This window comes from Brevefilum fermentans, assembly GCF_900184705.1.
In the GTDB taxonomy this organism is placed as follows: Bacteria; Chloroflexota; Anaerolineae; order Anaerolineales; family Anaerolineaceae; genus Brevifilum; species Brevifilum fermentans.
In genome coordinates, this window is sequence record NZ_LT859958.1 from 1,037,597 (window position 1) to 1,268,282 (window position 230,686).

Here is a 230,686-nt window from a genome sequence, read left to right on the forward strand (position 1 = left end):
TCCAACGTGAGATCGCGCAATGAAAAGCTCATCGACATTACACTCACATACTGTGACAGGGGAATGTGTGGTCATAATAACTTGACCATTTGAAGGGATGCGTGTTCGTAATTTTCCTATGAGGGACCGCAGCCTATAAGGTTCTAAGCCTGCCTCAATTTCATCGATCAGCAGAACAGTCCCCTCATCAGTAACACCAATGTTTAACCCCATCGATACTAATCGTTGACTTCCTTTACCTCTAAGAAGAAAAGGAGTATCCTCATCAAATAATCCTACAGAGGAGTTTATTGAGGAACCATTAATAAACAAACGACTATTAATACGCCCTTTGAATCCTACCCCGTAGTCCTTCCCAATCGCAACCAGTTTATCAGAAATAGTATCAAGCTCTGAGAGGTCTGCATGATTAGACGCATCCCTAAGAGATGAGATCAAAGCCTCTTTTATCACACCCTTTGACTCTGCATACCGTTGCAACACTGAATATCTGTTCCAAGTAAAATCTTTTTCAGAGTTTTGGCCAATAACTCCTAATGAGAGCAATTGTCTATCCCTATTTGATATAGGCTTTGGTTCCTTCCGATTACAAACAACTTCCCAATGAGGCTCGAAGTCTGATTCAATCGACAGGCGTATTGTTATGCAATTTGTGTGGTCATCTATCGGTTCATCATTCTCATCCGAAAGAATTGGACCAGAACGTAAAAAGAGCCCAAACTTTTCTTGAGTTAGTAATGTTTTTGGAACTCCAATAAGAGATATTTCAATGATAATAGAGTCTGCCACGGCACACTCATAAAAATCGCTATCTGCTACTTGAAGAGACCAGCTTGGCCATAAAACCCACTCAATTGCTGACAACAAGGTGGTCTTGGTGCTATCACCAGAACCGACAATGCAAACTATATTTGAAGATTCAGAGAACGTTATGTCACAATTCTTAATTCCTCTAAAGTTATTGACTTTTAAGTTGGTAATTTTCATTGCATCCTCTCCTACCGATTCCCCTTAACACTAGGTTCTCTTTCAATTGCAAATCAATTATTTTCAATTCTACTTGTGTTGCTGGCTAACAGAATAAATTTAAGAGATTGATTTCTTTAGATAAACAAATCCATTCGAAATCGGACTATTGTTATCATTTTCCGTGACAATGGTTGTGAATATCTATTTATAAATAAATTATAAACCGAGGTAAATGACAAATCAATAACTTATTGATAAGTTAGCAAAAAAAGCTGACCTTTGTTTAAGTACCAGTACACCTCAATTTCGAGGTGCTAATTCAACAAACGAGGTCAGCATATGGAATTTTTCAACGGAGCAGTTAACATTCTCAAAATCTTAGTCATTGCCCTGGCCGCGGGTCTCTCCGTCTGGGGTGTTATCAACTTATTGGAAGGGTACGGCAACGATAACCCAGGTGCCAAAAGCCAGGGCATCAAACAGTTTTGGCCGGGGGTGATGTCGTCCTGATTGGCATCAAACTGATCTCTCTCCTGGCTGGTCTCTTCGGATAATCCCAATGCAAGGTCTTTTAGACAAGATCGAGCAGGCTATCCGTGAGTTCTTCATCGGGCTGATCGAAAGCAACCTGACGACCATGTTTGTGGATGTCAATGAAAAGACAGCACAATCGCCAAACAGATCGATCAAACTCCACAAGGCTGGAACGGCAATATCTTCAGCATGATCCGATCGCTCACCGAGACGGTGATCATCCCTATTGCAGGCATCATCATCACCTTCGTACTTTGTTACGAGCTGATCATCATGATCACCGAAAAGAACAACCTGCATGACGGGGTCAGCTTCAGTTTCTTCAAGTATTTCCTCAAGATGTGGGTGGCCGTCTTCCTGGTGACCCATACCTTCGATATACATATATTCATCTAAGCGTACACTAACCGAATGCGTCATCCCTATGCCTAAAAAAATCAGGATAGATAGTTAAGGATTTGCCAACTTGATTATTATTCTAGTTCTTACAGGTTGTTAATTATATTTACCCAAGAAGTTATTACTCATAACATTCTAGAAGCAGGAGATCACAAAACAGGGTTGGACTTTATGGGAATCTAATAAGTAGCAAACGCTTTGAAGATGAAAGTGGAATATCGGATAGTTTTTTGTCCAAGTAGTCATCTGTATGTGATGTAACATATAAACCTGTACTATCCTCCTTGGTAACAAAAACACTATGTGATCCAATCCAAGTACCATCCGAACCCAGTATTTGCAATTGAATCACATCTCCAGGAGCCAACATAATAGCAGCAGTCGAATAACTACTCGTCCAGCCTAAGTTTTGAGCATAACTATTGTTATAGGTAAAGTACCACTTGAAATGATCTACGACCGTCCAACCAGTTGACCACTCAAAATACCTGCCATCACCCAAACAAAATATTGTAGGGTCAGGATTTGGAATCATATACCACTCAGAATATGTATTTTCCGAACGGCAGCCATCACCGTCACCACTCATTCCAAAACCACCACGCTTTACTATTTGACTGACAAAATTTTGACAATCAGATGTGAATGCGGGGTAAGAAGAGTTGTAATTATCATAATAATCCCTCGCATACTGGATAGCAAGCGAACGAGAGTAACTGAAGGTTTGATTTTTGTCATCTGAAAAAGACTGTGGCTCAACATATGATTCTGCTGGGGGATCTGGAGGCCCTGGAACGTAATCATCATATAAGATTTGAATCACAGTTTCTATACAATACGCTTCTAAAGCCTCAAGATCGTACTGGTCTTTGACAAAGTCTGTTCCTACTTTTGAGAGCTCCATAACTCCGCCCCACAATATGCTATTCAGGAATTGAGCATACTCTTCAGATTCAGGTTCTAGAGATATTCTTTTTTCTAGAAGATATCTTTCGACAATAAGCTCCCCGTCTGAAATCAATTTGTCTTGGCCAGCTGCAGACTCACTTAGGAAAATAATCGAAAGACAGCAAATAAGTATAAGGACAATTGATTTTACAGGTTTCATTTTTTCTCCTTTTTGATTATCCATTTAATGTTTCCGAAGAAAAGATTGTTTCTTATTATATAAACGGTCTAAGGCGATGAAATGTTTCATTTTTTTCATTTTCGAAACGGTGTCAGTTATAAATTTAAAGTTTTTTCAATCTTCAGTCTTAGCAAAATCCAGCTGACCGTTGTTTAAGTAATAGCGCACTCAATTTCGAGGTGCTAATTCAACAAGCGAGGTCAGCATATGGAATTTTTCAACGAAGCAGTCAACATTCTCAAAATCTTAGTCATTGCCCTGGGAGCGGGTCTCTCCGTCTGGGGTGTTATCAACTTACTGGAAGGGTACGGCAACGATAACCCAGGCGCCAAAAGCCAGGGCATCAAACAGCTCATGGCCGGGGGTGGTGTCGTCCTGATCGGCATCAAACTGATCCCCCTCCTGGCTGGTCTCTTCGGATAACTCCCGATGCAAGGTCTTTTAGACAAGATCGAGCAGGCTATCCGTGAGTTCTTCATCGGTTTGATCGAAAGCAACCTGACGACCATGTTTGTGGATGTCAATGAAAAGACAGCCACGATCGCCGAACAAATTGGGCAGACACCCCAAGGCTGGAATGGCAATATCTTCAGCATGATCCGCTCGCTCTCTGAGACAGTAATCATCCCCATTGCAGGCATGGTAATCACCTTCGTGCTTTGCTACGAGCTGATCACCATGATCACTGAGAAGAACAATCTGCACGACGGGGACAGCTTCAGTTTCTTCAAGTACTTCCTCAAGATGTGGGTAGCAGTCTTTCTGGTAACACGCACCTTCGATATAACCATGGCGATTTTTGATGTTGCCCAACATGTGGTCAACGCAGCTTCAGCTTTGATCAGAGGCAGTGCCTATATCGATATCAACACTGTCCTGGCGAGCATGCTTGCCGGACTACAGGATAAAGGCATTGCCGAATTAGCTGCTTTGTCCATGGAGACATTGCTCGTGGGAAATGCCATGAAGCTGCTCTCCGTTCTGATAACGGTGATCCTCTATGGTCGCATGATCGAAATCTTTCTAACTTGTTCAGTTGCTCCAATCCCCTTTGCCACTCTGGCTAACCGGGAATGGGGTCAGATGGGTAACAACTACCTACGCAACCTGGCAGCCCTGGGTTTTCAGGGCTTTTTCATGATGGTCTGTGTGGCCATCTACACCGTGCTGGTACAAAGCATCATTCTTACCGAGAACATCCATGCCAGCATCTTTCAAATAGCTGCCTATACTCTGCTCCTCTGTTTCTCTTTGTTCAAGACCGGGAGCTTGTCCAAATCGATTTTCAACGCCCATTAGGAGAAAGGAGTCCCCTCTTGGCTTATGTCAGTGTGCCCAAAGACCTCAACCGGGTCAAAACCAAATTAGCGCTCAACCTCACCCGCCGACAACTAATCTGCTTCTCGGCAGCCGGACTGACCGGAGTTCCCCTATACCTGTTCACCCGCTCGACCCTGGGAAACGATCTGGCCGCCCTGCTGATGGTGATGGTGATGCTGCCACTGTTCGCCTTCGCCTTATATGAAAAGGACGGCATGCCTCTGGAGGCTTTCATCGGCAACTTTATCCGTGTGCGTTTCCTCTACCCCCGCATCCGACCCTATCAAACCGATAACTTCTACCGCCTCCTCCAATCCGAACTCAACCTGAGAAAGGAGCTGCTTGCCCGTGCAAAGAAAAAAGCAAAAATCAGAAGTTAATCCGATACCTGTCAAGCGGCAAACACATAATAAACCGCAGCAGCTAATCCCCAAAACAGCGCAAAAGACGCTGGCCTATAAGCTGATCTATCCGGATGGGATCTGTCAGGTGAACGAACGCTTCTATTCCAAAGCGATCCAGTATCAGGATATCAACTATCAGCTCGCCCTGGAAGAAGACAAACGCGCCATCTTTGATAAATACTGCGAACTGCTCAACTACTTCGACAGCTCAATCAAAGTACAACTCTGCTTCTACAATCATTCCGGCCGTATCGAAGACTATCAAACTTCGATCGATATTGATGAGCAAGCAGATGCTTTCAACGCTATCCGCCGTGAATACGCCGAGATGCTCAGCTCCCAACTGGCTAAAGGCAATAACGGGCTGGTCAAAAGCAAGTACCTGGTCTTCGGCATTGAAGCGGATTCCTACAAAACTGCCAAAGTGCGCCTGGAGCGTATCGAACTGGACCTCTTTGGTCAATTGCGCGGGCTGGGCGCGATTGCCCAAAGTCTGAACGGGGCAGAACGCCTGCGAGTGATGCACGACCTGCTGAATGAAAGTCAGGAGAAATTTCATTTCGACTGGAAACAGCTCAAAGCCAGCGGATTGGGAACCAAGGACTTCATCGCGCCCAACGGCTTTGACTTTCACGAAAGCAACAGCTTCCGCATGAGTGGAAAATACGCCCAGGTCTCCTATCTGCAAATCCTTGCACCGGAGCTCTCCGATGAGCTGCTCAAGAATTTCCTCATACTTGAAAACGATCTGGCAGTCACGCTACATATTCAAAGCATTCAACAGACTGAAGCGATCAAGCTGATCAAACGCAAGATCACTGACCTGGACAAGATGAAAATCGAAGAACAGAAGAAAGCCATCCGTTCGGGTTATGACATGGACATTCTTCCCAGCGACCTGGTCACCTACGGTGCTGAAGCCAAGACGCTCTTGGAATCCCTGCAAAGTCGCAATGAACGCCTCTTTCTGGTGACCTTCCTGCTGATGAATATGGCTAACTCTAAAAGTAAGTTGGAGAATGACTTTTATCAGGCGGCCGGGATCGCCCAGTCCGCCAATTGTAGTCTGCGTCCCTTGAATTTTCAACAAGAGCGGGGGTTGACCGCCATTCTGCCATTAGGCATCAACCCAGTGCCGATTGAAAGGGCACTGACTACCTCTGCCACCGCCATCTTTGTGCCTTTCACCACCCAGGAACTCTTTCAACCCGCTCCGGCCTTGTACTACGGTCTGAACGCTCTCTCGAACAATCTGCTGATGGCAGACCGCAGGAAGCTCAAGACCCCAAACGGTCTGATCATTGGCACACCGGGCTCTGGCAAGTCCTTTGCTGCCAAGCGGGAGATCACCAACGCTTTTCTGGTGACCGAGGATGAGATCGTCATCACCGATCCGGAAAGTGAATACGCTCCCTTAGTCAACGCCCTGCAAGGCGCGGTGGTGCGCATCTCAATCAATTCCAGTCAATACATCAATCCACTCGACCTCAACCTGGACTACAGCGAGGAAGAAGACCCGGTCGCGCTCAAGATGGACTTCATCTTTTCCTTCATGGAGCTGGCAGCTGGCAGGAAGAGTGGGCTCAAGCCGGAAGAAAAATCTGTGCTAGACCGCTGTGTTCAGCTGATCTATCAACCCTACCTGCAGGACCCCAAACCAGCGAATCTGCCCACCCTGGAAGATCTCTATGCGCGTCTCCTGGAGATTGATGAGCCTAGTGCTCGTTACCTGGCAACCGTACTGGAAATCTATGTAACCGGCTCTTACAAGGTCTTCAATCATCATACCAACGTGAATACCGATAACCGCCTGATCTGTTTCGATATCCGTGAACTTGGCAAACAGCTCAAAAAGCTGGGCATGTTGGTGATCCAGGACCAGGTCTGGAATCGGGTCACCAGGAACCGGGCAGCCAAGAAGACCACCTGGTTCTATCAGGATGAGTTTCATCTGATGCTCAAGGAAGAACAAACCGCTGCCTATTCGGTTGAAATCTGGAAACGCTTCCGCAAGTGGGGCGGTATTCCAACGGCTATCACCCAAAACGTCAAGGACCTGCTGGCTTCCCGCGAAATTGAGAACATCCTGGATAACTCTGACTTCATCTACATGCTCAATCAGGCCAGTGGTGATCAGGAGATCCTGGCCAAGCATCTCAACATATCTAAAGACCAACTCTCTTATGTCACTCACAGTGGTGAGGGACAAGGCTTGCTCTTTTATGGCAATACCATCATCCCCTTCAGTGACCACTTCCCCAAAGAAACGCAGCTCTATCAGATCATGACCACCAAACCGGATGAGGTCTAAAAGGAGCTTCGCATGAGCAGAAAATCAAGATTGAGAAGTAAAGAAAATTATCAATACCAACCAAAAGAGGAAGGAACGGTGCGGAACCAAATTCTTGCGGGTGATCAACCATCTGTGGAGGCGCCTCCCAAAGCTGTTCATGATGCAAGCGTCCCTAATCAAACAACTTTGGCAGAACAAGCGTCACAGATGGCAGTAAAAGATAAAGCCCCAACCAGACAGAGAGCCTATCGAAAACTCAGCCATACTTTTGTGGTTGAGCAGCCCAAGGTAGTCGTTTTGCGACAAGAGGAACAAATCCAGGATGCTAAGCACAAAGTTATCAAATTGCGTTTTGAAAGTCAATTGGATTCGCCTGTTTCCTCCTTGCAATTCGGGAAACCAGTCAAGGTGGCAAAGCTTAAGAAGCCAAAGAATCTGAGCATTGCTCCTGCCCTCTGGCTCAGAACCCGCCTGCAGGAAGAGACCAAAAATACTGAAGATCAGAACTCCGGGACTGACGCGCTTCAGGCAGGTGAAAGATCTGCTTATTTGCTGCAATCCCGAATGCGCCTGCTCCAGACCAAATCAAGCAAACTGTCTGTAACATCCATGCGGCAATTGCAAGCCCGCAGCCTACGTCAGCAAGCCGAAGCCTTCGCAACAGATAATCTCAAAGCCAGCCCTGTCAGAAATCCAGTGCTGCGTTATATCCAAAAGCAACGCATCAAGCGTGAGTACATTCGCAGCTACAGAGCCGCAATGAGTCTACATTCTGCATCCACTCGCCAAAGAACAGCTCGGGTAGCCAATAAGCTCTTCAGCAAGGTTGTGCAGGTCGTCAAGAGCCGGGCGGCTTTATACGCCTCGATTGCTTTAGTCCTCTTGCTCCTGGCTGGCTCACTGGCTTCCTTTGCCGTTTCTGCTACAACCGTGATGGGCGGCAATATCATCGGGGGGCTGGTGGAGAGTTTACGCGGTTCCGAGGGCATGGTCGAGGTCGCCCGTTCCCAACTGGGTCAGGTTGGGGGTGAACCCTATTGGTCCTGGTATGGCTTCCCCAGCCGGGTGGAATGGTGCGCGATTTTTGTCTCCTGGGTGGCCGATCAGAACGGTTTTATCGCCGATGGGCGCTTTCCCAAATTTGCCGGATGCAGCGTTGGAGAAAGCTGGTTTCGTTCAGCAGACGCCTGGCAGGAGCGGGGCTATCAGCCTTCTCCTGGGGAAATAATCTTCTTTGACTGGAACGGTGACGGAGTTCCCGATCACGTCGGCATCGTCGAAAGCAGTGACAGCAGCACAGTCTACACCATCGAAGGCAATTGGGCGGACAGCGTGCATACCGATGCCTATCCAATTAACAGTTCCCAAATCTACGGGTATGGCACCCCTAACTATTTTGACTAAGGAGAAAACCATGAACCTGAACCAACTCAGAAAAGAAAAAGAACAAATCCAAAAAAGAATCCAGAGTCTGCAGGAAAAATTGACAGACCTGGAAAGCAAAGAAACCGAAATGGAGAACAGTGAAATCCTCAAGACGGTACGCTCCCTGAAGCTGAAACCCTCTCAACTGGACGAGCTGCTTGTCCGTCTCAAGCGCAATCCCTTTACCGAAATCCACAACATTCCAACCTGGGAGCCTGAAGAAGATGAAGATCAATAAAATCCGCTTATTTGTCCTTGCCATTTGCACATTTATCTCGGCATTTACTCTTAGCAGGGCCCAGGCAGCCACAGCCTACCCGCTAAAAATATCAGCGGCACAACGCCTCACTCCCGCTCCTCCCACAGATGCCAAGGGCAGTCTGGTTGCAGAGATACCCCCAGGGTCTGCTTTAATGAGCGAATACACGATTGTGCGCCTGCCCATGGGTGGTGGAGCAACGCCCGTTTCCACAGAAGAACCCACAGTCGAAGCGACCCCCAGACCACGCACAGATACCGACCTGCAACCGCCACTCCTGATCACAGCAATTCCGCCCCAGAAAGAGTTCTACATTATCAAGACCCGCAATGATAAGGTCTTCTATCTGATCATTGACCACACCAAGGTTAGTGACAATGTTTATCTGGTAACCGAAGTGGATGAGGCTGACCTGCTCAATTTCGTGGAAAGTACCCAGATGCCTGCTTTGCTCCCGTTCCTGCCACAAGCTACACCGGTGTCACCCACAATTGCACCTGATAACTCGAGCACCCAAGCTCCCACTGCATCAGATAAGCCTTTTTGGGGAAACCTTCAGCCTGCCATGATCATCGTTGGGGTGGTCTTGCTCCTGCTGGCTGGCGCTGCCCTCTTCTACTGGAAGGTGGTCAAGCCCAAAGACAAACTGCCTGCAGAAGCCGATTTTTATACCGACGAATACCTCGAAGACAGTTCCAGCAAAGTCAATGCCTGGAAAGAAAGTGAAGGAGAAGAATGAATCTCAAAGAATTGATTTTTGATTTGATCGGGGTGGTAGTGACCAGTGAGAACATCGCTGAAATCCGCCTTGACCCACGTGCCTTCGTTGAAACCGAAGAACAAGCCCAGGACTTGGAAGAGCTGCTCTTCCTGCTGGAAAAAAGCGAAGAAAGTGAGGATGCTGTATGAACCCTGCTGAAGAAACACGCTATATCGCCGCTTATGCCCGCATCATTGGGGTGCAGGAGGCAGTTGTTACCGAATACGCCCAACGCAAGGGTATAGCCGCCTTGGTAGATAATGCTTATCAATTGCTGGAAACACCGGAACAGCTCGCCAAACACCAGGCGTTTCTCGATCTCTATCGTATGAGCAGTTCCCTGACCCGCGAAAAGCCGATCCTCAGCTCACCCAGTATCGCGGCAGGTTACATGCACTCTGTGATCGATCAGGTGCATGACAAGGAGTCTCTGGTGGTGGCTTTTCTGAACACCAAGAACCGGGTGATCGACTATGAACAGGTTTCAATTGGCACGATCAACTCTTCGGTAATCCATCCCCGGGAAGTCTTTCGCAATGCCATTCTCAACAAAGCCGTTTCAGTACTGCTCTGTCACAACCATCCCTCGGGAAACCTTACTCCAAGTCCGGAAGACCTGGCGGTGACTAAATCACTCAAAGAAGCCGGGGAAATGCTGGGTATCCCAGTGGTGGATCACATCATTATTACCGGACTCAATCGTCAGGATGTCTACTCCTTTCGCGCCCAGGGCGTTCTGGAAGCGCATGGCCATTACCAGACAGAGAGTACGCTGGCTGAAAAGAAGCCTGCCTATGATTCCAAAGACAAAGCCCTGGATGAGATCACTGCACGACTGGAGGAAGGCATCAAGGAAATCTTCAGCAGTGGCAAGTATGCCGACTACCTGAAGGTGATGTCCCGTTTTCATCGCTACAGTCTCAACAACACGCTCCTGATCGCTATGCAGAACCCGGAAGCTTCGCTGGTTGCCGGATACCACGCCTGGCAAAAGAAATTCGAAAGGCATGTTTGCAAAGGTGAACAGGCAATCCGTATCATCGCCCCGGCTCCGGAGAGGCGCCTGGTCCAAAAGGAAAAGCTCGATCCGGTCTCCCAGCAACCCATACTGGACAAGGATGGTCAGCCAATCATGGAGGAGACAGAGATCAACGTGCCCAGGTTCAAGGTGGTGCCAGTCTTTGATGTTTCACAGACCGAGGGCAAGGAACTGCCCAGTCTTTCCAAGGCTTTGGATAAACCGGTGCAAGCCTATGAACTGCTCTTCAATGCCCTGAAAAACGCTTCTCCCGTTCCAATTGCTTTTGAAAATATGAAGGCGACCAAGGACGGTTACTACCATCTCAAGGATAAGCGCATTGCCCTGCGCAAGGGGATGAGTGAATCCCAAACCCTCGCCTCTGCTGTACATGAGATCGCCCACGCCAAATTACATGATCGCGACCCTCAGGCCCGGGGTGCCCAAGCAGGTGAAAAAGGAAAAGATCCCCGCACCCAGGAAGTGGAGGCAGAAAGCATCGCTTATGCTGTCTGTCAGTATTATGGCATTGAGACCGGAGAAAACAGTTTTGGCTATGTCGCCGGTTGGAGCGGAGACAAGGAACTATCGGAGCTGAAAGCCTCACTCAAGACTATCCGCGATACCGCTTCAGACCTGATCGATTCAATTGACGCAAAGATGCTTGAATTGAAAAACGAACTTGATAAGGAACCAGCCCAAACCAAAGAAACTGCCCGGAAGACCGTCAAGGGCAAAGCCGTTGCACTGGCAGAAGAACTGCAGGCATATGGCTTTGAGACAGCTCCCATCACACAAACAGGTATTGAAGGACAAGGTTTGCGCCCCTGGTTGCGTGCTCTGGTACAGGAGGATGCTTCCCCCTATACCAGTTTTGCCAGTGTCTTGTTGAAAGACCTGAATGAAATCGACCAAAACCGAGCCACTTACATGCTTGAAAACGGGGAACGTTTATCCCTTCTGCGTGAAGGCGAAGGTATTCAATACCAGCTTCAGGATCCCGCTCAAAATCTGCTTGCAGAGGGTTTGCTGGCCGAACCCGAGTTGTTGCTGGATGCAGCCAAAGACCAAGTTCTTAGCCAAAGTGGAAGATCAGAAATCCAAACTGAGAGGATCTCTGAACGAGAGCTTGAAGCACTGAGCATTTTAGGAGCAAGTGAACCTCAGGTGACCTTTACCCGTAGTGAACTCGACGATATCCCTTCTGGCATGAGCCTGCCTCTTTCTCAAGCCAATCGTCTCATGGAAAGGTTGGATCAAAGGCAGGCGATCGACCGGCAAAGGTCCGATTACGCGGGTCCCCTCACCTATAGCACAGACTTCCGCATCGAATACATCAAGGAAGGTATTCCTGCCGCATACACAGGCAAACAGGAAATTGGTGCAGGGGAAGGCAGTCTCTCTCACCACATGCAGCTGACCGTACAGGAGGCTCTATCAGATCGCATCTGGCGCAATTACCTCAACGAAATGGGCGAAACGCAGTTGCAAGCCGATCCCAATGCCTTAGAGGATGTACGTAATAGACTCTTACCCTATTTCAATCAGCATCAAGCCCTGACCTTCCTCAAGGAACGAACGGAAGGCTATCAGGCCGGGCTGGCAAGCGTTGCTGAGGAAAAGAGGGAAGCCTTGACGGCTTACTATGCGGACGTATCTTCTTATGTCCAAGAGAGCAGGCTACAAATGAACCTGAGCGCTAATCCGCAAAGTCCTGACTTCCCTCAGTTGGATGCTTACATCAATGAGCATGCCAGCGAAAAGGACCTTGACCATGACGGGTCTCCAGAAAGAGTGGATATTGATGGTCAGGACAGTCGGGTTCAAGTGACCCACCACTTGGACAAGCGGGATGGGCTCACCGAAAAGCAATCGATCCGTGAACGCTTACGTGGGACGAAGGCATCTAAACAAGAAAACCCAGACAAAGAAGAAAATTTTCAGGAGCTTGAAATTAGCTAGTGCGTTGTATCAGAACTGAATTGAAAAGCCACCTAATTCTAAGGTGGCTTCTTTCTGGTTGGTTAGATTTGTTGAGAAGTTTTTTACTTGAGAAGACCCGATCCGTCTTACACCAGAGGTGGAATTTCGTATGAAGAAGCAAGACGCAGTTCTAAATTTTCCATCCGCGCTTCCGATGGTTCCAAATATTCTGGGCACTTCACAAATGGTTCGCCTAATTCTACATAATCCTTATCAACAGGAACATAGAACGATTCAATAAAACCTATAGAACCAGCCCTGAACAGAAGGTAATCCGTACGATATTCGTAATTGTCCCCAAGCTTTTCTGCACAGTTAGTCAATAACCAAATCAATTATTGATTTTGTGGATAGGTTTTCATTCACAAGTGAATTCGCTCAGGCTCGAAAACGTAAGTGATGCTTGACCAATGAGTTGTACAGAAATTATTCCTTATCCATGTGCTGATAGTTTTGATGATAAAAATTTAATCTACATAATAACAGTTCCAAAACTTTTATTATATGGTCGTCCCTTGGAATTTTGTACATTGGATAATCACTGAGCCAAAGCCACTGGTTGAAAATTTGGAAGCTAGTATCAACAGAACTGTAATTGAAAAACTCAGCAACAGATTCTAAATTCATCTTGGGGTTGATTTAGATTTGCCTCAATATTATCTAAATATAGCTTTGCTTAAAGATCAGCGATTAATTTAACGCCAATTTAATGTCCGATATTGTATGCTTTCTATATAGATGTAGTCAACTGTTTAATCGAAAAGGCAGCATTAATAAGTATACTAATTATTGGCGATCTACTAGACATTAGCTGAATTCCAGGATTTTAGTTTATTCTTCAGAAAGATTGAATGCTTGTCACAAAGCTGCAATAGAGAGAAGGAAGAAATCGTCAATCGTAGCGAAGAATAAATCTTGTCTTATTAACAGGAAAAGGAGAAAGAATATTGAGGCAGATATTGTTATTACTAGTATTGGTAGTTCCATCTTTCGTCACATCTACCACATTTATCAATTTAGCTATGGTACGTTGACAAATAAAGGATGTTTTTTTTCATCATAGCGTCTTTCAAACAAAACATCGAAGCAAATAGATTAATAACAATATTCTAAAGGAGAGTGTAATGAATATAAAAAAATATTTTCAAGTAACGATTCTAATTTCCTGTATCTTGCTTGCAACATTCTTAAGAACTAGTGTCACCAACGCAAATTCAATTACAGGAAACGAAGATGACCTCCAATCAATCCAAAGTGTCATTGACAAGTTATTCCAGACCCGTCTTAATGCTCAAGTAAAAATGACTTTAAGCGACTATTCAAGCATTGCTGATTTAGATAATCCAAAGAGCCAGGAGTGGCTGACTAAAGAAGAGAGGCATGACTCTACACTAATTCAAATTGGTAATGCTTATGGTTATGAATACGGAAATTACAAATATAGCCTCGAATTTAATAAAATAAATGTTAACGGACACCAAGCCGATGTTGAATTGTTTGAAAACAGTTTGATAGAATTCTTGGACACTCCAAACGATCCATTGGTGACTTCAAATTTACTTCACACGATAAGACTAACAAAGTCTAATTTGGGTTGGTTAATCTACGATGATCGATACGAGGATGTGATACATCTGACCATAGGAGAACAAAGTAATGCCACTATCCTCAATAATATTCAGAGAAACATTGAAGCATCTTCAATAAAGAATGAAGAGATGACACCAACAGGTGATCGGAATGAAATAAACTATACTTACAACAGTTCAAATGCTGTAAACTATGCAATGGGTTGGGCCATAAGTTACAATCCTGCATATGCTATTATGACAGGATTAGGAGGCGATTGCGCCAACTTCGTATCGCAAGCTATTTTTGCTGGGACCAATGGTTCAATGTCTCCGGTTCCAGTACCACCGAGTAAGATGCCTGAGTTTGACCAACAATGGTATCGATACTCTGCATATAACCTCTATTATGGTTCTGGAGCATGGGTAAGGGTTGGAGGGCAGAGCGGTCAGAGTGGATTGATGACATTTCTGACAAGCAATACAGGTTCTGGACCATATGGAAGTTACGCCGGTAGATGCTCAGCGTTTGATGGTGATCCTGTATTCTTCTATGATTCTTCGCGGGGTTGGTACCACACAGTAATAATAACCGGGCTTTCTGGTGACTGTACCAATCTGAACAATTACTATGTGAATGGCCACACGCCAGACCAAAGTAGGGTACGTCTTTCTTATTATAGCGCATCGACGATTCAATTCATTAATATCGTCAGTTACCGGTAGATAAAGTTATAGTCGCATGAACGGAAGATAATAAAGTAATTGGTAGGGTTAGTCTATCATGCCACTTTATGATGGACAAGCCCTACCACTATTATATCTTTCTAAAAAACTACTGCTATATTTCAATCAGAAAGGATCAATAGTTTACAGAATGAGAGGATCTAAATGGTTTGGAAGAATTTGTTTGTAGGATTGCTTATTTCTGCCCTCGTTTCATGTCAGCCCATAGTACCAAGCAACCCTATGGTATCAACCTCAACTGTTCAACCCCGAGTGACCAATCCAGACACAAGTTCAACGGATTACCGAATCTTCATTGACCATATGTCCGTAAAAGATCTGTTTGAGGGCGCAGTGATGATTGGTAAGTATGACGCCTTACAATATTATGGATCACCCAAGGAAGCTTATTCATTCCTTTGCTGCCGCATGGCTGAATCTTTGGAGGTGGAAGAATATTCTCGGCACGCAGATTGGATTTCACACTTTGAATTAGATATGTTAACCCCACTTTCGCTCGAGCCTTATTCTCCACTTAGGTTGAACGATGCGGATATAGAGAATGGTAATTTGGTGTTCTTGCGTCAGGCGAGAGCATACCAAACGCAAGATGCACTGCTCGCAATTGAAAATGGAAAGTCATATTTTAATTACCTGATTCTTTCTCATACGAAAGATGGATGGCGAATCGCTGAAATTAATTCTGCTTACCCGACTGAAAATCTTTTAGGAAATTGGTCATCGGACGCAACGGCAACAGCCCAGATGCCGAGTTCCAACGCGTATCTGGAGACTATTGCGAGCCATCCGGACACCTACTTAAGTCTTGCGAGGGTTTCTGGATTACTGACCCGTGTAGATTTACGGTTGCGAGGAATTATAAATAAAACAGTTTTGCCAGATGACGTTTTTGAAGAGAACCTGAACTATATTCTAGATAAATTAAATCAACCACAGAGGGTGATCGTAGAACAACTTTTACCACTTCCCTTCACGGATAACGAATCGTCGATGACAAGTATAGACCTCCAGCAACATCGTATTGTAGTTGAAGCTAGATTAAGGGTGAATGATGATCCAGTGGTGTTGTTTTTTACTTTGGAACGTTTGAAAGATGGGCTGCAGATTTCCAGAATAACTACAGATTATCCTTAAACTCCATGATATCAAATCAAATGACCATAAACGGTAATTGTGATCAAGAATTCGTTCCATAGCTTATGAAAGCCGATTGTCAAGATTTATTTTGAATAGGAGATTATGACATACATACAAACGTAATCCCTGACCAGACTGTATTAAGCAGGTGTTTTTGCCTTGTGCGACATTAACTTAGCAATGGATGAAGGCGCTTGTGGGCTCTTTGGTCCGAATGGAGTTGGGAAAACTATCCTGATTGGCATCTTGGCTGGTCTCATTCAACTGACAGCTGGTCGGGCTATATTATGTGGTTTTGACACCAAGCGTCCAGCACGCGAAGTCAGAAATAGCATTAGGCGCATTCCGTAGGATTTTCTTTGGCTATATCCGGAATTCTCTGCTTACGAATTCCTGGACTTTTGGGCACTGCTTTCCGGTATTGACCTCTCTACCCAGACGATCATGAAGCAGTTAGAGGAGGTCAACTTGGCGTACATGGATAATAAGCAGATTAAGTCTTTTTCCGGTGGAATGAAACAGCGCCTAGTGGTTGCTCAAGCCTTGGCACATGACCAAACAGTGCGGTTCGCAGATGAACTTCCCTCAGGATTGGATCCAGAAGAACGGGTACGTTTCAGGAATATGATTTCAAACCAGGGTAGTAAACGCTATGACTGCTAATCCTGAAATATCGGATTTCCCTCAGCTGTCCAGCTTCGTCAAAAAAACTGCCGAAATGGCCCTCGACCAAGATGGCACCAGAAAGAGTGGATATTGACTGCCAGGACGGTAGGGTTAGGGTGACGCATCACCTGGACAAGCGGGATGGGGTTACCGAGAAGCAATCCATACGGGAAAGACTGCGTGAAACAAAGGCATCTAAGCAAGAAAACCCCGCTGAAAAGGAAAACTTTCAGGAGGTGGAAATAAGTTAGCGCTTTATATCAGATATGAATTGAAAAGCCACTTTAAATACTCAGTGGCTTTTTTCTAGGAGGCAGAGTTTGAAAGAAAATTTCTTACTTCAAAAGACCCGTTCCCTCATACACGAGAGGCGGTATTTCGTTTGAAGAAGCAAGGCGCAGTTCTAAATTTTCTGTTCGGGTTTCCGATATTTCCATATCTTCTGGACCTTTCACAAAAGGTTCAATTAACTCTACGTAATCGTTTCCAATAGGCACATAGAACGATTCAATCAAACCTGTAGAACCTACTCTGAACAGAATATATGCCGTACGATATTCGTTATGGTCTCCAAGCTTTTCTGCGCAATTAGTAACTAACCAAATTATATTTTTTATCTTGTGGATAGGCTTCCATTCACAAGTGAATTCGCTTTGGCTTGAAAATTTAAGGGAAGCTTGACCAATGAGTTGTTCTGTTTCTTTCCAGTTTTCAGTATCATTGTAATGATCGAAGCTATTGGCCTTATAAGGTTCTTTCAACGAAATCCAACCGCCATATTTTTCAACAAGTGCCATAACTTTTCGCTCTTGAGCATCTCCCAGGAGAAAGGTCGCTAAAATAACAAGAGTGATGGGTATAACTATCCATGGAAAAACTCGTTTAGCTGACATTAGTTGTTATATCCTGTGATATTCAATGCAAAGAAATTCGATGGTGAAAAGTATGCAAGGTTGTAAGAACCGAATGGTGAATGGCTTGCCACTTGGATTTTTGTATAGTCATGACAGCTACCAGTGAGTGCTGTAACTAAAACTGCATGTCTCCATCCCCCTGATGTATACTGCATGACAACAACATCGCCACCACTAAGATAGCATAGGTATGACCCAGAGCTATAGCCAATCGGACCTCTTCCGGTGTTAGATGTGAGAAAGCTATAGAAACCACCAACATTAATCCAGGGAAACGAACCTGACTTCGTGTAAGAATCAAAATACCACTTATTGTAGTAATCATTGGGAGTGGACATTACTTGGTTAGTGCCAGCATAAACGGCTTGAGAAACAAAATTTGTACAATCTTGGGATTCCTGCCAGAAACTTGGATTTACCCCATTTTTCCAAGTATTTGCATAATTTACAGCAGCTGTTCTGTTGTATGTGAGATTAATAAAATTAGATGGGGGTGCCGTGTAATCCTGTGGGGGAAAAATCTCAACTTCCCTCTTTTGATTAACAATGTTTCCTTCAATGGTTGAGAATATCTCATCCTCTGATCGGCCTTCAATTTGAAAGGTAAAAGCATCCTGGTAATTATCATTTATTATCCTCCAGCCGGTACCATCATCGATAAGTAGCATTTTGTGGCTTATCTCAGACAATTCAACAGGTAATATTGTCGGATCCTTGAAAGTAACTAGCCCATTCTCATTCAAGAAAACGGTAGCTGAGCTTCCATCTATACTTATCTCAGAAAAGGAAAGGTCAATCTCATATTCTTCATATGGAAGATAAAAGCTTGAATTGATTTTTCCAATTGTTTTTGACCGTAATCCTTCTAATTGGATCCATGAGGGGTCTGATTGGTCATTAGAGATGAAACTATTTATATAGTTTTCATCTTTCAATCCTATCAGGTTTTGGTAGCGAGCTTCAAAATACTTTTTAACAGAAGCAATTATTTCACCTTCGTGGTTTTGGGATTCAGAGATTGGATCATCACCAACACCCGATAAAAAGACACTGCTATGCCGAAACTGGGAATCGACACTTCTTGTTGGACTAGCCCAAGCTGTTTGAAAAGAACTAAGGAGTAGACCAAAAATCAAGAGGAAACTTATTTTTTGAAAAATTCTGTTTTGTTTCATTTTCCATCTCCTTCCAAGATAAAAAATTGATGTTAAACAAATTGGTGAACTATTCGTTTGCTAAAGTAAAAGTATTATGTAATACCTCCTTTCAATACTTCGACCATGATTCTGTCATAAAGACCACGCTCCGTTGATGGGTTGTTCTCTATTAATATAGACGGAATTCCTTCATAAGTGTTTCATATGAATTAGATTTCAAGCGAGTGATTGCGAAAGCAAAAATATTTTTCCTTTAATAACCTTACATGTGCCGTATGCCTCTGCCTTACTTTCAACAACATCAAGCGCTCACCTTCGTCAAAGAAGGTACGGAAGGTTATCAGGCAGGTTTACCTACCGTTGCCGAAGAAAAGCGCGATGGGGCTCACGGCTTACTATGCGGATGTGGTTGATTTTGTGCTGGAGAGTAGGTTTCAAATGAACCTCAGTTCGAATCCTCAAGTGCCTGAGTTCCCCCAATTATCCAACTACAGCCATGAGAAAGTTACTGAAAAGGATTTCGATCATGATGGCTCACCGGAAAGCGTGGATATTGAGGACCATGATAGCCGGGTGCAGGTTACTCACCATCTGGACAAGCGAGATGGTGTTACCGAGAAGCAATCCATCCATGGTAGGCTTCGAGCTGGAAAAGCTGCTACCGATGAACGTCTGGAAAGTAGAGCTAACCTGAAAGAGGTCGAGATAAACTAAAGCTACATTTTTTGAAAATGCCAAGCCTTCCGGTTGTAATGCCGGAAGGCTTATTAATTAAAGATAATCTTCAGGAGGAAATACTGGTGTTGGTGTACGCTTGGGTGTCTGATCATCAGGATGTTGTATTTTCTGAGAGGGCGTGATCAGAGCAACAATAACGTTTTCTCCTCTTTGGTATTGGATTTCCATCTTCATTTCTTCTGTGTTTGACCGGATCACTTCCCGAACCTTATCTCTTTCTGAGGTTACTGAAACGCCATCTATGCTAATCAGGATGTCGCCGGACACAAGACCTGCTCTCTCCGAAGCGCTTCCGGGTTCAACATACAGGGTTTTTCCGTCGCCATCAATAACAATCCCGAGGACTGGCTGTGGGAACAAAGCATATGCTACTATTTTTGTTTCTTCGCTTTGATCAGGAAGCTCTTTTGTCGAGTTTTGCGAAATACACCCGGTTACCAAGCATATGAAAAGTAACGAAATTTCAATAAGTGAGTAAATTTTCTTTTTATTCATCACGTCTCCGTCTAATTATAAAAAGGGAAAGTTCCCAACAGTGTAAGTTATGTCATAAATAATTTAACCACCCGTTAGGTCTGAAAAAAAGATACTTTTCAGACCTAAGACGTTTATTAAATAAAGTATCTCAAAAGAATGCGATTATTCTTCATCATTTTATGGTCTAAATATACTGTCATCGGTCAATTCATCCATCTTGAAATGGCACTGGCTAAGACATGAAAAGAGAATCATCTGGCAGCGCACAGTCTTAGCGATATCCGTTTCCCCACCTTCGAGACCGTTAATCGTAAGGCTGGACAAAATCGTGGTTAAGGTCTCGGTCGGATCATATGCAGGACGGGGTTGGTAAATCATTAAAATCACGTATTCCCCGATTTTGGTGACTACGACGATGTTAGCTTCAGACCCCATTTTTCCAAAGTTGTGCTCAGGCACATATGCAATTGAAGCTGGATGACCGTTCACCATCGAGTTAACATGCGGCAAAGGAGAGAATAGTGTCGCATAAATGTACTCTTGGTTTGCTGCCCACACTCGCAGCTCTTTTATGAAAGGAATGAGTTTTGTCTCGAGTTCATGCCAAACATGCAAAGTGACCCCTTCTCCAAATATCATTGCACTGCTGCTTGCAACACCGTAGGTGCTCACTTTAAACATTTTTAACTGGTTTGGTCGATAGGTAGTGTAATCAACATCTGACCAATCCGCGGGCAATTGCATGGACAGACCAATTTCTTCAATGTGATAGTTGCGCCAGCCCATAACACGAGGAGCTAGTTCACATTCCAGAACAGGAGCCGCCATGGTTGCCAACCGCATCTCCCGGTCGGTTCGCATCGCCTCGTATGTGGTTTCCATGTCAGGAAATTCTCCTTCCCCTTGCGAGGGTAAAGGGGTCTGAGTAGGCTCCGGTGTCGGGGAGGGCGCCTCTGTTAGTGTAAGGGTTGGTGTGTTGATTGGGATTGGTTCGGTAGCTGCATATGGGGTTGTGCTGTGTGAAGGCACTTCCGTCAGTGTTTCAAAGTCGGTGAAAGTTTTGTTTGTGATATTAGTTTCATCCTGACCTGGAGGTACCCCACAAGCAGTAAGCCAGAAGAACAAAATTGCTATAGTAATCGCACAGTTTTTTTTCATCAGATAACCTCAATCAATAATTAGCAGTGGGGATGTAGGAATGATATCTCTTATTCTATATAAATAATTTTCAAAGAAACTGGCAGACCTACTATAAAAGCGACTAGGGCATCCCGCCTGACACCAATTCTGTTCGGAACCGCTTACAACTGTAGATGTATGGCTCGTAATATAAGCAACATGCCCCATATCCCCACGTTCATGCCATCCAATATTTTGTGATGTATAAGGAGGAGTATTAGAGGATTCCCATCCAGGAGTAATATAAACTTGGTAATACCATTCATCTGCATTGCCTCTAAAAGGCACACCACCATACATATAAAAAACGTGCCACGTACAATTTCCCAACGAGCTACTTGTATCACAACATTGGAAAGGGTTCCCAGGGCTATATAATCCACAACATCGTTCGGCAGATATGATGACTTCTTTTTCATCAATGAGCTTTTGGTTTAGAGTATAGTAATTTTCCAACGATACCGTAATAATGGTGCCGAAGATTTCGTCCAGCGAGGTGTTATTGTCCAATTTAATTGATTTTACGATGTGAACAAACATCCTAAGATCGTTGATGTCGTTGGTAAACTTGTGATTTAGCTGAACAAAATGATCTTTCATCTCGATTGAGAGTTGTAAGCTAGGATACGAACCCGTTGTATAACTTATTGCTGCAACAGTATATTTGTCAGAACTTGTTTTTGATTCTAGCAAGTTTACTTCTTTATAATCAAAGATTTCTGAAAGACCATTGAGCCAGTTTGTAATGGCTTTTCCATTTTTTAGCCAGATATCAATATCTAAAAACATCTGTTCGTCTACTAAAGAGATCCTTCTCAATATCTTCTCTGGCTCTGAATAGGGAGTCTCTTGTCGAAATCTCTCATAAAGAGTAAATTCGTCTGAGTAAGAAAAAGAAAAATCAGAGTCATCGAGAAAGCTCAGTTCTTTGTGCACATTGTGATCATCAATAAAAAAGTAACTGGATGAGAATAAAGAAGAAGAGTCACAGGCAGATACTGTAGGACCTGGAGGTACGAGTAATACTAAGAGAAGTGTTCCCACACTTAGCAACAAATAAGTGGCTTTGATAATTTTGTTTGCATGCAAGATATGCTCCTTATTGTTTTTTCACTTATCGCTTTCAAACAGTGGTACAAGCCGGTAAACAAGCACCATGAATACTGAATAATAGAATGGCAGACAGTCCAATGTACAGGATGTTCAAAACAAGTTTAGAAGATTTCATAGTGACCAATATTTCTCTTGTTTGTTCTGGTTCACTAACACCTCGTCATATTTATTAAACGAAGTGAATCATAAAAGTGTTTCAGTGGCTGTTCTTTTGATAGTTCAATTCCTAGCATTACATGTTGATACGTTTCCTTACACACGTGGATAATGCCCTTATACCTTCCTCGACAATTCAACTAAAAAGTCGATAGAAAGTAAAAAGAAATGAATCTGATTCGTAAATACTGGCTATCGTCAGTTAAGCTTCAAGTTGTGAGATTAGTTGAGTTAGTTCATTAACTTCTGGGGATAAAGCCTGTAAGGCAGCTGACTGAAACTCAGTTTTCAAGCGGTACAAGATGATATAGAATTCGAGTCATTGTTTAATATTCAATTTGATCTGGAGATCGTAATTAATCTTAAAATCAGCTTAGTTGAAACCAACTAGTTTTACTCAAATCAAACTTTGCTGCCTTGTATTGAAAGTATTGTTGGTCTCTCTTTTCACTCTAGTTTCTACCTTAACCTTGTGTGCATACTCTCAAGTAACAACTTTTTCGTTTATACTTCAAGAGAATTTTTATTGCTTTCGATTTTGAGCCTTTTATTTGAGAGGTGAAACATTAATCGCATTTGAAACGTTTACTTTATTAATGAACTTTTTGAAAAGAAGATGGAAGGATTTGAAATGGAAAATGAAAAGAGCGAAAAGGGTAGAAACCTTGAATTTGTTTTCTTAGGAACGATCGTAGTTCTATTAGTTGTTCAAACTTTGTTTTCTATCTTTAATTTTGTAGGCATCCAACAATTAAAGCGTTCTTTCACAACGGGGATGTGAACGTAGGTACAAGCGAGTTCCCAGACTTGATAAATAAAAAATTAATTGATTGTGAACCTAGTGATGAAAATGGGAAAAGTGCATTTACTGAATCACTTATCGGATCCCCAACACTTTTAGTTTTTACTAACTCGACGAATGATGAAATGAGGTTCCTAATAAAATGATTACTACAGAAGGACTGAATAAAATTTATGGAAAAGACAAACAAGCTCTGGATGATGTTGACCTGCATGTGCCGCGTGGCGTATACGGTTTATTGGGACCAAATGGTGCCGGGAAATCAACATTAATTCGAATACTCACTGGGACGCTCAAACCGACATCGGGAACGGCAAGAGTGGCGGGTTATGACTGCGTCAATGAAATTGATGAGGTGCGCAAGCGAATCGCGGTTATTCCTCAGGAATTCAGCCTTTATCCAAATCTAACTCCAATAGAGTTTCTGGAATACATGCTCATTCTTTCCGGGAGAGACATTGACCGTCCTTTGATAATGAAACGACTTGAGCAAGTGAACCTGGCGAATCAAGCGAAGAAAAGAATTGGCTCATTCTCCGGAGGCATGAAACAAAGAGTGGCTATCGCCCAGGCGTTGATTCATGAGCCTCAGGTGATTTTTGCCGATGAACCTACCGCTGGATTAGATCCGGAGGAACGGGTGCGATTTCGAAACTTGTTTTCAGAGATCGGTCTTGAGAAGACAGTTCTGCTCTCCACCCATATCACCGAGGATATAACCGCCTCAACAAATATGCTCTCAGTGCTCAACCATGGGAAAATCATTTTCAGCGGATCCACCCGAGAGTTGATCAACACAGCGAGGGGCAAGGTTTGGTCATGTCAGATCAAAACCGGTAGCGAATGGGAAAGGTTTAGATCGCGGAATCTGATTTTTTCCTTCACTCTCGACCAAGAGAATGAAGAGGTGACAGCGCTCTATTCTCCGAAAACCAGTGAAATTGAGAAAGGGAGCGAAACGCTGGAACCCACATTGGAGTATGCATATATGCTTCTGGTTAATCAAGATGGGGTCGGAGAAAGCTGATGATGAACTATCTCAGGCAATTAAAATTTCAGCTTAAAATCTTTTTACTGGAAAAAATACATTGGCTTATTCTTGTCCTGGCGCTCGTACTCCAGTTTGCTGACATAAGCTTCAAGAATAGCAACACCTTTTCTCCAGTATATATTAATAACCTCTCTAGAAGTGTATTCCTGTTTACGTCAATTGTTTATGGAGTTTTAGCTACCCGCTTCTTCCTGATGGAAGTCTCAAAACAATCTCAAATACAATGGGCGCGTCCGAGTTTCAGAGCAAATTTAGTACTTGTTAAATTCTTTGCAATGTTTTTTGGAGTTCTGATTCTACTGCTTCCAACTTTAGTGATTATGCTAATCAGGGGAGTATCATTCAACAATTTGGCAGGATTGGTTCAAGGTGCATCTATATGGTTTTATCTTTTTACGTCAACATTTCTTTTCGCCACAGTATTGAGCATCTTATCCGGTCTGCTGTTACGTAAACCTGCCTTAGCAATGCCTTTCACCCTCATTAGTCTGATATGGTTAGCCATTCGCCAGACTGTCTGGCCTGATTTGGTCAAATACTACGTCTCAGAATCCTTCGGGCTGCTATATGGATACGGTCCTATTCGGGAAACTCTCCAACTTAATCGGGGGTATTTCCTGATGCTATCCATCAGCTTACTTCTGTTAGCGATACTTATCGGACATTTTATCCTCCCTGCAAACAAGGGCAAGTTGAAACTGAAAAATACTATTCTCTGGTTTTCTTTTTTCCTCTTTTTTATTGCAGGAACCATTTACTTAGGATCTCGACTGAATTATCAAGGAAGTTTTATCGTTGATCAACCTGATTTAGAGACTCTTTACAAATCCAACGATGTGTGTGACGCTTTGGATTCTTACGAGGTTGTCATAGTGATCAACGAGCATGGTTATGTTGAAAAGGGAACGGCTTCGGTTCAGCTCAAGAAGGGGCTTGATATCCGTGAGCATCTACTGCTGCTTCCAAGCCTGATGGACAAACCAGTCACTGTGGAAGAAACGTCACCAGGCACATACAGTATTGGGTATGAAGGTGATTTCATTCTGCCGAATTATTCTTACTCTAACCTCTTCCAGGATCCTGAAATTTCTTTGGTTGGTTTCCTGCCAGGTGGTTATATAGATCAATCCAGATTGTTACTTCTAGCTCATGGGCAATGGCATCCCTTTAGTAAATGCGATTTGACCAGGCTGGAGTTAAGGATACCTGAAACGATAAACATTAACTATTCCAGCGCCGATAAAAACAGCACTGCAAACGGAGTGGTTAATCTTTCCTGGGAAGAAAACTTACCCGAGGTATTGATCATTGGGGGAGCGGATTACGTAGAGGGCGATATAAACGGACAAGAAGCTCTATTGCCAGAGTGGCTTGATTCGGACACCCGAAGTCATTATGAGTTAATCCAAACCAAGTTCAGCGGACTTATGAAGCGTGTGGCAATGGAAACAAACGAAGAACAGAATACCATCATTCTCCCCATTGTTGGATCAAGTATTTTGGATAAGAATGGAACTTTTTTTCTACGGTCAACGCCATTCACGATGTTTTTGCCAGATGCCACACCATCGAAGTTGGAAATTGAAGCTGCTTTAGAGGTGATTCAAGCCTGGTGGAGACAAGGAACAGATGACCCAAGTCTTCAAAATTGTCTTTTTAAACGCTTCAGCTGTCTACAACCAACTCGTTCAGTGCCTGATGACAAAAGCGTTATGCCTTTTTTGTATTATTTCAGTCTCAAACTTGCCTCGGAACAAAGCCCGGAAACAGTTGATCTGGACTCAATCATTCAAGTGTATCAAACGATTGATTCCGATCCAGCTTCAATATATGCTGTGCCAAGGATGTTCGACAAAGATGAAGAGAATGAACTAATCGTTAAGCTATCCCAACTTGATCGTTGCATGGAGGATGGAGAGTTCTGGAATGTACTGGTAAAACTCAAAGAGGAAAAAAGCAGTGTGTGGATAGACTATGAGGATTTGGAATCTTCAATTCTGCAGCTTACTGGGTACAGTCTGGAAAGGTTAGAGCAACAATGCCCCCAAAATTAAAAGCTTTTGCTCGGCGTTTTTCCTTGGAGTTTCTGAAGTTGCATAGAGAGGTTTTGGGGATAATCATCGCGTTCTCTGTCGTGATTTTTGGTTATCTCGCCCTAATGGCACCAACTAGTGACGCCGTAGAGTTGCAACCATTCATGAGTTTTGTGATGGGCGTACTCATGCCGTTGCTACTGTCATTGGTAGGGAATTTTATTTTACTCAAAGAGGTTGAGAACGGCTCAATTGATTTCATCCGTACCAGGCAAAGCATGGAACGCTTATGGCTCTATCGAATTGTTGGCTTCCTCTTGCTTAGCGCTTTAGCCAACATATTAATCGTTTTGATTGCTAATTTGATTTATGGACCGATATTGCCTCCTATCATGATGTTCACACTTTTTGTTCCAACGCTGTTTTTTTCAGGATTGATGGGAGTTGCTACTGGTATCACAAAAAACGCTTATGTCGGGGCTGGGGTAGGTATAGCCTCTTGGTTATATATCTACCTACATTCTGAGACGATGACAACCAGACTGACCTTTAATGACATTGTCTATTATCCATTTCTGGAATGGATGATTTATAGGGACAGGCCGTATATGATAACTTCTCTAATCCCAAATCGCCTGGTTATTAGTGCTATCTCAATTCTCCTGTTGGTCTTGTGCTATTGGCTCTATAAGAAGAATCTGCGGTACGTGACCAGTGCAAGGTAGATGTATTGATTGGTTTACAGATTTACGAGATTCTCAGAGTACATATACTAATAATCCAATGGTTTTTTGACCTTGATCGTCTCTCTGCCATCTAGAAAAAAAGAGGCTCTGAGACTTCTCATTTTGCAGCAAAAGCGAAAGATCAAGGATATACAGTTTTAAAAACCGCTCTGTACCACTGTAGAGATAAACTGAGCAGACCGCGCGGCTTCTGGGAAAGGAAACTCGCTAGGATTAATCGAATCGATCAGTTTGTTATGGCTCCTATCCAACGCCTAGTTTACTTCAGAGGAAAGCTTTCCTTTGTTCCGTAAATGCATTGGAAGCATCATATCAATTTCTTCAGGATTAAAGAATTGTTCTTCTTCCTTCTTCAATGCATTTTGTGCTTCAAGGTAGCTCCTTTTGTCGGTTGTTGGTGATGACTTGTAAATTTCAAAAACACGAGCCTGAAGGTCATCTCTAATCTGAACAATCTTTTCACTCGATAATATTGGAAAATCGGTAAGAAGAGATATATAGTCTTCTCTAGCCAACCACAGGTTTATTGCGGTGCTATAATGCCGCTTAGCCTCTTCAACTAAGTTATTATCTTTGAAAAAAAGATTGACAGCAAGCAAGAGCGTCGAAAAAATTCCACCTATAACCGTAAAAGATCTTTCATTTGTTATGATTGCACCTATAAAACCGCTAGCGGAAATGGCTGAAAGAAAAATCTGGCAAAGCTTAATCCTTTTATTCTTTACCTCTAGATTAACCACCTTCTTATGATGAGTGGTGTAAGTGTATACTGCTCGTCCGTAACATTCTCTGATTTGGACGTATAAGTTATCCCGGTGTTGAGAAGAGTTTTCCATGGAGTCTAATTCCTTTACCTAATTTATCCAGGGTATACAAAAACCAATAAATTATCTTGCATTCATTTTTGACCTGCAATCAGGTCAACGACTTTAATCAGGCAGTCTATACTTTTACTGGTATTGAGTGCTTGATCGCTTCCAGGTGATTCCAAATGATACCAAGGGCTTATTTTTTCTAAATAAGCACGTAATGCTCGTTCATAGTCTCCCTCTGCTGCTGAAGAGGTTTGGCTGTCTAAGAGCCAATGCCACCCTTGTATCGCAGCATAGACAAAGCTATCAATCACGATGCCTGAGAGGTGATAACTACCAAAATAATCATTCCTAATGCTTCTGAAGTGTTTGCAGGTATCATTTAATAGTCCATTACTGCTCTTGTTTTTATCCTGCATTGCTTTTTGTTCTGCCTTAGGATTCGTCGAAAGCCAATTTCCTCCCATATTTGTATCTGGATATGTATATTGACCATTCCAAGCCCCATAATAGGAGATTTTTTTAAAAGCGGGAAGAATTTCAAATTTCATCCCATCGCTAAAAGCGATTTTAACAACCTGGCCATCAGCGCGAACATCACTCCGAGGATAACTTTCTAATATCGCACTTCGAACAGCTTGTAATAAACGTGACTGTCCATTACCCCAGACTGCATCAAAACGGTTATATTCAACCTCAGGCAATTCTATCAAGATATCGATATCACTATCATCAATAGCAGTACCTCGGCCATACGATCCAACGTAAAGGCTATGAAGTGTCTCACTCTCCATATCCCAGAATGCCTTATTGATTGACCGAGTTACAGTTTTATAACGAATAGCAATTCTACTTCTGATTTCATTCGAAACAACTTCGCCTCATCGTCTGACAGGTATCCCCATATTTCACCTCCGTGTTTGATAAAAACTTATGTAGAATAATTATTCAAGTGAAAATGAAGCCTCCCCGCAGCAAGCTGCAGGGAAATGCCCTCTTTTGATTATACCGTTTAATAATCTAGATTTGATATAGGTATCAGTTTTACTTCAACATATTGAATTTTTTCCGAGTTATTGTTTATCGACTTCAAGATTTTGGGAAGGCAAATATAAACAACTTAGGTTTGATCTAGTAGTTCGGATTTTTCTCAAAAACACCTTTACTTCCCCGTACCGAATATAAAGCTGACGCTTCTTATCATCTAGGTTTTGCAAGTCTTTTTGCACTGTTTGAACGTCTAACGAAAAAGGTCCTATCCCTTCTTCTTTTAGAGCTTTGATTGATGATCGAAGAATTGTTTGTTCTGATTGTGGTAAGTTAGCCATGTGTGTCTCGGAGTTTCTTGTGATCTCCTTAATTGTTCTAATGTGTTTTGCGATCTCGGATAACTCGGATATTTTGTCTTCCAACTTTTTTATCTCTTTTCGAGTTGCTTCAAATTCATCCTTTACTTCTCTAAGCTTGTTATCAAGCGATCCAACAGTATAAATTCCCTGTTCCTCCAAAAATAGCAGTGACTTTGACATTGCTTTCAGATTCTTAATCTCCAAAGATTGGGCATATCCTTTATTCCGCATGGCTTTCAGATTCGCATCAATATCGATCAGGGAAGGAAGGAATTCAGAAGTTATGGACTTATTCTCAAGTGTTTGTTTTTGCAAAAAGCTCTTCTTGATCTGCTCCAGTGTATAAGGCAAACCCAACGTTTCACCTTTAACAAAGCGTTGCTGTCCAATTTTTCGAAACAAGATTCCCTGATTCTGTTTGGTTTCAAAGCCGGAAACTGTGAGATGCAGAAGAAACTCTTCATAGGTCTGACTGTGATTATGGGCTTGACGAATCGCTCGACGAAGATCAGTTTTCCAACTTGTGCCTGTTTGGTGAGCCAAGTATTCCTTATATGTTTTTCTATTTTCCTCACCCGGTATTACAACGGAAAGACCGAAATCCTGGCACAGTCGATCACTTATTTTCCGAATCTGATAATAGCTTCTTCGGTTGGAGACAAACTTACGGTGATCCAGAAAATTTGCTGCACAGAAGATCAGGTGGTTATGAATGTGATCCTTATCAACGTGGGTGCTCAATACGTACTCATATTCATCCTTCAAGAATCCATTGGCTAATTCAATGCCAATCTTATGGGCGGTCTCTGGATCAATCTCATCAGGCTTGAAGGATTGGATTAAGTGAAAAGCAAGATTATTGCCCTTTGGCATGCAATGGGAAAGTGTGAAACTGAACTCCAAATCTGCCGTTTCAGGTGTACAGGCAAAGCTCGTTACCAGAAAACCCTCATCAGTTTTCCCACCAGCAACAACATAAGCTATGGCTTTTTTCAGCGAAGACTTGATAGGATGGATCTTTGTAATCGCCAAATTTCCTCCAGCATCTCCTGTATAGCTTTCAGGTCAGATTGGTAGATCTCACCTGTGGCGTTAAGGTGATGAGCGATTTGGTTGATGTTGATACCGATCATCCTTATTTGTCGGGTGTGTTCCTTTAAATCAGCATAATCAATATGGATCACATAACCATCGATGGCAACCTTTCGCAGATATGTGCTGCGTGAATTTATGCCAATACTTTTTCGCTTCTTTTCAATCCGTTGAAGTTCATCGTCGTTGACATAGAATATGATCAGGTTCCTTCTTGTTCTCATGCTTTTTCTAATAACCCTTTCACTAACGCTTCAACAAATCCAGAATTATTCACCAATATAACGGAGTACCTTTTGCGGATGTGTATATACACTTCCTTTGCTTGCTAAGACCATAATTCGTTCTTGTATGATTAACATCACTCAAGAATTTTTTGCCAGAGTTGCATATCGTGAAAAAGCAAATCATTATCAAACTTGTACTCTGAGAAACACATGCTCGAAAGACACGAAGAATGTTTCTTAAACAATGAAAAGAGCGATAATCAATAGCTACTTAATGCTGTAAGCAGGGCTGAGAAACCGTGTTTTTCATTCCAATGTACAATTGAAAACAGATTGGATAAGGAGTAATCTTGTCATCATCACGAGACCATGATTTCAGTCCGGAAAGCGACCGATTGTTTCTTGAAATGCTCTATGATAACTACAATGGGTTGATGTTCAACCAGGCAAGGAGATATTTCCAGAACCAAGCAGACATTGAAGACGTTGTTCAACAATCCTTAGTAAAACTTATTAAATATCTTCCAACAATAAGAAAACTCAACCGAAACATTTTGGCGGCTTATATCGTTAATGTAATTAGAAGCTGTTCCATGGATATTTATCGAAAAAGGAAGATCGAGAAGGAAACCAATTTTTCGGACTTTTTCGAGGATTTTGAGGAGACGGTGGTAGATGATTTTGACCTGGATTGCATGGTTGAAAAATTACTCTGTGTGGAACAGCTAACCAATGCGATATTGCAATTGCCCGAGCAGGACCAATTCGTATTGGAGGCAAAATACCTTCAGCGCTGGAGTGACTCAGAAATTGCTGAAGTACTCGGTATAAAAGCAAATACCGTTCGAACGCGTTTATTTCGAGCTAAGAAAAAAGCATTATTGATACTGTCTAGAGGAAAAAATGAAGACCAACAAGTCAGATGAAAAGAGGTCAGACAACCTTTTTGAGGAAGCTACCAAAGAGGCAGCATACATCAAAGGGAGACATTTCCTTCAAGAGGCAAAAGCAGATCCTTACATTCCCTCTGCTGAGTTCAACCATCAAATTCAGGCGATAATAGAAGCCGAGACGGGAACGTCGAAAACACACAATAGATCTAATAAGCTTTCTCTTAATTTTTCAAAGGCTACTGCGTGGATTCTTGTTGTATTGGTCATACTATTATTCGCGATTCCGAATGTGGCTATGGCTCGAGATTGGGTAACGAAACTTGTAATTGAATCAAACCCAAAATATGTGACTTATTATCTTCAGAACCAGAATACGGACAATGAAATAACTTGGAAAAATCAAGGTAGCTCTCCGCCAGGACTGTTGCCGGATGGTACCTATTATCCCTCATATGTGCCAGAAGGTATGAAACTGATGCAACTCGCGTTCAACGTTTCTGATGTGTCCTACTATTATCAAGATGTGTCGGATAACTTTGTGTCAATCGATGTCATGGGGTCCGGTTCAAGCATGAATCTTGATAATGAGAATTTAGAAGAACAGAGCAGTGAAACCGTTAACGGAATGCAAGCCACCTCTATGAGTAAGTTGGGTGTGGGAAGTGTGATCTGGAGTGATGGAGAACATATTTTTATGGTCAGCACGACCCTTTCCAAAGAGGAATGTCTCCGAATAGCTAATGGCTTGACAAATTGATTTGGGATCGATAATTTACATCAGGCAAGCATTAAATTAATTTGCTTTCGAACATCCCCATTGCTACATTCAAAATGAACCGGGCTACTCCTTTGCTCTTTTCTTAAAACTCAACCGTTTCCCAGATAAAAGTGAAACACTTCTCCCTCGAATAGCGTTTCTATTAATAGAAACAATTCAAAGGAGAATTAATAAAATGAAACGATCCATGAATTCAATTTTCTTGCTTTTTATCTCAGTAGTTATTTTTGCTTCTGCCTCAGTCGTTGGGCAGGTAGAAGCTGCAGAAAATGACTCTTCTGCTTTTGGGCAAAATTCTCCACAATACACAGGTACAAGGTATATTCAAGCAAGCCTTAATATTTTCGGTGGAACGGCATATTGTGGCTCAACATTAGAGGTCTATCCAGGCTTTAGTGGGTACCTCACAATGTACTTACAGAGTAACTCATCTGGTTCCTGGAGCAATTTAACCAGCTGGTCCGGAAGTACCTCAAGTTTAAATAAGGTTAGTTTAGTTGAGTCATACGCCAATCTCATTACCGGGACGACTTATCGTGTTCAAGCCGTCGGACGAGTCTACCAAAACGGAATCTTTGTTGAACAGGTTTCAGCAACCTCTCCGGAACGTACAAGATAGCTGTCCTGGGACAGGATGTTACTCGTTCATGTTTTGTAATATTTGGAAGATATTGCGATTTGCTAAAGAAGGCTAAGTATGGTGAAACAAAAGAAATCAAAAAAAGTTGAAAGGTCCCGATGAAAGTCCTATCCGAGGAACTGAAACGTGCTTTAACTTCAAGAGGCATGAGAATGGCGTTGCTCTTGGGTATTGGTCTTCTCATCGTTGGGTTAAATTATGCAAGATCATACCCACCAGAAAAATCTTTTGTCGATGTTTGGTATATTACATATAGTCAAAGTTTTTATTACCTCATGCTCCCTTTGATTGCCTGCATTCCTTTTGCAGATACGCTGGCAAGTGACCGTAAACAAGGATATCTGGAAAGAATTGTGGTCAGAGAGCGATACAAAAACGTTCTCAATGCCAAGTTTTTGGCAAACGCGATAGCAGGTGCTTTAGCCTCAGCTTTACCATTATTGTTACTCTATTTGATTCTTACACTTACCAATCATAACCCTCTCAACCACCCAGCGCTCAACTCGATTGAGGGTCGTCCATATGAGATAGCAGAGTTGGTGAACCTCTACAAAACACTGCCAGATCTTTTCATCTTAGTTGTAAGCGGTGCTGTCTTCTTTATTGGAGCAATTTTCGCATCATTAGGAATGGCATTTACACTGTTGATAAACCATCGTTTTGTCGCGCTTAGTGTTCCATTTCTTCTCTCAAATCTACTTCAATATTTCTCAAATAGATCAAGACTGCTTCCATGGTATCTGGCACCATCAGTGCTTGGTGCAACAATCAGTAGTTCAGAGTAAATGACGAAGAGACTGAAGATGAAAAAGCTCGAAGAAACGAACATATATTCTGTCTTAGTTGTAGTGTTGTTGCTTCTACAAATAGCATTAACTTCCGTTCAAATCATTAAGTTAAATCAATATGTTGCGCTAACTTTAGGGCCCACAAAGGCATCCCTTGAAAACCAAGATATCGAGTTTGTGGAGGCTATTCCAATAAGTGACGATCCCTATATCGGAAACAATAATGATCCTGTAGTTACAATTGTTGGGTTTCTTGATTTTTCTTGTCAGCATTGCAAATCTGCCTATCAAGCGATCATGCCCCTAGTTTATGAACATCGTGATTCAATCCAATTCGTGCTAAAAGATTTCCCAGTTAAAACACCTGATATTGAAACAAGTCTTCTCAAGATCACAAATTGTCTACCAAGCCAATATATTTATTGGGAATTTGTAGATTACATATTTTCTTCAGACGCTCCAATAACAGACCTTAATCTAATAAGTAGGGTAGAGAATCTGAACATCGATCATTCAATGTTCAACGAATGTGTTTCAAATGGAAACTACATAACCGAAGTCGAACAGGATATAAGTGAAGGAAAGAAAGTTGGAGTGATCGGTACACCAACCTTTTATGTAAATGGATACAGGATTAACAATTGGAATTCGGTTCCATCAATCATAAACATGCTTCTAGAGATTAACCAGTCGAATTGAAAAGAGGTGGAAAAATGAAGAAAACTCTAGTCATTGTGCTATTAGTCCTAATTGTTGTTGAACTAGGCCTTTTTGAATTAGTTATGCCCGTTCAAGGGAGCCAATGCTCTCAGCAAATTGATGCCTCATGCCAGTCACCTTGCGAATGTGGTGGTGGTTGGTATTGCTCAAGTGATAAAGGAAGTGTAATTTACTATTACAGGCTTCCTATCATTCACACTTGTGTTGGCTCTGAGCCTGTGGAATGCTCATATTGGTGCCTGTGTTGCCCATGCAACATATCTGATAAGTGTATTATGCCTGGGGATACATGCACTTAGTCAAAAAAAAGGTCTTTTTGATTATCATCCTCATAGCAAGCTACGAGGAATTGCTCTCGTGAAAGATAATTAATTCAACAAACGCTATCATTGTTGCAACTTTTTCGCGCAAATACCAAATAATTTGGTTTTGAATTGAATAAGAACTATTGTCAGCGATAATACCATCTATGGAGATGACGCCTGTATGTCTACATGTGAAAATAATTCTAGGCAGATGGTAAGCTTGAGAAACAACATTTATATCAGAAAGGTTGTATTCCTGAAATACATTTTTGCAGGTCTCAAGCGTACGCGAACCTTTTGAGTCAATAATTATCATTCCATCCGGGACTTCTAATGATCTTAACGTTGATAGGATAAGTTCTTGTTCATTGGGTTGATCCAATGAGGTGCTTACAATTATCAAATCTGTCTTGCCGCTGTGAAATAATCTAGAAGCTGTCTTAAGCCTATCCATAAATACACCGGAGATCTCTCCAGACTGATAAACACCAGCCCCGAAAACAACCGTTGCATGATGATACCTTGCGTTCTCCCAGTTTTTGATTTCATTTTTAGTTGAAATCCCAATAGTAATATTGACTAACACTATTAATAAGCATGTGACAGCCGTTAATGTAATGACTATATTCATTGCTTTTCGCAAAAAATGGTTAGCCTCTAATCGATAAATACGCTCAATAACCTGAAAAAAAAGAAATTGAGCACAAAATAATAAAGACGAAATAAACACAAATGAGAAACTTCCGAATCCAGAAAACCTTAGAACACCTGGGCCAATATAAGCATACTTATCAAAAACAAAAAAAAGCAAACTAACGATGAACAGAAGTAGGCCGAGAATAAGCATCACTGTCCAAAAAGCATCCTTTTCCCCTTTTGATTTTTTTCTTTGAAAGAACCTAAACATAAAAATAAAAAGGGATGATAAGAGAACGAATTTAACCGCTAATATCAATGTTGCAGTAGACAATATGGAGTCAGGGAATTGGAAGAACTTAGTTTGGGTAACGAGCAGAATGCAGGCAGCCGAAATAACTAAGCTGACATAGGCAAAAATATTAATCAGTTTCAGATTGAGTTCTTTAGTATCATTATTTATCATCTTAATTAACCAGATTTTTGTACCAACAAAATTATACCTGAGTAAGTTCAGAAACATATGAGATGATAGGTCTTTACAAAAAAGCACATCGGAATCATCCTGAAGGGTGAAAAATTCTCATGTATCCAATTTTGACCTCCCGGATGACACGGAAGTCTTCGTGCACCGCATCGGCCACACAGGTCGGGCAGGATGCACCGGAGTTGCCATTTCTTTGGCACAACCCTCCGAAAACGCACTATTCGTGAAATTGACCGCTTTACCCAGCAGGTCATGATCGAAGCGCAGATCGCAACCGCACAGGACATCCATGGCAATCAGTACTAGATCCTCAATGCGGACTTTAATAACCTCATGACTGATCCCTTCTTGTGGAAAAACCAGCAATTAGTTAGTCACCTTCCAGGAGGAAACTCGGTCATTCAATGCGCCAAAGCTACTAGAGTTTGCGATTGCGTAACTTCCAACTATGCTGATCACTGTGCATCGTCTTGTGCCTACCGGTAAGTAAAACTAAATAAACGCTAAGTATCATCAACCGGACTTGTGACCTCCGGCAGGCAAACAGCACTTGCCTGCCCAATTTAAAGGAGACTACATGAATTCTTTCAAGAGGATAACCGTTTTTCTACTGCTTTTGCTGCTATTGGGTGGATGCGCCAGGATATCCTACCCGTCAGACGAACCAACAAACCGAACCAGTTATTGAATATAGAAATCCAGTCGTGGACGAAACTGCATCTACACCTGCGGTTGCAGACTGGGAAACTTTGTATACAGAGGATAACCCAGTTACTGATCACCAGGAACTGATCCGAATCCTACAGGACCTAAAAGGACGTTTTCTAAATCAGTTTGACAAGCCTGGCTGGTATCAGCTCGTTTGGTTAAATGAAATATATTGGATACACATTTCTGATCCGGATTCGGGTAGATTTGATAGCGTATTACACTATTCTGAACACGAAAAGTATAACGGCTATTTAAGACCCTGGAATTTTTTATCACTTGACGGACACTATGGGAGGATGAACTCCCCTTCTCTGAATGATTTTTACTTCGTTCCTCTTGAGACACCACCGTCAGAAACAGTCTGGGAAAATTTGGATTATTATCTTTCATGTGACTTCTGTGTTGCTTCAGAACACCTGGATTTTCTTATCCAATGGATCCGCGATCCGGACAACCATATCTCCGAAAAAAGTTTAAAACAAACTTTTTTTCGGATGGATCGGGGAATATGAGAACCAGCCGGTATTTATATTTAAGATAAACGTAAAGTATCTAACAAATTTTGCCTATGTAGATACCGAAAAACTGATAGAAACCGAAGATCATTCTTATTATTTAAGTCTCTTTAATGGTGGAACAATCGATGGAAATACCGATCGGTTCTATCTTAGCGGAGGTGAAGAATTGGACGATTTACTTCCTTACAATTTACAACAGATTGCATACTTTGAAGAATTGCCAGAACGCATACAGACTCTCTATGACGAGTGTTACAAGAAACTGGTTGAGTTTGAAAAGCAAAACTGACACATAATTGAAAGAAAAGGCCTATCGATTCCAGTTGAGATCATAGCAAATCAAATGATGAAAGGAGAAAAACATGAAACCAAAATTTAAACTATTGGGACTGCTGACAATTATTGTTGTTCTGGTAGCATCAATTGTATCTGATGCCCAAGCAGTTAATCTCTATGGCACAAGAATTCGGGACCCAGGTCATAACGGTGCTGCTTGTACGGGCTGTGTGCCAGGTCCAAATAACCTAAATAAGTATTATTGCACTACTGATGGAAAACTCAGAACCTACAACAGCACCTGCACCTGGTGGAGTTCAACGGATATAGTGTGTCAAAGACCAAATGTCTGCCATTGCGTGAATTCGTTTAGTTCAGATCACTGCGCTTCAGCTTGTAGCTACAAGTAAGCAAGTATAAATAAACGCTGAACCCCTTCAATCGAACTTGAGACTTCGGGCAGACAGAATTACGCACACTGCTGCAAAGACTACGCGACATAGATAAAACTGTCATGGTTATCAGTCATAATAAAGAAGAAATCCAGGATTTGGCTGATCGCGCGCTCGAAATAGAGACCGAAAACTTGAAAGTTTCACTATTTGAATAGGTGACCTGATTATATAAAAACATCCTAAGAACCCGATCGTTCTACAAAACCAGCCTGTTTGTATAGGCTGGTTTTTTTATTCAATTTTAGAACAACATAGTTTGGCAAATAATCTCTGGGCATTGTTTAAGTAATGAAAGGAACTTCCCGTATCCAATCAAACAGAAAGGAGATCAAGTGGTACCTGAAAGCTGTCAGTTAGAAGTTTGCCTTGCCTTCGATACCTATTGTAAAAGAACACTTAGAAACGAAGCGATCAATGCTCATAAATCCATCAATAGGCGAAAGCAGATAATTCTCAATTTTTCAGACCTGCCAGTTGAGGAAGAGTACCTATTTGTCAATGATGGTACCTTAGAACCTGAAGCAGATCATCTCATATCAGGGAAGTTAATATCTAACCAACTTTTGACCGCTAGCATTAATAAGTTACCTGACCAACTGCGGAGGATCATCCACCTGTATTATTTTGATGAGTTCAATGATCGAACGATCAGCGAAATGATTCAAGTACCTAGGAGTACCGTTCAATATTGGCGAGTATCAGCCCTCTCCAAACTCAGACATGACATAGAGAAAAACGCAGATGACTGGGCAGACATTTGAACCACAAACCCAGCATATGCGAAAACTTGTACCGTTTCGTGTTATTGTCTGTGCAGTAGCGAAAGATCCTGAAGCAATGGATAAAGTGATCGCGCATTACAACCCTTACATAATCCATTTGTCAAACCGACCAACCAGAGATGAAGATGGCTATTTTGTGCGCCTGCCAAATGCTGAAATTGAGGCTCGGCTTATTTCTCGTTTAATCCACGCTGTTGTCCAATTCAAGATCAAGACGAGGTCGAGTTGAGTGTGATTAGTCCTGCCGATATTGACCGCTCGTCCGCTGAGGCAAATCGTCTGATCAGATATAGCCTGCAATTAGCTATGCTCAGCAAGCTTTTAGGAAACCAGCTGATCAGTCAAGCTGAATATACCGAAATCCGTCAGAAGTTGATGAACAAATATGGGATTCTCTCTGAAATCACGATTCCTTCCGTGTATCAAAATGATATATAATTGGCTATGTAAGATACACGTTGTGAGGTAAATCGAAATGAATTCAGTCGAAGTAATTAAGGGACAGGGTCTGGTTGCTCGCCGGGGCAATAGCCAAGAATTCGAAAGACAACGGGTAGCAGCCTATTGTCGAGTCAGCACGGACAACGAAGATCAGCTGAGCAGCTACAAGTCACAAGTTCAGCATTACACCGAGTATATCAAATCAAAAAACGAATGGGTGTTTGCAGGGATCTACGCAGATGAAGCTATAACCGGAACACAAACGAAAAAAAGAGAAGACTTTCAGCGTCTGATCAACGATTGCATGAATGGAGAGATTGACTTGGTTATTACCAAATCAATCTCCCGTTTCGCCAGAAACACCCTGGATACTTTACGATATGTTCGTATGCTCAAAGAGAAGAATGTTGCTGTGTTTTTTGAAGAGGAAAATATTAATACGCTAACCATGGATGGCGAGTTGTTATTGGTAATCCTGAGCTCTGTTGCACAACAGGAAGTAGAAAACATATCCGCAAATGTAAAAAAAGGGCTCAAGATGAAAATGCAACGGGGAGAGATCGTGGGTTTTCAAGGATGTCTTGGATACGATTATCATCCTGAAGACAAGTCACTAACGGTCAATGAAGAAGAAGCCAATATTGTACGTTATATTTTTCAGCGTTATATCGAAGGAACAGGTTGCACAATCTTGAGTAATGAATTGAAGAACCTGGGCTATAAAACGAAAAGGGGACTCACCTCCTGGCCTGCATCCACGGTCATCAACATTATCAAGAATGAAAAATACAAAGGGGACCTTCTGCTTGGGAAGACTTTCACCGTTGACCCGATCTCCAAACGTCGGCTGGTAAACTTCGGAGAGGAAGATAAATTCTATATCAAAGGTCATCACGACCCAATTGTTAGCGAAGAAGTGTTTGCGAAAGCGCAGGAGATCCTCGCAAAGAGAGGTTATCCCCGTAGACTCAATCCAGATGGCAAGCGAGAAAAATATAGCCGTAAGTATGCCTTTAGCAGTTTATTGCAATGCGGTTTCTGCGATACGACACTCAGCAGAAGAAGCTGGCACGCTGGTGCAAGACATAAAAAGTTAATCTGGCAATGCACATTAGCGACAAAAAAGGGTAAGAAGTATTGCCCGGAAAGCAAGGGCATAGAGGAAAGCATCGTTGAAGAGGCTTTCCTCGAAGCCTACAAGCTTCTTTGCGGAAACGATAAATCAATCATTGACGATTTCCTCGCATTAGCCGAAGAGACGCTTACGGAAGCAAATGTTGAAAAGATCATCAGTAGGACCGAAAGGGATTTAGTCGCTGCTGAAAATAAGAAGAGCAAGCTCATCGACTTGAGACTTGAAGGAACCATAGACGATGATGCATTTTCGAGCAAATTGTTCGATCTCGATAACAACATCGACACACTGAAGTCAACACTGAACGATTTGTCTGTAACTAAAAACCAACAGGATGACCTTCGTTCACGCATCTTGGGCTTCAAGGCAATATTAGAAAGCAATCAGGTCTTGGAAAAGTTTGACCGTTATGTTTTCGAAAGCATCGTCGAAAAAGTGGTCATTGGTGGATATGAAGAAGGCGGAACACCTGATCCAGGATTGATTACTTTTGTCTTCAAAACTGGTTATAAGCAGAAGCTACATAAGAATAATTATGGAATAGTACGGAGACAATTTGATCAAGACGGGAATGCAATTCTTCCGTCTTCTTCATCACAAACCGAGTCCTTTTCTGCGTCCTCTTATGCTAGCGCAAACACAAGCGGATTAAGGTGCTTAAAAAGAACGGTGTTTGGCGTGAAATTTCACTGCTTACGGTGACCGACAAGGTGCTCCAAAGGGCGTTTTTGAATGTGATTGAACCCGAATTTGAGCAACGCTTTTTAAACTGCAGCCATGGCTACCGAAGAAATCGTTCAACGGCAACCGCTATCCAGCAATTGTTGGCCAACAGGGACAAGGGCTTGGTTTGGCTGTTGGATGCTGATATCCTGGGCTGTTTCGACCATATCGATCATGAGATTCTGATGCAATTATTCACTCGCGTGGTCAAAGAGCATTTTGTGATCGACTTGTTGCAAAAGTGGTTAGTGGCAGGGCGCCGACATCGCCATCAAGCCATTGGCATCCCACAGGGAGCAGTGATTTCTCCGCTTTTGTGCAATATCTATTTGCATCAACTGGACGCTAAATTGAGTTGCGCTCGCTGGCATTACATCCGCTATGCCGATGATTTTGTGGTGATGACCACCAGCGAAAATCAAGCGCTGGAGGCGCGAAATTTGGTGTCCCAGTCTTTGGCTGCTTTGCGGCTGGTGCTTCATCCTGATAAAACCCACATCAGCAATTTTGAGCAGGGCTTTACCTTTCTGGGCGTTGAATTTTTTAAAAACACATATCGATACCTCTGGCAAGATAAAAAAATTCAGGTCGAAGGAAAGGATTTGAAAATGCTCTATCGTTATATGCCCACATTTTATTCGAAAGGTCAGTGATGGCTACACTCTATGTAACGGAACAAGGCGCCCGGCTTGAAAAAGAATATCACCGAATTTTGGTGACACTCGATGGCGAGGTCATCCAAGCCGTGTTATTAAGAGCGATTTCTGAGGTTGTTCTCGTGGGCAACTGTGGAGCGACCACACCTGCGCTTTTAGCCTTGCTTGATGCAGGCGTTGGGTTGACCTTTATTACGCAATCGGGAAAACTGCGCGGGCAATTGCGTTCGGCACAATCATCCAATTTAGAACTCCGATTAAAACAATACCGGCGCCAGCAGGAGGAGGATTTTTGTTTGCAAGTTGCCAAAAACATTACACTGGGAAAGATTCGGAATTACAGAACCATGGCTCGCCGGCTTTTACGTTCCATCCGCAGTGCCCAGATAAAAACGAAATATCGACCTCAGAAACAATCGCAAGAGACATCAAAAATTGCGACTTTGGAAAGCTCGATCTCCCGGTTTAATGATTTTCTGGCGCAGTTACAGGAAGCAGAAAAAATGGACGTTATTCGTGGGATTGAGGGGACAGCCAGCAAACTGTATTTTTCATACCTGAGAAGCGGGCTGCGCTGGAAAGGTGAACAAACATTTACAAAGCGTGAACGCCGCCCACCAAAAGACCCGATCAACGCCATGTTGAGCCTTGGCTACACCTTATTAGGATTGTGTTTTGAATCAGCCATTGCAGTAGCAGGGTTAGATCCGCAAGCGGGTTTCTTTCACACCAATCGCTATGGACGCCCTTCGCTGGCTTTAGATTTAATTGAAGAATTTCGACCGATCATTGTTGATTCAATGGTGTGGCGGATGGTCAATCATCACATGCTGACTTCAAGCCATTTTATGATAGCGGAAGGGGGGAAGACCATGCTCAACCGTCGGGGTTTAAAAACCTTTTTCCGTCAATTTCACCGTAGAATTAATACCAAGGTTTTCCATCCTCTGGCTGGAAGGGCACTATCTTATCAAAAATGTTTTGAAGTGCAAACGAACCTTTTGCGCAAAGTTATCGTTGGAGAAGAAGCTGAATATTTACCCATGCCGTGGAAATAAGGAAGCAACATGGACGAAAAGCATTTTCTCGTTGTGGTATATGATTTATCAAACGATCGTCGGCGAACCAAATTGCATAAACTCTTAAAAAATTTTGGCAGTCCCGTTCAGTACAGCGTTTTTGAATGCCTGCTGACCAATGAAGAAATTTGTGAAATGAAAAGGCGGGTTAAAAAGATCATTCGCCCAAAAGCAGATCATGTGCGGTATTATCGACTGTGTAAAGCGTGCAAAGGTAAAACGGAAGTGATTGGTCGGGTTGAGGTTTTGAATGAAAAGGATGTGATCGTTGTTTAATTTAAAACACGTTTTTTCAAAAATTCCGGGCGACAGGGGGGGTCGAGTAGGAATTCGAGATGCCCGGAAAAATATCGCCTTAGCCCCCATATATGGTGCTATAAAAATTTTAAACCCCCAATATATTGGGTCTCCTTCAAATAATTTCCGGGCGAAACGGGGTTTTTTAGCAAAACCAAATTGCCCGGAATGCATCAATTCCGCAAGATATGGGAAAAACTTCAAAAAATATGGTATAATACCGGTAGATGTTGCAGGTGAAATACAAAATGAGCCCTTCGGGGCATTGAAACCTTATAACGATTTTGGGTCATGGGTAGCTCCTTTCAAGGGTGAAATACAAAATGAGCCCTTCGGGGCATTGAAACATATCCAGTCCATTGCTTTTCTCCTTTTTGCGTATGGGTGAAATACAAAATGAGCCCTTCGGGGCATTGAAACGTTCACGCTCATAATTTGCTCCTTTCTGTGTTTAGAGAATTAAGGTGAAATACAAAATGAGCCCTTCGGGGCATTGAAACACTGCCAGCACCAGCAACCCCGTAGCGCAATGCTTTTTCGGTGAAATACAAAATGAGCCCTTCGGGGCATTGAAACCCGAATCCCAAATACTACTCATAACATTTTCCTTTCGGTGAAATACAAAATGAGCCCTTCGGGGCATTGAAACAATTCTATTCCGTCGTGGTCTCGCCACGCCCCAGCGGGCAGGGTGAAATACAAAATGAGCCCTTCGGGGCATTGAAACGTGAAGGTTCTATAAAACTCGTTCACGGCTTGTGTGTTCAGGTGGTGAAATACAAAATGAGCCCTTCGGGGCATTGAAACTTATCAATCTCGATCCAAATGGCATTGGATGCCGCTTTGGTGAAATACAAAATGAGCCCTTCGGGGCATTGAAACTGTTAACCATGTGTCTTTCCCGTCCATGACGGGTTCCAGCGCGGTGAAATACAAAATGAGCCCTTCGGGGCATTGAAACTTTCTTTTTATTGAATCTCTTGACAAGGGTTTTGTAGGGTGAAATACAAAATGAGCCCTTCGGGGCATTGAAACTACACAAAGGCGTCATGGTAAATCCGGTACTGGAACAACCAGGTGAAATACAAAATGAGCCCTTCGGGGCATTGAAACGAGATACTGGTCAGGTTGCGGATGAACCCGACCTCGTGGTGAAATACAAAATGAGCCCTTCGGGGCATTGAAACTGCTTCTGGTCTACTCTTTTTGGCTTGTCTAAACTTGTTTTGGTGAAATACAAAATGAGCCCTTCGGGGCATTGAAACCATCACGCTAAAGATATACCCCTGGGCGTGTTGACTGCGGTGAAATACAAAATGAGCCCTTCGGGGCATTGAAACTATACATAACATCACCTCCAGGTGGTGGCTCTACGGGTGGAGTAGGTGAAATACAAAATGAGCCCTTCGGGGCATTGAAACGCTCTGTCACGAAACTCCGATTCACGTTCCTTCTCGATATTGATGCATTTGGTGAAATACAAAATGAGCCCTTCGGGGCATTGAAACCGTGAGGCAATCGAATATAAACATGCACGCCCCGCGCCGTTGGTGAAATACAAAATGAGCCCTTCGGGGCATTGAAACCTGGCTCGTCCACCTTCAACCAGTGTAGCAAATCACCATACGGGTGAAATACAAAATGAGCCCTTCGGGGCATTGAAACGGTTTTCAGGTCAAAAAATAGAATATCTCTCATGATAGGTGAAATACAAAATGAGCCCTTCGGGGCATTGAAACTCTGCCCAGAGGTGAGTATTTCATATTGATATACTCCGGTGAAATACAAAATGAGCCCTTCGGGGCATTGAAACTGGGGAAGGATGAAGTCGAGGTAAACTCCATCCAAGGGTGAAATACAAAATGAGCCCTTCGGGGCATTGAAACTGACGGACGGATATGATTTTGTCTCGCACTCGCAGGGGTGAAATACACAATGAGCCCTTCGGGGCATTGAAACTCGGATATTGAAATACCCATGCACCTTTTTCGTACTTTGGTGAAATACACAATGAGCCCTTCGGGGCATTGAAACATCGCTGGCATTTACCTCTACCTCCGCCGTTTTGGACGGAGGTGAAATACACAATGAGCCCTTCGGGGCATTGAAACGAGTCATCGTCCAGATATTTGGGTTTTTTCTTTAACCCAAGGTGAAATACACAATGAGCCCTTCGGGGCATTGAAACTCAAAGCTTTTTTTATTCACACTTTTTATCATAGGTCCGAGCGGATGGGTTGAGATGGTTATGTTTTCCTGTCGGTTAGAAAAATTTTTTATATGGTGTGGCATAAAACCATTTTTTGTAAAATGAGTATTTGTGTTGTTGAAATAGATTGTTTAACTAAAACATTACAAGAAACCGATAAACACCAGAATCTGAGGTATAAAATGAAATTCCCATCAATGTGGATTATTCGTGCAGGCAAGAATGATATTGCAAAAGACATCTTCTTAACCAAAAATCGTATTGCTATTGGGTGGCCAAAAATGGGTGATTTGTCCCAATTGAAACCAAATCGGGATAGTTTTAAACAGTCATTATCAGAAGCTTACCCTGAAACGAAGGTCGGTGCGATTCCAAATACAGCGGGGCAACTGTATCGATTTGTTCACAAAATGATAATCGGAGATCTGATAGTTTTTCCGCCCATCACGGAGCAAATGGTGCATATTGGTTTAATTTTGGGAGATTATCTTTATTCACCTGATGTCTCTTTAGATTTTCCCAATCAAAGGAAAGTTTTCTGGCTGAAAACTGTGCCTAAAAACATGTTTTCTCAAGCCGCATTATCTGCAATTAAACCTCCAAGGACCTTGTTTAAGGTGATAAATCATTCAAACGAGTTCATTGTCGTTTTAGAAGAAGAGCCCATGTCCGCTCAAACAAAGCGTGATGGAACTTTAACAAGTATTGTTGATAACATCAAACAAATCACTAATAATTTTGTGAGAAAAACATTGGTTGAAGAATTAAAAGGGTGCTCTTTCATAGAATTTATTGCCCATGTTCTGGAAAAGCTAGGATACCATGTCCTCTTGCCCCAAACTGGGCAGGATCAAGAGATTGACATTGTCGCACAAAAAGTTGAACTTGGTTTTGAATCCCCGATTATAAAAGTGCGAACAAAAAGTGGTGACTCAAAAATTGATCTATCTGAGGTTTCGCAATTGTTTAGAAATATTGGGGAAAAAGAATCTGGCTTATTTGTTACGCTGGGTGATTATACCGAGGAAGCCCTTCAATTCGCAGCTTTAAAAACAAATTTGCGTTTGATGAAGGGTAGTGAATTGATTAATCTGATCATGTCATATTATGAAGAACTTGAATCTCGGTACAAGGAAATTTTGCCTTTGAGAAAAGTATATTTTCCGGATGCCTTAGCAGATCAGGAAGATCAATTATGGAAAAAGCCCACTGGCTAGTGTGCTAACTTAAGAAGCGGGGTACTAGAATTATTTTTAATTAATTACCTGTTGGCTTGGATATTCGCCACGCGTAGAGATTGGATGTTTTTCATCCAATGCTCTTGTTTTTGGCATTATAAACCCTGCAAAATTCATCAGTTATAATGGGGGCATGGTGTCACTAGGTTTTATTACCCACAAAAGTATGTTTTTTGTAGTTGATATTATTTTTGCTGATTTGAAGAATAAATTGCTAATGATCGCAAATACGTCTATATCGTCGATGCGATTGGCCGGCATTAATTCTTAATCTTCATATTAACCCATCGAAGGGAGATTCCTATGGTTCATCTATCTGTCAGGCTTGCTTGGAACGATATCGGTTGGAATGGTTGTATCTGTAAAGAACCACACCTAAATGCCTCATGTATTGGTAACGAGACGATCCGAGATGAAAGGGACGATAACCTTGAGCGAGAATTCGCCGAAACACATATCTCAAAATTGGACGGCTGGAAACCACCGTGCTCTCGCGATATCCTGACTTATTCATCAATAGGAACGCAATTTACCCATAGCGATCCTTTGCATCGCAAGTTTCTGAAACCTGTCCAAGAAGAGGTCTCTCCCTATACATCTTTGCCAGCGCCTTATCGTTGGTTGCGAGAGGAAACTTTTAGAGATATCTGTGAAGCTGAAAACCTATCGATCCGCCTGGGTGATAACTCGGAAAAAACAACTGGATGGGTGTATGAGCCCGATCGGCAATTGGCATTATTAAACCAATACTGGGGGAAGATCAAAGAAGGCGAAGGGCATTCATTAATCTTCTTTTATGTAAAAGAAAATCCTGTTGATGAAGAATCTCCACGTTTAATCACCGGGGTGGGGCGGTTGAAGAAAGTGGGTCCACAGTTATTCTTTGAAGGGACTGATTCCTCACAAGGGCATCGATACCCAATTTGGACACGAGCAATAACTCAAGATTACCCCAATCAGGGTTTTCGCATTCCTTATCAAGAGTACATTCAGTTGGAGGAAGATCCCAAGCGGATTGCTTGTTATGTGCCTAGGGAATCGATCCTGCAATTCTCATTTGTTAGTGAACACATTACAGACGATCAAGCCGTTGGTATTCTTGAGCGCCTTATTCAATCAGTCCATGTTATCGATCAAGATAAAAAAGTCCCGGGTCCCTGGAAGAGACATCTGGAATGGCTGGATCGTTGCCTGGAGGATGTCTGGGCTAGTCGGGGACCATATCCGGGCATTGGTCCAGTACTAAATTACCTTGGATTTCCACAAGGGATGGCGTTTCACCGTATTGAATTGAGGAATTTTGTTAAAGAGGGCAAAGATCCCTGGCATTATGTGAAGGCGATCTTGAATGACCAACAACAACCCCCATTGAAGTATATGGAGTCTTTCAAGCAGGCAAAATTACGTTGGAAATCCTTTGGAAGGAAACCTGTTCGGCAAGAGCTGCTGGATACATTGGTGAAGTTTGAATTAACCTGTGAGCAGATCAGGCGTATTATGAATGTTGATGAGAGAAAGAATGCGGGTATCGTCGCTACCGATGAAGAGCTGATTGCGAATCCATATTTCATCTGTGAATCGGATTTGGGAAGTTTAAAATCAAATCCAATTTCTCTTGATACGATCGATCGGGGGATGCTTCCCGAGGGTAATTTTTCATATATTCTTTCAAGGTCAGAGCAGATCGCCCAAGATGATAGTCGCAGGGTTAGGGCGGTTGCTACAACAGTCTTAAAAGAAGCAGCCGAGTCTGGCGATACGGTACTTTCCGTTTCAGAACTTTTTGAGAAAATCAGGGCAAGATTTCCTGAACGACGAGAATGTAAACCCGATCGTGAAATTTTTGAAGCGGAAGCGGAATTTCATCGCCAGGTATTGTGGCTGTCTTTTGATGAGGAACCCATTCTGGCTGCTTTACGAAACTTGCGAGATTTTGAATCTGAAATAACAGAATTGATCAAGCGCCGGGTAAAAAGGACCAACTCACCTTCTACGCCACCTATTAATTGGGACGCAGCCTTGTCAGAGGCATTTGGCGAGCCTCGAACGGAGCGTGAAAAAGCAGCACATGCAGAAAAAATCCTGGCGCTTGAGACGCTCTTCACACAACGGATCAGTGTACTAACCGGTAGCGCAGGGACTGGCAAAACATCTGCATTGCGAGTCTTTTTAGACTGTCTTGAAAAATCAGAAGGAAGATTGAGTGTACGCCTTTTGGCACCAACTGGAAAAGCACGTGTACGCCTATCATCGGCAACAAAACGGAATTCCTTTACTATTCATCAGTTTCTCCTCAGTTTGGATTGGTTCCTGCCGGATATTTTTGTCTTAAAACCACAAGGCGGTGGACAGGTTGCACCCACAACAGTGATTATTGATGAGTGTTCAATGGTGCCTACAGATTTGATGGGTGTCTTGTTTCGGGCGATCAAAATGGATATGGTACAGCGTCTTGTTCTGGTGGGCGACCCCAACCAACTCCCGCCGATTGGGCCTGGCAGGCCATTTGTGGATATCATTAATTGGTTGCGTGAGAATCACCCACAATGTGTTGCTATGCTAAAAACGTCCATGCGGATCGCAGATGACTCTGATGTTGGTTTAGGTAAAAGCTGTGGTCTTGCTTTTGCTGATGGTTACAGGGATGACCTGATCAATCCAGCAGATGATGAAATCCTTTCAGATGTCGCCCGTGGAATTAAAAAAGAGGATCTGGAAGTTCATTTCTGGGACGATCAGGACGAACTTAAGGAAACTATTCGCAAGTGCCTCGCCGATGTTGGGATTGGCGATGAGGGGGATTATGCCAGCTTTAATCAATCATTGGGGATAACCTCAAAACCAGGGCAACAACCGCATTGGAAAGATGCTGAACGTTGGCAACTTTTGAGCCCTCTTAAAGGTAAAGGCTTTGGAACTGAAGAACTGAATCGCATGATCCAATTTGGTTATCGCCGTGGATTAATTACAGCCGCCCAAACAAAACCGAACATTCCCCGGCCTTTTGGTAATCAACAAATCGTCTGGTCAGATAAAGTCATTCAAATTAAGAACCAGAAGCGATTTGGGTGGCCAAGAGAAACAGGATTGGACTATGTTGCCAACGGCGAAATTGGAATAGTTACCGGCACCGGGAAAAAGCAAGACGGATCTTATCTTCAAGTGGGCTTTTCAACGCAAAATGGGGTGACCTATCGTTATTCTGGTGTTGAGGTTGAAAATGTGCTGGAATTGGCCTACGCCTTGACGGTGCATAAATCCCAGGGCAGCGATTTTGAAATTGTCTTCCTGATCATTCCGAAAGAAGCTCAGACACTTTCTCGCGAACTTGTCTATACCGGGTTGACTCGCTTTAGAAAAAAGCTTGTGTTATTGATTGAGGGAGACACAGGAACACTTGAAAAACTTCGGTTGCCTGAATATTCCGATACCCATCTAAGAAACACAATGATGTTCTCTTTATCTTTACGCGCGGAGGACGATCGAGTTCTTTATCCCGAATCGTTAATTCATCGGACATCTGTTGGTGTACCGGTTCGCAGCAAGTCCGAGGTGATTGTTGCTGACACGCTCACCCGGCTTGGAATTACCTGGGAGTATGAGCGAAAGCTCGCAACTCCTGGAGATCCAAGGAACTTCCGCTTGCCAGACTTCACCATAGGATATGAAGGTGACATTCTATATTGGGAGCATTTGGGCATGCTAACTGTTCCATCTTACCGAGAAGGTTGGGAGAGAAAGCGATGTTGGTATGAGGAACAAATGGGTATTCCGGTTATCGGTGAGGATGTCGAGGCTCCTCAGGTGGAGCCAGGACAATTCCCGATTGTGATCACCTCACGCGACAATGACGATGGTGGCATTGATGTGCCAAAAATAGAAGGTTTGATCAGAAAGTACATCCTTTTGGAAAATTAGCGATTTATCAGCGCCAAATTTCGAGTTTTTATATTATCATTGAGGGTGAGATGTTTTGATCTCCATAAGCACAATTGCTATGCAAAACCTTTCCAGGGGATGAACATTTCTAAAAATTAATGACGTATGAAAATGGACAAATACAATGGAAGATCGATTTTTCACCCAACCTGTCCTCAATTCCCCTTATGAATACCCTACTCGGCATTGGGAATTGGATGCGACCGGACAACCCACTCAAAGGATTGTTGAACGCCGGCGCAGTGCTGAATTTATCACACCGATCCCTAAGCCTCGCAGGAAAAAAGGCTCGGTGGGCCAAATGCAAATTGTCTTTGATGAAGGCAAGGGTTTGTCGACAGAAGACCAAACATACGATCTGACGGGGACAATCAATTTAATCAGGCAATTGGTGGACCGTTGGCGTATGATTCCAGATCCGAAAAAATGGCTGGTCACACCAGAGACAGCCCGTCTTCTACAGCACTGGCGCAAATACCCATTTAACGGGATTCGTCCCTTTTTCTGTCAGATTGAAGCGGTCGAAACCCTGATTTGGTTGACTGAAGTTGCTCCTCAAGCCGGCCGGCGCGAACGAGAATTGCTAGAGCGCCTTAAAGATGTCAGCCATGATGCCAACCCTGAACTGGAACGGATTGCCTTAAAAATGGCAACAGGGGCAGGGAAGACGACGGTCATGGCGATGATCATTGCCTGGCAAACGATTAATGCGGTTAGGCGTCCAACCAGTTCTCGTTTCACAAAGGGTTTCTTGGTTGTCACGCCGGGTATCACCATTAGAGATCGCTTGCGGGTGCTTCAACCGAATGATCCCGACGCTTACTATCGCGATCGGGAACTGGTACCTAATGATCTGCTTCCAGAATTAAACAAAGCAGAAATTGTGATCACCAATTACCATGCTTTCAAGCTTAGGGAGAAGCTTGACCTGTCACGTGGAAGCCGTGCGCTACTTCAGGGACGGGGAGAAGCATTACAAACCTTAGAAACCGAAGGCCAAATGCTTCAACGTGTGATGCCGGAATTGATGGGTGTGAAGCAGGTGATGGTTTTGAATGATGAAGCCCACCACTGTTATCGAGAAAAACCGAATACTGATGAAGAAACAGAATTAAAAGGGGAAGAACGCGAAGAAGCTAGCAAGAATAATCAAGCTGCACGTTTGTGGATCTCAGGCCTTGAGATGGTAAAAAGAAAGCTGGGTATCAACCGAGTTGTTGACCTATCAGCCACACCATTTTTCCTGCGTGGGTCGGGGTACGCAGAAGGGACAATCTTTCCCTGGACTGTAAGTGATTTTTCTCTCATGGATGCCATTGAATGTGGAATCGTAAAACTGCCCCGAGTTCCGGTTGCGGATAATATCCCCGGTGCTGATATGCCAAAATTCCGCAACCTTTGGGAATATATCGGTAAAAGGATGCCACGTAAAGGAAGAGGGAAATCGGGTGAGCTAGATCCGCTGAGTTTGCCTGTTGAGCTGCAAACAGCTTTGGAAGCTCTTTATGGGCATTATAAGAAGACCTATGAATTATGGAAAGAAGCAGGCATCGTTTCACCGCCTTGTTTTATTGTGGTATGCCAGAATACCTCAATCTCTAAATTGATTTACGATTTTATTTCTGGATTTGAACGGGAGAATGAAGACGGCAGCCTATCATTTGAAAATGGGCGATTGGAGCTGTTTCGCAATTATGATGAATATGGCAATCCTTTGGCACGCCCCAATACGTTATTGATCGATAGTGAGCAGCTTGAATCGGGAGAGGCTTTGGATTCCGATTTTAGAAAGATGGCCGCTGAAGAGATCGAAAGGTTCAGGCGGGAAATCCGCCAACGAACGGGAGACCAACGAGCTGCTGACAATATCACCGATCAGGATTTGTTACGCGAAGTGATGAATACGGTAGGCAAGCCCGGACATTTAGGTGAGGCAATTCGCTGCGTTGTTTCCGTATCGATGCTCACTGAGGGCTGGGATGCCAATACGGTCACCCATATTTTGGGCGTACGAGCCTTTGGTACGCAATTACTCTGTGAACAGGTGGTGGGTCGAGCTTTGCGCCGGCAGTCTTATGATTTGAATCCCGACCATGCTGATCCCTTTAACCCTGAAGGATTGTTCGATGTCGAATATGCTGACATTCTTGGCATTCCCTTTGATTTCACTGCCAAACCAGTTGTATCAACACCTCAGAAACCACGTGAATCCGTGCATGTGCGGGCTGTGCGCCCTGATCGAGACCATTTAGAAATTCGCTTTCCCAGAGTAGAGGGTTACCGGGTGGAGCTCCCCAATGAACGTCTGGAGGCAAGTTTTAATGAAGATTCTGTTTTGGAATTAACCCCAGAAATCGTTGGTCCATCAATAACTGTCAACGCGGGGATTATCGGTGAGGATGCAAACTTGGACCTTGAGCATCTGGATGATTTGCGTCTATCCACCATATTATTTCATGTCACCAAACGCCTGCTTTATACCCATTATCGGGATAAAAACCATGATTTGGAAATGCATCTTTTTGGACAGCTCAAGCGGATTACGAAGCAATGGATGGAAAACTATTTGGTGTGCAAAGGGGGCACCTTCCCAGGACAGTTGATGTACCAGGAACTGGCGGATATGGCTTGCGATCGCATCCATGCGGGGATTACTCGACGTTTTGTTGGGGAGAAGCCAATTCGAGCGGTGTTGGATGCTTATAATCCACAAGGTTCTACAATGCATGTAAATTTTTACACCTCTAAAGCCTTACGTTGGCAGACGGATCCCCGCAAATGCCACGTTAATTGGGCTGTGTTGGATAGCCAGTGGGAGGGCGAATTTTGCCGGGTGGTTGAATCGCATCCCCTGGTACATTCTTATGTAAAGAATCAGGGGTTAGGGTTGGAAGTCCCATACCGCTACGGTTCGACGGTCCGAAGATATATCCCCGACTTCATTGTTCAGGTCGATGATGGGGAGGGAGATTTGCTCAACATGGTGGTTGAGATCAAAGGCTACAGAGGGGAGGACGCCAAGATCAAAAAAGAAACCATGGAAACCTACTGGATTGAAGGCGTGAATAATGCGGGTGTGTTTGGGCGTTGGGCGTTTGTAGAATTGAAGAATGTGTGGACAATGGAAGAAGAATTTACTGCAAAACTTGAGGGGGAGTTTGACAAACTGGTTGTTGCAGCGATAAACAATAAAAAGAATGAGGTTGCATAATGGCAAGCAAAAAATCCGTTGACAGTTTTTACCATGATGAAGCTTCTCGGAAGTACATCCCGACGGCGGAATTGGAGCCGCTGGTAAGGGACCAAGATAAATCGCCTTTGCTGGTGGCTTATGAACGCCGTAACCCGGATTTGGACCCGCAGTTGGTGTGGCGGGGAAAGGATTTACAGGATTGGTCCGATCTGGTTGTGCCGGCACCCCCTCTTTACATCCAGGAGAAAATTCATCCCAAAGTGCTGATCGATGACCTGCAGCGTACGGCACAGGAGCAAGGGGGCGTGCCCCAGCAACTGGATTTGTTTGCCGACTTTAATGGCTTACCGAGCGAGGCAGCAAAAACCGAATTTTACCAACACGAAGCCAACTGGAGCAACCGGATGATTTTAGGCGATAGCCTGCAGGTGATGGCTTCACTGGCAGAACGCGAAGGTTTACGTGGCAAAGTTCAGTGTATATATATCGATCCGCCTTATGGCATAAAATTCAATTCAAATTTTCAGTGGTCAACAACAAGCCGAGATGTAAAGGATGGGAATGTTCAACATATAACGCGTGAACCTGAACAAGTGAAGGCATTTCGAGATACTTGGAGAGACGGTATTCATTCGTACTTAACCTATCTCAAAGACAGACTCATAGTCGCTAGAGATTTGTTAAAAATTTCCGGTTCAATTTTTGTTCAAATTGGAAATGAAAATGTTCATCAAGTGCGCTGCTTATTAGATGAGGTGTTTGGAGGTAACAACTTTTTAAGTCTGATACCATTTATCAAAACTAGTAGTAAAGGCGCAAAATACTTGGACACAATTCATGATTATCTCCTTTGGTATGCAAGAGATAAAGACAATGTAATTTATAACCAGTTGTATAAATATCGTTCAAGGTCTTCGCTAGATTCTGGTTATGGATGGGTAGAAGAGAATCTACAGGAAAGAAGATTAACGAGTAAAGAAAAACGAGAAATTCAAAAAGTCAGTGGTAAACGGTTTGCAACAAGCGCATTAATTTCTCAATCTGGCGGCGAGAAATCAAGTTTTCCGGTTGAATGTAGAGGAAATGTGTATTATCCTTCTAGGAATTCATTCTGGAAAACGAATTTAGTTGGCTTTTCTCGATTGTCAAAAAGTAATCGACTGGTACCTGTGAAAAACACATTAAATTACAAGCGTTATTCTGATGATTTTCCTGTAGTGGCATTAACATCTTGGTGGGGAGATACAAAAGAAAGCACTTTTGCAACAAATAAAATATTTGTTGTTCAAACATATTCAAAGGTAATTGAGCGTTGCATATTAATGGCAAGTAATCCTGGAGACTTGGTTTTAGACCCAACTTGTGGCTCAGGAACAACGGCTTATGTATCTGAACAATGGGGACGTCGTTGGATTACTATTGATACTTCTAGAGTAGCACTTGCTTTGGCTAGAGCGAGGTTGATGGGTGCCAGGTATAGTTTTTATATTTTAAAAGATACTTATGACGGTCAACTTAAAGAGGCTGAAATTTCAAGATCACTCCCTTTTCATGAACCTGTGTTTGGGAGTATCCGTCAAGGATTTATCTATAATAGAGTTCCGCACATTATGCTAAAAAATATCGCGCATAACTCAGAAATTGATGTTATCTGGGAAGAATATCAAGATAAAATGGAACCAATACGGAAACAGGTGAACACCATTTTAAATGAAAACTGGGAAGAGTGGGAGGTGCCGCGAGAAGGAAAAAAGACGTGGCCACACGAAGCAAAAGAACTCCATCAACAGTGGTGGGATTTGCGTATGGCTCGCCAGAAAGAGATTGACGCTTCTATTGCGGCTAAATCTGAGTACGAATACTTATATGATCAACCCTATGAAGATAACACTAAAATCCGTGTAGCAGGACCATTCACCGTTGAATCCCTATCGCCGCACCGAATATTAGCCGTGGATGAAAACGACGAGTTGATCGACAGTATTGCTGAGGGTAAAGCCGGTTACGGTGAAGGTCAGAGCTTTACGCAAATGGTCCTCGAAAATCTCAAAACCGCTGGTGTCCAACAAGCTCACAAGGAAGATAAGATCAATTTTGCTTCCCTGGTGCCCTGGCCAGGGGACCTGATTTGTGCGGAAGGTAAATACTATCCGGGCAAAGAAGAAACCGGAGCCCAAAAACGGGCTGCTATCTTCCTGGGGCCTGAATTTGGCACCGTTGCCAGGCCCGACCTGGTGGCTGCCGCCAGAGAAGCAGCCGATGCGGGTTTTGACGTATTGATCGCTTGTGCCTTCAATTTCGATGCGCAATCCACTGAATTTGATAAACTTGGTAAAGTGCCTGTGCTAAAAGCCCGGATGAACGCCGATTTGCATATGGCGGATGACCTTAAAAATACAGGCAAAGGCAACCTATTTGTCATCTTTGGCGAACCGGATATTGATATTTTGCAGACAGAAGATGACAAAATTCAGATAAAGATCAATGGCGTGGATGTCTTTGATCCCAGCAGTGGCGAAGTTCGCAGCGATAATGCCGACGGGATCGCCTGCTGGTTCATTGACACCGATTACAACGAAGAGAGTTTCTTTGTTCGCCACGCGTATTTCCTGGGTGCGAATGACCCTTACAAGTCTCTAAAAACAACACTTCGGGCTGAAATCAACGAGGAGGCCTGGGAGTCATTGCATAGCGATACCTCACGGCCATTTAATAAGCCTAAATCGGGAAGGATTGCGGTCAAGGTGATCAATCACCTTGGTGATGAGGTTATGAAAGTCTTTAAGGTGTAGTTATGCGTTTTATCATTGCCGATACATTCAGCGATAGCCTTGCAAAATTGACAGCTCAGGAGCAAAAAGCGGTTAAGTCGACGGCGTTTGATTTACAGATCGATCCATCCAGGCCTGATTTGCAATACCATAAGTTAGATCGAGCACAGGACCCGAATTTTGCTTCCATCAAAGTCAGCAGAGATATTCGTATCATTGTACACCGCACAAAATCTAGTTTCATGATTTGTTATGTAGACCATCATGATGCCGCTTACCAGTGGGCTCAGCGTCGTAAGCTAGAAACTCATCCGACTACCGGCGCAGCTCAATTTGTCGAAATCCGTGAAACCGTCAAGGAAATTGTAATTCCTACCTATATAACAAAAGACCACCCCAAACCACCTGTCCTGGGGCATGTTAAAAAAGATGAGCTTCTTCTTTATGGTGTCCCATTAGAATGGTTAGATGACGTAATAACTGCAACCGAGGACAACATCTTTGAATTAGTTGACCATCTGCCTCAGGAAGCTGCCGAAGCCGTGCTCGAATTGGCCACGGGTGGAATCCCGATAATCACAACAGTTGCCACAACTGTAGAAGATCCCTTTGAGCACCCAGATGCACTTCGCAGGTTCCGTGTGATGGATAACATCGAAGACTTAGAGCAGGCTTTGGCTTATCCATGGGATAAATGGACGATTTTTCTCCATCCTGCTCAAAAAAGTGTTGTTGAAGGACATTATCGTGGTCCAGCGCGTGTTTCTGGGTCTGCGGGAACAGGTAAAACGGTTGTCGCCTTACACCGAGCGGTATATTTGGCAAAAAATAATCTCCATGCTCGTGTACTGCTTGCCACTTTCTCTGAGACCCTTGCGAACGCTCTCAAGGAAAAATTGCGCCGTTTGATACACCACCAACCACAACTGGCAGATCAAATTGAAGTCTATTCAATGAACGCGATAGGTGAACGACTTTACCGCAGATTATTTGGCGTCTTAAAGATCGCACCAAGAGAAGTCATCGCTGATCTGATTTCGCAAGCGAGTAAGAAGGTTGAAAATCACCGTTTTAGCGATGCCTTTATTATGACGGAATGGGAACAGGTCGTCGACGCTTGGCAACTCAATACTTGGGAGGAGTATCAAAACGTACTCAGGCTTGGTAGGAAAATTCGCTTGCCTGAAGACAGGCGTAAAGTGCTTTGGTCAATATTTGAAATCATTCGTAAGGCGTTAGAAGATGTTGGCCATCTCACCTACGCCAGCATGTTTGAGCGTTTAACCCTGCATTACAAGGCGGATAATCGCTCTCCTTTTGATTTTATTGTGGTGGATGAATCACAAGATATCAGCATCGCTCAATTAAAGCTGTTAGGCGCATTGGCAGAAAATCAGCCCGACAGTCTTTTCTTTGCTGGAGATTTAGGCCAGCGCATTTTCCAGCAACCCTTTTCATGGAAGGTGTTGGGTGTTGATATTCGTGGTCGATCTCAGACACTAAGGATCAATTATCGCACATCCCATCAAATTCGAATGTTTGCGGATAAATTGCTTGATCCAGAAATCTCTGATGTAGATGGCAATATTGAATCACGCGCTGGGACAATCTCTGTATTTAATGGACCGATTCCTGTTATAAAAACTTTCGCCTCTGAAGAGAAAGAGATTGATGCTGTTAAAGAGCAGGTGCAGCGCTGGATCGAAGATGGGCTGGCTTTACACGAAATCGGCATCTTTGTGCGTTCGGAAAAAGAACTACGAAGAGCAAAGTTACCTGTTGAATCTTTAGAGCACCCCTATAATGTGCTTGATGAAATGGTGTCTATTACAGAAGGATTTTTATCCATATCGACGATGCACCTAGCAAAAGGATTGGAATTTCGTGCGGTTATTGTGATGGCTTGCGATGATGAGGTCATACCGCTACAAGAGCGCATTGAAATGGTAGCTGATGAATCCGATCTGTTAGAAGTATATAACACAGAAAGGCATCTATTGTATGTGGCCTGCACACGAGCAAGGGATCATTTGCTATTAACTGGATTAGAACCGGTATCTGAGTTTTTGGATGATTTGCGAATGTAAAGTTGTAGATTTGTAGAAATACCGACGAGTTAGATGTAGTATGCTTTATTAGGGGATCTGACATAGGAGAGCTTTCTGATAGAATTCAAAATATCATTACATGGAAGAACAATGATAGATAAATGGCTGAACACAAAAGAATATTTTGTGACCTATGGTCTATTGATCAATGCTGCAAAACACTTTGGATTTTGCACTTACCAGGAAATTGCCCAGGCTAATGGCTGGCCGATGGTTGGAAGCTAGATGGGGAAGCTGATCGGTGAGGTGATCGGATTAATTTCAAAAAATGAATTAGAGCAAGGTCGTCCGATGCTAAGTGCCATTGCGGTTGGGGTTAGCGGTAAACCGAGCGAAGGCTTCTTTAACTGGGCACGCGAGCTTGGGGTGCTTGAAGAAGGCCAGGACAAAGAAACCCTTTGGCGGAACGAGTGCGAAAAGGTATATGAAGCTTGGAAGATCTCATATCGAAAAGAATAATCCACAGCCGGCATGTCAGATGAGGTTTGGTCTAAACGGTTATGTTATTAGAATTCTAATCTAACCATTTACAACAATACCAATCGGATTGCGCCAGAAAGTCTGCATAAAACAGGAGTAGCTAATATCAAATCTTCTCTACGCGTAGAGAGTTTTGTTTTTTTATTGTAATGTTGGTGTTGCTCGAACAATATCCCCGTGAAAGGATTCTTTCCAACCTTTTTCTCCCCTTGAAAATTATCCAAAGATTGTGGTTTTATCAATATGGTTGACAAAGTATATCCAGACCAGATTATTGTCAAGAAATGCAGAATGGTTGAGACCCACTTCATAACCCTGAGACATTGGTCATTTTGGCGCATGTATTCGCTCTCTACACGTAGAGTGAATGGAATGAAAAATGGTAAAAAATAGTTCAAAAAGGTTCAAAAAAGCCATCTCCATGCATGGAGTTGATACGGTGTGTGTCATTTAAGAAATCCCCTTGTTTTAAGTTCTCTACGCGTAGGGAAAAACGTTGTTATCTTTGATGTTTTCTCAGCCCTGTAATGATACACAAATGTAGTTTATTGAGAATGCGCAGCAATGGATGTCACTCCAAAGGTGTGGATATTGAAAAGGGTTTCGAAGCAATTTCTCCCTGAAAAAGTTCAGGCCGGTTATATCTTGAGTGACACTGGCCAGGAGTGAACTCGGGGGGTATCGAAAATCGAATAACTGCTGTACCAAGCGTCCAGCTGGCGCAACCCGTCCACCCGCCAAGATGAGGCGGGCTTTTTGTTTTAACCCCAGGAAAGGAGATTTATGGAAATAAAGGTCAAGATTCTCAGCAAATGTCAAGATTGTGACGGCCAGGCCTATCTGCCATCAGCTAAGGGCATCGATTCCAGAGGCGAGGAATATCAACGTTACCTGCCCTGCCCGGCCTGCAAGGGCACTGGCCAGACCGAGAAGTGGATTGCTCTGGAGGAATTGCAGACACTGCTCAAAGGTTTGGAATGTCCGCATGAGCATGTCTCGCAAATCGGCAGCTTTCACTTTTCAGCAGGCGAAGTGTGGGATGACATCCGGGATATCTGCGACGATTGCGGTCAAATCCTGGATTAGTCCAATTCCGCTATTCTATCCACTGAGCGCTCTTCCTTAATTGGAGGAGCGCTCTTTTTTGTTTTAAGAAAGGAGTTACTTATGAGTAATGCTGTTGAAAGCCCGGGTGACCGTTCCTTTGGTTATTCCGAAGGCACTGCCACCTGGGCCACCCGTTATATTGACCCGTCAGGATTTGAGTGTATGTTGTCCCTGCAAGCTGAGAGTGGTTTAGAAGCGCTTAGAAAGGCGGAGAGTGCGCTGGCTCACCTGAAGGATGCTCAATGTATCCCTTTGCGCAAAGACAGCCCTGAGAGCGCTAAAAAGAGCTTCAACAAACCATCTGGAGCAACAGTGCTGATTAAGCCTGAGGGGGATGAGAAAAACCCGACATGTCCACTGCATGGCGTTGAGATGCAGAAATGGTCGCGTAATGGGCGCACCTGGTATTCCCATCGCTGGGAAGGCGGCTGGTGCAATGGGAAGCAGTCATGAAACGGAGAAAGGACGTATTTCCCAGAAAGCTCACAGTCCAGGATGTCGGTGATTACTATAGAAAGGAGGTGACCCCCCAGATTCGTTTGCAAGGGTTATAGCTGCTCAAAGCTGGCCTGAAACCCGGAAACCAGGTGCATGTGAGCAATCCACAGCCGGGCGTGCTTATCGTGAAAAGTCTGGACTAACACCACACAATCCCATCCAAAAGGGCAGTCCACCAACGGGCTGCCCTTGTTTTATTTAAGCAAAGGAGGCTTAAAACAATGAGAAACCAAGATGTTATTGAAAAAATTGTCCCACCCATCCACCAGGTTGAAACCCCCAAGCTGCAAGGGTCCTATCCCCATGCGCGGGTCAAGGGCCGGGTCGTTACGACCAAAGTTGTTGGCGTCACCTTCGAAGGGCGACAGGAGGTGGTTGCCTGGGCCTGATCTCAACCAAGCGTTGGGGTTCAGAGAGGAATGGCAAATAGACTATCACTTATATGCTGTCAGGTCATTCGATTATTAAGGGAAAACAAGATTTTCTGGCTTAAATTTACAGGGACAAGGTTGCAAGATCTAAGTACATCCGGACATCATCCAGTTACTATTAAAAAATTCCATATTTACATAAAATCAAACATACATATCAATTAAAAATGTCAAGGATATCCCATCGATCTTGCCATTCACTTAATCGACTTTCATCAATTGAATGGTGTGTGGAATCTGGGGTGACAGGCCTTGTTCCCCCATGTTTTTTGAGATATTCTTGATGTGCTAAATAGATGTCATTTTTTATCCACCAATTTGGTACAACCCAAAACTTGGGATGTTCATCATAATTCCCCAAACTTACAAACACCCAGAAATTTGATTCATCAGATTTGGGCATCATCGGTTGACCATCCATAATACTCGACTGCCAGACTCTACTTCGCTTGGATTTTACCCGAAGGGTAATGGAGCGACTTTTATCGTGATTGTCGGCAATAATGACAATTTTTGACTTCTTTTTGACAGGTGTCGCAGACACTCCTCGCTTATTCAATTCAGCAACGGAGAAATATATACCAGCCTGTCTCACTTGTTGTAAACTTGCTTTTCGAAACGTTTTCTTTTCTGTCACAAGAGCCCCTTCATTTAGAATAGTGGCCACAAAAAAAACATAAGATGTTTTATTCCTTCCAGCACTAAATTATTTTAACACAATAAGGATAAATCGCAAAAAATCCCTGCTTTTGGTATAAAGTTACCAAAGGCATGACCATGATTTAATAAGTGCATTTTGTATATCATCGAAATCAACCCCCTTTTTTCACTTATATACAAAAGATTCCGACGGGTTTACCGCTATATATAGCGCCCCCGGGGCGACTCGAACGCCCAACCAACTGATTCGAAGTCAGGTACTCTATCCATTGAGCTACGGGGGCTAGCAAGTTTATTATACCGCAAAAAAATCCCCGGATGGTCAATTAGAGCCGTGAAATAGTGAATTTGGCCTGCGGGTTTGACCCTTCATTGATTAATAATCAAGTGCTATCTAAACAATGTGTTTTCACCTTTTAAGGATTTTCAGATGCTAAATATTATCATAAAAATCTATTTGGCGACCAGTACCGGATAAGCTAGTTCATAAGTCAGTTATAGAATATATGCTAATTAGGCAATCAAGATAATCTATTATTGCCTTGTCTGGTGGTAACTAATGCGTTTAGGTTTTTCTTGGTTTCTTGTCAATTATTTTTTGCATTTACGGGGATAATGTTACAATGTAATTGATTCTCCAAAGCTATCCTCCCAGATATAAAGGGTTCTGTACTTGTGAATGTGGAGGGAAATGAAAACATATAGGAATCTCCAAACTACAATTTTGATAACAACATCGGTTGTATTACTATCATTAATGGCTTTTGTTAATGTTGTAAACGGGGAAGAAGGAATTTATCAAACATACTTGCCATTGATACTAATATCCGAGCATTATCAGGAGCCAACACCACCGCCTAATTCTGCTCCTTTGCCGGGTGAAAATTTGCAGTGCAATACCTATGGTAATGCAATAATTTGTGCCACAATTTCAAATGTAACTCCAACAAAATACTCATGGTTGACTATTAGAGGACAATTAATAGTAAATGGTGTTCCTCAAAATAATCTTCGAATGTACACTACTTGGCACTTTAAAACCACAGAATCTTATTGTAATGATGGTATAACCAATGAAGATGGGATTGCATCGTGTCGTTATTATATTTCTGGTGCAACATCAGGATATAAGGTAAATATTAATGTAAACATTGGAGGTTATTCGGTTACAACATGGTTTACAACTCAATAATAAAACACTGCAAATAGTCTGTTGGAGACATAACGAAATTCTGCGAAGACGTGCTACTTTTGCGAAAATTAAGAAGCCCTGTTAAAATAACTTTTGCAGGGCTTTTGATCTTAATTTTCTTCGAAAGCGGTGATTTTTATTCCACACAAAACCTGATGGGTCAGACTAATTTGTAAGTTTTTAGGCGTTACCTAGCCCAAACAATCGAAGACCTGCATGTTTCTTGTCGGGATTTCAGCCCTGTTGATAACTCGGGATTGTAATTTTGTTTACTTAAATATCAATGGCAAAACCTAAGGGGAAATTTCTATGAAAACAATTGTTGACACATGGTTTCCCCGTTTTCTAGCCAGAAGCTATGGGTTTTGGGTTTGTCTGGTTTATGATCGCTGCCTGCAGTTTCCGTTTATCGTATTAATGCTTGTCTGAACGCTCGTTGTCAATCTCAAGTTTTTTCGACTTACGATATATTGATATCACTCTTGACAAATCTTAATCCTATGCTATGATATCTTTAAGTAAATATAAGTGAAATGCTGATATCTTAATAAGGAAAGGATGCGCACGATGTCACACGTTCTCTACTTAACCAGGGATGACCCAGTAATTTATTTAAAAGCCTATGGTGGGGTGCAGATCGAGGGGGTCGAGGCTACGGAAATCACCTGCAAAATTGATTCACCCCAACTGGCAACCCTGGTAGAAGAAGACGGGAATGTTTACGTGACGGTCAGCGCTTCCTGCTATTTGGAAGTACCGGTTAATTCATCGATCATCATTGAGCGCGCGATGGGGTCGGCTTTGATCAAACGTGTGAAAAACCCAATCACTATTGATAAGGTGCTTGGAAATTTGGTCTTGATCGAGGTTGGACAGGCGGATGTGGACAAGATCGGCGGCAACTTTTCAGCACAGCACGTTACGGGACACCTCCACATCGGCAAAATCGCCGGTAATCTAACCGTCGATGACGCCCATTCTCTCGCCTGTGAGAAAGTGGGCGGCAACTGCGTCCTGCGTCAGATCCACACGGATGCGCTGATAGACAAAGCCGGTGGGTCTTGCCTGGTTCAGAATATCGCAGGAGATGCGCACCTGGCAAAATTTGGCGGTTCGTTTAAGGCGCGCGGGGTTAATTTGGGCGATGGTGTGAAAGCCGGAGGCAGCCTCGAGCTTATTGACTGCCAGTTTGTGCGTGATTTGCGTGTGGCTGCCGGTGGAAATATTGCTGTTGCGCTTAATAAGGATCAGACAGACCTATCACTCAACATGACATCGGGCAATGAAAAAATTAAGATTGAGGCTTTTGGTGAGGAGTTATCAATTCGGGATTATGAATACCAGCAGATCTTTGGAGATGGCAGCCTTTCCGTCGAACTTTCTGCTGGAGGATCGGTATCAATTGCAGAGGCACCTGAGGAAGGCGAAGATTTTATCGGCGACCTTTCGGATCGTTTCTCTTTTAAGGAATCGGCATTCAGCGAGATGATCCAGCGGCGGATTGAATCAGCCACCCGTCGGGCAGACGCAAAAGTTAAAGCAGCCGAAATCCGGTTGGGAAAAATTCAAGATCGACTTGAAAAATTCCGTGGTTTTCCGATTGACATGGGCGTTGAAAATGAAGATGCGGAGAAACCAACGTCGGTGCCCAAGCGACCTGCTCCGCCTGTTACACGACCGGCAGGAAAAAAAGGCGCCACAGATGAAGAACGTTTGATGATCCTGAAAATGTTGCAAGAGGGCACAATCACAGTTGATGAAGCTGAAGCCCTCTTCAGAGCAATGGAAAAGTGAGTGAGGATGTGAAACATGGATCAGGCTGAAAGAAAAATTCTGGACATGATTGAGCAAGGCGTGTTGACGGCTGAAGAAGGATTACGGCTGATTGATGCGATGAACGTTGGAAAAAGCGAAGACGATGATGGGTATAACCTTTCGCCGGAAGAGGTGATGGTTTCTGCTGATGATATTGTGGAAACCTCCAAATCCCGTATCTCGACTAAGGAACTGGAGCGAATGAAACAGCTCAAGCGTTGGTGGGTTTTTCCTTTTGCAATTGGTCTGTTGATCACCACCCTGGGCGCCCTGTGGATGTTCGCAGGCTACAGCCGCTCTGGTTTTGGTTGGGGGTTTTGGCTTTCGTGGATACCGTTTATCATTGGGATTTTTATGTTGGCGTTCAGCTTTCAAGCGAGTCGCGGTGTGTGGTTGCACGTGCGCATCAAACAAAAGCGGGGTGAGTCACCGCCGCGCATTTCGATCAGCTTCCCGTTGCCACTTTCGCTGACGCAGCGGCTCATTAACGCCTTGAGCCACAAAATCCCGGGACTGGATGATCTGCCGCTGGGAGATGTATCTGAACTTCTTGAAAGGATATCACCGGAAGAACCATTTTATGTGCACGTCAAAGATAAGGACAACGGAGAAAGGGTAGAAGTTTTTATCGGATAGAATCGTTTTGATTCGTTAGTGATCCCTCGATCAAATTGTTTACCGCAGGTGATAATCACACGGGTTAGTTGTTGAAGAAGTTGTAGATCGCGCTGCTGATATTGGCAAATAAAATATTGACGGGGTCAAACACTGCCTGAACGGGATGGTGGGCAAAAATGGTTAATACATAATTGCCGCCTGGCGAATAAATCAGCGCAGCATTCCCGTAGGTGTGCACTAAACCGTCGGTTTCTATTGCCCAACCATGCTTATGGGCAATTCTGGTGCCCGAAGGGACGCCAGCCTGGATCAATACCCCAATTTTGTTGAAAAGCATGATGTCGATCATCTGCTGGCATTTTCTTTGCGATATCTCATCAGGGAAGGCGGCGATGAGCGATCCGCCCGCGCGCTCAGCACACAGGTAGATATCTTCCATTAACATTCCCATATCGGCTGCCGTGGTCTGGTTGTAACGATCAGGCTGGGTATCAACATCGGTGCGCTGGTTGGCTGGTGTTTTGAAGGTCTGTAATAAGGGCGCGCCAAGATAAAAATGGCCAGCCCAAAAGGTATTCTCTAAACCCAGGCGATGCATATCAGCAGTGACAATTAAGGGTGACAGGTTGGCGTCAATCACCATCATTGCGAGTTGGTCAGTGCTGGCATTATCAGATTGCTGGATCATCTCCTCCATCAAGGTAATCACTTCTTCCGGATAAGGTTCTTCCATGGTGCGAAACGCAGTGACCATCAGCGGGATTTTCACCAGGCTCCAGGATGAGAAAGCAATATTGGGCGCCAATTTTTCCTCATCTCCCCGATGCGCGAGCAGCAGGTTACGGGTTGAGCCTAAATCCTGCATGTAGACTTCGACAACCCCATCGAAACCAGAGACTTCGATGATCTGTCGGACCATGATTTCTAAATCCGGTAAGGATGGCCTGGGAATGGATGTTTTGTTCAGGGCGAGATTGACTCGACGGCTGGATGGCGATTTGAGAGCATCAAGGGTCTGAAGTGTTGCCCGGTCGATGTCGAGGCTGGTGCCGGAAACACCTTCGGCGAATTGATCAGTTCCAGCTATGGGCATCGGGGGAATGGCAGGCGCATCATAGCGCGCGCTGATCTCTGTGACCAGATAATCCCGTATCCGTTTTTCCTCATAAGAAGCGCTGAGAGGCACCTTGATAACTTTTATCTCCCTCTGCCAGAGGAAATTCCAAAAACCTGCCCAGAAGGGTTCGGTCACGCGCTGGTTGTCGGCAACAGCCAGCATGTGATCGACCTGCGGCTCGAACCCCAGGACCGCCGGGCGGATTTGGATCGGGTGACCGTCATAAACGATTTCGATAGGTGAGCGGTAAACCATGAAAAGCCGTTCGGCAGCCTGGGCATAATTCAACCCGCCGATCGGGACATCGCCGACCTGCATGCCCTGAGGGAAATTATTCCGTAAACGACTGTATTCAATCAGTTGAATCGTTGTCAGAATCAGGGTGAGGAAACTGATCAGGATGGCAGCCCAACGAAAAAGGGGAAAGCGGTGTTTTTGCTTCATTTAAATTATTGTACTTAATTCGGATCGTTTTTTACAGAGCGAATCCGTCGCTTCACAGCTCGCCTGATCGGTGAAGACAAGAAAATAAGATAATGAGTGGGCGATGACCAATTTACAGGTCAGGTGTCATCGTTTCTAACACTGCCAGGGGTTCAAGGTTATCGGGTTCTTCGATGAAGGAATCGGCATAGTGTGTAAAGGCGATTTTCCCGCCTCTTTCTATCAGGATGACTGTGGGGGTGCCCAGTGAAAAAAACTTTTGATCTTGAAAATACATTTTTGCAACCCGGGAGCCCTTGTCGCTCAGGATGGTGTAGGGGGTCGGGTGTTTGGCGAGGTACCGGTTGATCATAACGGGTCCATTGGGCACAACAACCAAAATTTTTGTGTTTAGGTCAGCAAACTTTTTGTGATCATGACGCAACTGCGCCATATGATTGGTACAGTGCGGTCAGACAAAGCCGATGTTGAAGACGAGCAAAACATGCTGGTCCTGGTACAGGTTTGAGAGCGTGATCGATCTTCCTTCGTGGTCGGGGAGAGAGAAATCGGGTGCCTGGTCTCCAAGGGTGAGTTTTTCCAAAATATACCTCTAATCATTCTGCAGCCGTGTTGATACTGGCTGATAATCGCATTTGTGATTGATAATGATACTTGATGATCGTGAAAATCGCCATCCACTGTTCGCACCCCGCAGAGCTTTAGCGTTCCCTGGCAGTATTTTGATCACCTGTTTTTGGGTAAAATAATACAGACGTTCGTGGTAGCGTTTCAGTTTGTTTTAAAAAGCACTGCAACCTGATTAAATTTGCCAAGCATTTGACTTGTCATTGAGCCAGAGATATACTTTCAACTTGAAATAAGCAAGAAAAATTGGAGGTCGCTTTGAAAACTGCATTGATCACAGGCATCACCGGGCAGGATGGCTCCTACCTGGCTGAGTTGCTTTTACATAAGGGTTATGAAGTTCATGGGTTAATTCGTCGTTCCAGTACTTTTAATACGCGCCGAATTGACCATATCTATCGCGATCCCCATGGCAACAACGGTAAGGTTAACCTGTTTTTACATTATGGCGATGTCACTGCCGGCGACACACTGCTGGATGTGCTTTATAATGTGAAGCCCGATGAAGTGTATCATTTAGCAGCGCAAAGCCATGTGCGGGTGAGTTTTGATATGCCCGAATACACCGGTGATGTGACGGGATTGGGTACCGTGCGCATCCTGGAAGCAATCCGCAAAGCCGGGATGAAATCCCGTTTCTATCAAGCCTCATCCAGCGAGCTTTTCGGTGATTCAAAGCCCCCACAGAGCGAAGACACTCCCTTCAGGCCGCGCAGCCCCTACGCGGCGGCAAAACTTTACGGTTACTGGATTGCCAACAACTACCGGGAAGGTTACGGCATGTACGCGGTCAATGGTATCCTGTTCAACCATGAATCCCCGCGCCGTGGCGAGACCTTTGTGACCCGAAAAATCACCCGCGCGTTGGCGAATATCATGGCTGGCAATCAGAAGCATCTTTACCTGGGCAACCTCGAATCCCGGCGAGATTGGGGTTATGCACCCGAGTATGTGGAGATGATGAACCTGATGCTGCAGCAGGAGCAGCCGGAGGATTTTGTGATCGGCACCGGCGAGGCGCATACGATTGCGGAGTTTCTGGATGAAGCCTTTGGTTATGTAAATTTGGACTGGCATGATTATGTGCGCATCGACCCGCGGTACTTTCGTCCAACCGAGGTCGATTACCTGGAAGCGGACACAAAAAAAGCCAAAAAGCTGCTCAACTGGGAGCCGCGGGTAAAATTCCATGAGCTGGTGCGGATCATGGTCGATGCCGACCTGGCACTGGTCGGTCTGGATGCGCCTGGCGATGGAAAGCGGATCATTGAAGAGAAGTTCTCTGGCTGGCATCGTTGGGAAGACCAGGTCGTATCGATGGAACGTTGATTGTGAAAAAGGTTGAAATTACCTGCGATCTTTGCTATAATTTGATTGTGTAAAAAACCAGCGGAGGAGTAACGCATCACCGCCTGCCAGAGAAGGAACGCCACAGGCTGGAAGCGTCCACAGGAATGGGATGGGTGAAGTCGCCGCAGGATAATGCTGAAGAAAATCCGCCCGGCAAACAAATTCGGTGCGGGTGAGTAGAACGGCACGGGAACGCCCGTTATCGTGTGGCCGGATGGTGGTCTGGCATGAGTGCGCTGGCTAAGGCTGGCGAATTGAGGTGGTACCGCGGAAGTAACCTTTCGTCCTCTGGGATGAAAGGTTTTTTTGTTAATCATTGTGATTTTATTGAGGAGCGTGTCTGATGGCTAAAGAACTGCCAAAAACCTATGATTTTAGCGAAACGGAAGGGCGTATTTACCAATGGTGGTGGGAGCGTGGTTATTTTAAACCCAGTAATGACCCCCACGAGACGGACTTTGATCCCGAGATTAAGCCCTTTGTGATTTCGATACCGCCGCCGAATGTAACCGGCAGCCTGCATCTGGGGCATGCCCTATTTGTTGCCATGGAAGATTTAATGATTCGCTATCATCGGATGAAGGGCGAACCTGCTTTGTGGGTACCCGGGACGGATCATGCAGGCATTGCCACCCAATTACAAGTTGAAATGATGCTGCGGGAGCAGGGCACCAGCCGTGAGGAGATTGGACGGGAGAAATTCCTTGAATACGCCTGGGCATGGAAGGAGAAATACGGCGGCATCATCACGCAGCAAATTCGGCGATTGGGCGCGTCTTGCGATTGGAGCCGAGAGCGCTTCACTCTTGATGAAGGATTAACGCAGGCTGTGCGTGAAGCTTTTGTTTTGCTGTACGAAAAAGGTTTGATCTATCGCGGTCCACGGATGATCAACTGGTCACCCGGACTGCAAACAGCAGTGTCTGATCTGGAGGTTGTATATTCCGAAGAACCCGGTAAGCTGTACTACTTTAAATACCGCATCTCTGGTAGTGATGATTTCATCCCGGTGGCAACCACTCGCCCCGAAACAATATTGGGGGACACCGCGGTGGCAGTCCATCCCGAAGATGAGCGCTTTAAGCATCTGGTGGGAAAAAAGGCGCTTGTTCCAATACTGGGACGAGAGGTCCCGGTGATCGCTGATGCCTATGTCGACCGGGAATTTGGTACCGGTGCGCTTAAAATCACGCCCGCGCACGACCCCAATGACTATGTCATTGGAGAACGGCACAATCTGGAGTTCATCAATGTGATGAATAAAGATGCCACGATCAATGAGAACGGTGGACCGTATGCCGGGTTAGACCGCATGGTATGTCGGCAGAAGCTGTGGGCGGACATGGAAGCGGAAGGCCTGGTGATCAAGGTAGAGCCTTACCAGATGAAGGTGCCGCGCTCCCAGCGCGGGGGCGAGCTTATCGAGCCGATGATCTCCACCCAGTGGTTTGTGAACGTGAGCGGCATGGCGCAATCTGCTCTGGAAGCCGTCAAAGATGGCCGCATAGAGATCATCCCCGAGCGGTTTAAAAAGGTTTACTACAACTGGTTGGAGAACATTGAAGATTGGTGCATCAGCCGGCAATTGTGGTGGGGGCATCGTATTCCTGTGTGGTATTGCGATGATTGTGGTGCGATAATGGTGGCTCGATCAGAGCCCACGCATTGCCAGGAGTGCAGCAGTGCCCATCTGCATCAGGACCCGGATGTCCTGGATACCTGGTTCTCTTCGGCTCTGTGGCCATTCTCAACGCTTGGTTGGCCCGAGAAGACTGCAGATCTGGCTTATTTTTATCCCACGTCTGTGATGGAGACGGGATATGATATTTTATTTTTCTGGGTGGCACGTATGATCATGGCTGGCTTAGAGTTCACCGGGCAGGCACCTTTCCACACCGTCTATTTACACGGGATGATCAAGGATGAATTCGGGCAAATTATGAGCAAAACCAAGAACAACGTGATCGATCCACTGAAGGTCATGGATGAACTTGGCACAGACGCGCTGCGTTTCACCTTGTTGGTGGGCACAACACCCGGGAATGATCCGAATATTTCGCTGAAAAAGGTGGAAGCCAACCGAAATTTTGCCAACAAGTTGTGGAATGCCGGTCGCTACGTGATCCGCAACCTGGAAAACCTTCCTGCTGCGCCGGTCGATGAACCGGATTGGACCCTGGCGGATCGCTGGATCTGGGCACGCATGAGGCAACTCAATGAAACGGTCAATCGCCTGTTTGAGAGTTATCAGTTTGGTGAAGCCGGACGCCAGGTTTACGAGTTTTTCTGGGGAGAGTTCGCCGATTGGTATTTGGAAATCTCCAAGGATCAGATCGTTGAAGGCGGGGACCGGGCTTTTTATACGGTACAGACGCTGGTCAGGATTTTTGATACTTGTCTGCGGTTTTTGCATCCGTTTACACCCTTTGTGACGGAAGCCTTGTGGGGTCACCTGCGAAGCGCGTGTGTAGACGTATCGGATGCATTGGCGCCAGCAGGCGGATGGGAGGATGCATTGATCGTAGCCCGCTGGCCTGAACAAGAAATGGCGGAAGACTGGGAGTTGGAAGCGATTGAGGATTTTGGCTTAATCCAGGAGATGGTGCGGGCAATTCGTAACATCCGCTCTGAATACAAGGTTGAACCGCAGCGAAAAATCTCCTGCACGATCGGCGCTGGTGGAAAAACCGCTATGCTCAGTGCGCAACGTCAGATATTCGTGTCCCTGGCAGGGATCGACCCGCAGGGGCTGGAGATTCTTGAGACGCTAGAACCGGCGGATGATCGGGTTAATCTGGTTGTAGCGCCGGTGGAGATCAGCCTGCCATTGGAGGGTTTGATTGATTTAGAAGCTGAGCGCGCCCGCCTGGAGAAAGAATTAGGAGAAACGCAAGCACAGATTCAGCGGTTGGAGAATTTGCTGGCGAGTCCATTTGCGCAGAAAGCGCCGGCGGAGGTAGTGGCGAAAGAGCGCGAGAAGTTGGCAACTTACCAGGAGACAGCCGATCGTTTACAACAGCAGTTGAGTGGTAGCTGGTAGTTGGTAGCTGGTGGCTGGTAGCTAATTAGAAGTATTCTTATTGCGGTATGTTTAAAGAGACCGCGGGGCTTTTTCGTATAGCCGAATATAATTTAATACAAACCCCGCGGGTCTTTGTTGGAAATTTGTGTTGAATTTATGTCTTAATAAAAATTGAATATCATTGTTTAGACCCGCGGGGTTTTAAACCATAGCTGGTGTAGATTCGATATAAACCCCGCGGGTCTATGTTTAATGGTTGTTTTTGATTTGAAGGGTTTGCAGGCCCAAATTATGACACGCGATGGTGTTCATTCTGCATGAGGCGTCTGAGAATGGCCAGGGATGTGGCATATGTGGAATCAACCCCAAAATAAGACAGGGCGCCTGCGCCAAGGTTGCCACCCTTGGTGAGGGGCGTATCTGAAGCGTAATGTAGGATGCCTAAATCAAAAGGCACGCCATAAAGATTAACGATCTCATTAACGGGGTGACGCGTCGGGCGATACAGCTCAGACACAGCAGAAAGATACGGACCAGCTTCCATTTCAATATCCGTATAGCCTTCGCGGTAAATCACTTCCATGACCTGAGAATTTTGCAGAAAAGTACCTAATACAGAGACCGATTTCTGGTTATCTAAAACCGTGCCATAAACGAGGTATGGTCTGACATCGCTGGCAGAGAAACAGTTGTGAAACAAGTAGGTGTTTTGTGAATGCTCATCGTAGATTACGTTGGGGATCATCACATCCCCACGCCGCCCGTTGAGAGTCGCTGCCTTGCCCATGATGTAGATTCCTAGCAGCGGATCGGCGTGTTCTGCAATTTTTACCAGCAGGTTGTATGCGGCAAATCCAAGTGGATAATCAATATTCAGAATGAGGGCGTCGCTTGGTTTCAGGAATGACCAATCAGCATCCTGCGCAGAAAATCCGGTTGGTGAAAGGCGGGGATCGATGGTCTCGGGATTGAGGGCAGCCAGGTCAATAATTTGCGCCTCTATGTCGAAGGCATGTTCGCTGGGTAAGCGGTAAACGCCATTTGATTCCTCAAATTCCGCCTGTGCGGCAACCAGGTCTTTTCCCTGTGGCGTGGCCTGGTATTTCTTCAGGACATAGTAAAGAAAATTTTCAGGCCGCGAGGGGATTTCTTGCTGGTTGATATCGCGCCATTCAGCCAGCAGATCTTCATCACCGGCGGTGTGCAGGTAGTGGGCCAGGCGCTCTTTCTGGGTGAGGGCAAAGCCAGTCAGCAAGTTGGGAATACTGTGGGTGTTGCTGGAAATGAAGTAGACCGGTCGGTGGTTGATCTGCGGAACGCTTGTTGCGATATTATCCCACCAGTAACGGGTGGCTCGGCGGTACTCATTGAGAGACCCGCTGAGAAGCTGCACCTCCAGATCTAATTTCTGTGACTTGATGCGGTTAAGCCTGGGTTGAAATCCTTCGCCCCAAATGATTTGCAAACGCCGCAGCTCAATGGGTGAGATCCTGAGGTGATGCGCCAAATTGTCAAAGCCTTCCATTTCACTAAGTGAAACACTGGTCAGAAGTTCACTTGGGGCATCGAGTAAGAAACGATGCAGCTTGTTCCATTCGATCTGGTATGCAGTCAACAAAGGGATGACATCATCAATATCTGAGCGGGAGGCAATATAACAAGCCAGCAAGTTTTTTCCGTCAAAAAAACAACGGCGGCGGCGGGCGCGTGCGGTCGTTTCAGTCCAACTTTCATTTACATGATAGCCGAATTGTTCAAATACAGTCCCGCTTTGCGCTAATAGGACAGCCTTGACATCCGGTATACAGTCTGGCAGGCGCAAATTCGCATAGATAAAAGCAGAAATATCGGGTTGTTCCTGACGCGCAAACGGATGCAGGGAAGAGTTCATCCCCGCATGAACTTCTTCAAGCGAGCGGATGCGCACTCGTTCTGTTGAGCGCAGCAATGAGTAGATTGTGCGAATGTAGAGGTCAATTTCATCAGAGGCTCGGGTTGGGACGGTTCTTTCCATGAAAACTCACTTATTCAGACGATTGTGTTTGGCATTGAAAAATTAATTCTTCAAAATTTCTAAGCCTTATTCTACCCTGATTGACGACGTTTTAAACCTGCTAACCGCCTGTGTTGATCAGCCTGCGATAATTTTCTGTAGAATGCGATGTGATTACGGTTTGTGTTATGAAAAGTGGCTTGATTAATCAAGCGGTAGGCATAAATTCGGTAAGGAGTTGCTCCTGGCTGAGCTGGCTATTGTTGTTTGGTTAACGAAACCCCATTCCTTCGGTACAATATAAGCAATATTTTTGATCTTGAATTTGAACGTGTGATGACGATAGAAACCATCTTCTTTGATTTTGGCGGTGTGATACTGAAACAGCCCAATGAGCGCAAATTGAAACTGTGGAAGAAAGCCCTGGGCGTTAAGGACCATCCTGAGATTGAGGAGATGTTGGAAAACCCGCATGATTCTCAACTGGTCAAAGACATCTGCTTGGGAAAATTGCCAGAGGATTATTTGTGGACCATGATGGCTGAGAAATGGCACCTGAGACCCACAGTGATCCGGTTCTTAAAACGAAGGTTGTCCTCGAATCGCCAGCTAAACCAACCGATTGTCGATTTTATGGCAGAACTGCATGGTCAATACCAAGTTTCGATTTTAAGTAATGCGGGTGATCAAACCCGGAAGTTGCTGGAGGATACTTACCAGCTAAAGCGTTATGTGGACGAAATCATCATTTCTGCTGAGGAGGGAGTGATCAAACCCGATCGGCGGATTTTTGAAATCGCGATGTCACGTTTGGGCACAACGCCAGAGCGTTCACTGCTTTTGGATGACCATTTGCCCAATGTAATGGCTGCACGGGAATTTGGCATGCATGCGGTGCAATTTATCAGTCCGCACCAGGCGATTGAGACGGTGCGCATCCACCTGGATGGAAGGCAATCCTGATGCTGTACCTGGTTGCGACGCCAATTGGCAACCTGGGTGATATTACACTGCGGGCATTGGACGTGCTGCGTTGTGTAGATCTGATTGCCAGCGAAGATACGCGCAAAACCTCAATTTTGTTGGGACATTATAATATTCACAAGCCCCAAAAGAGTTATCATGCCTTCAACGAGGAAAAGGTTGTGCCAAAGCTGGTTGACTTGCTGCTGGAGGGGCAATCAATTGCGGTCGTTTCCAGTGCCGGGACGCCGGGCATCTCTGATCCTGGCTATTCGCTGGTGCAGGCTGCGATTGCGCATGGGATCCCGGTCACAGCGATACCTGGCCCCAGCGCCCTGGTGCTTGCGCTGACCTTGTCGGGCTTACCCGGGCACAGTTTTACATATAAGGGCTTCCCGCCGCGCAAATCCGCTGCACGCCGACGGTTTATCAGCGTTGATGCAGAATCGCCTCATACTTTGATCTTCTATGAAAGCCCCCACAGGGTCCGGGCTTTTCTGGCAGATGCATTGGCTGTCCTGGGAGATCGCCAGGCAGCGCTGGCTAACGATTTGACCAAGAAGTTTGAATCCCTACAACGGGGGCGATTGAGCGAACTGCTGGAAACATTCAATCAGGAAGCCCCACGCGGCGAATACACGGTGTTGATTGAAGGTGCCCGGTAGGCGCTAACTCAGAACTTGAAAGGTGAAAAGTCGGTTCCATCGTCGAAAACGTCGATATCTTCTGCGTGCTTTAACTTGTTAACAACCCGATAGGTGAGAGGTGTTACGACGATTTCAATACCGAGTTTAAAGATATAATTGGTAATGGTCAGACTCCAGAACAAGCTCCATGGGAACACGCCCAGGGCGCTGGCAATTAAGATGAAGGCAAAGGTATCAAAAGCCTGCCCGATGACACTGCTACCGATCGTGCGCGCCCACAGGAATTTACCTTTGGTACGGACTTTCATCGAAGCCATGACCATGGCATTGGAAAAAGATCCAGCCAGGTACCCTGCCAGGCTGGCGACAACGATGGCGCCTGAGCTCATGCTTCCCAGAATCTTGTTAAAGTTTTCCTGGCCGACACTGGCCTGCCAGGTGGCTTCTCCGGGAAGTACCTGGACAAACCAGAACACCAGCGCACTGAAAGCCAGGGCGCCAAAGCCGAGCCAGATGATGCGCCGAGATCGTTTGTAACCGTAAACTTCGGTCAGAACATCACCAACGATATAGCTGATCGGGAACAGGATCGTCCCAGCATCAAAGCTGAGAGATAAGTTCCCCAGGCGGGCTCCCCAATCGATGATCTTGGCGGAGGAGGCGATATTGCTGAGCACCAATGTCAGGACAAAGATCATCGTGAGGATGTCCAGAAATTGAAAGGATTGTATTGCGGAGTGATTGTCTTGTTTTTTCACAGTTGGCTCCGATTGAACACACAGGCTAAGTATACCTTGCTATGCACCATTTCTTTTTAAGTCCGGATGACATCCACGATTTACAGGTCATCTTCCCTGACCGGGTTGCTCACCAAATCAAGCATGTCTTACGCCTGGCGAAAGGCGATCGTGTCGCTGTGCTGGATAATCGAGGGATAATCTATACCGTGGTTCTGCGGGATGAAACCGCAAAAGGTCAACGGGTTGGTGATATTGTTCGCACTCAAATGGCAACATCCGAACCTCGGGTGCAGATTTCGCTTTTCATTGGACTGTCCAGCCGTGAAAAGATGGAGTGGATCTTCCAGAAGGGCACTGAAATTGGTGTGTCTGCCTTTTGCCCTTTTGTTTCTACGCGGACTTTGATAAGCAATACCGGATTGACTGAGGGAAAAATGTCTCGCTGGAAGCGGATTATTCAGGAAGCAGCAGAGCAATCCGGGCGTGGAAAGCTACCGGTGCTGAATGCACCGGAGAAATTGGCAGATTGCTTTCTTAATGCAACCCAAACGAATGGTCTGTGCCTGCTGGCCTGGGAAGGCTTGCCTGAGGGTAGGGTTAACTTTAAGGAAGCACTGCGAGGTTTCACAGGGGACAAGCTGGCGTTGTTCGTGGGTCCAGAAGGTGGCTTTTCTGATGCTGAAGTGGCTTCAGCGCAGGGTGCTGGATGCCAGCTGGTAACCCTGGGCGCCCGGATTTTTCGAATGGAAACAGCGGCGATTGTTTTTCCTGCCCTGGCTCTTCATGAGCTTGGTTCTGAATAATTTTCGGTAATGTGATATGATTTGGTAACTTTATTCTGCATTCAGAGTTATACAGTGTAATCATCTTTAGAACAGGAATTTAACTTGAAACAGATCTGTATTATTGTTAATCCGACTGCAGGTAAGGGTGCAGCAAAAAAATTATTACCTGAAATTGAACAAGTTATCGATGGGCTCGGTCTGGACTATGAAATTAAATTTACAGATCACCCCGGGCATGGCATCCAATTGACAGAAGAAGCTTGTTTTGAAGAATACAAGACTCTGGTGGCGGTTGGGGGAGATGGGACGGTTAACGAAGTCATCAACGGGATGATGCGTGCAAAACAAAAGAACGCATTGCTGCCAAACCTGGCGGTTTTGCCTGTTGGACGCGGCAATGATTTCTCTTTTGGCATGGGTATTCCCCAGGATCTTGTCGCTGCTTGCCAGTTGTTAGCAAACGGAAATTCCAGGGAGATTGACATTGGTTTTGTGAAAGGTGGCGACTATCCTGACGGTCGTTATTTCGGAAATGGCGTCGGCATCGGATTTGATACAGTCGTTGGATTTGAAGCAGCGAAACTTCCGCCTTATATCGATGGTGTCCCGGCATACCTGTATGCAGCACTGAAGACCATCTTTTTGTACTTCAAAGCACCGCTTATTCGGTTGGATATTGATGGCGAAATCATCGAACAACCCTGTATTTTGGTGTCGATGATGAATGGGCGGCGGATGGGGGGTTCTTTCATGTTTGCGCCCGCGTCCGAATCTGATGATGGCATATTAAACCTGTGTATTGCCGGGCAGGTGACCCGCTGGCAAGTTATAGGTTTGTTCCCGCAGGTCATGTCGGGGACGCATGAGAAAAATCCAGCGATTAAGATGCTCACAGGAAAGGCGATTAAGATCAGCGCAATTGAAGGCACATTGCCTGTGCATGCGGACGGCGAAACGATTTGTGTCGCCGGTGATGCTCTTGAAGTTGATATTCTCCCACGAGCTTTGAGGTTGGTGTCTCCATGAAAACTCCACTGACCTGGTTGGTCAATACAATCATTCGGACCATCCTGTATTGCATACTTAAAATTGACATCTCAGAGATAAAAAAAGTGCCAAAACGTGGCCCGCTGATTCTTGCTGTTAATCATGTTAATTTTTTGGATGCACCTGTGTTGATCACCCACATGGGATCACGCTCATTTACAGGGTTTGCCAAACGCGAAACCTGGGATAATCCATTGATGGCATTTTTGTTTACCCTGTGGGGCGGAATTCCGATTGATCGAGGGGTTGCTGATTTTAATGCTTTCAAAGCGGCTAAAGATGCTTTGCTGGTCAAAAAACAACTTCTAGCCATCGCTCCGGAGGGTACACGTTCAGGCGACGGTCGTTTGCTTCAAGGAAAGCCTGGCATCGCCATTCTGGCGAGCAAGGCTGATGTTCCAATCCTCCCGCTAGTCTATTATGGTCACGAGGATATCTCACAGAATCTTCGCCGCTTAAAACGGACACCATTTCATGTGAGAGTTGGAAAACCCTTTCGGTGTAAGTTTTCTGGTCAGGAGAGGAACAAAGAAATTATGCAAGCTGTTACCGACGCCATCATGCTGGAAATTGCTGACCTGCTGCCGGAGAAATACCACGGAGAATATCGGGGGGTTACGATGGATCGTGGAAAGTATCTTGAATATATCGATTCAACTTCGGGGGAGGAGATTCCGCAGGCGCTTGGAGAGCAATTTTCCCACGCCTAGATTGCGACCGCTTTTGTCTTCCACCAGCAGATACTGACCTTGAGGGGGTAGATCTATTTTAGGGTTGCGAATATCCCGCTGGTCGATCCATTGGGAAAGTTGCGAATCATCAAGCTGGGCTTTTCCCCGGATAAACAAGTGACCGAAACGGCTGGCGAATTCAAGGGAGGGGTGGAAATTTCCTGCAATCCACTGACCGATTTGCATGCCAATCCACTCAAAGGGGAGCGTTTGGAATCTTTCGAGGTAGACTTGAGGAATGAGAAAGATACCTTCGTGGCGCTTAAAAAGCTCGAGGTGATACCGGGCGAGGATTTCGCCAAGGTCAAATCCATAAGCATCCCAAATCTGTTCACAAATTGCCGACTGAAGATTGAGCGGTGTCGCTTCAAACTGGGTGCGAGAAAAGTCGCGGGTGGGGGGCGCCTGAGGTGTTATGGGGATTACGCCTGTTTTTCGTAAACGTGCGCAAAAGAAACCCGACATGCCGGTCAGATGCGGCCAGAGTCGCAGAGTGTTTTGCAGTGCGGGATGGAAAATCTGGTCTGCATAGGTGCTCAGCCCGGGGGCATGGAAGGGCAGCTTGCTGGAGAGATCTTCAATAATCAGGGCGTCGGGGTACAACTTGAGAACCTGGTCAATCACAGCCTCGTTTTCCTCAGGAGCCAGCGAGCAGGTGGCGTAAACGAGCTGTCCACCAATTTTTAGAGCGCTCAACCCGCTGATGAGAAGCCGAATTTGCATTTCTTGCAGACGAAGCCGTTCTGAATCGGTGGTTTCTCTGAGGGGGTGGCTGGGTGTTGGGCGCAGATTCTCCATGCTGCAGGGGGCATCGAGCAAGATGCTATCAAAGGTCTCGGGGAACCATCTGCCAAAGGATTCACCGGGAAAATGGGTTACGACCTGGTTGATGGCGCCCCAATTCGCGATGACGGAGCGTAAAGCGGGGATGCGCCTTTGGCTGGCATCGTTGGCGATGATAAAACCCATGTCCTGTGTGCGGTCGACCAGGTGGGTTGTTTTTCCACCGGGAGAGGCGGCCATGTCGAGGATCAACGGTCGCTGTGCTTCAAAATCCAGCAGGCTGACCGGTACCATTGAGGATGCATCCTGAAGGTAATATCCGCCCAGGCGGTGTTCTATCGTCATGCCGGGTGAGGTGCTAGCGGATTCAATCAACCAGGCGTTGTCACAGAAGGCGACGGGTTTAATTTCCCAACCATAACGTTCTGCCAGGGCGTGGATCGATGTTGCCGGGTGCGCTTTGAGCGAATTGAGCCGAATACCGGTGGACAGGGGGGCATCCTGAATTGCCCGGATTTGCTGGAGTTCTTCTTCGCTGAGGATCTCTGAAAAACGCGCCAGACTTTGAACCAGTTTGTGCATGCCGGGATCAGCCATTGTGAGTTCCCTGGGTTTTATCAATCAGAAAGACAATCTCGTTTTCGATCCTTATTTCCTGAACGGGCAGACCTTCAGGCAGGTTGGAAAAGACCAAATCGCGATGTCTTTGTTGCAGGCTATGGGTGCCGGAGAGGTCAGTAGCGGGCAAGGAGACGGCCAGTTTTTTAACCTTCAGAGCACTCCAGAAGACACGGTTGCATCCGGGTTGACGCTTTTCGAAACGGTGCGCCTCTTTGAAGAAAAACGCGAGATCAGCGGCGCCTTCTGGCGGGTTGGCAAGGATGTCCCTGTTTTCAGCCAGGGGTGTTAATCCGATTTTTGATAGAAAAAGGTTAATAAAGTCCACCCTGGGTTGGATGATATCAAAGGCATGGTAGCGGACTGAAGGGGGTAACCCCATCCAGGGCAACGCCAGGGGATGCAAGCCGCAAGCCAGGTCGAAGATCACCTGCGGTTTCCCGACTGCCTGGAAAAGTTGCGTGTAAAACTCGTCCATGATTGGGATGCGTTCTGCTGTGGAAGCATGCTGAGAGAGCACTTTGAGGCAAAAATTCTTTAACTGCGGGGAATCGAGGGCAAAATCTTCGATTTTGTAAAGTTCTTTTGTCAGAGCAGGATAATCGGGTTGACCCAGGTAGGGTGCGACGATGTTGTGTAATTTCCGCCGGACGGCTTTGAGGATCGCTTTTTGTGACCCCTGCTGAAGCGCTTCTTGTCGGACCAGGTCTTCAATGGTGGCCTGATTCAACCCCAGATGACGGTATTTCCTGGTGTTGAGGATCTGACCGACAAGCTCCTGGATGAGCTGATTTTCAACCTTCATTTTGACACCAAAAAAGCCAGTTCGGTTTGGAAAAGAAACTCCTGAATTTCCCAGGGTTTTCCACCGACCAGCTTTAAAAAATGCTCTTTGTAGAATGCGGACATGCCTTTTTTTCGCCCAGCCAGGCTATGAACTGGAAAGCTGACCAGGATGTGATCCGCAGGTGTGTCCTCCAGCAAACGCTCACCGATAGATTTTTCCATTTGTTCCAAACAGGGGATCGATTTAAGTAAAAAGGCGACCTGGGCTCTTTCGGCGGGAACCTCAGCGATCAAATCGCAGGGCTCAGCCGCACCGTTGATGCAGAATTGATCAAAAAAAGCGTTGACCAGATCCAGCAAATCTAGGTAGATGTCGCAGGCAAAATACTGAACATGGTCTGCAACGGGTATCCAGGGGAGCGCCAGAGGATTCAACCCACACGCCAAATCAATGATGCCGGTGACCGGCGCGATCGGCGTCAGGCAGGTTTGGAAAAAGGTTTCAATAATGGGCAGGCGTTCAGCAGTAGAGGCATGGGATTGCAGCATCCGGCGGCAGAAATCCTGGGTTTCAGGCGAATTGAACTCTCTGGGGAGATCTTTCAACTGTTGGATAGCGGCGGCGTAAATTGATTTTTGTTTGAGATAGGCGCCGCCAACCTGGTGGAGTTTGTTGCGCACAAACTTGACGGCAGCTTTGCCTGCGAAACCAGCAGTGATTGCTTCCTGGCACAAACGCCGTACCAGGTTCGAGGTGATGTGCTTGTATTTGGCGCCCGAGAGCACCTGGTTGGCTAACTGCTCAAGCTGTGGGTTATCCATGGTCGTTCTGCAGCCTTTCCGTGAGCTGGGTCATGAAGCGCAGGTTGTGCAGAGTCGCCAGACGGTAATAAAGCCAGTCTCCGGTTTTGAAAAGGTGGTGCAGATAACCCAGGCTGTAATGCTGGCACACGGGGCAATCGCAATCATCTGATATTGGTCGATCGACCTTGATGTGTTTTTTGTCCTGGAGATAGACATATTCCAGCCAGTCTTCACCCTGCAGGGGCTGATCCGGTGGAAGGTTGTAACGCATCAATCGGCCGTGTCGTGCATCACGGGTGGGCAGGGCGCAATCAAAGAGGTCATAGCCGAGGCGAAAAGTCTTGACCAGGTTAAGCGGGTGCCCGATCCCCAGCGCGTGCATGTGATAACTTGAAGGCACCAGCTCTCGAGTCAGTCCGACAATGTCGGTGAGCAATTGTCCCTGGGAATTTAATGGCCAACCGCCATACCCAAAGGCGTCAAAGCCGATCTCCAGCAAGCCATCTGCGCACATCTTGCGCAGGTCGGCGTAACCACCGCCTTGAATCACGCTGAAGATCAGGGGGCGGTCGACATCGGAAATTTTGCGCTGATCGAGTTGGAGATTGTATTCCTGCTTGCAGCGCTTCGCCCAATCCAGGGTGCGCTTGACGCTGATTTCTTGCTGTGCGCGAGACGCGTCCACGTGGGTACAGTCATCGAGGCAGATGACCACATCACTGCCGTAGCTGATCTGTAATTGGATGCTCTTCTCTGGCGAGAGGAGCAGTTTTCTGCCCTTACCATCAGGACGGAAGAGGATGCCGCGGTCGGTGAGGGTGCCGAACTGTTCGGATTGATGGATCAGCGAGTACGCCTGGAATCCACCCGAATCGGTCACAATCACTTTGTGCCAATCGGCAAAGTTGTGCAAGCCAGAAAAGGATTGAATGGTACTCGAACCGGGTTTCTGCATCAGGTGAAAGGTGTTCATGACCAGACCTTGAATGCCAACGCTCTCCAGATCACGTGAATCCACTGCGCGCACATATCCCAGGGTTGCATCGGGGAGAAAAGCTGGCAAGGTGAGTGCTTTATCCCGAATTTGCATTTTTTGTGGTGTCTGCATTTTAGCGTTTCCTTTGCAGCTTGTTGAGGTTGAGGATCAGGATAAACTCACGCTTCTGGCCGGTGACTTTCGGCAGGATGTCTGCGATGTTTCCCCGGTAGATCGTCTCTTGCTTGAGGGTCAGGTCGCATGCCAGGAGGATATCCTGGCTTTTCCCGAATACAGATTGCACTTCGGTCAGAAGTTTGGTCAGGCGATAAGGCGTGTCCATCAGAATCACCGGGACGGATTCGGATTTATATCTGGCAAGGAAACCTTCGCGATGCTCGCTTTTTACGGGTGGGAACCCTGCAAATATGAAGCGATCGATGGGAAAATTGCTGAGTGAAAGAGCAGCCATCAAAGAGGAAGACCCCGGAATCGGTGAAATCGAGATGCCTGCCTGGTAGCACAGGTCCAGCAGGTGCCGACCCGGGTCGGCAAAAACGGGGGTGCCAGCATCTGAAATGATGGCCATAGATTCGCCCTGTGCCAGGCGCAGGACGATGAACTCCGATTCTTCAGCTTCATTGTGCTCATTTAAGGTGAGCAGTTCGTTTTCTACACCCAGTTGACGGAGCAGGCGGCTTCCCTGGCGAAGGTCTTCACAGATGATGGCATCGACCTGCTTGAGGATATCCAGGGCGCGCAAGGTAATGTCACGGGGATTGCCAATGGGCGTTGCAACGATGTACAAAGCTCCTGTTTTTTCTGTGTGTGTCATGGGTTTAATTGTAGCATTACTCCCTGTGTGTTGAGAAGTTTCTCTTTTGGCAACTGGTCAAGAGGTTGGTAATATGGCATAATCTAAGCAGGTTTGTTGCCAAAGAATTGGAGAATCATGAAAAAGACCAGCCGGCTCAGCCGGGTTTCGCTGCTTTTGTTTTTCTTTTTTGGGCTGGGTAAATTGGTGGCGATTGTGCGGACCGTCATCATTGGCAGGCAATTTGGCTTATCTGCAGAGCTGGATGTTTTCAATGCCGCCAATAATTTACCGGATCTCTTGTTTGCGCTTATTTCAGGTGGTGCGTTGGCGATTGCGTTTATCCCTGTTCTCTCGGAGACACTGGCAAAAGAGGGACGAGAATCGGCATGGAAATTGTTTTCACGGATTGCGAACCTGGCATTTCTCGTCACGGCAGTTTTGGCGCTGGTCATTTCGGTGTTTGCAAAACCGCTTGTTGGCTGGGAGTTAGGAGTCGCTCCCGGTTTTTCAACTGAACAACAAGTTCTGGCAGTTCAATTAATGCGCTTGAACCTGGTTGCCACCCTGATCTTTTCGATCAGCGGCCTGGTGATCGCCGGGTTGCATGCCAATCAACATTTTCTTCTGCCAGCAATAGCGCCGCTGGTCTATGACGGAGGACGGATTTTTGGCGCTATCGTATTAGCGCCGAGTGTTGGGTACAGGATTGCCGGAATCCAATTGCCTGCTTTCAACATGGGAATTCACGGCTTGGTCTATGGTGTGATCATTGGCGCAGCGCTTCACTTATTAATTCAGGTGCCAGGCTTGATAAAGCATAAATTTAAATGGTTTGCCAGTCTGAACCTGAAGGATCAATCGGTCCGAAATGTTTTAAGGTTGATGGGACCGCGTTTGGTGAATATGGTCTTCATTCAATTGTTTTTCCTGGCTCAGGACAATCTGGCCTCTCGATTACCAGAAGGTTCTTTGACAGCCTTGAGTTTTGGATGGTGGATTCAACAGGTGCCTCAAACGATGATCGGCACTGCGATTGCGACCGCGTTGCTGCCGACCCTGTCGGATCATATTGCAGCGGGTGACCAAGCGGCATTCAAAAACACGATCGAGCGGTCGTTAAAGGTGATGATTGCGGTGTCTTTGCCAATTGCGATGATCCTGTCTCTGGCCAGTTTGCCGCTGATCGAGGTGGCTTTTAAATATAGTTTTGGTGAATCACAAATGATTCTGAGGGCTACACAGGCTTTTCTGGTCGGCCTGCTGGGACACAATATTGTGGACCTGTGTGTGCGCTCGTTTTTTGCCCGTCAACGCCCACGCGAGCCGCTGGCAATTTCAGCCCTGGGATTCTTGATTAACCTTGGATTGGCGATCGCGCTGATGCGTTGGCTGTCCTTTGGGGGGATCGCGCTGGCTAACTCTCTTTCGTATAGTATTCAAGGTTTGTTGTTAATTGTCATGCTCAACCGTCAACTCCCAGAGAAATTTCGATTACGGGGTGCGTTAGTACGGGGAGGATTGAGCGCGTGCCTGGCTGGATTAAGCATCTGGTTGGTGATGACTGTGATTTCAATACCGGTTTCAGCACTGATGCTGGCATTAGCAGCGATTGTTATCGGTGCACTGGCAGGGGCAATCCCGATCTGGAAAGACATCCGTATGCTTGTCCACCTGTAAGTTAACTGAGGTATAATCCTGCCGATGGATCAAACAGAGAAGACAAATCAAACTGAGCAGCCAGCCAATGAGCGAAAAAGAGAAAAGAAGAAGTTTCTCGAACGTCGGTCAGCCTGGTATTTGATTGCTGCTGCGCTGATCCTGGTTTTTTTAGCCATTGGAATCCTTGCCGGGGGTGCACGCGCCATTAATGACCGGATAGCACTGGCTGAAAGCCAGGCTGAATCCAAGGTCAAATCGCAAATCGACGGCGCCCGCCTGGATATCGAAGAAGGGCGATATGAGGTTGCCTTAGATCGCCTGGACTGGATATTGGATGAGATGGCTGATTTTCTCACGGAAGAAGAGCTCGCTGAAATTGGCGAGCTTTACAGTCAAAGCCTGGTGCTGATCAACTCAAGGACAACTGCTACACCGCAACCCTCACCGATGCCAACCCAGGTGGTGTTCACACCCACGCCTGATTTGCGGGGTGTCCAGGAATTATTCGAAAATACGCTTCAATTGTATGCCAGCGGACAGTGGGATGAAGTCATCCGCTCTTTACAGGCGTTGAGAGAAAATGATTTGCATTTTCGCGCAATCGAGGTGGATGGTTTATTATATGGTGCTTTACGCAACCGGGGAATCCAGAAGATATTGGTGGAAAACAGTTTAGAACCGGGGATTTATGATCTGACACTGGCTGAACGTTTTGCGCCCTTAGATTCAAGCGCTGAAGGCTTGCGTACCTGGACCCGATTGTACATCACAGGTGCCAGTTACTGGGATGTGGATTGGTACGAGGTTGTCTTTTATTTTGAACAGGTTTACCCTCACCTGCCAAACCTGATGGATGGGACGTTTATGACCGCCACAGAGCGTTTTCGCATCGGCGTCATTGAATATGCAAAGCAACTTTTCGAAGCTGGAGAGTATTGTTTGGCTCAGGAATACCTGGAAAAAGCGCTGATGATCAGCGAAGACGCGGATGCCAGAACCCTATCTGAGGATGCAGCAGAAGCTTGCCTGTTAGGGGAACTCCCGCACGAAGAGGGGCGAAATGGGGAATCAACGCCCGCGCCGATTGAGGAGCCGACAGCAGTGTCGACAGAAAAAACAACACCTGAAACAACCGAAACACCGGATGGGTGAGTTTGAAAACATTAACAAAAAAGAAATGCCATCCCAGATCATCGGGATGGCTTTTTTGTCGGATCGATGGGGTCAGACGAGTTTACCGATCAGGTCGTAGGTGATTGCACTATGGATCTTCACTGCCACTATTTCACCAATCGGGGCAATTCCTTCAACTATAACTAAGCCGTCAATTTCGGGGGCATCCCGGTAGGATCGCCCAATTGAGATTCGGTTTTCATCGTCGATGCCTTCAATAATGACATCCAGCACCTTATCGATGAAGGATTGATTACGCGCTAAAGAGATCTCAGCTTGAATGTGCATGAGTTGTTCAACCCGATCGGCTTTGGTGTCTTCTGAGATCGGGTCGCCCAGGGGCTCGGCAGGAGCACCCGGTTCAAAGGAATAGGCAAACGTTCCCAGGTGATCAAAACGCTGGGTTTGGACGAAGTCCACCAACCTTTGGAAGGCGAGGTCATCCTCACCGGGAAAACCGACAATCATCGTTGTTCTCAGGGCAATACCCTCGATTTCGGCACGGATGTGGGCAATTGCCCGGGAGACAGCCTCGATATCGGATGGGCGACGCATCGCACGCAGGACAGCCGGGTCAGCGTGCTGGAGGGGAATATCCAGGTAGGGGAGGACTTGTGCTTCATTTTTCATCAACTGGATTAGATTGTCTGTCACATAACCTGGAAAGGCATATAACAAGCGGATCCAGGGAATGTGGGGAACTGCCTTGAGCAGAGCTTCTAACAGCCGGGTTAACCCGTCCTGCATCCCCAAATCGTGCCCATAATCTGTGGTATCCTGGGCGATGAGAATGATCTCCTTGATTCCAAGATCCTGTAAAGCTTTTGCGTCCTTAATAATTTCATCAATCGGGCGACTGATCAGATTGCCTTTAATCAATGGGATCAAGCAATAAGAACAGGATCTGCGGCAGCCATCAGCGATTTTTAGATAGGCGCTGCCACCCTGGATAGCCACACGGCGTGTTTCAACTGGATCTGAGGTTATTTGAGAGCAATGTAAATACGGTCTCTTCCGATCATGCCGATCGACTTGATCAATGAGGTCCAGGATGTCCATCCAGCGCCTGGTACCCAGGATCCCGTCCAAACCGGGCACAGAATCGAGTAATTCCTGACGGTGCAGTTCGGGCATGCACCCGGTAGCGATCAATTTCTGCCAGGGCTGTTTTTCACTGACCAGACTTCGGAGTATTGTGATGGCTTCCCGGCGGGCTGCAGTCAAAAATCCGCAGGTGTTGACAATCAGGTATTCTGATTTTTCTGGGATACTGGAAGCGACCAATCCACGCTGATTCAACAGCCGGGACATTGATTCTGAATCCACCAGGTTTTTTGGACAGCCCAGGGAAACCAGGTGATAAGTTCCTTTAGCCTGTTTAGTCATCGATCTCCAGCGGGTTGGGTGTCGTTTGAGGCGTTGGGGTGGTGGCGGGTGTGCTGGTGGGGGGAGGTAAAACCAGGCCTTTGGCATTGAAGATCAGATTGGCAACCTGACCCAGCAAACCTTGTGAGCCTATATCTCGATTGTTGAAAAGGATTTGTAATGCGCCGATATTGCCGGTGAGAATGTCAATCTGTACTTGCCCGGAGTACTCATAAGCATTTCCGGGGATTAAACGCCCTTGAAACACCTGTTTATCGTCAACGGTCACCTGCACCCATAACCGTTGGCGAGGGATCAGGATGATATTGATGGGATCTGAACTGGCAATTGGTGTAAATAAGGGTTCTATGTCTTCTGTTTCCGGAGTCTCGGAGTTCAAGTCCTGATCTTCGATGATGACCGTTGTCTCATCCTCAGTGATAAGCGCAGGTGTGGGCGTTTCGGTTGCCAGGAGAACATCAGAAACGCCTGGAATGTCACTTGCATTGCGTTCTGACATCTCATTGTCAAGGATGCGGTTGACACCCCAGATCACGAAAGTGGCAAATGCCAGGAATAGACCTGCGATGACGAGCAGATCGAGGGTGAAGAAATTCTTAAGTCGCAAAGCTGTCGGAGAAATTTCTCGGGTTGAACGCTTGCTTTTTTTCACCAATGCATCCTGCCTTTCAATGCGACGCAACTGGAGGGCTTCAGCATAATTGTTGAGCAGGATTTCTGAATCCAGGTTTAGAAAATCAATATAGTTTACCAGCAAGCCCTTTGCCTGAACCGGTGAAGGCAATTGATCAAATTGCCCTGATTCAATTGCCTCAAGGTGTTGCGGTGAAATGTGGAGGTTATCATGAACCTCATCGATTGATAAGCTGAGTAATTCACGCTGTCTCTTGATTTGATTTCCAATGGCTTTGAACATATTCTCGGAGACTTTTGCCTCAGGTTCCCCCTGGTTGGTTTCGAAATCGAGATCTGTTGGCGTGGGAAACGATGCTTGTTCCTGACCAGGGGCTGATTCTGGAGCAGGCGTGGGATCGGGTTCTGGCCGGTCATCGGAAGGTTCAATCACGGTTGCCTGGTCTTCTTCTGGCGACCTAGGTTCTCCTGTCAAAGTCATTACCTGTTTGTCACCAGCCAGGTGATACCCTCCAACGGTCAAATTTTCCAGTTGGAGGCCTAATTCATTGGCGTACAGGCGTAAAAAACCGCGCAATTGAACGGTTGAGGGCAAGGAATCAACATCATTCTCCTCCAACGCTCGAAGGTAAGCCAGGGAGATGTGGGTTTTTGAGGCAATCGTTTCTAAAGAGATCCCCCGGGATTCCCGGATTTGTTTTAATTGTGCTCCGATAGAAGATTGCATATAAGTATTATATTCTAAAAAGAAACCGGCCTGTTGTGTGATCCATTAACAGGCCGGTTGAACCATACTTGAGTAAAAAATTATGCTTCAGGATGTTCCGCTTCGTCTTCAACCTCATCTGGCAGGATTTCTTCGAGGTCAACAGGTGCCTCTTCGCCCTCAAGCGCTATTTCTGCTTCGTCGAGGGCTTCTTCTTCTGAGGCCGGCGTTTTTTGAACCGGCGGTTCGCCTTCACGATGAACGATCACAGTGATTTCAGGGACGAGGTCCATGGTCAAATGAATCGGAATGGTGTAAGCACCAATTTGGCGGATGGGTTCTGTCTCGACTTGGCGCCTTTCCAGTTCAATCTGGTAGTTGGCGAAAACGGCTTTAACAATCTCATCGCGACTTACAGAACCATAGAGCCGCCCGGTTTCACTGGCTTTCACGGGGAAAGCGAGGGTCTTACCACCAAGGACTTCAGAAATTGCACTTAATTCTTCATTGAGCGCCGCGCGCCGTTCGGTGGCTTTAATTCTGATGCGTTCTGCTTGCTGCAACGCGCCTTTTGATGCAGGAATAGCCAAACCCTGGGGGATCAGGTAGTTGCGCCCATAACCTGCGGCGACTTTTTTAATCTCACCTGCCCGCCCTAACTTATAGACGTCTTTGATCAATACAACTTTCATTTTTTACAAGCCCTTTCGTTTATTTAAATGATGTCTTGCTCGAAGGGTACAACGAACAAGCCAAGGAATTCTACTCGAATTATGGATTAACAGCAACAGGTTGATGAGCAAAAACAGGCAAAATTCGGCGCTTGATTTCGGGTATACTTGTGAAAAGCTACAATCACTGGCATGAGGTGCTTATGGCAATCGAACAAGAAAAACTACGATGGGAAAATGAAGTGTATCACCCGCTGATCAAACGCTTTCCCGAACGGAAGGAAAGCTTTGCAACGTCTTCCGGCATTGAAATACCGCCAATCCTGTTGCCGCCTGAAAAACAGGATTATATGGAAGATTTGGGCTTTCCTGGCGAGTATCCGTATACGCGCGGCGTCCAACCGACGATGTATCGTGGTCGATACTGGACCATGCGGCAATACGCGGGATATGCCACCGCCGAGGAATCGAATCAACGTTACCGCTATTTGTTGGACCAGGGGCAGACCGGCCTGTCTGTGGCTTTCGACCTGCCGACACAAATTGGCTATGATGCCGATGATGCGATGGCAATGGGCGAGGTAGGGAAAGTGGGCGTTTCGATTTCATCGATGCGGGACATGGAGACCCTGTTCAAGGACATCCCTTTGGATAAGGTTTCAACCAGTATGACGATTAATGCGCCTGCTTCCATTTTGCTGGCCTTTTATATTGCCGTGGCAAAAAAGCAGGGTGTCGCGTTAAATAAATTAAGGGGAACGATTCAAAACGACATCCTCAAGGAATATGTGGCGCGGGGGACGTATATCTTTCCACCCGAGCCTTCGATGCGTTTGATCACAGATGTGTTTCGGTTCTGCAAGGACCAGATCCCGTCCTGGAATACCATCAGCATTTCGGGTTATCACATTCGGGAAGCCGGTTCCACCGCTGCACAGGAGGTGGCGTTCACGCTCGCAAATGCTATCGCTTATATCCAGGCAGCGATCGATGCGGGATTAGAGGTCGATGAATTTGGCAACCAGCTCTCATTTTTCTTTAACGCGCATAATGATTTTTTTGAAGAAATTGCAAAATTCCGGGCTGCCCGGCGGCTGTATGCCCGAATCATGAGAGAACGATTTCACGCGCAGGATGATAAAACATGCCGAATGCGCTTCCACACCCAAACTGCAGGATCAACATTAACGGCTCATCAGCCTGAGAACAACGTGGTCAGGGTGACATTGCAAGCGCTGGCGGCTGTGTTGGGCGGGACGCAATCGCTACATACGAACAGCATGGACGAGGCGCTGTGGCTGCCGACAGAAAAATCAGTCCGGGTTGCGCTGCGAACCCAGCAGATCATCGCCAACGAATCGGGCGTTGCCGACAGTGTGGACCCAATGGCAGGATCTTATTTAATTGAAACATTGACAGACCAGATAGAGGCGATTGCCCGTGACTACATCGAAAAAATTGATGCCCTGGGCGGTGCGTTGCAGTCCATCAATTCTGGCTTCATGCAAAATGAAATCCTGGAAGCAGCCTACCAGGCTCAACGTGCGATTGAAACAGGCGAAAAGATCGTGGTGGGCGTGAATGAGTTTCAGGTCGATGAGGTGATCGAACTGGAGGCATTGTCCGTGGACCCGAAAGTTGAAGAAAATCAAAAGCGGCAACTGGCTGAGTTGCGGGCTTCTCGGGACAATGAAACCGTCAGCGTTCTGTTGGGAAAGCTGGAATCGGCTGCCCGCAGTGATGAACTACTGATGCCTGTATTTATTGAGTGCGCGGAAAACGAAGTCACCCTGGGCGAGATCTGCAATGTATTGCGCGCGGTGTGGGGGCAGTATCAACCGCCGACTTTTATCTGAATGAGAGGAAAGCCATGGCAAAAATAAAAAAGATCAATCATGTTGCCATCGTTGTAAGAGATATCGAAGAATCACTGAGGTTCTGGCGCGACCAGCTCGGCTTAAAGCTGGATCATGTTGAAGACGTGCCTTCACAGGCATCGATGGTGGCCTTTATCCCAGTGGGCGAGGGTGAGATCGAATTGGTCCAGCCGACGGATATGGACACCGGGTTGGGAAAATACCTTGAAAAGCGGGGCGAGGGCATGCATCACCTGTGCATCGAGGTTGATGATATCGATGGGATGCTTGATGATCTCAAGGCTAAGGGTGTGCAATTAATTGATGAAGTCGCCCGAGACTTGCCAGGTCGCCGAATGGCATTTATTCACCCCAGGGCTGCCAATGGCGTTCTGGTTGAACTTTATGAAATTGTTGAATAAACTATAAAATTCAAGAAGAGGAATACTTTATGTCACAAGCCCAAAAACGCTGGTCCAAACCGCCTGAGATGATCTTAGATGAGGAGAAAATTTATCACGCTGTGCTGCACACCGATAAAGGTGATCTGAAGATCAAATTATTCAGTGACCTCACGCCACATACCGTGAACAATTTTGTATTTCTCTCAAAAGCCGGGTTTTACAACGGGGTGATCTTTCACCGCGTGATTGATGACTTTATGGCTCAAACAGGCGACCCGACGGGCACAGGCAGGGGCGGCCCTGGTTACAGCTTTGCGGATGAGTTTCACCCAGACCTGAAACACGATCGGCCCGGAATTGTGTCCATGGCGAATGCCGGTCAGAACACCAACGGTTCCCAATTTTTCATCACCCATGTGCCGACACCCTGGCTGGATGGGAAACACAGCGTCTTTGGGGAGCTTGTGGAGGGCTTGGACGTGTTACTTTCTATCCCACAACGCGACCCGATACGACCGGAATATCCTGGTGTAAAAATTAATTCGATTGAAATCATTGAGTCAGAACGCGAATAATCGATCCGAATCAGGTATGCAGGATGATTGTGTCTATGATCAGCAGCGCTGCCCTGGTAAAGTAATCCAGCGGTAACGAAGGCATTGGTCCGGATGACCTGGCTGCCTGTTCAGGCAAAGCAGGCAGGTGAATAAAACCTGCGCTCATGCGCTTTTTCTGAGCAGCAACCCAGTGCATCAGGGTATAAAAAACCTGGTTGCACAAATACGCGCCCGCGCTAAGAGAAATTTCTGTGGGGATCTCCTCGTCAACCAGTGTGGATAAAAGCTGCTCAATGGGAAGGGTGCTGAAATAAGCAGCTGGACCGTTGGGATCTATGGGTCGATTGGTGACGGTCACTCCGGCGTTATCTGCGATTGAATAATCCATCAGGTTGATGGCCACCCGCTCCAGCGAAACTTTTGTTCTGTTGGCAGCCAAGCCAAAGGCCAACACGGCGTCTGGCTGGTTGCCTGCGAGCAGAGACAGCAATCTTTCGGGTCCCAGAAGATGGTGAACAGGCAAAATCCCTTTTACAAGCTGAACATCAAGGTATTGGTCAGGCAAGCTTTCAACCAGCAGTTGGCTGGGATTTATGGGGTGATCATGAAAGGGTTCAAACCCTGTAATCAGAAATTTCATATTTCGCCTCCGGGCATGATCGACTACCTGGCGTATGCGGCAGAGTCGTGATATCGCGAACTCTTGGTTGGGTCATCAACGGAAAATTTCCAGCTTGCTTTGTCCGGCGAGGTTACCCTGCTGACGACCCGGTTTTGCTTTGCGTTGATTATAGCATTTATTTTTCCAGACAAACTTTGCAGGGCTTTTCTAATGTGATTAACAGGGCGATTTTCTTATTTTCATGGCTTGCCTGTGATATAATTTTTTTGTAAATTAATCGTTTGTGATATTCCGACAGGAGAAAATGACATGCTGATCACCAATGGGAAACTGATACCATGGGGCTCTGAATATCAGGTCATACCCGAGGGCTTGGGGCTTCTGATCCGCGATGGAGTGATTCAGAAGATTGCACCTCAAAATGAACTGATAAAGGATTACCCCGATGAAGAAATTTTAGATGCCGGGGGTCAATACGTGATGCCGGGAAATATCTGCGCTCACACCCATTTTTACGGTGCTTTTTCACGCGGTTTGGGCATTCCTGGAGAACCTGCCAGCACCTTTACAGAGATTCTGGAAAAACTCTGGTGGAATCTCGATAAAGCTCTGGATGAGGATGGCGTCCGCTATTCGGCGCTGGTGTGCCTGGTGGATGCGATTAAACACGGCACCACAACGTTAATCGACCATCACGCCTCGCCCAATGCGATTGATGGCTCATTGGATATCATCGCTGAGACGATAAACCAGGCTGGTCTGCGGGCATCCCTGTGTTACGAGGTCACCGATCGAGATGGAGCTGAAAAATCGGAGCAAGGTTTGCAAGAAAACCTGCGCTTTATTAAGCGCATCCAGAATAGGGACCCGCAGGATGCGTTGCTACGGGCGCATTTTGGCTTACATGCCAGCCTGACCCTTTCGGATGAAACCCTGTCTCGTGCGGAAGAACTCTGCCCTGCGGGGATCGGATTTCACATCCATGCCGCTGAAGGAATGGCAGACCAGGTCTTTAGCCTTGAAACCTCGGGAAAGCGAGTTGTCCATCGCCTGGACCAATTTGGGATTTTGCGACCCGAATCAATATTGGCGCATGGCGTGCATCTGGACCAGGGTGAAATTGAGCGCCTAGCAGAAACACAAACCTGGCTTACGCACCAACCCCGTTCAAATATGAACAATGCTGTTGGTGTGGCTCCGATTGAAGATATGCTAGACGCGGGCATGCGAGTTGGTATGGGAAATGATGGTTTTTCTAATACGATGTGGTTGGAGTGGAAGGAGGCGTACCTGCTGCATAAACTGTATCATCGCGATCCACGGCGGATGGGCGGTTACACTGTGACCAGGATCGCTGTTGATAACAACGCTGCGCTTGTGACTGAGCTGTTTGATGGCTTGCAGGTTGGCCAGATATCTGAGGGTGCTGCGGCTGATTTAATTTTCGTTGATTACCATCCCTTTACACCATTGACAGGTGGAAACCTGCCCTGGCATATCCTGTTTGGTTTCCAGGAAAGCATGGTCACAGCCACCATCGTTGCCGGAAAGCCCCTGATGTACCAGCGACAGTTGTTGACTCTTGATGAGAGTGCGATCGCAGCCAGGGCGTTAGAAATTGCAACAGAGACCTGGAAACGGTTCGAAGAGATCGCTACCCAATAAGCCTTTACCGATTGAAAACAGAAGATAAGGAATACAGCATGGTTGATGAGACAAAAAAATTATATACACTCGGCATCGTTGGTGGGACGGGGAAAGAAGGCAAAGGTTTAGCCTACCGCTGGTTAAAAGCCGGGCATAAAGTCATTATTGGCTCACGCAACTTTGAAAAAGCTCAGAAGGCAGTTGAGGAGCTGATTGAATTCATGGGCTATTCCCCAGAGGGGCTGAGCGGTATGGATAACAGAGCCGCCGTCGAAGCCTGCGATATTGCGGTGATAACCGTACCCTATGTCGGGCACAAATCTACCCTGGAAGACTTAAAAGATGCCTTGCAGGGCAAAATTGTGATCGACGTTGTCGTCCCGCTTGTACCGCCGAAAGTTTCTAAGGTGCAAATGCCTGAATCGGGTTCAGCAGCGCAGGAAGCCCAGGCAATCTTAGGCGATACCTGCCAGGTTGTGGATGCTTTTCAAAATATTTCTCATGAAAGGCTGATGGGCGAGGGCGATACGGATTGTGATGTCCTGGTGTGCGGAAAAAGTAAGGCTGCGCGGGAGGTCGTGATCGGGTTGGTGGCTGATACCGGATTGAAGGGGTGGGACGCCGGACCGATTGAAAATGCGGTTGTTGTGGAAGGCTTGACCTCGGTGTTGATTGGTCTCAATCAGCAACACAAGGTGCATGCTGCCGGCATTCGCATCACCGGAATTTCTGATCAGACATAAGATGGGACTGAACCTGATCCCATTAGAAGGCTTTCCCCTGGTCAAACCCGGGGATGACCTGGCGAGCCTGGTTGCAGAAACCCTGGCGAAGAACGGCTTTTCGCTGCAAGACGGTGACATCGTGGTCCTTGCGCAGAAGATTGTTTCCAAGGCAGAAGACCGCCTGGTCAACCTGACAACGGTCGACCCCTCAGAGGCTGCGCGGGATTATGCGCACATTACTGGGAAAGACCCGCGTTTGGTCGAGTTGATTCTCTCGGAATGTCGCGAGGTCGTACGTGTCCGTCAGGGGTTGATGATTGTCGAGCATCGCCTGGGTTTCATCAGCGCCAATGCGGGCATCGACCATTCGAATGTTTCCGGTCCCTGGGGCGAGCCCCAAGATTGGGTTCTTTTATTACCTGAGGACCCGGATGCTTCAGCAGCGCAGATTCGAGCGCAATTGCAGGCTCGCTATGCCTGCCGCCTGGGCGTCTTGATTATTGATTCGCACGGGCGCGCCTGGCGCAATGGAACCATCGGGATGACGATTGGTTTATCCGGTCTGCCGGGCCTGGTCGATCTGCGCGGACAAGCGGACTTGTTTGATTTCCGCTTGCGGATTACGCAAGTGGCTGCCAGCGATGAATTAGCAGCAGGCGCCTCGTTGATGATGGGGCAGGCTCGGGAGGGCACTCCGGTAGTGCTGGCGAGAGGGTTCCCATACCCACTGCGTGAGGCTTCGCTGTCTGAGTTGATCCGGAACAAGGATCTCGACCTGTTTAGATGAGGCTGTGATGTATGCCATAATCAGCGAGTTAGATCAAGAATCTTCGATCGTCGTCAAAGACCTGTGGGGCAGGTTGCGGGAGGCTTGTGGATTGATGGCAATTTATGAGCTTCCGACGCCGCACTTCACCTGGTTTGATGCTAAAAACCTGGATGTTCCTGCTGTTGAGGACATTCTGGCTGAACTATCTGCCAGCACCTTTCTGTTAACCAGCTATGTATTTGGTTTCGGTATTTTTTCTGGCGAAAGACCAGTTTTTTATCTTCCTCTGGTCAAATCGCAAGCGATGATTGACCTTCACAATGAAATTTGGCGCCGATCGATTGAGCATAGTGAGCAACCCAATCCATACTATTCGCCTTCTTACTGGTTGCCGCATATCACCCTGGCGATTAATGATATTACCCGGGAAAGCCTGGCATGCGCTCTTGAGTCGGTTGCCTTTGACGCGGTGGAAATGGAGGTTTCTGGGAGTAACTTGATCGTTGTGTCACAGAGCGAGGCTGCGTCAACGATGGCTTACAAACGATTTTATTTTAAGAGTTTCGGGAGCACATTTTGAAAGTAGTCGCATTGACCGGTGGGGTGGGCGGCGCAAAGCTGGTCTATGGACTGGCAGCGCTGCTATCACCGGAAGAGTTGAGCGTGATCGTCAACACTGGCGATGATTTTGACTGCTGGGGGTTGAGGGTCTGCCCTGACCTTGACACGGTGTGTTACACCTTAGCTGGTCTGGCTAACCCGAAAACGGGCTGGGGACAGCAAGATGAAACCTGGGAAATTCTTAAAAAGGTTAGAAGTTTGGGTGGATCGACCTGGTTTAAAATTGGTGATAATGATTTGGCAACCCATCTGAGGAGAACAGAGTTGCTCTCGGAAGGGGAAACGCTTTCATCTGTGACCCAAAAATTGTGCTCAATCTGGGGTGTAAAGCATCAGATTCTCCCGATGAGCGACGATCCTATTCGGACCATTGTGCATACTGCAGAACACGGCGAGCTGGCATTTCAACGCTATTTTGTTCAGTTAGCCTGTCAACCGGTCGTGCGTGCATTTGAATTTTGTGGGGCTGAGGTTGCGTCTCCCGCACCTGGTGCTCTGGCTTTAATTGATAAGGCTGATGTGGTCATTCTCACGCCCTCCAACCCCTTTGTTAGTATTGACCCGATCCTTGCAATTCCCGGGTATCGTCAGGCGATCGAAAAGAAGCCCGTCGTCGGTATTTCGCCCCTGGTGGGCGGGAAGGCTGTAAAAGGCCCTGCTGCGAAAATGTTCCACGAACTGGGAATTGTGCCTTCAGCTTCAGCAGTTGCCGGGCACTATCAGGGCTTGCTGCGTGGGTTTGTTTTTGACACGCAGGACCAAACTGAATTGGAAAAAATTGAGCGTTGGCGTATAATTCCATTAATAACAAATACGATTATGAGAGATGCTCAGGACCGCATTCGCTTGGCTGAAGAAGTTATAAAATTTTGCGAGCTGGTCCTCACCAGGAGTTTATAAATCCATGAGTTTATGGGCAATCGTTCCAGTTAAACCTTTACGACGCGGAAAATCGCGACTTTCGGAGATACTCTCCGAAGATGAGCGTTACCGACTTAATTATTACCTGTTATATCATACGATTGACATCTTATTACAGGTTGAAGCAATCTCAGAAATCCTTGTGGTCAGCCGAGATTCCGATGTGCTGACAATTTCTCGAGAAAAGGGTGTGCGCACGGTGACAGAAAATGGTGCACCAGAATTGAATAATGCATTGCGCAGAGCTTCTTTGTTTTCTAAGCTATTTGCGAATGAAGGTGTCATCATTGTTCCGGCGGACTTACCCCTGATAACCTCTGAGGATGTTAGCGACTTTCTTGCCCAACGCAAAGAGCCCCCGACCATGGTGATCAACCCGGATCGCCACCGGATGGGCACAAATATGTTGTTCTTAAATCCGGCAGGTCTGATCAACTTTTCTTTCGGCACCGATTCTTTTGAACGCCATTGCGGATTGGCCCGGCAACAAGGTGCAGAGGTGGTTGTTTATGAAAATCCACGCATCGCTTTAGACTTGGATGTTCCGGAGGATTATGAAATCCTCCAATCGAGCAGTGTTTTACCAGTACTACAGTAAATGGTCAATAAACTAGTGGAAAAGGAAAAAAAATGACAATCGAAAGAGTAGCCCTGTATTTACAAGATGCCCATGACCTACGAGATGGATTGGATTTCGTAAAATATGCTGAAGAGCGAGGCTTTGAGGCGGTTTGGCAGGCTGAAAGCCGCCTGGTTCGAGATGCCATCGTACCGATGGCTGCCTATGCTGCAGTTACCGAAGAAATCAAGGTTGGGTCTGGCGTCATCAACAACTGGACCCGTAATATCGGTTTGCTCGCGGCGACATTCCTCACGCTGGATGACCTGGCGCCGAACCGGATTATTTGCGGTATTGGCGCCTGGTGGGATCCACTGGCAAAGAATGTGGGCATCTTACGTAAAAGCCCAATGACGGCAATGGAAGAGACCGTCACCGTCTTGCGACGCCTGTTGAACATGGAACGCGTGTCGTTTGACGGCGAATATGTGCATGTCAGCGGGATTGAACTGGATGTGGTGCATGGTCGTCGTGAGCCCCGGAATGTCCCGATTATGATCGGGGCAACCGGTCCGAAGATGATGGAATTGACTGGGAAAATTGCAGACGGTGCCGTTTTAAATTACTGCGTGCCGCCAGAATATAATGAACAGGCGATTGACGAGCTGAAGAAGGGCTTGAAAGCATCGGGACGGACTTTGGATGATCTGGATCGCCCACAACTGGTTGTGTGCTCTGTCGACGAGGATCGCGAGAAAGCCATTGACACCAGCCGTGAACTGCTGACGCAATACCTGGCACAACAACCGCATATTGCGAAGGCTTCCGGTGTTTCGATGGATATTGTGCACGAGATCCAGTCGATTCTTGGCTGGCCTGCCACGCATGAGCAAATCCAGCAAGCCAAGCATCTAGTACCGGATGAGTTGATCCATCGTATTACAGCCAGCGGCACCCCTGATGAAGCACGCGTCAAAGTGCAGGAATATATTAATAACGGTGCGACCTGCCCGATCCTCTACCCTGTTGGCGGCAATGTAAAGGTTTTGATTGACACCTTTGCAACGAAATGAAATTAACTGAAAAACAACCTGGTTCAAAATCTTGTTTTGTGTGCGGCAGGGAAAACCTGGCTGGACTCAAACTTGAGTTTTATATGATTGAACCCGGGAAGGTTTGTTCGTATTTTAACTTACATGAGCATTATGAGGGCTATCCCGGGGCGATCCACGGTGGCATCATCGCTGCCATCCTGGATGAATGTGGCGGTCGAGCTCAAATGATCGAGCCAAACCGGTTTATTGTTACCGCTCAATTATGTGTCCGTTATCGCCGACCGGTTCCATCGCGAACCGACCTGGTCGTCTACGGAGTAGCAGGTGAGCGCCGAGGACGGGTATCCTTTGCGAGCAGCGAAATCCAGAGTATGGATGGAAAGATTCTGGCTGATGCTGAATTGGTGCTGATGGACATTCCTGAATCGCAGTTTACGGATGTGGATCTGGAAGCAATGGGTTGGCGTGTTTATCTTGATGAGGAGGTTGGATGATTGGTGAATATTTTAGACCAAACACAGTAGAAGAGGCATTGTTATTATTAACCGAAAAGGGAAAGATTCGGAAACCTCTGGGCGGCGGAACCAGCTTGAGCCGGCAGGTGTCACAACATTTCGACGTAGTCGACTTGCAAAACGTTGGTTTGGATCGTATTGAGGAAAGAGGCCAAAACTTGGTGGCAGGGGCTACGCTTCGTTTTGATATGCTTTTAGCGCATCCCGGGGTTCACCCTGAGATCAAGCGAGCGATCCGTATTGATGCTTCAGAAAACAGCCGGAATATGGCTACTCTGGGCGGATGGTTGGTGAACAGCGATGGTCGTTCGTTGACGACAACCGCATTGCTGGCAATGGATGCAAATTTAACCTGGGAACCAGAGGCTGTTCAGATACGGCTTGGCGATTGGTTGCCCCTGCGCAGTCAGAATCAACCCGGCGTGTTGATAACAGAGGTGGCCTGGACCATGGGCGCAACGCTCGTTTTTGAGTATGTGGCGCGCTCTCCGAAGGACCGCCCCATCATGATTGTAGCTATGGCACAATGGGGTTCAGGCAGGACACGTGTGGCATTGGGGGGCTTTGGCGATGCGCCCATCATCGCTGTGGATGGCATAGGAGCGGATGGGGTGGATGTCGCCAGTCGGTCTGCCTGTTTAGATGCTGGAGATCAATGGGCATCTGCCGAGTACCGCAGTGAGGTCGCTGCAAAACTTGCCGTGCGTTGTGCCGCGCGTATGGATGCTATTAGAGGAAGTGGTGCCTAAGATGAAAATCATACTGAATATTAACAATCAAGACTACCCCCTTAATGTTCCTGTTGGCGAACGTTTACTGGAAACCCTGCGCAGGCTTGGCTTTTTCAGTGTCAAGTACGGCGGTTGTGAAAAAGGAGAATGCGGTGCGTGTGCCGTGCTTTTTGACGGTCGCCCGGTCAATAGCTGCACAATGTTTACAGCTCAGGCTGAAGGTCACAAAATCCAGACAGTGGAAAGCCTGGGTGAACACCCGGAACAGGGTTGGAAACGGACGCAGGGTTTGCATATTATTCAGCAAGCCTTTGTCGATACGGGCGCGATCCAGTGCGGTTACTGTACGCCAGCCATGGTATTGGTGAGCAAAGCCTTGTTAGATAAAAACCCATCGCCCTCTGAAGAGGAAATTCGTGACGCCCTTTCTGGCGTCCTGTGCCGTTGCACCGGTTATGTGAAGCCGGTTCAGGCTGTTATGCGAGCGGCGGCGATTATGAGGGGTGAAAAGGTTCCACCCATTGGTGAGCCGATGGATATTGGTGATTTATTGGATTTTGATCGGAGTGTTCCGGAAGACGGTGCACCGATGACCTCTGACGGCGGAACAATGACTGAAACGCGGGTCTTCCCGAAGATAAAGGTCGTTGATGCGCGTTCACCGTTGAAAACCGTGGGTCACGGTGAACCTAAGGTGGATGCGGTCAAACTTGTGCAGGGCAAACCAGCCTTTGCTGCAGATTTTGAAAGACGGGACATGCTGGTAGCCAAGGTGCTTCGAAGTCCCCATGCCCACGCTAACATCAAGCACATTGATACCTCGGAAGCAGAGGCGCTTCCTGGTGTAGCAGCTATTCTTACCTGGAAGGATGTTCCCCGGGTGGTCTATTCTACGGCTGGACAATCGCATCCCATTCCGGGACCGTTAGACATGTTTTCACTGGACAAAAAGGTCCGCTTTGTAGGCGATAAGGTGGCGTTTGTGGCTGCTGAAACGGCTGAGATCGCAGAAGCCGCGTTGAAATTGATCAAGGTGGAATATGAGGTCTTGCCTGCCATTATTGATCCCACGAAAGCGATGGATGAAGGCGCTGTGGTCATTCATGATGAAGAAGAATATGTCAATTTTGACGAATCTGATCCCTCGCGCAACCTGGCTGCTCAGATCCGCGTGGATATCGGCGATGTTGAACAGGGTTTTCTCGAGGCAGAGCGCATCTTTGAAGCCGAATATGTTGTACCCAAGGTTCAGCAGGCGCATATCGAACCGCATGTGGTGGTGACCTACTGGGATGAGGACGACCGCCTGGTGATTATCACCAGCACTCAGGTGCCCTTCCACGTTCGGCGCCAGATTGCTCCGGTTTTAGGTTTGCCGGTCAAGCGTATCCGGGTGATCAAACCCCGTATCGGTGGCGGTTTTGGCGGCAAGCAAGAAGTTCAGATCGAAGATGTTCCGGCACATCTGACGATTGCGACGGGACGACCTGTTATTTATGAAATGACCCGTGAGGAGGAATTTATTGGCTCCCGGGCACGTCATCCAATGCGCATTCGGTTGAAAACCGGAGTCAAGAAGGATGGCACAATTACTGCGAATGAAATGTACTGCCTGAGTGATACCGGGGCTTATGGGTGCCATGCCCTGACCGTGGCAGGAAATACCGGGCATAAGGCGATGGCGCTGTATGTCGGCGACGGACCCTACCGTCTTCAGCCCAATATCCGGTTTTATTCCGATGTTGTCTATACCAATACACCGCCTTCGGGTGCCTTCCGCGGTTACGGTGTCCCACAAGGATTCTGGCCTGTTGAACGGCACATGGAGACCATTTCAAAAGCTTTGGGCATCGATCCGATTGAATTCAGATTGAAGAATGCCCTCAGACCAGGCGAGTTGCACCCCTTCAGTACGGCTTGGAGCGAGGGACGCGAACCCAGACCTGAAAAAGTGTACACGATTGGCCTGGAAGAGTGCGTCAACCAGGGCAGGATGGCCATTGATTGGGACCATAAGTTTGGCAACGCGGCATGGCACACCATTCCTGGCAGTGAGCATTTGCGCAAGGGGATTGGAGTTGCTTTGGTGATGCAGGGAACTGCTATCCCTTACCTGGATATGGGCGGTGCCAGTATTAAAATGAATGATGACGGGTCATTTAACCTGCTGGTTGGCGCTACAGACCTGGGGACCGGTTCGGACACGGTGTTGGGCCAGATGGCAGCCGAAACCCTGGGCGTTCGTTTGGAAGATATCCTGGTGTATTCATCGGACACGGATTTCACACCATTTGATGTGGGTGCGTACGCGTCCAGCACAACGTACATCTCCGGTACGGCGGTGGTCAAAGCTGCAGAAAAGGTCGCTGAGCAGATTCGCGAACGGGCAGCCTTGATGTTTGCTGAAATGGGCGATGAGGTGGACCACAACGAGATACTGCTGGAAGATCGAAAGGCAATTGCACCTTCAGGAAATTCTATCAGTATGGAAGAGATTGCCCTGCACGCGCTGCACGCATCCGATCAGACCCAAATTATGGGAGTTGCTTCGCATGTGTCCCCGGTTGCGCCGCCGCCTTTTGCAGCGCAATTCGCTGAGGTGACTGTTGATATCGAAACCGGCATGGTTACAGTGGATAAACTGGTTATGGCTGTTGATGGTGGTGTGATCATCAACCCTGTCACAGCATCAGGTCAGGTTGAAGGCGGGATGGTACAGGCGCTGGGATACGCAGTGAGCGAAGAGATGGTCTATGATGATTTGGGACGGGCGAGGGAGCGCGACCTTGTAGACTATCACATTTTCCGCTCGGACGAAATGCCCGAACTGACGACCATTTTCGTGGAAACCTACGAACATTCACATCCTTATGGTGCAAAAGCTGTTGCGGAAATCCCGCTGGATGGAGTTGCACCGGCTGTTGGTAATGCAATATTAGATGCGTGCGGAGTCTCACTGCACGAGATCCCCGCCTTGCCCGAGAAAATCTGGAAAGCTTTAACAACCTCGGCATAAAGATGAGCTGACCTTCCGCCGATTGTTCGAATAGACACATCTGGCGGAAGGTTTGACCTCGAGGAATAATTTTTGTTCCCGGAGCTTTGAGTTTGATAGAGGATTTATGATGAACATTGTCGAGCGGTTGAATGAGGCTTTAGCTGAGGGAAAACCTGTGGTGCTGTGCACGATTGTGAACACAAAAGGTTCTGTACCGAGGCATGCAGGCACTAAAATGCTGGTTTACAGTGAAGGGCATTTTGAAGGAACGGTTGGCGGGGGTGAGGTGGAAAATCGGGTTCTTGCTGAAGCAATGGCAGCGTTCAAAGACGGAAAAACCCGCTTATTAACCTATGATATGATCGACCCGGAACGCGGTGATGCAGGCGTTTGTGGCGGGATTGTGACCGTCTTCGTGGAGCCATTTCTGACACTGCCAACAGTCGTTGTCGTTGGCGCCGGACATGTCGGGCGACCGATTGTGCACCTGGCAAAGTGGCTTGGATTTCGTGTAGTCTTAAGTGATGATCGCGAGGAGCTGTGCACCCCGGAGGAAACACCAGGGGCAGACCTTTACTTGCCATCACTTCTGAGCCAGATTCCAGAAAAATTACATTTGGATTCACGTACTTTCCTGGTGCTGGTTACCAGGGGCTCGGATGTTGATGTGGAGGGTTTGCCAGCCCTTTTAGAAACGGATGTGCCGTATATCGGTCTTATAGGTTCAAAACGGCGTTGGGCGCATACACAAGAGAGACTGATTGAGAAAGGGGTTTCGAAGGAAGCCTTGGCAAGGGTGAAATCTCCGATCGGGTTATTTATTCATGCAGAAACGCCCAATGAAATCGCCATCAGCATTATGGCTGAGATCATCGATCACTACAACCAGATGAAAAAACATTTTCAAAGCGCATAGATTGGAGTTTACACCGTATGTGGAAAAAATACATTTTAGCAGATTCAATTGAGACAGCGGTTGTAGCTTTGACCGAAGGGGAAGAAACCGCGCGGATTATCGCTGGCGGCACCGATCTGATACTTGAGCTGGAGCGTGGCACCCGTCAGGGCGTCAGCACTCTGATTGATATCACCCAAATACCTGGTCTGGATGAAATTTGGGAAGACAGTGACGGCTTGATCCACATCGGCCCATTGGTGACTCATAATCACGTGCTGGCTTCACTGCTGATCCGTGAGAAAGCCTATGCTCTCCTGCAAGCCTGTTGGGAGATAGGCTCACCACAAATCCGCAATCGAGGGACGGTCGTTGGCAATTTGGTAACGGCATCACCGGCGAACGACACCATCAGCCCTTTGATGGCTCTTAACGCAAAGCTCAGGCTGGCGTCAACGCGGGGCGAACGCATCGTCTCTCTGGAGGATTTTTACACAGGTGTACGCAAAACTGTGATGAAAAACGATGAAATCATTACGGAAGTCTTCTTCCCAGCGCCTGGTACTCACCAGGTGTCCTATTTTATTAAAACAGCCCTGCGCAAAGCCCAGGCAATCTCAGTCATTAATATCAGCCTTCTGTTGTCAATGCAGGGAGATGTGATCGAGAATGCCAGGATTACCCTGGGTGCAGCCGCTCCAACGATCATCCATGCCGAGGCAGCGGAAGTCTTTCTTGCCGGAAAACCGTTGAACGACACGGTGATTGAACAGGCGGCTGAATTGGTGGCTGAGGCAGCGTCACCGATTTCGGATTTGCGTGGCTCCGCTGATTATCGGGCGTACATGATGGGCGTAATCGCAAGACGCGCCTTGACCACTATTGCAAACGGTGTCGATAAGACACAAGTCCCGAGTGAACCGGTTTTGCTGATGGGGTCGGGTATGCATGTAAAAGCACCCAAATTGCCCTGGACGGGCGAGGAGATCCACACCTGGATCAACGGGAAGGAATACCGGTTTAAAACGGGATTTACAAAGACATTATTAAATTTGATCCGTGATGAAGCGGGTTTAACTGGCACGAAAGAAGGTTGCGCAGAAGGTGAGTGCGGCGCCTGTACGGTTTACCTGGATGGCAGGGCAGTGATGAGCTGTCTGGTACCGGCGCCCCGGGCGCATGGCGCCGAGATTGTAACGATCGAAGGTATGCGTGCTGGCGAAAAATTGCATCCGGTTCAGGAAGCTTTCATTGAACACGGCGCAGTCCAATGCGGCTTTTGCACTCCCGGGTTTGTGATGTCAGCGATCAAATTGCTCGAAGAGCGCGAAACCCCTTCACAGGCAGAGATCCAGCAGGCGATTACCGGGAACCTGTGCCGCTGTACAGGCTACTATAAGATTATTGAAGCGATTGAAAGCGCCAGCCAACGGATGCATGTTGGTGATCAGGCATAAAGCAGAACAGGAGTTAGCATGGCATATATTGGTAAATCTGTAACACGGATTGATGTCAGAGACAAAGTAACCGGAGAAGCGCTTTACCCTGCTGACTTTTTGTTGCCAGACCAGGCATATATGAAAATTCTTTTTGCAGGGCGACCTCACGCAGTAGTTAAAGCGATCGACACAACTGCGGCAGAAGCCATGCCCGGTGTTCTGGCTGTATTGACGGCAAAAGATGTGCCGGTGAACGAATACGGGTTGGGAACGAACGATCAACCTGTTTTGTGCGGACCGGGGTCATCCAAACCCTTCGCGGATCGGGTACGGTTTGTGGGCGACCAGGTGGCGCTGGTTCTGGCAGATACTGAGCAAATTGCGGCTGAAGCTTGCAAGAAGATTATCGTTGACTATGAAGACCTGCCGGTGGTTGATTCGCCAGAGGCTTCCATGGCGGATGACGCTGTCTTGCTGCATCCGAATCATGGGTCAAATGTCATTCTCGAATATCAAATTTTACATGGTGATGTGGAATCCGCATTTGGCGATTGTGATGTCATTGTAGAATGCGAATACCGCACGCCAATGCAGGAGCATGCATACCTGCAGCCTGAAGCCGGGGTCAGTTATATCGACGATGAAGGGCGGGTCACGGTTGTTGTAGCCGGTCAGTGGACGCATGAAGATCGAAAACAAATTGCCCATTCGCTGGACCTTCCCCTTGACCAGGTGCGTGTGATCTACCCGGCGATTGGCGGCGCATTTGGCGGTCGTGAAGATATGTCGGTGCAGATTGTGCTGGCGTTAGCTGCCAAATATTTACATGATCGGGGGATCAACCGACCGGTAAAAGTCGTCTGGAGCCGCGAAGAATCGATCATTGGTCATCACAAGCGCCACGCCTACAAACTGGTTGCTAAATGGGGAGCCACAAAAGATGGGAAGATCATCGCTGCCCAGGTGGATGTTACGGCTGATGGCGGTGCGTATGTGTACACATCGAACAAAGTGCTTGGCAACGCCACGTTGATGAGCATCGGCCCCTATGAGATCCCCAACGTGAAGGTGAATTCGAGGGCAGTCTATACCAACAACATTCCAGGGGGCGCTTTTCGCGGGTTTGGCGGACCGCAAGGAGCGTTTGAGGCGGAAATGCAGGTCAATCGCCTGGCAGAAGCTTTGGGTATGGACCCGGTTGAATTGAGAATGCGCAATTTGATTGAAGACGATTCGATTTTGTGCACCAATACCAAGCCCCCCAAGGGCGTGACGATTAAACCCGTGCTGGAGGCTTGTGCGACCAGGGCTGGCTGGGCTAACACGGACACAGGTTGGAACGCGCCGGCAAAAATGGGTTCCACGGATGCCCTGAAACGCGGTCGCGGCCTGGCGGTTGCTTTCAAGAACATTGGTTTTTCATTTGGTGCAAAGGAAAATTGCCATGCAAAAATTGAATTGCATGGCAAGACAGAGATTGAGCGGGTTGTGTTATATCACGCTGGTGCAGAGGTGGGTCAGGGTGCGCACACAGTTTTCAAGCAGTTTGCTGCTGAAGCCCTGGATGTTCCGCTGGAGAAAATCGATACAGTGTATTCAGACACAGCTATTACCGGTGATTCTGGCAGTGTTTCAGCATCACGAATGACCTTTATGGCGGGTAACGCAATTAAGGGAGCGGCAGATTTAGCTCTGGAGAAATGGGCAGCAGAAGAACGGCCTGCAATCGGCGATTATGTGTATTTTGCACCTCCCACTTCACGTTACGCACCTGTTACCGGGGAGTGTTATCCAAATATTTCTTATGGCTATGTATCAGAAGTGGTTGAACTGGAAGTTGATACAGAATCTGGCAATGTTCGGATATTGAAGATCTATTGTGCGGACGATGTCGGTAAGGCGATTAACCCACTGCAAGTCGTCGGTCAAATTGAAGGTGCGCTGGTCCAGGCGGTGGGATATGCCGTTCTGGAAAACTTCATCCACAAGGGTGGATACGTCCAAACCAATTTATTGTCGAATTATTTGATTCCCACGGTGTTGGATATTCCAGATGAAATAGAATCAATCATCCTGGAATACGCTGAACCTAATGGTCCTTATGGCGCACGGGGTATGGCGGAGATGCCCTATCTGCCATTAGCGCCGGCGGTGATGCATGCGATGTATGATGCAACCGGGGTGTGGTTTAACGAATTTCCCCTCACACCGGAACGGGTGCTGCGGGGATTGGGAAAAATTAAATGAAACCTTTTGTGCTCATCTGGGGCGGAGGCGACCTGGCAAGCGGGGTTGCGATTCGATTGCATCGGGTGGGCATTCTTGTATTCGTTGTAGAAACCGCCCAACCAACGGCAGTGCGGCGTTCGGTTGCCTTTGCACAGGCAGTTTACGATGGTGAAACAACGATCGAAGGCACGGTCGGACGATTGATCGCATATCCAGAGGAGATGATCTCCTGCTGGAAGGAGGGAGCGGTGCCGGTCATGGTTGACCCCGAACTGGAATTGATTTCAGTTTTCAAACCGTTGGTGCTCGTCGATGGGCGTATGCGAAAAACCCGCGAGGTTCTTTCCCTGGATATGGCGCAATTGGTGGTTGGGTTAGGACCAGGATTTACCGCGGGTGAGAACTGCCATGCAGCGATTGAAACGAATCGAGGACATTTTCTGGGTCGGGTTTACTGGCAGGGCAGTCCGCAAGCAAATACCGGCATTCCGGGGAAGATCGAGGGTTATACTCGGGAGCGGGTGTTATATGCCCCGACTGATGGTATTGTTCAGACCCTGGTTGATTTTGGTGATCATGTGCAGCCAGGTGACCCGGTGTTGATGATCGGAGATCAGACCATAAAGGCGCCTCTTGCGGGCGTCGTGCGTGGACTGATCCACCCAGGTATTTGGGTTAAGCATGGCACAAAGGTCGCCGATATTGATCCGCGACCTGAGGATTTTCGTTGCAGGGCAGTTTCAGAAAAAGCCCTGGCAATCGGCGGTGGGGTTTTGGAGGCAATTTTGACCAAACCTGAAATCCGTGCTGCCCTGTGGAATGAATAAGACCAATGGACCTGAGGCTGGCGCTCGGATTAACCGGTGCTGAGACGATTGCCTTTACAGGTGCTGGCGGGAAAACCAGCGCCATGGCAACCCTGGCCAGGGAACTGCTGCCGCCTGTGGTGATGACCACTACCACGCACCTGGGAAAGTGGCAGGGGGGGATCGCCCAGCAGCATATCATCATCACGTCGCCTGGGGCATTGAAGAAAAGTGATTTTTTGGGCTCGGAAACGATCCTGGTCACCGGTCCACCCGGTAAGGATGAACGTTGGGGAAGCCTTAATCCGGAATCGCTTGAGAAACTCTCCCGGATATGCCGTGAAAACGAGATACCTTTGCTGATTGAAGCGGATGGTGCTCGTCAACGCCCGCTTAAAGCGCCTGCAGGTTACGAACCGGCGATTCCACCCTGGGTTGACCGAGTGGTGGTCATGGCCGGACTGGGTGGCTTAAAAAGACGATTGAATGCGGATACGGTTCACAGGCCAGAGTTGTTTTCACAGATAACCGGCTTGAGGATGGGGGAAGAAATCAAAGTAGAGCATGTGGAACGAGTGTTGCGCTCAACTTCAGGGGGCTTGAAAGGGATACCAGATGGGGCGCGCCGAGTTCTGTTCTTGAACCAGGCAGAGGATTTGGTTTGTAAAGCCCAGGGAAACAGGCTGGCAAATGCACTGGAGGATGTATACCAGCGGGTGCTGATTGGTTTGCTGGCACAGCCAAACGCAGACGGACCGGTGTTCAGTGCGCACAGCCAAACGGCTGGAATTATCCTCGCTGCCGGCGGTAGTGAGCGATTGGGAGTGCCCAAACAGCTTTTAGACTGGTTTGGAAAACCGTTTATCGTCCAGGTGGCGCAAACTGCGCTAACGGCTGGACTATTCCCGGTGGTCGTGGTTACCGGCGCCCACCAGGCTGAAATAGAGACGGCTTTGGCAGACCTGCCGGTCAGGTGTGTGCACAACCCTGATTGGGCGTCGGGGCAAGCATCATCGCTGAAGGCTGGCTTGAAATCCCTGCCTGACCATTGTGATTGCGCCATGTTTTTGCTCAGCGATCAGCCCCAAATTACATCGCATTTGGTCCGTCAGTTAATTGAGCGACATCATGCCGTGCGTGCACCGATTACCGCTCCGATGATTCGCGAGCGTCGGGGAAACCCGGTGCTGTTTGCCAGCCAAACTTTTGGCGCGTTACGGGAGGTCAGCGGTGATCAGGGCGGGCGTGCCATATTTAATGCTTTTAAAGTGGACTATCTTCCCTGGATTGATGTGCGTGCTCTGCTGGATGTTGATCAGGAAAGCGACCTGAATAACCTGATCGAGCAGTATTTTGGTGAGGAAGCCAATTAATTAATCAAATGCGCATACCTTTTAAACTTTATTGGCTGTTTGGTGTTAATACTCATGAACGGGTAAAATGGAGCAGTTGGATGATCTGGAGAATTGTTTTTAGTTGAACAGGGCAAATGCTGTTGTTTGTTCTTCCTGATCTCGCCAGATGACCAAAATAGAAATTATGAAGATTAATGAGAGGATGTATATCGATGTCAATTGTGACCGAAAACGATGTTTTGAAGGCACTCAGCCAGGTGCAGGACCCGGAATTACGACGAGACCTGGTTTCTTTAAATATGATTAAAGACATCAAAATCACCGGAAGCAAGGTGACTTTAACCGTAGAACTGACCACGCCTGCCTGCCCATTGAAGCACCAAATCCAAAGAGACGTTGAAAACGCGGTTTTAGCGCTGGAAGGCGTTGAATCGGTCGAGGTCAACATGGGAGCACGGGTGCCTGAGGATAAAAAGATTACTGACTTGGCGATTAAAAATATTATCGCTGTTGCCTCGGGCAAGGGAGGGGTAGGCAAGTCTACCGTAGCAGTGAACATGGCTGTTGCCCTGGTGCAATGCGGCGCAAAGGTTGGTTTACTGGATGCTGATATTTACGGGCCGAATGTCCCCAAAATGATGGGTGTTCACACCCTTCCGCCCACACCGCAAGATAAGAAGATTCAACCGGCAGAGGCGTTTGGTGTTAAGGTGATGTCGATTGGCTTCATGGTTGGTGAGGGTCAACCGCTAATCTGGCGTGGACCGCTGCTGCACTCGGCAATCAAGCAATTCTTGCAGGATGTGGATTGGGGCGAGCTGGACTACCTGATCATTGATCTGCCGCCGGGAACGGGTGATGTTCAACTCTCGTTGGTGCAGACCGTGCCACTAAGCGGCGGTGTGATTGTCACCACGCCACAGCAGGTCTCCCTTGATGATGCTGCCCGGGCTGTGTCGATGTTTAATAAGATGGAGGTGCCGATTTTGGGCATCGTTGAAAATATGAGCTACTTGCAAATGGAGGATGGCTCTGTGCGGCGCTTGTTTGGCGAAGGCGGCGGAGAACAACTGGCTGGATGGGCAAAGGCACCTCTTTTGGCCAACATTCCCATCGAGGAAAGCGTACGTGAAGGCGGCGATACGGGCGTGCCAGTGGTCGTCCGAGACCCGAATTCACCCAGTGCGAAGGTGCTGATGGGCTTGGCGATGTCGGTGGCTGCGCGGATGAGCATGGTTGTGCTCGGCTAACGCAGTTTTTAGCCGGAACCTTGCTGTGCTATAATTTTAAATTATGAGTGAACCGTTTATTATTGGCGTTCAATTCGAACCGGTCGGGAAAAATTATTATTTTGATGCTTCCAGCTATCCGGATCTTCAGCCTGGAGACCCGATTGTGGTCCGAACCAGCCGGGGCCTCCAGCTGGCAAATATCACCCAAATCAATTTGGCAGTCGGTGACCTTGAACTTAATGGCTTTAAAGCCATTGAACGACCAGCCACTCCGCAGGACTTGTTGCAAAGGAAGACCCTGGCCATCCGAGAACAGGAAATCGTTGAAGAAATACGCGCTCATCTGGCTGGGCAGGGATTGAGCGCAGTCAAGGTTCTCTCTGCAGAATTTACACTGGATGGTGACCGTTTGTATGTGCTGATCAATGTCGAACCATCGGTGAGCGTGAACGCGAAAAAGCTGCAGCAGGACATCAAGCAAATGGTCAAAGGTGTTGAAGTTGACTTGCGCCAGATTGGGCCGCGCGACGCAGCAAAACTGATCGGGGGCTTAGGAGCTTGCGGTCTGGAATTGCGCTGCTGTTCGAAATTCTTAACAGAATTTGCGTCGATCTCAATTCGGATGTCCAAAGCACAGGATATCTCGCTAACGCCCTCTGAGATTACTGGAATGTGCGGTCGACTGCGCTGCTGTTTGATTTATGAATACGACCAGTACGTCGAAGCGATTAAGACTCTGCCAAAACGAAAGCGTAAGGTGATGACGCCTATGGGAGAGGGTAAAGTCGTGCAGATCTTACCCTTGCGGCAGTCGGTCATTGTGGATCTTCCCCAAATTGGGCCGCGTGAATTCTCGAAAGAGGCGCTCGATCGCGCCCAGCGGATTGCAGATGGTCAAGAGGTTGAACCGCTGCCTGAGGAATTTCCACTGGATGAACCGGCTTCCATTTGGCTTGAGGATCAGGCTGAGGCGAACGACGTGCCAGAAACTAAAAGATCAGACGCTAAATCAGGTTCTAAGCAACGACGAGGTCGAAAAGCCCGTCGAGCGAGAGGTCAGAAGAAGTAAGCCCCTTCCTGTTTATAAGGGATATGATCTTGTGGAAACGAATGAGAACTGGCTCACAACTAAAAATATCCTCGTCGTTTTAGCACATCCGGATGACCCGGAATTTTTTCTGGGTGGATCGATTGCCCGATGGATTAAAGCTGGGCACCACGTGCGCTACGTTTTGTTGACCAGAGGAGACAAGGGCTCCAATGACCCCCGGCTAACCGCCGAACAAATTGCCAAAATTCGCATCGATGAGCAAAGAGCAGCAGCGGAATTTTTAGGCGTTATCTCAGTTGACTTCCTGGGTTACGAGGATGGTTACCTGATTCCTGACCTTGAGATGCGGAAAGCGGTTGTGCGTTTCATCCGTAAGTACCGTCCGCAAATCCTTGTAAGCTGTGATCCCGAAAACCTCTTTCCCAGCCAGCAGTATGTTAACCATCCTGATCATCGCGCGGCAGGGCAGGTCGTGGTCGATGCGGTTTTTCCAGCGGCAGGCAACCAGTTTTTCTTCCCGGAGCTGCTGGAGGAAGGCTATGAACCCCATGAGGTTGAAGAGCTGTGGTTGAGCCTGACGGGTAAACCGGACGTTCGGCTGGATGTCACCGCACATTGGAATGACAAACTGCAGGCTTTGAAATTGCATGCCTCGCAGATTGGTGACCCGCGAGCCTTTGAAAAACGGATGCTCGAACGGGCACATAGCCATCAGGGCAAAGATTTTTATGTCGAAGAGGGGTTTCGGCGAATTATTTTCAGGAGGATTTCAGGATGACAATTTTGGACAAGGCTTTCGATCTGCGCGAGGAAACGATCGCCAGGCGGCGTGATTTTCATCAAAATCCGGAACTGGCTTTCAATGAAGTTCGCACAGCTCAAATTGTGGCACAAGAGCTGCGGGATTTAGGGTTGGAGGTGACCACCGGGGTCGCCAAAACCGGTGTGATCGGACTGTTGCACGGCGCTGCTGAGACACCTGTACTGGGTTTGCGCTTTGATATGGACGCGCTGCCAATCCAGGAGGAGACCGGAGCGCCTTATGCCTCTGTGGTGCCTGGAAAGATGCATGCTTGCGGGCACGACTGTCATACCGCTGTGGGATTAAGCGTGGCTAAGCTTCTGGCTGCTCAAAAGGATGAGCTACAAGGGACGATCAAGTTTATATTCCAACCGGCGGAGGAGATGGACGGAGGCGCGGCGCGCATGATTGCAGAAGGCGTTCTGGAAAACCCGAGCCTGGATTACATCATGGGCTTTCATGTATGGAATGAGCTACCAATCGGTTCTTATGGGCTCGTCCCAGGCCCGCTGATGGCAGCATCTGAAATTTTCAATGTGAAGATCAGCGGGAAGGGCGGTCATGGTGCCCAGCCTCATGCTACGCGAGACCCGATACTGGCTGCGGCTCACGTCATCACTGCGCTGCAATCGATTGTTTCCCGTAATGTGGACCCGCTGGATACGGCAGTGGTCTCCGTCTGCCAGGTTGAAGCGGGAACAGCCAATAATATCATCCCGCAAGAAGCGCTATTAACCGGAACATTGCGCGCCTTCAAACCTGAGGTGATGGCGATAGTGAAAGAACGCTTCAGAACGATTATCACCGAAATAGCGGGCACGATGGGTTGCCAGACCGAGATTGAATTAATCACGGTCACCGAACCGGTGATCAACGACGAAGCGCTAGTAGCACTGATGACCGAGATTACCCTGGAAATTCACCCGGATGCAACGATTGTGACGAACATGCAAACCATGGGAGGCGAAGATTTCTCGCTGATGATGAAAAAGGCGCCCGGCTGTTTTATGATGGTGGGATCAGCCAACCCCGAGCGCGGCTTGAATTACGGGCATCATCACCCAAAATTTGATGTGGATGAGTCGTGCTTGCCCTATGCTGTGGCGATCATGGCGCAGGGCGCAATGAGGGTTTTAGAGCGTCACCCAGGCTGAGATTGCCCTGGCCGACAGGCGCTGAACGGACATGTGAGGGGGATTTGCTGATTATTCAGAGAAGGATCTTGAGCCCCCTGCGATAAACCTGAGGCTATGGAAGTTGCTTGGGGAATATAAAATAATGATTGCCCCGAATTAATCAAATTGCAATATAATTAACCCGGTATGCAGGTTTCGTCAACTCCATAGATAATCTATGGTAGATTGGATGCCACTTTAGTATACTATGAGTCAGTGACTGCGTTGGTCACGCATGATTGGTCTAAAATGTAGAAACAGGAGGAACAATGAGTGATATTTTAAGTCAGGTAACCGGGCAGCAAGATTTTTTGAAAAAGATCCTGGCGAAGATCCCGGGCTTTAAAGGCTATATCGAGCGCGGCGACAGGCGGATGTCGGATAAGCTATTGCGCGAGAAGATCGCTGATGAGTTTGACACCCTCAACCAGCGTGTGTCGAGCCTGCAGCGTGAAATGGTTGACCAGGGCGAGCTTGCCGCGGTAGGCAGCCTGGAGAACGCGGCGATCAAACTGCGCCAGTTTACCGACAGGATACGAACTGCTTCTTACGGCTATGCCGGCATCTTTGATGCGATCAAGATCAAGGAAGAGCAGCTCGACCAGGTCTATCAATACGATTACGCCCTGCTGGAACTTTCTGAAAGCGTGGCGTCAGCTATTGATAATGTGGAAACCTCTATCGGCACGGAAGGACAGGATGCAGCGATCCGCCACCTGGTCACCGTCAGCCAGCAGTGTGTGGATGCCTTTAACAAACGGACCGAAGTGATGCAAGGCATCGCAGATTAGCCGACGTAGGCTAGATTGTTATTTGTCTAGATAAAGGATTGGAGTGAATAGATATGGCTAGAATTTTTGATGTTGTTGAATATCCAAAAGAGATGATGGATGAGATCGTGCATCGCTTCCCAGAGACCGGCGTTGCAGATCTGCGGATTGGATCACAGGTGATCGTCCGCGAATCACAAAGCGTGGTCTTCATGCGTGACGGACGTGCTTTGGATGTGTTTGGTCCCGGCCGCCACACAATCACCACCGCCAATATCCCCGGGCTGGTCGGTTTGATCGGTAAAGCCTTTGGTGATCGGACGCCGTTTACCGCCGAGGTGTTTTACATCTCAATGCGTGAGTTCGCCGATCAGAAGTGGGGCACCCCGCAACCGATTATCGTGCGCAACCCCGGAGTGGGATTGGGCGTGGCTTTGCTACAGGGTTTTGGCACCTACAGTTTCCAGGTTGCGGATCCGCAGCAATTTGTGACCCAGATCGTCGGTGCACAGGGCTTTTACCGCACCAGCGATATCGAGAACCGCCTGCGGATGATGCTGCTGGCAAAATTGACCGACCTGCTGGGTGAGACCACTGCCAAGAGCAATGTGCTAGAGCTGATCGGGTTGACCAATGAGCTATCAGCCGGTGTGCGCGCCAAGGCACAGGATGATTTCCGAGCGATTGGTTTGGATTTGAAATCCTTCTACATCGGCAACTTGAAACCCTCTGAAAAATCTGCAGAGGAACTGCGGGCGATGGGCATGCTCGACATGCAGACCTATACCCAGCTGCAGGCTGCGGATGCGATGCGTGACGCGGCGCAGAACCCTGCTGGCGGCGCAGGCTTGACCGCTGGCATCGGTGCCGGGATCGGAATCGGGAACGTGTTGACAGACGCCCTCAGCGGCGCCAGCCGACCGGCTGCTGCAACACCTGCTGCAGGCGGCGCAGGCGTGATGCCTGATGTCATGACTCCCGCTGAAGCAGCCGAGTTTCTGAAGGTCTCGGCTGAGGACGTGGTGGCAGCCATCGAAGCCGGTGACTTGCAGGCGCGCAAAATCGGCACGGCATACCGCATCAGCAAGGAAGCCCTGCAGGAATTCCTTAAGGGATAGTCGGAGAATAAATTTATAAATAAAGGGATACCCCGCCCGGGCGGGGTATCTGGATTTAAATGGAAAATGGGGGATAGGGAATGGCGAATGGGGAGTAGAGCTTAGAAGGTAGAGCTTAGAAGTTAGGAAATGGTTTAAACAGCGACAAAGCCCTTGAATAGCAGCTGGTGGAACCCGCTTTTCAACTGTCTGCTATGCACGATGAGCAACCCACCACTCGTTTATGGTATAATTTCCTCGGTAATTTATTAGACTTCCATAGAGCCCATGCGACTTCACGAGTACCAATCCAAAGAAATTTTCTCTGAACACAACATCCCCATACCCCAGGGGCGGCTGGCTGCCACTCCTGAAGAAGCCCGGCTGGTCGCCGATGAACTTCACGGCCCGGTTGTGCTGAAAGCCCAGGTACTGGTGGGCGGACGCGGCAGAGCCGGCGGCATCAGCCTGGTCAACTCGTCGGACGATGCGGAAGAAGAGGCTTCCAGAATCCTGGGTGCGCGCATCAAAGGCATCCCTGTGGGGCGACTGCTGGTGGAAGAAGCGATCAACATCCAGCAGGAGCTGTACTTGGGGATGACTGTCGACCGTGAACGCGGAGAAACTCTGGTGATTGCCAGCGCCGAGGGTGGAGTCAACATTGAACAGGTGGCGCAGGCATCTCCCGAGAAGATCGCCCGGTTGGGGGTCAACCCCCTGTTGGGATTGCGCGAGTTCCAGGCGCGCAACCTGGCAGCCGAGATCGAATTGCCGCGATCGCTCTGGCGAGCCTTTATGACCCTGGCGCTGAATCTGTATAAAGCCTACCAGGATCTGGACGCGACCCTGGCCGAGATCAATCCCCTGGTCATCACCAGTGAGGGGCGCCTGGTGGCGCTGGATGGCAAGATCATCATCGATGATAACGCGCTGTTTCGACATCCCGCCTTTTTTGATAAGCGGGATACTTCCGCCGAGGCGCCTGAAGTGGCTGAGGCGCGCAAATTCGGTCTGTCTTATATCAAGATGGACGGCGACATTGGCTGTATGGTCAACGGCGCCGGGTTGGCGATGGCGACCATGGACATTATCCAGTTTAAGGGCGGGAAAGCAGCGAACTTCCTGGATATCGGCGGCGGCGCCAGTGCAGAAAAGGTGACCGCAGCTATGCGCATTCTGCTGGCAGACCCCCAGGTGAAGGCGGTGCTGGTCAACATTTTCGGCGGCATCACTCGCTGTGACGAGGTCGCCCACGGCATTCGCATCGCACGGGAGGAGATCGAAACGCAGGTGCCGTTTGTGATCCGCCTGGCGGGGACCAACGCGGTCGAGGGAGCCCGCATCCTGGCGGATGCCAACCTGGAGACCGCGCACACCCTCAGCGAGGCGGCTGAGATCGCGATTGCACTGGCGGAGAGGGAGACGGCATGAGCATTTTGGTGAATGGCAACACACGCCTGGTGGTGCAGGGCATTACCGGGCACGAAGGCCACTTCCATGCCCAGGCGATGCTGGATTACGGCACGAATATCGTCGCCGGGGTGACCCCCGGCAAGGGCGGCGAATGGGTGCTGGGCGGCAAGGTGCCCGTGTTCGACTCGGTGCACACCGCGGTGGAGATGACCGGCGCCAACACCAGCGTGATTTTTGTGCCGGCGCGGGCGGCTGCGGATTCCATCCTGGAGGCGGCGGATGCTGGCATTGAGCTGATCGTGTGCATCACCGAGGGCGTGCCGGTGAAAGAGATGCTGACGGTCAAGCACATGCTGACGCGCCAGAACGCAATTCTGCTGGGTCCCAATACACCGGGAATCATCTCACCGCCCGATACGCGTGTGGGCATCATCCCCGGAGAGATCACTTTTGCGGGGAATGTGGGCGTGGTGTCGCGATCGGGCACGCTGACCTACGAGGTGATGCACGCACTGATGATGGCGGGGATCGGCACCAGCAGTTGTGTGGGCGTGGGGGGCGACCCGATCATCGGGGCGAATTTTGTGGACATCCTCTCGTATTTTGAGGGGGATTCGGCGACCGAAACCGTGGTGCTGATCGGCGAGATCGGCGGCCGCGACGAGGAGCGGGCTGCCGAGTATATCGCCGAAGCGATGACCAAGCCGGTGGTGGGTTTTATTGCCGGCCTGGCTGCGCCCGAGGAGACGCGCATGGGGCACGCCGGGGCGATCGTGGAGGGGGGCGTGGGCAGCGCCAGGGACAAGGTGGCTGCGCTGGAGGCGGCTGGCGTGCGCATCGCGCGCACCCCGGAGGAGATCCCCGGGTTGGTGCGGGGGAGGTAGCAGGTCCGGCTCGCTGCGTTCAGCCCCTTTCGCTTCGCTACAGGGGATCCGCTGTACTTCAGGGACGTTGAAGGGGACGGGGGGGTGAGGGTATTCGTTCCAAAAAAAAACGAACCGAAACGAATAAAGGAATGTCTTAGCTTTCATCAGACCTCTTCTTTTTTAATATTCTTTCATGGCGCGGGTAAGCTGCGTGAAAAAGACGCTGGCTAGCATATGGTCGGTTTGCAGCAGGCTCGCCAAACGCAGCATGGTTTTGCTGACCACAGCCAGGTGCTGGCTGCACACCGATGTATGCAGCATAGCGCTGAGGCGGTTTGTGACAGCTTCAGCTTGGCTGCCGGTATGGGACCCGGCTGGGATGCTTTGGCAGAGGCGTTTGGCGGTGCCGACAATTAAAAAGCTCCTTTCGGTGTGGATGCGATTAAAGATAGAACATAAGTTCTAATTTTAATGAAAGTATAGCATTAAAGGTGGGGGATTTCAATACGTAAAAAGCGGCAAATAACGACCTCTTTTTGCCGCAAGCGGCATGTTGGCTGACAGGTGATCCTACTTGCTTCACTCTACCCCTTTCGCTTCGCTACAGGGGTTCCGCTGCGCTTCAGGGACGTTGAAGGGGACGGGGGGGTGAGGGAAGGGAATTTGATTTTCGATTATAATCAAACTACAGCCTTAAGCGGGAGGTATCAACACAATTATGGTCAGCAATTTTATCACGAATGATGGTGGAAAAGACCTTCGGACCCGCCTTTTAGAACTGGTGGAAAACAGCGAAGAGATGAAATTCCTGGTGGGTTTTTTCTATTTTTCGGGGATGCGTGAGCTTTATGAAGGACTGCGCAAGCACCCGACTTCAATTTTAAAAATCCTGGTCGGTATGAATGTTGACCAGCTTAATTTCAGGTTAATTGAATATGGTGAATACAACCCTGCCCAATCCGATGCTGAGAAAACGGATCAATTCCTTGATAATGTGCGTCTTTCACTGCGCGATGATCAATTTGATTCTCAGGAATTTTACGAGCAAATTTCCTTTTTCATCGAAATGATCAGAGATGGTCGGCTGATTATTCGCAAAACCCGTCAGCCCAATCACGCTAAAATCTACTTCTTTATTGATCAAGAAAGCGTGTTTGCCAACAAGCTGTTTATCACAGGCTCCAGTAACCTGACCAAACCTGCTCTGACCACCCAGGCTGAATTCAACGTCCAAATTCGTGATTACGGCATTGATGAAACCGAAGCCTACTTTGACGCACTGTGGGATGACGCCATCAAAATTACGGAAGATGATGTGATCAGACAAAGAATGATCAGAGTGATCGAAAAGGGCACCATGGTGCGCCAGGTCACGCCTTTTGAAGCGTACGCGCTGACCTTAAAGACCTATTTGGATAGCTATCAACAAAAAGAGATTGGTGATTACCTGATCCACCTGCTGAAAAAGAATGGCTATGTGCCGTATCAATACCAGTTAGATGCGGTGCGCCAGGCGCTTTCGATCATTGAGAGCCAGGGCGGTGTGGTGGTGGCGGACGTTGTGGGATTGGGTAAAACGATTATCGCCTGTGCGATTGCCCGGCAGTTGGGAAAACGCGGGGTAGTGATCTGTCCGCCAGGTTTGATGGGTGATCACAACAAGACCAGTGGATGGCGCATGTACCTGGAGCAATTTGAGCTCCCACAATGGGAGGTGCGTTCGGTGGGTGATCTTGAGAAAACAGCCGAGTTTGTTCAACGCGTGAAAGACATCGAGGTGGTAATCATTGACGAGGTGCACCGTTTTCGCAACCAGGACACCCAAAGCTATGAGCTGCTGAAAAACATCTGCCGGGATAAGATCGTCATTCTTCTAACAGCAACGCCATTCAATAACCGCCCGGGCGATATCCTTGCGCTGCTGAAATTGTTCATCGTCCCTAAAAAGTCAACCCTTACCCTGGAGAGCAATTTACTGGAAAAATTCAGGGCATACAAAAGCACCTTTGACCGCCTGTCTTATATCAAAAAGAACTACAACTCGCCCATCGCTGATAACCGAGCAAAAGCAGAAGGGTATTATGAAGCGCTGTTTGGCGAAAGCGGGATTGATCTGACAAAGGTCACCGCACGTTCAAGGTACCTGGCAGCCGAGATTCGCCATGTAATCCAGCCCGTTACCATTCGCAGGAACCGGCTTGACCTGCAAAATAACCCCTTTTATGCGGGTGAGGTTAAAGACCTTTCCAAAATTGCTGACCCTGAAGAATGGTTTTTCGAACTAACCCCTGAGCAATCTGCGTTTTACGATCAGATCATCACCCGATACTTTGGGTTGCCCGAAGAAGGCGGGGAATTTAAAGGTGCGATTTACCAGCCCTTTATTTATGAAACTGCCAAGACAGAAGATTTTACCGAAAAAGAAAATTTTGAGATGCAACAACAGCGCAACCTGTTTGACTTTATGCGCCGTTTGATGGTTAAACGCTTCGAGAGTTCCTTTGGCGCTTTTGAACAATCGATAAGACGCTTCAAGCGCATCAATGAGAACGCGCTCACTTTCATAAAAACATCGAAAAAATACATTTTAGACCGTTCACTGATGGAGAAGATTTATGACGAGGATGAAGAAACCATCGAGGCTTATCTTGAGGAATATGAAGCTAATTTGCTAAAAGGCACCTACCCGAAGAACCACCGCGTATATGATTTGAATAAATTCAGCTTTGCGGATGCATTTATTGAAGACATTAAGTCCGATTTAGCGATGTTTGACCATATCCTCAGCCAGCTTGAGGCAATGGATCTGGTGGCGGAGGACCCTAAAGCAGGCTGCTTGATTGAAAATATAACCCGGGTTTTAAATACATCACCCAAACACGGTGAGCCCAAGCGTAAGGTTGTTATCTTTTCGGAATATGCCGATACCGTCAGCCACCTCAAAGAAGCCTTGGGTGTGCCCTTTGGCGAACGCTTGCTGGTGGTCAGCGGGAACCTCACAGGCGCGATGAATGAAAAAATTGCAGCAAATTTTGACGCCTCACACCTGCACCCCGTGGATGATTTTGATATCTTGTTATCGACCGACCGCATCTCTGAGGGGTACAACCTCAACCGGGCGGGCATGGTGATCAACTACGATATCCCCTGGAACCCGGTGCGAGTCATCCAACGCGTGGGGCGCATCAACCGCATCAGCAAGAAGGTGTTTGATGAATTGTTCATCGTCAACTTCTTCCCTACTGAAAAAGGGTCAACGCTGGTTAAATCGCGCGAGATTGCGACCAATAAGATGTTTCTGATACACGAGGTGCTGGGCGAGGACGCCAAGATTTTCGATGTGGATGAAAGCCCTTCAGCCGCAGCCCTGTTTGACCGTATTCGCCAGAACCCCGACGAAATGGAAGCCGAATCCTTCTACACCACCATGCTCAAGCGCTATATGGAAATTGAAAAGAATCACCCCGACCTGGTAGAGGCGCTGCACGATTTCCCGCCGCGGGTGAAGGTTGCCAAGGCGGGTAAAACAGATGAGCTGCTGGTGTTCTTTTTGAAAGGCAGGCTGTATATCCAGGCGATTAATGATGGGTTTGGAGAGGGTGCTGAGCCATATGCACTGACCTTCGAAGATGCCCTGCCAAAGATCGAATGCACCATAGATGAGGAAGGTTTGGACTTGAGTGCAGATTTCTGGGAGAAGTATCTGGCTGCCCGGCAGGTGAAAGAACCGCGAGAACAACCCCTCAGTCCGCAGAGCATTGAGAAAAAGGCGATCAACAATTTGAAGACCTTGCTGCAAAGGGATTATGAGCAGTTAAAACCCTATCGGGAGTTCGTGACCACGCTGCTGGAGGATATCCTGGATTATGGCACGCTACCGGACTTTACCCTGCGGCGGATTAGCAACCTGAACACAACCAACGCCAGACAGCTCAACGCACTTGAAAAAGACCTGAAGCAGCTGCTGGGTGAGCTGGGTGAAAATTACCTGAAAGCGGTTAAGGCAGACCGTGACCAACTTCGACCAAATATTATTATTGCGATTGAGAATCAAAAGCCATGACTTCAAAAATCTTAAATGACCTTATCCAAGATGTTAATCACGACACGTTAACACGTTTTTTTCAAGACCGCTCTTCGCTGTTTCGAGCAGACAAAGCATCGCTGAAAGAATATGAGACCGATCAGTTTAAGGAGGGCACAAAGCTGGGAGAGCTCCCCTTTGGGCTGATTGACCATATCATAGTGTGCTGTTTTAAAGTCACACGAGAGCTTTCGGAGCGCAGTGGAAAAAAAGCACAGTATGAGCTGGCAAAAAAAGTTATTCGTGATCTGAGTATGGACGCGGGCATTTTTGTGTTCATTGGAGAGAACGGGGCTTTTCGCTTTTCGCTGGTATATGCCAGTTACCTGGGCACAAAAGTTGATTATTCCAACTTTCGCCGCTTTACCTATTATGTCAGTCCTCAGTTGACCAATAAAACCTTCCGCCAGCGGATTGGCGAAGGTGACTTTTCATCGCTGGAGAGCATCAAAGAAGCCTTCTCAGTGGAAAAGGTGACCAAGGAGTTTTACCAGAAGATTTCCTACTGGTATTTTTGGGCTTGCCAGCAGTGTCAGTTCCCAAAAGATGCAGAAGCTGAAGAAAACGGGCGCCAGGTGGCGGTGATTCGCCTGATCACACGCATGATTTTCATCTGGTTCATGCGTGAGATGAAACTGGTGCCCAACAACTTGTTTGAAAAAAGCTTCTTCAAAGCGGCACTAAAAAATCACGACGATGCAAATTCAACCTATTACATGGCGATTTTGCAGAACCTGTTCTTTGCGACGCTGAATACCAAGCCTGAAGAGCGTAACTTTCGCAGTCCAGTTCGGGGAGCTAAGGGCATCAACCCTGACTTTGGCAATCAGTATAAGTATCGCTACCAGGATTTATTCCATGCGCCAGACCAGCTTACCAATTATTTTGGCGAGATTCCCTTCCTCAACGGCGGGTTGTTTGACTGCCTGGACGATAAACCGCAGGGCAGGTATGTGGATGGCTTTACAGAGACCAAAAAATTTCAACCGCGGGTACCAAATGTGTTATTCTTTTCACCGGAGAGAACTGTTGACATTAACGCCGAGCTGGGTACTACCAACCGAACCTATCGGGTGGAGGGGTTGATCAATATCCTCTCCACTTACAACTTCACCATCGATGAAAACACGCTGGATGACCAGGATGTGGCGCTGGACCCCGAACTGCTGGGCAAGGTGTTTGAGAACTTGCTGGCGAGCTTCAACCCGGAGACCTCCACGACAGCGCGTAAAGCCACGGGCAGCTACTATACGCCGCGTGAAATTGTTGATTATATGGTTGAGGAATCCCTTAAAGCTTATTTTGCAAATTATTTAGATGATGTTGACGCCATTGAAGACAAACTTGAGAGTTTATTTGATACCAACAACGATGAAAACCCCTTCACAGCCGAAGAGACCCGCCGAATGGTTGACCTGGTGGAAGATGTGCGCATTGTCGACCCGGCGGTGGGCTCTGGCGCCTTCCCGATGGGGGCGCTGAATAAGCTGGTGTTTATCCTTGCCAAACTGGATAAGGATAATGTTTTATGGAAAAAGGCACAGCTTGACGGAGCGGATGCCATCTCTGACCCGGCGGTGCGCGCCAATGTGAAGGAAAGCATTCAAAATTATTTTCGAGAAAAAGACGCCAATTACGGCAGGAAGCTGTATTTAATCCAAAAATGTATTTATGGCGTGGACATCCAGCAGATTGCAGTAGAGATTGCCAAACTGCGCTTTTTCATCGCCCTGCTGGTGGATGAGAAGGTTGACAAAAGCAAAGATAACTGGGGCATTGAACCGCTGCCCAATTTGGATTTTAAGATCATGCAGGGCAACAGCCTAATTTCAGAATACCTGGGTATCAAGTTCACGCTTGATGGAGATGGTGCTGATAAAAATGGAAACTTACACTTGTTCGCAGACGAAAACAAACAATATATTGAAGCATTCGATCAGAAGAAAACCGAATATCAAATTACTTCAGACCCCCGACATAAAAAGGCACTTCAAAAAGAAATTGAAGACCTATTAATAAAAATATTCGAGGATCTGGTGAAAAGACAGAAATCGAATTATTATCAGCGCTTGAAGGCGGTTGAGCGAAAATATGCCGATATTCCTGATCGTGCTTCCAGAGAAAATGCCATATCTGAAGAAAAACTACAGCTTGCAAAAAGCTTTGACTTTGATTTTTCTGCGGTCGAAGAACAGCTTCGACAGTTTACCAGCAGACAAAGAATTAAACCCTTCTTTCCTTGGGAAATGTACTTCTCAGAAGTGTTTTTAGAAAAGAATGGCTTTGATGTCATAATCGCCAACCCGCCCTATATTGGAGAGAAAGGACATAAAGAACTTTTTAGTGAGGTGAAGAAAGCTAACCTAAAAGAATATTACTTAGGGAAAATGGATTACTATTATTTTTTTATTCATCTTGCTTTCGACCTGGGAAACCCAGAATCCCAAATTGCCTTTATTACCACAAATTATTACCCAACAGCTACAGGTGCTGTGAAATTACGAGCAGATATCAATAAACGGGCATCAGTAAGAAAATTAATAAATTTGAACGAATTGACAATTTTTGAGTCTGCGCAGGGTCAACACAATATGATTTCACTCTTGTCGAAAGGCTATCAGCCCGATTTGATTGCACAAACCTGCATCACTAAAAGAAAAGGCATGATATCCCCTGAAATTTTTTCACGCATTGTCAACAAACTTGACGATCAAACAGGTTATTATCTTGTGCTACAAAAGTATCTGTATGATGATATAGATCACCAAATACGTTTGTCGGGGATTAAAAATTTGCAGTGCGATCCAATACAAACCGCATTGCAAAAAATGGCGAAATTCGGTTACCCTTTAGGTGAAATTTGTAATGTAAACCAGGGCATAGTGACTGGTGCAGACAAGGTGTCTAAATCACACATTAGAAAATTGAATATTGACGCAGAGGTCGGAGAAGGGATTTTTGTTCTAAATGGACAAGAAGTTGATGAACTAAACCCATTGAATTCGGACAAAAAGATTCTTAATCCCTGGTTTAAAAATTCAGATATAAACCGTTGGTTTACATCAATTACAACGCCTGAAAAGATACTTTATCTTCATAGAAAAAGTGAACCATCGGTGAGAATAATAAATCATCTTCGCAAGTATAAATCGATATTAGAAAACCGAAGAGAAGTAACAAATCATGTTATTGAGTGGTGGAAACTCCAGTGGCCTCGATCTGAGGATATATTTTTGGGACAAAAAATTGTAGTTCCTCAAAGAAGCCCAACCAATACTTTTGCTTACAATGATATACCCTGGTATGCAAGCGCAGATGTTTATTATATAACCGAAAAAAAGAAACAAGTCTCTCTTAAGTACCTCTTAGCACTTCTCAATTCTCACCTTTTATATGTTTGGCTGTATTTTCGTGGAAAGCGAAAGGGAGAAATGCTGGAGTTGTATCAAAAGCCACTATCTGAAGTACCTATCAAACTAATACCAAATTCACAGCAGAAACCCTTTGTTGACCTTGTTGATCAGTTATTATCATTGACCTATTCAAATAATTATTTCAATGACATGGATCAACAAAGGCAAGTTAGGACGTTGGAGTTAGAAATTGATCGATTAGTTTTTGAGCTCTATGAATTAACTGACGAAGAGATATCTGCTATAATGTCTTTTAACAATTAATTTGGAACTGTCTGAAACGTGTTAGATATAAGGAGAGCTGTGGCATGGAAAAAAATGAGGTCATACCAGCGTTTGAAATGCTATTGGATGAAATCGATGCTGTCGTTATGGCGTTGAATGAAGAAGGCGCACAACTGTTGACCGCGGGGAAGTACGCTGATGCGCGGGCATTGATTGCAAAGGTTGAGTCGATTAACGCCATTCGCGTAAAAGTACAATCATTGTCAGAGGAGTGGCGCAGGCTTTCATTCAAAACCGTCAAAAAACCGGGCAGAAAACCACGTCAAGCAAAGCTAAAGCCGACCGCCCGCCTGGGAAAAGGGATGCGAACGCCTGAAGAAGCCTTCAAATTGCCATTATTGAAAACGTTGATTGAGATGGGCGGCGCTGGCAGGGTGTCAGAAGTTTTGGACCGAATGGAAAATCATGTTAAGCCGATGCTTACAGAACCCGATTATGAACCATTGAGCTCAACCGATGAGTTTCGCTGGCGTAATACAGCGAAGTGGGCGCGACAGGAGCTGATTTATGACGGGTTGCTGGAAAAAGACTCTCCTTATGGGATTTGGACAATCAGTGATAAAGGGAGGGCATGGGTAGAAAAACAGTCACAAGAACCTATGCCATAGAATATTCACGAAAAGCAAACAAAAATTCAATTTCCTGGAGATAAGAATGAGAGTGCAGATCGGCCTGTAGCTTTAGAGCAAATCATTGAAGTTTGTCATGAAATATTTAACAACGGTAGAGATTACAATGAAGCAGTAAAACTGGTAGCCATGCGGAGAGGGCTCAAATCAGTTCATACGGTCTATGACAAATGCACCAGGCAGCTTGGATTAACGACGGCTGAATTCAAAGCGGTAACAGAAGATAAATATCAAATGATTAAGTTTCTAATCGATAGATTCCCGAATTATCAATCTTATATTGTTGAGCAGTTGGGACCGTAAAACTTTTATTTATACCCTTTTATTTTGTTGTGCTTCGTTTTTTGAAAATCAGGTGCATACCATATTTTGATAATTAAATAAAAACGAGAGATGGTGGAAATATGAATGACAGAGATGTAATGCCTGCCTTTGATATGCTTATGGAAGAATTGGATGCAATCGTGACCCATCTTAATCAGCAAGGCGCACAACTCATGCAAGCCAAGGAATACGCCCAGGCACGTGAGGTGATCGTTAAGGCAGAAGCGGTGCTGGCTTTTCAAGCAAAAGTGAAAGCGCTGCAGGAGGAATGGGTTCGCCTGTCAGTTTCATCGTCCAAAAAAACACCAAGAAAGAAACAGCCCGGTCAACGAGTTATGACAACGATGCTTAAACAGGGTTTAAGAACGCCCAATGAGGCGTTTATGCTGCCGATTCTACAGGCACTGGTTCAGTTAGGCGGCTCAGGTCGGGTTATTGAAGTGCTGGATCGGGTTGAAAGGATGATGAAAGAACAACTGAATAAATATGATTATGAATCGCTCCCTTCAAACCCAAAAGAACTACGATGGCGTAACAATGCCCAATGGGCAAGATTGAACCTGGTTCAAGCAGGCTATTTAGCGTCCGACTCGCCGCGTGGCATTTGGGAGATTTCGGAAGCGGGGCGGGCGTTGGTTTTAGAAGCTAAAGAATGACAGGGTGGTGTTGTTGAGATTGCTTGCCATGCGCTACGCTTGGGCACGCTACGCAGTCGTGCCTCGCAACGACAGAGATTGCTTACCCTTCGCTGCGCTTGGGCACGCTACGCAGTCGTGCCTCGCAATGACAGAGATTGCTTACCCTTCGCTGCGCCTGGGTACGCTAGGCAGTTGTGCCTCGCAATGACAGGGGGTGATGAGATTGCTTACCCTTCGCTGCGCTTGGGCACGCTACGCAGTCGTACCTCGCAATGACAGGACGAAGTGTGCCTCGCAATGACAGGACGAAGTGTGCCTTGCAATGACAGGACGATGCGTGCACGGCATGACCACGTCCCACGCCCAGAGCCATTAACGCAAAAATAGGGCAGGACCAAGCGACCTGCCCCCGGGTTTTTGCTACTGCATTCCTATTTCCTAATTCCTATGAACTATTCATTCCCCCCAGGTTCACACACGTTTTTCGATATAATCGAGAATGTCCTGAACGGTGCGGATATCTCGGGCGTCGTCATCTGAGATGGTGACGTCAAATTTCTCACAGAAACCGTCGACCAGGAAGAACTGATCCATCGAATCAGCTTTTAGATCTTCAATGAAGTTCGTTTCGGGGGTAATCGTATCAATATCGACTTTCATCACATCGGCGATAACTTCTTTGACCATTTGCAGGTAGTCGGACATGCCATGCCTCCTTTGTGGATTATAATAGTTAAAATTCTAACAAGCTCTGGGGTTCTGTCAAGGCTTAACCCCGGCTTACCATTAATTAACAGCAGACGATGAGAAAAGACACGCAAATCACAGCACGTAAAGAGGATCACCTGCGGGTCAACCTGGAGGAAGACGTGGCTTCTGGCGTGGCGAGCGGGCTGGAGGCTTACCGCCTGATCCACCAGGCGCTGCCCGAGCTGGCGCTGGACGAGGTCGAGTTGGGGCAAACGCTGTTTGGAATGCAGCAGCGCGTCCCGGTGCTGGTCTCGTCGATGACGGGGGGCACGGAGCGGGCGGCGCGCATCAACCGGCACCTGGCGCTGGCAGCCGAGCAGGTCGGGCTGGCGATGGGGGTGGGGTCGCAGCGGGCAGCGATTGAGAATCCCGAACTGGCGGAGAGCTTCAGGGTGAGAAAATTTGCACCGGGGATTTTGTTGTTTGCTAACCTGGGCGCGGTGCAACTCAATGCCGGGTACGGCGTCGATGAATGTCGGCGTGCAGTGGAGATGATCGATGCGAACGCGCTGGTTTTGCATCTCAACCCCCTGCAGGAGGCGCTGCAGCCCGAGGGGCAGACGGATTTCCGTAGCCTGGTTGAAAAGATTGCTGCTTTGAGGGTGAAGCTGGGCCTGCCGATCATCGTCAAGGAGGTCGGCTGGGGAATCAGCGTTGAGGCCGCGCGGCTGCTGTACGATGCTGGGGTTGACGCGCTGGACGTCGCTGGGGCGGGCGGCACCTCGTGGTCGCAGGTGGAGATGCATCGCCAGTCCGACCCGTATTGGGCTCAAACGGCAGTGGCTTTCCGCGATTGGGGCATTCCGACAGCCGAGTCCCTGCGCGCGGTGAAGCCGGTGTTTCACGACCGACCGGTGTTCGCCTCGGGCGGTCTGCGCACGGGGGTGGAGATTGCCAAATGCCTGGCGTTGGGCGCCTCACTGGGCGGGATGGCTGGCACTTTTTTGAGGGCAGCGGATGAGTCACTGGAGGCGACGGTGAGGACGATGCAAATGATTGTGGAGCAGGTGCGCATCGCCATGTTTGCCTGCGGTGCGCGCAACCTGGCAGAGCTGAACGCGGATAAACTGGCGATCAACCTGAAGGCAGGATAGACGATGGATTGGGAAGATCAACTGGCGCGGTATGTTGCCGAAATTGAAGCGGGATTGCAGGCGTTTATTGAATCGTTAGAATTTTCTGACAGCGCTGAGCTGCGGTCCATGCTGCGATACCACATGGGCTGGGAGGATGACCTGGGCGGCGGCAAGCGTCTGCGCCCGGCGCTCACGCTGCTGTGTGCGGGAGCCTGTGGAGGAGATTATCAATCTGCCATGCCGGCTGCTTTGGGGGTTGAGTTTTTACACAACTTCACGCTGATCCACGATGATATTGAAGACCGATCCACCACGCGCCATGGGCGCCCGACGGTGTGGACGCGCTGGGGGCTGGCCCAGGCGGTCAACGCCGGGGATGGGCTGTTCAGCATCGCCCAGTTGGCGCTGTTGGGCCTGGTCGATAGCTGCGGTGAAACCGTTGCTATCCGGGCTGCGCGGGAAATGAACCGCACCTGTCTGCACCTCACCCGTGGGCAGCATTTGGATATCGCTTTTGAGAGCGAGGATGAGGTTGCACTGGAGGCTTACCTGGCGATGATTGAGGGCAAAACCGCTGCGCTGATCGCTTATTGTACGTCAACGGGTGGATTGGCAGCTGGCGCTGATGACGCCACTGTTGCCCGACTGGGCGCATTTGGCAAGGCGTTGGGCCTGGCTTTTCAGATCCAGGATGATTTCCTGGGCATCTGGGGAGACCCTGCGGTGACGGGCAAGTCAGCGGCGAGTGATCTGCTGGCGCGCAAAAAGACGTTGCCGGTGCTTTACGGGCTGAAAAATTGTGCGGAATTCAGGCGACTGTGGGAAGATGATGATCCGGACCCCGAGCTGGTCATGGCGATGGCGAGGACGCTGGCAGATTGTGGGGCTGCAGCGTATGTCAGGGAGCAGGCCGGTGCATATATGCGCCAGGCGAGGGAGGCTCTGGCAGAGCTTTTTCCGCATCCAAATCAGGATGCCAGAACGCTGATTGCCTTGACTGAAGCCCTTCTCAACCGGGAGATGTGATTTAATCTGAGCCTTTTAGGGGGGATTGACAGGTGCGATTTGTACCCATCCCAAATCGAATTGCTTAAAGAACAGGCTCATTTCGTTCGCAATGAGCCAGAAATTTCCGCTGTTTGTGGCTGCGGAACATCAGCCATGTGCCCTGCATAAAGTGAGCCAGGGTGTAACCTGCTGCTGCTACATAGGCGCCTGTGAAAGCTTTGGTGATCACGCCGATAATTAATACCACAGCCAGTGTGAGCAAGAACGCTGCAGTTGCCTCAGCCACGGGACGGGTTTTTTCCTGATGGACGATGATGCCCTGGAAAAAGTGGATCAACACGCTCATTGGAGAAATCAAAATCGCAATACCCAGGGTGAGGCGGGCAGTGGCAGCTAGTTCAACGGGCAAATTGGCGACAGTTCTGAACCAAAAGGTGGAAAGCGGCGTGAAGACAAAGATCACGACCAGCCCGAAGATCACCAGGGCAGCCGTCCGGGCGAATTTGCGTAGCGCAGGAAAGGAGCAGGGTTCCTCCAGCAGTGCGACAACAGCCTCGTTATAAGCCACGCCGGGGTTGCGGATGATGGAAATCAGCCCGGACACAACGGACCACACAGCGAGGGAGGTCAGGGGGTCGGGCATGCGGGAGACCGTGGCAGAGACCAGAGGCAGCCACAGCAGCCACAAAGTGGAAGTCAACGCCAGAGGGCCGTAAAAGGCAATAAAACGCCTGAGGGTCAGCGGTGTTTTTACCGGGGGAGCTGCTTTGATCAGGTGATGGATCTTGCGACTGCGCAACCCGGCATAGGTGGCTTCTGCGGTAACGCCCAGAGCCTGAGTGATGCCTGCCAGGATTGTGCCGGGAATTGTGCCAATTGAAAAACCGATTGCAAGCGCAGTCACGTCGGTGACCAGGCGGACAGCGGTAATCTCCCCGACCAAGCGTGAATTGCCGAAGCGAATCATGGTTCCCTGCTGAAAACGGCGATAAGCGATCGCCATCGTCCACGGGGTCAGGAAGATCAGGCCAGCCCGAGCGGGTTCGACGACTTCTTCAGGGACCTGGAGGATGACGTTGACGATGAAGTCAAAAATGGGGGTAACAGCTACCAGCAGGTGCAGCGCCGACAGGGTGCCGCCCATGAACAGGGTAATCCTTTTCAGCCGCTGATAGGAGCGCCAATCGCGGCTGAGCGCGGTCGATGCAGCCAGGAGCATGATGATCGGCGCTTCGATGATCATCGCGATGGGGAACACGACGCCGCCATAGGCAGCCAGGTTGACTTTGGCGTTGGGTAGTCGGGCGACGATGGCGTTGATGGTCGGTAGTTCAAAGCTCATCAACAACCAGCTGGCGACAAGCGGTAGCCAGGTCACCAGGATTTTCTTGGGGGTGAGGTTGGCGGGCGGTGTTATGGGGTCAGTGCTCAAAGTGCGCATTCTCCAAGAGTTAGATGATCATCAAATTTGATTGAAGTATACTACGCTGACAGGCTGCGTGGAAATGGGTTTCAGGAATGAGTGGATTGTCCTGGACGTTAGTAGCGGGAAGATTGTCGCTTATGGGGAGGATGGAAGTAGCAAATGCGGTGCCCCGCGATCGGTTATCAATCTGATGCGCAACGAATAGGATCTCCCCGAAGTTCTAAGTTCTGGGCGCTACAGCTCCGGACGACGACCTTTCATCTAAAATCTAAAATTCTCATTTTATTTCGTCGAGAACCTGGATTATAATAAACGAAAGCATAAATGAAGGAGGCTCAATGCCAAAGCAGCCTTTTAAGCAGAGGTTGGGATGGCTGGAATGGATCCTGATTATCATTTTAGTCATTCTCATACTCATAACGTTATTCATGTTACTGCGACCTGCCATAACCAATTTCTGGCAGGACTTTATCCAATCATTGCAATAGGCGAACCATTTAAAATCAAAGAAAAATCGAAATCTGGCGATGAAAACCCGATTGGCAGCATTCGTTTTGAGAGGTTTCTGGCAGTCACTGGATTGGATCTATCCGCCCGTGTGTGCGAGTTGCGGCGAAATCGGATCCCGTTTATGCACGAGATGTCAGTCGAAGATCAAATTTATTGGGGGGAATCGCTGCAAAATCTGCGGGGAGCCAATGCCTGATGGGAGAACCACTTGTGCGGCATGCCGGAACAAACCGCCGACATATACCGCAGTTATAAACCTTGCGGTTTATGAAGGCGTTATTCGTGATTGTATCCACAGCTTGAAATACGCCAACAATCCAGGGTTGGGTGAGTTCTTTTCAGATTGGCTGGATGAGCTGGTCAACGATGCGGGCTGGTCAGTGGATGGGGTGATGCCGGTTCCCCTGGGCGCGCAGCGGCTTGCTGAACGGGGTTATAACCAGGCCGCCAGCATCGCGAAACCTTTGGCATTACGGTTGGGCGTCCGTTACCTTCCGTTCGGAATTGAGCGCGTCAGAGACACGCCCAGCCAGGTGGGGCTTTCAGGTGAGGCGCGGCGGCAAAATGTGATTGGCGCGTTTAAGGCTAACCCCGATCTTGTTGCAGGTAAGCGAATATTGATCGTTGATGATGTGATGACGACCGGGGCAACATTGGAAGCCTGTGCGTCGGCATTAAGAGAAGCTGGGTCAGCAGAGGTGTATGGCTTGACCTTAGGGCGGTTTGGAGCCCATATGACAACGGCAAACAAATCCAATCGCTCATCAAGTATAATTAATCAATCTAATTATTAATGGAGGTAAAAATGACTGTCAAAATCGAAATCTTCACCAAGAATTTAGAACTGACCGAACGGCTGAATAATTACGTTGAAACGAAAGTTGAAAAGCTTGAAAAATTCCTGGAAGAGGTTGATGAAAGTCGGGTTGACCTTTCACATGCCAAGACAGCCAGAAATGCTAATGATCGTTATGTCGCCCAAATCACGCTGCGAGGCAGGGGTTTTATCCTGCGCTCAGAGGAACGTTCAGATAGCATCTTTTCGGCGGTGGACGCGGCTTTGGACAAGATGCGCCGTCAAATCAGACGCTACAAAGGCAAACGCCCGCGCGGCAGGGGTGATGGACAGACGATTGCTGCTGCTATCGAGGTGCCTGAAGAAGACTATGAAATTGATGAATTACCCATCGTTGTCCGCCGGAAACGATTTATGCTGACCCCAATGGATGAACAAGAAGCAATTGAGCAAATGAAACTTTTGGGGCATGAAAATTTCTTTGTCTTTTTCAACGCTAATACAAACGAGTTCAATGTGCTGTACATGCGCCGTGATGGTAGTTACGGCATCATTATTCCTGAAATTGGCTGAGTCCGATTGTTTTCAAACAACGGCTTGCTCACAGTACTGTGAACAAGCCGTTTTTATTTTCATCATTGATGAGATACAATTTCACATAAGAAAAACAAGAAACGTTGGAGGTTCAAAATGAGTATTAATTGCAATGATCCACTGGTATTATCTGCAGATTTATTTTGTGATGAGCCGATGGATATTGATACCATCGAAGCGGCAGTTAAAAATATTCTGAGTGCGATTGGTGAGGATGTTGAGCGTGAAGGGCTTGAAAGAACGCCTCACCGGGTGGCAAATAGCTACAATGAATTGTTAGCTGGCTACCGGATGGATCCGCGCGAGTTAATTAATGATGCGATATTCGATGTTGCCTATGACCAGATGGTCATTGTGCGCGACATTGAATTTTACAGCATGTGTGAGCATCACATGTTGCCCTTTATGGGAAGGGCGCATGTGGCTTATATCCCTTCAGACAAGGTTATCGGGCTTTCGAAAATTCCCCGAATTGTTGATTTGTTCTCAAGAAGACTGCAGGTACAGGAGCGGATGACAACCCAGATTGCAGAGTACCTGGATGTGGTGCTCAAACCCAAGGGTGTCGCTGTTGTGGTGGAAGGGCTGCATATGTGCATGATGCTGCGAGGCGTCAAAAAACATGACGCACGGATGACCACCTCAGCCATGTTGGGAGCTTTTAGAAAGGATATATCAACTCGAATGGAATTTTTGGATAATATCTCCCGCGGAGCAGAAAAGCTGCATTTCTAACGGGATCGAGAAATTTCAACGCCGACAGAATCTGCTGCTGGGACCGCTTTGGGCTTTTCGACACGCAACCAGATCGAGGCAATGCGCTCATCGCAAAGAATTTCAGCAGCCAGGCCTTCGATCAACGCTTCGATTGTCAGGTGCGGTTTGTCTTGAACAAATTTGGTAATCTTTTTCGCTAACGTCGAATAGTTGATCGTTTGTCGGATGTCGTCGTCTCGAGCTGCTGACCTGATATCCGTTGAAACAACGGTGCTGATACAAATCTCCCGGGGAGTTTTCTGTTCATCAGAATGAATGCCGAGGAACCCGTTAACCTTGAGGTTTGAAATGAATATTTTGTCCATTGATCCTTACTTTCTCAGGACATAATTGTACCGAAAAATATGCTCTGAGGTGAGATGAAAATCATCGTTTTTTCAATCAATCCAATTTTCCCGGACGTGGTCACAGGCGGGGCATCGAAGCACCTGTATCATATCGCTCGTTCACTGGGCGAGGAAGGGCACGTGGTCAAAGTTTTGTGTGCCCAAAGCCGGACGGATTCCACCCGCTTTGAATGGGCAGAAAATGTTCAAGTTTTGCCGATCCTGCCATTCCACCTCCCGTTTCCACAACCGTATGCGATCAGCGGTGCGGATTTAGGGCTAATCGTTGAGCGGGTTTCGCAATATTTGCAGACAGCGGATCGGTTTTACATCCACGACGGTGAGTTTTTGCTCTCGGATGTGTATGCGCACATTCCCACAGTGACTTCGTTTCGCGACAATATCTATCCTGAATCCATCCTGGGGTCCTTTATTGGTAAGGCGGATGATGTGATTTGCATATCGCAATTTTCATCAGATGTCATTCGCGCGACATCAGGCCGTTTTTATCCAGGTTTGAACGAGCGGATTCATCTGGTGAATAACGGGATTGATTTTGATGTGTTCAAGCCGGTCCCCTTTGAGCAATTAGCTAAGCGATTCCATGTGGACCCACAAAGGGACATCATCCTGCTGCATCCTCACCGCCCCGAACCGGGCAAAGGGCTATCTGAAACGATCCAGGTGGTCGCTCGGCTGGTGCATCAGCATGGAATGCAGCAGGTTAAGGTGTTGATCCCAGAGTGGATTGAATCGATGGTTTCAGGCGGAGATGCGAGCTTTTACCAGCAGATGCTGCACCTGATGGAAAAGCTGGGGGTTCAAGACCACTGCGTGTTTATCCCGTGGATATCCCAACAGGAGATGCCAGCCTTCTACAGCCTAGGACGTGTGACCCTGTGCCTGGGTAATTTTGTGGAGACCTTCGGAAACGTGGCTTATGAGTCCCTGGCTTGTAACACACCCAGCATTGTTGCCCGGGTTGGCGTCCATCGTACCTTATTGCCGGATCATCTGATTGACAAAGTCGATTATGGCGATATTGATGGCGCTGTAGATTGTGTCCTATCAATTTTGGCAGGAGACGTTGAAAAGCAATCCGCATCACTGACCTATTTGAAAAAACACCTCGACTTTCAAAGCCAGGTAGATGCCTATCGAGACATCATTACTCGTTGCCAAAAACGCGAACCACTTCAATTTATTCCACCCCAGCCTGTACCGGGACAAAAGTACAGCCTGGCACCCTGGTGCTATCTGTCTGGAGAGCGGATTTACCATGATTTCCGGCGCGAATATATTTATGACCCGGATTTAATTGCCCTACTGCGCGAGTCGATAAGTTTCGGTAGGGAAGACGCCGTACACCAATCGATCTCTGATCAAAACTGGCAAACATGGCTGGATAAAACCCTGATTGTGCCGGTAGAATTAACAAAATGAAAACAATGAAAGGAAAAACGAGATGCTAAATTTAGCAGACCAGGTCGTGGTTGTCACCGGGGCGGCGGGCAATTTAGGGCAGGCTGTGGTGGAATTGTTCCTGGAAGCCGGTTGCCGGGTGGTTGCCCTGGATCATCGTCAGGGGCGATTGGATGCAATTTTTCCACAGGCAGACGACAAACTGCACTTTTTTGAAGGAGTGGACAGCGCCGACCGTGAAGCCATGCTTGCAGTTGCCAGGGAAATCATTTCCGCGGTAGGACCAGTGGATGTGCTGGTCAATACAGTGGGCGGTTTCACTATGGGCCAACGGGTTGATGAGATTACCTCAGATACCTGGGAGCACATGATGAACCTGAATGTGCACGCCTTTTTAAATGCTGCAGCGGCGTTTGTGCCAGGAATGGTATCCGCCGGCAGCGGGAAAATCGTGACCATTGGAGCGGGCGCTGCACTTAAAGGCGGCGCGAGGGTGGGCGCATATTCAGCGGCGAAAAGCGCCTTATTGCGGTTAACGGAGAGCCTGGCGGCAGAATTGAAAACGAGCCATATCCAGGTCAATTGTGTTTTGCCGGGGACAATTGACACTCCACAAAACCGCCAGGCGATGCCCGATGCGAATTTTGAGCGGTGGGTAAAACCTGAGCAGGTTGCCCATGCGATCTTGTTTTTATCGTCGTCTGCTGCAGACGCAATTACAGGTGCTGCAATTCCCGTACCGGGTGGCTAACGAATTTATAGATATTGACCGCCATCAACGCGCAAGAATGCCCCGGTGGTGAAATCGCTCTTTATTAAATGAAGGGCATTTTCCACAGCGATTTCCGGGCTTCCCGTGCGTTTGAGCGGGATATTTTGTTGTGCATAGGCTTGCAGGTCGATATGTTCTTTGCCAGCTAAGGGTAGCATGATGCCCAGACCAAGTGCATTGACGGTGATATCAGGCGCCAGTTCAGCGGCAAACATACGGGTCATTTCAACCAGGGCAATTTTAGTCAATCGGTAGGCAAAATGTGAAGGTTGCGGTTTGCGAATTTGGGCGTCCGCAATGTTCAGAACCCTTCCCTGCTGCGTTTTTGGGAGTTGATTGGCAAAGGCCTGAATAAGTAAGAAAGGGGTTTGTAGATTGATGCGAAATTGAGTTTCCCAGGTGTGTAAATCTGTCTCCAGTCCAGTATCTTTGAGATAAATCGCCGCGTTGTTGATGAGGATGTCCACGCATTGGAAATGCTCGAGGGCTTGCGGGAACAGAGCCTGGGTGGCAGAAAGATCGGAAAAATCCGCCTTCAATGCAACTGCCTTCACCCCGAAATCCTGGGCGAGTTGAACGGTCTCTTCTGCTGGAGCGGCTGATTGATTGTAATGGACTACCAGGTTCACGCCTTCCCGGGCTAAGGCCAGAGCAAAGGCGCGCCCCAGCCTGATTCCGCCGCCAGTTACCAACGCTGTTTTACCTTTCAATTCCATTTTCCACCTCATTAATTCGTATAGCTTTAGCCTGATCGGTTATTTTCTCCAGGATTTCCTGGATGGAAACACCGGTGGCGGGGTTCCGAAAATCGGGTGACATCTCCGCCAGCGGCACGGCAATGTAACGATATTTTAACATATCCGGGCTGGGAATGTGATGATGCGCTGCCTTAAAAACATTCTCCCCATATGTCAAAATGTCCAGATCGAGGACGACTCGAGCTTTTTCGCCAGTCACTCTGCCGAGTTGCTTTTCGATGGCTTTAAGGCGTTCATCCAGCGCAGGATAAGGCAAATCAGTTTCTATTTCAAGAACCTTATTATAGAAGGGGTTGACTTCCGGACGGCGATATACATCTTTCGTGAGGTAAGCGCCTGATTTTCGGCGGATGCGAAATTGGTCCGCAAGCATTTCTTCCGCTTGTGAAAAATTTGATTGAGGATCAATGTTTGAGCCCATGCTGATGATCACACCGATTTTTCTTTTACGCGGAAACGCTCGCACGTAAAGCAGTGCCGATGAACACAGCAGAGAGCCAAAGGCGATTAACTGGTAGAAATCAAATTGACCCAGTAGAAATTTCTCTGCGTTGAAAGCTCGAGTAAACAGGGCGATTACTGCAATGCCAGCGATTGTAATGCTGAACAGGACCCCGTTGTGCATGAATCCGGTTGTCTTCAGCCACTTTGTTTGAATCAGCAGGAATAACGTTAAAATTGTTCCGAGGATGAAACCGTATAACTGAACGGGATGCCTGGTGGCATTCCACAAAGAAACGCCCCATGGCACCTGTGTTGGCACTCCATACGCGTTTCCATTGGCATAGTTCGCCAGATGAATACCCATAAAAATTAACAGGAACAAGGGGGTCAGCGCGTCCAAAGTGGGCCAGAGCGGCAGGTGTTTTTTTTGTGCCAGGATGATGGGTGTCAATATACCGACCAAGATGCCAAAGCTGGTATCCAGCATCGAGGGTGTTAAGGATAACAGACTGAGAGGATTAATGGTCATTATCGATGGGTTTTTAAGCATGAACCCAAGCCGGGCGCCGATGATACCAGCGATCAACGCGATCAGGATACCATTTTCGATGGCTTCAGTGTGAGTGCCAAGGTTTGTCGAAAATTTTCCTGTCAGGAAAGAACCGATGAAAAAACTCAGCAAGAGAATGAAGGCTGCAGCCTGGATGGCGAGGGGACCAATGTTGATAATCGGAAACATGATTTTAGTCCTCACCCTGCGTGAACAGCGATTCTAGTTGGACACGCAAAAATCCTTCAGTGAGCCCTGAACCAATAATTACGTCTGATATCTTTCCATTAGAATCAACCAGAAACGAGGTTGGAAAAGCACGCATTTGATATGCATTGGCGACAGCTCCATCCAGGTCTAATAGCATCGTGAAGGTATACGCCTGGGATTGGAAGTAGGCTTTGGCTTCAGAAAGGTTGTCTTGATTTGTGGTGTTAACGGCTAAAATTGCAAAGCCCTGTGGGGCATAATCCCGGTAAACCGCTTCTAACCCCGGTAGGATGGACTTACACACCGAGCACCACGAAGCCCAAAATATGATTAATACCGGACTGCCCTGGTAATCCGCCAATGTATAGAGATCGCCTTGGGGTGTGGTCAGGCTGAAAGACGGTGCAAAGAATCCCCTGTGTGGCGCAGTTTGGAGCGCATCAGTGTGTACGATGGGGAAAAGGACCGGCGTGAAGATGATCCATGCCAGACTGAGGAGAGCAATTGTGATCGCTATAGAAATGAATTGTTTCTTGTTCACAGATTCCTTATGGCTAATCAGAGCTAATAAACAATTGAGGAGTGATTTAACTGATGAATCAGCACCTGTTTTATGAAGTTTACAGCATAAATATTACCCCAATTAGCTGCTAACCTGTAGGCTGATTCAATGTCAACCTGATCGAGAGATGAGGTATTGGAGGCGTAAACATGGTAAAATAAGCCAATAGAATTTAGAAAGGATAATTTACAATGAGTCATAGAGCAATTGTCGAAAAAGCAATTAATACGATTAAGTTTTTATCGGTTGACGGAATTCAAACTGCCAAATCAGGACATCCTGGTTTACCAATGGGGACAGCGGGTATTGGATATGCTGTCTTCATGCATTGTTTGAAGTTCAACCCCAAGAATCCCGGCTGGTTTAATCGTGATCGGTTTATACTCTCGGGCGGTCATGGCTCGATGCTGATGTACAGCTTATTGCACCTGACCGGGTACGACCTGCCCCTGGAGGCACTGAAGAATTTTAGGCAATGGGGCAGCATCACACCGGGTCATCCGGAATATGGAATGACGCCGGGTATTGAGGTGACGACTGGCCCGCTCGGACAGGGTTTTGCCAACGGCGTTGGTATGGCGATAGCCGAGGCGCACCTGGCGGCAAAATTTAACCGCCCTGGTTACAAGATGATTGACCATCATGTGTATGCCATCGTGACCGATGGAGATTTAATGGAAGGGGTTGCTTCTGAAAGCGCTTCGCTGGCGGGTCACCTTAAACTGGGTAAGTTGATCTATTTTTATGATGACAACCGCATCTCGATCGATGGCTCTACCGACTTGACTTTTACTGAAGATCGCGCGAAACGATTTGAAGCCTATGGCTGGCATGTATCGCATGTGAATGATTCTTTTGATATTGACGCACTGGTGCAAGCGGTGGAAGCAGCTAAAGCTGACCCCAGGCCTTCGCTGATCATTGTGCGCACTAAAATAGGGCAGGGTCTGCCTACCGTAGAGGGGACTGCAGGTGCTCACGGCAACCCACCCGGGTGGGATGAGATTGACCAGGCCAAACAAAACGTTGGATGGCCAGTCGAACCGCGGTTTTACATTCCCGATGATGTTCGGGAACACTTCCAATCCAAGATTATCGAAGGTCGAGAACTGGAAACAACCTGGGAAGAACAATTTGCGCAATACCACCTCGCCTATCCTGAGCTGGCAGTTGAGTTACGCCGGCGCATCGCGGGGATTTTGCCAGATGATTGGGAAGACGCACTCCCTAGCTTTGAGCCAAATGAAAAGGGCATGGCTACGCGTTCTGCTTCGGGCAAGGTGATTAATGCCCTGGCGGGTGTGCTGCCGGAATTAATGGGCGGATCGGCTGACCTGGCGCCTTCAAACATGACCTGGATTGAAGGCGAGAGGGATTTCCAGGCGGAGCATCCTGAGGGGCGGAATATCCATTTTGGTGTGCGGGAGCACGGTATGGGTGCGATTGTTAACGGAATGGCAGTGCACGGTGGGTTGCTGCCCTATGGTGGCACGTTCCTGGTCTTTTCCGATTATATGCGGGGTGCGATTCGCCTATCGGCTTTGTCGGCGTATCACTCGATCTGGGTATTAACGCACGATTCGATTGGTGTGGGCGAAGACGGTCCTACGCACCAACCAGTAGAGCATGTCACCAGTTTACGCTTGATCCCGGATTTGATCACAATCCGACCTTCAGATGCCAACGAAACAGCACAAGCCTGGCGTTTTGCGATCCAGCACAAGGGACCTGTTGCCCTGGTGCTGACACGACAAAATACTGCCACTATCGATCGTCAGCTTTACACTGATGCAGAAGAATTGAGTAAAGGAGCGTATGTTTTGGCGGATTTTGGAGGTAAAACCCCAGAACTGATCCTGATGGCATCCGGTTCTGAAGTTAATCTGATTCTTAAAGCCGCTGAGAACCTGGCGGCAGAAGGTTTGAGTGTGAGGGTGGTCTCTTTCCCGTCTTGGGAGCTGTTTGACAAACAGGATCAGGATTACAAAGACCGTATTTTTCCGCCGTTTGTGAAGAAACGCCTGGCGGTCGAGGCTGGTACGACCCTGGGTTGGGAGCGCTGGGTTGGTGATGATGGACTGGTGATTGGTATTGATCAATTTGGCGCTTCAGCACCTTTATCGGTTGTGATGGAAAAATACGGTTTGTCCGTCGGCAACATTACAAAGACAGCGTTGAAATTGTGCCAGTAAATATTTTTACAAAAGCCGAATACGGAAAGAAGACAGGAGAGCGTTCAAATGAAAATTGCTGTTGCCGCTGACCATGCGGGCTACCCGCTTAAAGACACGATCATTGAGGTTGTGCGAACCTGCGGTCATATCCCGATTGACTTGGGAACAAATTCGAAAGAAAGCGTCGACTATCCCGATTATGCTGAAAAAGCTGGAAACGCGCTTGTTGATGGCTCTGCAGACCGGGCGATTGTGATTTGCGGTTCTGGTGTGGGGGCGTGTATTGCCGGGAACAAGATCGTTGGTGTATATGCTTGTTTATGCCATGACACCTATTCTGCTGCCCAGGGTGTTGAACATGATCAAATGAACATGTTGTGCTTGGGCGCAAGGATTGTCGGCACGGAACTCGCCAAGCAAATTGTTGTAGCTTTTCTGGGTGCCAATCCATCAGATGATGCACGTCACCTGCGCAGGGTAGGAAAGATCAAGCTGATTGAAAAACGTGAATTGTGTGGAGAAGTGTAAATGAGCAAGGTTGTCCAATTATATTTACTGGGGCAATCGATCTGGTACGATAATCTCAAACGTTCATTAATCAGGGATGGCACAATTGCCAGCATGATCGAGCGGCGCGAGATTTTGGGGATAACTTCCAATCCGAGTATTTTTGAAAAAGCAATTATCAGCGATACGGATTACCAGTCAGATTTACAATTAATGGCCTGGGCTGGTCTGAACGCCGAAGAGATTTTTTACCGTCTGGCGATTCAAGATATTCGGGACGCGGCGGATCTCTTCAGACCGTATTATGAAGCCAGTAACGGGGCAGATGGATTTGTGAGCCTGGAAGTCAACCCTAAACTGGCGGATGACACCCAGGGCACAATCGACGAGGCTAGGTGGTTATGGCAGGAGGTGAACCGGCCCAACCTGATGGTAAAAATACCAGCAACCAGGGCAGGTTTACCAGCCATAACAGAGGCAATTGCGGCGGGAATCAACGTGAATGTGACGCTGATTTTTTCACGCACGCGTTATCGTGAGGTGATGGATGCCTATCTTGCCGGTCTTGAAAAACGTCTTCGACAGGGCGGGGATATTTCACAGATTAATTCTGTAGCCTCGTTTTTTGTTTCGCGATTTGATTCTAATGCAGATGCGCGTTTGGAGCGGATCATTCAATCTGGCGGTAAACCAGCAGAGCAGGCCAAAGCGTTGAAAGGCAAACTGGCAGTAGACAATACCCGCCTGGCCTATCAGGACTACCTCCGATCTTTTGATTCACCACGATTTGCAGCACTGGAAAAATCGGGCGCACGCAAACAACGCCCTCTTTGGGCTTCAACAAGCACGAAAAACCCGGATTACAACGACATTATGTATGTCGATGAACTGGTCGCTGAAAACTCGATTAATACCGTGCCCCCGGAGACTTTGCTGGCGTACTTAGATCATGGCATTCCGAAACTCAGGATCGAAGAGGATTTAAGCCGAGCGGAATCCGATTTCATTCAACTCGCCGAACTAGGGATTTCCATCGATGAGATCACACAGGAACTTGAGGATGACGGTGTGCGGAAATTTTCTGAATCCTTCGATAGTTTACTCCAGGCGATTGAATTGCAGCGAGAAGCGTTTGTGAAAGGACTCGGCAGTGTCGCCGACAGGGTTAGTGAGAAGGTCAATCAACTCAAGAGGGAAGATTATATCGCGCGGTTGTATCGAAATGACCCGACATTGTGGACAAAGACTTCAGAAGGGCAAACAACGGTTCAAACTCGACTGGGCTGGAGCGACCTGCCCGGTGCAAGCCAGGCTCTGATTCCAAAACTTGAAGAGTTTTCAAAAGATTGCCTTTCTGCTGGTTTCACCCGGGCGCTGGTAATCGGCATGGGTGGTTCATCGTTGGCACCTGAAACCATGGCATTGATTTTGGGCGACTTAAGCAAGGGTATGGATGTTAGGATCATCGATTCTACGCTTCCAGACCAGATCCATGAAATTGAAAAATGGGTCGATTATTCACAAACTTTGTTTATCCTTGCCAGCAAATCGGGGACGACCAGCGAGCCTTTGGCACTTTATGCCTATTTCCGAGAGAAGGCTGAGAAGGTGCTGGGGAAAACCTGGGCATCGCACTTCATCGCGATCACGGACCCGGGCAGCTACCTGGCAAAATTGGGTGAAAGCCTCGGGTTCAGAGCGGTTTTTACAGCCGACCCTAACGTCGGCGGGCGGTACTCAGCATTGACCCATTTTGGCCTGATACCCGCAGCCTTGTTGGGCATTGATTTGCACCGATTTCTCTCACGGGCATATACAATGGCTGAACGATGTTCACCAGCGACGCCCATAACACTCAACCCTGGCGCGTTGCTGGGGGTGATTTTGGGCGTTAGCGCAATGCAGGGGCAAGATAAATTAACCCTGTTAACCGATGAAGCCATTGCCCCGATTGGTGCCTGGCTGGAACAGTTGATTGCTGAAAGCAGCGGAAAAGAGGGGCGGGGGATTGTGCCAATCGTTGATGAGCCACACATTGATGTGATTGATTATGCGAAAGATCGCATATTTGTTTACCTGAGGATCTGTGGCGAGCAGGATGAATTTGTGAAAGCGTTGGAGGATGCAGGTCATGTGGTTGTGGTTATGCAATGGTCTGATCTTTACGACCTGGCTGCCCATTTTTATTGCTGGGAATTTGCCACCGCAGTCGCTTGCAGCCTGATGACGGTTAACGCCTTTGATCAACCTGATGTACAGGGTAGCAAAGACCGCACCAAACAAAAGCTGGCAGCCCTCAAGGAAAAAGGGGTGCTGGAAGAGCCTGATCCAGATTGGACCAGGGAGAGTGTGAAAATCTACGGGCAGCCCTTTGTAGATTTTGAAGCGTGTGATACCTTGCAGGAAGTGATCGAATCTTTCACTGCGCTGGCTGAGCCTGGCGATTATGTTGCGATCAACGCCTTCTTGCCGCTTAACAACCACAACTATGAGCGCTTAACTGCGTTGAGGGCGCGCATCCTGGCTCAGACCGGGCGTGCCACGACCCTCGGGTTTGGCCCCCGCTTCCTGCACTCAACAGGCCAACTGCACAAGGGTGGCCCCAATACCGGGTTGTTCTTGCAAATCACCCAGGACGATGCCATTGACTTCGAAATACCGGGAGAAAGTTATTCCTTCGGGGCACTGGCTCGCGCTCAGGCGTTGGGCGATTTCGAGGCGCTTCTTTCGGGAAACCGGCGAGCTGTTCGGATTCATTTGCCAGCGGGAGACCCCCTGACATTTGTGTAACGTCGCTCCAGTAATTCAATCAAGAACCTGAGGTAGACTTTGCCGGGAATGGTTTTTTGTGGTCAATCCCGACAATCATGTATAATTTTTAAGTATCAGGTTATGGTTTCCATTGGTCGTGTTTGAATGCTCTAAGAAAAAATTTATTGTGTGATGAAAATACTGGCGATTGACCCCGGTGAAAAAAGAATTGGCGTGGCGATCAGCGATCCAACCGGCACACTTGCGCGACCGCTGTGCGTGATTATACATCAATCGCGGGAATCGAGCGCCGAAAAAATTGCGGCAATAGCCATGGAAGAAGGCGTTGCAATGATTGTCGTCGGGCAGGCGCTGGGCACGAATGGAGAAATTGGCCCCCAGGCGCGGAAATCTCAGCGCTTAGCAGATTGTTTGCGGACGATGACGGACTGTGAAATTGTTATGTGGGATGAAAGTGGAACAACCCAGGCTGCCCGGCAAAGCCGGATTGACCTGGGTGTTCCCAAGAAAAAGCGCCGAGGTCATTTCGATGACCTGGCAGCCAGTATTTTGTTGCAGGACTATTTAATTGCGAATGAAGTCAGCATCAAAAGAAGTCAGGTGGATGATGAGCAGTCGTAAAAAGGGTCGCGGTTTAATTGGGGTTTTGTTTGCTTTCCTGTTAATCACAGGATTTGCTGTAATCGTTGGTTATTTTCTGATGATGCACTCTGTGCAAGCTGAGTTTGGGCAACCTTCTCCCAATTTGTCATTCACACAAAGGGTGATTTTCCCGGTTGAGTTGTTCATCAACCGGAATGCACTCACCAAACCGCACTCACTGCTCGGTGCTGAGCAAAAATTCGTTATCAGCGAAGGCGAATCCGTTTCTATGATTTGCTACCGCTTGGAAGGGGAAGGTTTGCTACCCGATGCTGAATTAATGCGCATGTACCTGATCTACAGCGGAATAGACCGGGCGTTAAAATCCGGGCAGTTTTCATTGAGCTCGCAAATGTCGCCGGTTCAAATTGCGGCTGCGCTTCTGGACGCGACGCCAAAAGATGCCATTATCACTATTTTGCCAGGCTGGCGGATTGAGGAAGTGGCTGCCAATGTGGCTGCAAGTGGCCTGTCAGTGAGCGGAGAACAGTTTTTAGCGGCTGCACAGGCACCGACACAGGAATATCTGGCACTTTTGCAGGTGACTGATGTGAGCACACTGGAAGGGTTTTTATATCCTGGGACTTATGTGTTGCCGCGTGTATCAAGCCTGGATGATTTGCTTGTGATGATATTGACCGAATTTTCGGGGAATGTTGATACAAGCTTGATGGATGGATTTGAACGCCAGGGCTTGACCCTGGTTGAAGCGGTTATTTTGGCATCAATTATTGAGAGAGAAGCTGTGGTAACCGAAGAAAAGCCGCTGATTGCGTCTGTGTTTTTCAATCGTCTTGAAGCTGGTATGCGACTTGAAACGGATCCAACTGTTCAATATGCCCTCGGGTTTGATGAAGCAACAAACTCCTGGTGGAAATCTCCGCTGTATCTCAACGATTTAAATATTGATTCGCCCTATAATACCTACCTACACAATGGGTTGCCGCCAGGCCCAATCAGCAACCCGGATTTAGATGCGCTCCGGAGTGTTGCCTTTCCCGCAACCACTCCCTATTATTACTTCAGAGCCGACTGTGATGGCTCTGGGCGGCATAATTTTGCCATCACCTTTGAAGAACATCTGAATAATAGTTGCGAATGATTGAATGGTGTGTAGGAGCAATCATGGCTACAATGGGGGTTGGTATCGAAGGTTCGGGTATAAAAGGCGCGCGAGTTGACATTGATAAGGGTGACTTATTGCAGGATTGCATCCGGATTCCCACGCCATCGCCCGGCGACCTGGAGCAGGTGCTGGAGATCATCGATGCCTGATGTTCCCCGGTTCAATTCTGCGTAAGCGAGCGATACCCCGGACCTTTTTGAAAATAATCATAATTGGCTTGAATATCCCTGGTAAGATCAACTTCCTCGCCCTCAACGAGCAGGCGGGTGTAATCAAGGTGAACTGGATTTCCCTCATAATCAAAACCATCGTAGGGTAGATCAAATCCAGGCGTTCCCTTTGGCATGGATTGCACCTCATCGCCGCGGGCGATAAACCTTGCTGGAACGTCATCTTCTGGGAAAATCGCATCAAAGGGACATTCGGAGACACAGGCGCCGCAGTCGATACATGTTGATGGGTCAATATAGAACAAGGGCCACTCATCCTGGGGCTTGCCGGGGATGATGCATTCTACGGGGCATACGGTGGCGCAGCTACCTTCGCGCACACACAGACTTGTGATAATATGGGGCATAGATTCTCCAAAGTTGTTAATTTCAGTGCATTTTAGTGGCGTGGGTCGACTATGTCAAGTGCGCCGATTGCATTACAATTATACCTGATGCAAACTTCAGACTTGCGATTTAAGCAATACCAGCCTGTGTTGGCAACAACTTCAGGGATTTTTTTCGTCTCGACGGCGTCGATTTTTATCCGCTTTGCTCAGCAAGAAGCTTCATCGATTGTAATTGCTGCAACAAGGATGGTGATTGCCAGTTTAGTGTTGATACCCGTCGCCTGGATCCGCCACTGCCCGGAGTGGCAAAGCCTTTCACGCGCAGAGCTGTTCAAAGGAAGCCTGGCGGGCTTATTCTTGGCGCTGCATTTTGCTGCATGGATCAGCTCTTTAGAACTCACATCGATTGCCAGCTCAGTGGTGCTGGTGACCACCACGCCGTTGTGGGTGGCTTTGCTTTCGCCCTTTATTTTGAAAGAGCCAATCCGAAGATCGGTGCTGCTTGGATTGCTGATCTCGATTGCTGGCGGCGTTGTCGTAGGGCTCGGGCATGCATGCCAGTTGATACATGGCGAATTTGTTTGCCAGGTCCAAACCTTCGACAGACAAAACCTGTTGGGTAATTTCTTGGCTTTGTTTGGCGCCTGGATGGCGGCCGGGTATATGATCATTGGCCGCCAATTAAGAAAAAAATTGAACACGATCTCTTATACTGCGCTGGTGTATGGTGTTTCCGCGCTCCTTTTGGTAATCCTGGCATTGATTGAGGCAGAGCCGGTCCTGTCTTATTCAGGCATAACATACGTATGGTTGATTGCGTTGGGAGTCTTCCCCCAATTGCTGGGACATTCGCTATTAAACTGGGCTTTGAAACACATCTCAGCCACCTATGTTGCCCTGACTTTACTGGGTGAGCCGATTGGAACGATTATCCTGGCGATGATCTTCCTTAAAGAAAGACCCACGCTCCTGGAAGCTGTGGGGTCTGTATTAATTATGGTTGGAATTGTGATCGGGTCAATCCGTCGTGTGAAACGGATCAATGGGGTAGAACCCGCCCCTTAGTATCTTCCAAAAATGCTTTGTAGATGGCGTCCTTTTCGGCTTGCGGCAATCGCCCGTAGAGGTAATTGGTTTCGTGTAGTCGTTGGGTTATGCTCTCAGAGATGGCATCAGGGTGCATCCGCCAGATCCAATTTCCGGAAGATGTGCCCGGGAAGTTCATCCTAGCCCAGGAGCCCAGGCTGAGAACATCCTGCATGGGCGCTAAAACCCAGTCAGCCACCGAACCCCACAGAGCCCTAATCATCGACCAGGCAATATCATGACCGGAGCGCGCCAGGTAACGCCGACAGAAGTCCTGTTCTCGTTCGGGTGCCGACTCATACCAACCCCGGGTTGTGTTATTGTCGTGGGTGCCGGTGTAGGCGACACAATTCAACGGATAATTATGAGGCAGGAAGTCGTCATCCGGATCGGATGCAAAGGCGAACTGAAGGATTTTCATTCCGGGCAGATTGTATTTATCGCGCATTTTTAGGACCGGCTCTGTGATCACGCCCAGATCTTCGGCGATGATGGGCAGTTCACCTAATTGCTCTTTGACCACATCAAGGAATCCTTCGCCCGGGCCTTTTACCCAGCGACCGATAACAGCATTTTCGTTACCGAAAGGTACCTCCCAGTAGGCTTCGAATCCCCTGAAGTGATCCAGTCGGACAATATCAACCTGCGATAACACCGCTTTCAAACGGGAAAGCCACCATTGATACCCATCAGCTTGATGGACATCCCATTTATATAGCGGGTTACCCCACAATTGTCCGGTTGCCGAAAAATAATCGGGAGGAACACCAGCCACCACCTCCGGATAGCCTTCTTCATCCAGGTAAAACAGGTCTTTATTCATCCAAACATCGGCGCTATCATAGGCGACAAAGATCGGGATGTCACCAATTATGCGGATGCCCTTTTCGTGAGCATAATCTCTCAATGCTGCCCATTGACGATGGAAAATAAATTGTTGATAGGATTGAAATTCGATGGCTTCCTGAGAATCCTTTGCGAACCTGGCTAATGCTTTTTGCTCTCGTTTTCTCAAAGGTTCGGGCCATTCACTCCAGGAACCACCACCCCGGGTTTGTTTGATCGCCATAAAAATCGTATAGGGAGCCAACCAATCTTTACAGGTATCTTTGAATTTCTCAAATTCGGCTTTAAGACCAGAGCTGGCTGTTTTCCTAAAGTGATCAAAGCTCCGTTGTAATAATTTAATCTTCCATTGGATCACAGGCCCATAATCAACCTCTTCAAGTGGAAAGTTGGGCCTATCCCTCAGGTCTGTTTTGGCTAGCAAGCCCTGGTCGAGCAATATGGTCGCGCTGATCAGGTATGGATTCCCTGCAAAAGCAGAAAAGCACTGGTAGGGTGAATCTGCGTAACCTGTAGGACCTAAGGGCAAAACCTGCCACAATTGGCATCCAGACCGACTTAGAAAATCAGTCCAGCGGTAGGCATCAGGGCCCAGATCACCAATGCCGTCTGGGCTGGGCAGGCTGGTAGGGTGGAGGATAACTCCCGAGGCGCGATTTAGTTCCATTGGCTACTCCTAAGCAGCTACATTTCGCTGGTTGGAAAGTTCAAGATAAATGTCGATATATTTATGGGCTGAATTTTCCCATGAAAAATCCATTTTCATTCCATTGCGCTGGATATTTCCCCATAATTCAGGTTTGTTAAAATAGCGGATCGCACGTTTAACGGCATCCGCAAAGGCTGAAGGATAGGGCTTTGTAAACAAGAAACCGGTACCACCATCGACCTGGCGAGAAACAGGCAGGATGGTGTCAGCCAAACCGCCGGTCTTTCGGGCAATGGGGACGCAACCGTAAAGCATGGCAATCATTTGTGAAAGACCGCAGGGCTCGTATCTCGATGGCATCAAGAATATGTCTGCGCCTGCATAGAGTTGATGAGCGAGTTTATTATCGTAATCAATCACTGCGCGCACACGTTCTGGGAACCGAGTTTCCAGCTCGCGTGCAAGATTTTCAACAAAGGGGGTTCCGGTCCCCAGGAAAATTGCCTGCCATGGAAGATCCTGGCAATATACTAAACCCTTTAATGCAATATCGATCCCCTTTTGAGGGTCCATTCGGCTGATGAGAGTCAGCAGCGGCACCTGATCGTCTTCAAGGAGGTTGAATGTGGATTGTAGAGCGCGTTTGTTTTCCAAACGCAGGGATAGTGATCGATCTGAAAAGTTTCGCTGGACATGGGGATCATTTTCGGGGTCCCACAGGGTTGTATCCAGTCCATTGATGATACCGGTCAATGCAGTTTTTCGAGTTTGCAGGAAATCCTCTAACCCACAGCCAAATTCCGGTGTGAGAATTTCCTTTGCATAATTTGGTGAGACTGCAACGATTTTATCTGCATACAATAAGCCCAGCGGCAGTGGAGCATGGCGCGCCCAATCGGGAAGCAACGTGTTTTGTGTGGGCGGCAATCCGTAGTCTGTCAGACTTTGCTGTATGCCATAGCCCATGAAGGGTAGGTTGTGTAAATTGTGGAGGGTTTTGGTTCTGGCAAGGGGAGCAGAATGTTTTGCACATTCCTTCAGGGCATAGATGGCAATGGCGGTGTGCCAATCATTCGCATGGAGGACATCTAGGCGCCAATTAAGAAATTCTGCCAATCCCAGGGCTGCCAGCGAAAAAAAGACGTATTTTTCACCATCCTCGCTCGTGATAAGTGAATAAACCTGAGCCTCTGCCGCAATTGGAGCACCATCCAGGAAGTAGATTGGATATTCGCCGTCAGCATAACGATAAACCTGGCAAGGAATGGTCTCCTCTTTTTTTGCAACAGGGAATTCACCGAGAAATTCAACCTGAAAACCTTTCTTTTTAATGGCTTGGTGATAGGGCAGGGCAACACGGATATCGATAGGGTGGGAATCGGGATGCTGTTCTGCAATATGGTGAATGGCAGCGGGCAAGGCGCCAGCGACATCGCCCAAACCGCCAATTTTCACAAAGGGTTCAGATTCTGCAGCAACGAAGAGAACATTAACCGTCACGGATGAGCCACCTTTTTTCTATCGCGATGAAAAATATGCTTGAACAATTTCAATGTAATCCTGAGTTTCTGCCATTTCAGAAGAAGCACCCAGGTATTCAATCAGTTCCTGGATCGTATTTGATTTTCGGATTGCATCCTCTCTGCCCCAGGTGCGGCTTTTAACCTCCAGGAAATGACCCAAATCGGGGTTAATTAGCGTGTCGATATTGATGTAGAAATCGGTGCCCTTGTATTGGATTTTGAAGCGGAGTCGATTCTTTTCAATGTCGATTTCACGAACGGGAGCGAAATATTCGCGGTAAAACCTTAGAGAATGGGTGGCAGGGGCATAATAGCGACTGCGGGACAGGACAACATCATGTTCAAAGGTATCTTCTGAGGAAACGCCTACGAGCGTCAGCCGGCTGCGGACCTGAGTGACCTTGCCCTCCCTGTTGATAAATTCATCCTCCCGGTAGCGTAAACGACCTTCGCTTTCGTCTTCGAAAAAGAAATATGTGTCATATTCGCGGTAATGCCGGGTGTATTCAACGTCGATAGCCTCTTTTTCAAGGGCTTTGATGATTGCATCGGGATTGTTGATGCGCACCTTTGATTGGACTTCAAAGCTCTCTTCTTCCATTGCGCCGCCAATCGCAATGAGCTTGGACAGTACTGAGCGTTCTCGTTTGATGAGGAAGGCATCTATTTCTTTTGCATAGGACCGGGCTTCCAGTATCAATTGACGCTCATCCAGGGTGAGCAGATCGCGATCGCGCATCAGCCAGCGACCATTGACCATCACATCACTGACATCGGTTGATTTTGCCGCGTAGATCACCTGGGCGTAAATCCCGTCGGGGTTGTGTTTGAAATTTGGAGAGTTGTGCAACTCATCAATTCCAATCAAGATCATGTCTGCCCGTTTTCCAACAACAAGGGAGCCTATCAAATGGTCTAAATGGATTGCTTTGGCTCCCATACTGGTGGCCATAGCCAGGGTCTGTCGGGCAGGCAGAGCAGTGGGGTCGCCCGAGACGCATTTTGCAATCATTGATGCCAGACGAATCTCTTCGATCATATCCAGGTCGTTATTGGAAGCCGGCCCATCGGTGCCAATGCCCACGTTCAAGCCCAGCTCGAGCATGCGGGTGACATTGGCGAATCCGGAAGCCAGCTTCAGGTTCGAGGAAGGGTTATGGGCAACACCAGCGCCCGCATTCTTGATGGTTCGCATCTCGCCCTCGTCAATATGCACGCAATGCGCTGCGATCACTTTGGCATCAAAAATCCCCCGCTTACGAACGTAGGGTACCACTGGCATTCCAAATTCTTTGCGGATGTTCTCAACTTCGTTTGAGGTTTCGGCAATATGTGTATGCAAAGGGACATCGTATTTTTGAGCTAATTGTGTGCAAGCGAAGAAGATTTCATCCGTACAGGTATAGGGTGCATGAGGAGCAACTGATGGCACAATCAGAGGGTGGTCTTTCCAGATCTTGATAAAGTCTTCTGCCGCTGCAAGCGATTCTTCATAAGAGGCTGCATCCGGTGTGGGGAATTTTAGAACGGTTTGTGAACAAATTGCTCGTAAGCCTGCTTCTGCTGTCGCTTCGGCAATGTCGTGTTCAAAATAATACATATCCACAAAAGTGGTTACCCCGGTGCGAATGGATTCTGCGCAAGCAAGCTTGGTCCCCAAGCGGACAAATTCTGGCGAAACAAATTCTCTTTCGACAGGCATCATGTAACCCATCAACCATACGTCCAACCGGAGGTCATCCGCCAGTCCGCGCAACAGGGTCATGGGAACATGGGTATGAGCATTGATTAAGCCGGGCATAAGGATCTTTCCCTGGCAGTCCAGCAAATTTTCTGCCTGATAGGCATTTTGAATTTCTTCCTGCCTTCCAACGGCAAGGATGCTGTCACCGGAGACAACAACCGCGCCAGGTTCGTATAGATTAAATTCATCATCCATTGTGAGGACAATGGCGTTGGTTAATATCCAATCTGCGTGTATCATTTTGTTTCCCTTTCAGAACCACCTTTGATGTCTTTTAGATAGCGCCTCAGAAATTCCAGCCCGACATGCTTTGCCCAAATCTGAGCATGTTGAATGGGTCCGCCGTAAAACCTCGTTACGCTGGCTGTTTCACCGGCGCCCTGCAGCGCCAGATGGAGTGTGAGGTGATCGTCAATATTGATAGCAATTCCAAACACAAGGCTATCGGTGAAAGCCATGTATTCAGAAGCAACGATTTTTGTTAATGTCGCCATATCGATTGGCGTTGTAAGCCGGGGGTCAATGAATATAATATTAGCCTGGTTTGTCGAAGGAAAAATCCTTAATTCTTCTTCAAACCCCGCGATGATGACTCGCAATTGTAAATTATTTTCTTGCAACAAAGCTGTAACGATGCTATCGAGGGTTTCATTATCACGACCATAAATATTGTCTCCCAGGCGTTGGTACAGGTCGTCAATAATTGGAATTATCAACTGGTCTGCTTCCTGCTCAGAGCTGGCTTTTGCCGTTATGCGTATGTCGACCTGACCAGGATGAGCGAGTAAGCCAACGGTTGGATTGGATTTTCCTTCCAGGTCCGCGATGATTTCGTCGATTACCGATTCGCCCATGGAGGCGACATGCAAAACAGCGGCTTTGATGATGTGCGCTTCCAGTTGAAAGCGCTGCTTCAAGAAGGGAATAACGTCGTGGTGAAGAAGGTGCTTCATCTCCTGGGGGACGCCAGGCAATGAAATAATAAATTTCGAATCTTGTTCAACGATGAAGCAGGGCGCGGTGCCAACCGGGTTGTGAATGGGGATGGCATTTTCAGGAATATAAGCCTGTCGACGGTTATTTTCTGTTGGTTTCCTACCAAAATTTTTATATCTTTCGACGATTTGTTCCCACAACTGATCGAGGAAAACCAGCTGGCGACCTACGGCGTCAGCGACAGCCTGGCGGGTCGGGTCATCGATGGTGGGTCCCAATCCGCCCGTGGTGATGATGATGTCAGCGCGCTGCAAACCTTCTTTGATCGTGTTAGCAATGCGGTTTGGGTTATCTCCGATGGTTGTGATGCGATAGATATCAATGCCATGATCGCGCATTGTTCGGGCGATGTAAGTGGAATTGGTATCTGTGATTTCCCCGAGAAGAAGCTCGGTACCGATAGTAATAATTTCTAATGTTGGCATAATTCCTCTATATTGATTTTATCCCAAAATTTGGACTTAATCTGCATCTGGAGAAGTTTCCTTGATGGGGTATATTTTAATTGAATAAGATTAACCCATATACGGAAAAAGATATATGACCTATCAAAAACGTATTGGCAAAATTGGTGAAGCGATTGCTGCAAAACACCTGGCAAGTAAGGGCTATCAAATCCTGGACCAGAACTTTACCTCCCGATTTGGTGAAATAGACCTGGTGGCGCTTGATAAGGATTGTGTCGCATTTGTTGAGGTGAAGACGCGCACCTCCGTTGGATTTGGACATCCAGAGGAAAGTATTACTGAGTCAAAGCTTGAAAAATTAGAAAACACGGCTTTGTTGTGGTTGGAAGCCCATCCAGAAGCACCGGATGATTGGCGAATTGACGTGATTGCAATTCTTCTTGACCACCAGGATAACCTTAGGGAATTAAAGCATTTTGTAAATACGATCTAATGTCAACGGAAGTAAAAAAGCCCTTAATAATTATTTTAGGCCCAACAGCCGTTGGAAAGACGACTGCGGCGATGGTTCTGGCACGACGCTTTGGCGGGGAGATTGTCTCGGCAGATTCAAGGCAACTGTATCGCGGGATGAATATTGGAACAGCAAAGCCAACTGCTGATGAAATGAATCTGGTTCCTCATCATTTAATTGACGTCGCCGATCCTGACCAGGTGTGGAGCCTGGGGATTTACCAACGTGAAGCCTATCGAGCGATCGGTCAGATTCATGGGCGGGGTAAGCTGCCTTTTCTGGTGGGCGGTACGGGTCAATACATCCGCTCAATCATGGAGGGCTGGCTAATACCGCCGCAGGAGCCTGATATTGCCCTGAGGAAGGCAATTACACATTGGGCCGAAATCATCGGCTCAGAGGCCTTGTACGACCGTCTGGAGCGAATTGACCCGGATGCCGCCAGGCAAATAGACCATCGCAATGTCCGCCGCACGATTCGTGCGTTGGAAGTGATCTTCAAAACAGGTGAACGCTTTTCAGATTTACGCCAGAAACAAACCTGTCGTTACCATTTATTTGTAATGGGGATCAACCGACCGAGAGAGGTTCTGTATGACCGCATTGACCAACGGGTTGACGAAATGTTGAATCAAGGCCTGGTTCAGGAGGTGCAGGGGTTGCTGGAGGCTCAGCTTTCACCTGACCTGCCGACGCTATCGGCGATTGGTTATGCTGAGATTATCCAGTATTTACAGGGTCAGCTCAGCCTGGAAGAAGCGGTTGCGTTGATTAAACGCAATACCCGGATTTTTGTCCGCCGACAGGCAAACTGGTTTAAACCCGATGATGAACGCATCAAATGGTTCACGGTCAATACAAGCGATGAAGATGCCCAACTGATTGATGCTATGGATACTTATGTCAAGGAAAATTTATAAAATGGATCAAACAAAACCCTGGTTAGCCCAATATGATGAAGGCGTCCCCGCTGAGGTGGAGATTCCCAACCGCTCGCTGGTTGACCTATTTGCTGACGCAGTTCGAGAATCAGGAGATGCAACCTGCACAATCTATGAAGGAGAAGAGCTGACTTATCAACAGGTCGATGATTTCTCTGAACGAATTGCAGCGTACCTGCTTGACCAGGGCTTAAAAACAGGAGACCGGGTAGGCATCCTGTTGCCGAACTCTCCGGCTTTTGTAATCAGTTTTTTCGGAATACTTAAAGCGGGTGGAGTGGTGATGGCGCTGAACCCGGCTTTCCGGCTGGCAGAAATTGAAACACAGACTATCGAATCAGGGATTCGCGTTCTGATATTGAAAGAAGCTTTTTACACGACAGTTAAAACCCAGCCTTTTATGAACGACATCAGAACGGTTGTTGTCGACTCGGAGGCTGGCACAGTCCTTCCAGATGGTGATACGACCTGGGAAAAAATCATGGAAGCCTTTGCCGGTTGTGTGCCGGTGAATGTCGACATCAATCCTGACGACCCGGCGGTGTTCCAGTATTCGGGCGGGACAACTGGCATACCCAAATGCGCGATCGGGCTGCATCGCAACCTGGTTGCGAATGTTTACCAATTTAATCACTGGCTGGTGAATACCGAGCCTGGAAAAGAAACCATTTTGGTGGCAATTCCTGTTTATCATGTATACGGGATGGTCTTGGGCTTAAACCTGGCTGTAAAAATGAGGGCACGCATGGTGCTGATCCCTGATCCAAGGCAGCTTGACTACTTATTGGATGCAATCCAGACCTACCAGGCTTCAATTTTCCCTGGTGTTCCCAGTTTGTATGCAGCGATCAATCATTATCCACCTGTTTTAGAGGGAAAATATGATCTATCTTCGATAAAAGCCTGCATTTCAGGCTCTGCGACGCTGCCGATCAAAGTCAAGCACGAATTCGAAGCGCTCACCCGGGGACACCTGGTTGAAGGCTATGGCCTTTCTGAAGCGCCTACGGCCACTCATTGTAATCCAATTCTTGGTGAGAACCGTGAAGGTTCTATTGGATTGCCGCTCCCGAACGTGGATTGTAAAGTCGTTGACCTTGAGTCCGGAGAGCATGAGGTTGAAATTGGGGAGATTGGCGAATTGATCATCAAAAGTCCACAGGTGATGGCCGGATATCATCGGCGCCCAGAAGAAACAGCGCTGACCTTGCGAAACGGCTGGCTGTTTACCGGAGACGTCGTACGGATGGACCAGGATGGGTATTTCTACATTGTTGATCGAAAAAAAGATGTGATTAAGGTGGGGGGATTTCAGGTGTGGCCAAACGAGGTAGAAGCGGTGATCAACAAACATCCCAAGGTTAAGGAGGTTGCTGTTGCCGGGGTGGTTGATGAGCATGGAAATGAGGCAACAAAGGCCTGGGTGGTGCTGAAGCCGGGAGAAGAAAGCTCAACCGAAGAAATTCGGAGCTTTTGTGATCAATACCTCACGCGGTACAAAATTCCCAAACACATTGTGTTCATTGATGAACTCCCGCGGACGACAGTCGGAAAGGTGTTAAGGCGAGTTTTAGCGTCTGAGGAGTAAAAGGCAAAACAAAACAAAAAGGCTGTGAAATGAGTTACACAGCCCTTTAAGTGTGCGGAAAGTTACGATTAAACCGCTATTTGCGGGATGCCGCCTGTTTTTTCAACAGGCGTGGGGAAGATCTCGAAAAACTGTGCCGCAGTGATTGATTCAACTTCCAGGAGTTTTTCGGCAACCTTATCTAATTCCGTGCGGTATTGGTTTAAGATGTCTTTGGCTTTCTGGTAGGCATTTTGAACCAGTTCCTGGATGGCTGTATCAATCTGCTCGGCGATATGCTCCGAATAATCGCGTTGTTCAGAAATCTCGCGTCCAAGGAACACCAATTCTTCTTTCTTTCCGTAGACCATTGGACCCAGTGCATCACTCATGCCCAGGCGCATGACCATCGTTCGGGCCAGTTTGGTCGCCCGTTCCAGGTCATTGGAGGCACCGGAGGTGATATCGTTGAACACGATTTCCTCTGCTGCACGACCGCCCAGCAGGGTGATCATATCGCTCATAATCTGCTTGCGTGATTTGAGCATGCGGTCTTCCTCTGGAAAGGCGATGGTGTAGCCGCCAGCTTCGCCGCGTGAAATTATTGAAACCTTTTGGACATTATCCGCTTCAGGCAGTGCGTTAATCACAACGGCATGGCCGGCTTCATGGTAGGCGATGATCCTCTTTTCGCTTGGATTGATCAAACGACTTTTACGCTCCGGTCCGGCGATAACCCGTTCAATTGATTCCATAAACTCGGGGCGTTCAATGATGCGTTTATTACGACGGGCAGCCAGAATTGCAGCTTCATTGACAAGGTTTTCGAGATCTGCACCGACAAATCCCGGTGTTGACCGGGCAATATCGGCCAGATCGACATCGGGAGCTATAGGCTTGCCTTTGACATGGACTTCGAGAATTTCTTCACGTCCTTTGATATCGGGCCGATCAAGAGTCACACGACGGTCAAAACGACCTGGGCGCAGCAGGGCAGGGTCGAGGATGTCAGGGCGATTGGTCGCTGCGATGATAATCACATTGGTATCAGTATCAAACCCATCCATTTCGACCAGGAGCTGATTGAGTGTTTGTTCGCGCTCATCGTGGCTGCCGCCCAGCCCAGCACCTCGATGACGCCCAACAGCATCAATTTCATCCACAAAAACGATGGAGGGTGAGTGCCGTTTGGCTTGTTCGAACAGGTCTCGAACCCGGCTTGCACCAACCCCAACAAACATTTCAACAAATTCAGAACCTGAAATCGAAAAGAAAGGAACGCCCGCCTCTCCTGAGACAGCTTTTGCCATGAGGGTTTTCCCGGTTCCAGGCGCACCAACCAACAAAACGCCCTTTGGAATCCGTGCACCAAGGGCAATGAATTTTTGCGGTTCGCGCAGAAATTCAACGATCTCTTGCAGCTCTTCTTTGGCTTCTTCCACGCCAGCCACGTCTTCAAAAGTGACTGTAGGGTGGTCCCCTGTGAACATGCGGGCTTTCGATTTGCCAAAAGACAGGGCAGCGGTGTTACTGCCCTGTGCCTGGCGAAAGATGAACCAGAATAAAGCAATTAAAATTATGAAAGGCAGAATGTAACTGAGAATGGAGATAATGCCAAGAAAAGATCCGGGAAGTTTAATGTCAACTGAGATATCTTCGACGGCCAGATCGTCTGGTGTAACACCCAAATCGATTAATTGGGTGATTAATGGTGTGTTGGGATCTTTTGTGGACGATTTTTGATCGTTATTTTTGTAAGTTATCTGAAGTCGGCTATCATCTTCGGTGATCGATTTGACCTTACCTTCGCGAATATCGGCAGCGAGCTGATTGATGGGAATATCAACAACTTTTGCGTTTTGTTGGTTAACGGTAAAGTACACCATCGCGATAATTGCTGTAAATAGCAACACATAGATGATAAACGATTGGCTACGGGGTTTCACTGATTCCTCCAGATGATGAATGCATCTTAATTATTGTTTATCTAACTTTCGTATTATACCAACCCTGAATATGGATTTCTAGTAATCTCCCGGAACGATCAACAAATCTAACAAATATCTTATAAATTTACAGCCCGGCGAAGCAACTGCCGGTCGTGATCGGCGATCTGGTATAAAAAGTCGTTAATGGTTTGAGCAGATTTCTCATCCAGTTCTTTTGATGCTTTCAGGTAGAATTCTTCGAACCGTGACAAAGTCGACTTTCGCGCGGTGATAAAGCGGGCTAATATTTCTTGTGCGTTGTGATCTTCTCGATTCAGATGCTCACCCAAGGAAGGGGATTGATGAATAATGAAATCGTCAATCCTTTCCAACATGCTTTTACCCCACAAATTCAGGTGAACCTGCTTTTCAAACCAGATCAGAGAATTAAGGGCTTCAACGACCCGCGTTTTGGGTGGATTTTTCACAACATTGGGTCCCCAATCCGGTTTGGCTCTGATCCATGTATCGAACACAGCAGGCGTTGCGCGCATGGTGGCGATGTTGACCCATGGATCCGATGTTGGTGAGCGCCGAGGTGTGTGTATCACCTGTTTCAGCCAACTTTTGACATCAACCAGGTTGCCGCCTTCCCATGAAATTCTCTGGTTTTCTTGCTTAATCCAAAAAGTTTCAAACCCAAAGGTATCCATGGGAAACAGGTCGTCACTGGGGTTATCGCCGATCATCACGGCGGGCATCTCTGGCCAACCCATACGACCTAAAATTTCCGCATAATATGCCAAGTTTGGCTTGGTAAAGTGAAAATCATCATAAGCCGTGAACAACTCAAAATCTTTGGGGTCCAGTCCTGACCACTGAATTCGCTGGTAGGTTGCAGTATGGGGGAAGAGCGGGTTGGTGGCAATGGCTACCGGCATTCCCTCCGACAAGCACCACTTCACCAGTTCAGGGGATTCGGGTCTGGCCTGGACAACGGATTTGATTCGGGGATACTGCTGTTGATAAAAAGCATCCAATATCGGTCGACAGGCTTCCGCGGTCGTTCCTAATTGAGGATAAAAATTTTCGTCAAAGACTTCTTTCAAGGTTTTTGCCGGATCCCGGTTGGCAACCATCATCTCCACTGCAGTATGAATCTGAGAAGCAATTATTTCTTGCTGACCAAGGTGACTAAGAGTTTGACCAAGTAGATCAAAATATCGGGGAAGAAATCGATCCATATGGGTCGATAAGAGGGTTTCATCAAGGTCAAACAGGACAGTTAGCGGCATCAGGCTTCTTTGAAGAGATCAATGATGGGGTGACATTCGCTACATCCCAAATAGGGGTTTTCAACATCTTGAAGGGTTTTTGTACAATAGGCACTCACAACAACCCGTTTTTTCAAGCCAAACAGGCTGGATTTTATCGCTCCCGACAAAATCATGTGTGGACATGCATTGGCCCGAGTAATCTCAGGAACGGGGCATGATATACAATATTTCAACTCCCAGGGCGGATTCGATTTTTTGAGCAAGCGACACTCTTCATGGTGCTTGCCGCGGTGATAATCACCGTAAAAATATGGGCATTCTTTTCCAGTGGTGGGGACTCTCATCACTCCCTCGTTTTGGTCAGAATCCTCAAGTCAAGATGTTGACAAAAGTTAATGAGTTTGGGAAAACCTCACACGCGAGTGACATAATTTCCATTGCGCGTATCGACGCGAATGGTGTCGCCCTGGTTAACAAATGACGGCACCTGGACTTCGAGACCAGTTTCAGTCAGCACCTTTTTGGTCACTCCAGTCGCTGTATCTCCGCGGACGGCGGGTTCAGCTTTGGTCACCAGCAAATCAACAGAAGTGGGCAATTCAACATCCAGCGCTTCGCTTTCGAAGAACATCAATTTGACGTCCATGTTGGGCTTAAGATATTGTGTTTGGTCGCCAAGGGTATCCGCTTTGACGGGGTATTGCTCGTAACTCTGGTTGTCCATAAAGTAATACAAGTCTCCGTCAGCATATAAAAATTGGGCATTGTGATAGTCTAGGCGGATATCCTGTACCCGGTTACCTGAGTTGAAGGTCATCTCTAAATTGGTGCCTTTGCGAAGATCACGGGCTTTGATGCGAATAGTAGCCGCGCCACGGCCGGGTTTGTTGTGGGCGTAATCCACCACTTTGTACAAATTGCCATCCTGCTCAAAGGTGACCCCTTTGCGTAATTCGTTGACATCGATCATGAATATTTTCCTTTACTTCTTAAAAAACAACATCAAGATTATAGCCCACACATTCCTGCTTTACAAGTCACCGCTCAGACTGGAAGCGGATATGTTTTGGTTTATAATTCGTTCACGCTGAAGTGAGCTCGCTTGAGATTATCTTAGTAAAATGTCGATAGCTTGCTGAAATGCCGCTTGACAGTGCAACTGTTTTAGACTCAGACTGTTATACTTAATGATATTATTCGCTAGTTTTTTGAAGAGAGGAATTAATTTATGATTTCTATTCATAAGATCGATGTGAAGGATCAAGCCGATGTAAAACGCTTTCTTGCCCTGCCTTTTGAACTGTACGACGGGCATCCTCAGTGGGTGCCACCATTTATTACAGATGTGAAGGCCATGCTAAATCCAAAGAAACACCCTTTTTATGAACACTCAGAGGCTGAATTTTTCATCGCCTTAACTGATGGGAAGGTTGTGGGCAGGATTAGCGCCCTGGAAAACAAGCCCTTCAACCTGTACCATGATGTAAAGGACGCTGAGTTCTACCTGTTTGAATGTGTCAATGACCAGGAAGTAGCTGATGCGCTTTTTAATACCGTCTTTGAATGGGCACGAAAACGGGGATTAAACCGATTGGTTGGACCCAAGGGCTTTGGCCCGTTGGATGGTTATGGCATCCAAATTGAAGGATTTGAACACCGCCAGATGATGAATATGATGAATTATAACTATCCATACTACAGAGAACTGGTGGAAAACCTGGGTTTCACCAAAGTGGTAGATTTTGTGTCAAGCTTTGTGAACCCGCAAGAGTTTCAGCTGCCGCCAAAAGTTAGGAAAGCAGCAGATATCGCTAAAAAACGAGGTACCTTTGAGGTTTTGGATTTTAAAAACAAGCGTGAGCTGAAAAGTTGGGCTGGAAAGATTGGGCAGGCTTACAACCAGGCCTTCGTGAAAAACTGGGAATACTATCCGTTGACTCAGCGTGAAATTGACTTTGTGGTTGACAATGTGATGACAATTGTTGACCCCAACCTGATTAAAATCATTGTGAAGGATGGAGATGTGGTCGGGTTTGTTTTCCCCTTCCCGGATGTATCTGCCGCAATGCAAAAAAATAAAGGCAAATTGGGTCCAATTGCTATCTTGCGTTTACTGTTAGAAATTAAACATACCAACTGGATTTCTTTTAACGGTGTGGGTATCTTGCCTGAATACCAGGGATTGGGTGGGAATGCCATTTTGTATGCCGAGCTGGAAAAGTCGATGCATCAATATCCGAAGTTTATTAATTCCGAGTTGACCCAGGTGGCGGAAACTGCAGAACAAATGCGCAAGGATTTAAAAAACCTTGGTGTAAAGTTTTACAAAAACCATCGAGTATATCAGCGAGAACTATAAACACTCGTGACCAAGCGCTGTTAAAAAAGAAAACCGAAGGGGTACTCATACTCCTCCATTGGTTATATATTATGGTGAATCAGTCCCTTGCATCAATCATCAGGTTCTTAAACAAACCGGTTATTCAGATGGATTGTTCTGTTAATATATTCTTAAAATAGGATTGATAAACTCAATCATTATCATCTGTTCCTATTTGTTTATAAGTCAAATGGGGTAGACTAATCGCTTTGACACCTGTTTGAAGAAATGGATCGAGACAATTGATGGAAGAACAAAAACTTGAAAAGAAAATTTTAGGAATTTTGCTGGTCATACTATTGGTAGCTGTTATTGGTTCAACTATATTTATTATAATTACCATTAATCGGACGATAGAATCGGCAATGTCCCCTGTTAAAAATGTGAACAATGTGCTCAGCACACAGGTTTCGCAGATCTTTAACCCCACGCCAACGGTGATTCCCGATCCAGTCACCATCATCAGAGAGGTGCAGTCACTTGCGCGATTGGAAACGATTCAATATTCTGTAGAGAAAGTGATTACAGCTGAGGTTAACCAGGGTATTCTGGGACCGCTATTTGGCGATAAATTATTGTTGGTGGCGCACGGTTATGTCATTGCTGGTGTAGACCTTGCGCACCTTTCAGTCAGCGATCTACGGTTGGAAGATGATGTACTTTACGTCCACTTGCCGGAAGCCGAGGTTTTTGTTGCTGCACTTAATAATGAAAATTCATACATCTATGATCGCACAACGGGATTGTTGCGTAAAAGCGATGCTGGTCTTGAAACTGCAGCACGACGAATTGCCGAACAGGAAATCTATAACGGGGCAGTAGAAGATGGTATTTTAGACCAAGCTCAATTGAACGCAGAAATCTTCCTGGAACGGCTATTTAACACGCTTGGTTATTTACGGGTGATTTACGAATAGTTTGAATTCACCTTATGGGATCAGAGTTGATCCCGTGGGGGTGTCAAAAAATTATTTCTTTTTAGGTTTAACCATCTTTGCGGGCACCTGAATCCGCACTTGCTGGTTTTGCAGGAACTTGATTAACAGGCGAACGCGTTCGCTGCCTTCGATACGAGCGTCAAAGATTGCCTGGTATCCTTCGAAGGGTCCGCCCAGGATGAGCACAGGATCGCCCTGGGCAAGCTGTTCCTGATGTTCAGGTTTTGTTGTGTTAATGCGTTCGAGATTGTGTTTAATGCCAGTAATTACTTCGTCAGAAACGATGGCTGGATTGGAATCAAAGCTGACAACACGGTTGACACCAGGGATATACATTAGACTCGATAGAGGAGTTGCATTTAAATCAACGCGTACAAACAGGTAACCCGGGAAAAATGGTATTAACTTGCGTGAACGCGGGTTCACCGGGTTCACACGTAAACGCGGGTAAAAAACCTCGATCTGGCGGTGTTCCAATTGCGAGAACAAAAAGTCCTCTCGATGAGGTTTACTTTGAAGTACGTGCCAGGAGAAACTCATTGCATGTTTATTTTGATGGTTGCAAAGACCATACAGTCGTTATCGTTATTTACTTGATTCTTCATCAGGCTTATTCTTATGATACCACGTACACCAATTGATATCACCCAAATAAGTATTCGCCTGCTAACTCTTGCTGCGCTCCCATATTTCAATGAAGATTATTCCTCAGTCAGAATAAGGTTCTTGCGGTTTAAGTAAATGATTGTGAAAAAGAGATCGATCACATCATGATCGCGAAACAACTGCCACAATTTCGTGTTATATCAATTTGTTTTGGCAAAGATAAAATTGTACTTAATTATTTCACCAACCATCAAAATGATCAGGTTAGTATCAATTATTCTTTTTTCTTTTTTGTCAGACGAAATAAAAAGAAGCCGATGAGGGCTGTAAGGATTCCGCCAACGATACCTGCAATCTGAGCAGAATTGATTCCTGGATACGAACCGATCCCTATGTAGTCGGCAATTAAGGAAACAATCGCGAAGAGAAAGCCAATGACGATGAAAATCAGACCAACTGTTTTTTTGGACATATTATTCTCCTAATAAACGTAGAAATCTATAAAAGCTGAACAAATTTCTGTGTGAAATGGACGTGGCCACTGTCTGCTTATATGATAGCAGCTATTTTGAGTTTATGTTGGAAAATTCAAGAATTCTCTACCCTGAAAAAAGGTTTGAATGAAATATTCTAACCAATGTTACGATCCAATCATCTGCAACTTAAGGGTATCATCAGCATTTCTTAAAATGTTATCGTTATCCTAATAAGCAAAGACAATCATTATATCCAAGAGAATAATGAGACGTTGCTGATAATCATTTCGAAAAATATCCTTAAACAGAACAAACCTGCTCTCGAAATGGGAATGCTTTCAGATAATGGTTCAATTTAGAAATGATACACAGATGCCTTGTGCTGGATGGGGCCAAATCACCACAATTTGCCGGTGAAAATATTAGCTCTTGGTTGAATTCATTTGGGCAAGTTTAATGATCTGGTCATATCCCTGGTCAATCAAATTAACGATCTCAGCAGCGACACCTGCTGCTGGCTCTTGTGTTCCATAGGGATCAGGGACATCTTCCGATCTCCCTGTAACGACCTCAGTGAGAAGATAGATACGATCAGCAAAATCAGGAAATTCCAGGCAAAGCGCTTCTTTTTGGTTATTTTCCATGACGAGGATTAAATCCGATTTGGAAAGCATCGACCTTGTTATGAGACGAGATTTGTGTAACGACAAATTTAGTGCGTACTTGTCGGCTTCAAGTAATGCGTCAGTAGTAACAGGTTGACCTGGAACTGTCCAAGTCCCTGCACTGGAGACAGAAATGAAATTGTCATCACCTTGTTTGACAACAGACCGGGCAAAATAGATCGCGGCAATCGGAGATCGAAAGCGGTTGGCTGTACACACGAATAAAATGGAAGGCATTTTGATTTCAAACCTTAATCTAAATCGATCTTACTCATAACGTGGGATCAATATCCACTCTCCTTGCTGGAGAAGGTGCCCTGGTCCCATATTATTGTACCGGCTAATTTCCTCAGCTTCCATATTAAGTAGCTGAGCCAGCTCTAACAAGGTGATGCCATCTGTTGTTACTTGAATTGGCTGAAAGGATGGAAGGCCAGTAGTATCGGAAAGATCGAGAGGAACAACCACCAACCAATCCGGATAAAGTACTGATGGAAGCTTATAATTTATTGTGCGAATGGCTTCTTCTGTTGTGTTGTAGCGGCCAGCAAACTGGCCAATTGATTCCCCTTCTAAAACACGGATAATAATAAATTTCCCCTGTTTGCCAATGGGTGTTCCCAGTTCAAACACAGCAGGGGCCCTCGTGGACGTTAGCGTTAGTGAGGGAATGAGTGTTTGAGTGGGTTCAGAGGTGGCTGTAGCCGTTATCGTGGCTGTGAATGTGACTGTGGGTGCTACTGTTAGGCTGGGGACAACTTCTAGGGTAGGAGATGGAGGTAATGTTAGCGGGAGAGCTTGCTGAGTGTTTTTCCAGGCTGGCACAAACATCCGATCAATTTGGTTGAAAAGTTGTAACCGATTAGCATTTATCAAAAAAATGCCTGAAATTAAAATTGGCGTTAAAATAGCCCATAAGATGATTTTTGGATTATTCCCCGTTTTTTCTTTTGGCTCTATGATGTTTGCAGGAAGCCTAACACCAGGAGGACTCGAAAAGATCGGACAATTGAGATGTTGGTCTGTCAAACACGTGGTGCGTTGAAAATATAATTGTGGTGTAGGGTGCCCTTTGGCATGAAAGCAGACATTTCCTTTTGAGGGAAAGGAGAAGTTGGTTGTTGGATCACTTTTCAAGCCCAGGTGCGGGCAAAAATGTTGAACAGAATTTTCCATTGTCAATCGTTTATTCTTTGTTTGCGTGTATTGTTCTAAAATGGGCGAATTGTTGCTTTTCCCTGCCAACAATCTGTCCAGTTATGATCTTGGAGGCTGGTCTGGCATAGTCAGATTTGATACTTTCGTTGGACCACGGGTCACTTTCAAAGAAGCTCAGCGAAAATTGTCCATTTTTCTCAATGTGACATGATTTCAGGGTTGTGGTTTTTCTCTTGGGACTAATAGCCAGTCTCCTTTGCGTAATAAGTAATTTTCTTCAATATTGTTGTAATAAATCATCTCTTCTAGTGAAGCAGATAATTTAATTGCTAAATCTTGAATTTTAATATATTCTTCCTCAACCTGGTGAGCTTCAAATAATGGTAATTTACTTACAGCGGTAATATTTTCAGGGATAACGACCAGCCAATCGGTCCACAGCGGAATGATCAGGTCGAAATTAATGTCTTTAATTGCTTCAACGCTTGTGTGATATTTATTTGCAAAAATTTGCAAGGTTTCACCCTCGGCTACACGGTGAATGATAAATTTTTGATCGCCACCAATCGGCGTATCTAAAGTGAGGATGACTATTCTCGCAGTTGGCGTTGGCGGCACCTGGGTGTCTGTGGCAAGCGGTTCAGTCAGGCTGGGAGTGATTGGCAAAGTTGTTGCTGTTTCACTTGGCTGAACTGGTGTGATTGTCGGGGAGACTGAAGCAGTCGGCGATGGCGTGGACTGCTCATCGATTGTAAATAGCCGAGGCATCCCTGATCGGAAAGAAAAAAACAGTATGATGACTACCAACAGAATACCAATTCCGGTGAGTAGAAATAGTTTATCTTTTGATAACGTTTCTTTCTTGAGTGAGATCTCTTTGGGCATTTTGCTACCGGGCGCGGATTCATAAATCGGGCAATGAAGATAAGCACTGGTTAAACAATATGATCGTTGATGGCTAAGATTAGGGGTATCAACAGGTCGCACATGATAGCAAGCGTTTATTTTTAATGGAAAAGCTGAATACGAATCAGGATCTTCTTTAAGCCCGAGCTTTGGGCAGCTATTCTGATTCTGAAGATTCAGATGATCAGCGTTGTCGTTGCGCATTCAGCAATCCCTGTTTCTTTGGAAAAACGATAACAGTGCTCAATATTAAGGTGAACGGATTACTTTTTAGGCTCAGTCTCTATATCCTGGATAGGAATAAAGGGCTGATCGTTGTGACTATCAACATAATACTTTTCACTGCCATAAACATTTGGTGAGTAATATTCAAAGCCGCCATAATAATAACCCCTGTTGTGCGGGATGCGATTCATAACGACCCCAATTACGTTGGCGCCAAGCCGTTCAAACTCTTCTAAAGGTGTTCGAGCTACCAACGAACGGGTCTTACCGGGGCGAATGACATAAATTACTCCGTCGGTTTTGGAGGCGAGAATTTGCGCATCGGTGACAATTGCTGGGGGAGTGTCAATCACAATCATGTCAAATTTAGCACGCAAATCCTCCAATATGCTTAACATCTTCTGGGTGCCTAATAATTCTGCAGGATTGGGCGGAAGGCTTCCAGAGGTAATTAAATTGAGGTAGGGGATTTCTGTGGAGAATTGGATAACATCATTAATTTCTAATCTGCCTCGAATTAGGTCAGAAAGCCCGACCCGATTTGGGATCATCAACCGTTGATGAACATTCGGTCGTCGCAAATCTGCATCAAGCAGGAGCACCTTCTTATTGCTGCCAGCAATGATGACAGCTAAATTTGAGGCAATGGTGGTTTTGCCTTCTTCTGGTCCAGAGCTGGTGACAATCAGCATCTGTAATTGTTGATCGACACTATAAAACTCGAGACTTGTGCGCATGGAGCGAAAGGCTTCAGAGATGGGCGAGCGGGGTTGGTCGGCAACAAATACACCTTTAGATTGACCCTTGTGTTTGCTTCGACCTGTCTCCATGTCCGCAACTAGGCCGATTACAGGCAATCCAAGAATTTGCTTTACATCCTCAGGGGTTTTGATTGTATCGTCCAGGTATTCCATCAGGAAGGCGATGCCTGCCATAAGGAGAAAGCCCACAGAGGCGTACAGCGCAGCATCCTGCATCGGTTTGGGAGAGATCGGTTTTTTTGGAATACGGGCCGGTTCAACTTGAATGACGTTGGGTGTGTTTTGAGCCCGCGTCAGGTTCAAGTTTTCGAGGCTGCTGATACTGTTAATATAGATTTGTTGATAGAGATTAAGATTAGTTTGCAGTTGTGAGATCTCGATAGACGTGTTAGTAGAGCTGTCAGGCACTCGACCTAAAACTGTTAGATTGGTAAATATTTGTTGATATAAAGCCAGGATTGGAGTGAGTTGTTTTACTTCTGCTTCAAGTTCGGCTGCTCGAGTCCGGTTGGCTTCGTGCTGAGCCTTTTGTTCTTCTGTGGCAAAGAGAGGATTAAATTCGCTAATCTTGGTTTCAAGTTCGACAATCTGGGTCTCCAGAGCAAAGATTTGTTCCTGGAGTTCATTGATTTCACTTTCCACTTGTGTTAACTGCTCCTGGACAGATGCGGTAGAAAGTTGATCAATTTGCGCCTGGAGAATTTCGATTTGCTCAAGGGCTTGATCTGCGCGTTGCTGCATGTTGCGTTCTGTTGCCTCGTAGCGCACAGATTGAAGGCGCTCGTTCTGATCGATGAGCACCTTGACCAACACGTTGGCAATCTCCGCAGCTTTCACGGGATCGGGATGGGTGACGGTAAGACGCATGAATTGGGTATCGGCGATTTGCGATGCACTGGCTGTTACATCCTGGGCGGAATACCCTAATTCTTCTGAGGCTTGATTCAGCAACGCATCTGTAGTAAGTAACTCGGAGTAGGTTTGGATCTGTTGTTGATAGTCGATATAGGCGTAATAATCGTAACCCGTGGTAGCAGCACGCAAAATTACAAAACGTGTGCTAGCCTGGAATAACGGCGTTTCCTGGCTGCTGATGTAATAGCCCAATCCGCCTGCGACCAATGCCCCCACCAGCGCAAGCCAGATCCAGCGTTTAGCGATGTTTACGAATTGTCGAAAATCCATAGGGCATTCTCCGAACGCAAAGAAATATAATAAATAATTTGTCTATTAAATACACTACTCACATCTTATCATACCCAATTGGTTTATTTTAGCCCATTTGATTGCATAATCATTGAGCTTAATAATTTTCAACCATTATCACCACAAATCATTATATCCAAAATTAATGAACCCTGCAATCATAGCGTTTATTGGTTGTGAAGCGTCCTGTTCCGTGGGAATACGGTTTGCAGCAGTTTTGTCATGAGCCATTCGCCTCCATCCATTTTATGAGCTCTTGTTTGGCTTCCTCATGAACGACGTCAACCCTGACTGCCTTGATTTTTGTGATAATTTTCCAGGTGGTTATCCCGTATGATTTGAAAAGCTGCAAAAACCGAACGGGATAAAATAAGTAAATCTTAATCGAAGTGGGGGGAGTATTGTACAAACGCGCCATGGTCGCTTTTGGGAGAAAAACCCGTGATAAGATTAATCTGAATTTGTTGATCAAACCGGGCATTGAAGACAACCTGGCTAAATCGGGAGTTATTGCTGCTTGAGGATCATGAGTTGAGAAAACCTGGTTCCTTGCCTCAGCGAGCAATTCTGGTGATACCAGTTCTGATTTGAAATGAGGCAGCACGTCCTGGGGAATTTTTTCACCAAACAAATCAACCAGCAAACTAAAGGTAAGGGCAACGATTCGTTCAACACGCCATTCCTTGGCTATTTGAAATAACATCTTCCAGTTTATTTCCCACTGGTGAGCTTCAAAGACCTTTATGAAATCGTATAGTCCACGGAGATTACCTTTGAGTTGGTGCTGGTATGTAAAATGGATGCAGAGGTGAAGCAGCAAATCTTCGGTACTCAGTGCCATTGCATCTTCGCCGGCGATGGGAGCAGGTACTGCCCGCTGCCATAAACCATCGACATCGATGTTGAAGGGCCAATCACCCTCGGCAATCGACCAGTGCAGTTCAAGATAAAGCTTCTGATTTTTGATCAGCGGAGGCACGTGTTTAATATCAATATTTTCTGCATTGACATTGAAATACGTTGAGGGATGATAATCGATTGCTGTAAGAATGGAGAGGGCTTTGGAAAAATCTTGCTTTTTAAGTAATAAATCCAAATCCGCCATCGGGCGCAATGAAATGTCGTCATAGATATTGTCAATCAGGTAAAGGCCTTTCAAGCCGATGACATCGATATTTGATTGATGCAATACCTCAAGCACTTGTTTTGCTTCATGAATGAGAATTAAATTATTAACCGCAGTGATGCGTGTTCTTTCTTGCAATTCTTCAAATTGCTTTTTTGAAATAATACGGGTTAAATCCTGTTTCACTAAAAACTTATACAATATCGCTGTCAGACCATTTTTATTGGCTAAATCAATCAACAGCTCCCACTCTTTTGGTAAAAATTGTCGCAACTGGTTATTTAAATCTTGAGGATCTCGTTCAGACGAAATCAATGAACATAGCAAATTAATCATGCATCAATTGTATACCAAATTCAATTTGAGGTTTTGTTCAACCTGATCTTGAAAACGTGCCAGCCATAGAGGTCACTTAATTATAATTTTGTTTGATTTTTTATCGATTGGAACAAGAGATCTCCCTGGCTCTCTTCAACCAACAAATTCGGAGAGCCAGGGTAAACAAAGTTCTATTGGGTCAAAATCTCGTTATTCAGCCAAAATCAACACATCATCGACTGCGGCTTCCACCAAGCTCGCTGTGCCTGCATCGGCGGCTTCAATTAAGATATAAACCGTTTGGCCGGCAAAGCTGCTGATGTCAACGTTAACAAGCTGCCAGACTGCATTCACATTCCTGGCTGCCCCGAGTTTTTCAAACACGGTTTGTGTTCTTGTGCCTACTATTTTTACACGGAAGTAATCTGCTGACGATGAATTTGTGTAATGCGCCAGGTAATAATAGAAGGAAAGGGTCAGCTTTTTGTTGGCGGGCAATAGGATGTTAGGAGAACGAATGCTCGTCACACCGCCATCGAGATCATAGCTACCTGCGTCCGGGCCTGCAAGAGGCCCTGTCACCAAATCATAGGAGCCGCTGTAAGCTGTGAGTTGCTTGTAGCCCACATAATAAACGGATTGTGGAATGGCGCGCTCCCAATAACCCAGAGTTGCGGTATCCTTTCTTGAAGGATTGCGAATCCAGCCTTTATTTGTCTCAAAATCGTCGAAGAAGATGGTCTCAGGCCCCGCCGATTCAACGGTAATACTGACAGTTGCTGGATCCGAATCCAGTTCACCATCATTCACTTTGAAAGTAAATGTATCGCTTCCAACAAATCCTGTATGTGGTGTATAGAGCAGGTTTGGAGCTGTGCCCGTCAGAGTACCGTGTGAGGGTGGATTGAAAACGGAATAAGTCAGCGAATCACCATCAACATCCGAACCGACCAAAAGAATCTCAATTGCAGTCCCTTCTTGCGTAGTGACACCCTGTGATTCAGCCACCGGCGCATCGTTCACTGGCGTAATCTCCAGACCGATAATTGCCGGGGAAGAGGACAAAGCTCCGTCGTTGACGCTGAAGCTGAAACTGTCAAGTCCATAATAATCTGGATCGGGTTTGTAGGTGATATTTGGCGGCGTTCCAGTTATTGACCCGTGTTGAGGGAGGTCCACCAGTTCAAAGCTCAGTGGATTGCCTTCTGGGTCAGAACCGGTCAACGTAATGAGTAGCTGTCCATCCTCTTCCAGAGTCAGATTTTGTGGATCAGCAACAGGAGGTAAATTCAGTTTATCAGCCGTGATTAAAACATCATCCACCGCCGCTTCTATCAGGCTACCAGCGCCCTCATCTGCGGCTTCGATCAGGATGTACACCGATTGACCGGCAAAGCGGCTGATATCCACGTTCACAGGTTGCCAGATCGCATTCACATAGGCCGCTGATGCCAGCTTTTCGAAAACGGTTTGTGTGCTATCTCCAATGATCTTCACCCGGAAGTAATCTGCAGACGTGGCATTGTTTAAATGCGCCAAGTAATAGTAAAAGGAGAGTGAAAGCTCATGATTGGCAGGTAACTGGATGAGAGGAGAGCGAATACTGGTCACACCTCCGTCCACGTCATAATCTCCTGCACTGCTGCCCGCCAGGCGTCCAGTGACCAGGTCGTAAGATCCGCTAACCGGCGTTCCGAGCTGGGTGACGTAATTATTGTAAGTAGCACGCTGAGGAATGCCTCGTTCCCACAAACCCAGTGTGGCAGTGTCGGTGCCGTTTGGATTCCTGATCCAACCTAAGTCACTCTCAAAATCATCCCAGAAAACTTGGGCCGGCCCGGCTGAGTTAACGGTGATCTTGATCGTGGCAATATCTGAGTCAAGCTCGCCATCATTGACATTAAAGGTAAAGGTATCTTCACCAGTGAAACCAGTTTCTGGGGTGTAAAGAAGATTTGGCGCAATGCCACTCAAACTGCCATGTGCTGGAGGGTTGATGATGCTAAAGGTCAGTTCATCTCCGTCCACGTCAGAGCCTGTCAGGGTGATTTCTAAGACTTCATCTTCATCGATTGTGAGGGATTGGTCGTCAGCCACCGGTGCATCGTTGACCGGGTTGATGGTGATGTTGATTGTGGCGACTGCGGAATCGACGGTCCCGTCGTTGACTTTGAAGGTGAAGCTGTCTTCGCCATAATAATCTGCTTCAGGGATATAGGTCAGGATCGGGGCGTTTCCTTCTAGGCTGCCGTGATTAGGGCTGGTTACAAGGATGTAATCCAGGTCATCACCGTCCACGTCAAAGGCTGTTAAGGTGATCTCCAGGGCAACGTCCTCATCCGTAGTGAGAGACTGAGCATCAGCTAATGGCGGATCGTTGACCGGGTTGATGGTAATCGTTACGGTAGCCGGGTCTGAAGTGAGCTGACCATCAAAAACTGCGAAAGTAAAGCTATCCTCGCCATGATAATCGGGGTCAGGAGTATAGGTCAGATTAGGCGCTTCGCCACTCAAAACCCCGAATGAAGGATGATCCAAAATCATGTAGGTGATTGGGTCATTATCAGGATCAGAGCCGCTCAGCATGATGTCCAGGGGAACATCCTCATCTGTTGTGAAAGACAGTTCGTCAGCTTTCGGTGGGTCATTGTGATCCATAACAGTGATTGAGACCAGGGCTGGGTCGGAGGTGAATTCCCCGTCGTAAACTACAAATTCAAAGTTATCTGTCCCGACATAACCAATATGTGGTGTGTAGGTCAGCTCAGGCGGCTCACCGTTGAGCGTTCCGTGGATCGGATCGGAAACAATATTGAATGTCAGCACATCGCCATCGACATCTGAGCCCGTTAGCGTTATTGTCACAGACTTGTTGCGGTTTGTTTGCACCAGTTGATCGTCAGCAATCGGCGCATCGTTGATCGAATTGATCGTGATACTGACTGTGGCAACTTCTGAATCAAGAATTCCATCGTTAACGATGAATGTAAAGCTGTCCTCGCCGTTGAAATCCTGATCCGGGGTATAGGTCAGGTTTGGTGCATCGCCTTCCAGACTGCCGTGAGCAGGGTTATTCACAATGGTGAAGGTCAGATCATCGCCATCTACGTCAGAGCCCGTCAGTGTGATTTCCAGTGCTTCATCTTCATCGGTTGTGAGAGACTGATTGTCTACCACCGGCGCATCGTTGACCGGGTTGATAGTGATGCTGATTGTGGCTACTGCGGAATCGACGGTCCCATCGTTGACTTTGAAGGTGAAACTGTCTTCGCCATAATAATCTGCTTCAGGGATATAGGTCAGGGTCGGGGCGTTTCCTTCCAGATTGCCGTGATTGGGACCGGTTACAAGGATGTAATCCAGGTCATCACCGTCCACATCAAAGGCTGTTAAGGTGATCTCCAGGGCAACGTCCTCATCCGTAGTGAGAGACTGATCTTCAACCACCGGTACATCGTTGACCGGGTTAATGGTAATTGCCACGGTAGCAGGGTCTGAAGTGAGCTGACCATCAAAAACCATGAAAGTAAAGCTGTCCTCGCCATGATAATCAGGGTCAGGAGTGTAGGTCAGATTAGGCGCTTCGCCGCTCAAAACCCCAAACGAAGGATGATCCACTATCGTGTAGGTGATTGGGTCATTATCAGGATCAGAGCCACTCAGCATGATGTCAAGCGGCACGTCCTCATCTGTACTTAAGGACTGCTCTTCAGCCATTGGTGGGTTGTTGACATCATCGACAATGATCGTGACCAGGGCTGGGAGCGAGGCTGCCTGACCGTCAAAGGCGGTGAATTCAAAACTGTCTGTTCCGCTAAAACCAGCATTTGGGATATAGGTCAGCTCAGGCGGCTCACCGTTGAGTGTTCCGTGGAATGGGCCGGAAACAATATGGAATGTCAGTAGATCGTCGTCGACATCTGAGCCTGTTAGCGTGATTGGCAAAGACCTGTTGCGGTTTGTTTGTACCAGTTGATCGTCAGCAATCGGCGCATCGTTGACCGGGTTGATGGTGATGCTGATTGTGGCAAGTTCTGAATCAAGGATTCCATCATTAACGATGAACGTGAAGCTATCCTCGCCGTTGAAATCTTGATTTGGGGTATAGGTCAGGTTCGGTGGATCCCCTTGGAGGTTGCCATGAGCGGGGTTATCCACAATGGTGAAGGTCAGATCGTCCCCATCAATGTCAGAACCCGTCAGGGTGATTTCCAGCGCTTCGTCTTCATCGGTTGTGAGGAATTGGGTATCAGCTACCGGTGCGGAGTTGACCGGGTTGATGGTGATGCTGATTGTGGCGACTTCGGAATCGATGGCCCCATCGTTGACTTTGAAGGTGAAGCTATCTTCGCCATAAAAACCAGGGTTAGGAGTATAGGTCAGATCAGGTGCTTCGCCGCTGAGCAATCCATTTAAAGGAAGATCGACAACAGCAAAGCTGATGGAATCTCCATCGGGATCGTAGCCTGTAAGTGAGATCGATAAAGGCTCACCTGCATTCGTTGTTAATGACTGCGGTTCAGCTACTGGTGGCATGTTGGTGCTGGTGAACACCCCCTCGATCAGCACATCATCGACTGCTGCTTCGATTAAGCTTCCAGCGCCTTCATCGGCTGCTTCAATTAAAATGTAAATTGCCTGCCCGGCGAATTGGCTGATCTCAACGCTCTCAAATTTCCAGACTGCATTAACATAAGATGCCGTTCCTAATTTTTCGAACACGGTTTGTGTGCTGTTGCCCACAATTTTGACGCGGAAATAATCCTGGTTGTTGGCATTGTTTAGATGCGCCAGGTAGTAATGGAAAGAGAGAGTCACATCAGCATTCGAAGGCAAGTTGATTATTGGTGAGCGAATGCTGGTAACACCGTTGTCTACGTCATAATCACCTGCACTGCTACCCGCCAGACGTCCAGTGACCAGGTCGTAAGATCCGCTAACTGGCTCTCCAAGCTGGGTGACGTAATTATTGTAAGTAACACGCTGAGGAATGCCTCGTTCCCATAAACCCAGTGTGGCGGTATCGGTACCGTTTGGATTCCTGACCCAGCCTAAATCGCTCTCAAAATCATCCCAGAAGATCGCTGTTGGACCGGGCGGGTTAACGGTTATGTTGACGGTTGCAATTTCCGAATCAAGCTCACCATCACTGGCGATAAAGGTAAACGTGTCTTCCCCAGTAAAGCCAGTACCCGGTGTGTAAAAGAGATCCGGTACGCTACCACTCAAACTCCCGTGGGCTGGTTGACTGATGACGGTAAAGGTGAGATCGTCGCCATCCACATCTGAAGCGCTCAATGTGATTGCTATGGGCATATTGAACCCGGTACTGACGGATTGATCATTAGCAACCGGCGCGTCATTGACCGGGTTGATGGTGATGCTGATTGTAGCTGGCGCTGAATTAACTTTCCCATCGTTGGCAATGTAGGTGAAACTGTCTTCGCCGTAATAATCTGCATGGGGAGTATAGGTCAGGTTTGGTGCTTGTCCGGTCAAAGTTCCGTGTGAGGGTTGATCCACTATAGCAAAGCTGATGCTGTCGCCATCGGGGTCTGAACCAGACAGCGTGACAGCGAGGGGAATGTCCTCGTCCGTTGTTAGAGATTGGGGATCGGCGGTGGGGGGCTCGTTGTGACTGCTTGTCCCAATCACCTCTAACTCGACCTGATTAACCGAGCCTGTTGTTCCTCTGGTATTATCACAAATGAAGACCGTCCATTCACCAAACGCTGGTTTGCCGTTGAAGCTATCCAATGAACCATCCGGGTTGGGGCTAACTATGCGATCGAAAAAAGGTGCAGCGACGTTGTCACTTCTGTTATTGTTAAGGGGGTTGGTTGAACTATCATCAACCCAGACATCATAGTTCGCATAGGTATCGGAGCTGTTAGCGATAATTGTGGTCGGGGACGAATCAGTTGGGGATTTCAATGTGACCCTGATCTGCCCACGGCGGGCGTGGGTGATATTCAAGCCTAGGTTCACATCGGTGACTAGAATGTCTTCGTCGATTGTAAAAGTTCGGGTTACCCCATTCCCGAGGGAACAACCATTGTCAGGAATGGTTGATGTCACAGTCCAGGTGAAACTGTCCGTTGTTGAATTGCCATTATAGTCCCACACTCGCACCTGGATGGTGTGTTCTCCAGGTTCTGAAGGGAAAGATCTCTTGCCGCCGGGTATGAATCCCAGGTTGATGTAAAAATCTCGAGCAGAGTAATTGCCCTTGGTGGAGTTGGGAACAAAAAAGTCGTGCAGGTATAAAGTGTCAGAAGCACCACCCGGCAAGTCGTGAAATTCCCAGACTGTGGTCCATTCGCCACCGTTAATAGAGAATTCTGTCTTATAGGGGGGTAAATAATAAACCGGGCTCTTGAACAGGTCCCTGGCACGCACATACAGCCCATAATCGCCTGAGGCGGTATTTCCGCTGACGATCGTGTTTCCGTTCAGCAAGCCGATTGCATGGATTTCAGGTGCTTGATTGTCCTCCAAGGGGATGTGAAATTCCAATGGATCGAGGTAAACGTCTCCGGCGGCAATAATGTTCAGGTGAATGTGATTGAAACGATAACCGAAAGATGTAACCGTCCAGTAGACAATGTTCCCAATATGGGTATTCGGTGGGACATACCCTCCTGTACTTGGATTGGCCTTCCATTCGTTGAATTTGTCGAAAATCATTTGAGGGATCGTGTTCCGGTCAATGTGGTGGTATTGCCAGACGTAACCCTCAGAGTCAAGAATGGCGACCTCCCAATACAGGGCATTACCGGGCTGATAATTCTCAATATTGACGACCTGACCTCCAGACCGGGTGAAAACCTGTGTGCCATTGGGGGCGATCATATCAATCCCATGGTGAAAATAAGCCTGACTGATTCCGCTGCTGTAATTTTGATAGGACTGGATGACATGCCCCATTTGATCAACGGTGAATGGCCAAGCATATTGCGAATGTGGACCGTTTGGATCACCCGTGGCGATGCCAAAAGAAGCCTCGCGGGTTGCAGTTATTGCTGCAATGCTTTGATTGGCAGAAGAATGGCCGCGATAATCCTCGAGATAGTCTTCGCTTCTTGCCTGTGCGATCGTAATCAAATTGCCCGATAAAAGCGAGAAGATCATCACCATTAAAGTCAATTTGAAAAATATACGACTATTTAATTTTTTTCCAGATTTCATGATCATTTCTCCAATAAAAAGTAATCTAAAAACTATTATTTGTGGTCAGAAATCCCTCAGAAAACAAGCTAAGGTTTTGTCTGAGTTTTCTAAAAGACCGATCATTCTTTTATATGTTATGATAAAAAGTATCCATGTTCCTTCTTTCTCTAATCAAATTGCTCCGATGCCGATACCATGGGCGATTTGTGCCCCAATGCCTGAAATAAAAATTCCATCCGGCGACTTGCACATTTGCCGCCGTGAAGTTTTAAATTATCCCAATGTGCCAGCCGTATTCCAACAATATGTTAGAGCGTATTATTGTTATTCATCATTTAAGCGATATGGTTTGAGTGCGCTAATCATATTGAAAGGCGCCAAAACCCATATTCATTCTCCACTTACCTGGCTTCTTGACCGATGTGTCGTGAAGAAGGCGACGGAACAAACCGTTCTTCCTTGATCCTGGCACATTGACAGGATCACCCGTTTTAATACTGGCTAAGACACTTCTCCAAAGAATGCAAGATCTATGCCCTTTTCAGATCATCTCGCTCTTTTTTAGCCAATCAGTGAGACAAGAATCAACCCTTAACTGATATTGTTTAACAATTGATGTTAATCTAACCCGAGAATTGAATTTCTCAGTGCTTTAGAAACATAAAAGGTTGCACACTTGGCGATGTGCAACCTTTTCTTGTGGCTAAATCGAACTATTCTGCTTGCCCGGGTTTTTATTAAATCTTCGCTTGCATTTCCACTTAACCGGACACAGTGCATGGAGGCTATGAGCAAACGACCAGATGCTTATGACCATCATGATTTCGTACTTTTTACTCCACTATTGAACATCACATCTGCTCAACTTCTGCTTCCAGTCCGAAATTTACTCCTTTTACACTTCGATCAATACAGGCTTAATGAAGGATCATCGGGATAAAGTTAAGAATCCCGCTCCTGACCTCAATTGGGCCAAATTCTTCTTCCAAGCCTGACCGAGTATCGCAATCCAGCCAGTAGAAATACAGTTTGCCAATGGCGATATCCGTGTCGAGATATTCGAAAATCTTTGTGTCAATTAATGGTATGGGGCGATCGTTTATTAAAATCCGCTCGCCATCCGCAGATTCAGCACGATAGAGATTAAAGCCCATGAAGCTGTTAAGATCAGCGGTTTCCCAGGTTATTTTAATCACTCCATGTTGATATTTCCCTGAAAATGAAACCAAATTGACAGAGGTGGGGTTGCCCACCCAGATGTAAACGCTTTCAGGTTCAGAATCAACAAAGCCATCATTGGCAACAAAGCTGAAGGAATCTTCACCAATAAAATTCTCTTCAGGGGTATATATCAAGGTTGCACGAGATGGGTTTAAATCCTCTAATTGTCCATGTGAAGGACCGCTGATTATCCTGAAACTTAACACATCCCCATCTTCATCTGTCCCACTCAAAGTTATCGAAACAGGTGTATTCACGGTGGTTTGAACAGTTTGTGGCAAAGCTATCGGTGGATGATTGGTAGGATCACCATGATTGAAACACACCTTGAGTGTGGGCGATTGATATGAGGCGTGCTCTTTGGAAGCAAAGATTAGGGTGTCATCGCCAGAAGTCGTGGGTTGGATTGTCATCCCATAATTATCTAGCGATTTATTGACCCAGCTCTGGACGACATTTACACCGGTACTGTTGAGGGTGATGGTTCTCAGACCGGTGGAGCTATAACTGGTTGAAGTTGCGTTCCACAGGTTGTTGCTATCGCGGTCAACTGTTGTGCTTTGGGCGCCAGCTTGACCCCAGGCATTGACGCCGTTATACGTACTCCAATTAGCACTTGAATTGCTTGATGTTCCGGTTGAGTTTCCTTCGATCCAATCCCGCTTCAGATAGTAGAGGTTGAAAACTGTATTGGTTGCCCCTGTGACTCTGAGGATGATCTCAGCACTGGTGACCTGGGCGTCTTGCGGAATACTGCTCAGATCCCATTTTAGCAACGAATGCAATGTTCTTGAGCCTGTGCTACGAGCGTAAATAGAATCATATCCACCCCAATTATTCGTTACATTGGCTTGTTGAAGGAGCGTGTCCGCTTGTACTGGAATTTGAACACATTCATCGGGTTCATCGGGTGTGAATTCATTGATCCAGGTGAATGAGCTGGCGGTTGAATTCCCGTTGTAATCCCATACACGAACTTCGATTGTGTGCTCCCCTGGCGCAGTCGGGAACTGATAGCGGCTGCCGGGGATGAATCCCAGGTTGATGTAAAAATCCCTGCACGTATAATTACCGCAGGTATCTGGGACGACAAAAAATTCATTCACATAGGTATTGATGTTTGATCCGCCAGGCAGGTTATGAAATTCCCAGGTGGTTACCCAACTCCCGCCATCAATGCGGAATTCGGTTTTATAAGGAGGCAAATAAAACACATTGCTGAGGAAAAGATCGCGTGCACGTACATAAAACCCGTAATTATCAAATTGTGTTGATGCCACAAAATTTCCAGCGGTAATTCTGCCATTGGTCAGCAACCCAATTCCTAGAATTTCTGGGTCCTGGTTGTCTGCTAATGGTACATGAAATTCCAGGGGATTGATATAAACGTCACCCGCAGCCAGGATGTTCAGGTGAATGTGGTTGAAGCGGTAACCGAAAGATACCACCGACCAGTAAACAATATTTCCAATATGGGTATTCGGTGGGACATACCCTCCTGTACTTGGATTGGCCTTCCATTCGTTGTACTTATCGAAAATCGATTGGGGGATCGTGTTCCGGTCAATGTGGTGATACTGCCAGACATAGCCTTCAGGGTCAAGAATCGCCACTTCCCAGTACAATGAATTGCCGGGCTGGTAGTTCTCAATATTGACGACCTGGCCTCCAGACCGGGTGAAAACCTGTGTGCCATCCGGTGCGATCATATCCATCCCATGGTGAAAATAAGCCTGGCTGGTTCCGCTGCTGTAATTTTGGTAGGACTGGATGACATGCCCCATTTGAACAACGGTGAAGGGCCAGGCATATTGCAAATGTGGACCGTTTGGATTACCCGTGGCAATGCCCTCTGATTTAGTCTGTATCTCATACCCCTCAAGGCTTGCTTCAAGCTCCTGCTGCACAAAGATCGAATTGTCATCCGTTTTTAGTTCGATGTCAGATGTAGAGTGAGCTTCGGGGGTAACAACAATTTGTGGAAGAGTCAATTCATGATCAACCCATAACGTTGCCTCAACCGGATTGCTGATCAGAATGGGTGTTAAAATGGCGATTAACAAAATGACAAATATGAAAAGTCTTCCGAGTGATAATTTTTTGTGTGTTCTGGGGGGGTTGGGGTTCATATTAATTGCTCCTTCTAAAATCGTTCCTGTTTTGTGTTGATACACATTCAGATTAAATACAAAAAATTGTCAACCTTATTCCACTGGAAATATTTCCCCGAATGCAAAGAAGGCACGATTGCCAGCAAGGTAAAACGAACAGGTCGCTTGCTATGAAATTTCGGTTGGTGTGACATTGCACTCTGTTCCTGAGAAAAGGAAAACAATTTCTTACTGCTTAAATTTTAACTACAAACAATATTTAAGCAAGGGTTTTTTAGACCATTATCTAACGAGTTTTGTAAAAATAATGAGGATAGGGTGGTTTGGATGGATAATATTTAGTGAAATTCAAATATCATAAAAAAATTTTGCGTAACCTAAGCTGTGATTAATGCAAAAACCATGATCAGCAATCAGACAAATATCTAAACCGAATTGCTAGGTTAGACCAACGTCTGGCATAAGGAGGGTGAAATCAGGATAGGTAATGTTTGAAGCTTGGAATTCGTTTTATCAACTGATAAATTAAGCTGAACAACCGTGGGCTGGCTGAAAAGACCCGTGAGCGCCAGGCAGCCAAGCGCCCCAGGAATTTGTAGACGGGCTGATCGGCGCGGATTTGCTGACCGACGCGCTCGACAGCAATCACCCGCCCGAAAATCTCGCTTGGCGGAAAATATCCGTCGACATTGTTAGCGCGGTCGCCGCGAATCAACAACCAGCGGTCTTTCCCTCTTTTTTGAGTCTTAATCACCCTGTGGATCAAAGGTTTGCCACCCCCGTTGACAAAAAAAACCACATCACCGAATTTGATCCTGGATGGATCTGCAGGCGCTAAGAATAAGGTGTCTCCATCGCGGATTAAAGGGTCCATGCTGCCTCCCTTGGCGGTGAAGCGCAGCGTTCTTCCAGCGTCTAATAAGTCAATGGCGATGGCAGAAAATGCCTGTGTATCGCAAGAGAGGTTTTTTTCGGTAATCACGATGTTCAAGTTTACCCCGTTATCGATATATCGTGAAGGGATGAATCTCTACTGGAAGGAGGCTGTAAAGGAACCATTAATAAAAAAAGGCCACCGGGCAGTGAGTCGGTGGCCTGTGGAATCTTCAATATGCTGAGTAAGATCAATGCATAATCAACGGAAGGAATATAAGATTCGTCCCACTATCGCCTATGATAGTGATGCTGATTGTCGTCGGAGCGCTGTTTACTTTTCCGTCATTGACCACGTATTCAAAACTATCGCTTCCGAAGTATCCCGGGTGCGGTGCATAGGTTAATGGGGGCTCCAAAGCCTGTCCCTGGCGGGGACCGGAACCGGGCGGAGGGTTTTGATACAGGTCGCCATGCTCTGGCTGTTTTGTTATGGAATAGGTCAGCGGGTCGCCATCCACATCCGAGCCGGTGAGGACAATTTCAACGGATGTCTCCATCGGAGTTTCGATAGTCTGGGGGTAGGCAACGGGCGGGTCGTTGATTGCTACCACCGTGATGGTGACGGTAGCCGTGCCAATAAATGTTTGATTATCATAGGCGCTGTAAGTAAATTGCTCCACACCATTCCAGTCCTTGTTAGGTGTGTAGGTGAAGGACCCATCAGAGGCAAAAATTAAGTTCCCATTGGCAACATCAGTCTCAAGCTGTGCGGTGAGGGGGTTGCCTTGCGCAAAGCCTGAGTCATTCTTCAAAACACCATCCTCAGGGCTGACCTCAAGCTTGAAATCTTCAGCGATGGTATAAAAGTCATCCAATGCAGCAGGGTTGCGCTTGATCAACAAAGCCGGGTCACCAAAGAGGATATAGGCATCCAGCATATACAGGCTGCTGCCACTGAACCACAGCCGGCTCAAGCCGCTTGTAACAGCCTGTCCCAGGCGATTGACGCCATGTTTGAAAACGGCATCATAAAAGCCGCGGTTAAGATAAACATGCCCGCCTGAAACACCCTTCCCGGTGGGCGACCAACTGGCGATGGCGCCTTTGTTCTGCACTCGGACAATTGCCTCGCCAAAGGCGGGCTTACTGGGGTCAATAAAATAGCCTTCTAAACAGGTCATCGCCAGAATAATGGGGTATTTATCCTGGTTGGTCAGACCGGGTATGTCTGCAGTACTTATAAAATGCTTACTTGAACTCGCCTGCGCAGACCAAAGATAAGAAGTGGCGTGTCCAATGAAGTTGACGATCAGCTTGCCCTGGTTGAAGCTATTTTTTAAATCTTCTTGTGCCTTTTCTACATCAGTATGGGTGATGCCAAAATAAATTTTTTCCGCCTGGTAGGGGGAGGGCAGGGCGTCTCTGATCAAATTATCAGCGTAGACGGGAAAATTGCCACCGCTGTCGGCTGCACCTGCCAGAGCGAGGACCTGCATCGACCACTCACCCACAGGAGGGTCCTGCTCGTAGGCTTCGATTTTTGACACCATGATTTCAGCCTCGGCAATCGAGTTTGCCGGCAAACGTCCGAGCATCATCTGGGGGAGGGGTACAGGCCCAGAGAAAGTCACATAACGGTTGTCCGCCGCGGTTTCCCCGATCCAGGGGTCAGCCATCGCCAGGAAGGGCGGGATGATACTGGGCGGGCTTGTTTTGAGGTGATTCTTGGGGTCGTAATGCCCATCGCCAAAAAGTAAAACATAAGACGGTGCGGGCGGCGCCCAGTGATCCAAAGCGAAAGCAAGAAAAGCCTGGATGGCGCTCACGTCTGCAATACCAAAGCCGAACTCATCATAAATATCCTGGATGTCGACCAGGATTGTCGCCAGCCCCTGATTCGTGCGATATATGGCGAGCCTTTCTGCCTGCTCCCAAAAAGCCTTGGGGGCGATCAGGATATAATCTGCACGATTGGTGGATGCCCCCAGAGCGGATGGAGTGTCTTGTTCAATAGCGCTGACGGGCAGGTCCGGAATGGCGGAATCTGCCGTCACCACGTAGTCCCGTCTGGCGCTGAGCTCATCCCGGAAGGAGAGCGTGTAATCTGAACCGATGGGTTCAACCAGCAGGCTGGACGGGTCAATTTCAACCGGTGCAGCGGGATCGCTGACATCGTAAGCAAATAAAGCATTGCTCTCGAAACCGGAAATCTGGAAGGTCCAGGCTCCCTCAGTTGCATAGGAAAAGGCAAGCTGGTTTTCTCCGGTTGGGACGGTAAAGGTGTTTGAATAATAAATTTTGGCCCAATCGACATGAATAATATCAAGGCCAACGCCTAAATCGTTGGGCAGAAAAAGGGATAGCGTATTCGTTCCTGCGGTGAGCAATCCCGGGGGAATTTCTGTTTCCACATACCCCCAAGAGCCAGCCCAAGTGAGCCCATCCCATTTAACATCGCCGACCTGAGTCCCATTAATACTGACGACAACGTGGTGGTCGGGGTTGATGGTAGGTGCTTGAAAAGCACCAAACAAGGCAATCTGCAGCGTACCGGCAACCTCTAAAGGGTCCTGGAGGTCAAACTCAAGCGACCAGGTTGGATCAATCGCGGTATGAACCATTTGCCATAAAAAGCGTTCAAACGCGTCTGACCCGGGCAATAGGGAGAGGTATTCGAGGTTTTCCTCCAAATGCAGGTCGGTTATGTAACCGTTTGGAACCGGGTCTGGCTCTTCCAGCGGTGCCCCGTCGCGACTGTCCATACGCAGCCCATGGTCACTTCCAAAGGTAAGCCAGTAAACATTATCTGCGGTGTACTTGTTGTCGATTCCCTGCCCGTAAAAGATGATCGCATCGGTCAGATCAAAAGTCCCGTCTTCCTCGCCGGTCACCTGGATGGCGATTTCCTCACCCTGGTAAAACATCTGCAATCTCTGCGGGACGAGAGTTTCGACCGGTAGCCCAGCAGCAGCCAGGGTCGCATAGGTCAGCCGATACAGACCGTCCTCCTGGATGCTGATGCGCCAGCCCGGATTGGGGGGCTCCCAGGGGAGCGTACCCGCACCAATCTGGTTTTGCGGGCTGGCAGTGTCGCTTTGCAGCCATTCTGCTGGTTGCGGGCTTTCTCGCCATGCCTGTACATCGACGTAATTCAGAAAATTTGACTGAAAAAAGGCTTCATAAACGCCTGATTCTGGGTTTGCGGCGCCGCGCATCACCTCTCGTTGACCGGTGAAGCGGATTTTGATGTGCACATTTTCATAAACAATAAGGATGTTCTTTACGGGGTCATACTGCAGTGGGGTGATCCCCACCCCCACGAGCCGCTGCTGGCGCAGCCTGCCGTCAACGGTAATCTCAGCCAATTGCCCGGGATAGACTTCTGAACTCGTGTAAATTTCCGGGTCGGGGTCAATCACATGCACGATGTTGACCGCATCCATGCCCGACGCGAAGGGATCGACCTGGCTGAGCAGGGTGGCAGACGGCAACACCGGGGCGGATAACTCGACGTTGTGGGACCTGCCCGGAATCACCTCAACCGTAATCTCGGCGCCAAAGGGCGCGCCGATCGATTGAGAGGTAAAGGGGAGCGCCGGAGCGCCTGGCTGATCGGAATTAGCCCAACCGGGAAGGTCCAGGCTTGTGTAAAGTTCACCGTCGACGTCGACAACCTCGTGTTGCAGGGACTGCCAGGGAACGCTGACGGTAAATTCCACCCCGTGATCGCTGGATGCGATCAGATTGATCGGATCTGATGAATCCATCGCGGCGCTGACCGATGGGAGGACAGGCTTTAACAGGAAAGTGAAGGTGATGATTACCAGTAAAATGTTGTTTAATCTTCGTTGCATCGATAGTTTCCTTTTTATGATATACGCAGACAGGATCTTGAACTGCCGATCCTGGTAACAAGTTGGACCAATGACTATAATTATATTTGCTGATTAAATATTTGGGAAGAAAGGCCTGACCCTAAAACAGGGTTGATCGTAAAAAAGGGAACGGTGCTTGCCAGAAGCGAAAGGCGTTCGAGGATCAACGGCAACTTCTCTGGCAGGTAATAGGGGATGAAGGCGGTTTGCAATACGCGCTGGACGCCTTCTGAAGGTGTGATCGGGTGTATTCCTGGTGCCAGGTTGCGGTCGACAAAAAAGACCTTTTTCAGCGGAACCCCTTGCGGCAAACAGCGGTCGGCACGTTCATGCCAGGGTGTGCCAAAGATCCAGAATTCGCCGTCCAAATTGCGCAAAATAGCCTGGTCCTCTCCCAGGATGGGCACTCCCATCTCGGTAGCAAGTGCGGCTGCCAGAGTGGATTTTCCTGCGCCCGATTCCCCCAGGAAACAATATCCCTCCGCGCCCACCACAATGCTGGCAGCGTGCAGGATCAGGTCGCCAAAGCGCGCCAGCCAGTTCACGGTGATACGGATATCGGTGCTGGCAAGGGGATAGATGTCGCTGCCATTCAGCGCAGAAAAGTCAAAGGCGATTGTGCCGGATTGATAGCTGGGGTCAATGGTCACCCGCCTGGGTGGCGTTTGGCGAGGCGAAAAAAAGATGTCATATCCCCGGTCATCCCGCCACAACTCCCAAACCTCGCTGCGGCACAGGGGCACACCCCGGGCTCGTTCAAAGATCTGCGGATCATCTATAAGAACAAGGCGTAAATCCCCTGCTTTGGAAGGGGAAAGGGGGTCTAATGGTGGTTCTTTCGCGAGGAAGGGCTTAAAAATTTGAGGGACAGCTAAATTAATGCCACTGTCCCTCGCGTCAATCCTATATCTCAACGATCCGATTTCCAGGGTCAAAAAATCAATATGCGTCATCAAATCCTTATGATGCAAAGCTCCCTGTTCGGTCTGAGAATAAATATAAAAATATTTTATTTCTCCTGTATAAATGTCTGCGACACAGGGTCAATCACCACATGATGCAGAGTGTTATAAATTTGGATCATAACAACCGAGCATTATACTGCAAGGTGTTGGGCCTATCTTGGGGTCCATAACGGTCGGACTCTGGTTGCAAACAGCCAGGATTGCACTCTTCATCTCCAACCTGACCTGTTTTAATTGGGGCGCTTCGTAGGGTTTCTTATTCATAATTCTCGATAACCTCCGTTATTAGATGATTTTTGATGTTAATTGCGTTTTTACTGCGTAATAAACCATGTTCACAGGTAAATTCTACCACAGATTCAAAATCATGGTGAACGGCCAATGACCAGCCCGGGCAATGGGAGCAGAGGATATTGGTGGTGCAGGACTGGCACTTGCTGACCGTGTTTCTTTTCATCTCGCGCAGTTTGCCCAGCGCTTCCCAGGCTTCGATCAGCGGCATTTCAAGTAAATTGTAGGCGGGTTGGCGCACCATCATACAGATGCTCATACGACCTTCGCTGTCCAGATGAAAACCTCGCAGCCCGGCTCCGCAGGAGAAGACGCGTGTGTCACGGGTTTTTAGATCCTTCAAGCGCTCAAGTTCATCAATGACAGCATCCGCTCTATCGGTATCCTGGCCATCGAAGGCAACCAGGGTCTCCAGGGGCAGTTGCACCGCGCGAGGGAATTCGCCCCTGCCATCGATGCGTGGCCACAGCAGGCCGTCATAGCGAAATTTGACGCCCAGGCGCTCGGCGAAGGCTTTCATCGGCTCCAATTCGTGGGCGTTAAGGGTCATCAATTCGGTCTTCAAGGTCAATGGCAGACCGGCTTCCAAAACCCGGTCAATGGCCTTATAACAGCGGGCAAAGGAGCCCGGGAGGCGGGTGACCCGTTCAAATACCGGTGCGGTGGCGCCGTAGATGGAAATATCGATACTGAAAGGGCGGATGTCGACCAGCAGCCGCAGGATCTCATCAGAAAGCAGTGTGCCGTTGGTGAACAAGATCACCAACAAGCCTTTTTCTCGGGCGTAGGTGTAGATCTCAGCAAAATCCGGGCGCAGGAGCGGTTCGCCACCGGTGAGGGTCAGGAAGAGCACCCCGGCTGTGACCATGTCGTCGATGATCCGCTTGACCTGGGCGGTGGTCAACTCGCGCTGACGAGCGACAGGGTCGTTGGCGGGCTGGTTGATGTAGCAATGAGCGCAGTTCAGGTTGCAGCGGTTGGTGAGTTCCATAGTAACGCTGACCGGGTAGCGTCCACCCTCAAGCGAGGCTGAGAACGCCTCACCCCATTCTTCAAGGTCAATGCTTTGATAGGCGTTGCAATCCATGCTCACACCTCTTCGACCGCGCCGATGCGCAGCAAGGCTTCAATGAAACTGGCCAGGTCTGTTCTCACCGTCTCGGCGTCAATCTCATATTCCGCCAGGATGGCTTCCTCCAGCTCGGCATGCGACCTGGGGCTTTCCAGTTGTTCCCAGATAAAGGCGCCCAGCTCGTTCAGGGTGTAGATGCTGTCCAGTTCGGCGACATTTTGGCGTATGGGAACGAGCACCATTTCTTCCACGATGCGGCGGAAGACAAAATCCTCGTTGCGCGACAGCTTGCTGTTGTGTAATTCCAATTGGCCTCCAGGCTTTGACCGGCAGGCGCCTGAATTGCGGGTGATGCCGGGCTGTGCAGCACCGAACCCGCAATTCAAGGCCTGCTTACAGGGTCTGATCGTCTATTGGGTCACCGATATTGGCCCGTAGAGCGTTGGATTGAAGCCAAAATCCACATCCTCCAGCCAGTAGAAGTATTCGAAGCCCGGGACTGCGGTTGCATCGAGGAATTCATACACAGCGCCCGAGGTGCTGCCGGGGTTGTGGCTGGGGATCAGGTTGAAGTTAAGCTTCAGCCCGGGTAAGACTGGCTTTGTCGCCCGGTAGAGATTGAAGCCCAGGTTGTTCAATTCACTGGCGGTCTCCCAGGTGAGCAAGACGCCGTCTTCGGCGCTTTTTGCGTCAAAGGCGATGATGCTTACGGCGCTTGGGTTACAGGTTGCGGTGGCCGTGTTGTTGGTCAGATATGGATCAGCCGTGAGTGCGCTGACGGTGGCGGTGTTTGTTTTATCTGAGCCCTGAGCATAAGTCACATAGATCCTCACCACCCATTTTGCCTGGAGGTCGGTTGAATAGTCCTGCAAGGGAGTGTTCAGGCTGCAGGTCACGGTTTGCCCTGCGCGGCTGCACGTACCCTGGTCAATCGTGCCGGAGGTGGTGATCAACTGGGAGGTGTAACTCTTGTAAGCCATACCTGAAGGGAGCGTATCGGTCATGGTGACGCCCCTTGAAGAACCAGGACCCAGGTTGGACGTGGTGATCTCGTAGTAGGGGTTTTGTGTGTCAAAATCCCAGCAGGTTTTGGCGACGCTGATGTCAGCCAACGGCTGCTCGATGCGCGCCCACAGGCAGGCATGATTTGCCGCGTCTTCCGCGGTGATAAAAGCAGCGGAAACAGCATTTGGGTCGTAGGACTCCCAGCATTCATCACTACCCAAACCCTTTGACGTGAAGCCGAGAACGTTGACCGTGTACGTTCCGTCAGAACATGTAAAGGTCGGGTTTTGCGGTGGAAATTCGATCGTCACCCTGTCGGGGCAGGGGACGTCATTGGGTGGATCAATTTCGTACTTGCACTCTCCTTCAGAATTAGAGGTCTCCTCGAGGACGAAATGAGGCGTAAAGGTGAAACTGGCTGGGACGGCAGGATTGCCGTCGTTGCAGGTTACCGGCACGGTGATTGTCAGGTCAACCCATTCGAAGGGATTGTCGGTATTGCTTTGCCCACTATCATCTGTTGCATAGATCTGGTTGTTGTAATGGGTGAACTGACCCAGCAGGAAAGGAGCCATGTGAACCGGTGTGAGCGGCCCGTTCACGCCGTCAAAGCCGAAACCGCTCTGATCAGCCCAGTCTGTGACTTCGCAGGAATAGGACTGCCAGGAGGAAGTGGGACTTAGACGATAAGCAGTGCGCCCATAACGCACCTGGTTTTCATCGTCGGTCGGTCCGGTCTGGACGCTCGGGTTCCAGTCGCTGTAGACCAATGGGGTATCGCCCGGACCGGTAGCCCAGCGGTCGCAGCGGGCGCCTTCGGTGCGGGTGCCGCCGGTGTCCTTCACCAGGACGATGGTGCGGTAGCTGTCCGATCTACTGAATGTCTGGTTTGCTGATAGATCCCAATTGGTATTATTACTCCTAAGCACATACACACCGCCATGGGCAAGCGTCGTATTATTGAGAGTCACCGTGGTATAGGTCCTATCATCGGTGAACAACAAGACTTTGTAATTCCTCAGTTCTACCGCATTGCCCGTACGATTGACAATTTCAATGGCAACTCGATCTCTCGAAAAAATTCCCCCATATACTGCGTACACATATTCTGAAAAGAATAAATCGGGTGCGTTGGTGCAGGTACTGGAGTGCGAGCCCAGACCGCTCCAGTCAACTCCCACCGAATCCCAACGGGCGGTGTTGGGCCAGGGAGGGGTGATGTTCTGCATCGGGGCGCAAATGGAGCCCTTCAGCCGGTAGCCCTGGTCTTGGCGAAGCGGAGCCCTTACACCGTTGCGCGCGTAGCCAATAATGTCTACGGGGTAGTAGTTACTGGTGGTGGTGACCCCATCCACATACCCCCACACGCCGTCCACGTTGTCAACGGTGAAAGCTTGGGACATGCCGGTCCCAATTAACGACAACAGGATTAAACAGCCTAAAATGATAAGAATTTTCTTTTTCACGATCTCTCTCCTTTTCTAATTAGGTCTTGGCGCATGATATTGGATGCCTCCCTTTGCGCCTGAATAAGAAGGCACATTTATTGCACTGGTAATTCTTAGAAAGAGGATATCATAATTCGTGTGGCATGTCAAGAGGCAATTTTTTAATTAACTTGATTATTAAATATTGTCTAAGAGGGAATGCCGAATTAAATGGAATTTTTATCACTGTAATCCTCTTTAAGCTGGCGCCGCGTCCCTCAGCCGACCGGCGCAACGTGCGCCTGTCAGGGGCTAACCCGGTCAGCTCAGCCTGACCCAGCCCTGTTGCTGCGCTGATAAAAGTTAAAGGGGGTCAAAATACCCGCAGGGCTGGGGCTGGGGAACGCCCGGCCTGGCAGCGCAAAAAGCCAGTTTGTTGTCGAGGTTGCCTTGAAAAACGCCCCCCGACCTGGCATTCCACTTGAAAGACCCGCTGCCTAAAAACCCGCTATAGTCTCCAACAGCCAAATCGCCCGCCGATTGCAAGGCGCCCGACAGGTTGAGCGTCAGACCCTGGGCTTCAAATTCGCCGAAAATTATCTCACCGGAAAGGGAGATGACCAGTTTACCGACCAGAAAGCTCCCGTCGGCTTGCTCCAGGTAACCGTTCCACTCTCCAGCCCAGCCGGTCTGCGGGGTGGGGGTCGGCGGGAGGCTGGTGGGCAGGGGAGGGCTGGTGGGATTGGCGCCGGGGGTGCGTGTGGGCGGGGCGGCGCTGGTGGGGTTGGCGACGGGGGTGCGTGTGGGCAGGGCGGTGTTGCCGCCGGGAGTGCGGGTGGGAAGGGCGGTGCTGCCGGGCAGATCAACCGGCGCATCGCCTGAGTCGGCTTCTGCAATTGGGGTGTACATCCCGGTGAGGCTTTCTTGCGATGCTGATGGCGCTTCCGGTTGTGCGAGTGAGGATGGCTCTTCGTTGTCAGCGTCGGCATCTTGCTGGTCGACGGGGTCATGGCTGGTGCCAATCGCGAGTGTTGGGGCGAGGGTTGGCGGTTCGGGCGCAGCAAGTGCAGATTCGCGCGCGTTGCGCGCGGTCTCCAATCCTAATGTCGCGGCGATCATGATCAGGGTCAACAGGCTGAGGGTGATGATCTGGTTGCGTTTCATGTTGATTTTAATTGTACTGTATGTTGTGGAAAAGGGGTAAGTTGAAGGCTGAAAGCTCAAAGCTCAAAGATGAGAGTTGAAAGCTCATCCCACTCACTGTGCTCGGTGACTGCGAAGCTGAAAGTTGAAAATTCAATGCTGAAAGGGGGAAAATGAAGACTTATGCACTTCTTGAAATAGCGTTGATTAATCCCTTTATCATTTTGATTATTTCAATGGCCTGTCTTTCAAGGTCATTAAATTTTTCCTCAGATAACCAACCAAGTTGTTGAAAAATTTCAAGCAAAGTCAATGTTTCGTAAATTGAACTACGAGAAATATACAAAAATTGGATGAACTCCTTTTTTGAATTCCTGCCTTTGCCCTCAGCGATATTCATTGGGATCGAAGTGACTGCAGATTCTAATTGTTCAATCATACGGAAGTGTTTACGGGGTGCATCTATCTCATCAACAGCTTTAATGACCAGGTTAGCTAAAACCATGCTCTTTTCCCAAACCTGTAAATCTCTATATGCGATTTGATCATGACGATTTGCCATTTTTTTAATCATTTACCTTTCAGCTTTGAGCCTTGAGCTTTGAGCTATCAGCTACCGGTTATCAGCTACCAACTACCGATATTACAACAATAAATCCGCTTCTTCATCTGATTGGGCGGGTTGGCGGCGTAAGAGGACATAGCCGACCAAGCCCAGCAGTGCGCCCCAGCCGGCTGTCAGCAGGTCGCGCCAGTCAAAGGGGCGGCGGGGGATCAGGATTTGAACGCCCTCGTTTGCCAGTGCAAACAGGAGGGCGAGCAAAAACACGGTCAGCAACACCAGGGCGCCGGGGTCTTTCGTCCACGCCAGGGCACGGACAAGAAACACCGCCAGGATAAGGTAGGCGAAAAGCTGGGCGATCAGGGTGATGGTCAACACAAGGTTGATGCCCAACAGGGTGATGCCGCGCAAGGTGCGGTCCAAGCCGAACAGGGGGTTGACGTTGCTGGAGGCGAGGATGATGATCAACATCCAGACAATAAGAGGAGTCCAGCGTTTACGGAGAAAATTGTTCATATATATATTGTAGCTCAAAGCTGAAAGGTGAAAGCTGAAAGCTCATCCCACTCGCTGGGCTCGGAGACTGCGAAGCTTAAGGCTAATATACAAAAATTAGATGAGCTCTTTTTTCGAATCCCTGCCTTTGCCCTCGGTGACATTCATCGGGATCGAAGTAACGGCAGATTCTCATTATTCAATCAGGCAGAAGCGTTTATGGGATGCATCTATCTCATCAACCGCTTTAATGGCCAGGTTGGTCAGAACCATGCTCTTTTCCCACACTTGTAAGTCTTTATATGCGATTTGATCATGACGATTTGTCATTTTTTCGATCATTAGCCATAGAAATCTCCGTTTCTGGCAACTTTCATTTCCCTTTCAGCTTTAAACTTATAACTTTGAGCTATCAGCCACTCCCTTCACCACGCAGGTGACCTGCTCTTCGGTCATGGTTGGAAAGAGGGGCAGGGTCACCTGGCGGGCTGCGACAGCTTCGGTGAGAGGCAGACGTGAAGAGAGCGCCTGGTTGTTTTTCGCATAGGCGTGAAAGGTGTGGACGGGCGGGTAGTGCCAGGAGGTCTGAATACCTTCTGCCCTCATCTTCGCCATAAAAGCCGGCTTGTTGACGCCTTCCGGCAGCAGGATCGGCAGGATGTGGTAGCTGGATTGGCCGCGCGGTTGGGAGAAGGGCATGCTGATCTGCGGTGCAGATTGTGCCAGTAGATGGCGATAGAGGGAGGTCAGCTCGGCGCGGCGGGCATTGCCAGCGGCGACTCGGGTCAGCTGCACGCGTCCCAGGGCGGATCGCAGCTCATCGATACGATAGTTGTAGCCCAGCTCAACCACATCATAGGTGCTGGCGTGCCCGTGGTGGCGGTCCCAGGTGAGGGTGGTCATTCCGTGGGAGCGTAGCAGACGAACTTTTTCAGCCAGCGCATCGTCATCGGTGACGAGCATGCCGCCTTCAGCTGTGGAGAGGTTCTTGTTGGCGAAGAAGGAATAGCAGCCCAAGTCGCCCCAGGTCCCCAGGGCACGGTTATCCAATGAGGCGCCGACGGCGTGGGCGGCGTCTTCGATCACCGCCAGGTTGTGGGCGCGGGCGATGGCAGTGATGGCGGGCATGTCGCAGGGGAAACCGGCGTAATGCATGACCATGATCGCCCTGGTGCGCGGGGTGATGGCAGCTTCAATTGCAGACGGGGCGAGGGTCAGCCAATCTTCAGATTCGATGTCGGCAAAGACGGGCGTGGCGCCGGTGTAACGCACGGCGTTGGCGGAAGCAACGAAGGTCAGCGCGGGGAGGATGACCTCGTCACCGGGACCCAGGTCGCAAGCCAGACAGGCCAGGTGCAGCGCGGCGGTGGCATTGGTCAGCGCCAGGGCATGTTTGGCGCCCACAAAGGCGGCGAACTCGGCTTCAAAAGCCTGGGTGACAGCGCCCATGGAGAGCCAGCCCGACCGGATCACCGCGGAGACGGCTTCTTCTTCTTCGGGGCCGTAGTTGAGATCAGAAAGGGGAATTTTCCAGTGCAATTTTTTTCAAGCCTCCATAAAGATAAAATAAATGACGGATGACCGAAGACCGAGGACGGAACAACCTCTCGTGAGGTTGATATTCCGCTTAGGAACCTTGAAGGCTCTCAGCTTCAAGGACGAGGAAAAAGGTGGAGGATGGAGCGGTAAAACCGAAGACTGAGGATCGATGACCGGTTGCTAGCTTCCATTTTTTTGCTTCCTTTATTTCATTGCTTTTTTAAACGCGGACAACTTGATGAAAAGTAGATGTCCTTGTTGGCGTAACGCATATATTTCATCTTTGTTAATATATCCAAATTTCTCAATGATATCCAGGCAAGCAATTGTTTCAAGATAGGATCGAATCGCCAAACCAAGGAATCTTTTTTGTTCAAGGTTGGATTGACCTGTAGAACCTTCAGCGATATTGAGGGCAATCGATGTGGCTACTCTGGATATTTGGCCAGTCAGGTTGAATTTTTCATGCTCAGGGAGCTTGGATTTTAGTTCATAAACTGCTTTTATATATTCCAGTGACAATTTGTAAACATCCAGATTCTGGAATTTATAAGATTCAGTCATAAACCCACACCGCTTTCGGTCCTCATCCTTTTGTTATCTGTCCATAATTGTTCTTCGGTCCCCGGTCTTCCGTCTCCGGTCTTCTGTCCCCCGTCTTTGTTCCTTATTACTCTCCCGGCAGGAATTGGGCGCGCATTTTCTCGAAGTCGCGGTTGGCCTGGGCATAGTCTTCAGGGTTGCCGAGGTCCATCCAGTAGCCGTTGAAGGGATAGCCGATCACTTTTTCGCCTGCAGCCAGCAGTTTGTGCACCAGGTCAGGGAAATCCAGGTATTCGTCTTTGGGGATGTAATCCAGCACCCGGGGTTCAAAGATGTACATGCCCATACTGACCTTGTAATCCAGCGTCGGTTTTTCGATATAACCGGTGACTGAAAAATCATCATCATTTTGCTGAACCACACCAAGATCAATGTGCAGTTGGTGCTGGTGCACGGCAAGGGTGCAGATGCCGCCCTGTTGGCGATGGAAGGCGAGAAAATCCTCGATATCCAGCAGGGTGAGCACGTCCCCGTTGCTGACCAGGAAGGTTTTGTCCAGGTTGGGTATCAGAGCCAGTGGCCCGGAGGTTCCCAGGGGTTTGGTCTCGTAGGAGTAGGTGATCTCGAGGTCGAATTGCTGGCCATCCTGGAAAAAGGATTGTATCAGGTGTGCCAAGTGCCCGACAGTTAAGATGACCTTATTGACGCCGCTGCGCTTCATTTGTCGCAGGAGGATTTCGAGGATGGCTTTGTCGCCAACGGGCATCATCGGTTTCGGGAAAACATAGGTGTAGGGGGCAAGGCGGGTGCCACGCCCACCGGCAAGAATAACGGCTTTCATAAGTTCACTCCGTGTTAGTTTATTGGTGAAAGCTCATCCCCTCACTGCGCTCGGGGACTGCGAAGCAAGAAGCTGAAGACCTAAGTGATTTGTAAAATGATATTGATTGAACCATTTATCTTTTTGATTATTTCAAATGTTAATTTTATAAATTCAAATTACTTTTTACCTGATAACCAACCAAGCGTCAGCAGATTTAAATTATTGCACAAGGCGGAGATGTTTACGGCGTGTACCCATCTCATTTACAGCTTTAATGACCAGGATAGCAAAAATCATGCTTCATTCCTGGACCAGTAAGACTTTATTTGCTATTTGTTTATGGCTGTTTGCCATTTATTCAATCATTGACCTTAGGATACTCTGCTGTTGGTCAATTTCATTGATTTTTGAGCTTTGAGCGATATGCTATCACCTATCATCTAACAGCGACAATCTAAAACTCATATTTCCCGACTCGATACAAATCCAGATGCTGGCGGATCCAGTCGATAGTTTGCTGCAAGCCCGTATGGATATCAACATTGGGCTGCCAACCGAGTAAGTGGCGGGCTTTGCGGTTATCGGACAGCAATCGCATGACCTCCGATTTCTCTGGACGTAGGCGTTCGGGCTGGACCTCGATGCGCACCGGACGACCAACCAGCTCAATGACCCGATGGGCCAGTTCACCGATGCTGACTTCGGCGCCATAGCCGAGGTTGATGGTCTCACCAGCAAGCCCGGGTGTTTGGGCTGCTTTGATAAATCCGTTTACCGTGTCACTGAGATAGGTGAAATCCCGTTTCGCGTCCAGGTTTCCCAGGCGGATCACATCCTGGGTGAGAGCCTGGGTGATGATGGTTGGGATCACCGCCCGTGCGGATTGACCGGGTCCATAGGTGTTGAAGGGTCGCAGAGTGACGGCGTCCACGTCAAAGGCGCGGTAATAACTCTCGACGAGTTTATCCGCGCCAATTTTGCTGGCAGAATAGGGCGATTGTCCCTGCAGAGGGTGATCCTCGTCAATGGGAACGCGCAGTGCAGTGCCGTAGACCTCGCTGGTGGAGGTATGTACCATGCGGCAGCCATGGGCACGGCAGGCTTGCAGTACGTTGAGCGTGCCCAGCACGTTGCTTTCGACCACTTCAACCGGGTGGAGATAAGAGTAGGGGATCGAGATCAAAGCGCCAAGGTGAAAGACGATCTCCATGCCATTTACAGCTTTCATGATTGCATCGGGGTCGCACAGGTCACCTGCAATGATCTCGACGCGCTGGCGGACATCGACTGGCAGTAATTGCAGCAAGCCGCTATCGCCGCGGGATGTATAGCGGACAAATGCGCGTACCCGGGCGCCCATTTCAACCAGCGATTGAACTAATGTGCTACCAATAAAACCCCCGGCGCCGGTGATTAAGATGGATTTTGCATTAAGAGATGTGTTCATGTGCTTTGGGGTTCTTCAGTTAAGGATAATGATTGTCTCAATACCGCAATCACATCGGGAACAACGATGGTATTGGCTTCGGTAGATTGACAGATAGAGAGTATCTTTTGGATGCGATCGGGTGGACAATTTGCAATGGCAAACAAGATCAACCCGATCTGATAGCGGGAAACCAGTTCCGGGATGTCGTCGGTGGTACCCAGAACCCTGTGGCTCATGATCTCAATATTGCGTTTCCGGGGGTCATCGTCAACGATGCCGATCACCGCGAACAGATCGCGAAAGGTGCTGCGCTGGAGCATCCAGAGGGTCAATTCTCCCAGCTCACCGGCGCCGACGATCAGCATGCGCTCACCGAAGGAAGCTCGATGACCGCGAAACAAGATCCAGCGGTTGGCCAGCCCGGTGAGGAGACGTTCTCGATAGCGAGCTGCCACCAGGCCGATGAAGACCATCACGCTCATCAGCCACATCAAGGCGAAGGGAATATGCGGTTCGGTCAGCCAGTAACGGTTGATCAACCAGACGATGACGAGGGTGATGCCAACAGAGATGGCAAAATCAAGCGTATAGGTGGGGCTGGCTCGTGACCAATCGATGCGATGCAATCCCAGTAAGCTGTTGATGATCGTCAGGAACGCGGAGGCCAGAAATGCACCCAGTAAAAAGGTCGGAATGCCCAAATTGATCACCGAACTCAGACGCCAGATCAGGCCGGATAATCCAATCATGAACAGGTTCACAAACAAATCCACAATGAACCAGTTTAGCACGCGATGGGTGATGGTATAGAACACTCCAGAAAAGAACCAGCGTTCTTTAACTTGAAGGCTGCGAAGTTTGGGAAGGATGACAATTAGTGTCATGAACAGCACGTCCAAGTCGTTGATAAAGGTGTGATTAGCAACGTAGAGCTGATCTAATCGTAATTTATCGGGCAGGATATCTTTCAGGTACGCATCCATAAAACCATCGCCGAATAGAAGCTTTTCTTCATCGCGATAAACAATTGTGGCCGGACTGGTGATACCTGGTTTTACCGAGAGGATTGTTTTCCGTTCTTCCGGGGACCATTTTTCAACAAATTGAGGATCTTCAGGTCGGGGACCGACCAGACTCATCTCGCCAATCAGGACATTCCAAAGTTGCGGAAGTTCGTTGACTTTTGTGGCTCGCAACCATTTACCGATTGGTGTGACGCGCTCGTCGTTGTTGATGGTGAGCGGAGAGCCCGCGTTGGTCCTGGGTTGGTCGTACATCGAGCGGAACTTTAACATCTGGAATGGCTTCCCGTTTTTTCCGACGCGTGTGGCTTTGTAGAATATTGGGCCGGGTGAGTCCAGTTTGATGGAGAGGGCGATCAAGATAAAAAAGGGTGAAAGGAACAGCAAGCCGAAAGCTGAAATAAAAAAGTCAAAACTTCGCTTGACGAAGGCGGTCAAGCCGCGCCGGGTACTCGGCAAAGCCTGACCGGATTTTGCTGTTTGAGTTTTAGTTGGCCTTTTTTTGTTGTCAGCTGTTTGCTTCATTGGTTTCGCTCCTGGAAGGCTTTGTATGGCATAATAAATTAATATTTGATGAAGCGATTATAACATAAAATAAGGAATAAGGCAGTAGTAGGGAGAGCTTAGAATTTAGAACTTAGAGCTGTGAGTCACGACCAACTTTAAATATGTAGCGCATTAGAAAATTTTTGCCTGATTGATTGAAAGAGATCATTGATCATTCTGGCAATCTCATTGGACTGTGTTAACAAGGGATTAAATAAATCTTTGTCAATCCATTTCCACATAATAAATATTTTAATCAATGTTAATGTGACAAAAAAAGATCCCCTGGCAATGTGAAGAAAACAAATTTTTAATTTGGCTCGTGTCTTTGGCTTCTAATAATGTTTTTCGGGATCAGTGTGGCAGCTGACTCAAGCTATTCGTAGAGTAGAGAATGTTGGCGTGAAGTATCCAGGATTTTAATTAATTCTATCACCCGATCTTCAAACAACATATTTTTTACCATATAATCAGTTTTTGACAATTTGACAAATCTTTAGCGCCCACTTCGATCAGGTTCCTTGGCAAAGTTTTAACATTAAAGCTTAACGTTCTCCACACTACCAGTCACAACCATTTATTTTTATTGCTTTGTAATTATTGCTAGATAATGGCTGTTGAAGACTTTAAGCGATTCAAGAATGACTGCTAAAGCCCAGGAGATGGGGACGATAAGGCGAGCAATAGGCGGAGCAAGGGTGATTTTGTGTAACTTAAATACACAGTTGCTGAATAAAATTTTTATCTCTTTGGGTTTGATGCCCGCGGTTTGCGGGTTGGTGGGGTTCCACCAGAAATCATACCAGAGGATGACGCCATCAGGTTTGAGTACCCGCAGCATCTCGGAAGCCATGTTGCGCTTGATTTGCGGGTCCAAAATAGAAGAAAATGCAGTAAATTGTAAAAGGATATCGAATTGAGCAGATTCATAGGGGAGAAATTGGCCATCAGCGCAAGAAATTTTTGACTCTGGTAAAGTTTGTTTTGCTAAAACCACGCGATCGAGCAATATATCAATACCTGATAGGTTTGATGCTGTTGCGCCATAGCGCAAGAATCCCAGCATGACTCCACCCCGACCACATCCGATTTCAAGGATTTTGGATTGGTTTAAGCTTTGAAAACCAAATTCTTTGAGACAAGACAATAAAGCACGTTCCTGGGATTGGAGCATGAAAACATAGGCAGGGTTTGAGAATGAATAAGTATTTTTGTAGTATGCGGGGTCCGCCCTGCGTTGATATTCTTTCTTTAATCGTTCAAGATCTTGTTGAGGCATGATCCTTAAGCTTTGTTGATAATATATTTTGCAAAGGCTTCAGTGATATTTGCTCTGTTATATAGCTTGATCGCTGTTCTCCTGCCATTTTCCCCAAATTGTGTTCGTAGTTTTTCATCCGCTGAAAGCTGCTTGATCGCATTCATCAAAGCTTGACCATCCCCAGGCGATACAGCCAGCCCAACCTTAGCAGAGGTGACAATCTCAGCCGGCTCACCATCGGCAATTAAAATGACAGGTTTTGCAGAAGCCATGGCTTCGTATAGTTTTGAAGGAACTGCTCCAGGAAGAGTGGTTTTGAGCGGAATCAAACACACATCGACTGAAGCCAAAATTTCAGGCATTTTCTTGCTAGCAACTGCGTCATGAAATTCGATATTTGTTAGTTCTAATTCTTGGGCTAATTTGATTAATAAGGATTTTTCAGGTCCATCCCCGATGAAAACAAATCGAATTCCTTCAGGAGCGCCTTTGGCGCAGTAAAGAATTTGACTCAAACCCTGTGCCAACCCGTGTAAACCACCATAAAAAAAGATCAGATCACCGTGGGGCGAAAATGATTTTCTAATTTCCGGACGGAAATTTTTGGGGTTAAACCGGACAGTGTCCACGCCATTAGAGAGGTGAAATAATTTAACCTCTGGGAAACGGGCATTAATGCAGTTAATAGTGGTTTTGGTTTGTCCGGTAACCAGCCAGGCTTTCCGATATATAAAAGCTTCCAGCTTCTCTGAAAGCGTCAGCGCCCATCCTGGTTTGACCGCGCCTAACCTTACGGCAGATTCTGGCCAAAGATCGGAGATATTGAAGATCCATTTGGCACGCTTCAGACGGCTGAGAAGATATCCGGTGATCCCCAGAAACAAAGGGGGACTTTCAGTGAGGATAAAATCCACCTTTTTAAACCCCCATATACCAAAGAAGAGCGATGAAAGTACGAAAGAAAAATAATTTGCTAAACGGGGTAGCATCGCGGTCTTTTGTGTGGGGAAAACCCAGGTGCGAAAAACAGGGATGTCAGAAATAGTTTCCTTTTTCCATAAGCCTCTGTAATCTGGAAATATTTTCCCCTTTGGATAACTTGGTAGGGCTGTGAGGACTTGGACTTCAAAACCACGCGCCTTCAGACCGGTTGCTAGTTCAGACAGCCTGGCTTGGGGCGCTCCGATTTCAGGTGGATAATACAGAGTGAGGAGTAGTAGCTTCATCAGTCATTGTTCTGTGATAAATTGCTGATTACAAATCTTCTTTTCCCACCTTTTGTTAAAGGGATTTCATCAACAATTTGGATATTGATTTTTAATTTACCAGTCCCCTTTTGCTTCAACGCATTGATTACACGTTGTTGTATGGTTGGATCAGAATTATCTCTCAGTACAATAAGTAGCAATATAGAATTAATGTCTTTTTGTACCACCTGAAATGAATCTATCTCAGAAAAATGCTCCAAAATGCCCGTAAAAAAGTGGACAATTAATCGGTTACCATCTGGTGTAAATATTACATCCGTATCTCGACCTTGAATCGATTTGATAAGGCCAAATGAACGCCCGCAACTGCACATCCCCGATTTTGGTGTAGCGATATCACCAACTTGATAACGAATTAAAGGCATAGGTCCAGGATGCAACCGAGTGATTATTACGCTCCCTGGTCTTCCATAGGGAACTGGGTCATTTCTTTCATCTAAATATTCAACAATTACGTCAAGATCATGTGTATGATAATGATTAGACGCACCACATTGCCCAGCGATATGAAAACCTTCCGCACAACCATAAGTATCAATGACCTTTGTGTGGAATACACTCTCGAGAGCATTTCGATAGTGAGGGAAAAGCGTATCCCCCCATGACACAATTGATTTTAAAGGCTTATTCCAACCAAGTCTATTTGCATATTTAGCAATTAAGTATAAACTGCCCGGATAACCCCATAAGTGGTCTAGGTTATATTTTTCTATTTCTATAAGAATAGCCTCAAGATGCAGATCATCGAGCTGGTATGCTGAGAAATAATGGCAATTAAACAGCCTATCTTTTATTCGCCGATCCAAGCTTCTATTCAGGGTCATCCCAGTCTGGAGGTGAGGTTCGCCAATGGACCAACCAGCCCATCCAAGCTCAAGCATAAATGTGGCTCGATACCAACCTGCGGTAAATGAATCTTCTAAGACATAGAAATTCTTTCCAGTAGACCCTGAGGTGCTAACCAGATAGGTTTTCTGGCCCGTTTTACGTGTTGTTTGGTGAGGGAAACTTTCTCTGAGCATATCTTTGGTTACAACCGGGAGCCTTGCTAAATCTTCTTTTGTTCGAATTGTGTCAGGCTTTATACCCTTATCATCCAGCAATTTTTGATAGAAGGGAACTTCATGATAAGCTATTTGAATTAAATTTTGCAAGTCATTGGATTGTTTGCTAATGATTTTTTCACGTGGCCAATATTGAGCACTTTCCAGGAATTTTAAGCGTGCCATCATGTTTTGACCGAAAAGCCTGTCACCTAACGGAAGTATCAGATTTCTCAATAACTTTGTTCTCATATTAAGAAATAACCTGCATTAATGAATAACCATCGTATCAAATAATGCTTCCCACTTTGTCAGTATTTGTGACCAATCATAGTTTTCAGCTTTTATTCGAGCGTTTTTTGATAATTTGGATCCCAAGTTTGGCTCGATCAGCAAACGTTTTATGGCTGCCGCCATCGCAGGGGCATCATCCGGGGGAACCAATAAGCCTTCCTGTTCGTGTTCAACCAGGTAGGGGATGCCCCCGACCTCCGTGGAGACGATGCACAATCCGATAGCCATCGCTTCAAGCACGCAGCGTGGCGCGGTATCAAAGTTGGTGGTATTGATAAATATGTCGCCTTTACTCAACCAATCTGGGATTTCGGTATGGGGGAGACCACCAACAATGTGAATGCGGTGGCGCACGTTCAGTTTCTCTGCAAGGGTTAGCATGCGCTGCAAACTGCCGTCACCTTTATCCGGCCCAATCATCCACAATTGAATGTCCTGAAAGTCAGGGGCTAATTGCTGCAGGACTCGCGGCGCCATACTCGGGTTATAAATCTCATGAAATGATCGTACCCAGACTAGGTTCGCAGTTGGTTTTGCTCTGTGTTTGTATTTGAGGGTTGATAAATCTATTGGGTTGGGGATCAGACGAATATCTGCCCGGTATTGCTTGAGTTCAACCTGGTGGTAAGGCGAGGGGGAGACAACGGCTGTAGCACGTGCCAAAGTCCGCTTGAGCCGTTTCGGATGCTTTCGCGCGAAATCAGGCAGTCCACCGCCGTGTAAGGTCATGACGATGGGCTTATCGAGATGAGCCAATAAAAATGAGCATACTTGAGCAAAGATGAAGGCTTTACCGCTGAATACATCGATCTGAGCCAGTGAATAATGCCCTTGTTTGAGAAGGATGGCGGAAACCATATCCATTAAGCGCAACGGCTGGAACACCTTGGCTGAAGTTGTGATCACCTTCCAACCTCTGGATTGTAATTTTTCTGCCAAGTAATGCCAGACGTTTTTGTTAAGTTTGTCTGTGGGCAGGTGATTACCGATTAATAATAAAGACCCTTTGGACATCAAATCAAAAACCTATTTCATAAATAATTGCTAAAACCCTGAACCTCATTTTTACTTGTTTAGAGGCAGCGACGTTTTCTTGGCTTGATCAACCATTGTGGTATTTTCAGTTTTCTCCCAGGTTATCATAGCCCACCCTAACAAAAAAGAGATCGCCACAATTCGCATGGCAGCATGTCCCATTTCAACCAATGACCAAGTTGCCAATCCCACGACCCAGGCGCGTGAGACGGCATCGGGAGTTTTGAAAAAACTTCGCAATAATAAAAGCATCAGGATAAACAGCGCTAAAACCCCACCACTTCCATGTTCAGCCAAAATACGTGAAAATTCAGTGTGCGCCGCGGCGAATACTGTTCCTCTTCTGAAATACATTGCCATCCCGGGGCCGACACCGAAGGTTGGATTTTCTGAAAATATTTGAAAATCAGCCTTAACAAGAGCTTTACGCGATGATACGTCAGTATCAGAAAATCTTTTACTTAACATTCCCCCGGTCAATTGTTCCAATTGGGGAAGGATAAACGCTATCATCAGCAGAAGCAACAATGAAAGGGTGAAAATGCTCCTGACAAATCGATTGGGTTTTGCTAAAAGGTGAAAAATTGAAATAATTAACGCAATTGCAAAATTGTATAAACCCCCGCGTGAAAAAGTGAGGAAACTTTGCACAAGTAAAACCAGAGCCAACCCCATTGCCAAAAAACGCCCTTCTCTTTGGTCATCAGTAACCGTTAACAACACCAGAAGTAAGGCTCCTAAACCTAAAACGGCTGAAACCTGGTTAGGCCCAAAGCCGCCGCTGGTGACGAATACCGATTCACCGCCAAAATTAATTGTCGTGGCGGTAATGGTGCTGAAAATGGCCAGGGTTAAGACACCAATAATGGGATAGACCGTAGGCCAAACCCAGTTTTTATTCTCATTGAGGGCAGCTTTAATTTGACTGAAAAAAAGAATACATACACTAGTAGCCAAAGGACCAGATAGATTAAAGCTGATTAATTCCCGGGCACGTTCACTCCACCCAAAAGCGCCAACGGTCAGAGCTACAGAGGGGATGAGCACGATGAAGAATAGCAAGGGTAAACCTGCTCTTTTTATTTTGCCCATCTTCAGTAGTGCAAGAATTAAAATGGCGATTGTAGCATATTTTCCAAACTCCCAGAAAACACCTGCTTTTGTCATCCGCCACAGCACTTCTGCCCCAGTGATATATCCTATGATTGGAATTATTTTCTTAATATCCTCTGAGGTCAGTGCTGTGTAGACACCAATCGCAAGAACTACCATAGCATGCAGCGTAGACACCAGCTTGTAACTTCGCATCGTTAAGGCCAACAGGATGTGCAGGAGCACCATGAGCAATATTTTTATTGATTTGCTGATTGGACCAAAGCGAGGGTGAGCAGAAAGCTGTGGAAGACTCGATTGGAGTTGATATTTAAGGTTGTTCATGTTCCAGATCTATCTGCCAGGATTGGGAGAACATATTAATAACATCAGATAGGTATTTCTCATAAGTAAACTCACGTGCCGCCATAATAGCATTTTTGCTAACTTGTTTCCAAGCGCGTGGGTCTTGAGTATAACCCAAAATTGCCTTAACGTAAGCATCCGTGTCTTTGGCTGGAAGTGCAAGACCTGATCCGGTCTCGCCCAGAATTTGGGGTATGCAGGAAACGGTGCTGGCAAGGGGGACAACACCATATGCCATGGCTTCACTGAGGACCTTAGGCCAACCTTCCGATGCTATTGAGGGGTGCAAAATGAAATGTGCTTGTTCATAATATTTTTTAACGTCATTTTTCGAGATCCAACCCGTGAAAACAAGAAGATCCTGGAGGTCTAATTGAGTCACCAAACTTTCAAATTGTTTTCTTTCTTTACTATCCCCAATTAAATAAACTAAGAAGAAAATTCCCTTACTTTTTAATTTACTGGCAACATTAATCAAATGGTCAACGCCTTTTTCAGTTTCTAATCGTCCGACAAAAAGTATTTGAATAGGCTCCTTCAATGATTTTTCTTGTGCGATTTCATATGAAATCTCGTAATCTTCCAAAGAAAAGGATGGATTAATAAAGGAAATTACGTGACCGGGTTGATCAGGCCAACGGCCATTCACTGTAACCATATGGTGCAAGTATTTACGACTTAATAACCAACGTTGGAATTTATAGGACAATTCTTCATGTGCAGGCGGCTGCCAATTCCCGGCATATTTAACCCACACGGGCTTGCCCCTGCCCCACAAGCGACAAACCAATAATGCAATTAAGCTAATCCCTGCCGGGCAGCGAATATGAATCGCATCCGCCTGGCGCATTTCAACACGCATTGCAGCCATCCAGTTTGGGATGTGTCTGATGATGTCCAGCTTATCCCGAAGCTTCTCTCCGCCAGCGGGTTTAACTCCCACAAAATGTACATTTCGAGAGTGATAGGGTAAAGCGCTTTCTGGTGGTGAACCAGTATGCAGGGGTGCCAGGTGCCGAATTTCACTGAATAAGCTCCCCAATTGGTCAATTTCACGCACGGTAGGACCCCAGCCAACCAGCTCTTCTTTTCGGGTGTAATGCGGTGTGTGGGAGATGATTAATAATTTCATAGATGCGCTTAATTTTCCTTTGTCAATAGTTGATTGAAAACTTTGACATAGCGCGCCCCCACCTGCTCCCAGGTTTGGTGTTCAATTGCGTTCTTCCGAGCTTGGGTCTCAAATTGTGCTCGTTTCTGGTGGTCTTTGATCAGGACAAGGATTGATTCTGCTGTTTGTTCCGGATCGTTTTGAGGAACGAGCAATCCAGTGTAGTTGTGCTGAACTGCCTCTGCGAGGCCTGAATTGTCCGAGACAACCGCTGCTTTTCCGCACAGTGCGGCTTCAATCACGGCGATGCCATAACCCTCAAAATCCCCATCAGAAAGTTGACGGCTGGTCATCACGAACAGATCGCAGGCGTTATAGAGCATTAACAGGATTTCGTCATGGATACGACCCCAAAAACGAAGATGATGACCCACGCCTAAACCTTGAGCCAAGGTCTCCAATTCAGATTGCTTGTTTGGCAAACCAGCCATCCAATACTGTACATTTGGAAATTCCCGTATGATCCGGGGCAAAGCCCTGATGACGACCTCCTGCCCTTTGCGGTCGGTGACACTGCCCACAGTTAACAACACAAATTGCCCTTCCACAGCCTGTGCAGATCGGAAAGCAGCAACTTCATGAGCCGGCAGACGATAAAAACGAGTATGATCCGCGCCATTGTAGATCACCAGGCTGGGTGGCTGGTTGATCCTCAATGTATGCAGTGCCTTTTGTGTGTATCGGCTGACGCAAATCGCCATTTGCGCCTGGTTGCCCGTCAATCGGGTTATGCGTGCCCTTATTCCTTTCTGAGCGCCAAATTCTGTTCCGTGACCCACCAGCACCCAGGGGATCTTGTGAAACCGAAGAATGATGGCTGTTACCCAAATGGCATGAGACCCGGAAGCCAGCACTAAATGTGGTTTGAAGCTGCGAATAACTCGCCAAATCGTCTGAAACCGCAACATTGATTGCAATAGCCTACTGGCTGCAGAGGGCAAGCGCGAGATTCTGAAAGGCAGATTAGCGTTGAAGGTGGCTATTTCTTTTTCGTCAGCATAATTCTGAGGGCTAACCACATGGACGTTCCAGCCCTGCCTGAAATGATACTGGGCTAATTGAAAGGCATGGGTGCCGATCCCACCTGGCCCGGGCGGAAATTCTGAAGAGATGAATAAAATACGCTTCATGGTTTCTCGTCAGTCGATAACTCAGGGATCTGTGGATAGTATTCTAACATGGCACACGCGACCTTTAATCGTTTTATAATGAGTATAAAACTGTTGGGTAAACTGAGAAAGCCGACAATAATCTTGGCGAAACGTTTGAGAAAAGGGCCTTTTAGACTGAAAGTTCCTAAAACACTCGTCCAGCACATTTCCTTAACCTGTTGGTCGGAAAAATAGCGTTTTGCCAGATAGAGATCTGACACCGTTGGCAGGTTTTGTTTAAAAATATTGTTTCGGGATGCTGCATAGGTATGGATGCGGGCTTTGTGCTCGCGTAGCCCGCCCATCGGGGCGCGGTGGTGTAGTATGCTGATGGCAGGGTCAAGCACCATGAGTTCTCCGCTAAGATAGAGGCGCATTCCCAGATCATGATCAGCGCGCTGACCGTGATCATAAGCCAGATCGAACAGACCTGATTTTCGCAGCTCACTTTTCCGCAATAAGGTGTTGCAAGCAGGGAAGACATTGCTAACTCGCAAAAAACGAAAATCTTCAGGCAACTCTCCTAAATCCTTCTCTTTTAAGACACCATTTGAAACATTGGTTTGAAAACGTGCTAAATTGTAGAGATGTTTTTCTATCAAGTCCGGTTGTAATTCAATGTCATCATCCAGGAGCAAAATGAACTCACTTTGGGCCATGTCTAAGCCAAAATTTCGTGATGAACACTGCCCTGCCTGATCAAGAAAATACCAACTTAGAGGAAGGTCGGAGAATTCTCTTTTGAGGTCCGGATTCCTTTCGTGTTGCGGAGTTTGATCGATTACCAAGATTTCAAAGGGCGTGACGGTTTGCTCGCGCAGTTGGTTCAATAACACACAGAGGTAAGGGTAGCGCCTGAGCGTAGGAATGAGGACGCTCACCTTTCCCTCTGGTGTGCGCTCACGGACATCATTCCCCGTTCGTTGATAGTGCGTTTTGACCGGCGATGGCGTTTCACTTTTGATCTCTCGCCATGCCTTCAGAAGTGCAACTGGTGAACGCTTATCTCGTAAAACAGAACGAAAACCTGCCCAATATAACCAGCGGCGGGTAAATCCAGCCCTTAGGAAGCGCAACTCATCCCGGAGGGGAATATCAACTGTTTTTGTCACAACCTTATCGGGAAGCATGACGGGGAAATGGCGGACAAAAGCGCCATTTCGAATATAGCGATATCCCAAAGCCAGGCTCGCCGCGTCAAGTGATTCGAAACAAGGATCCGGTCCACCCAACTGGTGCATAACTTCCTTGCGGATCAGGCAAGCTCGCAGCGAGAGCCGCCAGGATGTCGCTTCGATGTGGGCATCTGGATCTCGGTTCAACATCCAGGTTGGCTGGACGAAATCGAGTAATTTCGGTAAGCCCGCCAGACCGAGCAGCAAACCGCCATGCCAGACATCCCCAGCGCCATCCAAACAGGCGTTGATCCACTCAACTGTGGGTACGCCCAGGGCGGCATCCCACAGCAGCCAAGCATCAGCAACGTGTACTTCGCTGTAAGTTTCCAGGCTGTTGTGAATGGCTGATGGGGTGGGTCGACAAGCAATACAGACACCAAGTCCCCAGGAAGGAAGCGGTTTATCTATAGAAAGCCATAAAAGGTTAATTTGATATTTAGAGGGATTCATAAAAAGCTTCAAAGGATTCGATTTGTTGATGCAATTGGAAATGGGTTTCCACACGCACGCGCCCGGCTTTTCCCATCCGCAGTCGCAAAGCGCTATCCTCAGCCAGCAGAGCCAGTTTCTCAGCCATAGCGGCAGGGTCGCGGCGGGGGACAACAAATCCTGTGACTCCGTTGGCGACATTTTCCGCCAACCCGTCAGCGTCAGTGCATACTATCGGAACACTCATTGCCTGGGCTTCGAGCACTGCATTACAGAAGCCCTCAGAGACAGCACTGTGCAGAAATATCTCCGCCTGGCTGAGGTTTTGCAGGACCTTTCCATGTGGCTGGCTACCACAAAACTCAACGAAATTCTCCAAGCCTAACTGGTGGCGAGCAAAATAGAGCGCATCGCGGTGACCTCCGTCTCCAATTATCTGGTAGCTGACAGAAATATCCCGGTCAACAAGCATTCGAATTGCTTGCAGGGCAAATTCATAACCTTTTTTCCATTCTAACCTGCCCACACTGAGTATTCTCAGTGGATTTTCGGGCGTGCCAAGGGAATTGGATTTGCGTTTTGCTTCCGGTTGAAAAAGGCTCAAATCGACTGCTGGAGGGATCAGTCGATGTGGCATTTCAATCGGACAGCCACGCCTTATAGCACGCTGCCACAAGTCCTGCCCCAGGAAATGGCATGCATTCACCTGCTTCCAGACCTGATCATAGTAGCCTGGTTGGTCAAGCCCTATAAAGTTTAGGTCATATCCCCGGAAACTGACGGTTAACTGGCTATGCAGAAGCTCTTTCAAATATGTCCTCCCGACAGCCAAGGAACCGAATTCAAAATGCAAAATGCTCGGCTTTAATTGGATCAGGGCAGAATCCAAGTAGAAGCGCCGGATGATGTCCCACTTGAAAAGCGTCCAGCCTTCCTTGAAGTAAATCAACGTATGGCGAGGCGCCCACAGTAAACACCGTAGAAATGCAGGAAGGAACAACAAGGGAACCAACCATTTCGGCTGAATTGGAAAACGTCGCTTCACCCTTTGCTTGGCTTCAGGATGATTTGCCAACTCAGGAAACTTGTGCCAGGTCGCCTTATCGAAATGGATGCAGAAGAGATAGACATCCCAGCCACGCTCCAGAAGCCCGAGGAACTTGCTGACGATGAAGGTCTCTGAAAGCTGGGGGAAACGTGTCGTGATCAATACCAGTCGTTTTCGCATAGTATTATCCAGCGTTGCGCTCTGGCTTGTCTGCAGCGGTAGATTCAAACAATGAGATAAAAGCATCCACATGATCTTGCACGTGAAAATCCTTGATAACCCGAGCACGCCCCGCCTGCCCCATCCTGCGCCGCAAATCGGGATCATGGGCCAGGATTTCTAAAGCTGCAGCCATACTTTGTGGATCGCGCACCGGGATCACAAAGCCTTCCTCGCCATCGGTCACCGCTTCGCGAACACCCCCACAATCGCTGGTGACGACTGGCAATCCACAGCTCATCGCTTCCAGCACCGCGTTTGGCAAGCCTTCACTCAGGCTTGAAAAAACGAAAATGTCAGCTTGCTGGAGTTGCTGTCGGACTTGCTCCGATGAGAGTTTACCATGCAGGATTACCTGGTCTGCCAGGTCAAGGTCATGTGCTGTATACAGGATCCGGTTGCGCTCATATCCTTCACCAATGATGTGCAATTTCGCGTCTATGCCCATGTAACGCAGATCGGATAGGGCCATAAGCATGTATTCATAACCTTTTGTCCAAATAAGGGAGCCAGTGGTAACCAGCCTCAATTCTTGGCCTGGAATTTTTGAATCAGCAGGAATAAAATAATCAGGATCAACTGCAGGGTGAATAACGACTGCCTTGGTCCGGGTCAATCCATACTGTAAAGCCTCTTCAAGGATATCTAATGATACACAATGGACCGCATCAGCTTTTTCAAGTGTTACGGTCAGGCTGTCAATGTATGCCTGCATTCTCCTCTGATGAGGTCGGATATTGACCTGACTTCCGCGACACGAGACCACAGCCGGCATTCCGGAATCAAATAAGCCAATGTGATCTATCGCAGCTGAATTCCAAGGGAAGTAAATTACATCCCAAGTCCTATGTGTGAAGGGTAAGTAGCGAAAGAATACCTTAAATTTTGAACGCCAGCCTTCAGCTTGATTTGTCAGCTTCCAAAACCATATTGGTTTACGCAAGCGTGGATTTGCTACTAAAAGCAGCAGTGTAATGATCATGTCTGCCCAAAGATGTGAATGCAGACGAGGAGTCCAAAGCCACTTTGGTTTCAATGAGAGGATACAGCGCAGGTCTCTTTTTCGAGGCGTTGCGATTGTCAGGCGAATACCTTTTTCTAGTAGACCCGTGATAAGGCGGCTCAGAAAGGTGGTGCCATGTTGACCGTAGCCGACAAACAGCACCCGTAAAGGCTTAGCCATAGGCCTCCAGCCAGGCGGAGAGGGTTAAGAGCATTGAAGCTGCGTAACCGTTGGCGGCATCCGGGTGGGTGAAAAAATCCGCCAGGAAAGCCGTCAAACGCTGTCTATCAACAAAACTGTGTAGCTTAAGCCCGGGCGAGAGCAGCCAGTTCTCCAGCCTTTTGCGCCCCTTAGGATGAAGGAACTGCACCTCCCAGTTGCGTTGCAATAAACGGTCGCCTTTTAGAATACGGCTCAGCTTCTTCAGGGCGCGCTTGGGCAGTAGCCAGGAATTATAATAGCGATATTGATACAAATTGGCATCAAAGCTCTGCCAGGTTACGTGCGACAGGTCTGGCGCGAAGTGTTTGAGATATTCAATTTGGAAAGCTCGCTCCCGCAGTGGGGCTGATGGGAAGCGGCAGAAAAACTCGCAAAGACGATGATCGTAAACCGATACCAGGGTGAATAATCCCAACTGGTAAGCCCGCAACGATGCCAGGGTCCAGCGGAAGGACCACTGCCAGGTTTTCCAGGCTTTAACCTTAAAATCAAGATCATCGATTGCCTCCAGTTTTTTGAGGGCAGTGACAATTTCACCGGTGACCCAATCCTCAAAATCGGTTGGCAGACAATCCTTGAATAATGGCATCAGAAGCTGAGCGCCTTTTTTGGTGAACCTTTGTGACAGCAGAGTTGCCAGGGTTTGATTGCTTAAAGGCGCTGTGTGGTCCAAAAAGCCCATGTCATCCAGCCAGACGTCCATCCAATGCACAGCCAGCACATGAGATGCCCGGTCGCTCAGTTGATCAACAACATTTGCCTGCCGGGTTAGCGTAAGGTCCTGAAAGCCCTCAGATGCAGCCAGGACGCGGTTGAGATGGTCAAAGAGATAGGGTTGGATGGTCCAGGTTTGCAGGTTTAGGCTGCGTGTTTTAGCCAGTTGTCGGGCTATTGCTATCTCGACCGAATTATCTTCGTAACCGTAGCTGAAGAAAAACAAATTTTCAGCCTGGCAGGCGGCTTGATCGGTGAGCGGAATTAAGGTGCTGCGGGAATCGAGCCCGCCGGAGATGGGCACCGCGACCCTTTTCCCGTGGACGTGCTCAAGGATGACTGTATGGAAACAATCCTTAAACGCAACCAGTGCTTTTTGAGGATTAAAGGCGGGGTCGGGTTCATGATGCCATGCCCAGGTTGAGCGCTGGCAGAGCTGCTGACCATTTGCGTTGAAGACGGTGTGGGTGGCAGGCGGGAAGACCTGCAGGTCGCGCCAGTAGGTTGTGTTGTTGAGGAAAAAGCCGAATTGGAAGAAGCCTCCGATGGCAGCCCAATCTAACTGTTTGGTGGACGCCGATTCAGCCACTGAGGGTGAAAAGGTTCCCAGGGCGACGCGTTTACCATCGTTCGCAAGGTAGGCGTGGACTGTTCCGAAACGGTCGGTGAGGATGTGCCAGCGTTTCTTGTGTTTTTCATAGCCGAAAATAATGAAATGACCGTTGAGATCAGCCGATGTTTCCAGGGCGTGGGACAGGTTGGGGTGCGGATTGCCGTAGAACTCGCCTAAAGCCCAGATCTGCCAGCGGTCATCGGTGCAGGTAGTCAGCGGAAAACCGTGCCAGCCTTCATCCGGAGATGTGACCATCAACTGCGCTTGATCCATCTGCGCGACAAACTCCCAGGGGCTGGCGCTGCGCGTCGAGATGCGATTTTCTTGCTGATTAAATGTTATTAGCAAATCACCAATATTGTGGTTTTTCATGGGTTAATTTCACCGCAAAGGCGCGAAGAAATTTTTGTTAATAAGGCGTTTATCAATGTGTTTCTTGGGTCTTAGCGGCTCATGCCTTTCAAAATTTCACGATAGAGCTGTTCATGGGCAGCGACTTCTTTTTCTATGGTGTAGTGTGTCTCAACTCTTTGACGGGCGGCGAGCCCCAATTGTTGACGCAGCTCGGGATCATCGATCAGCCGCTGGATCGCATTTGCCAGGGCATGCGGGTCTTCAGGTGGGACCAGCAATCCCGAAATCCCATCCTCGATGATATCGCGTGAGCCGGGAACATCGGTGGCAATGCAGGCTTTGCCGCAGGCCATGGCTTCCAGCAGCGCGACCGGGCAACCTTCCCTTCGCCAGCGATCCCAGGTGGGGAGAACAGCAATGTCGATTGCTGAAAGGAATTCTGGTATGTTTTCGATGAAGTCTAAAAAATGGACCTTCTCTATTAAATCAAGAATCTTAACCTGAGCCTGCAATTGTGAGAAATATTCACGATCATTTTGTTTGCCAGCTAACAGCAAATGAACATTTGAGAAATTGTTTACAGCCTCAATCAGGGTTGGGTGACCTTTTACCGGAACAAGATGCGCCACACAACCAATTAGAACAGCTTCTTCAGACAGGTTAAATTTGTTTAAATAATATTTCTTGTTAGAGGGCAATGGCTTGAAAATGCGGTGATTAACACCGTGAGGGATTAATCTGACTTTTTTCCTCAACCCCCATTTATTAAAGAATTTTTCTTCCATTTCGGTGTTATCGGCAACGATTCTCGTGGAGAGCAAGCTTCGCAATAACCAGGCGCGTGATCCCCAACCCATCGCCTTTTTCGTATAAACCCAATGCTTTGTACCTGCCAGGCGAGCAATGAGAGGTTCGGTATAATCATCGGCATAATGCCAGGAATGCCACAGGTCGAATTTGTAGGGCTTGAACACCCTGGCTGCTTGACAAGTCCTGCGCAGCAGCCCGGGGTAGGGTTTGGCAGAGACGGTGAAGGGCGCTTCGATGACGGGGATGCCAGAGGCTCCCAGCTCGGCTTCGATCGAACCGCCCTTGCGGGAGACACATACCGTGGGCTGGAATTTTTCGCGATCCAACCCCAGGGCGATATTCGCCAGGACACGGCCCGAGCCGGCGGTGATGAAATTTGGAATTGTATAAAGGATTCTAATTCGCACCGTCAATTACTTTCCTCCGAAACTTTTGGAGGTAATGCATAACCCGACATTTCAAACAGCACCTTTCCTCCCACTCTGTTTGTCTCTCAATTTGTCAAAATACCAACGCAGCTGTTCTTTTACCTTTGGGTTACCAGGCCAGATCAGAAACGCCTGCAGCAGCATCGATAAGCCTTTTATTCCAATGAAATGACGGCTTTCGCGGATAATCTGATTGGACAAAGCAGGTTTATGCAAGTCATCAAATTCATCAATACATTCCTCTGCCAGCCATTTACGCATCATCTCGAGCACCTTGCGTTGAGCCTGAAAAGCGACTTTGGTCGAGTCAGCCATCAGCCCCTGGCGATTCTTTCCTCGACGAACGAGTAAAAGTGAAGTCGAAATCGCGCTCATCTTTATGCCTGATGCAGCAAGTTGCATGCAGAAATACCAATCCTCTCCTATCCATGGATAATCGATGTACCGGTACTCAACCGCTAGCTCCCTTAGGAACATGATGGTAGCATTCGGGATTTTGTTGCTCTCTAAATAAAGAAGCCTGAAGACATCCCCAGGGTCAGTTGGGAACAACCCTTTCGCAACAATTCCAGGGAAAATGTTGGTTGGATTCAAGTCATCATCAACCCAGGCAACGCTTGAAAAAACGAGCTTGGCTTCGGGGTTCTCGTTAAATCCTTGCAGTTGAGATTCCAGGCGATGTGCGTCTGCCAGGTCATCATCGTCCATAATGGCGATATATTTCCCTTTTGCCAGGTCAAAACCAAGGTTTCTCGCAGCCCCCGGTCCAACATTCTTTTCTGAGCGAACTGAACGAATACGCGGATCATGAGATATCATTTCCGAAATAACAGCCGAAGTACCATCTGATGACGCGTCGTCGACAATAATGATCTCGAAGTTTGGAAAAGTCTGATCCTGGATTGATTTTACGGCTTCTGTCAACAATTTCTGCCGATTACGCGTAGCCATCACAACTGAAATTAAAGGTCCCTTCATTACTTTTTTTTCAAACCTTTAACCTTTGCTGCCAAGTCCCGGTAAAACCCATGCGGGATTTATCTTTATTGGAATAAAATATTAGATTCAAGCGCCTTTCCTTTGTGTGTATCTTCCCATATAGCCAGGCTTAAAAAGATCCATAAGCCCCAACTGCAATCCATTGTACCACTTAAATGCTCTTCAAAGTGTTTGCGCATCACCTCACGATTGACCTCAAGCCCCATTAATGCGTCTTTACTCAACACGTACTCTTCAAACATGCTGCGCAATGGACCGCGCATCCAGGCGCCCATCGGCACGTTGAAGCCCAGTTTGCCCTCCGATGGCCTTGATTACAAGCTCCGATGATATCCCCACCTGAAGTTGCACCTAAAAAGAGAACCTTCTTTGGATTTGGATGACCTGCAAGAAGCTGAAGCATTATCCAACGGGATGACATAGTTCCAGGACCGATCAGGTTATTGTGTTGGAAATTTGATCCAGTATCCCTTGGCACTGAAACACTTAGCAAATATTGATCCCTGATTTTGACTATTGAGTTTTCAGAATCATTTAATATCATTTGATGTAACTGTGTATTATAAATTTTGTGTTTGGATCGCAAGTTGATAGTTTTGTGTTTTGTTGCAGAAAGAAACTCATATCTTCATTGAGTAAACCGAGTTTTGAATTTTCACCAGGTTTCGCCTTAACTGTTAAAACCACTCAGAGCTTAAGTGGTTTTATTGAGGTGCAGCGGTTTTCACGACAGTAGTGGTAAAAATTGGAATAGGTATTAATTATCGTAAGAAAGTTAAAGTGATCGGTATAGTTCGAGCCATTTCTTCGTCTCTTGCTCAATGGAAAATTTATTTTCAACGGTTTTCCTGGCTGAAGCTGCCATCTCTTGAGCATCGGGGGGATTTTCGACTAATTGTTTTATGGCACATGCCAGCGCCTCTGGGTTTTTCGGGGGGACAAGCAACCCATTGGCCTCGTTCTGAATAATTTCAGGTATTCCTCCGACTGAAGAAGCAACCACTGGTAATGCCATTGAACAAGCTTCCAAAACTGCCCCTCCTAAGGCTTCCGTAAGCGAGGGTTGAAGGTAGATGTCTGAAGAATCCAGCAAACCTCTCAGTTCGGTCTTATCCTTGGTTCCTAAGAAGGATACATTTTTCACAATTTCCAGGTCATTCGCCAGCCTTGATAGTTGCTCTCGAGCAGTGCCTTCTCCAATAATTGAATAGTGAATATCAAGACCTTGATCGAGTAGCAGCTTAACTGCTTTGAAGGCATATTGATAACCTTTGAGTTCAACCAATCTTCCGGTGGATATGATTTTTATTTGTCTTTGAATATCAATTTTAATCTTTTGAGTAGGATTAAAAAAGTCACTGTCTACTCCAGCGTAAATTACTTTTGTTTTTTCTTCAGGAGCTCCCAATGCAAGCGCCTTGTCTCGAAGCCATTCGCTGACGAAGTGAAGACCATCAGCTCTTTCAAACAATTCGCCCAAATATTTATTCCAAACAGGATCATTATAAGGTCTTGTGACAATGTCATAACCATGAAAAGATGAAATTAGTTTCGGTCTTTCAGGTAAATACAAATCCTTAACTTTGAGATATGTCGTCGAATTGACAAGTTGCAATATATCAGGTCGATATGTTATCAGGTTCCCAAAAGTAATCATTAAACGCAGCTTATCTGCAACAGAAAGCTGCCCCTGCGCCCTAAACCAGTACGACATATAGGATGTGTCTGAAAAATATGCATTTATGAGCCGTTTCCCTTTTGTGAAATACCCTTCGGAGTAAAAAGTTGTGCTTTCAACATCTTTTGAACGACGTGGTGAAACTAGAGAATAAGCCCTTGTTTTAATTGAAGTGCTAGAAAATTGCTGTGGCCACCTGGTGTAATACATTTTTACAGGTCGGTAAAAATTACTATATATTAGGGCAATTCTGTACATAAATTTTTATCTACAAAGGTAAAGAGTTGAAGAATGCAAGTTATCGCCTAAAGTATCCTACATAGAAAAAATTCTCATCAAGATCATAATATTCTTCCATCGAAAATAATTGCTTTTTCACAAATCGATTCGAAAGGCTGATAAGAGTGCTCAACCGGGGGTCCGACTTCTTTATATCTACATACTGCTGATAGTAATCTTTGTATTAGTAGCTTTGTAAAACTTGTCGACTAATTATTGGAACTGTTTTGTCTCTGAAAATTCCCTAATGAGGACCATGTAACGGACAAAAAGCAATGCTATTTGGTAAGGTGTTGTCTAAATCTGGGGAATTTGCGCTGATGGCAGGGAGACCCAGTTGAGAATTATTAACGAGATCATATAAGATTTCCTCATCTCTTTTCAGGTCAAGCCTCACCCGATTTCCAGTAATAATATCGAGATAATATTGGAACAACGATCTAACCTTTTCAAGATAAGGTTTGGTTTTTCCAAAATGTAAACCTGTTAGCCTGTTTTCAACAACAACTCTTTTCTTTAATTCTGAAAGCTTTGTTCTGAACCTGTTCCTAATTAGCTGGGTGATTTTCTTGATAACTGTTCCACCCCTTTTTTTCCTTTTTCGTTTTCTACCCAGGTTTCGTGTTGCTCCTGGACCAATATTTGTTTCCGAGCGAAAAGCGTGAACGATAGTATCAGATTGTTACAGATTTTTCAGTAACCACGATGTGCCATCCCATGAAGCATCATTAATTTTAGTGATATCGAAATTCTGTTAAGCCTGATTAAGTATTGAATCCACTGCTTTTGGTAGCAATTCTTTCAGGTTATATGTGGCAATAACCACTATTATCATAGGCTTCTCGTCTCCTCGAATCTTCATAAAAAGATTATATATAATTCAACAAGGAAAAATCATATTTTTTATTTTGTAATAAAAATTCTTTCGGAAAATCCACCATGGTGCATAAGATAATCCAATAAAAATCTTCTTAGGTACTGGTATTGATCTGTTACTAATGGAAATATAAAAATTAGCGCACTTCTCCCTTCGTTTAAAGTTGAGTGAAAGGCGTTTGAAAATATTATCAACGCGATGAATATTTCTGCGAAATACTACCCAATCTTCTCGATAAAAGTTCTCACGACTTTTGAATGTTTTACTACTTTGATGAACTCGAAAGTAAGCTAAATGGCGGGTGGTCCAGGTAGGTCTGGATTGTTTTTCAGAAAACCTCATCCATAATTCGTAATCAAATGAATACTGCATGCGTGTGTCAACACCACCAACAGCCTGCCATAGTTCTCGTTGCCAAAAAACACTCGGCTGTCTGAGGGGGCATTTTATCAACCAGTTTTCAAATTCAGGAGGTTCAGATTCATTTCCTAACCTGATCTGCCTATCAGGGGTAATGGTGTCGCAAACGCCAGAAATCCAGGACGTTTGATTTCTCTTGAACATGGTGGCTATATGACTGAGGACGTTTGGTGCGTAGTAATCGTCACTATTGATCCAACCAAAAATATCGCCGGTAGCTTTCTCAAAGCCCTTATTAATAGCGAAACTTTGCCCCCTATCAGGCTCGCTAACCCAATAAGTAAGCCATGGTTCGTACCGCTTTATGATTTCTACTGAATCATCTGTGGATCCACCGTCAATTATAATATATTCCAAATTGGGATAGCCTTGCAATAGTACCGAGCGGATGGTTTCTTCTAAGAATTGTGCCTGGTTGTAGGAAGGCGTGACGATGCTGATTTTGGGCCAGGGCGATCCATCGGGTAAGTAATCTGATAATGGGTCAGAAGTTTCTGTCCATGGCCAGCCGGTTTTATCTATTTGCGGAGGAGGTATATCATCAATTTTTGGACAGTACATGTTGATATCTGCTCTCAAGGATTTGTTGATACCATTCCAGGTATTGCTTCACTTGGTGATCCAATGTAAATTTCTTTTGCACTATTTCGGCTGCAAAGTTGCCCATCTTGGACCTGAGGGGGTCATTCTCAAGCAAAGATAAAATTGCATTAGCCATATCATTGGGGTCGGCTGGCTTAGTAAGTATTCCGGATTGGCCATCTTCGACCTGTTCTGGGATTCCACCCACAGCGGTCGCAACAACAGGCGTGCCACAAGCCAGGGCTTCTAGAACTGAATTTGGGAATACATCTGCTTTGGCTGCATGAACATAAAGATCTGCCGCCTGGTAAATTAGTGCCATGTCAGACCGCTCTTTAACATAGGGAAGGAAGCGAATCTCGACATTCCCCTTTTTCTCAGTTTGGCCTTCTTGCCCTAAAGCAAGGAGGAGAACAGGGAGACTTGGCTCAACTTTTTTTTCGACAATTTGTAACGATTCTGATATGGTTCGATAGTCTTTGAAAGGATGATTCTTGATTTTTTTCGCAGAGACAAACATTAAAATCCGGGCATCCATAGGCAAACTCAAAGCTAAACGGGCTTGTTCTTTGGGTGCAGGTTTGAAGAGCCGTGTATCAATGCCATTGTTAATCACCCTGGCATCAATCACACCAGTTGTTATGACCGATTTTTCGACCTGATCCATCAACCATTGACTGGGCGTGGCCAGATAGAGATTGCTTCTGCGATAGATACGCTGTTTGCGATGTAAATTGCGGGCTGTTCCGTCCGCCAGGATGGGTGGGTAGCGCAGCAAATCAGGGCAGTCACCGCAGCCAGACTGCCACCTTTTACATTCCATCGGGTGCGCGCAGTGGCCCGTTATAAGCCACATATCATGCATTGTGATAATAACAGGTTTTTTGTGGGACAATTGGGCAAGATAACGCAGGTCAAAAAAACCGCCGTGTAAATTGTGTAAATGGACGATGTCTGGTTGTAATGGGTGTAACTGAAGTATCTTTCGTGATCCCGGGAAGTGAAAATTTTCCCATCCCTGTTCTTGCCTATGGGATTTTTGCCCCTTTTGGATCTTCTTAACCAATTCGCTTATACGACAAAATGGCGCGAATTTGGCTTCCAGCCGTGTCAATATGGTGGTCAGGGACAATTCGGGGATTTGAATGACAAGGTCATCGCTGGATTGTTTTTTTCCGACGGAATAATAGGAGTAATATCCTTTTTGGGCGTAAGCTTTATAAAGGTTCCAGGCAATAACTGCTGCACCGCCTTCTTTCTCCACTGTGTTGACCTGTAAAATTTTCAATGGATGTTGAATAAGAATTGGATTCATTGGTTGTTCGAATTCCATTCCCATGTTATTGGCAGTGCAAGCGGACCCCAAGAATGCAATGGTTCTCGTAAATCTGCCCGTGGTTTCCATTTCACTATGAATTTAATGGCATCTTGAATAATCTCAAAATCACGGATTTCATTACCAATAAACAGTGAAATGGTGTAATAACCCTGATTTAAGCATAAGTCAGTTATTGAAAAACGAAGCAAATATCGCCCTTTTTTATTAACAGGCAAAGAAGAATAATATTGACGAGTATTTGAAGCCAGGACAATTTTTTCTGATTTGTCTTTGATATCAAAGCCAAAATTGGCAAGATTAATTCTTTCCGGGTCGAGATTCAGGCTTGCTTCGAGAATAAGTGTGTCTCCAGTAAAAAATTCATTTGTTAATCCATACTTATTTTGCAAACTGACATTTTCAAAGATGTGTTCATCAAATTTTTCCCCACCGGATCGTTCCGAAAAATCGACAAAGGGCTCAAGTTCTTCAAATTGTTTTGATAAATAATCATTGACAACTTCAGCTGAATTTCCGCTTTTATTAATTTCCCCTTCGGTTAACCAGATGGCATGCCTGCACAAATTTTGAATGGCCGTCATGTTATGGCTGACAAACAACACTGTCCTGCCTTCGCCGGCGACATCCCCCATTTTGCCCAGGCACTTCTTTTGAAACTCGGCGTCGCCCACCGCCAGCACCTCATCAACGACCAAAATCTCGGGGTCTAGGTGGGCGGCGACGGCGAATGCCAGGCGCACGTACATGCCGCTGGAGTAGCGTTTAACGGGTGTATCGATGAACTTCTCCACGCCGGAGAAATCGACAATCTCATCGAACTTACGTTGCACCTCGTCCTTGCGCATGCCGAGGATGGCGCCGTTGAGGAACACGTTCTCGCGCCCGGTCAGCTCGGGGTGGAAGCCGGTGCCGACTTCCAGCAGGCTGCCGATGCGCCCTTTGATTTTGACCACGCCGCTGGTGGGGGCTGTGACGCGCGAGAGGATCTTTAAAAGCGTGGACTTGCCGGCGCCGTTGCGCCCGATGATGCCCAGCGCTTCTCCCTGCTGCACAGTGAAGGAGACGTTATCCAGCGCAAGGATAGATTGACCGATTTGCTCAAAACGGTCCCGCTGGCCGATGCGGGTATAGGGGTCGGGTTGATTGCGCACGCGCGCCCACCAGCGGTTGAGGTCGCGGCTGAGGGTGCCGGTGCCGATCACGCCAAGGTCATAGCGTTTGGTTAAGTTTTCAACGGAGATGACGGTATTGTTCATAGGTCAAAGAAATTTAGTTCATTAGAGTCAGGTTGAAGAAGGTTGGTTTTGCCGGGCAGCCATGAGAATCGGGTGCATAACCAGCATCACTCCCAGGTAAACGCCAGCAACAACTGCAGCGAGCAGGCTTGCATAGACATGCACGCGCAGCAGTGCAAGGGCAAAGAGGGAGAGGATCAGCCAGAAAGCCAGGCCGATCAGAGCCCCTTGCAGCAGCGCTCCCGCAGGCGGGGTTGCTTTTGGAACCTGCGGTAGCGGTTGAGAACGCACCATCCGGGCGCGATGCACGTACAGGGCGGTCATCACTGCGAAATAGATCCACATGGTGATGCCGAGGTTCTTGCCAAGCGGGTAGGCGTCCATCAACCCGAACACCTGGTGCGCGAGCGTCCCACACACCAGTCCCATGATCAGCACTCGGTTGACCGTGCGGGCGCGTTTCCAGGCACGCCAGGCCATCGCGCCAAATCCGCTCAGCAATGCGACGTACAAAATCAGCGCCGGGATGCCCATCTCGATCGTCACCGCAAGCAGGGAGTTGTGCGCATGGTAGAGCCTGGCGGGGGGTTCGTTGAACAAAAACGGGTTGAAAAAGGTCTGATATACCGGGTTGAGCGCGTCCAGCCCCACGCCAGTGACCGGGAAACCGCGGGTCAGGCTGATGATTCTCGCCCAGATGTCCAGTCGGTTCTGCAGGCTGGCGTCCTGTCCCTGGTCCAGCAGGGCAAAAAGCTCGGACAAACCGCCAATGCCGGTTTGGTTTAGAAACAAGAACAGGGCAACAACGCCAATCGGAATTGCCCACAGGAAGCGTTTATCCTTCCATACCAAGAGAACGTACAACCCGGCAGCGACGCCAAGCCAGGCACCTCGTGACTGCGTGAGGAAAATAACCGCCAGAGTCAGCACCAGGGTAAAAAAGACCAGCAGTTTGTAGAACCCGATGGGGAAATTTCTGAACCCAGGATATTTGGAAAACAGTTTTTTGACGGCAGAGCGGTCCCATAAAAGGCTTAACAACAAGGGTGGGAAGAAAGCCAGGGCGCCGCCCATCGTGTTTTTATTGATACTCGCCCCGGGTACAAAAGCGGTGAGCCGCGACATTGCCTCATAGATAGGCGAAAGGAAATCCAACAAGATCGAACTTTGCCAATCTGTAGCCAGAAAACCCAAAAGCCCGGCGCCAATGGACAGGATGAGCAAGGAGAAAATCAGGGCAGGGAAGTGCTTTCTGAATTTAACCAACCGCACAATGGCAAAGAACAGCGAAAAACTGAGCAAAAGATGATCGATTCGGACCAGGGTCAACGGTGGATCAGCGGAGAAGATGAGATTGCACGGCAGTAAAATTATTAGAGCAAGAATGGGCACGTCCAGGGGTGTGGGGAGGATGGTCCAGCGGTCAGCCCAGAGGTGCAGCACCCACACCAGCGCAAGCAAGATCAGGGCAAACGGGGAGAGACCATCCCACACCATCAGCAGGGCGTACAGGCCGGCAGTGAGAACGAGAATTGCGATAAGCGAGAGCGTTACCAATCCTTCGCGTAGTGATCTTTGTTGTAATAATTTGCCTGGCACAGCCGGCTTCAATGCATCCTGGTCTGGTTGTCGTCGAGTCATTTAAGGGGTTGTCAGTCTGTCGATCGCTTGAACTGCGTCCTGGCAATTTGAGCATTCAAGAAGTGCCTTCTGGTAAGCCTCTAAAGCGCGATCGAAACTGCCGCATTGATCATATATCTTGCCAGCGCGCATAAAGAAACGGTAGTCTGCTGAAGATTTTGGCATAGCCCTGTCGAGGGTGCTGAGCGCGAGGTCTGGCTCGTCTTGCTCAAGATATGCTAGGGCGAGATCTCCGTAGGGTGCGACATAATCAGGGAACTGATCAATGATGGCTTGATACTGGGAGATCGATTCTAAGATTTGTCCGGCGTCTCTCGTTTTGTTCGCCCTCTCCAGTTGAGCGTACTGGAGCAACCTGGCATAAATGTCAGGGCGAATGTCGTAAGCCTTTTCGAGGGCGTAGATTCTCATCTCCAAATTGTCTGAGGTTCTCAAAGCGCTTGCGGCATGTTCGATCTTGTTGTACATTCCCAGACGATGCCAGATATCAAGGGCTTCGGTGTAGCGTTCCAGCGAAAACAAGAGTTCAGCATAAGTCTGCAGGATGACGGGATCATTTGTGGGCACAAGTGGTTCGATCACCTGGAGGGCGAATGTGTAGTCTTGTTTCGACATCGCAACCCGTGCCTGCAAAACCCTGGCATGCGGATGGCTTTCGGGTGCGGTGGTTAATTGTTCGGGTGTGAGTGATCCGCTTCTAAAATCTTTGACAAAAGTTGTTGACCAATGGTTGTTTTTAAAAACAGGAAGGGAAAAGAAAATTAAGGCGATTGTGAGCAGTAAAAGGATTGGTGCAAGTTTTCTCATGAACGAAAAAGATGCTGCTTAAACAGTATCAATAAAGGTCTTCTCAACCCGGTTGAAAATGACCACGCCGATGAACATCACCACGAACATAAAACCGGCGCTGTAGGCAAGGTTGGCCCAGGAGGCATTGCCAGCGCCCAGGAAACCAGCCCGGAAGGTCTCGATGATGGGCGTGATGGGGTTGATGGCAGCTACCCAACGCCATTTTTCAGGGATAGAAGAGACCGGATAGATCACGGGGGTGGCGTACATCCACAGGCTGACGCCGAAGGTCACCAGGTAGCGCAAGTCGCGGTACTTGGTAGTCATGGAGGAGATAATGATGCCGAAGCCCAGTCCCAGCCCGGCCATCAGCAGAATCAGCAGGGGTAGTGTGAAGGCCCACTCCGTCAGCTGGATCGCTGCGCCCTGGAGGTAGAAAAAGAGGTAAAAGCCGAGGAAGAAGACGAACTGGATGGCAAAGCTGAGCAGGTTCGAAATGATAATTGAAAGCGGCATCACCAGGCGGGGAAAGTAAACCTTGCCGAAGATGCCGGCGTTGGCGATGAAGGTGTCAGAGGTGCCGGTCAGGCAGGCGGAGAAGTAGCCCCACATGACGTTGCCGGAAAGATAGAAAAGGTACTGCGGCAGCCCGTCGGTGGGTAGACGGGCGATATTTCCGAAGATGACGGTAAACACCAGGGATGTGATCAGCGGCTGGATAATGAACCACAGCGGCCCGAGGATGGTCTGTTTGTAGCGAGAGACAAAATCCCGGCGTACAAACAGAGCGATCAAGTCCCGGTAACGCCAAACGTCGGCTAATTGCAGGTCGTACCATTTTTTGCGAGAGGTGATAATCAGGTCCCAGGAGTCGGTATCGGTCGTTTGATTCATTTTGTATCTTGTCAAGAAAAAGTCAAGTGAAGTAATGATTTTTTCAGCTTTCGGCTAACCACCAATCACTGCTGTTTACTCCTGCAATAAGGCATTGTGCATCCAATCAAGAAAACGTTCGTCCCAAAGATAGACAAAAGCATTGTTGTTCAATGTAGGAATAAAGGCGCTGCTTCCAGTCAGCAAACCCTCAGGTGCTTCGAAAGTCTTCAGGTTTTCCCGGCTGAAATTACGCAAAAAACACACACTGAGGTTGGTGAGCTCCTCGATGGATAGGTCGGTCAGAAAAGAGTTGCCAAACTCGTTCAGCAGAACTGGCACCTGTAACCAATAGGCAGGTTTAATCAACTTGTTGAGTGCAGCCCGCATGATCATGGTCTGGTTTCTGACGCGAAAGGCATCGCTATAGCCTTCGCGAATCATGGATAAAGCCAGGGCACGTTCACCATTCAGGGTCTGGGTCCCGGAGGGAAAGTCTCCAAAATAGCCACCTGCGACAGGACTGGAGAGGTCAATCTCAACGCCATCGATGGCATCGATGAAATTAATCAGGGTTGCAAAATTGATGACGCCATAGTGATCCACGGGAATGCCAAAATTAAAATAGATCACCTCTGACAGAGCGCCTGCCCCCAAGCCAGACCCGAGATAATGTCCCATACCCGGTGTGCCAAATAGATACGCCTGGTTGATCTTAAAAGGGTCCGGTGCGGTGAAGCGGCCTTCAGGCGCTTCGACGATTAGATCGCGAGGTAAGGCTACCATATTGACGGTCATGTTGACAAAATCGATGCGGATCAGCCGGATCGAATCGGCCAAACCATAAAGGTAGCCGTCACCGCGATAGTCAATGCCAACCATTAGGACTATCCACTCAGTATCTTTTCCACACACGGGTTTGGCTTGGGGCGCATGGGTTGGTTGATGGAAAACCGGCGCTTCAGGCAGGACAGGGGGGTACTGGACTTCCGGGGATTGGGCTACTTGTTCAACTTCGGGTGAATCTGGCGCTGACAGAGTAACCAGGGGAAGTGTGAGGGGCTCGGAGATGGGTTCTCTGAGTTTTGGCCTGGCCCAGGAAAAATAGAAGATGACAAAAACGAAGATGATGCCGCCCAGCACGCCCAAAGTGATTTTCAGACGCCTTTTTTTCTTTTGGCTAATGAGCTCGTCTTCTGTATGAAAATTGGCATTGTTTTTCATGACTGTCGACAAATCTTCCTTAATTAGATGTTAATGCAAAGCCCGATTTTTTCCACGCATCCGCCCCTCCGACATTAATGACAAATGTCAGTTGGTGGTTTTTTTATGCATCCAATCTACCAGGTTGATCCCATTGTCAAGCGGAAGAAAGGACTGTTCGTGATTGACCACTCGATCAATGCACCTGTTTCAGATTCGGCATGTGTACAGTAACTCGATCAGCAAAGCACGCTTTTAACCCGTTCCAGGTGCGTTTCTGAGGTAGGTTGATCACCAGTAAAATGGATTGCACTGGATGGTCACAGGGCAACCTCGGCTTTGTTGATTATAATCCAAATTGAAATTCTTAGTATTAATTTCCCACAGGGCTTGCTAGCAAATTCAATGTGGTGTTTAGCGTATTTATTAATGGCAGGCATGGGAAATTCACTTCTCTTTAAGCAGAGGGCTATTTTTGTCCTAAAAAGCCGACCGTAATAATTGGGTTTGACCAAGTCGGCATAAAAATGATTTGTTTTTCGTTGATTAAATAACAGCGATGTTTGTGGCAATGGCTGCAGGTTGAGGTTTCTCAAACGCTTCAGGACTTTCGGCTATTAGAACTTTCGCACCCATTCTTTAGGCCAGCGCTCTACGACTACTTTCTCCTGGGTAAAGAAATGGACTGCATCAGCGCCTTGACCATGCAGATCCCCGAAGAAACTGTCCTTCCAGCCGCTGAAAGGGAAAAATGCCATTGGCGCTGCGACACCAATATTGATGCCAATATTGCCAGCTTCAACGCTATATCGAAATCTACGTGCTGCTGCACCACTTGAGGTGAACAGGCTGGCCTGGTTTCCGTATGCGCCATTGTTAATTAAACGAATTGCTTCATCAAGGCTGGAAAGATGGATCAATCCCAGCACCGGGCCAAAGATCTCGGTACGAGCGATCTCATGGTGTGGCTGAAGATCGGACAGGATCGTCGGGCGGATATAAGTCCCATTTTCATAGCCCTGAATGAGCGTATCCCGTCCATCGACCAGCGGATCAGCCCCTTGCTTGATGCCCAGGTCGATCAGCTCTTCGATGCGTTTTCTGCTGTCAAGGTTAATCACCGGTCCCATCTGTACCCCTTCATCAAGCCCATAGCCTACCTTGCGGTTCAAGGCTGATTCACAAATGCCTTCAAGAAAGGTGTTGTGAGCCTCGCCGATGGTGATCGCCAGTGATGAAGCCAGGCAGCGCTGTCCTGCGCAACCAAAAGCTGAATCAGCGATGATCCTGATCGCAGCGTCCATGTCGGCATCGGGCAATATCACAGCTGGATTCTTCGCCCCGCCCTGTGCCTGGACCCGTTTGCCATTTTCAGCCGCTCGCCGATAGATATACCTGGCGGTTGCTGTGGAGCCGACAAAAGTAATCGCACGGATGGTCGGGTGGTCGAGGATTGCGTCAACTGCCGTTTTCGAACCATTAACCAGGTTGACCACTCCTTCAGGTAGACCGATTTGGTCGATTAAACGAAAGATGATTTGCATGGTCAGCGGCACTTTTTCGGATGGTTTGATAATGTAGGTGTTGCCACACGCCAAAGCGTAGGGCAGGTACCAGAAGGGGATCATACCGGGGAAATTAAATGGCGCGATTGTTGCGCAAACACCTACTGGCTGGCGAAGAAGAATCTCGTCAACACCTTGAGCGATGTCTTCGAAAATCTCGCCCTTCATCATCATCGGGATTCCGCAGGCGACCTCGACATTCTCGATTGCCCGCCGCATCTCACCGCGTGACTCGTCAAAGGTCTTACCGCATTCCATCGTAATTACCCGAGCGATCTCGTCAAGATTAGCCTCTAGCAGCGCTTTGAGCTTGAACAGAAACTGAATGCGGTCCTGAGCAGGTGTGCTCCGCCAGGCGGGTAGTGCGTTAGATGCTGCAGCGGCAGCTCGATCCACATCCGCCTTGCCGCACAGAGGAGTGCGTGTCAGCAATTCCCCTGTTCCTGGGTTCACCACATCAACAAAGTCGACCGCTTGTGGTGCGATCCATTTACCATCGATATAATTTAGAACCTCTTCCATAATTTTCCTCGTTGTTTTTATCAAATTTACTATTGCATATTATACATCATCGTTGTATAATAAACAACAATGAGCGAAATTCAATCACTTGCGCGCGGATTAAAGATCCTTGATCTGCTAAGCCAATCCCAGGAGGGTGTCGGTATTACCGAAATGGCTGAGGTTCTGGAGATTAACAAGAGCAGTGCTTCCAGGCTGGTCAACACGCTTGTGAAATATGGTTATGCAGACAAGGATGAGGCAACGCGTCTCTTCCACCTCGGACCACGTGTGGTCACTCTCAGCCGCAGCATTTTGACCCGTCTTCCATTGCGTGAAGTCGCCAAACCCTATCTGCGCCAGATGATGGAGGCTACAGGCGAGTGCGCACACCTGGGTATCTTAGCCCATGGTTGTGTTCTTTACATTGACCAGGTTGAGTCACCAGCGACATTACGGGTTAATGCTGAAGTTGGAACGCTGAATCCACTGCATTGCACCGCTCTTGGCAAGGTGTTGCTTGCCTTCAATGACCTGGAGATTCCAGACTCACTGGAGATATTTACTCCTCAGACCATCACAGACACTGAAATTCTGCGTAGCCACCTGGATACGGTCCGTCGTCTGGGCTTCGCCGTGGACGATGAGGAATTTGACACTGGCGTGCGGTGCATCGCCGTGCCGATCTTCGATTTTCGCAATAAGGCAATCGGCTCAATTGGCATCTCAGGCCCATCCACGCGCATCACCGATGAATTGTTGCCTGATCTAGCAGCTACCGTGGTCAAGATTGGCAAGGAATTATCGGAGCGCATGTCCTTCATCCATTAATATGGAGATATTTGCGGTCGATGTGTAAATATTACCGATAAAAATTTTTCAATCATGGC

194 protein-coding genes, 1 tRNA gene, 3 pseudogenes and 1 CRISPR repeat array (1 of these 199 only partly in view) are annotated in these 230,686 nt (G+C 47.4%); of the genes and pseudogenes, 108 read left to right on the top strand and 90 right to left on the bottom strand.

The genetic code is table 11. The features are described 5' to 3' along the window. A protein-coding gene (locus CFX1CAM_RS04620) for an ATP-dependent nuclease (protein ID WP_087861889.1) crosses the window boundary here: on the bottom strand, positions 1-987 show its 5' portion. It extends 714 nt beyond the left edge of the window; only the first 987 of its 1,701 coding nucleotides appear in the window; it begins with the start codon at positions 985-987; its stop codon lies off the left edge, out of view. 321 nt (positions 988-1,308) lie between these two features. On the opposite strand from CFX1CAM_RS04620, the pseudogene CFX1CAM_RS04625 reads away from it, so the two are divergent. Beyond that, positions 1,309-1,523, top strand: a pseudogene (locus CFX1CAM_RS04625) (Maff2 family mobile element protein). A gap of 5 nt (positions 1,524-1,528) precedes the next feature. Next, a pseudogene (locus CFX1CAM_RS11725) lies at positions 1,529-1,884 on the top strand (VirB6/TrbL-like conjugal transfer protein, CD1112 family); the annotation flags it as partial. Between the two features lie 187 nt (positions 1,885-2,071). Here the strand turns inward: CFX1CAM_RS11725 and CFX1CAM_RS04635 are convergent. After that, positions 2,072-3,034 (bottom strand): amidase domain-containing protein, encoded by a 963-nt coding sequence (locus tag CFX1CAM_RS04635; RefSeq protein ID WP_087861892.1) that lies wholly within the window; start codon positions 3,032-3,034, stop codon positions 2,072-2,074. 204 nt (positions 3,035-3,238) lie between these two features. Between CFX1CAM_RS04635 and CFX1CAM_RS04640 the strand changes: the two genes are divergently transcribed. The 12 genes and pseudogenes from CFX1CAM_RS04640 to CFX1CAM_RS11615 all read left to right on the top strand — a co-directional run bounded on the left by CFX1CAM_RS04640 (position 3,239) and on the right by CFX1CAM_RS11615 (position 16,608). Next, a complete protein-coding gene (locus CFX1CAM_RS04640) occupies positions 3,239-3,454 on the top strand; it encodes a Maff2 family mobile element protein (RefSeq protein WP_087861893.1) in 216 nt (71 codons plus the stop codon). Positions 3,455-3,460: 6 nt separating this feature from the next. After that, positions 3,461-4,330 carry a VirB6/TrbL-like conjugal transfer protein, CD1112 family gene (locus tag CFX1CAM_RS04645; protein ID WP_087861894.1) on the top strand — a complete coding sequence of 290 codons (870 nt, stop codon included), beginning with the start codon at positions 3,461-3,463 and terminating at the stop codon, positions 4,328-4,330. Positions 4,331-4,347: 17 nt separating this feature from the next. Continuing rightward, positions 4,348-4,731, top strand: a complete 384-nt coding sequence (locus CFX1CAM_RS04650) for a PrgI family protein (RefSeq protein ID WP_087861895.1) — start codon at positions 4,348-4,350, stop codon at positions 4,729-4,731. A gap of 4 nt (positions 4,732-4,735) precedes the next feature. Further along, a complete protein-coding gene (locus tag CFX1CAM_RS04655; protein WP_407923329.1) occupies positions 4,736-7,066 on the top strand; it encodes a VirB4-like conjugal transfer ATPase, CD1110 family in 2,331 nt (776 codons plus the stop codon). A 12-nt stretch (positions 7,067-7,078) separates the two neighbouring features. Further along, positions 7,079-8,452 carry a CHAP domain-containing protein gene (locus tag CFX1CAM_RS04660; RefSeq protein ID WP_087861896.1) on the top strand — a complete coding sequence of 458 codons (1,374 nt, stop codon included), beginning with the start codon at positions 7,079-7,081 and terminating at the stop codon, positions 8,450-8,452. Positions 8,453-8,462: 10 nt separating this feature from the next. Then, a complete protein-coding gene (locus tag CFX1CAM_RS04665) occupies positions 8,463-8,711 on the top strand; it encodes a DUF4315 family protein (RefSeq protein ID WP_157891702.1) in 249 nt (82 codons plus the stop codon). After that, positions 8,698-9,471, top strand: coding sequence for a CD1107 family mobile element protein (locus CFX1CAM_RS04670; protein WP_087861898.1), 774 nt, complete (start codon positions 8,698-8,700; stop codon positions 9,469-9,471). Before CFX1CAM_RS04665 ends, CFX1CAM_RS04670 begins: the two co-directional genes overlap by 14 nt. Beyond that, positions 9,468-9,641: a hypothetical protein gene (locus CFX1CAM_RS11320; RefSeq protein WP_157891703.1), complete on the top strand. Its 174-nt coding sequence runs from the start codon at positions 9,468-9,470 to the stop codon at positions 9,639-9,641. The genes CFX1CAM_RS04670 and CFX1CAM_RS11320 overlap by 4 nt, the downstream gene beginning before the upstream one ends. Continuing rightward, positions 9,638-12,472, top strand: a complete 2,835-nt coding sequence (locus CFX1CAM_RS04675) for a JAB domain-containing protein (RefSeq protein ID WP_087861899.1) — start codon at positions 9,638-9,640, stop codon at positions 12,470-12,472. The genes CFX1CAM_RS11320 and CFX1CAM_RS04675 overlap by 4 nt, the downstream gene beginning before the upstream one ends. Before the next feature lie 1,145 nt (positions 12,473-13,617). Continuing rightward, positions 13,618-14,787 carry an amidase domain-containing protein gene (locus CFX1CAM_RS04690; protein WP_087861902.1) on the top strand — a complete coding sequence of 390 codons (1,170 nt, stop codon included), beginning with the start codon at positions 13,618-13,620 and terminating at the stop codon, positions 14,785-14,787. A 165-nt stretch (positions 14,788-14,952) separates the two neighbouring features. After that, entirely contained in the window at positions 14,953-15,942 is a 990-nt protein-coding gene (locus tag CFX1CAM_RS04695) for a hypothetical protein (RefSeq protein ID WP_087861903.1), read from the top strand. 162 nt (positions 15,943-16,104) lie between these two features. After that, positions 16,105-16,608: pseudogene (locus tag CFX1CAM_RS11615) on the top strand (ATP-binding cassette domain-containing protein). Between the two features lie 338 nt (positions 16,609-16,946). Here the strand turns inward: CFX1CAM_RS11615 and CFX1CAM_RS04715 are convergent. Together CFX1CAM_RS04715 and CFX1CAM_RS04720 are read right to left on the bottom strand one after the other, a co-directional pair. After that, positions 16,947-17,504: a hypothetical protein gene (locus CFX1CAM_RS04715; protein WP_087861907.1), complete on the bottom strand. Its 558-nt coding sequence runs from the start codon at positions 17,502-17,504 to the stop codon at positions 16,947-16,949. Then, the gene (locus tag CFX1CAM_RS04720) at positions 17,504-18,700 is read right to left on the bottom strand and encodes an amidase domain-containing protein (RefSeq protein WP_087861908.1); all 1,197 of its coding nucleotides are present in this window, start codon (positions 18,698-18,700) and stop codon (positions 17,504-17,506) included. The genes CFX1CAM_RS04715 and CFX1CAM_RS04720 overlap by 1 nt, the downstream gene beginning before the upstream one ends. Before the next feature lie 342 nt (positions 18,701-19,042). On the opposite strand from CFX1CAM_RS04720, the gene CFX1CAM_RS04725 reads away from it, so the two are divergent. Next, positions 19,043-19,396: a hypothetical protein gene (locus CFX1CAM_RS04725; protein WP_157891706.1), complete on the top strand. Its 354-nt coding sequence runs from the start codon at positions 19,043-19,045 to the stop codon at positions 19,394-19,396. Between the two features lie 57 nt (positions 19,397-19,453). Here CFX1CAM_RS04725 and CFX1CAM_RS04730 read toward each other — a convergent pair whose 3' ends face one another. The 3 genes from CFX1CAM_RS04730 to CFX1CAM_RS04740 all read right to left on the bottom strand — a co-directional run bounded on the left by CFX1CAM_RS04730 (position 19,454) and on the right by CFX1CAM_RS04740 (position 22,165). Further along, positions 19,454-19,915 (bottom strand): PDZ domain-containing protein, encoded by a 462-nt coding sequence (locus CFX1CAM_RS04730; protein ID WP_087861910.1) that lies wholly within the window; start codon positions 19,913-19,915, stop codon positions 19,454-19,456. 159 nt (positions 19,916-20,074) lie between these two features. Continuing rightward, positions 20,075-21,055 (bottom strand): hypothetical protein, encoded by a 981-nt coding sequence (locus CFX1CAM_RS04735; protein ID WP_087861911.1) that lies wholly within the window; start codon positions 21,053-21,055, stop codon positions 20,075-20,077. 9 nt (positions 21,056-21,064) lie between these two features. Then, positions 21,065-22,165 carry a CHAP domain-containing protein gene (locus tag CFX1CAM_RS04740; protein ID WP_087861912.1) on the bottom strand — a complete coding sequence of 367 codons (1,101 nt, stop codon included), beginning with the start codon at positions 22,163-22,165 and terminating at the stop codon, positions 21,065-21,067. A gap of 811 nt (positions 22,166-22,976) precedes the next feature. On the opposite strand from CFX1CAM_RS04740, the gene CFX1CAM_RS11325 reads away from it, so the two are divergent. From CFX1CAM_RS11325 to CFX1CAM_RS04755, 4 genes are all read left to right on the top strand, one after another. Beyond that, positions 22,977-23,126, top strand: coding sequence for a hypothetical protein (locus CFX1CAM_RS11325; protein ID WP_157891707.1), 150 nt, complete (start codon positions 22,977-22,979; stop codon positions 23,124-23,126). Between the two features lie 163 nt (positions 23,127-23,289). Further along, positions 23,290-24,174, top strand: a complete 885-nt coding sequence (locus CFX1CAM_RS04745) for an ABC transporter ATP-binding protein (protein ID WP_087861913.1) — start codon at positions 23,290-23,292, stop codon at positions 24,172-24,174. Next, positions 24,174-26,252 (top strand): ABC transporter permease, encoded by a 2,079-nt coding sequence (locus CFX1CAM_RS04750; protein WP_087861914.1) that lies wholly within the window; start codon positions 24,174-24,176, stop codon positions 26,250-26,252. The genes CFX1CAM_RS04745 and CFX1CAM_RS04750 overlap by 1 nt, the downstream gene beginning before the upstream one ends. Then, positions 26,237-26,956, top strand: coding sequence for a hypothetical protein (locus CFX1CAM_RS04755; RefSeq protein ID WP_087861915.1), 720 nt, complete (start codon positions 26,237-26,239; stop codon positions 26,954-26,956). Before CFX1CAM_RS04750 ends, CFX1CAM_RS04755 begins: the two co-directional genes overlap by 16 nt. A 275-nt stretch (positions 26,957-27,231) precedes the next feature. On the opposite strand, the gene CFX1CAM_RS04760 is transcribed toward CFX1CAM_RS04755, so the two are convergent. The 4 genes from CFX1CAM_RS04760 to CFX1CAM_RS04775 form a co-directional block, all read right to left on the bottom strand. Further along, entirely contained in the window at positions 27,232-27,813 is a 582-nt protein-coding gene (locus CFX1CAM_RS04760; protein WP_087861916.1) for an SLATT domain-containing protein, read from the bottom strand. A 62-nt stretch (positions 27,814-27,875) separates the two neighbouring features. Next, the gene (locus tag CFX1CAM_RS04765; RefSeq protein ID WP_173745466.1) at positions 27,876-28,649 is read right to left on the bottom strand and encodes an SMODS domain-containing nucleotidyltransferase; all 774 of its coding nucleotides are present in this window, start codon (positions 28,647-28,649) and stop codon (positions 27,876-27,878) included. 213 nt (positions 28,650-28,862) lie between these two features. Then, the gene (locus CFX1CAM_RS04770) at positions 28,863-30,170 is read right to left on the bottom strand and encodes a relaxase/mobilization nuclease domain-containing protein (RefSeq protein WP_087861917.1); all 1,308 of its coding nucleotides are present in this window, start codon (positions 30,168-30,170) and stop codon (positions 28,863-28,865) included. Continuing rightward, a complete protein-coding gene (locus CFX1CAM_RS04775) occupies positions 30,131-30,454 on the bottom strand; it encodes a plasmid mobilization protein (protein WP_087861918.1) in 324 nt (107 codons plus the stop codon). The genes CFX1CAM_RS04770 and CFX1CAM_RS04775 overlap by 40 nt, the downstream gene beginning before the upstream one ends. Before the next feature lie 398 nt (positions 30,455-30,852). On the opposite strand from CFX1CAM_RS04775, the gene CFX1CAM_RS04780 reads away from it, so the two are divergent. From CFX1CAM_RS04780 to CFX1CAM_RS04795, 5 genes are all read left to right on the top strand, one after another. Continuing rightward, complete coding sequence (locus CFX1CAM_RS04780) at positions 30,853-31,383, top strand: RNA polymerase sigma factor (RefSeq protein WP_157891708.1); 531 nt, start codon at positions 30,853-30,855, stop codon at positions 31,381-31,383. Then, positions 31,361-32,107, top strand: a complete 747-nt coding sequence (locus CFX1CAM_RS04785; protein ID WP_087861920.1) for a DUF4367 domain-containing protein — start codon at positions 31,361-31,363, stop codon at positions 32,105-32,107. The genes CFX1CAM_RS04780 and CFX1CAM_RS04785 overlap by 23 nt, the downstream gene beginning before the upstream one ends. Positions 32,108-32,303: 196 nt before the next feature. Continuing rightward, positions 32,304-32,747: a hypothetical protein gene (locus tag CFX1CAM_RS11330; RefSeq protein ID WP_157891709.1), complete on the top strand. Its 444-nt coding sequence runs from the start codon at positions 32,304-32,306 to the stop codon at positions 32,745-32,747. 119 nt (positions 32,748-32,866) lie between these two features. Next, positions 32,867-33,553, top strand: coding sequence for a hypothetical protein (locus tag CFX1CAM_RS04790; RefSeq protein ID WP_157891710.1), 687 nt, complete (start codon positions 32,867-32,869; stop codon positions 33,551-33,553). Positions 33,554-33,571: 18 nt separating this feature from the next. Beyond that, the gene (locus tag CFX1CAM_RS04795; RefSeq protein ID WP_157891711.1) at positions 33,572-34,255 is read left to right on the top strand and encodes a DsbA family protein; all 684 of its coding nucleotides are present in this window, start codon (positions 33,572-33,574) and stop codon (positions 34,253-34,255) included. Between the two features lie 360 nt (positions 34,256-34,615). Here CFX1CAM_RS04795 and CFX1CAM_RS04800 read toward each other — a convergent pair whose 3' ends face one another. After that, on the bottom strand, positions 34,616-35,683 hold the full coding sequence (locus CFX1CAM_RS04800; RefSeq protein ID WP_157891712.1) for a SanA/YdcF family protein: 1,068 nt from the start codon (positions 35,681-35,683) through the stop codon (positions 34,616-34,618). 192 nt (positions 35,684-35,875) lie between these two features. On the opposite strand from CFX1CAM_RS04800, the gene CFX1CAM_RS11680 reads away from it, so the two are divergent. The 19 genes from CFX1CAM_RS11680 (at position 35,876) to CFX1CAM_RS11335 (ending at position 60,709) form a co-directional block, all read left to right on the top strand. Continuing rightward, a complete protein-coding gene (locus CFX1CAM_RS11680) occupies positions 35,876-36,010 on the top strand; it encodes a hypothetical protein (protein ID WP_269457054.1) in 135 nt (44 codons plus the stop codon). 398 nt (positions 36,011-36,408) lie between these two features. Then, positions 36,409-36,927, top strand: a complete 519-nt coding sequence (locus CFX1CAM_RS04810; RefSeq protein WP_157891713.1) for a hypothetical protein — start codon at positions 36,409-36,411, stop codon at positions 36,925-36,927. 1,069 nt (positions 36,928-37,996) lie between these two features. Then, positions 37,997-38,425: an RNA polymerase sigma factor gene (locus tag CFX1CAM_RS04815; RefSeq protein WP_157891714.1), complete on the top strand. Its 429-nt coding sequence runs from the start codon at positions 37,997-37,999 to the stop codon at positions 38,423-38,425. 16 nt (positions 38,426-38,441) lie between these two features. Continuing rightward, on the top strand, positions 38,442-38,675 hold the full coding sequence (locus CFX1CAM_RS11730; protein WP_407923330.1) for a helix-turn-helix domain-containing protein: 234 nt from the start codon (positions 38,442-38,444) through the stop codon (positions 38,673-38,675). A gap of 2 nt (positions 38,676-38,677) precedes the next feature. Continuing rightward, positions 38,678-38,884: an SHOCT domain-containing protein gene (locus CFX1CAM_RS11570; RefSeq protein ID WP_331712530.1), complete on the top strand. Its 207-nt coding sequence runs from the start codon at positions 38,678-38,680 to the stop codon at positions 38,882-38,884. A 37-nt stretch (positions 38,885-38,921) separates the two neighbouring features. Further along, the gene (locus tag CFX1CAM_RS04830) at positions 38,922-40,724 is read left to right on the top strand and encodes a recombinase family protein (RefSeq protein WP_087861928.1); all 1,803 of its coding nucleotides are present in this window, start codon (positions 38,922-38,924) and stop codon (positions 40,722-40,724) included. Continuing rightward, positions 40,676-41,398: a reverse transcriptase/maturase family protein gene (locus tag CFX1CAM_RS04835; RefSeq protein WP_157891715.1), complete on the top strand. Its 723-nt coding sequence runs from the start codon at positions 40,676-40,678 to the stop codon at positions 41,396-41,398. The genes CFX1CAM_RS04830 and CFX1CAM_RS04835 overlap by 49 nt, the downstream gene beginning before the upstream one ends. Continuing rightward, positions 41,398-42,459 (top strand): CRISPR-associated endonuclease Cas1, encoded by a 1,062-nt coding sequence (gene cas1 / locus CFX1CAM_RS04840; protein ID WP_087861930.1) that lies wholly within the window; start codon positions 41,398-41,400, stop codon positions 42,457-42,459. The genes CFX1CAM_RS04835 and cas1 overlap by 1 nt, the downstream gene beginning before the upstream one ends. Before the next feature lie 9 nt (positions 42,460-42,468). Then, positions 42,469-42,756 carry a CRISPR-associated endonuclease Cas2 gene (gene cas2, locus CFX1CAM_RS04845; RefSeq protein WP_087861931.1) on the top strand — a complete coding sequence of 96 codons (288 nt, stop codon included), beginning with the start codon at positions 42,469-42,471 and terminating at the stop codon, positions 42,754-42,756. A 256-nt stretch (positions 42,757-43,012) separates the two neighbouring features. Continuing rightward, positions 43,013-44,965: a CRISPR direct-repeat array (repeat unit 37 nt; unit sequence GGTGAAATACAAAATGAGCCCTTCGGGGCATTGAAAC). 203 nt (positions 44,966-45,168) lie between these two features. Then, on the top strand, positions 45,169-46,203 hold the full coding sequence (locus CFX1CAM_RS04850; RefSeq protein ID WP_157891716.1) for a restriction endonuclease: 1,035 nt from the start codon (positions 45,169-45,171) through the stop codon (positions 46,201-46,203). A gap of 324 nt (positions 46,204-46,527) precedes the next feature. Continuing rightward, a complete protein-coding gene (locus CFX1CAM_RS04855) occupies positions 46,528-50,142 on the top strand; it encodes an AAA family ATPase (RefSeq protein ID WP_087861933.1) in 3,615 nt (1,204 codons plus the stop codon). Between the two features lie 145 nt (positions 50,143-50,287). After that, positions 50,288-53,374: a BPTD_3080 family restriction endonuclease gene (locus CFX1CAM_RS04860; RefSeq protein WP_087861934.1), complete on the top strand. Its 3,087-nt coding sequence runs from the start codon at positions 50,288-50,290 to the stop codon at positions 53,372-53,374. Then, positions 53,374-56,148: a site-specific DNA-methyltransferase gene (locus CFX1CAM_RS04865; RefSeq protein ID WP_087861935.1), complete on the top strand. Its 2,775-nt coding sequence runs from the start codon at positions 53,374-53,376 to the stop codon at positions 56,146-56,148. The genes CFX1CAM_RS04860 and CFX1CAM_RS04865 overlap by 1 nt, the downstream gene beginning before the upstream one ends. 2 nt (positions 56,149-56,150) lie before the next feature. Next, positions 56,151-58,214, top strand: coding sequence for a UvrD-helicase domain-containing protein (locus tag CFX1CAM_RS04870; RefSeq protein WP_087861936.1), 2,064 nt, complete (start codon positions 56,151-56,153; stop codon positions 58,212-58,214). A 111-nt stretch (positions 58,215-58,325) separates the two neighbouring features. Further along, complete coding sequence (locus tag CFX1CAM_RS11685; RefSeq protein WP_269457042.1) at positions 58,326-58,460, top strand: hypothetical protein; 135 nt, start codon at positions 58,326-58,328, stop codon at positions 58,458-58,460. Beyond that, complete coding sequence (locus CFX1CAM_RS04875) at positions 58,461-58,694, top strand: hypothetical protein (protein ID WP_087861937.1); 234 nt, start codon at positions 58,461-58,463, stop codon at positions 58,692-58,694. It begins immediately after the preceding gene. Positions 58,695-59,498: 804 nt separating this feature from the next. Next, the gene (locus CFX1CAM_RS04880; RefSeq protein ID WP_087861938.1) at positions 59,499-59,801 is read left to right on the top strand and encodes a hypothetical protein; all 303 of its coding nucleotides are present in this window, start codon (positions 59,499-59,501) and stop codon (positions 59,799-59,801) included. A gap of 81 nt (positions 59,802-59,882) precedes the next feature. Then, a complete protein-coding gene (locus tag CFX1CAM_RS04885) occupies positions 59,883-60,275 on the top strand; it encodes a hypothetical protein (protein WP_087861939.1) in 393 nt (130 codons plus the stop codon). A 266-nt stretch (positions 60,276-60,541) separates the two neighbouring features. Then, complete coding sequence (locus CFX1CAM_RS11335; protein ID WP_157891717.1) at positions 60,542-60,709, top strand: hypothetical protein; 168 nt, start codon at positions 60,542-60,544, stop codon at positions 60,707-60,709. Positions 60,710-60,908: 199 nt separating this feature from the next. On the opposite strand, the gene CFX1CAM_RS11340 is transcribed toward CFX1CAM_RS11335, so the two are convergent. Together CFX1CAM_RS11340 and CFX1CAM_RS04895 are read right to left on the bottom strand one after the other, a co-directional pair. Continuing rightward, entirely contained in the window at positions 60,909-61,388 is a 480-nt protein-coding gene (locus CFX1CAM_RS11340) for a hypothetical protein (RefSeq protein WP_157891718.1), read from the bottom strand. Between the two features lie 234 nt (positions 61,389-61,622). Next, positions 61,623-61,695 (bottom strand) — tRNA-Arg (locus CFX1CAM_RS04895). Positions 61,696-62,102: 407 nt separating this feature from the next. Here CFX1CAM_RS04895 and CFX1CAM_RS11345 point away from each other — a divergent pair. From CFX1CAM_RS11345 to CFX1CAM_RS04905, 3 genes are all read left to right on the top strand, one after another. Then, a complete protein-coding gene (locus CFX1CAM_RS11345; RefSeq protein ID WP_157891719.1) occupies positions 62,103-62,603 on the top strand; it encodes a hypothetical protein in 501 nt (166 codons plus the stop codon). A gap of 567 nt (positions 62,604-63,170) precedes the next feature. Next, positions 63,171-64,397: an SHOCT-like domain-containing protein gene (locus CFX1CAM_RS04900; protein WP_087861941.1), complete on the top strand. Its 1,227-nt coding sequence runs from the start codon at positions 63,171-63,173 to the stop codon at positions 64,395-64,397. 15 nt (positions 64,398-64,412) lie between these two features. Then, positions 64,413-65,054, top strand: a complete 642-nt coding sequence (locus CFX1CAM_RS04905; protein WP_087861942.1) for an SHOCT-like domain-containing protein — start codon at positions 64,413-64,415, stop codon at positions 65,052-65,054. A gap of 64 nt (positions 65,055-65,118) precedes the next feature. Here the strand turns inward: CFX1CAM_RS04905 and CFX1CAM_RS04910 are convergent, their stop codons facing one another. Continuing rightward, entirely contained in the window at positions 65,119-66,597 is a 1,479-nt protein-coding gene (locus CFX1CAM_RS04910; protein ID WP_087861943.1) for a serine hydrolase, read from the bottom strand. A gap of 112 nt (positions 66,598-66,709) precedes the next feature. Next, positions 66,710-67,180, bottom strand: coding sequence for a peroxiredoxin family protein (locus tag CFX1CAM_RS04915; RefSeq protein ID WP_231941009.1), 471 nt, complete (start codon positions 67,178-67,180; stop codon positions 66,710-66,712). A gap of 302 nt (positions 67,181-67,482) precedes the next feature. On the opposite strand from CFX1CAM_RS04915, the gene gmd reads away from it, so the two are divergent. Further along, a complete protein-coding gene (gmd, locus tag CFX1CAM_RS04925) occupies positions 67,483-68,553 on the top strand; it encodes a GDP-mannose 4,6-dehydratase (protein ID WP_087861946.1) in 1,071 nt (356 codons plus the stop codon). A gap of 364 nt (positions 68,554-68,917) precedes the next feature. After that, on the top strand, positions 68,918-71,614 hold the full coding sequence (locus tag CFX1CAM_RS04930; protein ID WP_087861947.1) for a valine--tRNA ligase: 2,697 nt from the start codon (positions 68,918-68,920) through the stop codon (positions 71,612-71,614). A 271-nt stretch (positions 71,615-71,885) separates the two neighbouring features. Here the strand turns inward: CFX1CAM_RS04930 and CFX1CAM_RS04935 are convergent, their stop codons facing one another. After that, a complete protein-coding gene (locus CFX1CAM_RS04935; RefSeq protein WP_087861948.1) occupies positions 71,886-73,610 on the bottom strand; it encodes a DUF6909 family protein in 1,725 nt (574 codons plus the stop codon). Positions 73,611-73,925: 315 nt separating this feature from the next. On the opposite strand from CFX1CAM_RS04935, the gene CFX1CAM_RS04940 reads away from it, so the two are divergent. Together CFX1CAM_RS04940 and rsmI (CFX1CAM_RS04945) are read left to right on the top strand one after the other, a co-directional pair. Then, on the top strand, positions 73,926-74,552 hold the full coding sequence (locus tag CFX1CAM_RS04940) for an HAD family hydrolase (RefSeq protein ID WP_157891720.1): 627 nt from the start codon (positions 73,926-73,928) through the stop codon (positions 74,550-74,552). Next, positions 74,552-75,217: a 16S rRNA (cytidine(1402)-2'-O)-methyltransferase gene (gene rsmI / locus CFX1CAM_RS04945; protein ID WP_087861950.1), complete on the top strand. Its 666-nt coding sequence runs from the start codon at positions 74,552-74,554 to the stop codon at positions 75,215-75,217. The genes CFX1CAM_RS04940 and rsmI (CFX1CAM_RS04945) overlap by 1 nt, the downstream gene beginning before the upstream one ends. An 8-nt stretch (positions 75,218-75,225) precedes the next feature. Here rsmI (CFX1CAM_RS04945) and CFX1CAM_RS04950 read toward each other — a convergent pair whose 3' ends face one another. Then, positions 75,226-75,957, bottom strand: coding sequence for a queuosine precursor transporter (locus CFX1CAM_RS04950; RefSeq protein ID WP_231941010.1), 732 nt, complete (start codon positions 75,955-75,957; stop codon positions 75,226-75,228). A gap of 41 nt (positions 75,958-75,998) precedes the next feature. On the opposite strand from CFX1CAM_RS04950, the gene CFX1CAM_RS04955 reads away from it, so the two are divergent. From CFX1CAM_RS04955 to CFX1CAM_RS04965, 3 genes are all read left to right on the top strand, one after another. Then, positions 75,999-76,742 (top strand): RsmE family RNA methyltransferase, encoded by a 744-nt coding sequence (locus CFX1CAM_RS04955; protein ID WP_087861951.1) that lies wholly within the window; start codon positions 75,999-76,001, stop codon positions 76,740-76,742. Positions 76,743-76,826: 84 nt separating this feature from the next. Further along, on the top strand, positions 76,827-77,750 hold the full coding sequence (locus CFX1CAM_RS04960; protein WP_087861952.1) for a diacylglycerol/lipid kinase family protein: 924 nt from the start codon (positions 76,827-76,829) through the stop codon (positions 77,748-77,750). Then, the gene (locus CFX1CAM_RS04965; protein ID WP_087861953.1) at positions 77,747-78,481 is read left to right on the top strand and encodes a lysophospholipid acyltransferase family protein; all 735 of its coding nucleotides are present in this window, start codon (positions 77,747-77,749) and stop codon (positions 78,479-78,481) included. Before CFX1CAM_RS04960 ends, CFX1CAM_RS04965 begins: the two co-directional genes overlap by 4 nt. On the opposite strand, the gene CFX1CAM_RS04970 is transcribed toward CFX1CAM_RS04965, so the two are convergent. From CFX1CAM_RS04970 to rsmI (CFX1CAM_RS04990), 5 genes are read right to left on the bottom strand one after another with little or no spacing between them, the layout of a single operon-like run. Next, complete coding sequence (locus tag CFX1CAM_RS04970) at positions 78,425-79,882, bottom strand: hypothetical protein (RefSeq protein WP_087861954.1); 1,458 nt, start codon at positions 79,880-79,882, stop codon at positions 78,425-78,427. The genes CFX1CAM_RS04965 and CFX1CAM_RS04970 overlap by 57 nt on opposite strands. After that, entirely contained in the window at positions 79,875-80,708 is an 834-nt protein-coding gene (locus CFX1CAM_RS04975; RefSeq protein WP_087861955.1) for a class I SAM-dependent methyltransferase, read from the bottom strand. Before CFX1CAM_RS04975 ends, CFX1CAM_RS04970 begins: the two co-directional genes overlap by 8 nt. Continuing rightward, complete coding sequence (locus tag CFX1CAM_RS04980) at positions 80,705-81,511, bottom strand: class I SAM-dependent methyltransferase (RefSeq protein WP_087861956.1); 807 nt, start codon at positions 81,509-81,511, stop codon at positions 80,705-80,707. Before CFX1CAM_RS04980 ends, CFX1CAM_RS04975 begins: the two co-directional genes overlap by 4 nt. After that, positions 81,504-82,601 (bottom strand): tRNA-ribosyltransferase family protein, encoded by a 1,098-nt coding sequence (locus CFX1CAM_RS04985; protein WP_197687161.1) that lies wholly within the window; start codon positions 82,599-82,601, stop codon positions 81,504-81,506. Before CFX1CAM_RS04985 ends, CFX1CAM_RS04980 begins: the two co-directional genes overlap by 8 nt. A gap of 1 nt (position 82,602) precedes the next feature. After that, the gene (rsmI, locus tag CFX1CAM_RS04990; protein ID WP_157891721.1) at positions 82,603-83,277 is read right to left on the bottom strand and encodes a 16S rRNA (cytidine(1402)-2'-O)-methyltransferase; all 675 of its coding nucleotides are present in this window, start codon (positions 83,275-83,277) and stop codon (positions 82,603-82,605) included. A gap of 144 nt (positions 83,278-83,421) precedes the next feature. Between rsmI (CFX1CAM_RS04990) and murJ the strand changes: the two genes are divergently transcribed. Further along, on the top strand, positions 83,422-84,963 hold the full coding sequence (murJ, locus tag CFX1CAM_RS04995) for a murein biosynthesis integral membrane protein MurJ (RefSeq protein ID WP_087861958.1): 1,542 nt from the start codon (positions 83,422-83,424) through the stop codon (positions 84,961-84,963). Between the two features lie 24 nt (positions 84,964-84,987). Continuing rightward, a complete protein-coding gene (locus CFX1CAM_RS05000; protein ID WP_087861959.1) occupies positions 84,988-86,097 on the top strand; it encodes a hypothetical protein in 1,110 nt (369 codons plus the stop codon). A 72-nt stretch (positions 86,098-86,169) separates the two neighbouring features. Here CFX1CAM_RS05000 and rimO read toward each other — a convergent pair whose 3' ends face one another. The 3 genes from rimO to rplI all read right to left on the bottom strand — a co-directional run bounded on the left by rimO (position 86,170) and on the right by rplI (position 89,535). Then, positions 86,170-87,504 carry a 30S ribosomal protein S12 methylthiotransferase RimO gene (gene rimO / locus CFX1CAM_RS05005; RefSeq protein ID WP_157891722.1) on the bottom strand — a complete coding sequence of 445 codons (1,335 nt, stop codon included), beginning with the start codon at positions 87,502-87,504 and terminating at the stop codon, positions 86,170-86,172. Next, positions 87,497-88,864: a helix-turn-helix domain-containing protein gene (locus tag CFX1CAM_RS05010; RefSeq protein ID WP_087861961.1), complete on the bottom strand. Its 1,368-nt coding sequence runs from the start codon at positions 88,862-88,864 to the stop codon at positions 87,497-87,499. Before CFX1CAM_RS05010 ends, rimO begins: the two co-directional genes overlap by 8 nt. Positions 88,865-88,944: 80 nt before the next feature. After that, positions 88,945-89,535, bottom strand: coding sequence for a 50S ribosomal protein L9 (gene rplI, locus CFX1CAM_RS05015; protein WP_087861962.1), 591 nt, complete (start codon positions 89,533-89,535; stop codon positions 88,945-88,947). A gap of 182 nt (positions 89,536-89,717) precedes the next feature. On the opposite strand from rplI, the gene CFX1CAM_RS05020 reads away from it, so the two are divergent. From CFX1CAM_RS05020 to CFX1CAM_RS05030, 3 genes are read left to right on the top strand one after another with little or no spacing between them, the layout of a single operon-like run. Continuing rightward, complete coding sequence (locus CFX1CAM_RS05020; RefSeq protein WP_087861963.1) at positions 89,718-91,370, top strand: acyl-CoA mutase large subunit family protein; 1,653 nt, start codon at positions 89,718-89,720, stop codon at positions 91,368-91,370. 14 nt (positions 91,371-91,384) lie between these two features. Continuing rightward, positions 91,385-91,792 (top strand): methylmalonyl-CoA epimerase, encoded by a 408-nt coding sequence (mce, locus tag CFX1CAM_RS05025; protein ID WP_087861964.1) that lies wholly within the window; start codon positions 91,385-91,387, stop codon positions 91,790-91,792. A 29-nt stretch (positions 91,793-91,821) separates the two neighbouring features. Next, entirely contained in the window at positions 91,822-92,349 is a 528-nt protein-coding gene (locus CFX1CAM_RS05030) for a peptidylprolyl isomerase (protein ID WP_269457043.1), read from the top strand. 10 nt (positions 92,350-92,359) lie between these two features. Here the strand turns inward: CFX1CAM_RS05030 and CFX1CAM_RS05035 are convergent, their stop codons facing one another. Continuing rightward, positions 92,360-92,971: a pyroglutamyl-peptidase I family protein gene (locus tag CFX1CAM_RS05035; protein ID WP_087861965.1), complete on the bottom strand. Its 612-nt coding sequence runs from the start codon at positions 92,969-92,971 to the stop codon at positions 92,360-92,362. 291 nt (positions 92,972-93,262) lie between these two features. On the opposite strand from CFX1CAM_RS05035, the gene ssnA reads away from it, so the two are divergent. The 28 genes from ssnA to CFX1CAM_RS05170 all read left to right on the top strand — a co-directional run bounded on the left by ssnA (position 93,263) and on the right by CFX1CAM_RS05170 (position 128,015). Next, a complete protein-coding gene (gene ssnA / locus CFX1CAM_RS05040) occupies positions 93,263-94,618 on the top strand; it encodes a putative aminohydrolase SsnA (protein ID WP_087861966.1) in 1,356 nt (451 codons plus the stop codon). Positions 94,619-94,656: 38 nt separating this feature from the next. Beyond that, positions 94,657-95,343 (top strand): NADPH-dependent F420 reductase, encoded by a 687-nt coding sequence (npdG, locus tag CFX1CAM_RS05045; protein WP_087861967.1) that lies wholly within the window; start codon positions 94,657-94,659, stop codon positions 95,341-95,343. A 1-nt stretch (position 95,344) separates the two neighbouring features. Next, positions 95,345-96,112, top strand: coding sequence for a coenzyme F420-0:L-glutamate ligase (gene cofE / locus CFX1CAM_RS05050; RefSeq protein ID WP_087863231.1), 768 nt, complete (start codon positions 95,345-95,347; stop codon positions 96,110-96,112). Between the two features lie 7 nt (positions 96,113-96,119). Next, positions 96,120-96,674: a 2'-5' RNA ligase family protein gene (locus tag CFX1CAM_RS05055; protein ID WP_087861968.1), complete on the top strand. Its 555-nt coding sequence runs from the start codon at positions 96,120-96,122 to the stop codon at positions 96,672-96,674. Beyond that, positions 96,671-97,615, top strand: coding sequence for a 2-phospho-L-lactate transferase (cofD, locus tag CFX1CAM_RS05060; protein ID WP_087861969.1), 945 nt, complete (start codon positions 96,671-96,673; stop codon positions 97,613-97,615). Before CFX1CAM_RS05055 ends, cofD begins: the two co-directional genes overlap by 4 nt. A 4-nt stretch (positions 97,616-97,619) precedes the next feature. Next, complete coding sequence (gene cofC / locus CFX1CAM_RS05065; RefSeq protein ID WP_087861970.1) at positions 97,620-98,234, top strand: 2-phospho-L-lactate guanylyltransferase; 615 nt, start codon at positions 97,620-97,622, stop codon at positions 98,232-98,234. Between the two features lie 32 nt (positions 98,235-98,266). Next, positions 98,267-99,268, top strand: a complete 1,002-nt coding sequence (locus tag CFX1CAM_RS05070; RefSeq protein ID WP_087861971.1) for an LLM class flavin-dependent oxidoreductase — start codon at positions 98,267-98,269, stop codon at positions 99,266-99,268. After that, positions 99,265-99,744, top strand: a complete 480-nt coding sequence (locus CFX1CAM_RS05075; RefSeq protein ID WP_087861972.1) for a PaaI family thioesterase — start codon at positions 99,265-99,267, stop codon at positions 99,742-99,744. Before CFX1CAM_RS05070 ends, CFX1CAM_RS05075 begins: the two co-directional genes overlap by 4 nt. After that, positions 99,741-100,514, top strand: a complete 774-nt coding sequence (locus tag CFX1CAM_RS05080; RefSeq protein ID WP_087861973.1) for an FAD binding domain-containing protein — start codon at positions 99,741-99,743, stop codon at positions 100,512-100,514. Before CFX1CAM_RS05075 ends, CFX1CAM_RS05080 begins: the two co-directional genes overlap by 4 nt. Position 100,515: 1 nt before the next feature. Beyond that, the gene (locus tag CFX1CAM_RS05085) at positions 100,516-103,512 is read left to right on the top strand and encodes a molybdopterin-dependent oxidoreductase (RefSeq protein ID WP_087861974.1); all 2,997 of its coding nucleotides are present in this window, start codon (positions 100,516-100,518) and stop codon (positions 103,510-103,512) included. A gap of 106 nt (positions 103,513-103,618) precedes the next feature. Continuing rightward, the gene (locus CFX1CAM_RS05090; RefSeq protein WP_087861975.1) at positions 103,619-104,410 is read left to right on the top strand and encodes an XdhC family protein; all 792 of its coding nucleotides are present in this window, start codon (positions 103,619-103,621) and stop codon (positions 104,408-104,410) included. A 17-nt stretch (positions 104,411-104,427) separates the two neighbouring features. Then, on the top strand, positions 104,428-105,846 hold the full coding sequence (locus CFX1CAM_RS05095) for an FAD binding domain-containing protein (protein ID WP_087861976.1): 1,419 nt from the start codon (positions 104,428-104,430) through the stop codon (positions 105,844-105,846). An 18-nt stretch (positions 105,847-105,864) separates the two neighbouring features. Next, the gene (locus CFX1CAM_RS05100) at positions 105,865-108,075 is read left to right on the top strand and encodes a xanthine dehydrogenase family protein molybdopterin-binding subunit (RefSeq protein WP_087861977.1); all 2,211 of its coding nucleotides are present in this window, start codon (positions 105,865-105,867) and stop codon (positions 108,073-108,075) included. Next, positions 108,072-108,884: a selenium-dependent molybdenum cofactor biosynthesis protein YqeB gene (gene yqeB, locus CFX1CAM_RS05105; RefSeq protein WP_087861978.1), complete on the top strand. Its 813-nt coding sequence runs from the start codon at positions 108,072-108,074 to the stop codon at positions 108,882-108,884. The genes CFX1CAM_RS05100 and yqeB overlap by 4 nt, the downstream gene beginning before the upstream one ends. A gap of 5 nt (positions 108,885-108,889) precedes the next feature. Next, on the top strand, positions 108,890-110,236 hold the full coding sequence (gene yqeC / locus CFX1CAM_RS05110) for a selenium cofactor biosynthesis protein YqeC (RefSeq protein ID WP_087861979.1): 1,347 nt from the start codon (positions 108,890-108,892) through the stop codon (positions 110,234-110,236). A gap of 194 nt (positions 110,237-110,430) precedes the next feature. Then, positions 110,431-111,468, top strand: a complete 1,038-nt coding sequence (locus tag CFX1CAM_RS05115) for an Mrp/NBP35 family ATP-binding protein (RefSeq protein ID WP_087861980.1) — start codon at positions 110,431-110,433, stop codon at positions 111,466-111,468. A 43-nt stretch (positions 111,469-111,511) separates the two neighbouring features. Then, complete coding sequence (locus CFX1CAM_RS11350) at positions 111,512-112,519, top strand: PSP1 domain-containing protein (protein WP_157891723.1); 1,008 nt, start codon at positions 111,512-111,514, stop codon at positions 112,517-112,519. A gap of 31 nt (positions 112,520-112,550) precedes the next feature. Continuing rightward, a complete protein-coding gene (locus CFX1CAM_RS05120) occupies positions 112,551-113,279 on the top strand; it encodes a PIG-L deacetylase family protein (RefSeq protein ID WP_157891724.1) in 729 nt (242 codons plus the stop codon). Further along, positions 113,276-114,457: a M20 metallopeptidase family protein gene (locus CFX1CAM_RS05125; RefSeq protein WP_087861982.1), complete on the top strand. Its 1,182-nt coding sequence runs from the start codon at positions 113,276-113,278 to the stop codon at positions 114,455-114,457. Before CFX1CAM_RS05120 ends, CFX1CAM_RS05125 begins: the two co-directional genes overlap by 4 nt. A 290-nt stretch (positions 114,458-114,747) precedes the next feature. Next, on the top strand, positions 114,748-115,269 hold the full coding sequence (locus tag CFX1CAM_RS05130) for a hypothetical protein (RefSeq protein ID WP_087861983.1): 522 nt from the start codon (positions 114,748-114,750) through the stop codon (positions 115,267-115,269). 53 nt (positions 115,270-115,322) lie between these two features. After that, a complete protein-coding gene (locus CFX1CAM_RS05135) occupies positions 115,323-116,366 on the top strand; it encodes an SPFH domain-containing protein (protein WP_087861984.1) in 1,044 nt (347 codons plus the stop codon). Between the two features lie 267 nt (positions 116,367-116,633). Then, complete coding sequence (gene sucC, locus CFX1CAM_RS05140; protein WP_087861985.1) at positions 116,634-117,776, top strand: ADP-forming succinate--CoA ligase subunit beta; 1,143 nt, start codon at positions 116,634-116,636, stop codon at positions 117,774-117,776. Next, complete coding sequence (sucD, locus tag CFX1CAM_RS05145) at positions 117,773-118,642, top strand: succinate--CoA ligase subunit alpha (RefSeq protein WP_087861986.1); 870 nt, start codon at positions 117,773-117,775, stop codon at positions 118,640-118,642. The genes sucC and sucD overlap by 4 nt, the downstream gene beginning before the upstream one ends. 216 nt (positions 118,643-118,858) lie before the next feature. Continuing rightward, positions 118,859-119,041, top strand: a complete 183-nt coding sequence (locus CFX1CAM_RS05150; RefSeq protein ID WP_087861987.1) for a hypothetical protein — start codon at positions 118,859-118,861, stop codon at positions 119,039-119,041. Between the two features lie 301 nt (positions 119,042-119,342). Continuing rightward, positions 119,343-122,687, top strand: coding sequence for a helicase-related protein (locus tag CFX1CAM_RS05155; RefSeq protein WP_087861988.1), 3,345 nt, complete (start codon positions 119,343-119,345; stop codon positions 122,685-122,687). Continuing rightward, a complete protein-coding gene (locus tag CFX1CAM_RS05160; protein ID WP_087861989.1) occupies positions 122,684-126,385 on the top strand; it encodes an Eco57I restriction-modification methylase domain-containing protein in 3,702 nt (1,233 codons plus the stop codon). The genes CFX1CAM_RS05155 and CFX1CAM_RS05160 overlap by 4 nt, the downstream gene beginning before the upstream one ends. Positions 126,386-126,429: 44 nt before the next feature. Further along, positions 126,430-127,014 (top strand): winged helix-turn-helix domain-containing protein, encoded by a 585-nt coding sequence (locus CFX1CAM_RS05165; RefSeq protein ID WP_087861990.1) that lies wholly within the window; start codon positions 126,430-126,432, stop codon positions 127,012-127,014. A 425-nt stretch (positions 127,015-127,439) separates the two neighbouring features. Continuing rightward, positions 127,440-128,015, top strand: a complete 576-nt coding sequence (locus tag CFX1CAM_RS05170; protein ID WP_087861991.1) for a winged helix-turn-helix domain-containing protein — start codon at positions 127,440-127,442, stop codon at positions 128,013-128,015. Between the two features lie 453 nt (positions 128,016-128,468). Here CFX1CAM_RS05170 and CFX1CAM_RS05175 read toward each other — a convergent pair whose 3' ends face one another. Then, positions 128,469-128,702 carry an acyl carrier protein gene (locus CFX1CAM_RS05175; protein ID WP_087861992.1) on the bottom strand — a complete coding sequence of 78 codons (234 nt, stop codon included), beginning with the start codon at positions 128,700-128,702 and terminating at the stop codon, positions 128,469-128,471. A 98-nt stretch (positions 128,703-128,800) separates the two neighbouring features. Between CFX1CAM_RS05175 and fni the strand changes: the two genes are divergently transcribed. Continuing rightward, entirely contained in the window at positions 128,801-129,841 is a 1,041-nt protein-coding gene (fni, locus tag CFX1CAM_RS05180) for a type 2 isopentenyl-diphosphate Delta-isomerase (protein WP_087861993.1), read from the top strand. Positions 129,842-129,844: 3 nt separating this feature from the next. Continuing rightward, positions 129,845-130,849, top strand: a complete 1,005-nt coding sequence (locus CFX1CAM_RS05185) for a polyprenyl synthetase family protein (RefSeq protein WP_087861994.1) — start codon at positions 129,845-129,847, stop codon at positions 130,847-130,849. 64 nt (positions 130,850-130,913) lie between these two features. On the opposite strand, the gene CFX1CAM_RS05190 is transcribed toward CFX1CAM_RS05185, so the two are convergent. Next, entirely contained in the window at positions 130,914-132,272 is a 1,359-nt protein-coding gene (locus CFX1CAM_RS05190; protein ID WP_087861995.1) for a hypothetical protein, read from the bottom strand. 355 nt (positions 132,273-132,627) lie between these two features. Here CFX1CAM_RS05190 and CFX1CAM_RS11355 point away from each other — a divergent pair, with 355 nt between their 5' ends. From CFX1CAM_RS11355 to folE, 4 genes are all read left to right on the top strand, one after another. Continuing rightward, positions 132,628-132,963 carry a hypothetical protein gene (locus tag CFX1CAM_RS11355; RefSeq protein ID WP_157891725.1) on the top strand — a complete coding sequence of 112 codons (336 nt, stop codon included), beginning with the start codon at positions 132,628-132,630 and terminating at the stop codon, positions 132,961-132,963. Continuing rightward, positions 132,854-133,561 carry a ComF family protein gene (locus CFX1CAM_RS05195; RefSeq protein ID WP_407923331.1) on the top strand — a complete coding sequence of 236 codons (708 nt, stop codon included), beginning with the start codon at positions 132,854-132,856 and terminating at the stop codon, positions 133,559-133,561. The genes CFX1CAM_RS11355 and CFX1CAM_RS05195 overlap by 110 nt, the downstream gene beginning before the upstream one ends. A gap of 11 nt (positions 133,562-133,572) precedes the next feature. Beyond that, a complete protein-coding gene (hpf, locus tag CFX1CAM_RS05200; protein ID WP_162287654.1) occupies positions 133,573-134,136 on the top strand; it encodes a ribosome hibernation-promoting factor, HPF/YfiA family in 564 nt (187 codons plus the stop codon). 177 nt (positions 134,137-134,313) lie between these two features. Beyond that, positions 134,314-134,892, top strand: a complete 579-nt coding sequence (folE, locus tag CFX1CAM_RS05205; RefSeq protein ID WP_087863232.1) for a GTP cyclohydrolase I FolE — start codon at positions 134,314-134,316, stop codon at positions 134,890-134,892. Here the strand turns inward: folE and folB are convergent. Continuing rightward, a complete protein-coding gene (folB, locus tag CFX1CAM_RS05210; RefSeq protein ID WP_087861998.1) occupies positions 134,889-135,239 on the bottom strand; it encodes a dihydroneopterin aldolase in 351 nt (116 codons plus the stop codon). The two genes, folE and folB, sit on opposite strands and share 4 nt — an antisense overlap. A gap of 54 nt (positions 135,240-135,293) precedes the next feature. Between folB and CFX1CAM_RS05215 the strand changes: the two genes are divergently transcribed. Continuing rightward, the gene (locus CFX1CAM_RS05215; protein ID WP_087861999.1) at positions 135,294-136,703 is read left to right on the top strand and encodes a glycosyltransferase family 4 protein; all 1,410 of its coding nucleotides are present in this window, start codon (positions 135,294-135,296) and stop codon (positions 136,701-136,703) included. A 22-nt stretch (positions 136,704-136,725) separates the two neighbouring features. Then, positions 136,726-137,433 carry an SDR family NAD(P)-dependent oxidoreductase gene (locus tag CFX1CAM_RS05220; RefSeq protein ID WP_087862000.1) on the top strand — a complete coding sequence of 236 codons (708 nt, stop codon included), beginning with the start codon at positions 136,726-136,728 and terminating at the stop codon, positions 137,431-137,433. Positions 137,434-137,438: 5 nt separating this feature from the next. Here CFX1CAM_RS05220 and CFX1CAM_RS05225 read toward each other — a convergent pair whose 3' ends face one another. The 3 genes from CFX1CAM_RS05225 to CFX1CAM_RS05235 are packed head-to-tail and all read right to left on the bottom strand — an operon-like array spanning position 137,439 to position 139,957. Then, positions 137,439-138,170 carry an SDR family oxidoreductase gene (locus CFX1CAM_RS05225; RefSeq protein WP_157891727.1) on the bottom strand — a complete coding sequence of 244 codons (732 nt, stop codon included), beginning with the start codon at positions 138,168-138,170 and terminating at the stop codon, positions 137,439-137,441. Further along, positions 138,154-139,395, bottom strand: coding sequence for a 2-amino-4-hydroxy-6-hydroxymethyldihydropteridine diphosphokinase (gene folK, locus CFX1CAM_RS05230; protein ID WP_087862002.1), 1,242 nt, complete (start codon positions 139,393-139,395; stop codon positions 138,154-138,156). Before folK ends, CFX1CAM_RS05225 begins: the two co-directional genes overlap by 17 nt. A gap of 4 nt (positions 139,396-139,399) precedes the next feature. Next, complete coding sequence (locus CFX1CAM_RS05235) at positions 139,400-139,957, bottom strand: peroxiredoxin family protein (RefSeq protein ID WP_157891728.1); 558 nt, start codon at positions 139,955-139,957, stop codon at positions 139,400-139,402. Positions 139,958-140,169: 212 nt separating this feature from the next. Between CFX1CAM_RS05235 and tkt the strand changes: the two genes are divergently transcribed. From tkt to CFX1CAM_RS11360, 6 genes are all read left to right on the top strand, one after another. Then, complete coding sequence (tkt, locus tag CFX1CAM_RS05240; protein ID WP_087862004.1) at positions 140,170-142,170, top strand: transketolase; 2,001 nt, start codon at positions 140,170-140,172, stop codon at positions 142,168-142,170. Positions 142,171-142,218: 48 nt separating this feature from the next. Next, a complete protein-coding gene (locus CFX1CAM_RS05245) occupies positions 142,219-142,680 on the top strand; it encodes an RpiB/LacA/LacB family sugar-phosphate isomerase (protein WP_087862005.1) in 462 nt (153 codons plus the stop codon). Further along, positions 142,681-145,449 carry a bifunctional transaldolase/phosoglucose isomerase gene (locus tag CFX1CAM_RS05250; protein WP_087862006.1) on the top strand — a complete coding sequence of 923 codons (2,769 nt, stop codon included), beginning with the start codon at positions 142,681-142,683 and terminating at the stop codon, positions 145,447-145,449. A 153-nt stretch (positions 145,450-145,602) separates the two neighbouring features. Beyond that, positions 145,603-146,052, top strand: coding sequence for a Holliday junction resolvase RuvX (gene ruvX / locus CFX1CAM_RS05255; RefSeq protein ID WP_087862007.1), 450 nt, complete (start codon positions 145,603-145,605; stop codon positions 146,050-146,052). Then, a complete protein-coding gene (gene mltG / locus CFX1CAM_RS05260) occupies positions 146,039-147,175 on the top strand; it encodes an endolytic transglycosylase MltG (RefSeq protein ID WP_157891730.1) in 1,137 nt (378 codons plus the stop codon). Before ruvX ends, mltG begins: the two co-directional genes overlap by 14 nt. Positions 147,176-147,198: 23 nt before the next feature. Beyond that, positions 147,199-147,348 (top strand): hypothetical protein, encoded by a 150-nt coding sequence (locus CFX1CAM_RS11360; RefSeq protein WP_157891731.1) that lies wholly within the window; start codon positions 147,199-147,201, stop codon positions 147,346-147,348. 11 nt (positions 147,349-147,359) lie between these two features. On the opposite strand, the gene CFX1CAM_RS05265 is transcribed toward CFX1CAM_RS11360, so the two are convergent. Further along, positions 147,360-147,776, bottom strand: a complete 417-nt coding sequence (locus CFX1CAM_RS05265; protein WP_087862009.1) for an indolepyruvate ferredoxin oxidoreductase subunit alpha — start codon at positions 147,774-147,776, stop codon at positions 147,360-147,362. 51 nt (positions 147,777-147,827) lie between these two features. Between CFX1CAM_RS05265 and CFX1CAM_RS05270 the strand changes: the two genes are divergently transcribed. Then, complete coding sequence (locus tag CFX1CAM_RS05270; protein ID WP_087862010.1) at positions 147,828-148,823, top strand: DMT family transporter; 996 nt, start codon at positions 147,828-147,830, stop codon at positions 148,821-148,823. Here the strand turns inward: CFX1CAM_RS05270 and malQ are convergent. The 4 genes from malQ to CFX1CAM_RS05290 are packed head-to-tail and all read right to left on the bottom strand — an operon-like array spanning position 148,798 to position 155,027. Next, positions 148,798-150,357 carry a 4-alpha-glucanotransferase gene (malQ, locus tag CFX1CAM_RS05275; protein ID WP_087862011.1) on the bottom strand — a complete coding sequence of 520 codons (1,560 nt, stop codon included), beginning with the start codon at positions 150,355-150,357 and terminating at the stop codon, positions 148,798-148,800. The two genes, CFX1CAM_RS05270 and malQ, sit on opposite strands and share 26 nt — an antisense overlap. Positions 150,358-150,366: 9 nt before the next feature. After that, complete coding sequence (locus tag CFX1CAM_RS05280; protein ID WP_087862012.1) at positions 150,367-151,839, bottom strand: glycogen synthase; 1,473 nt, start codon at positions 151,837-151,839, stop codon at positions 150,367-150,369. An 18-nt stretch (positions 151,840-151,857) separates the two neighbouring features. Further along, complete coding sequence (locus CFX1CAM_RS05285) at positions 151,858-153,846, bottom strand: amidohydrolase family protein (RefSeq protein ID WP_087862013.1); 1,989 nt, start codon at positions 153,844-153,846, stop codon at positions 151,858-151,860. Continuing rightward, entirely contained in the window at positions 153,843-155,027 is a 1,185-nt protein-coding gene (locus CFX1CAM_RS05290; RefSeq protein ID WP_087862014.1) for a competence/damage-inducible protein A, read from the bottom strand. The genes CFX1CAM_RS05285 and CFX1CAM_RS05290 overlap by 4 nt, the downstream gene beginning before the upstream one ends. 115 nt (positions 155,028-155,142) lie before the next feature. On the opposite strand from CFX1CAM_RS05290, the gene CFX1CAM_RS05295 reads away from it, so the two are divergent. From CFX1CAM_RS05295 to CFX1CAM_RS05305, 3 genes are read left to right on the top strand one after another with little or no spacing between them, the layout of a single operon-like run. Then, the gene (locus tag CFX1CAM_RS05295; protein WP_087862015.1) at positions 155,143-155,502 is read left to right on the top strand and encodes a YraN family protein; all 360 of its coding nucleotides are present in this window, start codon (positions 155,143-155,145) and stop codon (positions 155,500-155,502) included. Continuing rightward, entirely contained in the window at positions 155,502-156,443 is a 942-nt protein-coding gene (gene miaA / locus CFX1CAM_RS05300; protein ID WP_087862016.1) for a tRNA (adenosine(37)-N6)-dimethylallyltransferase MiaA, read from the top strand. The genes CFX1CAM_RS05295 and miaA overlap by 1 nt, the downstream gene beginning before the upstream one ends. A gap of 1 nt (position 156,444) precedes the next feature. After that, positions 156,445-158,052 (top strand): long-chain-fatty-acid--CoA ligase, encoded by a 1,608-nt coding sequence (locus CFX1CAM_RS05305; protein ID WP_162287655.1) that lies wholly within the window; start codon positions 156,445-156,447, stop codon positions 158,050-158,052. A 68-nt stretch (positions 158,053-158,120) separates the two neighbouring features. Here CFX1CAM_RS05305 and ftsH read toward each other — a convergent pair whose 3' ends face one another. The 4 genes from ftsH to efp form a co-directional block, all read right to left on the bottom strand. Beyond that, entirely contained in the window at positions 158,121-159,977 is a 1,857-nt protein-coding gene (gene ftsH / locus CFX1CAM_RS05310; protein WP_269457044.1) for an ATP-dependent zinc metalloprotease FtsH, read from the bottom strand. A gap of 119 nt (positions 159,978-160,096) precedes the next feature. After that, positions 160,097-161,254 (bottom strand): HAD family hydrolase, encoded by a 1,158-nt coding sequence (locus CFX1CAM_RS05315; protein WP_087862018.1) that lies wholly within the window; start codon positions 161,252-161,254, stop codon positions 160,097-160,099. Beyond that, the gene (locus CFX1CAM_RS05320) at positions 161,254-161,580 is read right to left on the bottom strand and encodes a hypothetical protein (RefSeq protein WP_087862019.1); all 327 of its coding nucleotides are present in this window, start codon (positions 161,578-161,580) and stop codon (positions 161,254-161,256) included. Before CFX1CAM_RS05320 ends, CFX1CAM_RS05315 begins: the two co-directional genes overlap by 1 nt. A 68-nt stretch (positions 161,581-161,648) precedes the next feature. Next, positions 161,649-162,206 (bottom strand): elongation factor P, encoded by a 558-nt coding sequence (gene efp, locus CFX1CAM_RS05325; protein ID WP_087862020.1) that lies wholly within the window; start codon positions 162,204-162,206, stop codon positions 161,649-161,651. Positions 162,207-162,464: 258 nt separating this feature from the next. On the opposite strand from efp, the gene CFX1CAM_RS05330 reads away from it, so the two are divergent. Both CFX1CAM_RS05330 and CFX1CAM_RS05335 read left to right on the top strand, forming a co-directional pair. Next, positions 162,465-163,595, top strand: coding sequence for a GNAT family N-acetyltransferase (locus tag CFX1CAM_RS05330; RefSeq protein WP_087862021.1), 1,131 nt, complete (start codon positions 162,465-162,467; stop codon positions 163,593-163,595). A gap of 266 nt (positions 163,596-163,861) precedes the next feature. Continuing rightward, entirely contained in the window at positions 163,862-164,533 is a 672-nt protein-coding gene (locus tag CFX1CAM_RS05335; protein WP_087862022.1) for a DUF4230 domain-containing protein, read from the top strand. Positions 164,534-164,584: 51 nt separating this feature from the next. Here CFX1CAM_RS05335 and nusG read toward each other — a convergent pair whose 3' ends face one another. The 8 genes from nusG to CFX1CAM_RS05375 all read right to left on the bottom strand — a co-directional run bounded on the left by nusG (position 164,585) and on the right by CFX1CAM_RS05375 (position 179,189). Then, on the bottom strand, positions 164,585-165,094 hold the full coding sequence (gene nusG / locus CFX1CAM_RS05340) for a transcription termination/antitermination protein NusG (RefSeq protein WP_087862023.1): 510 nt from the start codon (positions 165,092-165,094) through the stop codon (positions 164,585-164,587). Between the two features lie 340 nt (positions 165,095-165,434). Beyond that, positions 165,435-165,632 carry a hypothetical protein gene (locus tag CFX1CAM_RS05345; protein ID WP_087862024.1) on the bottom strand — a complete coding sequence of 66 codons (198 nt, stop codon included), beginning with the start codon at positions 165,630-165,632 and terminating at the stop codon, positions 165,435-165,437. A 426-nt stretch (positions 165,633-166,058) separates the two neighbouring features. Next, positions 166,059-166,538 (bottom strand): arsenate reductase/protein-tyrosine-phosphatase family protein, encoded by a 480-nt coding sequence (locus CFX1CAM_RS05350; protein ID WP_087862025.1) that lies wholly within the window; start codon positions 166,536-166,538, stop codon positions 166,059-166,061. 30 nt (positions 166,539-166,568) lie between these two features. Further along, positions 166,569-167,546, bottom strand: coding sequence for a hypothetical protein (locus CFX1CAM_RS05355; RefSeq protein WP_157891733.1), 978 nt, complete (start codon positions 167,544-167,546; stop codon positions 166,569-166,571). Positions 167,547-167,672: 126 nt separating this feature from the next. After that, positions 167,673-168,569, bottom strand: coding sequence for a LysM peptidoglycan-binding domain-containing protein (locus CFX1CAM_RS05360; RefSeq protein WP_087862027.1), 897 nt, complete (start codon positions 168,567-168,569; stop codon positions 167,673-167,675). A 59-nt stretch (positions 168,570-168,628) separates the two neighbouring features. Next, complete coding sequence (locus CFX1CAM_RS05365; protein WP_087862028.1) at positions 168,629-170,536, bottom strand: polysaccharide biosynthesis tyrosine autokinase; 1,908 nt, start codon at positions 170,534-170,536, stop codon at positions 168,629-168,631. Positions 170,537-170,777: 241 nt separating this feature from the next. After that, positions 170,778-172,019 carry a nucleotidyltransferase domain-containing protein gene (locus CFX1CAM_RS05370; protein WP_087862029.1) on the bottom strand — a complete coding sequence of 414 codons (1,242 nt, stop codon included), beginning with the start codon at positions 172,017-172,019 and terminating at the stop codon, positions 170,778-170,780. Positions 172,020-172,211: 192 nt separating this feature from the next. Beyond that, positions 172,212-179,189 carry an Ig-like domain-containing protein gene (locus CFX1CAM_RS05375; protein ID WP_162287656.1) on the bottom strand — a complete coding sequence of 2,326 codons (6,978 nt, stop codon included), beginning with the start codon at positions 179,187-179,189 and terminating at the stop codon, positions 172,212-172,214. On the opposite strand from CFX1CAM_RS05375, the gene CFX1CAM_RS11365 reads away from it, so the two are divergent. Next, positions 179,188-179,634 carry a hypothetical protein gene (locus tag CFX1CAM_RS11365; RefSeq protein WP_157891735.1) on the top strand — a complete coding sequence of 149 codons (447 nt, stop codon included), beginning with the start codon at positions 179,188-179,190 and terminating at the stop codon, positions 179,632-179,634. The genes CFX1CAM_RS05375 and CFX1CAM_RS11365 overlap by 2 nt on opposite strands. 454 nt (positions 179,635-180,088) lie before the next feature. On the opposite strand, the gene CFX1CAM_RS05380 is transcribed toward CFX1CAM_RS11365, so the two are convergent. The 40 genes from CFX1CAM_RS05380 to CFX1CAM_RS05575 form a co-directional block, all read right to left on the bottom strand. Beyond that, positions 180,089-182,521 (bottom strand): DNRLRE domain-containing protein, encoded by a 2,433-nt coding sequence (locus tag CFX1CAM_RS05380; RefSeq protein ID WP_087862031.1) that lies wholly within the window; start codon positions 182,519-182,521, stop codon positions 180,089-180,091. A gap of 457 nt (positions 182,522-182,978) precedes the next feature. Next, on the bottom strand, positions 182,979-183,485 hold the full coding sequence (locus CFX1CAM_RS05385; RefSeq protein ID WP_231941017.1) for a signal peptidase I: 507 nt from the start codon (positions 183,483-183,485) through the stop codon (positions 182,979-182,981). 142 nt (positions 183,486-183,627) lie between these two features. Beyond that, positions 183,628-187,233 (bottom strand): C25 family cysteine peptidase, encoded by a 3,606-nt coding sequence (locus CFX1CAM_RS05390; RefSeq protein WP_087862033.1) that lies wholly within the window; start codon positions 187,231-187,233, stop codon positions 183,628-183,630. A gap of 80 nt (positions 187,234-187,313) precedes the next feature. Continuing rightward, on the bottom strand, positions 187,314-188,207 hold the full coding sequence (locus CFX1CAM_RS05395; protein WP_087862034.1) for an ATP-binding cassette domain-containing protein: 894 nt from the start codon (positions 188,205-188,207) through the stop codon (positions 187,314-187,316). A 268-nt stretch (positions 188,208-188,475) separates the two neighbouring features. Then, the gene (locus CFX1CAM_RS05400) at positions 188,476-189,597 is read right to left on the bottom strand and encodes a radical SAM protein (RefSeq protein WP_087862035.1); all 1,122 of its coding nucleotides are present in this window, start codon (positions 189,595-189,597) and stop codon (positions 188,476-188,478) included. Positions 189,598-189,599: 2 nt separating this feature from the next. Beyond that, entirely contained in the window at positions 189,600-189,890 is a 291-nt protein-coding gene (locus tag CFX1CAM_RS05405) for a PqqD family protein (protein ID WP_157891736.1), read from the bottom strand. 102 nt (positions 189,891-189,992) lie between these two features. After that, complete coding sequence (locus CFX1CAM_RS05410; RefSeq protein WP_087862037.1) at positions 189,993-192,053, bottom strand: choice-of-anchor K domain-containing protein; 2,061 nt, start codon at positions 192,051-192,053, stop codon at positions 189,993-189,995. Positions 192,054-192,377: 324 nt separating this feature from the next. Beyond that, complete coding sequence (locus CFX1CAM_RS05415; RefSeq protein WP_157891737.1) at positions 192,378-193,178, bottom strand: hypothetical protein; 801 nt, start codon at positions 193,176-193,178, stop codon at positions 192,378-192,380. A gap of 160 nt (positions 193,179-193,338) precedes the next feature. Beyond that, the gene (locus CFX1CAM_RS05420; protein WP_087862039.1) at positions 193,339-193,731 is read right to left on the bottom strand and encodes a four helix bundle protein; all 393 of its coding nucleotides are present in this window, start codon (positions 193,729-193,731) and stop codon (positions 193,339-193,341) included. 69 nt (positions 193,732-193,800) lie between these two features. Further along, entirely contained in the window at positions 193,801-194,235 is a 435-nt protein-coding gene (locus CFX1CAM_RS05425; RefSeq protein ID WP_087862040.1) for a VanZ family protein, read from the bottom strand. 174 nt (positions 194,236-194,409) lie between these two features. After that, complete coding sequence (locus CFX1CAM_RS11495; RefSeq protein WP_162287657.1) at positions 194,410-194,556, bottom strand: hypothetical protein; 147 nt, start codon at positions 194,554-194,556, stop codon at positions 194,410-194,412. 54 nt (positions 194,557-194,610) lie between these two features. Next, positions 194,611-195,753: a DegT/DnrJ/EryC1/StrS family aminotransferase gene (locus CFX1CAM_RS05430; RefSeq protein WP_087862041.1), complete on the bottom strand. Its 1,143-nt coding sequence runs from the start codon at positions 195,751-195,753 to the stop codon at positions 194,611-194,613. Between the two features lie 204 nt (positions 195,754-195,957). After that, complete coding sequence (locus CFX1CAM_RS05435; protein ID WP_087862042.1) at positions 195,958-196,317, bottom strand: four helix bundle protein; 360 nt, start codon at positions 196,315-196,317, stop codon at positions 195,958-195,960. A gap of 106 nt (positions 196,318-196,423) precedes the next feature. Beyond that, the gene (locus CFX1CAM_RS05440; protein ID WP_087862043.1) at positions 196,424-197,137 is read right to left on the bottom strand and encodes a nucleotidyltransferase family protein; all 714 of its coding nucleotides are present in this window, start codon (positions 197,135-197,137) and stop codon (positions 196,424-196,426) included. A gap of 436 nt (positions 197,138-197,573) precedes the next feature. Then, a complete protein-coding gene (locus CFX1CAM_RS05450; protein ID WP_087862045.1) occupies positions 197,574-198,566 on the bottom strand; it encodes a GDP-mannose 4,6-dehydratase in 993 nt (330 codons plus the stop codon). Further along, positions 198,563-200,095, bottom strand: coding sequence for a sugar transferase (locus tag CFX1CAM_RS05455; protein WP_087862046.1), 1,533 nt, complete (start codon positions 200,093-200,095; stop codon positions 198,563-198,565). Before CFX1CAM_RS05455 ends, CFX1CAM_RS05450 begins: the two co-directional genes overlap by 4 nt. Positions 200,096-200,232: 137 nt before the next feature. Further along, on the bottom strand, positions 200,233-200,424 hold the full coding sequence (locus CFX1CAM_RS11735) for a four helix bundle protein (protein WP_087862047.1): 192 nt from the start codon (positions 200,422-200,424) through the stop codon (positions 200,233-200,235). Positions 200,425-200,699: 275 nt separating this feature from the next. Beyond that, on the bottom strand, positions 200,700-201,395 hold the full coding sequence (locus CFX1CAM_RS05465; RefSeq protein ID WP_087862048.1) for a class I SAM-dependent methyltransferase: 696 nt from the start codon (positions 201,393-201,395) through the stop codon (positions 200,700-200,702). Positions 201,396-201,400: 5 nt separating this feature from the next. After that, positions 201,401-202,603, bottom strand: coding sequence for a glycosyltransferase family 4 protein (locus CFX1CAM_RS05470; RefSeq protein WP_087862049.1), 1,203 nt, complete (start codon positions 202,601-202,603; stop codon positions 201,401-201,403). Further along, the gene (locus CFX1CAM_RS05475) at positions 202,603-203,940 is read right to left on the bottom strand and encodes a phenylacetate--CoA ligase family protein (protein WP_087862050.1); all 1,338 of its coding nucleotides are present in this window, start codon (positions 203,938-203,940) and stop codon (positions 202,603-202,605) included. Before CFX1CAM_RS05475 ends, CFX1CAM_RS05470 begins: the two co-directional genes overlap by 1 nt. 18 nt (positions 203,941-203,958) lie before the next feature. Further along, entirely contained in the window at positions 203,959-204,996 is a 1,038-nt protein-coding gene (locus tag CFX1CAM_RS05480) for a glycosyltransferase family 4 protein (RefSeq protein WP_087862051.1), read from the bottom strand. A 51-nt stretch (positions 204,997-205,047) separates the two neighbouring features. After that, the gene (locus CFX1CAM_RS05485; protein WP_087862052.1) at positions 205,048-206,454 is read right to left on the bottom strand and encodes an O-antigen ligase family protein; all 1,407 of its coding nucleotides are present in this window, start codon (positions 206,452-206,454) and stop codon (positions 205,048-205,050) included. Next, the gene (locus CFX1CAM_RS05490; protein WP_157891738.1) at positions 206,441-207,535 is read right to left on the bottom strand and encodes a glycosyltransferase; all 1,095 of its coding nucleotides are present in this window, start codon (positions 207,533-207,535) and stop codon (positions 206,441-206,443) included. Before CFX1CAM_RS05490 ends, CFX1CAM_RS05485 begins: the two co-directional genes overlap by 14 nt. An 80-nt stretch (positions 207,536-207,615) precedes the next feature. Further along, positions 207,616-208,776, bottom strand: a complete 1,161-nt coding sequence (locus tag CFX1CAM_RS05495; RefSeq protein ID WP_087862054.1) for a glycosyltransferase family 4 protein — start codon at positions 208,774-208,776, stop codon at positions 207,616-207,618. Continuing rightward, the gene (locus tag CFX1CAM_RS05500; protein ID WP_087862055.1) at positions 208,773-210,425 is read right to left on the bottom strand and encodes a glycosyltransferase family 2 protein; all 1,653 of its coding nucleotides are present in this window, start codon (positions 210,423-210,425) and stop codon (positions 208,773-208,775) included. The genes CFX1CAM_RS05495 and CFX1CAM_RS05500 overlap by 4 nt, the downstream gene beginning before the upstream one ends. Further along, the gene (locus tag CFX1CAM_RS05505) at positions 210,412-211,632 is read right to left on the bottom strand and encodes a glycosyltransferase (RefSeq protein ID WP_157891739.1); all 1,221 of its coding nucleotides are present in this window, start codon (positions 211,630-211,632) and stop codon (positions 210,412-210,414) included. The genes CFX1CAM_RS05500 and CFX1CAM_RS05505 overlap by 14 nt, the downstream gene beginning before the upstream one ends. A 4-nt stretch (positions 211,633-211,636) precedes the next feature. After that, a complete protein-coding gene (locus CFX1CAM_RS05510) occupies positions 211,637-212,854 on the bottom strand; it encodes a glycosyltransferase (RefSeq protein ID WP_087862057.1) in 1,218 nt (405 codons plus the stop codon). Then, on the bottom strand, positions 212,847-214,595 hold the full coding sequence (locus CFX1CAM_RS05515) for an asparagine synthetase B family protein (RefSeq protein ID WP_087862058.1): 1,749 nt from the start codon (positions 214,593-214,595) through the stop codon (positions 212,847-212,849). The genes CFX1CAM_RS05510 and CFX1CAM_RS05515 overlap by 8 nt, the downstream gene beginning before the upstream one ends. 71 nt (positions 214,596-214,666) lie before the next feature. Beyond that, on the bottom strand, positions 214,667-215,794 hold the full coding sequence (locus CFX1CAM_RS05520; RefSeq protein ID WP_162287658.1) for a glycosyltransferase: 1,128 nt from the start codon (positions 215,792-215,794) through the stop codon (positions 214,667-214,669). Positions 215,795-215,845: 51 nt separating this feature from the next. Continuing rightward, positions 215,846-216,793 (bottom strand): glycosyltransferase family 2 protein, encoded by a 948-nt coding sequence (locus CFX1CAM_RS05525; protein ID WP_087862060.1) that lies wholly within the window; start codon positions 216,791-216,793, stop codon positions 215,846-215,848. A 65-nt stretch (positions 216,794-216,858) separates the two neighbouring features. Further along, complete coding sequence (locus tag CFX1CAM_RS05530) at positions 216,859-217,107, bottom strand: asparagine synthase-related protein (RefSeq protein WP_269457046.1); 249 nt, start codon at positions 217,105-217,107, stop codon at positions 216,859-216,861. 482 nt (positions 217,108-217,589) lie between these two features. Further along, entirely contained in the window at positions 217,590-218,750 is a 1,161-nt protein-coding gene (locus tag CFX1CAM_RS05535; RefSeq protein WP_087862062.1) for a glycosyltransferase family 4 protein, read from the bottom strand. Positions 218,751-219,651: 901 nt separating this feature from the next. Next, positions 219,652-220,629, bottom strand: a complete 978-nt coding sequence (locus tag CFX1CAM_RS05540) for a glycosyltransferase family 2 protein (protein ID WP_087862063.1) — start codon at positions 220,627-220,629, stop codon at positions 219,652-219,654. Beyond that, positions 220,610-221,983, bottom strand: coding sequence for a glycosyltransferase (locus tag CFX1CAM_RS05545; RefSeq protein ID WP_231941011.1), 1,374 nt, complete (start codon positions 221,981-221,983; stop codon positions 220,610-220,612). The genes CFX1CAM_RS05540 and CFX1CAM_RS05545 overlap by 20 nt, the downstream gene beginning before the upstream one ends. Further along, positions 221,962-223,245, bottom strand: a complete 1,284-nt coding sequence (locus CFX1CAM_RS05550) for an ABC transporter ATP-binding protein (protein ID WP_087862065.1) — start codon at positions 223,243-223,245, stop codon at positions 221,962-221,964. The genes CFX1CAM_RS05545 and CFX1CAM_RS05550 overlap by 22 nt, the downstream gene beginning before the upstream one ends. A 27-nt stretch (positions 223,246-223,272) precedes the next feature. Next, positions 223,273-224,865, bottom strand: a complete 1,593-nt coding sequence (locus CFX1CAM_RS05555) for an O-antigen ligase family protein (protein WP_087862066.1) — start codon at positions 224,863-224,865, stop codon at positions 223,273-223,275. After that, positions 224,866-225,672, bottom strand: coding sequence for a tetratricopeptide repeat protein (locus tag CFX1CAM_RS05560; RefSeq protein ID WP_087862067.1), 807 nt, complete (start codon positions 225,670-225,672; stop codon positions 224,866-224,868). Between the two features lie 18 nt (positions 225,673-225,690). Further along, the gene (locus tag CFX1CAM_RS05565) at positions 225,691-226,563 is read right to left on the bottom strand and encodes an ABC transporter permease (RefSeq protein WP_231941012.1); all 873 of its coding nucleotides are present in this window, start codon (positions 226,561-226,563) and stop codon (positions 225,691-225,693) included. Positions 226,564-226,623: 60 nt separating this feature from the next. Then, positions 226,624-227,751 (bottom strand): LCP family protein, encoded by a 1,128-nt coding sequence (locus tag CFX1CAM_RS05570; RefSeq protein WP_087862069.1) that lies wholly within the window; start codon positions 227,749-227,751, stop codon positions 226,624-226,626. 596 nt (positions 227,752-228,347) lie between these two features. Then, positions 228,348-229,817: a CoA-acylating methylmalonate-semialdehyde dehydrogenase gene (locus CFX1CAM_RS05575; protein WP_087862070.1), complete on the bottom strand. Its 1,470-nt coding sequence runs from the start codon at positions 229,815-229,817 to the stop codon at positions 228,348-228,350. A gap of 69 nt (positions 229,818-229,886) precedes the next feature. Between CFX1CAM_RS05575 and CFX1CAM_RS05580 the strand changes: the two genes are divergently transcribed. After that, positions 229,887-230,627, top strand: coding sequence for an IclR family transcriptional regulator (locus tag CFX1CAM_RS05580; RefSeq protein ID WP_087862071.1), 741 nt, complete (start codon positions 229,887-229,889; stop codon positions 230,625-230,627). Positions 230,628-230,686 lie beyond the last annotated feature (59 nt).

Coding starts and splice junctions, on each gene's coding strand:
- CFX1CAM_RS05400 (WP_087862035.1), bottom strand. CDS start 189,597: ATGGATTGCAACGCCTATCAAAGCATTGACCTTGAAGAATGGGGTGAG.
- CFX1CAM_RS05510 (WP_087862057.1), bottom strand. CDS start 212,854: ATGGCTAAGCCTTTACGGGTGCTGTTTGTCGGCTACGGTCAACATGGC.
- rimO (WP_157891722.1), bottom strand. CDS start 87,504: ATGACTAAACAGGCTAAAGGAACTTATCACCTGGTTTCCCTGGGCTGT.
- CFX1CAM_RS11355 (WP_157891725.1), top strand. CDS start 132,628: ATGGCTGGAATGGATCCTGATTATCATTTTAGTCATTCTCATACTCAT.
- CFX1CAM_RS04660 (WP_087861896.1), top strand. CDS start 7,079: ATGAGCAGAAAATCAAGATTGAGAAGTAAAGAAAATTATCAATACCAA.
- CFX1CAM_RS05250 (WP_087862006.1), top strand. CDS start 142,681: ATGAGCAAGGTTGTCCAATTATATTTACTGGGGCAATCGATCTGGTAC.
- CFX1CAM_RS05420 (WP_087862039.1), bottom strand. CDS start 193,731: ATGATTAAAAAAATGGCAAATCGTCATGATCAAATCGCATATAGAGAT.
- yqeC (WP_087861979.1), top strand. CDS start 108,890: ATGGACCTGAGGCTGGCGCTCGGATTAACCGGTGCTGAGACGATTGCC.
- CFX1CAM_RS04670 (WP_087861898.1), top strand. CDS start 8,698: ATGAAGATCAATAAAATCCGCTTATTTGTCCTTGCCATTTGCACATTT.
- efp (WP_087862020.1), bottom strand. CDS start 162,206: ATGATCGATGTCAACGAATTACGCAAAGGGGTCACCTTTGAGCAGGAT.
- CFX1CAM_RS04745 (WP_087861913.1), top strand. CDS start 23,290: ATGATTACTACAGAAGGACTGAATAAAATTTATGGAAAAGACAAACAA.
- CFX1CAM_RS04760 (WP_087861916.1), bottom strand. CDS start 27,813: ATGGAAAACTCTTCTCAACACCGGGATAACTTATACGTCCAAATCAGA.
- CFX1CAM_RS11495 (WP_162287657.1), bottom strand. CDS start 194,556: ATGATCGAAAAAATGACAAATCGTCATGATCAAATCGCATATAAAGAC.
- CFX1CAM_RS04850 (WP_157891716.1), top strand. CDS start 45,169: ATGAAATTCCCATCAATGTGGATTATTCGTGCAGGCAAGAATGATATT.
- CFX1CAM_RS05305 (WP_162287655.1), top strand. CDS start 156,445: ATGGATCAAACAAAACCCTGGTTAGCCCAATATGATGAAGGCGTCCCC.
- CFX1CAM_RS11345 (WP_157891719.1), top strand. CDS start 62,103: ATGAAAACATATAGGAATCTCCAAACTACAATTTTGATAACAACATCG.
- CFX1CAM_RS05135 (WP_087861984.1), top strand. CDS start 115,323: ATGGCTAGAATTTTTGATGTTGTTGAATATCCAAAAGAGATGATGGAT.
- malQ (WP_087862011.1), bottom strand. CDS start 150,357: ATGGAACTAAATCGCGCCTCGGGAGTTATCCTCCACCCTACCAGCCTG.
- CFX1CAM_RS05465 (WP_087862048.1), bottom strand. CDS start 201,395: ATGCCTCAACAAGATCTTGAACGATTAAAGAAAGAATATCAACGCAGG.
- CFX1CAM_RS11335 (WP_157891717.1), top strand. CDS start 60,542: ATGAGAAACCAAGATGTTATTGAAAAAATTGTCCCACCCATCCACCAG.
- CFX1CAM_RS05290 (WP_087862014.1), bottom strand. CDS start 155,027: ATGCCAACATTAGAAATTATTACTATCGGTACCGAGCTTCTTCTCGGG.
- CFX1CAM_RS05130 (WP_087861983.1), top strand. CDS start 114,748: ATGAGTGATATTTTAAGTCAGGTAACCGGGCAGCAAGATTTTTTGAAA.
- rplI (WP_087861962.1), bottom strand. CDS start 89,535: ATGAAAGTTGTATTGATCAAAGACGTCTATAAGTTAGGGCGGGCAGGT.
- CFX1CAM_RS05270 (WP_087862010.1), top strand. CDS start 147,828: ATGTCAAGTGCGCCGATTGCATTACAATTATACCTGATGCAAACTTCA.
- CFX1CAM_RS05380 (WP_087862031.1), bottom strand. CDS start 182,521: ATGAACCCCAACCCCCCCAGAACACACAAAAAATTATCACTCGGAAGA.
- CFX1CAM_RS05485 (WP_087862052.1), bottom strand. CDS start 206,454: ATGAACAACCTTAAATATCAACTCCAATCGAGTCTTCCACAGCTTTCT.
- CFX1CAM_RS04635 (WP_087861892.1), bottom strand. CDS start 3,034: ATGGATAATCAAAAAGGAGAAAAAATGAAACCTGTAAAATCAATTGTC.
- CFX1CAM_RS05440 (WP_087862043.1), bottom strand. CDS start 197,137: ATGAAAGCCGTTATTCTTGCCGGTGGGCGTGGCACCCGCCTTGCCCCC.
- CFX1CAM_RS05035 (WP_087861965.1), bottom strand. CDS start 92,971: ATGAAATTTCTGATTACAGGGTTTGAACCCTTTCATGATCACCCCATA.
- CFX1CAM_RS04640 (WP_087861893.1), top strand. CDS start 3,239: ATGGAATTTTTCAACGAAGCAGTCAACATTCTCAAAATCTTAGTCATT.
- npdG (WP_087861967.1), top strand. CDS start 94,657: ATGGTTGATGAGACAAAAAAATTATATACACTCGGCATCGTTGGTGGG.
- sucD (WP_087861986.1), top strand. CDS start 117,773: ATGAGCATTTTGGTGAATGGCAACACACGCCTGGTGGTGCAGGGCATT.
- CFX1CAM_RS04800 (WP_157891712.1), bottom strand. CDS start 35,683: ATGATAAATAATGATACTAAAGAACTCAATCTGAAACTGATTAATATT.
- CFX1CAM_RS05495 (WP_087862054.1), bottom strand. CDS start 208,776: ATGAAGCGTATTTTATTCATCTCTTCAGAATTTCCGCCCGGGCCAGGT.
- mce (WP_087861964.1), top strand. CDS start 91,385: ATGGCAAAAATAAAAAAGATCAATCATGTTGCCATCGTTGTAAGAGAT.
- CFX1CAM_RS04975 (WP_087861955.1), bottom strand. CDS start 80,708: ATGAAGGTTGAAAATCAGCTCATCCAGGAGCTTGTCGGTCAGATCCTC.
- CFX1CAM_RS05185 (WP_087861994.1), top strand. CDS start 129,845: ATGGATTGGGAAGATCAACTGGCGCGGTATGTTGCCGAAATTGAAGCG.
- CFX1CAM_RS05055 (WP_087861968.1), top strand. CDS start 96,120: ATGTATGCCATAATCAGCGAGTTAGATCAAGAATCTTCGATCGTCGTC.
- CFX1CAM_RS05560 (WP_087862067.1), bottom strand. CDS start 225,672: ATGAGAAAACTTGCACCAATCCTTTTACTGCTCACAATCGCCTTAATT.
- CFX1CAM_RS05020 (WP_087861963.1), top strand. CDS start 89,718: ATGGCAATCGAACAAGAAAAACTACGATGGGAAAATGAAGTGTATCAC.
- fni (WP_087861993.1), top strand. CDS start 128,801: ATGAGAAAAGACACGCAAATCACAGCACGTAAAGAGGATCACCTGCGG.
- CFX1CAM_RS11360 (WP_157891731.1), top strand. CDS start 147,199: ATGGCTACAATGGGGGTTGGTATCGAAGGTTCGGGTATAAAAGGCGCG.
- CFX1CAM_RS05175 (WP_087861992.1), bottom strand. CDS start 128,702: ATGTCCGACTACCTGCAAATGGTCAAAGAAGTTATCGCCGATGTGATG.
- folE (WP_087863232.1), top strand. CDS start 134,314: ATGGATATTGATACCATCGAAGCGGCAGTTAAAAATATTCTGAGTGCG.
- CFX1CAM_RS05425 (WP_087862040.1), bottom strand. CDS start 194,235: ATGAACAATTTTCTCCGTAAACGCTGGACTCCTCTTATTGTCTGGATG.
- CFX1CAM_RS04905 (WP_087861942.1), top strand. CDS start 64,413: ATGGATCAGGCTGAAAGAAAAATTCTGGACATGATTGAGCAAGGCGTG.
- CFX1CAM_RS04885 (WP_087861939.1), top strand. CDS start 59,883: ATGAGTAATGCTGTTGAAAGCCCGGGTGACCGTTCCTTTGGTTATTCC.
- CFX1CAM_RS04715 (WP_087861907.1), bottom strand. CDS start 17,504: ATGTCAGCTAAACGAGTTTTTCCATGGATAGTTATACCCATCACTCTT.
- CFX1CAM_RS05500 (WP_087862055.1), bottom strand. CDS start 210,425: ATGAATCCCTCTAAATATCAAATTAACCTTTTATGGCTTTCTATAGAT.
- CFX1CAM_RS11680 (WP_269457054.1), top strand. CDS start 35,876: ATGCACCGGAGTTGCCATTTCTTTGGCACAACCCTCCGAAAACGCACT.
- rsmI (WP_087861950.1), top strand. CDS start 74,552: ATGCTGTACCTGGTTGCGACGCCAATTGGCAACCTGGGTGATATTACA.
- murJ (WP_087861958.1), top strand. CDS start 83,422: ATGAAAAAGACCAGCCGGCTCAGCCGGGTTTCGCTGCTTTTGTTTTTC.
- CFX1CAM_RS05455 (WP_087862046.1), bottom strand. CDS start 200,095: ATGAAGCAAACAGCTGACAACAAAAAAAGGCCAACTAAAACTCAAACA.
- CFX1CAM_RS04795 (WP_157891711.1), top strand. CDS start 33,572: ATGAAAAAGCTCGAAGAAACGAACATATATTCTGTCTTAGTTGTAGTG.
- mltG (WP_157891730.1), top strand. CDS start 146,039: ATGAGCAGTCGTAAAAAGGGTCGCGGTTTAATTGGGGTTTTGTTTGCT.
- CFX1CAM_RS04675 (WP_087861899.1), top strand. CDS start 9,638: ATGAACCCTGCTGAAGAAACACGCTATATCGCCGCTTATGCCCGCATC.
- CFX1CAM_RS04855 (WP_087861933.1), top strand. CDS start 46,528: ATGGTTCATCTATCTGTCAGGCTTGCTTGGAACGATATCGGTTGGAAT.
- CFX1CAM_RS04665 (WP_157891702.1), top strand. CDS start 8,463: ATGAACCTGAACCAACTCAGAAAAGAAAAAGAACAAATCCAAAAAAGA.
- CFX1CAM_RS04755 (WP_087861915.1), top strand. CDS start 26,237: ATGCCCCCAAAATTAAAAGCTTTTGCTCGGCGTTTTTCCTTGGAGTTT.
- CFX1CAM_RS05475 (WP_087862050.1), bottom strand. CDS start 203,940: ATGAGAACAAAGTTATTGAGAAATCTGATACTTCCGTTAGGTGACAGG.
- CFX1CAM_RS04865 (WP_087861935.1), top strand. CDS start 53,374: ATGGCAAGCAAAAAATCCGTTGACAGTTTTTACCATGATGAAGCTTCT.
- CFX1CAM_RS05345 (WP_087862024.1), bottom strand. CDS start 165,632: ATGTCCAAAAAAACAGTTGGTCTGATTTTCATCGTCATTGGCTTTCTC.
- CFX1CAM_RS04785 (WP_087861920.1), top strand. CDS start 31,361: ATGAAGACCAACAAGTCAGATGAAAAGAGGTCAGACAACCTTTTTGAG.
- CFX1CAM_RS05320 (WP_087862019.1), bottom strand. CDS start 161,580: ATGAGAGTCCCCACCACTGGAAAAGAATGCCCATATTTTTACGGTGAT.
- sucC (WP_087861985.1), top strand. CDS start 116,634: ATGCGACTTCACGAGTACCAATCCAAAGAAATTTTCTCTGAACACAAC.
- CFX1CAM_RS04860 (WP_087861934.1), top strand. CDS start 50,288: ATGGAAGATCGATTTTTCACCCAACCTGTCCTCAATTCCCCTTATGAA.
- CFX1CAM_RS04900 (WP_087861941.1), top strand. CDS start 63,171: ATGTCACACGTTCTCTACTTAACCAGGGATGACCCAGTAATTTATTTA.
- CFX1CAM_RS05480 (WP_087862051.1), bottom strand. CDS start 204,996: ATGTCCAAAGGGTCTTTATTATTAATCGGTAATCACCTGCCCACAGAC.
- CFX1CAM_RS04955 (WP_087861951.1), top strand. CDS start 75,999: ATGCACCATTTCTTTTTAAGTCCGGATGACATCCACGATTTACAGGTC.
- nusG (WP_087862023.1), bottom strand. CDS start 165,094: ATGAGTTTCTCCTGGCACGTACTTCAAAGTAAACCTCATCGAGAGGAC.
- CFX1CAM_RS04735 (WP_087861911.1), bottom strand. CDS start 21,055: ATGAAAAAAAACTGTGCGATTACTATAGCAATTTTGTTCTTCTGGCTT.
- ssnA (WP_087861966.1), top strand. CDS start 93,263: ATGCTGATCACCAATGGGAAACTGATACCATGGGGCTCTGAATATCAG.
- CFX1CAM_RS05080 (WP_087861973.1), top strand. CDS start 99,741: ATGATTGGTGAATATTTTAGACCAAACACAGTAGAAGAGGCATTGTTA.
- CFX1CAM_RS11320 (WP_157891703.1), top strand. CDS start 9,468: ATGAATCTCAAAGAATTGATTTTTGATTTGATCGGGGTGGTAGTGACC.
- CFX1CAM_RS05115 (WP_087861980.1), top strand. CDS start 110,431: ATGTCAATTGTGACCGAAAACGATGTTTTGAAGGCACTCAGCCAGGTG.
- CFX1CAM_RS04730 (WP_087861910.1), bottom strand. CDS start 19,915: ATGAATAAAAAGAAAATTTACTCACTTATTGAAATTTCGTTACTTTTC.
- CFX1CAM_RS04965 (WP_087861953.1), top strand. CDS start 77,747: ATGAAAACTCCACTGACCTGGTTGGTCAATACAATCATTCGGACCATC.
- CFX1CAM_RS05150 (WP_087861987.1), top strand. CDS start 118,859: ATGGTCGGTTTGCAGCAGGCTCGCCAAACGCAGCATGGTTTTGCTGAC.
- yqeB (WP_087861978.1), top strand. CDS start 108,072: ATGAAACCTTTTGTGCTCATCTGGGGCGGAGGCGACCTGGCAAGCGGG.
- CFX1CAM_RS05575 (WP_087862070.1), bottom strand. CDS start 229,817: ATGGAAGAGGTTCTAAATTATATCGATGGTAAATGGATCGCACCACAA.
- tkt (WP_087862004.1), top strand. CDS start 140,170: ATGAGTCATAGAGCAATTGTCGAAAAAGCAATTAATACGATTAAGTTT.
- CFX1CAM_RS05370 (WP_087862029.1), bottom strand. CDS start 172,019: ATGATTAATTTGCTATGTTCATTGATTTCGTCTGAACGAGATCCTCAA.
- CFX1CAM_RS04910 (WP_087861943.1), bottom strand. CDS start 66,597: ATGAAGCAAAAACACCGCTTTCCCCTTTTTCGTTGGGCTGCCATCCTG.
- folB (WP_087861998.1), bottom strand. CDS start 135,239: ATGGACAAAATATTCATTTCAAACCTCAAGGTTAACGGGTTCCTCGGC.
- CFX1CAM_RS05000 (WP_087861959.1), top strand. CDS start 84,988: ATGGATCAAACAGAGAAGACAAATCAAACTGAGCAGCCAGCCAATGAG.
- CFX1CAM_RS05375 (WP_162287656.1), bottom strand. CDS start 179,189: ATGAAATCTGGAAAAAAATTAAATAGTCGTATATTTTTCAAATTGACT.
- CFX1CAM_RS05525 (WP_087862060.1), bottom strand. CDS start 216,793: ATGAAGGGACCTTTAATTTCAGTTGTGATGGCTACGCGTAATCGGCAG.
- CFX1CAM_RS05550 (WP_087862065.1), bottom strand. CDS start 223,245: ATGAACAATACCGTCATCTCCGTTGAAAACTTAACCAAACGCTATGAC.
- CFX1CAM_RS05160 (WP_087861989.1), top strand. CDS start 122,684: ATGACTTCAAAAATCTTAAATGACCTTATCCAAGATGTTAATCACGAC.
- CFX1CAM_RS05535 (WP_087862062.1), bottom strand. CDS start 218,750: ATGTACAGAATTGCCCTAATATATAGTAATTTTTACCGACCTGTAAAA.
- CFX1CAM_RS11685 (WP_269457042.1), top strand. CDS start 58,326: ATGATAGATAAATGGCTGAACACAAAAGAATATTTTGTGACCTATGGT.
- CFX1CAM_RS11730 (WP_407923330.1), top strand. CDS start 38,442: ATGCGAAAACTTGTACCGTTTCGTGTTATTGTCTGTGCAGTAGCGAAA.
- CFX1CAM_RS05415 (WP_157891737.1), bottom strand. CDS start 193,178: ATGAAACGCAACCAGATCATCACCCTCAGCCTGTTGACCCTGATCATG.
- CFX1CAM_RS05245 (WP_087862005.1), top strand. CDS start 142,219: ATGAAAATTGCTGTTGCCGCTGACCATGCGGGCTACCCGCTTAAAGAC.
- CFX1CAM_RS04775 (WP_087861918.1), bottom strand. CDS start 30,454: ATGAGAACAAGAAGGAACCTGATCATATTCTATGTCAACGACGATGAA.
- CFX1CAM_RS05155 (WP_087861988.1), top strand. CDS start 119,343: ATGGTCAGCAATTTTATCACGAATGATGGTGGAAAAGACCTTCGGACC.
- CFX1CAM_RS05545 (WP_231941011.1), bottom strand. CDS start 221,983: ATGGAATTCGAACAACCAATGAATCCAATTCTTATTCAACATCCATTG.
- cofE (WP_087863231.1), top strand. CDS start 95,345: ATGGGACTGAACCTGATCCCATTAGAAGGCTTTCCCCTGGTCAAACCC.
- CFX1CAM_RS11325 (WP_157891707.1), top strand. CDS start 22,977: ATGGAAAATGAAAAGAGCGAAAAGGGTAGAAACCTTGAATTTGTTTTC.
- CFX1CAM_RS05315 (WP_087862018.1), bottom strand. CDS start 161,254: ATGCCGCTAACTGTCCTGTTTGACCTTGATGAAACCCTCTTATCGACC.
- CFX1CAM_RS05360 (WP_087862027.1), bottom strand. CDS start 168,569: ATGCGCAACGACAACGCTGATCATCTGAATCTTCAGAATCAGAATAGC.
- CFX1CAM_RS05100 (WP_087861977.1), top strand. CDS start 105,865: ATGGCATATATTGGTAAATCTGTAACACGGATTGATGTCAGAGACAAA.
- CFX1CAM_RS05090 (WP_087861975.1), top strand. CDS start 103,619: ATGATGAACATTGTCGAGCGGTTGAATGAGGCTTTAGCTGAGGGAAAA.
- CFX1CAM_RS04750 (WP_087861914.1), top strand. CDS start 24,174: ATGATGAACTATCTCAGGCAATTAAAATTTCAGCTTAAAATCTTTTTA.
- CFX1CAM_RS05390 (WP_087862033.1), bottom strand. CDS start 187,233: ATGCAACGAAGATTAAACAACATTTTACTGGTAATCATCACCTTCACT.
- CFX1CAM_RS05580 (WP_087862071.1), top strand. CDS start 229,887: ATGAGCGAAATTCAATCACTTGCGCGCGGATTAAAGATCCTTGATCTG.
- CFX1CAM_RS04935 (WP_087861948.1), bottom strand. CDS start 73,610: ATGGAAAGAACCGTCCCAACCCGAGCCTCTGATGAAATTGACCTCTAC.
- CFX1CAM_RS04830 (WP_087861928.1), top strand. CDS start 38,922: ATGAATTCAGTCGAAGTAATTAAGGGACAGGGTCTGGTTGCTCGCCGG.
- CFX1CAM_RS05165 (WP_087861990.1), top strand. CDS start 126,430: ATGGAAAAAAATGAGGTCATACCAGCGTTTGAAATGCTATTGGATGAA.
- CFX1CAM_RS04875 (WP_087861937.1), top strand. CDS start 58,461: ATGGGGAAGCTGATCGGTGAGGTGATCGGATTAATTTCAAAAAATGAA.
- CFX1CAM_RS05555 (WP_087862066.1), bottom strand. CDS start 224,865: ATGACTCGACGACAACCAGACCAGGATGCATTGAAGCCGGCTGTGCCA.
- CFX1CAM_RS04870 (WP_087861936.1), top strand. CDS start 56,151: ATGCGTTTTATCATTGCCGATACATTCAGCGATAGCCTTGCAAAATTG.
- CFX1CAM_RS05540 (WP_087862063.1), bottom strand. CDS start 220,629: ATGTACTGTCCAAAAATTGATGATATACCTCCTCCGCAAATAGATAAA.
- CFX1CAM_RS05470 (WP_087862049.1), bottom strand. CDS start 202,603: ATGAAGCTACTACTCCTCACTCTGTATTATCCACCTGAAATCGGAGCG.
- miaA (WP_087862016.1), top strand. CDS start 155,502: ATGTCAACGGAAGTAAAAAAGCCCTTAATAATTATTTTAGGCCCAACA.
- CFX1CAM_RS05450 (WP_087862045.1), bottom strand. CDS start 198,566: ATGAACACATCTCTTAATGCAAAATCCATCTTAATCACCGGCGCCGGG.
- CFX1CAM_RS05265 (WP_087862009.1), bottom strand. CDS start 147,776: ATGCCCCATATTATCACAAGTCTGTGTGTGCGCGAAGGTAGCTGCGCC.
- CFX1CAM_RS04930 (WP_087861947.1), top strand. CDS start 68,918: ATGGCTAAAGAACTGCCAAAAACCTATGATTTTAGCGAAACGGAAGGG.
- CFX1CAM_RS05365 (WP_087862028.1), bottom strand. CDS start 170,536: ATGGATTTTCGACAATTCGTAAACATCGCTAAACGCTGGATCTGGCTT.
- CFX1CAM_RS05295 (WP_087862015.1), top strand. CDS start 155,143: ATGACCTATCAAAAACGTATTGGCAAAATTGGTGAAGCGATTGCTGCA.
- CFX1CAM_RS05505 (WP_157891739.1), bottom strand. CDS start 211,632: ATGCGAAAACGACTGGTATTGATCACGACACGTTTCCCCCAGCTTTCA.
- cas2 (WP_087861931.1), top strand. CDS start 42,469: ATGGACGAAAAGCATTTTCTCGTTGTGGTATATGATTTATCAAACGAT.
- CFX1CAM_RS05010 (WP_087861961.1), bottom strand. CDS start 88,864: ATGCAATCTTCTATCGGAGCACAATTAAAACAAATCCGGGAATCCCGG.
- CFX1CAM_RS05070 (WP_087861971.1), top strand. CDS start 98,267: ATGACAATCGAAAGAGTAGCCCTGTATTTACAAGATGCCCATGACCTA.
- CFX1CAM_RS05075 (WP_087861972.1), top strand. CDS start 99,265: ATGAAATTAACTGAAAAACAACCTGGTTCAAAATCTTGTTTTGTGTGC.
- CFX1CAM_RS04720 (WP_087861908.1), bottom strand. CDS start 18,700: ATGAAACAAAACAGAATTTTTCAAAAAATAAGTTTCCTCTTGATTTTT.
- CFX1CAM_RS05285 (WP_087862013.1), bottom strand. CDS start 153,846: ATGATACACGCAGATTGGATATTAACCAACGCCATTGTCCTCACAATG.
- hpf (WP_162287654.1), top strand. CDS start 133,573: ATGACTGTCAAAATCGAAATCTTCACCAAGAATTTAGAACTGACCGAA.
- cas1 (WP_087861930.1), top strand. CDS start 41,398: ATGGCTACACTCTATGTAACGGAACAAGGCGCCCGGCTTGAAAAAGAA.
- CFX1CAM_RS04880 (WP_087861938.1), top strand. CDS start 59,499: ATGGAAATAAAGGTCAAGATTCTCAGCAAATGTCAAGATTGTGACGGC.
- CFX1CAM_RS04790 (WP_157891710.1), top strand. CDS start 32,867: ATGAAAGTCCTATCCGAGGAACTGAAACGTGCTTTAACTTCAAGAGGC.
- CFX1CAM_RS11365 (WP_157891735.1), top strand. CDS start 179,188: ATGATCATTTCTCCAATAAAAAGTAATCTAAAAACTATTATTTGTGGT.
- CFX1CAM_RS05215 (WP_087861999.1), top strand. CDS start 135,294: ATGAAAATCATCGTTTTTTCAATCAATCCAATTTTCCCGGACGTGGTC.
- CFX1CAM_RS11330 (WP_157891709.1), top strand. CDS start 32,304: ATGAAACGATCCATGAATTCAATTTTCTTGCTTTTTATCTCAGTAGTT.
- CFX1CAM_RS04695 (WP_087861903.1), top strand. CDS start 14,953: ATGGTTTGGAAGAATTTGTTTGTAGGATTGCTTATTTCTGCCCTCGTT.
- CFX1CAM_RS05330 (WP_087862021.1), top strand. CDS start 162,465: ATGATTTCTATTCATAAGATCGATGTGAAGGATCAAGCCGATGTAAAA.
- CFX1CAM_RS05170 (WP_087861991.1), top strand. CDS start 127,440: ATGAATGACAGAGATGTAATGCCTGCCTTTGATATGCTTATGGAAGAA.
- CFX1CAM_RS05350 (WP_087862025.1), bottom strand. CDS start 166,538: ATGCCTTCCATTTTATTCGTGTGTACAGCCAACCGCTTTCGATCTCCG.
- CFX1CAM_RS05190 (WP_087861995.1), bottom strand. CDS start 132,272: ATGCGCACTTTGAGCACTGACCCCATAACACCGCCCGCCAACCTCACC.
- CFX1CAM_RS05085 (WP_087861974.1), top strand. CDS start 100,516: ATGAAAATCATACTGAATATTAACAATCAAGACTACCCCCTTAATGTT.
- CFX1CAM_RS05125 (WP_087861982.1), top strand. CDS start 113,276: ATGACAATTTTGGACAAGGCTTTCGATCTGCGCGAGGAAACGATCGCC.
- CFX1CAM_RS05225 (WP_157891727.1), bottom strand. CDS start 138,170: ATGGAATTGAAAGGTAAAACAGCGTTGGTAACTGGCGGCGGAATCAGG.
- CFX1CAM_RS05220 (WP_087862000.1), top strand. CDS start 136,726: ATGCTAAATTTAGCAGACCAGGTCGTGGTTGTCACCGGGGCGGCGGGC.
- CFX1CAM_RS04970 (WP_087861954.1), bottom strand. CDS start 79,882: ATGGCTGATCCCGGCATGCACAAACTGGTTCAAAGTCTGGCGCGTTTT.
- CFX1CAM_RS05435 (WP_087862042.1), bottom strand. CDS start 196,317: ATGACTGAATCTTATAAATTCCAGAATCTGGATGTTTACAAATTGTCA.
- CFX1CAM_RS05030 (WP_269457043.1), top strand. CDS start 91,822: ATGTCACAAGCCCAAAAACGCTGGTCCAAACCGCCTGAGATGATCTTA.
- CFX1CAM_RS04980 (WP_087861956.1), bottom strand. CDS start 81,511: ATGGATAACCCACAGCTTGAGCAGTTAGCCAACCAGGTGCTCTCGGGC.
- ruvX (WP_087862007.1), top strand. CDS start 145,603: ATGAAAATACTGGCGATTGACCCCGGTGAAAAAAGAATTGGCGTGGCG.
- CFX1CAM_RS11350 (WP_157891723.1), top strand. CDS start 111,512: ATGAGTGAACCGTTTATTATTGGCGTTCAATTCGAACCGGTCGGGAAA.
- CFX1CAM_RS04645 (WP_087861894.1), top strand. CDS start 3,461: ATGCAAGGTCTTTTAGACAAGATCGAGCAGGCTATCCGTGAGTTCTTC.
- CFX1CAM_RS04690 (WP_087861902.1), top strand. CDS start 13,618: ATGAATATAAAAAAATATTTTCAAGTAACGATTCTAATTTCCTGTATC.
- cofC (WP_087861970.1), top strand. CDS start 97,620: ATGAGTTTATGGGCAATCGTTCCAGTTAAACCTTTACGACGCGGAAAA.
- CFX1CAM_RS05335 (WP_087862022.1), top strand. CDS start 163,862: ATGGAAGAACAAAAACTTGAAAAGAAAATTTTAGGAATTTTGCTGGTC.
- CFX1CAM_RS05570 (WP_087862069.1), bottom strand. CDS start 227,751: ATGAAAAACAATGCCAATTTTCATACAGAAGACGAGCTCATTAGCCAA.
- CFX1CAM_RS04985 (WP_197687161.1), bottom strand. CDS start 82,601: ATGCAGACACCACAAAAAATGCAAATTCGGGATAAAGCACTCACCTTG.
- CFX1CAM_RS05095 (WP_087861976.1), top strand. CDS start 104,428: ATGTGGAAAAAATACATTTTAGCAGATTCAATTGAGACAGCGGTTGTA.
- folK (WP_087862002.1), bottom strand. CDS start 139,395: ATGTTTCCGATTATCAACATTGGTCCCCTCGCCATCCAGGCTGCAGCC.
- CFX1CAM_RS04940 (WP_157891720.1), top strand. CDS start 73,926: ATGACGATAGAAACCATCTTCTTTGATTTTGGCGGTGTGATACTGAAA.
- CFX1CAM_RS05515 (WP_087862058.1), bottom strand. CDS start 214,595: ATGAAAAACCACAATATTGGTGATTTGCTAATAACATTTAATCAGCAA.
- CFX1CAM_RS05395 (WP_087862034.1), bottom strand. CDS start 188,207: ATGACGCATATTGATTTTTTGACCCTGGAAATCGGATCGTTGAGATAT.